209 protein-coding genes, 5 tRNA genes and 4 pseudogenes (2 of these 218 cut by a window edge) are annotated in these 230,686 nt (G+C 49.1%); 95 read left to right on the top strand and 123 right to left on the bottom strand.

Annotated elements, in window-relative coordinates; all coding sequences use genetic code 11:
• The 3 genes and pseudogenes from NMD08_RS06615 to NMD08_RS06605 all read left to right on the top strand — a co-directional run.
• A protein-coding gene (locus tag NMD08_RS06615; protein ID WP_370619831.1) for an integrase arm-type DNA-binding domain-containing protein crosses the window boundary here: on the top strand, positions 1–1,043 show its 3' portion. The gene continues 187 nt to the left of window position 1, outside the view; 1,043 of the gene's 1,230 nt are visible here — the last part of the coding sequence; the start codon falls outside the window, past its left edge; the stop codon is at positions 1,041–1,043.
• Between the two features lie 878 nt (positions 1,044–1,921).
• Positions 1,922–3,033: pseudogene (locus NMD08_RS06610) on the top strand (IS3 family transposase).
• 198 nt (positions 3,034–3,231) lie between these two features.
• Positions 3,232–4,422 (top strand): hypothetical protein, encoded by a 1,191-nt coding sequence (locus NMD08_RS06605; protein WP_370619829.1) that lies wholly within the window; start codon positions 3,232–3,234, stop codon positions 4,420–4,422.
• A gap of 402 nt (positions 4,423–4,824) precedes the next feature.
• Here NMD08_RS06605 and NMD08_RS06600 read toward each other — a convergent pair whose 3' ends face one another.
• The 4 genes from NMD08_RS06600 to NMD08_RS06585 all read right to left on the bottom strand — a co-directional run bounded on the left by NMD08_RS06600 (position 4,825) and on the right by NMD08_RS06585 (position 7,535).
• On the bottom strand, positions 4,825–5,805 hold the full coding sequence (locus NMD08_RS06600) for a hypothetical protein (protein WP_370619827.1): 981 nt from the start codon (positions 5,803–5,805) through the stop codon (positions 4,825–4,827).
• An 83-nt stretch (positions 5,806–5,888) separates the two neighbouring features.
• Positions 5,889–6,959: a hypothetical protein gene (locus NMD08_RS06595; RefSeq protein WP_370619825.1), complete on the bottom strand. Its 1,071-nt coding sequence runs from the start codon at positions 6,957–6,959 to the stop codon at positions 5,889–5,891.
• A 113-nt stretch (positions 6,960–7,072) separates the two neighbouring features.
• The gene (locus tag NMD08_RS06590; RefSeq protein WP_370619823.1) at positions 7,073–7,276 is read right to left on the bottom strand and encodes a hypothetical protein; all 204 of its coding nucleotides are present in this window, start codon (positions 7,274–7,276) and stop codon (positions 7,073–7,075) included.
• Positions 7,269–7,535 carry a hypothetical protein gene (locus tag NMD08_RS06585; protein ID WP_370619821.1) on the bottom strand — a complete coding sequence of 89 codons (267 nt, stop codon included), beginning with the start codon at positions 7,533–7,535 and terminating at the stop codon, positions 7,269–7,271. The genes NMD08_RS06590 and NMD08_RS06585 overlap by 8 nt, the downstream gene beginning before the upstream one ends.
• Before the next feature lie 1,421 nt (positions 7,536–8,956).
• On the opposite strand from NMD08_RS06585, the gene NMD08_RS06580 reads away from it, so the two are divergent.
• From NMD08_RS06580 to NMD08_RS06555, 6 genes are all read left to right on the top strand, one after another.
• Entirely contained in the window at positions 8,957–9,904 is a 948-nt protein-coding gene (locus tag NMD08_RS06580) for an ankyrin repeat domain-containing protein (protein WP_370619819.1), read from the top strand.
• A gap of 209 nt (positions 9,905–10,113) precedes the next feature.
• Positions 10,114–10,521 (top strand): ATP-binding protein, encoded by a 408-nt coding sequence (locus NMD08_RS06575; RefSeq protein WP_370619817.1) that lies wholly within the window; start codon positions 10,114–10,116, stop codon positions 10,519–10,521.
• Complete coding sequence (locus NMD08_RS06570) at positions 10,518–11,756, top strand: relaxase/mobilization nuclease domain-containing protein (protein ID WP_370619815.1); 1,239 nt, start codon at positions 10,518–10,520, stop codon at positions 11,754–11,756. Before NMD08_RS06575 ends, NMD08_RS06570 begins: the two co-directional genes overlap by 4 nt.
• Before the next feature lie 180 nt (positions 11,757–11,936).
• Positions 11,937–12,209 (top strand): hypothetical protein, encoded by a 273-nt coding sequence (locus NMD08_RS06565; protein WP_000370213.1) that lies wholly within the window; start codon positions 11,937–11,939, stop codon positions 12,207–12,209.
• Positions 12,210–12,250: 41 nt separating this feature from the next.
• Entirely contained in the window at positions 12,251–12,637 is a 387-nt protein-coding gene (locus NMD08_RS06560; RefSeq protein ID WP_074164987.1) for a hypothetical protein, read from the top strand.
• Between the two features lie 29 nt (positions 12,638–12,666).
• Positions 12,667–12,987, top strand: coding sequence for a cell wall-binding protein (locus NMD08_RS06555; RefSeq protein ID WP_117150874.1), 321 nt, complete (start codon positions 12,667–12,669; stop codon positions 12,985–12,987).
• 153 nt (positions 12,988–13,140) lie between these two features.
• Here NMD08_RS06555 and NMD08_RS06550 read toward each other — a convergent pair whose 3' ends face one another.
• Positions 13,141–13,563: a hypothetical protein gene (locus tag NMD08_RS06550; RefSeq protein WP_370619811.1), complete on the bottom strand. Its 423-nt coding sequence runs from the start codon at positions 13,561–13,563 to the stop codon at positions 13,141–13,143.
• A 933-nt stretch (positions 13,564–14,496) separates the two neighbouring features.
• Between NMD08_RS06550 and NMD08_RS06545 the strand changes: the two genes are divergently transcribed.
• Positions 14,497–15,060, top strand: coding sequence for a helix-turn-helix domain-containing protein (locus NMD08_RS06545; protein ID WP_370619809.1), 564 nt, complete (start codon positions 14,497–14,499; stop codon positions 15,058–15,060).
• 82 nt (positions 15,061–15,142) lie between these two features.
• A complete protein-coding gene (locus tag NMD08_RS06540; RefSeq protein WP_370619807.1) occupies positions 15,143–15,283 on the top strand; it encodes a hypothetical protein in 141 nt (46 codons plus the stop codon).
• Positions 15,284–15,585: 302 nt separating this feature from the next.
• Here NMD08_RS06540 and NMD08_RS06535 read toward each other — a convergent pair whose 3' ends face one another.
• From NMD08_RS06535 to NMD08_RS06525, 3 genes are all read right to left on the bottom strand, one after another.
• A complete protein-coding gene (locus tag NMD08_RS06535; RefSeq protein ID WP_370619805.1) occupies positions 15,586–15,894 on the bottom strand; it encodes a hypothetical protein in 309 nt (102 codons plus the stop codon).
• 15 nt (positions 15,895–15,909) lie between these two features.
• A complete protein-coding gene (locus NMD08_RS06530; RefSeq protein ID WP_000794735.1) occupies positions 15,910–16,119 on the bottom strand; it encodes an AlpA family transcriptional regulator in 210 nt (69 codons plus the stop codon).
• 122 nt (positions 16,120–16,241) lie between these two features.
• A complete protein-coding gene (locus tag NMD08_RS06525; protein ID WP_148444237.1) occupies positions 16,242–17,093 on the bottom strand; it encodes a DUF6387 family protein in 852 nt (283 codons plus the stop codon).
• Positions 17,094–17,522: 429 nt separating this feature from the next.
• On the opposite strand from NMD08_RS06525, the gene NMD08_RS06520 reads away from it, so the two are divergent.
• Together NMD08_RS06520 and NMD08_RS06515 are read left to right on the top strand one after the other, a co-directional pair.
• Complete coding sequence (locus NMD08_RS06520) at positions 17,523–22,367, top strand: AAA domain-containing protein (protein WP_370619802.1); 4,845 nt, start codon at positions 17,523–17,525, stop codon at positions 22,365–22,367.
• Positions 22,364–23,815, top strand: coding sequence for a hypothetical protein (locus NMD08_RS06515; RefSeq protein ID WP_148444235.1), 1,452 nt, complete (start codon positions 22,364–22,366; stop codon positions 23,813–23,815). Before NMD08_RS06520 ends, NMD08_RS06515 begins: the two co-directional genes overlap by 4 nt.
• 872 nt (positions 23,816–24,687) lie before the next feature.
• On the opposite strand, the gene NMD08_RS06510 is transcribed toward NMD08_RS06515, so the two are convergent.
• The 5 genes and pseudogenes from NMD08_RS06510 to NMD08_RS06490 form a co-directional block, all read right to left on the bottom strand.
• Positions 24,688–25,224 carry a dihydrofolate reductase family protein gene (locus NMD08_RS06510; protein WP_370620201.1) on the bottom strand — a complete coding sequence of 179 codons (537 nt, stop codon included), beginning with the start codon at positions 25,222–25,224 and terminating at the stop codon, positions 24,688–24,690.
• Positions 25,225–25,503: 279 nt separating this feature from the next.
• Positions 25,504–26,491: pseudogene (locus NMD08_RS06505) on the bottom strand (aldo/keto reductase).
• Positions 26,492–26,515: 24 nt separating this feature from the next.
• A pseudogene (locus tag NMD08_RS06500) lies at positions 26,516–27,543 on the bottom strand (alpha/beta hydrolase).
• A 13-nt stretch (positions 27,544–27,556) separates the two neighbouring features.
• Positions 27,557–28,786 carry an MFS transporter gene (locus NMD08_RS06495; protein ID WP_151218129.1) on the bottom strand — a complete coding sequence of 410 codons (1,230 nt, stop codon included), beginning with the start codon at positions 28,784–28,786 and terminating at the stop codon, positions 27,557–27,559.
• Between the two features lie 123 nt (positions 28,787–28,909).
• A complete protein-coding gene (locus NMD08_RS06490) occupies positions 28,910–29,404 on the bottom strand; it encodes a cyclophilin-like fold protein (RefSeq protein WP_222840997.1) in 495 nt (164 codons plus the stop codon).
• A gap of 92 nt (positions 29,405–29,496) precedes the next feature.
• Between NMD08_RS06490 and NMD08_RS06485 the strand changes: the two genes are divergently transcribed.
• Positions 29,497–30,396 carry a LysR family transcriptional regulator gene (locus NMD08_RS06485; RefSeq protein ID WP_151218130.1) on the top strand — a complete coding sequence of 300 codons (900 nt, stop codon included), beginning with the start codon at positions 29,497–29,499 and terminating at the stop codon, positions 30,394–30,396.
• A gap of 47 nt (positions 30,397–30,443) precedes the next feature.
• Here NMD08_RS06485 and NMD08_RS06480 read toward each other — a convergent pair whose 3' ends face one another.
• On the bottom strand, positions 30,444–30,776 hold the full coding sequence (locus NMD08_RS06480; RefSeq protein WP_151218131.1) for an EmrE family multidrug efflux SMR transporter: 333 nt from the start codon (positions 30,774–30,776) through the stop codon (positions 30,444–30,446).
• A 379-nt stretch (positions 30,777–31,155) separates the two neighbouring features.
• Here NMD08_RS06480 and NMD08_RS06475 point away from each other — a divergent pair, with 379 nt between their 5' ends.
• Positions 31,156–31,512, top strand: a complete 357-nt coding sequence (locus NMD08_RS06475) for a hypothetical protein (protein WP_187258872.1) — start codon at positions 31,156–31,158, stop codon at positions 31,510–31,512.
• Between the two features lie 187 nt (positions 31,513–31,699).
• Here the strand turns inward: NMD08_RS06475 and iolB are convergent, their stop codons facing one another.
• The 10 genes from iolB to NMD08_RS06425 all read right to left on the bottom strand — a co-directional run bounded on the left by iolB (position 31,700) and on the right by NMD08_RS06425 (position 44,833).
• Positions 31,700–32,518 (bottom strand): 5-deoxy-glucuronate isomerase, encoded by an 819-nt coding sequence (gene iolB / locus NMD08_RS06470; RefSeq protein WP_370619799.1) that lies wholly within the window; start codon positions 32,516–32,518, stop codon positions 31,700–31,702.
• Positions 32,519–32,527: 9 nt separating this feature from the next.
• Positions 32,528–33,418, bottom strand: a complete 891-nt coding sequence (iolE, locus tag NMD08_RS06465; RefSeq protein ID WP_151218133.1) for a myo-inosose-2 dehydratase — start codon at positions 33,416–33,418, stop codon at positions 32,528–32,530.
• Positions 33,419–33,432: 14 nt separating this feature from the next.
• Complete coding sequence (gene iolC / locus NMD08_RS06460; RefSeq protein WP_151224213.1) at positions 33,433–35,337, bottom strand: 5-dehydro-2-deoxygluconokinase; 1,905 nt, start codon at positions 35,335–35,337, stop codon at positions 33,433–33,435.
• A gap of 12 nt (positions 35,338–35,349) precedes the next feature.
• Positions 35,350–36,483 (bottom strand): Gfo/Idh/MocA family protein, encoded by a 1,134-nt coding sequence (locus tag NMD08_RS06455; RefSeq protein WP_286542272.1) that lies wholly within the window; start codon positions 36,481–36,483, stop codon positions 35,350–35,352.
• A gap of 8 nt (positions 36,484–36,491) precedes the next feature.
• The gene (locus tag NMD08_RS06450; RefSeq protein ID WP_003826102.1) at positions 36,492–37,520 is read right to left on the bottom strand and encodes an ABC transporter permease; all 1,029 of its coding nucleotides are present in this window, start codon (positions 37,518–37,520) and stop codon (positions 36,492–36,494) included.
• Positions 37,521–37,531: 11 nt separating this feature from the next.
• Positions 37,532–39,079, bottom strand: coding sequence for a sugar ABC transporter ATP-binding protein (locus NMD08_RS06445; RefSeq protein ID WP_370619796.1), 1,548 nt, complete (start codon positions 39,077–39,079; stop codon positions 37,532–37,534).
• A 53-nt stretch (positions 39,080–39,132) separates the two neighbouring features.
• Positions 39,133–40,062 (bottom strand): substrate-binding domain-containing protein, encoded by a 930-nt coding sequence (locus tag NMD08_RS06440; protein WP_370619794.1) that lies wholly within the window; start codon positions 40,060–40,062, stop codon positions 39,133–39,135.
• Between the two features lie 38 nt (positions 40,063–40,100).
• Positions 40,101–41,087 (bottom strand): inositol 2-dehydrogenase, encoded by a 987-nt coding sequence (gene iolG, locus NMD08_RS06435; RefSeq protein WP_151218137.1) that lies wholly within the window; start codon positions 41,085–41,087, stop codon positions 40,101–40,103.
• A 303-nt stretch (positions 41,088–41,390) separates the two neighbouring features.
• Complete coding sequence (gene iolD / locus NMD08_RS06430) at positions 41,391–43,316, bottom strand: 3D-(3,5/4)-trihydroxycyclohexane-1,2-dione acylhydrolase (decyclizing) (RefSeq protein ID WP_252838683.1); 1,926 nt, start codon at positions 43,314–43,316, stop codon at positions 41,391–41,393.
• Positions 43,317–43,327: 11 nt separating this feature from the next.
• On the bottom strand, positions 43,328–44,833 hold the full coding sequence (locus tag NMD08_RS06425) for a CoA-acylating methylmalonate-semialdehyde dehydrogenase (RefSeq protein ID WP_370619792.1): 1,506 nt from the start codon (positions 44,831–44,833) through the stop codon (positions 43,328–43,330).
• A 293-nt stretch (positions 44,834–45,126) separates the two neighbouring features.
• On the opposite strand from NMD08_RS06425, the gene NMD08_RS06420 reads away from it, so the two are divergent.
• The 4 genes from NMD08_RS06420 (at position 45,127) to NMD08_RS06405 (ending at position 51,315) form a co-directional block, all read left to right on the top strand.
• Positions 45,127–45,981: a MurR/RpiR family transcriptional regulator gene (locus NMD08_RS06420; protein ID WP_370619790.1), complete on the top strand. Its 855-nt coding sequence runs from the start codon at positions 45,127–45,129 to the stop codon at positions 45,979–45,981.
• A gap of 189 nt (positions 45,982–46,170) precedes the next feature.
• Complete coding sequence (locus NMD08_RS06415; RefSeq protein ID WP_151224217.1) at positions 46,171–46,737, top strand: Slp family lipoprotein; 567 nt, start codon at positions 46,171–46,173, stop codon at positions 46,735–46,737.
• Positions 46,738–47,012: 275 nt separating this feature from the next.
• The gene (locus NMD08_RS06410; RefSeq protein ID WP_151218141.1) at positions 47,013–48,170 is read left to right on the top strand and encodes an efflux RND transporter periplasmic adaptor subunit; all 1,158 of its coding nucleotides are present in this window, start codon (positions 47,013–47,015) and stop codon (positions 48,168–48,170) included.
• Between the two features lie 28 nt (positions 48,171–48,198).
• Positions 48,199–51,315 (top strand): efflux RND transporter permease subunit, encoded by a 3,117-nt coding sequence (locus NMD08_RS06405; RefSeq protein WP_187253071.1) that lies wholly within the window; start codon positions 48,199–48,201, stop codon positions 51,313–51,315.
• Between the two features lie 298 nt (positions 51,316–51,613).
• Here the strand turns inward: NMD08_RS06405 and NMD08_RS06400 are convergent, their stop codons facing one another.
• A complete protein-coding gene (locus tag NMD08_RS06400) occupies positions 51,614–52,210 on the bottom strand; it encodes a DUF308 domain-containing protein (RefSeq protein WP_278238515.1) in 597 nt (198 codons plus the stop codon).
• Positions 52,211–52,490: 280 nt separating this feature from the next.
• Between NMD08_RS06400 and NMD08_RS06395 the strand changes: the two genes are divergently transcribed.
• On the top strand, positions 52,491–53,117 hold the full coding sequence (locus NMD08_RS06395; RefSeq protein ID WP_370619787.1) for a YfdX family protein: 627 nt from the start codon (positions 52,491–52,493) through the stop codon (positions 53,115–53,117).
• Between the two features lie 74 nt (positions 53,118–53,191).
• On the opposite strand, the gene NMD08_RS06390 is transcribed toward NMD08_RS06395, so the two are convergent.
• From NMD08_RS06390 to dpaL, 6 genes are all read right to left on the bottom strand, one after another.
• Positions 53,192–56,434: a response regulator gene (locus NMD08_RS06390; RefSeq protein WP_370619785.1), complete on the bottom strand. Its 3,243-nt coding sequence runs from the start codon at positions 56,432–56,434 to the stop codon at positions 53,192–53,194.
• Between the two features lie 4 nt (positions 56,435–56,438).
• Complete coding sequence (evgA, locus tag NMD08_RS06385; protein WP_370619783.1) at positions 56,439–57,053, bottom strand: acid-sensing system DNA-binding response regulator EvgA; 615 nt, start codon at positions 57,051–57,053, stop codon at positions 56,439–56,441.
• 460 nt (positions 57,054–57,513) lie between these two features.
• Positions 57,514–58,800, bottom strand: a complete 1,287-nt coding sequence (locus NMD08_RS06380; RefSeq protein ID WP_047358943.1) for an MFS transporter — start codon at positions 58,798–58,800, stop codon at positions 57,514–57,516.
• Positions 58,801–58,878: 78 nt separating this feature from the next.
• Positions 58,879–60,471, bottom strand: coding sequence for an amidohydrolase family protein (locus NMD08_RS06375; RefSeq protein WP_370619781.1), 1,593 nt, complete (start codon positions 60,469–60,471; stop codon positions 58,879–58,881).
• A 66-nt stretch (positions 60,472–60,537) separates the two neighbouring features.
• Positions 60,538–61,722, bottom strand: coding sequence for a YgeY family selenium metabolism-linked hydrolase (locus tag NMD08_RS06370; protein ID WP_252838680.1), 1,185 nt, complete (start codon positions 61,720–61,722; stop codon positions 60,538–60,540).
• An 11-nt stretch (positions 61,723–61,733) separates the two neighbouring features.
• Positions 61,734–62,969 (bottom strand): diaminopropionate ammonia-lyase, encoded by a 1,236-nt coding sequence (gene dpaL / locus NMD08_RS06365; protein WP_151218395.1) that lies wholly within the window; start codon positions 62,967–62,969, stop codon positions 61,734–61,736.
• Positions 62,970–63,349: 380 nt separating this feature from the next.
• Between dpaL and NMD08_RS06360 the strand changes: the two genes are divergently transcribed.
• Positions 63,350–65,098, top strand: a complete 1,749-nt coding sequence (locus NMD08_RS06360) for a sigma-54-dependent Fis family transcriptional regulator (protein WP_151218146.1) — start codon at positions 63,350–63,352, stop codon at positions 65,096–65,098.
• A gap of 78 nt (positions 65,099–65,176) precedes the next feature.
• On the opposite strand, the gene NMD08_RS06355 is transcribed toward NMD08_RS06360, so the two are convergent.
• Positions 65,177–65,668: an anti-virulence regulator CigR family protein gene (locus NMD08_RS06355; protein WP_151218147.1), complete on the bottom strand. Its 492-nt coding sequence runs from the start codon at positions 65,666–65,668 to the stop codon at positions 65,177–65,179.
• Positions 65,669–65,928: 260 nt separating this feature from the next.
• Between NMD08_RS06355 and NMD08_RS06350 the strand changes: the two genes are divergently transcribed.
• The 3 genes from NMD08_RS06350 to galE all read left to right on the top strand — a co-directional run bounded on the left by NMD08_RS06350 (position 65,929) and on the right by galE (position 68,802).
• A complete protein-coding gene (locus NMD08_RS06350) occupies positions 65,929–66,564 on the top strand; it encodes a carbonic anhydrase (protein ID WP_003037157.1) in 636 nt (211 codons plus the stop codon).
• 215 nt (positions 66,565–66,779) lie between these two features.
• Positions 66,780–67,718: a hypothetical protein gene (locus NMD08_RS06345; RefSeq protein WP_151224222.1), complete on the top strand. Its 939-nt coding sequence runs from the start codon at positions 66,780–66,782 to the stop codon at positions 67,716–67,718.
• A gap of 67 nt (positions 67,719–67,785) precedes the next feature.
• Positions 67,786–68,802, top strand: coding sequence for a UDP-glucose 4-epimerase GalE (gene galE, locus NMD08_RS06340; protein ID WP_046670409.1), 1,017 nt, complete (start codon positions 67,786–67,788; stop codon positions 68,800–68,802).
• A 46-nt stretch (positions 68,803–68,848) separates the two neighbouring features.
• Here galE and NMD08_RS06335 read toward each other — a convergent pair whose 3' ends face one another.
• Genes NMD08_RS06335 through NMD08_RS06285 form a run of 11 tightly spaced genes read right to left on the bottom strand, consistent with a single transcriptional unit; the run spans position 68,849 to position 81,972 of the window.
• A complete protein-coding gene (locus NMD08_RS06335; protein WP_151218150.1) occupies positions 68,849–70,240 on the bottom strand; it encodes a DUF4832 domain-containing protein in 1,392 nt (463 codons plus the stop codon).
• A gap of 30 nt (positions 70,241–70,270) precedes the next feature.
• Entirely contained in the window at positions 70,271–70,678 is a 408-nt protein-coding gene (locus NMD08_RS06330; protein ID WP_151218151.1) for a hypothetical protein, read from the bottom strand.
• Between the two features lie 2 nt (positions 70,679–70,680).
• Positions 70,681–71,793: a glycosyltransferase family 4 protein gene (locus NMD08_RS06325; protein WP_187253078.1), complete on the bottom strand. Its 1,113-nt coding sequence runs from the start codon at positions 71,791–71,793 to the stop codon at positions 70,681–70,683.
• Position 71,794: 1 nt separating this feature from the next.
• On the bottom strand, positions 71,795–73,006 hold the full coding sequence (locus NMD08_RS06320; protein ID WP_151224223.1) for a glycosyltransferase family 4 protein: 1,212 nt from the start codon (positions 73,004–73,006) through the stop codon (positions 71,795–71,797).
• 14 nt (positions 73,007–73,020) lie between these two features.
• On the bottom strand, positions 73,021–74,010 hold the full coding sequence (locus NMD08_RS06315) for a glycosyltransferase family 2 protein (RefSeq protein ID WP_370619777.1): 990 nt from the start codon (positions 74,008–74,010) through the stop codon (positions 73,021–73,023).
• Between the two features lie 4 nt (positions 74,011–74,014).
• Positions 74,015–75,385, bottom strand: a complete 1,371-nt coding sequence (locus tag NMD08_RS06310; RefSeq protein WP_151218154.1) for a capsular biosynthesis protein — start codon at positions 75,383–75,385, stop codon at positions 74,015–74,017.
• The gene (locus NMD08_RS06305; protein ID WP_370619775.1) at positions 75,382–76,593 is read right to left on the bottom strand and encodes a lipopolysaccharide biosynthesis protein; all 1,212 of its coding nucleotides are present in this window, start codon (positions 76,591–76,593) and stop codon (positions 75,382–75,384) included. The genes NMD08_RS06310 and NMD08_RS06305 overlap by 4 nt, the downstream gene beginning before the upstream one ends.
• Positions 76,590–78,719 (bottom strand): tyrosine-protein kinase domain-containing protein, encoded by a 2,130-nt coding sequence (locus NMD08_RS06300; protein ID WP_151218155.1) that lies wholly within the window; start codon positions 78,717–78,719, stop codon positions 76,590–76,592. Before NMD08_RS06300 ends, NMD08_RS06305 begins: the two co-directional genes overlap by 4 nt.
• Positions 78,720–78,721: 2 nt before the next feature.
• On the bottom strand, positions 78,722–79,279 hold the full coding sequence (locus NMD08_RS06295) for a polysaccharide biosynthesis/export family protein (RefSeq protein WP_151218156.1): 558 nt from the start codon (positions 79,277–79,279) through the stop codon (positions 78,722–78,724).
• Between the two features lies 1 nt (position 79,280).
• Positions 79,281–80,567, bottom strand: coding sequence for an outer membrane beta-barrel protein (locus NMD08_RS06290; protein ID WP_151218157.1), 1,287 nt, complete (start codon positions 80,565–80,567; stop codon positions 79,281–79,283).
• Positions 80,557–81,972, bottom strand: a complete 1,416-nt coding sequence (locus tag NMD08_RS06285) for an undecaprenyl-phosphate glucose phosphotransferase (protein WP_151218158.1) — start codon at positions 81,970–81,972, stop codon at positions 80,557–80,559. Before NMD08_RS06285 ends, NMD08_RS06290 begins: the two co-directional genes overlap by 11 nt.
• Before the next feature lie 1,012 nt (positions 81,973–82,984).
• Between NMD08_RS06285 and NMD08_RS06280 the strand changes: the two genes are divergently transcribed.
• The gene (locus tag NMD08_RS06280; protein WP_279574292.1) at positions 82,985–83,191 is read left to right on the top strand and encodes a fimbria/pilus periplasmic chaperone; all 207 of its coding nucleotides are present in this window, start codon (positions 82,985–82,987) and stop codon (positions 83,189–83,191) included.
• Positions 83,192–83,264: 73 nt separating this feature from the next.
• On the opposite strand, the gene NMD08_RS06275 is transcribed toward NMD08_RS06280, so the two are convergent.
• Both NMD08_RS06275 and tctD read right to left on the bottom strand, forming a co-directional pair.
• Positions 83,265–84,707, bottom strand: a complete 1,443-nt coding sequence (locus NMD08_RS06275) for a sensor histidine kinase (RefSeq protein WP_187253082.1) — start codon at positions 84,705–84,707, stop codon at positions 83,265–83,267.
• Positions 84,694–85,368, bottom strand: a complete 675-nt coding sequence (gene tctD / locus NMD08_RS06270) for a transcriptional regulator TctD (protein WP_003826032.1) — start codon at positions 85,366–85,368, stop codon at positions 84,694–84,696. The genes NMD08_RS06275 and tctD overlap by 14 nt, the downstream gene beginning before the upstream one ends.
• Before the next feature lie 152 nt (positions 85,369–85,520).
• On the opposite strand from tctD, the gene NMD08_RS06265 reads away from it, so the two are divergent.
• Genes NMD08_RS06265 through NMD08_RS06255 form a run of 3 tightly spaced genes read left to right on the top strand, consistent with a single transcriptional unit; the run spans position 85,521 to position 88,472 of the window.
• Complete coding sequence (locus NMD08_RS06265) at positions 85,521–86,498, top strand: tripartite tricarboxylate transporter substrate binding protein (RefSeq protein ID WP_151218159.1); 978 nt, start codon at positions 85,521–85,523, stop codon at positions 86,496–86,498.
• A gap of 14 nt (positions 86,499–86,512) precedes the next feature.
• Positions 86,513–86,947, top strand: a complete 435-nt coding sequence (locus tag NMD08_RS06260; protein WP_370619773.1) for a tripartite tricarboxylate transporter TctB family protein — start codon at positions 86,513–86,515, stop codon at positions 86,945–86,947.
• Positions 86,948–86,957: 10 nt separating this feature from the next.
• On the top strand, positions 86,958–88,472 hold the full coding sequence (locus tag NMD08_RS06255; RefSeq protein ID WP_151224227.1) for a tripartite tricarboxylate transporter permease: 1,515 nt from the start codon (positions 86,958–86,960) through the stop codon (positions 88,470–88,472).
• Between the two features lie 56 nt (positions 88,473–88,528).
• Here the strand turns inward: NMD08_RS06255 and NMD08_RS06250 are convergent, their stop codons facing one another.
• Positions 88,529–89,899: a sensor domain-containing diguanylate cyclase gene (locus NMD08_RS06250; RefSeq protein ID WP_187253083.1), complete on the bottom strand. Its 1,371-nt coding sequence runs from the start codon at positions 89,897–89,899 to the stop codon at positions 88,529–88,531.
• Between the two features lie 751 nt (positions 89,900–90,650).
• Between NMD08_RS06250 and NMD08_RS06245 the strand changes: the two genes are divergently transcribed.
• From NMD08_RS06245 to NMD08_RS06235, 3 genes are all read left to right on the top strand, one after another.
• On the top strand, positions 90,651–91,619 hold the full coding sequence (locus NMD08_RS06245) for an IS5-like element IS903B family transposase (RefSeq protein WP_022652343.1): 969 nt from the start codon (positions 90,651–90,653) through the stop codon (positions 91,617–91,619).
• 97 nt (positions 91,620–91,716) lie between these two features.
• Complete coding sequence (locus tag NMD08_RS06240; RefSeq protein WP_071891781.1) at positions 91,717–92,013, top strand: PapB/FocB family fimbrial expression transcriptional regulator; 297 nt, start codon at positions 91,717–91,719, stop codon at positions 92,011–92,013.
• A 19-nt stretch (positions 92,014–92,032) separates the two neighbouring features.
• Positions 92,033–92,608: a hypothetical protein gene (locus NMD08_RS06235; RefSeq protein ID WP_071891779.1), complete on the top strand. Its 576-nt coding sequence runs from the start codon at positions 92,033–92,035 to the stop codon at positions 92,606–92,608.
• Between the two features lie 124 nt (positions 92,609–92,732).
• On the opposite strand, the gene NMD08_RS06230 is transcribed toward NMD08_RS06235, so the two are convergent.
• On the bottom strand, positions 92,733–93,407 hold the full coding sequence (locus NMD08_RS06230; protein WP_151218161.1) for a hypothetical protein: 675 nt from the start codon (positions 93,405–93,407) through the stop codon (positions 92,733–92,735).
• 654 nt (positions 93,408–94,061) lie between these two features.
• Between NMD08_RS06230 and NMD08_RS06225 the strand changes: the two genes are divergently transcribed.
• The 7 genes from NMD08_RS06225 (at position 94,062) to csiR (ending at position 102,028) form a co-directional block, all read left to right on the top strand.
• On the top strand, positions 94,062–94,406 hold the full coding sequence (locus NMD08_RS06225) for a PapB/FocB family fimbrial expression transcriptional regulator (RefSeq protein ID WP_044713312.1): 345 nt from the start codon (positions 94,062–94,064) through the stop codon (positions 94,404–94,406).
• Between the two features lie 306 nt (positions 94,407–94,712).
• Complete coding sequence (glaH, locus tag NMD08_RS06220) at positions 94,713–95,690, top strand: glutarate dioxygenase GlaH (RefSeq protein ID WP_151218162.1); 978 nt, start codon at positions 94,713–94,715, stop codon at positions 95,688–95,690.
• Positions 95,691–95,709: 19 nt separating this feature from the next.
• Positions 95,710–96,978, top strand: coding sequence for an L-2-hydroxyglutarate oxidase (gene lhgO, locus NMD08_RS06215; protein ID WP_370619770.1), 1,269 nt, complete (start codon positions 95,710–95,712; stop codon positions 96,976–96,978).
• A gap of 23 nt (positions 96,979–97,001) precedes the next feature.
• Positions 97,002–98,450, top strand: a complete 1,449-nt coding sequence (gabD, locus tag NMD08_RS06210) for an NADP-dependent succinate-semialdehyde dehydrogenase (RefSeq protein WP_370619768.1) — start codon at positions 97,002–97,004, stop codon at positions 98,448–98,450.
• A gap of 25 nt (positions 98,451–98,475) precedes the next feature.
• The gene (gabT, locus tag NMD08_RS06205) at positions 98,476–99,759 is read left to right on the top strand and encodes a 4-aminobutyrate--2-oxoglutarate transaminase (RefSeq protein ID WP_151218164.1); all 1,284 of its coding nucleotides are present in this window, start codon (positions 98,476–98,478) and stop codon (positions 99,757–99,759) included.
• 136 nt (positions 99,760–99,895) lie between these two features.
• Complete coding sequence (gabP, locus tag NMD08_RS06200) at positions 99,896–101,296, top strand: GABA permease (RefSeq protein ID WP_187253086.1); 1,401 nt, start codon at positions 99,896–99,898, stop codon at positions 101,294–101,296.
• Between the two features lie 45 nt (positions 101,297–101,341).
• Complete coding sequence (gene csiR / locus NMD08_RS06195; RefSeq protein ID WP_151218165.1) at positions 101,342–102,028, top strand: DNA-binding transcriptional regulator CsiR; 687 nt, start codon at positions 101,342–101,344, stop codon at positions 102,026–102,028.
• Between the two features lie 12 nt (positions 102,029–102,040).
• On the opposite strand, the gene lysM is transcribed toward csiR, so the two are convergent.
• Together lysM and NMD08_RS06185 are read right to left on the bottom strand one after the other, a co-directional pair.
• Entirely contained in the window at positions 102,041–102,490 is a 450-nt protein-coding gene (gene lysM / locus NMD08_RS06190) for a peptidoglycan-binding protein LysM (RefSeq protein ID WP_137376263.1), read from the bottom strand.
• 95 nt (positions 102,491–102,585) lie between these two features.
• Entirely contained in the window at positions 102,586–102,744 is a 159-nt protein-coding gene (locus NMD08_RS06185; RefSeq protein WP_003037242.1) for a YqaE/Pmp3 family membrane protein, read from the bottom strand.
• A gap of 184 nt (positions 102,745–102,928) precedes the next feature.
• Here NMD08_RS06185 and NMD08_RS06180 point away from each other — a divergent pair, with 184 nt between their 5' ends.
• The 3 genes from NMD08_RS06180 to NMD08_RS06170 all read left to right on the top strand — a co-directional run bounded on the left by NMD08_RS06180 (position 102,929) and on the right by NMD08_RS06170 (position 104,025).
• On the top strand, positions 102,929–103,228 hold the full coding sequence (locus NMD08_RS06180; protein ID WP_137346398.1) for a helix-turn-helix transcriptional regulator: 300 nt from the start codon (positions 102,929–102,931) through the stop codon (positions 103,226–103,228).
• A 9-nt stretch (positions 103,229–103,237) separates the two neighbouring features.
• Positions 103,238–103,765, top strand: a complete 528-nt coding sequence (locus NMD08_RS06175; protein WP_151218166.1) for a rhodanese family protein — start codon at positions 103,238–103,240, stop codon at positions 103,763–103,765.
• An 80-nt stretch (positions 103,766–103,845) separates the two neighbouring features.
• A complete protein-coding gene (locus NMD08_RS06170; RefSeq protein ID WP_151218167.1) occupies positions 103,846–104,025 on the top strand; it encodes a hypothetical protein in 180 nt (59 codons plus the stop codon).
• 36 nt (positions 104,026–104,061) lie between these two features.
• On the opposite strand, the gene stpA is transcribed toward NMD08_RS06170, so the two are convergent.
• Positions 104,062–104,463 (bottom strand): DNA-binding protein StpA, encoded by a 402-nt coding sequence (gene stpA / locus NMD08_RS06165; protein ID WP_187253087.1) that lies wholly within the window; start codon positions 104,461–104,463, stop codon positions 104,062–104,064.
• 555 nt (positions 104,464–105,018) lie between these two features.
• Here stpA and alaE point away from each other — a divergent pair.
• On the top strand, positions 105,019–105,468 hold the full coding sequence (gene alaE, locus NMD08_RS06160) for an L-alanine exporter AlaE (protein WP_151218168.1): 450 nt from the start codon (positions 105,019–105,021) through the stop codon (positions 105,466–105,468).
• 36 nt (positions 105,469–105,504) lie between these two features.
• Here the strand turns inward: alaE and NMD08_RS06155 are convergent, their stop codons facing one another.
• Positions 105,505–105,855 (bottom strand): DUF2002 family protein, encoded by a 351-nt coding sequence (locus NMD08_RS06155; protein ID WP_061068432.1) that lies wholly within the window; start codon positions 105,853–105,855, stop codon positions 105,505–105,507.
• A gap of 122 nt (positions 105,856–105,977) precedes the next feature.
• Positions 105,978–107,312 (bottom strand): PLP-dependent aminotransferase family protein, encoded by a 1,335-nt coding sequence (locus tag NMD08_RS06150; protein WP_278238484.1) that lies wholly within the window; start codon positions 107,310–107,312, stop codon positions 105,978–105,980.
• Positions 107,313–107,402: 90 nt separating this feature from the next.
• Here NMD08_RS06150 and NMD08_RS06145 point away from each other — a divergent pair, with 90 nt between their 5' ends.
• The 14 genes from NMD08_RS06145 (at position 107,403) to emrB (ending at position 121,574) form a co-directional block, all read left to right on the top strand.
• Positions 107,403–107,834 (top strand): carboxymuconolactone decarboxylase family protein, encoded by a 432-nt coding sequence (locus NMD08_RS06145; RefSeq protein WP_151218169.1) that lies wholly within the window; start codon positions 107,403–107,405, stop codon positions 107,832–107,834.
• Positions 107,835–108,038: 204 nt separating this feature from the next.
• Complete coding sequence (nrdH, locus tag NMD08_RS06140; protein WP_151218170.1) at positions 108,039–108,284, top strand: glutaredoxin-like protein NrdH; 246 nt, start codon at positions 108,039–108,041, stop codon at positions 108,282–108,284.
• A complete protein-coding gene (gene nrdI / locus NMD08_RS06135; protein ID WP_370619766.1) occupies positions 108,281–108,691 on the top strand; it encodes a class Ib ribonucleoside-diphosphate reductase assembly flavoprotein NrdI in 411 nt (136 codons plus the stop codon). The genes nrdH and nrdI overlap by 4 nt, the downstream gene beginning before the upstream one ends.
• A complete protein-coding gene (gene nrdE / locus NMD08_RS06130; protein WP_187258896.1) occupies positions 108,664–110,808 on the top strand; it encodes a class 1b ribonucleoside-diphosphate reductase subunit alpha in 2,145 nt (714 codons plus the stop codon). Before nrdI ends, nrdE begins: the two co-directional genes overlap by 28 nt.
• 10 nt (positions 110,809–110,818) lie before the next feature.
• Positions 110,819–111,778, top strand: coding sequence for a class 1b ribonucleoside-diphosphate reductase subunit beta (gene nrdF / locus NMD08_RS06125; protein WP_151218172.1), 960 nt, complete (start codon positions 110,819–110,821; stop codon positions 111,776–111,778).
• A 354-nt stretch (positions 111,779–112,132) separates the two neighbouring features.
• Positions 112,133–113,335, top strand: coding sequence for a glycine betaine/L-proline ABC transporter ATP-binding protein ProV (proV, locus tag NMD08_RS06120; RefSeq protein WP_151218173.1), 1,203 nt, complete (start codon positions 112,133–112,135; stop codon positions 113,333–113,335).
• A complete protein-coding gene (gene proW / locus NMD08_RS06115) occupies positions 113,328–114,392 on the top strand; it encodes a glycine betaine/L-proline ABC transporter permease ProW (RefSeq protein ID WP_252838671.1) in 1,065 nt (354 codons plus the stop codon). The genes proV and proW overlap by 8 nt, the downstream gene beginning before the upstream one ends.
• Positions 114,393–114,581: 189 nt before the next feature.
• Positions 114,582–115,577 carry a glycine betaine/L-proline ABC transporter substrate-binding protein ProX gene (proX, locus tag NMD08_RS06110; protein WP_370619763.1) on the top strand — a complete coding sequence of 332 codons (996 nt, stop codon included), beginning with the start codon at positions 114,582–114,584 and terminating at the stop codon, positions 115,575–115,577.
• 149 nt (positions 115,578–115,726) lie between these two features.
• The gene (locus tag NMD08_RS06105) at positions 115,727–116,911 is read left to right on the top strand and encodes an MFS transporter (RefSeq protein ID WP_187253094.1); all 1,185 of its coding nucleotides are present in this window, start codon (positions 115,727–115,729) and stop codon (positions 116,909–116,911) included.
• 122 nt (positions 116,912–117,033) lie between these two features.
• On the top strand, positions 117,034–117,771 hold the full coding sequence (locus NMD08_RS06100) for an AzlC family ABC transporter permease (RefSeq protein ID WP_151218177.1): 738 nt from the start codon (positions 117,034–117,036) through the stop codon (positions 117,769–117,771).
• Positions 117,761–118,096 carry an L-valine transporter subunit YgaH gene (ygaH, locus tag NMD08_RS06095; protein WP_151218178.1) on the top strand — a complete coding sequence of 112 codons (336 nt, stop codon included), beginning with the start codon at positions 117,761–117,763 and terminating at the stop codon, positions 118,094–118,096. Before NMD08_RS06100 ends, ygaH begins: the two co-directional genes overlap by 11 nt.
• A gap of 90 nt (positions 118,097–118,186) precedes the next feature.
• Entirely contained in the window at positions 118,187–118,717 is a 531-nt protein-coding gene (gene emrR, locus NMD08_RS06090; protein WP_003037300.1) for a multidrug efflux transporter EmrAB transcriptional repressor EmrR, read from the top strand.
• A gap of 129 nt (positions 118,718–118,846) precedes the next feature.
• Positions 118,847–120,019, top strand: coding sequence for a multidrug efflux MFS transporter periplasmic adaptor subunit EmrA (gene emrA / locus NMD08_RS06085; RefSeq protein ID WP_370619761.1), 1,173 nt, complete (start codon positions 118,847–118,849; stop codon positions 120,017–120,019).
• A 16-nt stretch (positions 120,020–120,035) separates the two neighbouring features.
• Entirely contained in the window at positions 120,036–121,574 is a 1,539-nt protein-coding gene (gene emrB, locus NMD08_RS06080) for a multidrug efflux MFS transporter permease subunit EmrB (protein WP_151218180.1), read from the top strand.
• 49 nt (positions 121,575–121,623) lie between these two features.
• Here emrB and NMD08_RS06075 read toward each other — a convergent pair whose 3' ends face one another.
• The 16 genes from NMD08_RS06075 to mltB form a co-directional block, all read right to left on the bottom strand.
• On the bottom strand, positions 121,624–122,991 hold the full coding sequence (locus tag NMD08_RS06075) for a carbohydrate porin (protein WP_151218181.1): 1,368 nt from the start codon (positions 122,989–122,991) through the stop codon (positions 121,624–121,626).
• Positions 122,992–123,337: 346 nt separating this feature from the next.
• Positions 123,338–123,853, bottom strand: a complete 516-nt coding sequence (luxS, locus tag NMD08_RS06070) for an S-ribosylhomocysteine lyase (protein ID WP_370619758.1) — start codon at positions 123,851–123,853, stop codon at positions 123,338–123,340.
• Between the two features lie 149 nt (positions 123,854–124,002).
• Complete coding sequence (gshA, locus tag NMD08_RS06065) at positions 124,003–125,559, bottom strand: glutamate--cysteine ligase (RefSeq protein ID WP_151218183.1); 1,557 nt, start codon at positions 125,557–125,559, stop codon at positions 124,003–124,005.
• A 77-nt stretch (positions 125,560–125,636) separates the two neighbouring features.
• Positions 125,637–126,065, bottom strand: a complete 429-nt coding sequence (locus NMD08_RS06060; RefSeq protein WP_151218184.1) for a YqaA family protein — start codon at positions 126,063–126,065, stop codon at positions 125,637–125,639.
• Positions 126,062–126,628, bottom strand: coding sequence for a fructose-1-phosphate/6-phosphogluconate phosphatase (gene yqaB / locus NMD08_RS06055; RefSeq protein ID WP_151218185.1), 567 nt, complete (start codon positions 126,626–126,628; stop codon positions 126,062–126,064). The genes NMD08_RS06060 and yqaB overlap by 4 nt, the downstream gene beginning before the upstream one ends.
• Before the next feature lie 310 nt (positions 126,629–126,938).
• A tRNA-Arg gene (locus NMD08_RS06050) sits at positions 126,939–127,015 on the bottom strand.
• A 192-nt stretch (positions 127,016–127,207) separates the two neighbouring features.
• Positions 127,208–127,284: transfer RNA gene (locus tag NMD08_RS06045), tRNA-Arg, on the bottom strand.
• A gap of 192 nt (positions 127,285–127,476) precedes the next feature.
• Positions 127,477–127,553, bottom strand: a tRNA-Arg gene (locus NMD08_RS06040).
• A 90-nt stretch (positions 127,554–127,643) separates the two neighbouring features.
• A tRNA-Arg gene (locus NMD08_RS06035) sits at positions 127,644–127,720 on the bottom strand.
• 3 nt (positions 127,721–127,723) lie between these two features.
• A tRNA-Ser gene (locus tag NMD08_RS06030) sits at positions 127,724–127,816 on the bottom strand.
• A gap of 346 nt (positions 127,817–128,162) precedes the next feature.
• On the bottom strand, positions 128,163–128,348 hold the full coding sequence (gene csrA, locus NMD08_RS06025) for a carbon storage regulator CsrA (RefSeq protein ID WP_000906486.1): 186 nt from the start codon (positions 128,346–128,348) through the stop codon (positions 128,163–128,165).
• A gap of 237 nt (positions 128,349–128,585) precedes the next feature.
• Positions 128,586–131,213 carry an alanine--tRNA ligase gene (gene alaS / locus NMD08_RS06020; RefSeq protein WP_370619756.1) on the bottom strand — a complete coding sequence of 876 codons (2,628 nt, stop codon included), beginning with the start codon at positions 131,211–131,213 and terminating at the stop codon, positions 128,586–128,588.
• 128 nt (positions 131,214–131,341) lie between these two features.
• Positions 131,342–131,842 carry a recombination regulator RecX gene (recX, locus tag NMD08_RS06015; protein WP_151218187.1) on the bottom strand — a complete coding sequence of 167 codons (501 nt, stop codon included), beginning with the start codon at positions 131,840–131,842 and terminating at the stop codon, positions 131,342–131,344.
• 86 nt (positions 131,843–131,928) lie between these two features.
• Positions 131,929–132,993: a recombinase RecA gene (gene recA, locus NMD08_RS06010; protein WP_003037330.1), complete on the bottom strand. Its 1,065-nt coding sequence runs from the start codon at positions 132,991–132,993 to the stop codon at positions 131,929–131,931.
• 92 nt (positions 132,994–133,085) lie between these two features.
• Positions 133,086–133,583 carry a nicotinamide-nucleotide amidase gene (gene pncC / locus NMD08_RS06005; protein WP_370619754.1) on the bottom strand — a complete coding sequence of 166 codons (498 nt, stop codon included), beginning with the start codon at positions 133,581–133,583 and terminating at the stop codon, positions 133,086–133,088.
• A 192-nt stretch (positions 133,584–133,775) separates the two neighbouring features.
• Entirely contained in the window at positions 133,776–134,855 is a 1,080-nt protein-coding gene (gene mltB / locus NMD08_RS06000) for a lytic murein transglycosylase B (RefSeq protein WP_032947148.1), read from the bottom strand.
• A 265-nt stretch (positions 134,856–135,120) separates the two neighbouring features.
• On the opposite strand from mltB, the gene srlA reads away from it, so the two are divergent.
• The 7 genes from srlA (at position 135,121) to gutQ (ending at position 140,040) form a co-directional block, all read left to right on the top strand.
• Positions 135,121–135,684 carry a PTS glucitol/sorbitol transporter subunit IIC gene (srlA, locus tag NMD08_RS05995; RefSeq protein WP_003037339.1) on the top strand — a complete coding sequence of 188 codons (564 nt, stop codon included), beginning with the start codon at positions 135,121–135,123 and terminating at the stop codon, positions 135,682–135,684.
• A complete protein-coding gene (locus tag NMD08_RS05990) occupies positions 135,681–136,652 on the top strand; it encodes a PTS glucitol/sorbitol transporter subunit IIB (protein WP_286538213.1) in 972 nt (323 codons plus the stop codon). The genes srlA and NMD08_RS05990 overlap by 4 nt, the downstream gene beginning before the upstream one ends.
• Before the next feature lie 13 nt (positions 136,653–136,665).
• The gene (gene srlB, locus NMD08_RS05985; RefSeq protein WP_151224239.1) at positions 136,666–137,028 is read left to right on the top strand and encodes a PTS glucitol/sorbitol transporter subunit IIA; all 363 of its coding nucleotides are present in this window, start codon (positions 136,666–136,668) and stop codon (positions 137,026–137,028) included.
• A gap of 17 nt (positions 137,029–137,045) precedes the next feature.
• Entirely contained in the window at positions 137,046–137,825 is a 780-nt protein-coding gene (gene srlD, locus NMD08_RS05980; RefSeq protein WP_151218191.1) for a sorbitol-6-phosphate dehydrogenase, read from the top strand.
• Positions 137,826–137,880: 55 nt separating this feature from the next.
• The gene (gene gutM, locus NMD08_RS05975) at positions 137,881–138,240 is read left to right on the top strand and encodes a transcriptional regulator GutM (protein WP_151218192.1); all 360 of its coding nucleotides are present in this window, start codon (positions 137,881–137,883) and stop codon (positions 138,238–138,240) included.
• A 68-nt stretch (positions 138,241–138,308) separates the two neighbouring features.
• Positions 138,309–139,082, top strand: coding sequence for a DNA-binding transcriptional repressor (locus NMD08_RS05970; protein WP_003037350.1), 774 nt, complete (start codon positions 138,309–138,311; stop codon positions 139,080–139,082).
• Positions 139,075–140,040 (top strand): arabinose-5-phosphate isomerase GutQ, encoded by a 966-nt coding sequence (gene gutQ / locus NMD08_RS05965; protein ID WP_187253100.1) that lies wholly within the window; start codon positions 139,075–139,077, stop codon positions 140,038–140,040. The genes NMD08_RS05970 and gutQ overlap by 8 nt, the downstream gene beginning before the upstream one ends.
• Here gutQ and norR read toward each other — a convergent pair.
• Positions 140,037–141,557, bottom strand: a complete 1,521-nt coding sequence (gene norR, locus NMD08_RS05960; protein WP_151218194.1) for a nitric oxide reductase transcriptional regulator NorR — start codon at positions 141,555–141,557, stop codon at positions 140,037–140,039. The genes gutQ and norR overlap by 4 nt on opposite strands.
• 187 nt (positions 141,558–141,744) lie before the next feature.
• Between norR and norV the strand changes: the two genes are divergently transcribed.
• Positions 141,745–143,193, top strand: coding sequence for an anaerobic nitric oxide reductase flavorubredoxin (norV, locus tag NMD08_RS05955; protein WP_151218195.1), 1,449 nt, complete (start codon positions 141,745–141,747; stop codon positions 143,191–143,193).
• Positions 143,190–144,323 (top strand): NADH:flavorubredoxin reductase NorW, encoded by a 1,134-nt coding sequence (gene norW / locus NMD08_RS05950; RefSeq protein ID WP_370619751.1) that lies wholly within the window; start codon positions 143,190–143,192, stop codon positions 144,321–144,323. Before norV ends, norW begins: the two co-directional genes overlap by 4 nt.
• Before the next feature lie 111 nt (positions 144,324–144,434).
• On the opposite strand, the gene hypF is transcribed toward norW, so the two are convergent.
• From hypF to NMD08_RS05935, 3 genes are all read right to left on the bottom strand, one after another.
• A complete protein-coding gene (gene hypF, locus NMD08_RS05945; RefSeq protein ID WP_370619749.1) occupies positions 144,435–146,675 on the bottom strand; it encodes a carbamoyltransferase HypF in 2,241 nt (746 codons plus the stop codon).
• 139 nt (positions 146,676–146,814) lie between these two features.
• Positions 146,815–147,360: an electron transport protein HydN gene (gene hydN, locus NMD08_RS05940; protein ID WP_151224241.1), complete on the bottom strand. Its 546-nt coding sequence runs from the start codon at positions 147,358–147,360 to the stop codon at positions 146,815–146,817.
• A gap of 145 nt (positions 147,361–147,505) precedes the next feature.
• Positions 147,506–148,519 (bottom strand): LacI family DNA-binding transcriptional regulator, encoded by a 1,014-nt coding sequence (locus NMD08_RS05935; protein ID WP_151224446.1) that lies wholly within the window; start codon positions 148,517–148,519, stop codon positions 147,506–147,508.
• 264 nt (positions 148,520–148,783) lie between these two features.
• Between NMD08_RS05935 and ascF the strand changes: the two genes are divergently transcribed.
• From ascF to NMD08_RS05920, 3 genes are all read left to right on the top strand, one after another.
• Complete coding sequence (gene ascF / locus NMD08_RS05930) at positions 148,784–150,238, top strand: PTS cellobiose/arbutin/salicin transporter subunit IIBC (protein WP_370619747.1); 1,455 nt, start codon at positions 148,784–148,786, stop codon at positions 150,236–150,238.
• A gap of 22 nt (positions 150,239–150,260) precedes the next feature.
• Positions 150,261–151,685 (top strand): 6-phospho-beta-glucosidase, encoded by a 1,425-nt coding sequence (locus NMD08_RS05925; protein ID WP_151224243.1) that lies wholly within the window; start codon positions 150,261–150,263, stop codon positions 151,683–151,685.
• A 172-nt stretch (positions 151,686–151,857) separates the two neighbouring features.
• Complete coding sequence (locus NMD08_RS05920) at positions 151,858–152,097, top strand: SymE family type I addiction module toxin (RefSeq protein WP_151218200.1); 240 nt, start codon at positions 151,858–151,860, stop codon at positions 152,095–152,097.
• A 55-nt stretch (positions 152,098–152,152) separates the two neighbouring features.
• Here NMD08_RS05920 and hycI read toward each other — a convergent pair whose 3' ends face one another.
• From hycI to hycA, 9 genes are all read right to left on the bottom strand, one after another.
• Positions 152,153–152,623 (bottom strand): hydrogenase maturation peptidase HycI, encoded by a 471-nt coding sequence (hycI, locus tag NMD08_RS05915; protein WP_151224245.1) that lies wholly within the window; start codon positions 152,621–152,623, stop codon positions 152,153–152,155.
• Positions 152,616–153,026, bottom strand: coding sequence for a formate hydrogenlyase maturation HycH family protein (locus tag NMD08_RS05910; protein ID WP_005130585.1), 411 nt, complete (start codon positions 153,024–153,026; stop codon positions 152,616–152,618). The genes hycI and NMD08_RS05910 overlap by 8 nt, the downstream gene beginning before the upstream one ends.
• Positions 153,023–153,790 (bottom strand): formate hydrogenlyase subunit HycG, encoded by a 768-nt coding sequence (hycG, locus tag NMD08_RS05905; protein ID WP_151224246.1) that lies wholly within the window; start codon positions 153,788–153,790, stop codon positions 153,023–153,025. Before hycG ends, NMD08_RS05910 begins: the two co-directional genes overlap by 4 nt.
• Positions 153,790–154,332 (bottom strand): formate hydrogenlyase subunit HycF, encoded by a 543-nt coding sequence (hycF, locus tag NMD08_RS05900; RefSeq protein WP_003846595.1) that lies wholly within the window; start codon positions 154,330–154,332, stop codon positions 153,790–153,792. Before hycF ends, hycG begins: the two co-directional genes overlap by 1 nt.
• A 9-nt stretch (positions 154,333–154,341) precedes the next feature.
• Positions 154,342–156,051: a formate hydrogenlyase subunit HycE gene (gene hycE / locus NMD08_RS05895; RefSeq protein ID WP_005130590.1), complete on the bottom strand. Its 1,710-nt coding sequence runs from the start codon at positions 156,049–156,051 to the stop codon at positions 154,342–154,344.
• A gap of 17 nt (positions 156,052–156,068) precedes the next feature.
• Positions 156,069–156,992: a respiratory chain complex I subunit 1 family protein gene (locus NMD08_RS05890; protein ID WP_187253104.1), complete on the bottom strand. Its 924-nt coding sequence runs from the start codon at positions 156,990–156,992 to the stop codon at positions 156,069–156,071.
• 2 nt (positions 156,993–156,994) lie between these two features.
• Positions 156,995–158,821, bottom strand: a complete 1,827-nt coding sequence (gene hycC / locus NMD08_RS05885; protein ID WP_187258903.1) for a formate hydrogenlyase subunit 3 — start codon at positions 158,819–158,821, stop codon at positions 156,995–156,997.
• Positions 158,818–159,429, bottom strand: a complete 612-nt coding sequence (gene hycB / locus NMD08_RS05880; RefSeq protein WP_005130602.1) for a formate hydrogenlyase subunit HycB — start codon at positions 159,427–159,429, stop codon at positions 158,818–158,820. Before hycB ends, hycC begins: the two co-directional genes overlap by 4 nt.
• Before the next feature lie 143 nt (positions 159,430–159,572).
• Positions 159,573–160,031, bottom strand: a complete 459-nt coding sequence (gene hycA, locus NMD08_RS05875; RefSeq protein WP_151218204.1) for a formate hydrogenlyase regulator HycA — start codon at positions 160,029–160,031, stop codon at positions 159,573–159,575.
• A gap of 198 nt (positions 160,032–160,229) precedes the next feature.
• On the opposite strand from hycA, the gene hypA reads away from it, so the two are divergent.
• The 6 genes from hypA (at position 160,230) to flhA (ending at position 166,129) form a co-directional block, all read left to right on the top strand.
• Positions 160,230–160,586, top strand: a complete 357-nt coding sequence (hypA, locus tag NMD08_RS05870) for a hydrogenase maturation nickel metallochaperone HypA (RefSeq protein ID WP_042310587.1) — start codon at positions 160,230–160,232, stop codon at positions 160,584–160,586.
• A gap of 72 nt (positions 160,587–160,658) precedes the next feature.
• Positions 160,659–161,531, top strand: a complete 873-nt coding sequence (gene hypB / locus NMD08_RS05865) for a hydrogenase nickel incorporation protein HypB (protein WP_151218205.1) — start codon at positions 160,659–160,661, stop codon at positions 161,529–161,531.
• On the top strand, positions 161,522–161,794 hold the full coding sequence (gene hypC / locus NMD08_RS05860) for a hydrogenase 3 maturation protein HypC (RefSeq protein ID WP_151218206.1): 273 nt from the start codon (positions 161,522–161,524) through the stop codon (positions 161,792–161,794). Before hypB ends, hypC begins: the two co-directional genes overlap by 10 nt.
• A complete protein-coding gene (hypD, locus tag NMD08_RS05855; protein ID WP_151218207.1) occupies positions 161,794–162,915 on the top strand; it encodes a hydrogenase formation protein HypD in 1,122 nt (373 codons plus the stop codon). The genes hypC and hypD overlap by 1 nt, the downstream gene beginning before the upstream one ends.
• Positions 162,912–163,922: a hydrogenase expression/formation protein HypE gene (hypE, locus tag NMD08_RS05850; RefSeq protein ID WP_286538245.1), complete on the top strand. Its 1,011-nt coding sequence runs from the start codon at positions 162,912–162,914 to the stop codon at positions 163,920–163,922. The genes hypD and hypE overlap by 4 nt, the downstream gene beginning before the upstream one ends.
• Positions 163,923–164,050: 128 nt before the next feature.
• Positions 164,051–166,129 (top strand): formate hydrogenlyase transcriptional activator FlhA, encoded by a 2,079-nt coding sequence (gene flhA / locus NMD08_RS05845; protein ID WP_370619743.1) that lies wholly within the window; start codon positions 164,051–164,053, stop codon positions 166,127–166,129.
• A 39-nt stretch (positions 166,130–166,168) separates the two neighbouring features.
• Here the strand turns inward: flhA and NMD08_RS05840 are convergent, their stop codons facing one another.
• The 3 genes from NMD08_RS05840 to dcuC form a co-directional block, all read right to left on the bottom strand.
• Positions 166,169–166,513, bottom strand: a complete 345-nt coding sequence (locus tag NMD08_RS05840) for a nitrous oxide-stimulated promoter family protein (protein ID WP_151218396.1) — start codon at positions 166,511–166,513, stop codon at positions 166,169–166,171.
• Positions 166,514–166,597: 84 nt separating this feature from the next.
• On the bottom strand, positions 166,598–168,292 hold the full coding sequence (locus NMD08_RS05835) for an NAD-dependent malic enzyme (protein ID WP_151224251.1): 1,695 nt from the start codon (positions 168,290–168,292) through the stop codon (positions 166,598–166,600).
• Positions 168,293–168,343: 51 nt separating this feature from the next.
• Positions 168,344–169,711 carry a C4-dicarboxylate transporter DcuC gene (gene dcuC / locus NMD08_RS05830; RefSeq protein WP_151218209.1) on the bottom strand — a complete coding sequence of 456 codons (1,368 nt, stop codon included), beginning with the start codon at positions 169,709–169,711 and terminating at the stop codon, positions 168,344–168,346.
• Between the two features lie 353 nt (positions 169,712–170,064).
• Here dcuC and NMD08_RS05825 point away from each other — a divergent pair, with 353 nt between their 5' ends.
• Complete coding sequence (locus NMD08_RS05825) at positions 170,065–170,958, top strand: MurR/RpiR family transcriptional regulator (RefSeq protein ID WP_151218210.1); 894 nt, start codon at positions 170,065–170,067, stop codon at positions 170,956–170,958.
• Positions 170,959–171,004: 46 nt separating this feature from the next.
• On the opposite strand, the gene NMD08_RS05820 is transcribed toward NMD08_RS05825, so the two are convergent.
• Positions 171,005–172,375 (bottom strand): adenylosuccinate lyase family protein, encoded by a 1,371-nt coding sequence (locus NMD08_RS05820; protein ID WP_370619741.1) that lies wholly within the window; start codon positions 172,373–172,375, stop codon positions 171,005–171,007.
• A gap of 407 nt (positions 172,376–172,782) precedes the next feature.
• On the opposite strand from NMD08_RS05820, the gene NMD08_RS05815 reads away from it, so the two are divergent.
• The 6 genes from NMD08_RS05815 (at position 172,783) to sitD (ending at position 178,224) form a co-directional block, all read left to right on the top strand.
• Entirely contained in the window at positions 172,783–173,823 is a 1,041-nt protein-coding gene (locus tag NMD08_RS05815; protein ID WP_151224253.1) for a porin, read from the top strand.
• A gap of 10 nt (positions 173,824–173,833) precedes the next feature.
• Positions 173,834–174,607, top strand: a complete 774-nt coding sequence (locus NMD08_RS05810) for a DUF4886 domain-containing protein (RefSeq protein WP_151218213.1) — start codon at positions 173,834–173,836, stop codon at positions 174,605–174,607.
• 179 nt (positions 174,608–174,786) lie between these two features.
• Positions 174,787–175,704, top strand: coding sequence for a metal ABC transporter substrate-binding protein (locus NMD08_RS05805; RefSeq protein ID WP_151218214.1), 918 nt, complete (start codon positions 174,787–174,789; stop codon positions 175,702–175,704).
• On the top strand, positions 175,701–176,516 hold the full coding sequence (gene sitB, locus NMD08_RS05800; protein ID WP_210905308.1) for a manganese/iron ABC transporter ATP-binding protein: 816 nt from the start codon (positions 175,701–175,703) through the stop codon (positions 176,514–176,516). Before NMD08_RS05805 ends, sitB begins: the two co-directional genes overlap by 4 nt.
• 2 nt (positions 176,517–176,518) lie before the next feature.
• On the top strand, positions 176,519–177,376 hold the full coding sequence (gene sitC / locus NMD08_RS05795; protein ID WP_370619739.1) for an iron/manganese ABC transporter permease subunit SitC: 858 nt from the start codon (positions 176,519–176,521) through the stop codon (positions 177,374–177,376).
• The gene (sitD, locus tag NMD08_RS05790; protein WP_187258908.1) at positions 177,373–178,224 is read left to right on the top strand and encodes an iron/manganese ABC transporter permease subunit SitD; all 852 of its coding nucleotides are present in this window, start codon (positions 177,373–177,375) and stop codon (positions 178,222–178,224) included. The genes sitC and sitD overlap by 4 nt, the downstream gene beginning before the upstream one ends.
• Before the next feature lie 80 nt (positions 178,225–178,304).
• On the opposite strand, the gene NMD08_RS05785 is transcribed toward sitD, so the two are convergent.
• The 3 genes from NMD08_RS05785 to NMD08_RS05775 are packed head-to-tail and all read right to left on the bottom strand — an operon-like array spanning position 178,305 to position 180,610.
• Positions 178,305–179,417 carry a M20 family metallopeptidase gene (locus NMD08_RS05785; protein ID WP_151218216.1) on the bottom strand — a complete coding sequence of 371 codons (1,113 nt, stop codon included), beginning with the start codon at positions 179,415–179,417 and terminating at the stop codon, positions 178,305–178,307.
• A gap of 12 nt (positions 179,418–179,429) precedes the next feature.
• On the bottom strand, positions 179,430–179,894 hold the full coding sequence (locus tag NMD08_RS05780) for a YjiG family protein (protein WP_151218217.1): 465 nt from the start codon (positions 179,892–179,894) through the stop codon (positions 179,430–179,432).
• The gene (locus tag NMD08_RS05775; RefSeq protein ID WP_151218218.1) at positions 179,891–180,610 is read right to left on the bottom strand and encodes a nucleoside recognition domain-containing protein; all 720 of its coding nucleotides are present in this window, start codon (positions 180,608–180,610) and stop codon (positions 179,891–179,893) included. Before NMD08_RS05775 ends, NMD08_RS05780 begins: the two co-directional genes overlap by 4 nt.
• A gap of 738 nt (positions 180,611–181,348) precedes the next feature.
• Between NMD08_RS05775 and NMD08_RS05770 the strand changes: the two genes are divergently transcribed.
• Positions 181,349–181,966 carry a Fic family protein gene (locus NMD08_RS05770; RefSeq protein ID WP_025367930.1) on the top strand — a complete coding sequence of 206 codons (618 nt, stop codon included), beginning with the start codon at positions 181,349–181,351 and terminating at the stop codon, positions 181,964–181,966.
• On the opposite strand, the gene NMD08_RS05765 is transcribed toward NMD08_RS05770, so the two are convergent.
• On the bottom strand, positions 181,963–182,133 hold the full coding sequence (locus NMD08_RS05765) for a hypothetical protein (protein ID WP_162865967.1): 171 nt from the start codon (positions 182,131–182,133) through the stop codon (positions 181,963–181,965). The two genes, NMD08_RS05770 and NMD08_RS05765, sit on opposite strands and share 4 nt — an antisense overlap.
• Positions 182,134–182,667: 534 nt before the next feature.
• On the opposite strand from NMD08_RS05765, the gene NMD08_RS05760 reads away from it, so the two are divergent.
• From NMD08_RS05760 to NMD08_RS05750, 3 genes are all read left to right on the top strand, one after another.
• Complete coding sequence (locus tag NMD08_RS05760; protein WP_370619736.1) at positions 182,668–186,327, top strand: AAA domain-containing protein; 3,660 nt, start codon at positions 182,668–182,670, stop codon at positions 186,325–186,327.
• 4 nt (positions 186,328–186,331) lie between these two features.
• A complete protein-coding gene (locus tag NMD08_RS05755; RefSeq protein WP_370619734.1) occupies positions 186,332–188,149 on the top strand; it encodes a phospholipase D-like domain-containing protein in 1,818 nt (605 codons plus the stop codon).
• 194 nt (positions 188,150–188,343) lie between these two features.
• Positions 188,344–189,378 (top strand): hypothetical protein, encoded by a 1,035-nt coding sequence (locus NMD08_RS05750; protein WP_181352228.1) that lies wholly within the window; start codon positions 188,344–188,346, stop codon positions 189,376–189,378.
• Between the two features lie 385 nt (positions 189,379–189,763).
• Here the strand turns inward: NMD08_RS05750 and NMD08_RS05745 are convergent, their stop codons facing one another.
• The 3 genes from NMD08_RS05745 to NMD08_RS05735 all read right to left on the bottom strand — a co-directional run bounded on the left by NMD08_RS05745 (position 189,764) and on the right by NMD08_RS05735 (position 193,201).
• Positions 189,764–191,206 carry a hypothetical protein gene (locus tag NMD08_RS05745; RefSeq protein WP_370619732.1) on the bottom strand — a complete coding sequence of 481 codons (1,443 nt, stop codon included), beginning with the start codon at positions 191,204–191,206 and terminating at the stop codon, positions 189,764–189,766.
• Positions 191,207–191,775: 569 nt separating this feature from the next.
• Positions 191,776–192,888: a hypothetical protein gene (locus NMD08_RS05740; protein WP_080183478.1), complete on the bottom strand. Its 1,113-nt coding sequence runs from the start codon at positions 192,886–192,888 to the stop codon at positions 191,776–191,778.
• Between the two features lie 112 nt (positions 192,889–193,000).
• On the bottom strand, positions 193,001–193,201 hold the full coding sequence (locus NMD08_RS05735) for an AlpA family transcriptional regulator (protein WP_053390065.1): 201 nt from the start codon (positions 193,199–193,201) through the stop codon (positions 193,001–193,003).
• Between the two features lie 227 nt (positions 193,202–193,428).
• On the opposite strand from NMD08_RS05735, the gene NMD08_RS05730 reads away from it, so the two are divergent.
• On the top strand, positions 193,429–193,968 hold the full coding sequence (locus NMD08_RS05730) for a hypothetical protein (RefSeq protein ID WP_370619729.1): 540 nt from the start codon (positions 193,429–193,431) through the stop codon (positions 193,966–193,968).
• A 43-nt stretch (positions 193,969–194,011) separates the two neighbouring features.
• Here NMD08_RS05730 and NMD08_RS05725 read toward each other — a convergent pair whose 3' ends face one another.
• From NMD08_RS05725 to NMD08_RS05705, 5 genes are all read right to left on the bottom strand, one after another.
• The gene (locus NMD08_RS05725) at positions 194,012–194,941 is read right to left on the bottom strand and encodes a tyrosine-type recombinase/integrase (RefSeq protein WP_370619727.1); all 930 of its coding nucleotides are present in this window, start codon (positions 194,939–194,941) and stop codon (positions 194,012–194,014) included.
• A 46-nt stretch (positions 194,942–194,987) separates the two neighbouring features.
• Positions 194,988–195,440, bottom strand: a complete 453-nt coding sequence (gene radC, locus NMD08_RS05720; protein WP_370619725.1) for a DNA repair protein RadC — start codon at positions 195,438–195,440, stop codon at positions 194,988–194,990.
• A gap of 1 nt (position 195,441) precedes the next feature.
• Positions 195,442–195,903, bottom strand: a complete 462-nt coding sequence (locus NMD08_RS05715) for a hypothetical protein (protein WP_333493223.1) — start codon at positions 195,901–195,903, stop codon at positions 195,442–195,444.
• A gap of 119 nt (positions 195,904–196,022) precedes the next feature.
• The gene (locus NMD08_RS05710) at positions 196,023–196,415 is read right to left on the bottom strand and encodes a DUF2787 family protein (protein WP_077984578.1); all 393 of its coding nucleotides are present in this window, start codon (positions 196,413–196,415) and stop codon (positions 196,023–196,025) included.
• Positions 196,416–196,768: 353 nt separating this feature from the next.
• Complete coding sequence (locus tag NMD08_RS05705; RefSeq protein ID WP_175511377.1) at positions 196,769–197,257, bottom strand: hypothetical protein; 489 nt, start codon at positions 197,255–197,257, stop codon at positions 196,769–196,771.
• A 120-nt stretch (positions 197,258–197,377) separates the two neighbouring features.
• Between NMD08_RS05705 and NMD08_RS05700 the strand changes: the two genes are divergently transcribed.
• Genes NMD08_RS05700 through NMD08_RS05685 form a run of 4 tightly spaced genes read left to right on the top strand, consistent with a single transcriptional unit; the run spans position 197,378 to position 198,926 of the window.
• Positions 197,378–197,647, top strand: coding sequence for a transcriptional regulator (locus tag NMD08_RS05700; RefSeq protein ID WP_370619723.1), 270 nt, complete (start codon positions 197,378–197,380; stop codon positions 197,645–197,647).
• 11 nt (positions 197,648–197,658) lie between these two features.
• Positions 197,659–198,186, top strand: coding sequence for a hypothetical protein (locus NMD08_RS05695; protein ID WP_370619721.1), 528 nt, complete (start codon positions 197,659–197,661; stop codon positions 198,184–198,186).
• A 14-nt stretch (positions 198,187–198,200) separates the two neighbouring features.
• Positions 198,201–198,560 (top strand): acyl-CoA dehydrogenase, encoded by a 360-nt coding sequence (locus NMD08_RS05690; RefSeq protein WP_370619719.1) that lies wholly within the window; start codon positions 198,201–198,203, stop codon positions 198,558–198,560.
• A gap of 30 nt (positions 198,561–198,590) precedes the next feature.
• Positions 198,591–198,926 carry a hypothetical protein gene (locus NMD08_RS05685; protein ID WP_348868430.1) on the top strand — a complete coding sequence of 112 codons (336 nt, stop codon included), beginning with the start codon at positions 198,591–198,593 and terminating at the stop codon, positions 198,924–198,926.
• A gap of 357 nt (positions 198,927–199,283) precedes the next feature.
• On the opposite strand, the gene NMD08_RS05680 is transcribed toward NMD08_RS05685, so the two are convergent.
• Positions 199,284–200,687 carry a hypothetical protein gene (locus tag NMD08_RS05680; protein ID WP_370619716.1) on the bottom strand — a complete coding sequence of 468 codons (1,404 nt, stop codon included), beginning with the start codon at positions 200,685–200,687 and terminating at the stop codon, positions 199,284–199,286.
• 27 nt (positions 200,688–200,714) lie between these two features.
• Positions 200,715–201,998, bottom strand: a complete 1,284-nt coding sequence (locus NMD08_RS05675; protein WP_370619712.1) for a tyrosine-type recombinase/integrase — start codon at positions 201,996–201,998, stop codon at positions 200,715–200,717.
• 217 nt (positions 201,999–202,215) lie between these two features.
• On the opposite strand from NMD08_RS05675, the gene mutS reads away from it, so the two are divergent.
• Positions 202,216–204,777, top strand: a complete 2,562-nt coding sequence (gene mutS, locus NMD08_RS05670; protein ID WP_370619710.1) for a DNA mismatch repair protein MutS — start codon at positions 202,216–202,218, stop codon at positions 204,775–204,777.
• Between the two features lie 109 nt (positions 204,778–204,886).
• Here mutS and NMD08_RS05665 read toward each other — a convergent pair whose 3' ends face one another.
• From NMD08_RS05665 to NMD08_RS05650, 4 genes and pseudogenes are all read right to left on the bottom strand, one after another.
• Positions 204,887–205,039 carry a Hok/Gef family protein gene (locus tag NMD08_RS05665; RefSeq protein WP_187258911.1) on the bottom strand — a complete coding sequence of 51 codons (153 nt, stop codon included), beginning with the start codon at positions 205,037–205,039 and terminating at the stop codon, positions 204,887–204,889.
• Positions 205,040–205,280: 241 nt separating this feature from the next.
• Positions 205,281–205,517 (bottom strand): non-oxidative hydroxyarylic acid decarboxylases subunit D, encoded by a 237-nt coding sequence (locus tag NMD08_RS05660; RefSeq protein ID WP_151218219.1) that lies wholly within the window; start codon positions 205,515–205,517, stop codon positions 205,281–205,283.
• A 10-nt stretch (positions 205,518–205,527) separates the two neighbouring features.
• A complete protein-coding gene (locus tag NMD08_RS05655) occupies positions 205,528–206,955 on the bottom strand; it encodes a non-oxidative hydroxyarylic acid decarboxylases subunit C (protein ID WP_187258912.1) in 1,428 nt (475 codons plus the stop codon).
• Positions 206,955–207,547 (bottom strand): annotated as a pseudogene (locus tag NMD08_RS05650) (non-oxidative hydroxyarylic acid decarboxylases subunit B). Before NMD08_RS05650 ends, NMD08_RS05655 begins: the two are co-directional and overlap by 1 nt.
• A gap of 157 nt (positions 207,548–207,704) precedes the next feature.
• Here NMD08_RS05650 and NMD08_RS05645 point away from each other — a divergent pair.
• Positions 207,705–208,109: a MarR family winged helix-turn-helix transcriptional regulator gene (locus tag NMD08_RS05645; RefSeq protein WP_151224257.1), complete on the top strand. Its 405-nt coding sequence runs from the start codon at positions 207,705–207,707 to the stop codon at positions 208,107–208,109.
• A gap of 97 nt (positions 208,110–208,206) precedes the next feature.
• Here the strand turns inward: NMD08_RS05645 and rpoS are convergent, their stop codons facing one another.
• The 12 genes from rpoS to cysD form a co-directional block, all read right to left on the bottom strand.
• Positions 208,207–209,199 (bottom strand): RNA polymerase sigma factor RpoS, encoded by a 993-nt coding sequence (rpoS, locus tag NMD08_RS05640; RefSeq protein ID WP_000081498.1) that lies wholly within the window; start codon positions 209,197–209,199, stop codon positions 208,207–208,209.
• A 62-nt stretch (positions 209,200–209,261) separates the two neighbouring features.
• The gene (gene nlpD, locus NMD08_RS05635; protein WP_151218223.1) at positions 209,262–210,389 is read right to left on the bottom strand and encodes a murein hydrolase activator NlpD; all 1,128 of its coding nucleotides are present in this window, start codon (positions 210,387–210,389) and stop codon (positions 209,262–209,264) included.
• 120 nt (positions 210,390–210,509) lie between these two features.
• A complete protein-coding gene (locus tag NMD08_RS05630) occupies positions 210,510–211,136 on the bottom strand; it encodes a protein-L-isoaspartate(D-aspartate) O-methyltransferase (protein ID WP_151218224.1) in 627 nt (208 codons plus the stop codon).
• Positions 211,130–211,891 carry a 5'/3'-nucleotidase SurE gene (gene surE, locus NMD08_RS05625; protein ID WP_151218225.1) on the bottom strand — a complete coding sequence of 254 codons (762 nt, stop codon included), beginning with the start codon at positions 211,889–211,891 and terminating at the stop codon, positions 211,130–211,132. Before surE ends, NMD08_RS05630 begins: the two co-directional genes overlap by 7 nt.
• Entirely contained in the window at positions 211,872–212,921 is a 1,050-nt protein-coding gene (truD, locus tag NMD08_RS05620; RefSeq protein ID WP_151224259.1) for a tRNA pseudouridine(13) synthase TruD, read from the bottom strand. Before truD ends, surE begins: the two co-directional genes overlap by 20 nt.
• The gene (gene ispF / locus NMD08_RS05615; protein WP_151224260.1) at positions 212,918–213,397 is read right to left on the bottom strand and encodes a 2-C-methyl-D-erythritol 2,4-cyclodiphosphate synthase; all 480 of its coding nucleotides are present in this window, start codon (positions 213,395–213,397) and stop codon (positions 212,918–212,920) included. The genes truD and ispF overlap by 4 nt, the downstream gene beginning before the upstream one ends.
• A 66-nt stretch (positions 213,398–213,463) precedes the next feature.
• Positions 213,464–214,159, bottom strand: coding sequence for a 2-C-methyl-D-erythritol 4-phosphate cytidylyltransferase (ispD, locus tag NMD08_RS05610; protein ID WP_151218227.1), 696 nt, complete (start codon positions 214,157–214,159; stop codon positions 213,464–213,466).
• A gap of 18 nt (positions 214,160–214,177) precedes the next feature.
• Positions 214,178–214,489 carry a cell division protein FtsB gene (ftsB, locus tag NMD08_RS05605; RefSeq protein WP_151218228.1) on the bottom strand — a complete coding sequence of 104 codons (312 nt, stop codon included), beginning with the start codon at positions 214,487–214,489 and terminating at the stop codon, positions 214,178–214,180.
• A gap of 214 nt (positions 214,490–214,703) precedes the next feature.
• Entirely contained in the window at positions 214,704–215,027 is a 324-nt protein-coding gene (locus tag NMD08_RS05600) for a DUF3561 family protein (protein WP_151218229.1), read from the bottom strand.
• 47 nt (positions 215,028–215,074) lie between these two features.
• A complete protein-coding gene (cysC, locus tag NMD08_RS05595; RefSeq protein ID WP_370619708.1) occupies positions 215,075–215,680 on the bottom strand; it encodes an adenylyl-sulfate kinase in 606 nt (201 codons plus the stop codon).
• Entirely contained in the window at positions 215,680–217,107 is a 1,428-nt protein-coding gene (cysN, locus tag NMD08_RS05590) for a sulfate adenylyltransferase subunit CysN (RefSeq protein WP_370619706.1), read from the bottom strand. The genes cysC and cysN overlap by 1 nt, the downstream gene beginning before the upstream one ends.
• Before the next feature lie 9 nt (positions 217,108–217,116).
• The gene (cysD, locus tag NMD08_RS05585) at positions 217,117–218,025 is read right to left on the bottom strand and encodes a sulfate adenylyltransferase subunit CysD (protein WP_151218231.1); all 909 of its coding nucleotides are present in this window, start codon (positions 218,023–218,025) and stop codon (positions 217,117–217,119) included.
• A gap of 254 nt (positions 218,026–218,279) precedes the next feature.
• Between cysD and NMD08_RS05580 the strand changes: the two genes are divergently transcribed.
• Complete coding sequence (locus NMD08_RS05580; RefSeq protein WP_151218232.1) at positions 218,280–219,323, top strand: aminopeptidase; 1,044 nt, start codon at positions 218,280–218,282, stop codon at positions 219,321–219,323.
• Positions 219,324–219,367: 44 nt separating this feature from the next.
• Here the strand turns inward: NMD08_RS05580 and cysH are convergent, their stop codons facing one another.
• The 3 genes from cysH to cysJ all read right to left on the bottom strand — a co-directional run bounded on the left by cysH (position 219,368) and on the right by cysJ (position 223,695).
• On the bottom strand, positions 219,368–220,102 hold the full coding sequence (gene cysH, locus NMD08_RS05575; RefSeq protein WP_370619704.1) for a phosphoadenosine phosphosulfate reductase: 735 nt from the start codon (positions 220,100–220,102) through the stop codon (positions 219,368–219,370).
• Between the two features lie 81 nt (positions 220,103–220,183).
• The gene (cysI, locus tag NMD08_RS05570; RefSeq protein ID WP_151218234.1) at positions 220,184–221,896 is read right to left on the bottom strand and encodes an assimilatory sulfite reductase (NADPH) hemoprotein subunit; all 1,713 of its coding nucleotides are present in this window, start codon (positions 221,894–221,896) and stop codon (positions 220,184–220,186) included.
• Entirely contained in the window at positions 221,896–223,695 is a 1,800-nt protein-coding gene (gene cysJ, locus NMD08_RS05565) for an NADPH-dependent assimilatory sulfite reductase flavoprotein subunit (RefSeq protein ID WP_370619702.1), read from the bottom strand. The genes cysI and cysJ overlap by 1 nt, the downstream gene beginning before the upstream one ends.
• A 305-nt stretch (positions 223,696–224,000) precedes the next feature.
• Here cysJ and queD point away from each other — a divergent pair, with 305 nt between their 5' ends.
• Complete coding sequence (gene queD, locus NMD08_RS05560; RefSeq protein ID WP_151218235.1) at positions 224,001–224,363, top strand: 6-carboxytetrahydropterin synthase QueD; 363 nt, start codon at positions 224,001–224,003, stop codon at positions 224,361–224,363.
• A 96-nt stretch (positions 224,364–224,459) separates the two neighbouring features.
• On the opposite strand, the gene queE is transcribed toward queD, so the two are convergent.
• From queE to NMD08_RS05545, 3 genes are all read right to left on the bottom strand, one after another.
• Entirely contained in the window at positions 224,460–225,131 is a 672-nt protein-coding gene (gene queE / locus NMD08_RS05555; protein WP_187253124.1) for a 7-carboxy-7-deazaguanine synthase QueE, read from the bottom strand.
• A 71-nt stretch (positions 225,132–225,202) separates the two neighbouring features.
• Entirely contained in the window at positions 225,203–225,892 is a 690-nt protein-coding gene (locus NMD08_RS05550) for an N-acetylmannosamine-6-phosphate 2-epimerase (protein WP_370619700.1), read from the bottom strand.
• Positions 225,892–227,448, bottom strand: a complete 1,557-nt coding sequence (locus NMD08_RS05545) for a maltose/glucose-specific PTS transporter subunit IIC (protein ID WP_151218246.1) — start codon at positions 227,446–227,448, stop codon at positions 225,892–225,894. The genes NMD08_RS05550 and NMD08_RS05545 overlap by 1 nt, the downstream gene beginning before the upstream one ends.
• Positions 227,449–227,614: 166 nt before the next feature.
• On the opposite strand from NMD08_RS05545, the gene NMD08_RS05540 reads away from it, so the two are divergent.
• Positions 227,615–228,439, top strand: coding sequence for a MurR/RpiR family transcriptional regulator (locus NMD08_RS05540; RefSeq protein ID WP_151218247.1), 825 nt, complete (start codon positions 227,615–227,617; stop codon positions 228,437–228,439).
• 55 nt (positions 228,440–228,494) lie between these two features.
• Here the strand turns inward: NMD08_RS05540 and eno are convergent, their stop codons facing one another.
• Together eno and pyrG are read right to left on the bottom strand one after the other, a co-directional pair.
• Positions 228,495–229,793, bottom strand: a complete 1,299-nt coding sequence (eno, locus tag NMD08_RS05535; protein ID WP_151218248.1) for a phosphopyruvate hydratase — start codon at positions 229,791–229,793, stop codon at positions 228,495–228,497.
• Positions 229,794–229,880: 87 nt separating this feature from the next.
• On the bottom strand, positions 229,881–230,686 hold the 3' portion of the coding sequence (gene pyrG / locus NMD08_RS05530; protein ID WP_003034127.1) for a glutamine hydrolyzing CTP synthase. It continues 832 nt past the right edge of the window; the window shows 806 of its 1,638 coding nt (coding positions 833–1,638); the start codon falls outside the window, past its right edge — the gene reads right to left on this strand; its stop codon occupies positions 229,881–229,883.

Raw genomic sequence — 230,686 nt, 5'->3', positions numbered from 1 at the left:
TAGGAACCTATCCTCACCTCACCCTTGCAAGAGCCAGAGCTTTACGGGATGAATATCTCTCCCTGCTAGCCAATGGCATTGACCCTCAGGTCCACATCAACGATAAAGCAAATGCATTAAAGAGTGCGACTGAACACACCCTACAAGCCGTAGCAAGAAAATGGTTAGATGAGAAGGTCAAGACTTCAGGCATCTCAAAAGACCATGCAGAAGACATCTGGAGAAGCCTGGAGAGGAATATTTTTCCAGGTCTAGGTAATGTTCCTATCAATGAGATCCGACCTAAACTCTTAAAACAACATCTTGATCCTATTGAGCAACATGGGATTCTAGAAACCTTGCGGCGAGTCATTTCTCGATTAAATGAAATTTTCCGTTGGGCAGCCACTGAGGAACTTATCGAGTTCAATCCGGCTGACAATCTGGGGCAAAGGTTCAGTAAGCCTAAAAAACAGAATATGCCAGCATTACCCCCTTCCGAACTCCCCCGCTTCTTAGTTGCCCTAAACAATGCTTCTGTCCGTTTAGAAACACGATTATTGATTGAATGGCAGCTTCTCACATGGGTTCGTCCAGGCGAAGCAGTACGTGCAAGATGGTCTGATATAGATATGGACAATCATATGTGGAACATTCCAGCTGAGTTCATGAAAATGAAAAAACCTCATAAAGTTCCATTAAGTAAAGGTGCTATTCGAGTACTCAATACAATGGAGTCTATCAGTGGGCATCGCGAATGGATATTTCCCAGTATAAAAGCCCCACTCAATCATATGCATGAGCAGACAGCTAACGCAGCAATTATCCGTATGGGATTTGGTGGTGAGCTTGTAGCACATGGAATGCGATCTATAGCAAGAACAGCAGCAGAAGAATCAGGAAAATTCAGGACTGAGGTGCTCGAAGCAGCACTTGCCCACTCTAAAAAGGACGAAATCATTGCAGCATATAATCGTGCGGAATATATTTCAGAAAGAGAAAAGCTTATGCAATGGTGGAGTAATTATATTCAGTCACAACAACTTAAAACTTTCGCAGCCTAAATGGACGAAAGGCTACTCAAAAAAGTAGCCTTTCCAATATCCCCACAACATGGGGCCATTAGTAAACTGTACACAGTACAGGATACATTTCATAAACCATTCTGCATGACACACACTATTCATAATATATTTTAAACGATTGTCAACAGGAGGTAATGGTTTATTTCAAAAAACAGATTAAAAATATACCCTGATAAAAAATATTCCTCTCACTCTTTCTAAATAGAATTATTTAAAATCAGTACAAGTGAAGCTTGAAAGAACTGCATTAAAATTGCTTCGCTTGTACAAGCGAAGCAATAAATTCAGATCTTCACCTGCGCTGCAATCGAAGAATTTAAGGTCAACAGAAACGAAGCTACCTTTTTCATTTTGTAAAACATCTACTACAGTATTTTTGTCATCTTTTAATAAAGCAAGGGCTAACTCTACGAAGCCGCTGCGCTTGCTTCTCCGAGTTCCCCTTGCTTTTCAGCCCTTCGGTTAGAAAAGAACAGCCAGACCCAGTAAGTACATATCCATTGAATTGCGGCCAATGTTTTGCGACACATTGCTATAGAAAGGTAAACTTTGGCACGGAGCATTCAAGCTAACTGAGTTGAAGGTCCGCTGTGAGCGAAGTGCGGACGTTGAGGTTAGTTTCAAATCTGATGACTGTATGACTCATATCTTGATTTATTTATCAACAGCTAGCAGGTAAGGTTTAGAGTCCGATATAGCATAGAAAAAGCTAAAATTCATTCTCCTACTTATATGAGCAAGTGTTGTGGATCACAAAATCAGTACACCTAGATAACTTTGTAAGTATCCCGCATAATCGTGCCATTCACATTTAGAGATCCTCCGGCATAATCAATCTGCCAACAAAGGAGATCGCTATGCGTAAAGCCCGTTTTACTGAGCATCAGATCATTGCCGTAATTAAATCGGTTGAAGCCGGACGAACTGTTAAAGATGTCTGCCGGGAGGCCGGTATATCTGAAGCCACCTACTACAACTGAAAGTCCAGATACGGCGGCATGGAGGCTTCTGATATTAAAAAGATCAAGGATCTTGAGGACGAGAATCGGCGTCTCAAACAGATGTTTGCCGACCTGAGCCTTGAGAACCGGGCGCTGAAAGACGTTATCGAAAAAAAGCTTTAAAACCAGCCTTTAAGCGTGAGCTGGTCACTCATCTGATAACGACATTTGGATTCAGTATCCGTCAGGCCTGCCGGAGTCTGAACCTGAGCAGAACGGTTTACCATTACCGTCCGGATACCACGCGTGACGAACCCGTTATTGTCGCGTTGCAGGCAGTGGCAGAGCGATACCCACGGTACAGTTTTCCAAAACTTTTCCAGGTTCTGCGGCGGCAGGGATACCCGTGGAATCACAAAAGGATCCATCGTATTTATTGTCTGCTGAAGCTGAATTTTCGCCGTAAAGGCAAACAACGGTTGCCAGTGCGTAATCCCTCGCCACTGGCCACACCGGAAGCACTGAACCAGAGCTGGTCTGTCGATTTTATGCATGATGCCCTGGTCTGTGGCCGTCGTTTTCGCACGTTCAATGTCGTTGATGACTTTAACCGTGAGGCGTTGTCGATTGAAATCGATCTGAATCTGCCAGCTCTGCACGTCGTCCGGGTACTCGACAGAATCGCGGCAAATCGCGGCTATCCGGTCATGCTACGCATGGATAATGGTCCGGAATTTATCTCACTTGTACTTGCTGAATGGGCAGAGCAACATGCAGTAAAACTGGAATTTATTCAGCCGGGTAAGCCGACGCAGAACGCTTTTATTGAGCGCTTTAACCGAACATACCGTACAGAAATACTCGATTTTTATCTGTTCAGAACGCTGAATGAAGTGCGGGAAATCACGGAAAGATGGGTGTCAGAATATAACTGTGAACGCCCTCATGAATCACTGAACAATATGACGCCGGAGGAATATCGGCAACACAATCATTTGGCCGGGATCTCAAAAAATGCCTGGAACTAAAACTGGTCTATTTACAACTTGTTCCTGCTGTTCTTCATACGCGTATGGAGGTAGATCGCCGTTGTTCTTGTGAGGATGACGTTGTAAATATTCAAGGTGAGTTATCGTTTTGATGATGATCACTTGATATTGTCCACTGGTTGTCATTATACTCATCGAAAATAAACACTCCTCTTATAAAGTATATGAGCACATACAATGAAAAAAAATAAAATTAATATTGATAAATTGATATATCTAGATCAAAGGATCGTTGTTAATGAGTTCCAGCAGAAAACCTCTATAATCAAACGTGACAAAGATTATACGTTATGGGTTGATATCAACAATATCAAACCTGTAGATTTATATTGTTACCTGCAAGCTCGATTTGGAAAACCTAACGGGATGCAATCATTGTTCCGAGAGTATGACTCATCAAACCTTATTCATTGGGATTACACGTTTGATTACGAAGGTTATCGGATCACAATTATGTGCATGACCTATCGCATAGAGATACATAAATCAATAGATTTCCAAGACCAGAAATATGCAAAAGACGAATTCATCAAAGATTTAAAAGATGATTTTAGGAATTATGGCAAAAAAATCTCCACATTCAGGACTAAAGTGGAAACGTGGCATCTATTCATAAATCCTTTTAAAAGAATAAAAACCGCTATTGATTCAAATTTCGTAGAGTTAGATAACTTAAAGATTAATGAAATAAAATACCCCGAATTCAATAAATTTAATAATAGAACAAAGAAAGAAATGTCCATCGCTGGAGAGAAGTTCTCCAAAGCCAATACGTTAGGTATTAATATATCCTTAACACTACCTATATATGCTGAAGCATTCATTAACTTTTTAATTTTCACCCTCGCAAAAGTTAATGCATATGAAAATAAAGAGGATTATGAATCGTTTATACGTAGCCCAATAAATGAACGCATGAGAAACTTGCATCTCAAGTGTAAACATTTCCATTGCGCTGTTGATTATAACAATAATGAGGCATGCAAAGAATTTCAATCGATAATGAATATCAGGAATGAAATGTTACATGGAAATGTAAACCCAAATACTAATCATTTTGATACCGTATATTTTGATGACAGAACTCCGCTCTTTGCTAAATTTACTGATTTAGCTTTTGACTCCTACCTTGCATCTCAAACAGGAATTGAATATCATACTTTACTGACAAGATATGAGAGCATACAAAACTTCATTTCTTATGTTTTAACATGTTTGGAATTAAATGCTGCCAAACAAATTATGGATATGTTAGATGAACCCTACCCTGGATGGAATCCAAAAACTAAAAGATTAGGAAAACTTTTCGCAGATAAAGCTATCGACTTTCAAATCGATATAGGCAAAAAAATAAAAATTATTAATTAATTTTAAAGGGCTACATACTCGCTACCGATTGAATATGTTAAAGAAATCATATAATAGTCGTAACATATTACTTTATAGCTCATGCAGCCCCCACACTTTAAACAAACTTACCATGAGTGGGCGTGAGTAACATAAATAGAAAGATATACCTTTTGTAACTGAAACTCGACGCTGACAATGTCCGCTCCTGGCACTCAACGGACATCCAACTATGCCGACTTAGACATTTCTAAAGAGCCACTGATTAGACAACTCTACTGAGCTTTTACACACGATTGTAGTAGCTAAATTGAAAAATCCATTTTCTTCATATGTATTATGCGATAGCTTTGGGGGCCTAATGCCACAAATAATTCTGTGGCACCAACCAAGATATTTTTAATAGTAAAATATAAACACTTTTTATATTTCATTTGTATATGTACTTAGATCAACTTTATCCCTGTCAATATTCAAGCTAAACACGGGGAAGTCGATGATTTTATAGTTATCATCGCTACACTTTCTCACTATCTCAATGAACTTAATGTACATGAAATTATGAATGGATTTATACTCGACAATATCAAAATTTTCAGAGAATAAACCCTCGCATTGAGTTAACATTGAGAATTCGGGGCTATTTATGAAATCATGATGACATTGAAGCATGTTCTCTCCATATTCCCGGGCTCCTATGTAAACCAATTCATTACGCCTAATTTCTTTCATTTTAACGTCAAGCCCAAATATATTATCACTTAGTTTCTTTATTACTGAATATTTGAATAAATAATTTTTCCTTGTTTTTTCACAATAAACTGAAACTAAAAACTCGCACTCCAAATCCTGTATACCCTCTTCATCTATTTTGTATTTCCTTGCAGAACTTACAGATTCAGATATCACATCCTTAATTAGGGTTGATATAAATTCCTTATCTAACAACAAATGTTCGTCCCTAAAATCATATAAATCAACATCCCAACACTGAGCATATGGTTTGATTATTTCCTGGGGGGTTTTGTTACCCATCGGAACAAGATATACTGATTTACTATCACCTAAGGCGATTTTCAAATTTGATAAACTCAACTGTATGCTATTGATTATATGATGTGCAGTATCTTTTCCTCCAGCGAAAGCGATAACACACTTTCCATAGGTTTTGATTTCATGGTATTTTTCGAAAAAACCTGAGTTGTTGAACTTAGGGTGTTTTATTTTTAAATCAACTGCATAAAATTTTCTATATCCGTTAAGTAATGTTTTAACGTCTATCGTTTTCTCGCTGTTAATAGAACTTTTGTGAATTGTTACTCTTGTTATAGCGCTATCAGCAATCATAAATATCGGCCCATTTTCAAATTCATTTATTTCATATCCGCCGATGATCAGAGTCATATTAGTACCTTACCTGTAATAAAAATTTTCACACTGTTGACTAACCCACGCAACCTACTCAGCAATCTCTTCCCCCTCTAGTCCTACTGGGCTTTTTTTATGACCTTGGCACCGACTACGATTTGTGACGCAGAATAAACAAATTCAACTGACTCTTTTATACAAGACTTATTATAAGCCTCTAAAAGTTCTTTGTCATTAACACGAATATATGTATTGATTTTACCAGCCATTTCATTTTTGAAAAAATTAAGTGCTTCCTCTGTGTAAGGTTTATTCATTTCTTCACAGGTTCTCATGACCAACATTACAGTTTCTTCACTATCAATTGGGGTGTGTTTTAATGCTACAAAACAATTTTTTGATACATTGAACTGGTAAGTTAAATCCGGACATATGATTGAACCAATGTCAGGAACTAACGGTGTGAGAGCAGAATCAGTATAATAGGAAATTATTATTGTAGTATATAGTTCTTTCCCCTTGAAATATTCTTCAATCATTCCATCAATGGATGAATGAGAGATACCTTCGTCGTAGTAAACAAACAAAATGATAAGTTTAAGCCAGCTATCATATTCGGCTGGACTGACACCATATTTAGAACAGATGTGATCCCTTTGCCGTTTATCATTATTGACTAGAGAATTAAAAATAGATTCAAATTCCTTACCGTCACCCTGTATGATGAAATCCTTACAGAAAGAAAATGATTTCAAAGATTTTTTTATGTTATGAGGGTTACGTATGAAATTAAGAAATTTCAGTTTTTGCAAATATTTAACATCTTCAATTAGATCCGAGCCATCTATACTTTTAGATGTTATATTATTTGATTCAATTTTGTACATAATCGAACTATGAAAAGAAGAAATTATTTTATTATACTTATCCTCCCAAACACCGAAGAACTTTTCTAGATTTAACCTTTTTCCTGATTCAAACAATTCTAAAGTATAGAGATCATCTTTGGCTGAGGTGTTCTTAATGAGAGGCCGATTAGTAGCTTGCACCTCAAAAGAAGATTTATCTACGATTTCGTATTTGCAAATTCTTGCTAATGAAGGCTTATCATGATTTGAGGATGCGTTCCATCTTTGTTCAACTTGTGATATGAAATGTTGGTTTTTCGTAGTATTAATTAAATCACTCATTATAAATACCCTGTAAATAAATCGACTAAGTACAACGCTGAAATTCGTTCAAATTTATAAAAATTAATATTAACTCGGAACATATTTTATGCAGCATTGAGATTTTGGTATTACTAAATCCCATAAAAGATCTCCGGATCTCCGAGTGGCGCCACTGGTAGCACATTCCATTTGCGCGACATGACTTCTTTCAATTTGAGCGCTTCTGGTGTGCCAATGCCGTTTAAGACAAATTCTACAGACACGCTACGTCTGTCCAGACACCTCAGGGCGCTCGCGATGGCTTTGAGGTTGATAGTTAGCTGTTGGTTAGCCATAGTCCCCGTTCTCATAAGTGTATTTATCCCTCGCCTGTATCAGATCATCTAACGTAACGCCATCAGGCAGAATTGACACCCCAGACCATACCTTTTCGTTGCCGTGAACATCGATAGTAGTCCCGTTCTTATTCAGTGCATATAGCTTGCCATCGATATAAAACCAGTTGCGGTCGAGAGCAGCCCTATCTTTCGGGTGAACACATGAGGAGACCATACTTGCCAGCCCCTCATTTAACGGTAAATCTGCATCCATCACCGCCTATTTTCAGCAATCTCTGTCAGTCCCTCTACTGGGGGGCCGCTTGGAAAACGGAAAATATCCTACGTTAAGCCTGTTTTTGAGCTGGCATGACGGTCCGCTGTTAACGAGAGAGGGCCATTCGCTCCCTGAGAATTACACTTTGAAGTGATTCAGGGTATGCGCTTACTGGTTACGAATATTGGGCGAGAATAACGTGAGGATCGCCGGTTTTCTTTCGAGCAGTAGGTGCTCTGAACCTACCCACATGATGTGTACGCGGCCCTAAGCAAGGTTCTGGTTTTCAAACTATTCCGGGCTGAGATCGATCCTACCTGCGAATATTAGACACGCGACTAAGAGAGTAGACTCTTTGCCAGAGTGCCGAAAATTTATCCCTTTTGATAGGAACGATTGTCCATGAAAATCAACTATCGATCAAAGCTGCGGAGAAAGCAGGCATAAATGTTTTCTCAGATATGAATTCCTTAGCTTTATTGGTACACCTATGAACAATAGTTTGATTCGAATTAAAGGTTATACCTGAGCACAGAATAATTGAGATGATATGAGCCAGTTTTTCTCCTCACTCTAACATTCACACAATGGATAGAGTTGAAGCAATTCTTATTGATGGAACACTGTTACTGAAAAACCTTCCTGCTATTTAAAATTTCGACAAAATGCGGCCCTACTCTCTGAATAGAATATCCCCTCATTTATAACCCTATCAATACCAGATATTTTTTAACTTTTACTTCTGACAACAATGTAGTTTTACCAGAAAACACACAACCTTATTAATGAGCAATAAAAATAGCACTTTTTGCCAAGCTGAATTTTCTTCATATAAAACATTGAATTAAATTAAATTCATAAATAGAAAACGCTAGCTTATTTTTATTATTAAAAAATAAATTTGATTTATATTTATTTAATAATATATATTCAATCTGTAAATTAAATAAAGGAGAATAAAAAATTGAAAAAACAAAGTTACCCAACACTAACAAACTATCTTTCTAAAACAAAAAAGAATTCAGATCTCTACAGGTTATACAACCCACAATTTTCCGTTTTCAGGAAAACTGTGAATGAAGAACAGGATTTTTATTTTTGTTACTTCTCCAGGCATATGATCACGGAGAGAAATATATTAACCCTCTTTTCAATTCATACCTTTCTTTCTTACAACGTAAGCAAGAAAGAAACAATCAAATCATTCACGCACTTCCTCCGGCATGCCAATAATGACACCTTCAACAATGCATTCCAGTTTCGCGGATGCAATATCATTTATAAAAACAAGAAAAGAGAAATTAAAGAAATTTCATGGTTTTCCTTTTCACGGATCTATGACGACATAGTAAAAATAAAAGAATATAGAACAAACAACAACACTTACAACAAAATTGCCGCCTAAAAGAGGAGACGACAAAATGAGTATCCATAAAGAATACGGTTTCTTATACTGCGAGACTAAAAAAGATGTCCAAGAATGCATTACTGCAGGTTTCGATATTAACTCTCTCATATATTCGGGTCGAAATCCACTGTTCGATAACAGTCACACTAGTGCGGTTCAAGCCATGATTGAAGAGGGAATGGAATTAGATCATACAGATCATTACGGAAACAATGCGCTATTTACCAATAAAACCCCTAAAATACTCAGCCTCTTAATAGACTCCGGAATCAATATTCACCATACAAATAACAATGGGGAGAATTGTCTTTTCGGTCATAATTTTGACAGAGCAAATGCAGAAATCCTTATTAATGCAGGTGTTGACATTCACCACACTGATAATAATGGACAAACGCTTCTTTATAAGACCTTCAATAAGGTTTACTTTGATTACTGGGTGAATAAAGGTTGTGATCTTAATCACAGGGATAAGTATGGCAACACGGTTCTGGATTTGTCTGGCCGTAAAGGTCACCTATATGATTTTATCGCAATGGCCCTTACTCGTCATCTTGATAAAATTGATACTCCCCCTACACTTTTTAAACACTTATCGATTGAGTCCTTACCCTTGTTGGCGTTACTGCATAAAAAAGGCATTCATTTCACGGTAGATCAACGCTGTACATTTTCACTTTACGTGAGAGAAATGAAAGCATTTTTTGTCGAATTAAAATCCTATACAGATATTGGTCATGTTCAATTTTACAATATGGACAATAAGCACATTGGCAGCTACACGGGGATCGAGACAGTAAAATGGTTTATTCGAAACGGCATCAGAATAGACGACGAAATACTCATAGAACGTTCTGATGCAGATAAGATCTTTGGTTATATCGCGGGGAGAGATAAAAAAGAACTATTCAAGGTGATAAAATCAGAAATTATTCAATCACCTAAACGAAAGAGGATTTAACCATTTTCATTCATAATTCTCCCTTCAGCTGTTAGAAAGGTTACACATTGTGGAAAATGTGCTGATAAACACTAATGAGTAAGAGATTTTAATAAACCTCTCACTCATTTGACTTTTAACTCTTCACATCGTTTTTTCACTGCAATAACTTGACTTTTTTATCTCATCAATTATCTATAGTTATACCTACAGTCATCATATGGATAATAATGAATAACAATATTGATAATAATGAAGACAAATCAAAAAAAACACGTCGAGGAAAATTTCACACAGATACACTGCCGTCTAATGAAATACGAAATCACTGTGTCAGCGTGAGATTAAATGCAGACGAACTAATTATACTCAACAGTAAAAGAGGCCATTATAAAAAAGGAGAATGGCTAAGAATGGCGTCCCTGCATAAACTCCCGTCAGTACTACCTGAAATAAACCGCGAAGCCTGGATTGAACTCGGCAGGCTTGCGCAAGATTTAAATCACCTGTTAACGCATCTCGATCATAAAAGTCCTAATAGTGAACTGACCCGTACTGAACTGTTTGCCATCAGGCGACAGATAAAAGCCCTTCGTGAACATCTTATCCCTTCCACTTTCTGGAGTGACAATAAATGAAAGGCATGCAGAAAATAAAAAGAGGTAAACAGTTTGCAGGTGTTGTTCTCTACAGCCTGAAATCAGGCTCTCACCACAAAATTGAGCCTTATGTCATTGGCGGTAACATGACGGGCAGCAACGCCACCGAACTAATCAGTGAGTTTGATAGCATTAAAAAAATTCGCCCCGATGTCGCCAAATCTGTCTGGCACAATTCACTTCGCCTTCCAGAAGGCGAATCACTGACAGTCAGGCAATGGACAGCATTTGCGGATGAGTATATGGCCCGGATGGGTTTTACCGACACACATTTGCGTTGCTATATCCTCCACGACGATTTTTGTGGCCAGCACATCCACATAATAGCTAATCGCATTAACATGGCCGGTGGAAAGTTGTACCTGGGGAAAAATGAAAATCTCATCAGTACCCGTATTATCAGCGAGCTGGAAATAGTGCACGGGCTCACCCGAACCACACCAGCAACCGGCGTTCGTCAGAGTAAAAGGAAACCTTCCCGCAATGAACTAATGATGGCGGAACGGACAGCAGCTCCCTGCCCTAAGTCACAGTTGCAGACCCTGATCGATAATGCATTAACCTGCCGTCCCGATTTACTCACCTTTGTTCGTTTACTGGAACAGGAAGGTGTGGCCTGCAAACCTAACATTGCGTCGACAGGGAAAATGAACGGTTTTTCATTCCTGTATCAGGGAATAGCTTTTAAAGCTTCTCAGCTTGGAAAACAGTATGGCTGGTCAACTCTGCAGACGTTGATTGAGAACTCCCCGGAGCAATTAATGTTGCTAAAGAAAACACGGGCCCCTGCTCATGCTCCTGCTTCAGTGCCAGTGCCAGTGCCAGTGCCAGTGCCAGTGCCAGCAAAACAACTTGAAGCATCAGCAGGGTACACGGAAACTCTTCTGGAAAAAATCCGCCAGCTTGAAGTGAAAATACAGGAAGAAAGGCAAACTGATACAGTTCCAGTCATTCAACTGAAAGCCCGACTGCACATCACCAGTCGCCAGATAACACAAGAGCGCCAGAATCGGGTAATAGCATGGCTTCCTTTTATCCCCCCATTTTTGGCTCTGCTCCACCGTTGGGGCCAATCCCTGCTACACGCCGTTACATGCAGCTTCAGACATTTCACTCGATTTCATCTGCTTACACCACCCTCTCATCCTTCCCATAAAAATCATTATAAACAACCTGTTAGTAACACCCCTTCTCACACCCCACAAATCAAATAGCTCAAACACCACTGATAGTCAATAAAATATTGATCGTTTGTATAGATCGATTTTCTATTTATGATAGCTATAATCTATCATGATGCAATCATCGATCGGTACAAGCAATTTTACTAAAGAGAATCATTCACCGAAAATGCTCAAAAAGACATCAGCTTAAATCAGGTACACGGAGTCACGATGGATAATCAAACGATAAGTTGCCCCTTCTGCTTTACACAAAGCCCTCACGGTGTGCGGATTTGCAAAGGCTGTCATGCAAAGGTCGCTTACGGTGAAAGTCCGCTCAGTGTGGCATTCCTGTTTCAATTCGTGGCATTAGGTCTCGCCTGGTTAGTATTTTCATTGACCGAAAGCACGCTCATCTCCGTCATTACTTTTTTCGTAAGCTGTATTGTTCTTATCTATAAAATTAAAAAAATGTATGCGGACAGAGTTATTTTTATACGCTGACATTAACTTTACGCTATATAAAATTTAAAATGAGAGAATAAATGAACAGATTTATAATATCTTTGTTTTTAACTATTACCTTCCTGCTTTCCGGATGTTCTTCCACAGGAAACCAGAGTCTCAGAAACGAAACATCGCAAAGTCTGCAGTCGAAAATAGTTAAAAACAAAACCACAAAATCAGAAATAACTTCCGCGCTTGGCGAACCGGATACCAGAACCACGCTTGATAGTGGCAATGAATCCTGGCGATATTTTATGGTCAACAATCAGATTAACGCCTCTTCATTCATTCCGATCGTCGGATTATTTACAGGTGGATCACAGTCACAGGCCAGAACGCTGGATATTGATTTTAAAGGGGACATTGTAAGCCAGTGGTCATTCTCCGAGAACAACAGTACCACCCAATCAGGCCCTGTCCATTAATGACAATGCCACAACCAGGGAATCCTTTTATGAAAATTTATGCCGCTATCACACTCGTTACTGCTGTCTTTTTCCTGAGCGGCTGCAACAGCGAACCTTCAGAGCAGGATCTTTATAATGCCATGAATAAAGTCGTAGAGCAGACAAATGCCATCGTTAAATCACTGGCAGGTAAAGATGTCCCGAAAGATGCACTGCGGGAATTAAAATCAGTCAAAAAACACGACTGTGCAAAAATCTCGGATAAAAGCTACAAATGCAACGTGACAGTTGTTGTCAATAGCGACAAACGCACTGCAGCGATCACAGTGGTCAAAACGGATGATGGCTGGCAGGCCATTGAAAAATAGGGCCACTCAGTAATATGTTTGGGCAGGACGTCGAAGAACCGGCTCCTGCTTTTTTCTGCAATCAACGCCGTATCACAGACATGACCAGGCGTCTAAAGACTGTTGCGGTACGCCGCTGTCATCACACTGACCTGACTTAACCTTCCCGTTGGTTCATAACCTTTTCCTGCCACCAGGGCGCGGAGTGTATGTCATCGAACCCGCAATACGTTTTTTCTCATACTGTGCCAGCAAATCGGCATAGACACGCTCCGCCCTGGCAACATCCTGTGAAATGTAGTTTACCAGCGAGTTGAGCGACTGAAGCAGCGTGTTGCCGTTGGCGAACTGACTGAGCAGATTGCCGTTAAGATAAGACACAACACCAGAGAACATCTGCATAATATTATCGACATGAAAACAGGAATTGCAGTACTTCTCCTGCGCATAAAAATACTTCAGATGGTAACCGACAAACAACGCATAGAATTTACGGTAAAAATCATTGTCTATTGGGCTATGACAATGTCTGGTAATGTATTTATCAATCACCCATAGAAATTTTTCTTCCTGATCCTGAGCATAGTCATTTTTCATATAACGTTCCTTTTTTAGTTTTTATATTTAAGTACTATCAGGTCTGAATATAAAATCAATACTCACGCTGAATATTTTTCTTTATACAAACAAAAAGGAATTGTTTTTATCAAAACATCCCCATCTGTTGACACAGACAGGATAATCAGAGTAAAACATTCTTATTGATATAATGTATTTCTCCAGCTGGGTTTTTCAATATTTAAGATAAAACCCTTCAGGAATATTTTTAGTAGAGTGCTACGCACCTGCTCCCGCCCGTAACTTCGCATACGTCTGTTATTTCATGATTTCATCAACAGTAAAAGCACTACAGATAAGTGAAATATGCAGCGCTGCTGAGTGCCCATAGCACTCACTCGCTGAAGCAGAAAGGATTTTTCCGATGGGTTTTCGGCGTGAGCCGTAGTCTGAAACAGGTTAATCATTGCTATCTGACCACTGGCGCGAAGCGTATTTCATTCAACAGGTACTCATGGCAGCGAAGCCCTGAAGCCCGGTGGCGCCACATGCAGGAGGCGCTGGCTTCATTAAAAGCAGTAACATAACAGGAGGAAAACCAGTAATAACAGTGTTTATCTGCGAGTGCACACGAAAATTTTTTGGATAAAAACGCGAAGCTGTGGTTTCTTGTTTCTTTATTACTCTTTTATCATGTAAAAATAATCCTTAAAAAGTTAATCAAATCAACAAATTAATAAGCCATCAGGGTTATAAACTTCACCACCTAAAGTTATTCATCTCATAACAGGTGATGGTAAACCTTACCACCCTTCGTAATAACTCTCATAACACATTACATTCACGCTTGATCATTAGTTTTTGCTCTCACCAAAAATAAAAACCAAATAATTTATATTTCATAAAAAAAGCTATTGACAATTGATTTAAATATGCCATAAGTGATATCACAATAATAAAAAAGGAGGCATTATGTCAAACACCAATATCACGTTAAGCAGACAACAAAAATCCATTATAGCAAAGGCCCTTGACGTCAGTCCTGAAGAATTAGAAGAGATCAGTATCAAAACCAGCATACACAAGAAAACGTCATTTCGTGACGACTTCTCACTGGTATTCAAAGGCAACATTGCCACGCTCGCAAGAATGAAACTAACACCCACGTCATTTAAAATCATTATCTATCTTTTTTCAATTCTGGATTACGGAAACATTCTTATTAATTTTTCACAGTCCAAAATTGCAAAAGAACTCGGACTATGTAAATCCAATGTTTCACGCGCATTTAGAGAATTATTTGAAAAGAAAATTCTGCTTCGTGATACCGAACATGACCATGTTTACCTGAATTCGAATCTCTGTGTAAAAGGTATTCCACGCCGCTTCAATGAAGAACAGATGGATAAGTTTAAAAAATCCAGGATAGATACTGAGGATTTTGACGATGCCTTCAATCTTTACCATTCGGGCAGGAAAGTAAAGCCTAACAGAAAGCCCGTAACCCTGTTTCCTGCGGACGACATACCATTTTAATCCCTATTGTGCGAGTGGTAATCATGGCTCTCACCTGCACATTAATTGAGGACGTATTTATAATAAAAAAAGAGGATCATTTATGGAACAAAAACGCCCTTCATACCTTCTTACAGATAAACACGCATCAGCGAAAAGAAAGCAGAACGAAGAAACAGCTATAGCATTTTACCTTCTCACGCACATTGCCGCGAAAAAACTGGCAACCGCATTATATATCTGAGTTTTCATCGTGCAAAAATAGTGGCGCTGAAGGAAGGCATACATATCACACCCGCTCGGTTCTATCGGGCTATCAATGAACTGATTGATGCGAACACAATTGCACGTACAGAATTTAAATATCAGTATATCCTTAACCCTGCATACTTTAGATTTCTGAAAACAGACCCAATATAGTAATATCCAGGGGGTATAATTTTTCATACCCGCAATACACTCCAATAAATTGAATGAAGAACAACACCATTCATTGTCTCTTCCGTAAAGTTTAAGACTCCATTCCTAAACTTTACTCTGTAAGACTCACACAGGCATACCAATACTATAATAGATCACTGCTTTCGCTACTCCTTCTACGTAATCCCGTGATTTTATTATATCAAACCACAGATCAAATATATCAGCCTGAGCAAGAATATTCATTTGACGGACTTCTTCCAGCATTTCCATTCTGTCGTCAGTAAATAAACGACTCAGCAACTCAATGGCCTCAATGACCTTTTCAGTTGGCTCCAGTTTTTCAATACGATCAATATAAAAAATTTCGTCAAAAAGGTTATCATCTATAATTTCCAAATAGCCTTCGTACTGCTCAAAATCACTTATGTTCATTTTTATCCCTCTTGTTTACGCTACATGAGATCTTGAGCTGTTAATGACCGCATCAATCCACTCATCTATCTCACTCTCGACAAAAGCCACTGCGCGGGCGCCAATCTTTACTGGTGCAGGAAACCGTCCTTCGCTAATCAAACGATAAATCCAGGCCTTTCCATAGCCTGTACGCTGCAGGACTTCAGGAAGACGGATAAGACGGGTTGGTTGATTGTTTTTCATATTTAGTCCCCCTTCTTCGTTTCGTTGAAGCCACTGTAAGGCTGATCCCAACAAAAAAGGAGCGTGCTTCCAGTCTGTAAGGCTGTATTTATCCCGCAGAGGTGAAGATCCGAAAACTCAGCTCAGCCTGATTCCGCGAGCTTCATCACGTCTGAAACTCGCATATTTTTAATGTGAGAATTTCGGTTAATGAACAGATTGAATTGCTTGATAAAGTCGATTGTGGCTGCTTTCATCGCCAGAGGTCGATCGGAGTCTTTTATATGGTTCTGTTGACGAACGACAGATTCATCATCGTCGTCGGTATACAAAAGGCGGGAAAGACGATCATCTGAAATTCTCACTTCGTGTCTTTTTGCCCACAGTAAGATATCCAGCATTGCCACCAGGCGATAGCTGATGATTTTTTTGATTGTCCCATACCCAAACCTAACCACACCGGATTGGTCTGCCGTGACATTCTTAATCTTTCGCCATTGAGGGAGTACCGATTTTATGGAAGCGGTTATCTCATCATCTGTGCCACTCGCGAGATCGATTTCTAGCATTACGGTATTTTCACATAAGGGCGCCATCACCTCAGACACATAGGCCTGATGGTGCGGTAAGTTAACGCCGTAAACATCGCCACCATCCCATGTAAAGAGCTCTGCTGACAATGCAGAAACGCCTAGCTGTGCCAGTCTTGTGATATCCGTCAGGAACACATGAGGAGGGTTATAGAGGCAGTCATAATCCGCCTCAAAATCCAGTGACGTTTCATCGAAAAGGAGAGGCCTTCCATCGAAAATTTTGACCATATACTGCCACAGCCCCTTTTTCTCTTCATCACTCGGTCCAGGCTTGTAAAGCAAAGCCCTCGCCCACAGCTCGTAGTAAAGGGCATACAGAGTGCAATTTTCCAGTGCCCGGTAGTTATCGATATCAAACCAGGTTCTGATCTCCTGATTGTGCTCTCGTGACCAGTTTTTCATAGATACAGTCTCCATCATGCTCAGAGGCACATGCCCCTAACATATCTCAGGTTTATCTGGCTGGGACTATGACGCTAACCCATCCGGGAATCTGAGAAAAGTAAAGACTGTTTGATTTGTGAGCTTGATTAATTGCAATTTCAGCTCTCGACATAGGGCAGATAGCTAAACACTATCGACAAAAAAGTCGATAGTGTTTAGCTAAAAAACAAGGGCATATACCAACTTACGTTGTTCAGAAACTCATAGCCAGAAGCGGACATTGCAAAGATCAATCGGTGCTAACTCAAGGGTAACAGATCAGAAGGTTGTTACGTTTTAATCACAAAAAGAATAGATTATAATGCTGTGATTATGAACCATAATTGAAGGCTAACAGTAGCCAATGCGGTCACGGTTAGTTAGAACACTGTTATTACAGGACTAATAATGGAAATAAAATGCTTAGACCCTTTGGGAATTAATGGCTACGAAAGAGAAGCTAATGAAAAGCTTGAAGCTACTTTGCCAAATACTTGGAAGGGTTATTCTTCTTTAGAAATGCGCGGTAGACAGAGCAATGAGTTTGAAGGCGATCTAATTTTAATTACGCATGATAGAATCATAAACGTAGAATTAAAAAAATGGTCTGGAAAAATATTCTCTAACGATGGTAAATGGGTTGTGCAGTTCCCAGATGGCCGAGAAGAACACCGTAGTAATGGCGTACGGCAGGCAAGGAGATCGGCTCAAATTTTAGCAACTAAATTGAAAGAAAGGTTAAATAACCGTTTTGTCCCGTGGGTAGATTATTGTGTAGTGCTCTGCGGGTCTGCTACAAAGGATGATCTCCCATCAGATGAACAGGAGTACGTATTTACGTTAGAAGAATTCTCGAAAATTGGCGATGATAAGGTTTACAAACAATACTTCAAAGACAAAACATGGACAATTAAACGTAAGGAAGATGCCCCTAATAAAAACTTAAAGCAATGGGATAAAATTTTCTCTAATAATAGCGCAGATTTCAAAGCAAAGAATTACTCAGTAAACAATTACATACTACAAGGAAAACATTTATTTCAGCACAGAGATGGACTATACGCTGAATATCAAAGTCAACGGTCTGATAATCCCAATTATAAAGCTATTATGCGTAGGTGGGACTTCACGTCTCCATGTATCATTGAGCATGCTAAAACACCTGAGCAACGATCGCTCATTGCACATAGAGAAAGTGATGTACTTGGTTACATAAGTAGCCAAGATGAAGACCTCAAGGATACATTCTTGAGACTAGAATATTTACCAAGTGAATTATCATCTGACTTCGTGGAGTTATATGAATGGCCAAATAAAAAAGAAAGACTTGATACATTCATTAGAAAAAACAATAAAAAGCTTACTGATGAAAATAGACTAAATCTAATTCAAGCTCTAATCAGTCACCTCGCAAACCTTCATGATATTGAAGTCGCACACCGTGACATTGGCAATCATAGCATCTGGGTGTCATTGCCAAGTAAGGTAGTACTATCAAATTTTCTAACTGCAACATATCCAGACCCACAAAATAAAACAGTATCAAATATCCGTAAAATACTTCAGCACAACCAAGTATCCACACCTGAAGAATTGTTTGAAGATACCGATGGTACCCATTTTACTCGTGATGTATATTTGGCTACCGCCGCTTGCCACTATATTGCATTTGGTAAACCACCAATAAAGGAAGATGGAATTTACCTCTGGCAACCAATTAAAGATAACCCAATTAGCATACAACTTGAGAAATGGTTTGAAAGGGGGTTAGAGCTAGAAGCTGCGGCCCGCTTTAAGGACTTACGAGAAGCCTTAACTGAACTAAATAAGCTATTGAATGTTGGTGAGTCTAGTAGTGAAGATAAATTAGGTTTACTTTCAACTTATCACTCATCAAAAAATATATATGTCAATTTTGGCAATACTAATCATGTTAAGGCTGAAGGAACTTTCATTTTTTTAAAAGCAGCTGATGAATCATTTGGTTTGAAAGCTTGGTTTGGTATCAATGATGTCTCGAATGATGGTGGAGTAAATAATCAATTATTGTCTTTTTTCAACAGACTTGACATCAGGAAAAATGCTGACCTAAAGTGCTTACCAAAAATTATAGATTATGGCCTTAATCCACAAATGACATGTGCTTTTATCCAATTCGAGTGGATAAAAGGCATTACCTGGCAGCAGTTTACAATATCTAGTAGCATTGATATTTCTATGTTGAGAATTAAGCAATTATTATCTTCACTAATAGAGATACACTCTGCAAATATATATCATGGAGACATTCATCCTGAGAATATTATCGTTAATGAGAACGGTTTGTTCTTAATCGATATTATAGAGTTCGATGAAAATAAATATACTCCTACTTACGCGCCTTCTAACCATGAAAATCTCTCTAAGGCGAGTATAGATCGCTACGCTGTGGTAAAAATAATTTATGAATTGGCTAATTTGAAGCAGTTCACACATTTACTTCAATATTTAAATGAATTGATTAAACTTCCTGAAATTTCTCACCAAGAAATCATAAAGCTACACGATGAGCTAGAGGATATAATGACGCCTCCTCCTCTAAAACTTGTGGCCACCTATAATGTTTATCATAAAAATCTTCAAATCAAACAAGGAACATTCTTGTCTGATGATGGTAAATATTATTTAGATATTGAATTAAATAAAGGTAAGGATAACAATCTAGTTTCAATTCGAATTACGGGTGTAAAGCATAGATTGAGCATATTAGTGCATCCGGAAAAGAAATTCATTGTATCCGCCAATCTTGATGAAATCAGGCATAATGATTTCATCAAAAACAAAAAGAGATCAACTCTAGAATTAAATGGTGAGATTCTTTTTTGTAAATATCAAAGTGAATCTTCTGAAGATTTTTTTGATATAATTCTTGAAAGCCCTACATACAAAGAACTTTTGAATAACAACATAAATTCCGGAGAGAATAGTTCTAGTGGCGACTTGCTTGCTTTATCTAATATTAAGAGTTCAAAAGTAACAGATGTGAGAGTTGTATGGAAAGCTCTAATTGATACCGAGCATGAAAGTAATCCCAGAGTTGAAATATCTACAGACCCCCGAATACAAGGTGATAAGTACATTTTCCAGTACACTAGTGAAGGCGCTGCTTTAGATTTCAACCTTAATACTGAGCGTGTATTTGTATACTCTGATAGACATGGTGAACTTCGAAGGATTGGAATTATTGCAGATATTGGTCCAAATTCGATGGCGATAAATATCTGGGGTAAAGCTCGAATTGAGCTTGGTGATACCTTAGTTCTTGAAGGGGCATTGTCGGCGTCGTCATTAAATAAGAGAAAATCAGCAACAGAAAACCTTGTCAACAATCGAAGTATTATAAGTAATATCGCAGATTACTTCTCACCTGGAGCCAATGTAAAGCCTTCAGAGCATAAAGAGCCAACTGATGCAGAACTCGATTTATATACCGAATTAGATCATGATGGCAATGTGCTCTTTAAGCTAAATGAGCAACAGAGAGATGCATTTAAAGGTTTATATAAATATGGACCTATTAGCTTACTTCAAGGCCCTCCGGGAACTGGTAAGACTGCATTTATTGGATCTTTTATACACTATTGTATTTCAAATGGAGCCAGACGAGTACTTTTGGTGAGTCAGTCACATGAGGCTGTGAACAATGCTACAGAGAAAGTTAGGTCATTATTTGGAAGGAATGATACATCGATAGATATTGTGCGTCTTGGCGATCAGCATGTCCTTTCTGAACAGCTTGATGATGTGGGAGAAAAGGCCCTTCAAGAACATTATAGAGATAGATTTAAAGCTGAATATGAAGAACGCATCGCCAAAGTTGCGCAGGAAATAGGTTTAGATGAGGAGTTTACTCGCATTGCTACTGAGTTTGAAAGATCATTTGGAAAACAATTAGATCGTATTATTTCTCGCATGAAAGATACAGATAGTGATTCGGAAATCGCTTCAATAAAACACATTAAAATATTTCGTGAGAAGCTACCTGAATTCTTCGTTCGCAGAGCAGACCTTGTTCTTAATCTAGATAATATTGAGCTTGCCAACTATCGAGAATTCATTTATTCAGCGTTAGCAAGACACTATGAAATTTTCTCAGAAAACTTAATATCAAAGTTTAATAACATCATTTCTATATCAAATGAGTGGCTGAGTGTTATGGCTTCAAGTCAATCTCAATTCCAAAACTTCTTAGCCAAAACTCGAACATTAGTCTGCGGTACCTGTGTTGGGATCGGCCGAAATCATTATGGAATTCAAGAGAACATTTATGATTTAGTTGTTATTGATGAAGCTGCCAGATCCCCTGCAAGTGAGCTTGCAATAGCAATGCAGGTCGGACGTAAAGTCCTCCTTGTTGGAGATCACAAACAGTTACCACCTTTGTTCGATGAAGAACATATCAAAGCAGCAAAAAGAATATTACCAAATGTTAGCACTGATGAGTTAAAGCGCAGCGATTTTGAAAGAGCCTTTGTTTCCACTTACGGGAAAACTGTTGGCCGATTTTTGAAAGTCCAATATAGAATGATACCGGCTGTTGGAAACTTAGTATCTGAATGTTTTTACATAGAAGAAGGTGGTTTAGAAACTGGTAGAGGTAAAACTAAAAAGGCTTATTTGGAGTTGTTTGAAGATGTATGCACTCCTGTAACCTGGATTGATACGAGTAAAACTAAAAAGAATTTATTTGAATCTAGACCAACTACAAAAAATGCGAATCATAAGAGCTACATTAATAAATATGAAGCAGAAATAATATTGGAACTTCTAAATAAGTTGTCTTCTAACAAAAATTCCGAAGATCTCTTGATTGAAGACAACGATCCTAAAATTGGTATTATTTGCATGTATGGCGAACAAGTTAGATACCTGATTAGAGAAATTAATAGAGTAGCCTGGGCACGAACGTTATTAGAAAGGGGAATCATTAAAGTAGATACAGTAGATAGTTATCAAGGTAAAGAAAACGATATTGTTATCGTTTCCCTTGTTAGAAGTAATTTGAACGGTAGCCAAGGATACGTAGCGTCAGAAAATAGAGCGAACGTGGCACTGTCTCGCGCCAAAGAGGCATTATTTATCATTGGCAATTCTGATATGTGGAAAAATCGTAATGAAGGCTCAGCCTTTGGTCGAGTATATAAATATATTTCAGAACATAATAGTGAAGAATATTCTGTTATCAATTCATCTTCTTTGGAGGCCAAAAAATGAGAATAGCATTAAATAAGGTTTGCTTTGGTCTACCAATGAAGTCTTTTTTTATGGATTACACTGTTAGTAAGAAAAGAGAACTACCTGTAGTTAAGGAGTTCGTGATAAGGCTGATTCATACATTATCCTCAACGACCTTAGATACAATACAAGGTTACTTCGGCCTGACAAATAAAGAGATTCTTGCAATTATAGATGATTTACAAGAAGAAAATCTGATTGAGTGGCATGAAGGGAAAGTGAAGCTTACTTACTATGCTATGAGTAAGTTTACAGAAGAAGACGGAAACCTGAGGCCTACTTTTTTTGAAGTAACCGATGAGACTTCACCTGTTGAGTTTGAACTGTATAGTTTTAGAATATTGTCTAGTGATGTCAGACGTTCCAGTTCACAAGATTTTAATATTTCACTGAACTTACCAGATGAATGTTATCGTAATTTATTGAGCAAAGCGCAAAGCGCGTTCGATACTAACTTCAATTTATTCAGAGAACTAGTTCTGAAGGAAGATGTTTTTTCAGAAATAAAAGAACTTTATAAAATAAATCAGGTTACAGATCGATACGATGCAACTCTACCTCTTGAGGTCGAATATTTCATAGACACTGAATCACCAAGTACTCTGAGAATGGAGTATGCTTCCAAAACAGTTGATGAATGGGATGAAGATAAGTCCTTTTTCTCTATAATGGATTCAACTATTGAGGTTGATGTGGCGAAAGATCAGCATGATAGTTTTAACGATTATCTTGCTGCATCAAATGATCCATTCCTCATTCAGTATTGGGATGATGGTGCTAGAACTCTTGATATTAAGGCTTTAGTTAATCATTATGAGCATGGATTAGCAAAAATAAATGATGATACTTTTATGCTAATTGGCAATTTTTACACTGAAAGTAATAGGGATCTTTTATCTTATAGGATCAAGTCTATATTTAAAGATAAGCCAGAGAGTTCAGGTTTGATTTGGCTCACAAATTCAGAATCTAAAACATGGGGAAAAACCACTGATTTAAATAAATTAATAGATGAAATCTACGCCTTTTTCGACAAAAGAAAGAGTACATCAAAAGTTGTATTAGGCATGACTTGTAATAGTTTTCAAGAATCGATTGCGTTAAGTAATAATTTTTGGAAGTTATCTAATGTCGAACTGCTGGACCTCCCTAATAAATATGGTGGTGAGGATGCGGAATTTTTAATTATCCCTGGTGTGCTGGTCGCAAGTTTATTCCATTTTAAGTTGAATGATAAGCGGGGGGTTTCTCTTCCGGTAGGATACGTGAGTTTTGAAAATAAAGTAATTTCAGACGTATCGAACAACCTTCTGAATTGGACTATACTTCAAACCAGTTATAATGACTACTTTGAGAAAAAGGATGTAAAGGAAGATCAGAAAGTCAGAAATAAGTATTTCATCCCAATACTTCAGCAAAAACTATAGTGTAGTAGAGACAATTCAATCACAAAGCAAAAGCTTTATACTCAGTGACATACTCAACCTGACCCAGCGTTCTAGGGTCAGGTAAATAAGTCATATTTCTTTCTATCTTATTTTATTTAGTAGGACTAGTTTATAAATGTAACATATCCATACGAAGTTTATTCCCCCTCTTCACTAATGGAAGAGCCTCGTACTTCCCTTCAAGTGCCATGAGTAGATTGTGCGAATGTATGAAGGTACTGGATACCTAAAAACTCCTAAGTAGATCTACAAAATATTGTCTGTTGATTAGATTGAGCATAAAATACTCGTTCAATTTTAAGTGGGTATTTGTAGGGAATACTCCAATACAGCGTCCTATTTTCGTGTGCCGCCACAATCCCATAACACTCACATTGAGCATGCTGCAGAGCGTCACCAAGCATGTTAGTATCATGCGTAGTGTTGTGGCTCTGTTTTGGGTTCCTATTTGGAACCCAAAAATAAAATAACATATGAAAAATACAATAATATCAAATAATTGCAAATAAAATCACAGGGACGCCAGCCCAATCATGATTGGACAGTGCCAGGACAGCACTAGTAAAACAGGAAGTTAGCAGTCTCAGCAGGACACCGACCAGACGGTGAGGAGACAAAAAAGGATACACAAAGGAGCCACGGCTCCCGAGTGACAAAAAAGCCCGCATCAGCGGGCTTTTTTGTTTCTGCTTTCCAGCCTCATTAGCCACGCTCAATGCAACCACAATCAACAACCCACTTTTCTTTCACCTTAGTCTGTAATCTTCCTCTCATACCTGCTTTTAGCCATAACTGATGTGAGCATCGGCTATGAGCGAAAAGTGGAGGTCACCACTATGCTTTGATTCAGCTTATGGCGTCAGCCGATAATGCGACTGCACCAGACCTGAAGGGAAGCTGCGGCTGGATAATAGCGTCAAATCGATATCATGGGGCAGAACTCCGAACAGCGGTTTTCCCGAACCGAGCAGGACAGGAACGGTAGTGATAACGATATCGGCGACCAGACCTTCGCGCAGGAACGACTGTATTAACTGCCCACCATCGATATAGACCCGGTGCACGTTCTTCTCCATCAGGTCAGCAAGAGCCTCCCCTGGCGTGAGGCATGAAAACTGCACTTTATCCTTCAGCGCCTCGGGCACGGTGGTATCGGCTAGCTGCCGGGAAAGCACCAGCACGGGCAGATCATAAGGCCATTCGTTAAAAGTCAGCACCTTCTCATAGCTGCCTCGACCCATAATGATCCAATCTTTGTCCGCGATGAATGCGGCATAGCCATGATCTTCTGTCGGGTCATCGCGCTTTAACAGCCAGTCGATATCACCATCCTGCCGAGCGATAAAACCATCAAGACTGACCGCGATGAAAACATGTGTGGTGGCCATCATGTGCTCCGTGTTCAGATTGCATATATCTCGTTGAGTTTAGCAGTGTTAGCGATATTGATATGTTCCGATAAAGCCACATCACAATGTTAGCAACGTCCACCAGAGCCTCAACCACCTCCCACACCAATTACAAGGACGCCAGCCGGTGATTACCAGTGTCATCCGATAAGTCCTAAGAGCCCGCACGGCGCAAGCTCTGCGGGCTTTTTTGTGCCCTCATTTTATCCAGCGAAGTCCGAAGAGAACCCATTAAATCCGAACCTTTTAGACACTTTGTTACCAGGCATAGGCCTCAGGAGCTTCCCCGCCTGGTCCTGGCCAAATAGCATCCAGTTTTTCAAGTGTTTCAGGCGTTAACGTTACAGACAGCGCATTCAGATTCTGACGAAGTTGTTCAACCGTACGTGGCCCGCTGAGTACGCTGGTGACGGTCGGATTTTGCAATAGCCAGGCAAGCGCAACGTCAGCCGGCGTTTCACCCATTTCATCGCAAAGCTGCTCCCAGGCTTCCAGCTGTGGCCGCAGATGATTGATTTGCACCTGCATATGCGGTGTTGCCCTGCGCCCCTCTGTCATTTTACGCAGCACACCGCCCAGCATTCCCCTCCCTACCGGACTCCATGGGATAAAGCCAATGCCGTAATGACGCAGCGCAGGGATCACCTCCAGCTCAACCGTGCGCTGGGTCAGATTGTACAGGCTCTGTTCAGATGCCAGTCCCAGCAGGTTACGTACGTCGGCCCTTACATTGTGCGGTAGCAATGTCCCAGCCAGCAAAGTTACTGCTGCCCACATAACTAATTTTACCCTCACGGATCAGCTGTTCCATAGCCTGCCAGATCTCCTCCCAGGGGGTGTTCCGGTCGATATGGTGCATCTGATAGAGATCGATATGGTCCGTTTTGAGCCTTTTCAGGCTGGCTTCACATGCCCGGCGAATATGGTAAGCGGACAAATATTTATCGTTCGGACCCGTATCCATCGGCTGATAAACTTTTGTGGCCAGCACGATCCGCTCGCGCTTTCCGCTGCGCGCCAGCCAGTTGCCGATGATCTCTTCGGATGTCCCGTACCCCTTTGCCATATCCGGCGACTGCGGTCCGCCGTAAACATCGGCGGTATCGAAAAAGTTGATACCCGCATCCACCGCCTCATCCATGATCCTGAAGCTGGTTGGCTCATCCGTCAGTTCACCAAAGTTCATAGTCCCAAGACCGATACGGCTCACCCGCAGGCCTGTTCGGCCCAGATGTTTGTAGTTCATGTCGCATGCTCCTTAACTGACGCGTTATTTGAGGTTCTTACGGAAAAAGTCGGCCAATTTGTCGAAGGGGATCACGTCTGTGCGATCGTACAGATCGACGTGCCCAGCCCCCGGAACGACATACAGCTCTTTAGGCTGAGCGGCGCGTTTGAAGGCGTCCTCGCTGAACTCTTTTGAATGAGCCTGATCGCCGGTGATAAAGAGCATCGGACGCGGTGAAATGGCTTCAATATCGTTGAACGGGTAGAAGTTCATAAACTTGCCGATACTGCTCAGCATCGGTTTTGTCGTCAGTTCTTCTTTCTCGCCCTGCGGGTGTAGCCGCCGCGTTCGGTGCGGTAGAAATCAAAGAACTCGCGCTGAATTTCTGGCGTGGAGGCGTCCAGTTTATTTACAGTGCCCGGAATGTAAGCCGTCTCTCCCCCTTTAAACTCAGCAAACCGCTGCTCAATGGCCGACTGGATGAAGGCCTTACGTTGTTCAAGCGTCTGGGAATGGTTAAGCCCATTACGGAACGCAGCTCCCATGTCATACATGCTAACGGTGGCGATGGCTTTCATACGTGGGTCAATCTTCGCGGCGCTGATGACAAAACTTCCGCTACCGCAAATGCCCAGCACGCCGATATTTTCCGGATCAACAAATGGTTGTGTGCTGAGATAATCAACCGCCGCGCTGAAATCATCCGCGTAGATTTCCGGTGAAATCAGGTGCCCTGGCTTACCTTCGCTTTCTCCCCAGAACGAGAGATCAATCGCCAGCGTGACAAAACCCTGCTCCGCCAGTTTCTGCGCGTACAGGTTTGAGCCCTGCTCTTTGACTGCGCCCATCGGGTGGCCCACGATGACCGCCGGGTTTTTGGCGTTCTGAACGATCGTTTTCGGGACAAACAGATTGCCAACCACGTTCATCTGATACTGGTTTTTAAAGGTGACTTTTTGCTGCGTCACCTTATCGCTTTTATAAAAGTTATCCGCACCTCTGGACATATCCGCCGCGGAGGCGGCAAATGCGCTGATGAACATCCCCAGGGCTAACGTAAATTTATTCATGATGGTTTCCTTATCAGGACGAGTGTGATGAATGGCCACCGGCAGACGCGTCTGCTCGTGAGGTCAGGAATATCAGTACGGTTGCGATAATCAGCATTGCGGCGCTGACCAGAAAGGTGCTCTGGAAACCGTGATGGTCGAACAGCAGGCCTCCCACGGTGGATCCCAGCGCAATGGACAGTTGCACCATCGCCACCATTAGCCCACCTCCCGCTTCGGCATCCTGCGGGAACGTGCGTGGAACCCATGCCCACCATCCCACTGGCGCGGCGGTTGAAATCAGCCCCCACAGTCCGAGCAGTATCGTCACGATGGCCGCCTGGTTGCTAAACGCGATCAGGGCCAGCGCGATGATCGCCATCAGTACAGGAATCGCCATCAGGGTCGGGTAGAATCCGCGCTTCAATACCCGGCTAATCAACGTAGTGCCGATGAAGCCCGCCATACCGATGACCAACAGGATGAGAGTCACCGCTGAAGCGTCCACCTTCGTTACCGCTTCGAGGAAGGGTCGGATATAGGTAAAGAGCGTGAACTGTCCCATAAAGAAGATCCCCACCCCTAGCATGCCCAGCGTGACCACCCGGTGGCGGAACAGCATGAAGACGTTGCCAGCGCCCACATGCGGGCGGGTAACCGGCATAGAGGGCAGACTGAGCAGTTGCCAGACAAACGCGACGATGGCGACGGGTAGCAGGCAGAAGAAGGTCCCCCGCCAGCCGATGACCGAACCCAGCCAACTGCCCAGAGGTGCGGCCACGACAGTGGCTAGCGCATTGCCGCTGTTAAAAATAGCCAGCGCCAACGGAACACGGTGCACTGGCACCAGACGCATCGCCGTCGCCGCCGACATCGACCAGAACCCGCCGACTACAATGCCAATCAGAGCCCGACCCGTCATATAGGTCAGGTAGTTGGGGGCCATCGCAATAACGGCCCCGGACAGCGCCATGATGCACGTCAGGCCGAGCAGCAGAGTTTTCCGGTTAAGCGCGCCTGCCAGTCGGGAAATAAACAGGCTGGTCACCACCGCAAACACGCCGGAAATGGCGATTCCCTGCCCGGCCATGCCTTCGGTGACGTTCAGGGACTGCGCCATCGGCGTCAGGAGGCTGACCGGCATAAATTCGGAGGCGATCAGGGCGAAGACGCACAGTGTCATGGCAAACACGCCGCCCCAGTGCGCCGGTTGTTTTTCACTTTCTCCGTTTTTGTTTCTGGTTTCAGTTTTCTGATTACGCATTTAGCCTTTCTTTTTTGTTGATAATGCGATGCCCTCCCCTGCGCCTTCAGGAGACTTTGACGCGTCGGCGTGGGGACAAGCACGGTAGTAAAAGGGAACGATGGGTATGAAAGGAACGACTGCTCAGTCCACGATCCTGATCTGCACCTTAAGCGGTCCATGGCGCTGCAGGGCGGACAATCCCGAATCGACTTTGCCAACCGGGATCAGTGAACGGGCGTAAGGCCTGCCCTGGGCAAAAATCGCCAGGTTGCCCCAGGGCGCGTAGAAAGTAATATCCCCGGCTTCCGGCGTCATGCCTTCCGGAGCCTGTGCAGTGGAAAGCCTGCGCGGCAGATCGCTAATGCGCTCAATATCGGCGTAATCTTGCAGCGTGAGGCTGAGGGGAAGCAGTGACGCAAAATCCCGCCCTGTCGGCGTGTCATAGAGGGTGGCGGTGGCGGTCTCACCATTCACAACGATCTCAATTTTCATAAGCTTCTCCTGTACAGCGACCCGTTCGTTGCCACCCGCCATCACGGACTGCGTAACGCATAGCAGCCCGACAAGAAGGAACATCAGCAGCAGCAACGTTTTGCGGTGCATGTTTTGCATATCATTTAGCGTTGACTTTTTCATCGCATTATTGTTACCAATAGGCAGCGGGGAAACTAGCTAATGAATGCTTAATAGGCTTATAAGTAAAATTTATAAATAGACCGGAACTGAACATGGCCAGACGCAACCTCAACGATTTACTCTCTTTCGTCACCGTGGCGCGGGAAGGCAGCTTTACGCGTGCCGCCGCGCAGCTTGGCGTGACTCAGCCCGCGCTGAGCCAGGCGATTTCCGGGCTGGAAGAGCGGATGCAAATCCGCCTGCTGACGCGGACCACCCGCAGCGTCGCCCCGACGGCCGCCGGGGAACGACTGCTGCAGTCGGTGGGCCATCGCATTGACGAGATTGAGGCCGAACTGGATATGCTGACTGAACTGCGGGACAAGCCAGCAGGAACCGTCCGCATCACCTGCGGGCCGAACGTGCTGAAAACGACCCTGCTGCCCAAGCTGACGCCGCTGCTGCGCGAATATCCGGATATTCATATCGAATTCGATGCCAACCACGGATTCCGTGACATCGTGGCAGATCGGTTCGATGCGGGCGTGCGGCTTGGCGATACGATCGATAAAGATATGATAGCGATGCCCATCGGTCCGAAACTTCGTATGGCAGCGGCCGCCTCGCCAGATTATTTCGAGCGATACCCGGTTCCCCAAACGCCTCATGATCTGACGCAGCATCAGTGTATTAATCTGCGTATGGTCCGATCCGGGGGGATTTATGTCTGGGAATTCGATCACGAGGGAGGAGAGCTGAACGTTCGGGTTAACGGACAGTTGACGTTTAATACGTCGGAACATGTTGTTGACGCCGCGCTGGCAGGGTTGGGTATTGCCTTTTTACCTGAGGAGGAGTTTGGCTCACACCTCAAAGAGGGTCGTCTCGTTCGCGTACTTGAATCCTGGTGTCATCCTTTTCCGGGCTACTATCTTTATTATCCCAGCCGCAAGCAGCCTTCCCCGGCCTTTTCACTCGTTGTTGATGCGCTGCGCATTAACCGGAAAATTTAGGGGTAGATGAAGCAGATAACCTGATATCCGACACTCCTCCAGGAGAATCAATGTGGGGAGGATTTTGAAAAAATATTAATAACCAGAACCCCGGCACAAATAAGGACCATGCCTGCAATCGCCGGAAAATCAAGCTTTTGCCCACTTACTAACCAGCCCAGAAGGCTGATTAAAACGATTCCAGCACCTGACCAAATTGCGTACGCAATACCCGTTGGAATGGTCGATAACGTCTGGGCAAGAAGATAAAAAGCAGTGCAGTAGCACACTATTGTGGCTACAGATGGCCAAAGGCGTGTAAATCCGTCAGAGAACTTCATCAGGGTTGTACCTATAACTTCAGCTACGATGGCTCCTGCAAGAAAAATGTATGAATTCACAATCTGACCTCATGTGACAAGCTGAAACCGCCATCGTATCACAAAGGGTTAGGTGGTTTTAAACACTACCAAAACTACTTTAGTTTAGCCGCGAAATGTCCGCATCTTGCACAAACGCACCGAAGGAAACACTGCCCCTAAAGTTTCTACCGGGGCATCAACCAATGCGTAAAATTCTATTCCCCCACAGCCACTCGTTATTTAACCCAATATTAAACGTGGATTTTACCCAACACAAAATAACCATATTGATGGTTCGCGAGTGCATTAATCAGATAAATAGTTTTTTCTGCACTTACAGTTTTTTCCTAAAGCCAGCACTTCGTTTACGTGCCACGCTTATTCACGCTAATAACTTATAACGCTAAGCGAGGATATTATGAAAAAGACAATTATCGCATTATCTGCAATTTTGCTGGCTTCTCCGGTTATTGCCGCTACGACACACGCAACTGATAATGATGTAGCTGCCGCACACGAAAACGCTAATACCGCAAAAGAAAAACTGCATCAGGCACAGAATCAGGGCGAAGAGCAGAAATTAAAAGCTAAACATGCTGCGGAAGGTAAACAAGATAACCTGAGTAGCAAAGTGAGCGAAGGTTCGCAAAAAGCCTGGAATAAAACTAAAGAAGGCACTGAAAAAGGTTGGAATGCAACCAAAGAAGGCACAGAGAAAGGCTGGAATAAGACCAAAGAAGGTGCTGCATCCGTTGAGAAAAAAATCAGCGAATAATTTCCCAGCCATTTAATAAAGTCATTTAATAATGAAAGCCGCTTTCGCGTTTTTTATTATTATTTAACCACAATCCAGGATTGCTGACCTGACTCAATCCTTTTTACAGCGAAACCAGAGCAGGGCCACAGTAACGCACAGGCCCTGACTCCAAATCTGCTTTCACCGCAGCCAAACACTTTCATCCTTATTTATCGACCGGATAATCCCTGTTAATCCACGCGTGATCATCTTCCCAGGTGAACATCCATTTGCGGACCGGCCCGGCCATAACGTTGAGGTAATAGCTGTCATACCCAGCCATCGTCGCCACCGGGTGATACCCCTTCGGCACCATGACCACGTCACGGTTATAGACCGCCATACATTCATCCAACATTCTGTCGTCAGTGTAGACGCGCTGCATGCAGAACCCCTGTTCCGGATTGAGACGATGATAGTAGGTCTCCTCCAGATAGGTCTCCTGCGGTGGGTTATCCGTGTCATGCTTATGGCTTGGGTAGGAACTGGTGCAGCCTTCATTGGTCCACACCTCCACCACCAGCAGGCTATCTGCAGGTTTATCTTCCGGTAAGATGTTATGCACATAACGCTGGTTATTGCCCTTGCCGCGCGCTTCTCCCTCGATATCCTGTGGTGCGATCAGCCGCGTCGGGTACGTTCCTTTCCCCGGCGCAGCACAAACTGCCAGCTCCAGTCTGGTCACAGCCTGAATCTGTATTGCCTCACCAGAGGTGACATACACCGCCCACGGTTTACTGCGTTCGAACGGGCTCATCCGCTCGCCGATATCCGTAAAGGTTGCGCCCGGCGTGGTGATGGTTGCGCGTCCGGCGACCAGTACCAGACAGCGTTCTTCGCTGACTGCGGGCAGCGTAAGCTGCTGCCCCTCCTCCAGTTCATACGCTGCAAAGCCGACATATCCCCAGCCAGCACGTTCTGGGGTCACCGACTGCGTTCGCCCTTGTGCGTCAGGTTGCTGCCAGCGTGATAATAAACGTGACATGTCACCTCCTCAGATAAGCCCGGCATCCCGCGCCAGACGGCTAAGGTTGTTATAGCCCAGACGCGCATACGTCAGCGGGTGCGCGATGGCCGGATCCTGCTCCGCTTCCACTACCAGCCAACCCTGATATTGATTCGCCTTCAGCAAGGCCATGATCGGCGGATAGTCAACGCAGCCATCTCCCGGCACGGTAAAAACACCGCTCAGTACTGCATCAAGAAAGCTGGTTTTGCGATTTTTGACATCCGCCAGCACGTCGGCACGCACGTCTTTACAGTGAACATGGTTGATACGCGATGCCCAACGCTGTGCCACCGCCAGCGGATCGGCACCTGCGAAGGTCAAATGGCCGGTGTCGAGCAGCAATCCGACTTCATCACCGGTATGGGTCATCAGGTTGTCCACGTCGTCGGCGGACTCAATCACCGTGCCCATATGGTGATGATAGGCAATCTGTACCCCCTGCTGCTGTGTGTAGCGGGCAAATTCAGTGAGTTTTTCGCCGTACTCTTGCCAGCGTGCCTGCGGGAAGCGCGGACGCAGATGTACCGGTGTCTGCTGCTCGCCGTGAATACAGCCACTCACTTCGGCAAATACCAACACCTTCGCCCCCAGTTCGCGCAGTAACGTCAGGTGCGATTGCACGGCGGCAATCTCCTCCTCTACGCTACGCTCCAGCAGACGACCGGAGTACCAGCCGGAAACCAGTTGCAGCTCGTGGCGCTGCAAAATGGGGCCGAGCAGTCGCGCCTCGCGCGGGAATTTATTGCCCAGTTCGAAACCAGCAAACCCGGCCTCTTTGCCTTCGCTCAGACAAGTATCCAGCGAGGTCTCGGCGCCCAGAGAAGGCAGATCGTCATTCGTCCATGTCAGTGGATTAATACCTAATTGTACCGTCATTATCTTCTCCTGAATTATGCTTGTCCGCGCTCGCGCCACCAGGCGATAAGCTGCAGGTAGTTATCCTTAATGCGCGCCACCAGCTGCGCATCATCAATATCGTGTTTCAACCACGCGCGAGAGGCGTCGCCAAACAGCGTACGTCCCACGGCGAAACCCTTGACCAGCGTTTGTCCTGCAGCGGCTTTGAAGTCGGCGCGCAGTTGCTCTGCCGGGGCATCCAGACCGAGGATCACCACCCCACGGCAGTGTGGGTCACGGCGCGCGATAATTTCACTCAGCGCCGTCCAGCCGCTGGCCGAGAGCGGTGGCAGTTTCCACCAGTCGGGGGAAATCCCCAGGTTGTAGAAACGGGAGATGGCACGCAGGTAGAGATCGTCGCTGCGCGGCATGCTGGCGGGCAATATCACCTCCAGCAGCAGCTCATGCCCGGACTGGCAGCAGGCGTGGTACACCTCGGCAATTTTCTGTTCTTGCTCCAGACGCAGCGCATGGGCATCTTCCGGATGGAAAAAGACCAGACACTTCACCACATGCTCCTGCGGCCAGCTGATGAGCTGCGAACCTATATTGCCGTGTTCCATCTCCAGCGGGCGCGAACCCGGCAGTTCGATAGGGCGACCTATCCACCAGCCCTCTCCGGTTATCGCATTCAGCGCATCCTGACCAAACGTACCGTCGCACAGCAGCCCGGCCTTACCCTCCAGCCCGGCGCTGTTGGCCGCCTCGCGGCTGGCCTGCAGGATCAGCTGCTTCAGCGCCGGAATACGTTTCAGAGACGAGCCGCACTGCAGCGCCATCTCCTCAAGCTGACTGCGGTGATCGAAGGCCATCACACACAGTTCCGGCCATTCGCGGCGACGGGTAGTGACGCGGTGCAGATGGTTTAGACGCGGGTCAAGATCCGGACGCGGAACGAGTGCGGCGCGGGAGAGATAATCATCCAGCTCGATTTTGCTCGGCATCGCCGGGGCACAGCCATGGCGCGACACTACCAGCGCGCCGCAGGCATTGGCATAGCGGCACGCCTGCTCCCAGCCCTCATCGTTCAGGTAGCCCCGCAGCAGGCCGGACATAAACGCATCCCCTGCGCCAAGCACGTTAAGCACCTCGACGCGCACGCCGGTCACCGTCAGGCCATCGTCCAGCCGGGGTGGGATGGCATCGATATACACCGAGCAGCCGAGCGCGCCGCGTTTGCAGACCAGCGTAGCCTGACTCACACCACGCACCTTCTCCAGCGCCTGCAGCGTTTCAGTGCTGCCGCCCGCGATATGAAACTCCTCCTCGGTGCCGACGATGACGTCGAACAGGTGCAGCACATCCTGCAATTGACGCGTCACCTGCTCAGCGGCGATAAAACGCGTTTCGCCGTCGCCTAAGGACGTTAACCCCCATAACACCGGACGGTAGTCGATATCCAGCACCGTGCGCACGCCGTGGCGGCGGGCATAACCCAGCGCCGTCAGCACCGCCTCGCGGGTCTGGGGATGAGAAAGATGGGTTCCGGTGATGGCAAGACAGCGGGCAGACGCGATGTACTGTTCATCAACATCGCTGGCAGTAATCGCCATATCCGCGCAGTTATCACGGTAAAAAATCAGAGGAAAGGTATCCCGGTCTTTAATGCCGAGTAGCACCAGCGCCGTCAGGCGGTCTTTATCGGTAATCAGATGGCTGGTGTCACAGCCCACCTGGTTTAACTCTTCCCGCAGAAAACGCCCCATATGTTCGTCGCCAACCCGCGCCAACATTGAAGAACGCAATCCCTGGCGCGCCGTGCCGTACGCCACATTGCCCGACGAACCGCCAAGGTATTTGGCAAAGCTCGACACATCTTCCAGGCGTGCGCCAATCTGCTGACTGTAGAGGTCAACCGCCACGCGGCCCATGCATATCACATCAAACTGCTTTTCCACGTTGAACCCTCTTCAGACAATGTCGTTCACGTTCAGCCAGCGGCCTTCCAGGTGCGAGAGTGCGATGGCGTCAAGCACACGCGACACCTTCCAGCCCTCTTCGAAGTCCGGCCACATCGGCGCATCGGCGGCAATGCCGTCCACCAGATCGCGCACTTCCACGGTTTTTTGATCGTTAAAGCCAATCCCATGGCCTGCCCCCATGCAGAACGCACCGTAGTCCGGGTGAGCCGGGCCGACGAGCAGCGTGCGGAATCCCTGACGGTTCACCGGGTCGTCATGCAGATAGAGCTTCAGCTCGGCCATGCGCTCCTGAGTGAAACTGATGGCACCTTTCGTCCCGGTGATGACATATGACAGCCCCATCTTGCGGCCGCAGGCGACGCGGGAGGTTTCAATGACGCCCTGCGCCCCGCCCGCAAAACGCACCATCGCGTGGGCCTGATCCTCGTTTTCGACGGCAATCATCTCTGCCGAACCCGCCTTCGCCGGACGTGCCGGGACCACGATCTTCAGGTCACCGCAGACCTGCTCGATATCCCCCACCAGATACTGGGCCATATTGACGATATGCGCCGCGAGATCGCCCAGCGCGCCCAGACCCGCCGTTTCTTTAAAACAGTGCCAGTGGATCGGCGAAAGCGGGTCGGCCATATAGTCTTCGTTGTGGGTACCGTAGAAATGGATCACCTCGCCAATTTCGCCGCGCTCAATGATCTCTTTCGCCAGCTGCGCGGTCGGGTTCTTCATGTAGTTGAAACCCACCAGCGTTTTCACTCCGGCCCGTTGTGCCGCCTCCACCATTTCACGCGCGTCATGGGCGTTCAGCGCCAGCGGCTTCTCCGAGTAGACGTGCTTGCCGTGACGGATCGCCTCCAGCGCCATCTCTTTATGCAGATGGTTAGGCGAACAAATATCAACCACGTCAATGGCCGGGTCGGCCACCAGCGCACGCCAGTCTCCGGTTGAGCGATTGAAGCCAAAGGCCTGCGCCCGTTCGGCCGCCAGCTCCGGCGTGACTTCCGCCACCATTTCGCGCACCAGTTTGCCGCGCAGGTTGAACACCGTCGGGGCTTGGGCATAGGCGATGGCATGCGCCTTGCCGATATACCCGGTGCCAATTAGTCCAATACGAACTTCTTTCATCGTGATCCTCACAGTGCGCCGCGACGGCTCTTGGCGTAGGTATCGAACGCCACCGCCAGAACGATAATTAAGCCGGTTATAATTTGTTGGTAATAAGCCGAGACGTTCATCAGCACCAGGCCGTTAATCAGGATGCCCATGATGATCGAGCCGATAATGGTGCCACCGATGCGTCCGTAGCCCCCCATCAGCGACGTGCCGCCAATCACCACGGAAGCGATGACGCGCAGCTCAAACGAGATCCCGGCGACCGCTTCCGCACTGCCCAAACGCGCACTGAGGATGAAGCCCGCCAGCCCCGCCAGACAGCCAATCAGCACGTAGACGCTGACCAACACGCGCTTGACGTTGACCCCGGCCAGGCGCGCCGCCTCCGGGTTGCCGCCGATGGCGTACACGAAGCGCCCCCAACGGGTTTTATGCAGCGCCAGATAACCACCCACCGCCACCAAAGCGAAGATCCAGATCGGAATGGAAATGCCGAGCAGTTCACCACGCCCCCACCAGCGGTAACCCGCGTCGAACCCGGCAATCGGCGCGCCGTCGTTAATGACCAGCGTCAGGCCGCGCCAGATGGTCATCCCGCCGAGGGTGACGATAAACGGCGGCAGACGCAGGCGGGTCACGCCGAGGCCATGCAGGAAACCAATCGCGGTGCCCATCGCCATACAGATCCCAAGGCCAATCAGCCAGCTCATGCCGCCCCAGGCGTTCGGATCGACGGTGGTGAAGTTGTCGCCCTTAATCACATACGCGGCGGTCATGGCGCAGACTGCCAGGATGGAGCCTACCGACAGATCGATTCCGGCGGTCAGAATGACAAACGTCATACCGACAGCCATGATCCCGTAGATGGAGACTTCGGTCAGGATGTTGAAAATATTGCGTTCAGAAAGAAAATTGCTGTTCTGCAACTGAAAGAAAATCAGCAGCAGGATCATGAAAATCAGTACCCCAAAGCGCTCAAAAAAGGCTATAGGATCGAGACGTCCGCCGCGTTTGGCTGGAACCTGCGTTTTAGAAATAATCTGCGTCATGAATCACTCCGTTATGCCGCATTCAGGGCGTTGTGGTTGATGGCCATCATCGTCATTAACCGCTCTTCATTGGCGTCATCGCCATGGATCTCGCCAGTCACCCGGCCTTCACTCAGCGTGATGATCCGATCGGAAACCGCCATGACTTCAGGCAGATCGGAGGAGATCACGATCACCGCCACGCCCTTCTTCGCCATATCAAACAACACCTGATGGACTTCTGATTTGGTACCAACATCGATGCCACGCGTCGGCTCATCGACAATCAGCACCCGCGGATTAAGTGCCATGCAGCGCGCGAGGATCACCTTTTGCTGGTTGCCACCAGAGAGCTTGCGTACCTCCTGCGCGCTGTTGACCATTTTGATCTGCAGCGCCTGACGGTAAGACTCGATCAGGGCATCCTCTTTGCGGGTATTCACAAACCAGCGCCACTGCAGCAGTGATGACAGGCTGGAAAGCGACAGGTTGTCGCGGATCGACAACCCCAACACCGCGCCCTCTTTTTTACGATCTTCCGGCACCAGCGCCAGCCCCTGATCCAGCGCAAACAGCGGATCGCGCGGCTGATATGGCACGCCATCAAGCTCAAAGCTACCGGAGGTAAACCCGTCGGCGCCAAACAGGCAGCGGGCCACTTCAGTGCGCCCGGCACCAACCAGCCCGGCGATGCCTAATACTTCTCCGGCATGAACGTGGAAACTAATGTCGTGTAGCGCGATGCCATGCGGATCCAACGGCGGCTTTTCACGGCTGAGTCCCTTTACCGCCAGACGCACAGGTTTATCTTGATGGTGAGTTTCACTGGCCGGGCGGCGATTAAAGGCCACATCACGCCCCACCATCAGGCGAATCAGCTGTTCTACAGTGGTCTGTGCAACCGCACCATTGCCGGTAAAACGTCCATCCTGGAAAACGGTAAACTGGTCGCAAAGTTGAAAGACTTCATGCAGACGATGGGTGACATAGATAATGCTCACGCCCCGCCCTTTAAGTTCCCGCACCACCCGGTGCAGACTTTCTACTTCGCTGTCGCTCAGCGCGGCGGAAGGTTCGTCCATGATGATAAGCTTTGCGTTCAACGTCAGCGCCCGCGCAATTTCCACCATTTGCTGCTGTGCCACACTCAGTCGGGCCACGGCAGTGGTTGGCGCAACGTTCAGTTGCAAATAATCCAGAATCACCTGCGCTTCCTGATTCACCGCCTTTTCATCCACAATCAGATTGCGCTTGCGCGGTTCACGCCCGAGGAACATATTCTCGGCGACGGTCATGTTGGGCAGCAGATTAAATTCCTGATAAATAGTGATAATGCCCTTGTTCTGCCGCTCGACCGGAGAGTCCTCTACCGGCAACGTTTCGCCGTTAAACCAAATCTCCCCACGCGTTTGCGGCTGCGCGCCCGCCAGCGCTTTCAGCAGGGTCGATTTTCCGGCACCGTTTTCACCTAACAGCGCGTGGATTTCTCCCACACCAACGGTCAGTTGTGCGCTGCTTAGCGCCCAGACGCCGGAAAAGCTTTTCGCCAGGTCGGTCACTTTCAGTAAGGGTTGCGACATCGGTCTGCTCCTCCTCATAGTGAGCCGCCACTTACGCAGCGGCTCTGGACATATCAGTTACCGGCCTCACCGATACGCTCGGCCTGCTGCAGATTTTCTTTAGTTATCAGCGTTGGCGGATAGTCAGCACCGGTGATTGCGGTCTTCTCACGGACGTTATTCACCAGTTGGCTCATGGCCGTTTTCACCGCAAAACCAGGACGCTGATCCGCCGTTACCGCCAGCCAGCCGTCACGCACGCGTGCCAGCGCTTCCGGTACAGCATCAAAGCCCGTGACCAGAACTTCACCCGGTTTCAGACCTTGCCCCTGTAACGCTTCAATCGCGCCCAGCGCCATGTCGTCGTTAGCGGAGAGGATCACCTGTGGGCGTTTCGGCAGTGAAGGCAGCACGCTTTCGACAATGCGCATCCCTTCAGAACGCATCCAGTTACCCGTCTGATCGGCGACGATCTTGTACTTTTCACCGCCCGACTTCAGGCTGTCGCGAATACCTTTAGTACGTTCTATGTTGGAGGAGGAGCCTGGCTGGCCGGTCAGCAGAATAATGTCCGCCCCGTCAGGAAATTTGGTTTTTACAAAGTCGCCAATCGCCTGGCCGCCTTTGTAGTTATTCGCGCCGAAGTGCGGCACTTTTTTCTGGCTATCGACGGAGCGGTCGAGAGTAACAACGGGTAGCTTCGCATCCTGAATTTCATCTACCGCACTGGACACCGCGTTAACATCGTTCGGTGAAACGATAAAACCCTGTGCGCCACGGGTGATGGCGTTTTCCAGGTCAGCGACCTGTTTCGGCGAGCTACCCTGCCCGTCCAGAACCTGCAAATTCACACCCATCTCTTTTGCGGCTTTCACCGCCGTGCGCTGCATGTGAACTTCAAATGGCATCGCCAGATTTGGCGTACTAAAAACAATTTGCTCATTTTCAGCAATGGCTGCCCCGGATGTCATGGCGATGAGGACAGCTAAGATCAGTTTTTTCATTATTATGTCTCTCTGTGTAGGGTTAGTTGTGATGACAATCAGAGGAGAACTTCACGCTGGCTATGCAGTGACTCCAGCGCTTTATCCGCCAGATACAGCGCACGCTCACCGTCGTCTCCGCTGCAATCCGGGACCGCTTCGCCGCGCAGTACCGCAACAAAGTGCTCCCATTCCGCGGCATAGGCCGATTTATAACGCTGCAGGAAGAAATGTTCAGGCAGCGCGCTGTTGCAGCCCTGTTTGCCGTAGTGCTGCACCTGGTTTTCGAGAATATTGCCCGCGCACAGCAGCCCTTCAGAGCCGTGCAGCTCAAGGCGCTGGTCGTAGCCGTAGGATGAGCGGCGGCTATTGACGATGGTCGCCATCGCGCCGGAAGCATATTTCAGAACGATAAATGCGGTGTCGATATCGCCCGCCTCACCAATCGCCGGATCCACCAGATTACTGCCCTGGGCATACACCGACACCGGCTCTTCGCCCATGATAAAGCGCGCCATGTCAAAATCGTGGATGGTCATATCGCGGAACATGCCGCCGGAGACGCGCACGTATTCCGCAGGCGGCGGAGACGGGTCGCGGGAGATAATCAGCAGCGATTCCGGCTTACCGATACGCCCGGCCAGTGCGTCGGTTTTCACGCGGCGAAACTGCGGGTCAAAACGGCGGTTAAAGCCGATAAACAGCGGCACGTCGTACTCTTTAACCACTTTCAGACAGTCGCGCACGCGGGCCAGATCCAGGTGGACGGGCTTTTCGCAGAAGATAGCTTTGCCGTGACGAGCAGCCAGTTCAATCAGGTCTGCGTGGGTATCTGTCGCGGAGGCGATCAACACGGCGTGAACGTTTGGATCAGTCATTGCCTCATCCAGACTTTGCAGACGGGCCTGGTACTGGGTGGCAAGACGAGTGGCAAACTCCTGATTCGGGTCGACGACGGACCAGAGCGTGGTGGCACTGTGACTGGCAATGTTAGCTGCATGTACCTGGCCAATTCGGCCAGCGCCCAGTAAAGCAATGTTAAACATAACGGCTCCCGGTGTTGGTGAATGCGATGAACTAACGACCCCTTAAATAAAACATTTATTTCATTTTTATAAATAGTGAAAATTATATTTTTGAGTGCAAGTTAACACTTTTGAGACGAATGAGATAAAATCTGTTATCAATATCACAACATGATATAAGGAAAGATGCAGGAATTGGCCCCCTTCCGTTCAGGAAGGAGGCGGTGGATGAGGCGGTGGATCAAGAGAAAAGAAAAATGAAATGAAAATTTCGTCGGGAAGGATTGCCGGATGGCGGCTTTGCTTATCCGGCATAACTCTGCGTCAGTACTGGCGCGCTTTTTTCACCTGCTCAAACGTCTGCTCAGCGGCTTTGCGCACCGACGGCGAATCGGCCACCTGCGCGTCGCCAGTGCGCCACCAGGCGGCGTAATCGTGGGTCATGGTTTTCGGCAGGACTTTGATATCCAGCAGCGCAGGACCAGGATGCGCACGGGAGGCTTCCAGCGCCGCCAGAAGGCTTTGTTCATCATGTACCCGCCACGCCCGACAGCCGTAGCTCTGCGCGTTTTGGGCAAAATCGACTTTTACCAAAGGCCCATCCAGTCGCCCGGTTTGCGGGTTACGGTGGCGGTTTTCCGTGCCGAAACTCCCCATCCCGTGTCCCATCTGCAGATTATTAATACAGCCGAAGCCGGCGTTATCAAACAGCAGAATGGTCACCTTTATCCCTTCCTGAACGGCGGTTTGCAGCTCGGAATGTAGCATCATGTACGAGCCATCTCCCACCATGGCATAAACCGGCTGCTGTGGCTTCGCCAGCCTGGCCCCAATAGCAGCCGCAATTTCATAGCCCATACAGGAGTAGCCGTATTCCAGATGATAGCTGTCAGGGGTTTTGACCTGCCAGATGCGCTGTAAATCGCCAGGCAGCGAGCCAGCCGCGCCGACGACAATAGCGTTGTCTTCGATGTGCTGATTGATAAGCCCCAGCACCTTAGTCTGGGTCAACCGGGTGTTAAGCGTGTCGCCATATTCTGCCAGTTGGGCGTCAAGATGCCCCGCTACTTCAGGTTCGTCGTCAGGACGCCAGTCGCGATCCCACAAACGCTGGCACTCATCGCGCCAGGCCGCTTGCACCTGCGCTACCTCATTCCCCCAATCGCTGCGGTAATCTTTCAACGTTTCGGTTAGTGCATTCAGCCCGGTACGGGCGTCGGCGATAAGCGCAGTAGCATCAAGCTTCAGCGCATCAAACTCCGCCACGTTCAGCAGCAGGAATTCAACGTCCCGATGAGAAAACAGCGCTTTCGAGCCGGTGGTAAAGTCGGTGAGACGCGTGCCGATGCCGATCACCAGATCGGCCTTCGGCGCGAGCTGATTGGCGGCCATCCCCCCGGTAACCCCAATGCCACCAAGGTTAAGTGGGTGGTCACTAACCAGCGCCCCCTTTCCGGCCTGAGTTTCGGCAAATGGCAGTTGCAGCGTTTCAACAAACGTTTGAAATGCCTCATGCGCACCGGAATAGCGAACCCCGCCGCCGCATACCGCCAGCGGACGACGTTTGCGGGCAATCAGCGCCCGCGCCATCGCCAGACGCTGCGGATCGGGTGGACGACGTTCAATCAAATGCACGCGGCGCGCAAAGAAGCTCTGCGGGTAATCCCAGACTTCCCCTTGCACATCCTGTGGCAGGCAAATAGTGACTGCTCCAGTATCTGCGGGGTCAGTAAGCACTCGCATCGCGTTCAGCATCGCGCTCATTAACTGCTCCGGGCGATTAATCCGATCCCAGTAACGCGAGACAGGCCGGAAACAGTCATTCGTGCTGATGCCAAGGTCATGGTATTGCTCAATTTGTTGCAGTACCGGATCCGGCTGGCGGCTGGCATAGACATCCCCGGGCAACAGCAACAGCGGAATACGGTTCGCCGTCGCGGTCGCCGCGGCAGTCACCATATTCGCCGCCCCCGGTCCAACCGACGACGTGACGGCAAAAATACGCTGGCGTCGATGCTGTTTGGCGAATCCAGTCGCCATATGCGCAATTCCCTGTTCGTTACAGCCCTGCATCACCTGCAGGTGACCGGGATCCTGCTCCAGCGCCTGGCCGACACCCAGCACGTTACCGTGACCAAAGATGGTCGCCACACCCTCGACAAAAGGCGCTTCCTGTCCATCGACACAGATATATTGTTGATTAAGGAATTTGACCAGCGCCTGAGCCATGGTCATACGTTCGGTTTGCATAAACCCTCCTGTCAGCCCAGCGTCGGCATGGAGAACGCGGCCCCCGTGTCCTGCAGCATTTCTGGCCAGCGTGCGGTAACGGTTTTCATCCGCGTATAGAAACGCACGCCATCGTTGCCGTGAACGTTGAGCGCACCAAAAATGGAACGCTTCCAGCCGCCAAAACTGTGGAACGCCATCGGCACCGGAATAGGCACATTAACGCCCACCATGCCCGCCTGAACCTCTTCGCAGAAGCGACGCGCACAGCCGCCATCACGTGTGAAAATCGCCGTGCCATTACCATATTCGTGGCGATTAATCAGTTCCAACGCGCTGCTGTAATCTGCTACGCGCACCACAGAAAGTACCGGCCCGAAAATCTCTTCTTTGTAGATCGTCATTTCCGGGGTGACGTTATCAAACAGGGTCGGCCCGACAAAATAGCCCTGCTCATGACCTTTGACGCTAAAACGTCGACCATCCACACGCAGGCTGGCCCCTTGAGATTCCCCACTGTCGATATACCCGAGCACTTTATTCCTATGTGCCGAGGAAATAAGCGGCCCCATTTCGTTTTCCGGCGTCTGATCAAGCCCCGGCCCGACACGCAGTGCAGCAATCTGTTTTTCCAGTCGTGAGCACAGCTCATCTGCCGTTTTATCGCCCACCGCCAACACGACAGAAAGCGCCATGCAGCGTTCTCCCGCTGCGCCGAAAGCTGCGCCCATAATGGCGTTAGTCGCCATATCCATGTCGGCATCCGGCATTAAAATGCAATGGTTTTTAGCACCGCCCAACGCCTGGCAACGCTTACCGTGGGCCGAAGCCGTCTGATAAATATATTCCGCAATCGGCGTTGAGCCGACGAAGCTCACGGCCTGTACGCGCGGGTCGGTCAGCAGCACATCAACGGACTCTTTATCGCCCTGGACGACGTTGAACACACCGTCCGGCAGACCTGCTTCTTGCAGTAATTTCGCCAGCGTCAATGCAAGAGAAGGATCTTTTTCCGAGGGCTTCAGTACGAAGGTATTCCCGGTCGCTAATGCGATGGGGAACATCCACATCGGCACCATTGCCGGAAAGTTAAACGGTGTGATCCCCACGCAAACCCCGAGCGGTTGCATCAGCGAATGACTATCGACTCCGGTCCCTACATTGGCTGAGTGTTCACCCTTTTGCAGATGTGGGATGCCACAGGCAAACTCCACCACCTCCAGGCCGCGCGTCAATTCACCGACCGCGTCAGAGAACACCTTGCCATGTTCTTCACTGATGATGCGCGCCAACTGATCCATGTTCTCTTCCAGCAGCGCCTTAAAGCGGAACATCACTCGCGCACGTTTTAGTGGAGAGTGTCGCGCCCAGGCAGGGAACGCGTCATACGCTGCCGCGATGGCCTGTTCGGTTTCCTGTGTTGTACTCATCACCACCTGGCGGATCTGTTCGCCGGTGGCCGGGTTGAAGATCGCCTGAACGCGCTGGCCTGAACCGGTGACACATTCGCCATGAATAAAATTCGCTACCGTCTCCATCCTTAACCTCTCGCTGTTGATACGTGACTGTTACCTGAACGCTGCTATCTGTGTACTATATATGAAACAAACATTCCATTTTAAGTTGAAATAAAATAAATAATGATTAATGTGATCAAGGATGGGTTTTTATGTTAACAAGTGAAATTGCATGATTCACCTGCACTGGCAGAACGTTTCAGCAGGAGATAAGTCTGAAGCTTTTGTTTCGTTTTTTCGGTCGGATGAATGAGTGACATTTCAAAGACGCGGTTTTGCGTTTAGAATCATAAAACTATGCAACAGGAGGTAAAATGACGACAGCAACCAGCCTGAACGAACTGCAGCAGCAAATCCGCGATCGCTACGATGGACTGAGCAAGAGGCTGCAGCAGGTGTCCCGCTATGTGCTGGATAATACAAATAGCGTGGCTTTTGATACGGTTGCCGTCATTGCCGAGCGGGCCGGAGTGCCTCCCTCAACGCTTATCCGCTTCGCCAACGCCTTTGACTTCACCGGCTTCAACGAAATGAAACAGCTGTTTCGTATGAACCTGGTGGAGGAAACTGCCAGCTACAGCGATCGCGCGCGCCTGTTCCGGGAGATGGAAAGCGAAGCCGTGCCAGAAACGCCACTTGATATCCTGCAGGAGTTCGCCCGTTCGAATACTCAGGCCCTACAGCAGCTGGCGGCCCGTGCCGAACCTGAAATGTTAGAACGCGCCGTACAATTACTGGCAGAAGCAGAGACCATCTACATCGCCGGTCTGCGTCGTTCGTTTAGCGTAGCCGCCTATCTCACCTACGCTCTGAGCCATCTTGAATGTCGCCCTATTTTGCTCGACGGTATGGGTGGGATGTTGCGCGAGCAAATTAACCGCATCAAAGCGCGCGATATTGTTGTGTCGATAAGCTTCTCGCCGTATGCGGAAGAAACGGTGATGGTCAGCGAAACCGCGGCCAATGCGGGCGCGCGCCAGATAGTCGTAACCGACAGCCAGATAAGCCCGCTGGCAACGTTCAGCGATCTCTGCTTTGTGGTGAAAGAGGCGCAGGTTGACGCGTTTCGCTCTCAGTCAGCGACGCTGTGTCTGGTACAGTCGCTAGTGGTTGCGCTGGCTTACCGCCTGGGTGACGGGAGCAATGAACGCGGTCATTCTGTCGGGTAACCGGGCAGTCCACAAATTGATGGCCCGTCTTTTTATATTCCCGTCACGTGACGGGAATATGTCCAAAAATACTCTCTATTATTACCATAAGCTACAATTATACGACTATTAGCCAATCAACAATGTGCGTGCTGACAATAATGGGCAAAGGTTTACTATAGGCCTGTCTTTTTTAGCAGGAAAGTAAAAATGAATAAAGTAAAAGGGTTGCTGGTTATTGCCCTTACATTCGCCCTGGCAGCATGTGCTTCAATTCCTGAGAATATCAAAGGTAATAATCAATCCGATATTCAAAAAAACTTTATCTCAGTGCACAACCAACCCGGGTTATATACCGGTCAGCAGGCTCGCTTTGGGGGTAAAGTCATCAATGTGATTAACACCAAAACAGATACGCTACTGGAAATCGCCGTATTACCACTGAACAGCTACGCCAAACCACAAATAGACGCGAACTATCAGGGACGTATACTTGCCCAGCAGAAAGGGTTTCTCGACCCGGTAAACTACAGAAACCATTTCGTGACTATTTTAGGGACAATTCAAGGGGAAGAACCTGGATTCATCAATAAGGTCCCGTACAACTTTGTGAAAGTTGATTTACAGGGCATTCAGATTTGGCATTTAACAGATACTGTCAACACCACCTATAACCTGTGGGATTACGGATACGGCGCGTTCTGGCCTGAACCGATGTGGGGAGGCCCCTACTACACAAATACCGTAACCGAGGTTACACCGGAGCTCGTAAAATAACCCCGTAGTTAGATGGCGCTAATCTATCGCGGAATTTGATACAGGCGAAACATCCTTATCATCTTCCGTGTTTATCTTATTGCGCCATGCCACTGAATGCGATCCTTCGGCTAACATGAATTCTTCCTGTTACCTATAATTTACCCGCTAGCACTTTAGCGAAAAATGGGCTTTAGTCGTCTCATGCCTGAGCATCTTTTGTTATTTATCGATCACTCTCCCATCCTGCATGCAATACAAGAACATTTGTGTTTACACATTATTCAGGGATAACTATGAACAGAAAATGCTTACTCTTGATACCATTATTTTTTAGTAGCGTCATTATCACCGCCTGCGATAATAAACCAGCAGTAAAAAACACCGCCATAGAGCCCGAAGTCGGCGTTATTACCTTAGCGCCCTCTTCAGTAAATATTAAAAGTGAACTTCCGGGCCGCGCGGTTTCATTCGAGATCGCCGAAATCCGGCCTCAGGTTGGCGGGATAATCATAAAACGCAATTTTATTGAGGGTGATAAAGTCAGTAAAGGAGCATCACTGTATCAAATTGATCCTGCTCCGCTGCAGGCGCAACTGGATTCAGCCAAAGGCGCACTGGCAAAGGCATTAGCGACGGCCAATAATGTGCGTCTCACATTAAATCGGCAGTCAGCGTTACTTAAATCTAATTACGTCAGCCGTCAGGACTACGACACAACACGCTCCCAGCTGAATGAAGCGCAAGCCAATGTCGCTGTCGCCAAAGCGGATCTTGAGCAGGCCACCATCAACCTTCGTTACGCCAATGTCACCTCGCCGATTGATGGCATCAGCGGTAAATCATCCGTGACCGTGGGTGCCCTGGTCACTGCCAACCAGCAAAACGCACTGGTCACCGTTCAGCGTTTGGATCCTATTTATGTTGATTTAACGCAGTCAGTACAAGACTTCTTACGCCTGAAAGAAGAGAAAGCCAACGGCAAAATCGCCCAGCAACAGGGCAAAATTCCTGTTGAGCTGATGCTGGAAAACGGCAAACCATATCGTCATACCGGTACGCTTGAGTTTGCCGATCCCGCCGTCGATGAGACCACTGGTTCGGTAACCCTGCGCGCGGTGTTCCCGAATCCTGAAGGTGAAATTTTACCCGGGATGTATGTCACGGCGTTGCTGGACGAAGGCAGTCAGCAGAACGTTTTGATGGTCCCCCAACAAGGGGTTACGCATAACGCGCAAGGAAAAGCCACCGTGCTTCTCCTTGACCAGGAAAACGTGGTGCAACTGCGCGAAATAAACGCCGTGAAGGCCGTTGGCAATCAATGGCTGGTGACCGCAGGTCTACGTCCCGGCGATCGGGTCATTGTGTCCGGACTACAACGAATTCGTCCGGGAGTCAAAGCCCGGGTCCTCCCTTCAAAACTGAACCCCCCTGATGCGGTAACAAAACAGTAATATTTCAGGTATTAAGGACACTCTCTTCATGGCCAACTTTTTTATTGAGCGCCCGGTTTTCGCATGGGTGCTTGCCATTATCATGATGTTTACCGGCGGTATCGCAATAATGAATCTGCCGATCGCCCAATATCCACAAATTGCTCCCCCGACCATTACCATCAGCGCCGCCTACCCAGGGGCTGACGCCAAGACCGTTGAAGACTCCGTGACTCAGGTGATTGAACAGAATATGAATGGTCTTGATGGCCTGATGTATATGTCATCCACCAGCGATGCGGCAGGTAATGCGTCAATCATCCTGACCTTCAAAACGGGCACATCGCCCGATATTGCGCAGGTTCAGGTACAGAATAAGCTGCAACTGGCAATGCCATCCTTGCCGCAGGAGGTACAGCAGCAAGGGATCAGCGTTGATAAATCGAGCAGCAATATTTTAATGGTCGCCGGCTTTATCTCTGATAATAACAGTCTGAGCCAATATGATATTGCCGACTATGTGGCCTCGAACATTAAAGACCCGCTAAGCCGTACTGCTGGGGTGGGGAGCGTGCAGCTATTCGGTTCACAATACGCTATGCGCATATGGCTTGATCCGCAAAAACTCGACAAGTATAACCTCACCCCGCAGGACGTCATTACCCAGCTCAAAGTTCAGAACAATCAGATCTCAGGCGGACAATTGGGGGGCATGCCACAGGCTGCCGATCAGCAGCTAAATGCGTCGATCATCGTCCAGACGCGCCTGCAAACTACCGATGAGTTTGGCAAGATCTTCCTCAAAGTTCAGCAAGATGGCTCCCAGGTTTTGCTGCGTGATGTCGCCCGCATTGAACTGGGCGCGGAAAATTATGCTACGGTTGCTCGTTACAACGGCAAACCCGCAGCCGGGATTGCGATTAAACTTGCCGCTGGCGCCAATGCCCTGGAAACATCTCAGGCGGTCAAACACGAACTGAACCGATTATCGGCCTGGTTTCCGGCCAGCATGAAAACCGTTTATCCTTATGACACCACGCCGTTTATCGAGATTTCAATTCAGGGTGTTTTTCATACATTGATCGAGGCAATCATTCTGGTGTTCCTCGTCATGTATCTGTTTTTACAAAGCTTCCGGGCAACGCTTATCCCCACAATCGCCGTTCCGGTGGTTATCCTCGGCACCTTTGCCATTCTCGACGTCGCCGGTTTCTCGATTAATACACTCACAATGTTTGGCATGGTGCTGGCGATAGGGTTGCTAGTCGATGATGCTATCGTGGTGGTTGAGAACGTAGAACGTATTATTGCCGAAGAACACTTGTCACCCAAAGCGGCAACGCATAAAGCAATGGGCCAGCTCCAGAGGGCGCTGGTTGGTATTGCCGTCGTGTTATCCGCCGTATTTATGCCGATGGCATTTATGAGCGGCGCGACAGGAGAAATTTTCCGTCAGTTTTCCATCACCTTGATCTCCTCCATGCTGCTGTCGGTGTTTGTGGCGATGAGCCTGACGCCAGCACTCTGTGCCATGCTGTTAAAAGCACACGATGACGAGCAGGCAAATACGCATTTTCTGTTTGCCCGATTCAATCATTTCATGGAGAAATGCACTCAGCACTACACGGACAGCACCCGAAAACTGTTACGTTGCACGGGCCGTTACATGGTCGTTTACTTAGTCATTGGCGCGGGCATGATGGTGCTGTTTTTACGTACGCCGACCTCCTTTTTGCCTGAAGAAGACCAGGGGGTATTCATGACCACGGCGCAATTGCCCTCAGGTTCAACGATGGTAAACACCAGCAAAGTGCTTGGAGAAATAACGGATTACTACCTGACGAAAGAACAGAAAAACGTCGCGTCTGTTTTTACCGTAGGCGGATTTGGTTTTAGCGGTCAGGGACAAAACAATGGCCTGGCGTTTATCAGCCTGAAGCCGTGGTCAGAACGCATTGGCGAAGAAAACTCGGTTACCGCCATTATTCGACGGGCAATGATGGCCTTAAGTACCATCAATAATGCCGTCGTGTATCCGTTTAATTTACCCGCAGTGGCAGAATTGGGTACGGCTTCAGGTTTTGATATGGAGCTGCTGGATAACGGTAACCTTGGGCATGAAAAAATGATGCAGGCTCGAAACGAGCTTTTGGCTCTGGCCAGTCAGTCGTCCGGTGAGGTCGACGGGGTGCGTCCGAATGGTCTTGAAGACACGCCGATGTTCCGCATTCACGTCGACGCAAGGAAAGCGGAAGCCATGGGCGTCGCATTAGCGGATATCAATCAGACTCTCTCCACGGCCTTCGGTAGTCGCTATGTCAATGATTTTCTGAACCAGGGACGCGTTAAAAAAGTGTATGTCCAGGCTGATACGCCATTCCGTATGTTGCCGGACAATATCAATCGCTGGTACGTACGTAATGCCTCTGGCGCGATGACGCCGCTTTCCGCGTACTCATCAACCGAGTGGACCTACGGCTCTCCACGCCTTGAACGCTACAATGGTCAGCCAGCAATGGAAATTCTGGGCCAACCGGTTGAAGGGAAAAGCAGCGGTGATGCGATGAAATTTATGGCCTCGCTGATTAATAAACTGCCCGCGGGCGTCGGCTATGCCTGGACTGGCCTGTCTTATCAGGAAGCGCTGTCCACAAACCAGGCACCAATGCTGTACGGCATTTCGCTGATCGTCGTATTTCTGGCGCTGGCGGCGCTGTATGAAAGCTGGTCGATCCCATTTTCCGTGATGCTGGTTGTGCCAATCGGGGTGGTCGGCGCGTTGCTGGCAACCGATCTGCGCGGCCTGAGCAATGATGTTTACTTCCAGGTCGGCTTGCTCACCACCATGGGACTGTCGGCTAAAAACGCCATTCTGATCGTCGAGTTCGCCGTCGAGATTATGCAAAAAGAAGGGAAAACGCCGCTTGAAGCCGCGGTGGAAGCGGCCAAAATGCGCTTGCGCCCTATTTTGATGACGTCACTGGCTTTCATTCTTGGAGTTATTCCACTGGCTATAAACAATGGCGCGGGTTCTGGCGCGCAAAATGCTGTCGGTACAGGTGTTATCGGTGGGATGCTGGCCGCAACGGTGCTGGCAATCTATTTTGTTCCGCTCTTCTTTGTGCTTGTTGAAAACATGCTGGCGCGATTTAAAGCACGGCGCTGATACCCTGCCCTATCCCTGGGATAAAGATATAAGATCCCAGGGATAGCGCTTCACTTGTGAGATCTACGAGTATTAGCGGACCCGGCTATCCAGCGAGTTTCTCGCGGATAGCTGGTTTTCTTGTAGGGGAACGACCGGGGTAGGTACAGAGGTTGTCAATTCTAACTAATGCCAGGCTATCAAAACGGTTAATCAATAGTGCAGGCCGGTATCCTGCAGATTTACAGCCAGTTCACCCAATTTAGCATCAGGATGTTGATGACACATTTTAACACTCACAATGCACTCCAGGGGCGCATTAATTTTTATCAGCGAGTTTATCAGTTTGTGCCAAGGTCGTATTTTTGCGCAGACTGATAAAAGCCAAAGAACTAAAGATCATCTCCACACCAATAAAGATGGAGGTAAACACATAAGATCTGTCAGGATCCATATTCAGCCACGCGCCAGCAATAAGCAGGTCAAAAATACCAATAAAGATATTCCATCCATAGCCCGGACTGCGGAACATTTTGACACCGGAAGCAACACGGAATATACCGCCGAGAATAAACAGGCAGCAAAAAACCATTGCCAGCGAATTCATGCCAATCACCGGATTAACAAGGAAACAGTATCCCAACAGTAACCACGCCATAGCAAAAAAGGCGTAAGTGAATCTGGCTTTCAACTGTTTTTTACCCGCGCTGAACAGGCTATAAATAGAATAGAAGCCACACACCAGGAACATAAAACCTGTGGCATAGCTTAAGTAAACGCCTGCGGCGATTGGATAGATTAAGCAGCAGATGCCGCAAATCAATAACAGCACTGCCATGATCGTGGCGTGTCTTTTATAGTGAAATAGTGTTTTTTCATTGAACGCTTTCAGGCTGCGCTGGTTAAAAACAAACATACATCCTCCGTCACATAGCAATGCAATGTAACCTGCAAATAAAAGAATAATACTCAGTTGATACATATCAATTACCATGGAATGATAAGACTTCCACTCAGGTTTCGTATATAAGAATAAAGGAAATCCGTTATCCGTAAAATCCTACACACGTCAGACGTCTGACATCTGTAAGATTAAACGCTCATTATTCCTTCCTGGCTCTGATTCCTCTCATTTAATTTATTTAATATGCTTATTTCGTTTGGTGACATATACCAACTTTATTCAGGAGAAAGTAATGAAAAAGATTATTCTTGCGGGTCTGCTAGCAACCATGATGGGTTCAGCACCGGTAATGGCAGCGACCACTACCACTCCGGCACAAACTGCTACAGCAAATGTACAAAAAGAAGCTGCCGATATTATGCAGGTCGCGGTACAAGGTGCAAATGCGATGCGTGATATTCAGCTTGCCCGTCTGGCTCTGTTTCATGGACAGCCTGACAGTGCTAAAAAATTAACAGATGACGCCGCTTTCCTGTTGGCAGGTGACAGCCACGACTGGGCGAAATTTGTAAAGGCTGCGCCTAAAGCCAAGATGATTGACGATCAGTACGTGGTCATCAATGCGACGGTTGCGCTGTCAGAAGATTATATTGCTACTCCGGCCAAAGAATCTGCTATCAAAACAGCGAATGGCAAAATGGCCAAAGGCGACTGGAAAGGTGCAGTGGATACTTTGCAACTGGCTGGTATCAGCGTACTTCAGACTCAATATCTGATGCCCCTGAATCAGACGCGTAAAGCCGTTACCAGCGCGCAGAAACTGCTGTCTTCAGGTAAATACTATGAAGCAAACCTTGTGTTAAAGGGTGCTGAAGAAGGCATTGTGATCGATAGCGAGATGCTGGGCGCAGGCCAGTAATACTCAGCACTACGGCGTGTTGAACCAGGACTTTCTCTCCTGCCCGGGCAGCTACGGCTACCCGAGCGGGAGGGTTAATGGCTAATCAGACTGTCGATCTCAATCTCAATTTCCCGCATCACAGCAACAATCTTTTGTAATGCTTCCTGACATACCGCCAGAGGAATATCCTCATGTCGCATAGATTCAAAAGGTTTGCATAGCGTCTGAAGCGCGGTAATCCCCAGAATTTGCGCTGAACCATGCAGCCGGTGCAGGGCGCGCAAAAACAGCTGAGGTTCATCTTCCCTAACGGCTTTCTCTGCCGCCTGTAAATCGCTGAGCGTGGCCTCACGAAATGTTTCGAGTATCTCGTTCATTAACGTGCGATCGCCGCCGGTATTTTCCGTCAAGACATTGAATTTCAGATGTCGGATTGCACCAGGAGACGAATAACCGGTTTCGATTTTACTCAATTCATGCGTCAGGGTCTGAATAGACACGGGCTTAAACAGACATAAATTCATTCCGTTTTGCAGACATCGATCGCGAGACTGCGGAAGTGCACTTGCCGTCAGCCCCCAGATTTGTAAATGGGGCTGCTGCTGACGTAGCGAAGCCGCGAGATCAAACCCGTCCTTCTTCGGCATATTCACATCAGTTATCAACAGATCGTATGATTTTTTAGCCAGTTTGGCTTCAGCTTCCTCACCATCACAGGCTTCATCCACACTGTAACCAATGGTGTTCAGCTGTCGCTTAAGCAGCAGGCGATTAGTTGGGTTGTCATCGGCTATCAAAATAGACAGACACGGCAGCGGCAACAGAGTACCTGGCGTGTCGCCATCCGGTACAACCGACTGGCGGGCAGTCTCGACCGGCAGCGTTATGGTAAACGTGGTTCCTTGCGACGGGATACTCATCAGCTCCAGCGTGCCGCCCATCAGCGTCACCAGCTCTTTGCAGATAAATAATCCCAGACCAGACCCCGTTTGCTGACGTCCGGAACACCCTTGAGCGTAACGATGAAACAGCCCAGCCTGCTCCTCTTCGCTAATCCCGCAACCTGTGTCGCTAATGGTGATGATCAGGGTACCGTGATTCTCCTCGTCAGGCGTCAAACGGGCCGTCACATGAATACTCCCCTGTTCGGTAAACTTCAGCGCATTGCCCACGAGGTTGGTAATAATTTGCCGCAAAGCCTGTTGGTCGACAAATACCCGCTCGTTTGCCGGCAATTGGCTCGTGCAAGCAAGCGTTATGCCTTTTTGTCTGGCTAAAGCATCAAAAGAGTGGCACTGCAATGCAAGGAGCTGTGAGAGATCCGTCCATTGAGGAACAACCTGGTATTTACCAGACTCAATCTTATCCACGTCCAGAATCTTACCGATCAGCCCAAGCAAGGACTGAGCCGTCGCCCCGGTAAGGGCAATCGCCTCTTTTCGCTGCGCCGGACTGAGTTCTGAACTCGACAGTAATTCCAGAAAGCCAACAATAGAGCTTACTGGGGTACGCAATTCATGGCTCATGCTCGCAAGAAAACGGCTTTTGGCTTTGGTCGCTTCAATCGCTTTGTTCTTTTCGATCTCCAGCTCTTGAGATAAAGCCTCTTTGAGATGAAGTTGTTCTTCCAATAGCCGCTGAGATTGTTTTCTTTTATTTACCTCACGAGAGAGTGAAATCCCCCAGATCAGGCTAACCGCTATCAGCAAAAGCGCAAACACCACCAGTTGATAGAACTGTTTGCTATATCGACTCCAGATATCGACCTGCGTATAAGAAATTTTCGACCACTTCTCCGTCATCTGCAAAATCTCACGCGGCGGAATGGCCTGGAGCGCTTTATCCATAACAGACTTCAACATGGGCTCGCGGGGAGAAACTGCAAAGCTCACGGAGGCGCCAGGCATATCCGGAAGCCTAAAAAAGTGCATATTTTTCTGGTAGTAATGATCGACCATGTACCTTGCCGACAATTCGGTAGCGATCGCCGCGTCAACCTTACCCTCCCTGAGCATAGACATCGCGACGCTGCCTGTATCAGCATCCACCCAGGTGGCCTGGGGATAGCGTTGTCTCAAATCACTTTCCAATGCATGTCCGGCGGGCAACGCAATACGGATCGGTTTATTCAGTAGCGAGTCGGCTGCTTCCTCGCGGGAAGTGATCATCACAAATGCAACATTCATCAGCGGATCGCTAAAGGTAGAATTTCGCTGATTTTGCGTAGTCAGCGTAATGGTGGGATACATATCCCAGTCTTCACCGCTAATTATTTTCATCTGTTCGCTTTTGGAATCAGCTAAAATAGGTTCAAAATCGAGACCCGTTTGCAGATGAACAATATTCAGCAAATCACCAAGAATACCGCGAAGCTCCCCGCTGCGATCGACCAGAGTATACGGTGGGTAGTCTGGGTTGATCAAAATACGAATAGTGTGTTTTTTCTCCAGCCACGCTTTTTCCTGATGAGTGAAAGGAATAGGCGCATTCAGATAAGCAAGGTTACCGCGGTTCAGCCAGTTCTGCATGACCTGCATATGGATTTCATTACTGATTGACGTAATGAAACTATCAAGAATAGTTCTTAATACCGGCTGGTCTTCCTTTACTACAAAATAATTATATTGTTCTTGCTGATCAAAGTAGTGCGTAATAACCAGTGATTGCGAAAAATATCGTGAGATACAATGACTGCTGGTGATATTGTTACCAATATAATATTGGTTCTCATCATTTACTACCGACGCCATAGCCTGATATTCGTCGTCGTAGAATGAAACTTTAGCCTCAGGAAAAGCATCCTGGATAACATCAAGAAAAGGACAATCTCGCACACACGCGACGCTAACCTGATGCCCGGAGGTCAGCGGCAGCATGGTGTTTTTTAGCGAAGTCACCAACGTCGGCCACGTCGTCAGCAAGGCAGAAGTACGCAATAAATGCCCGCCGATCTCCTGGCGCCTTGAAAGCTGGGTTATCAACGTATCAACGTCGTTACTGGCAAGTGCGGCCAACGCTTCTTTCTCATTATCATACTGCTTTATAACAATTTTTAGATTGAGAATCTTTTGCATCAGCGCCAGATAGTCTGCGTTGACTCCCCGATAATATTCACCGCTATTTTGATAAACAATGGGGGAAACTTCCGGTAACCAGGTGCCAACAACCAAGGTTTTCTTATGCGCTAACCAGTTTGTTTCTTCCTTGTTCAAGCTGATATTCTGTACTGAGGTATTATAGTTACTTTTTAGCTCAACTTGCCGAGCCGAGCTTACACCCGTAGACAACCCGATGGTAAATATGACCATCAAAAAAATAAACAAGCGTGCCAGCATTACTCTATCCTATTTTATTTCTCTGCGCATAATCATAAATTTCCATTAATGATGAGCAATCTAATTTTTCCATTAAACGACTTTTATAGGTGCTTACTGTTTTATTACTGATGTTCATTTTGCTGGCAATAGTGCTGTAATCCATACCGTTAAGAATATAGCGCAACACTCTCATTTCCTGGGTTGACAACGTATCAAGCTTATCCTGCTCGCTAACAGATGAACCAGTGAAATGCTCAAGGGAAAAGGGGAAATAGCTATAGCCATTTTTTGCTGCTTCGATTGCGGCGAGAATATTATTCATACCTTCTTTTTTACTCACAAATCCGTTAGCGCCATATTCGGCGCTACGTTTGCCGTAAAAAAATTCATTTTTGGCTGAAATGATAATGATTACACCAGCATAGTGTCGCTTTCGCAGTTGCTCCAGTACTTCGAGGCCGCTGATCCCCGGAATATCCACATCAATAATCAGCAGTTCAGGCTTCATTTTTTCAACGGTTTGAACCACTTGCTCCCCGCTGTCAAGCTCGGTGGTTACGGTAATACCATTAGTGTCGAGCAAATTGCGGATGGCTATGCGAGCTAATGGGTGATCGTCAACGATTATCGCGTTCATTGCGTGTAAGAATCCCGATAAATAAAGAGAGGCGATGGCTATAGAGCAGGTGTGCCTTCAACGTTATGATTTATGAAAATAAGGCTTTTTCAGGTAAATCCTAACATAATTACTCGTCTGTTTTATTCATTTTTTTATAAAAACGAAGATCAAGGCATAAACGCAACACTGTAATTTACAAATTTTAAACCTTGAACCTATCTAAATATCAAACTATTAACACAATATAAAGGAATATTCTTACACGTGTAGGACAAATCGCTCATTTATTATAATTTATTCTTAATGACCAGGAACATATAGTCGGAATATTGTTCATCAGAACTGCGGGGGCGTATATGAAAAATAGCCATCTAAAAATCAATTTTATACCCGACCAAATATAGAGAAAACCTGCTGAATTTAGAGAGAAACTCCCTGCGGCTCTGGAACAGCAGTGCCACAGGGAGGCCGCTATTAATCAGGCTTTACTGGGCAATGCCCCTATTGCATGCGAGCTTTTCACGGTCAGCGTAACGACGGCAGAACACAACAGCGCGGCAATCATAAAGATAAAAGCACTGTTATAACTTCCGCCGCTGCTTTGAATCAGCCAGCCGATGATCGGAGCAGAAACAACGCCCGCCATCTGCCCACCAAAGTTAACGATACCGGATGCCCGTCCCATAATGTTGCTGGGAATGGTATCCATCAGAATGCCCCAGAATGTCGCCATGGCGAAGAACATGAACAGGGCTGAAATACACTGATACACCACTGCCATATCTGCACTGCTCACGCTGAAAGTCAGATACAGGAAACCCGCAGCAATAACCGAGGTCACGACATACAACGTTTTACGCTGGGGTTTAAATTTATCTGAGCAATAGCCGCCCAATAATGTTCCACCTGCGCCAAACAGGAAAGGAATAGCCGCCATAACACCGGTTTTTGCCAGAGAAAACTCACGAACGGTGATCAGGTAGCTAGGCAGCCAGGTTGAAAACCCCCAGAAGGTGATATCAAACAAAAACCAAATACTTGCCATTTGCCAGAGCACCGGCATTTTCAACACATCTTTAAACGCGATACCGCTGGTGTTTTGTAGGCTCCCCTGTTCGTCAGCAGCCAGCTCCGCTAGATCCTGCTGCGTAATGGCAGGGTGATCTTTCGGGTTATCACGAGTAAATAAGTAGATGCCCGCCGCAATAAACAGACCCGGAATACCCAGCACGATAAAGACCATGTGCCAGCCAAAAGCCCCGATTATACTTGCCGCTACAACTACTGCCAGCGCTGGGCCTAAGGTGTTTACCGTCGACTGAATCGCTGTGGCGCGGCCACGCTCTTTCGACGGGAAATAGGTCGATATCATCTTCCACGACGCCGATGGGAAGCAACCTTCACCAACACCAAAGAAGAAGCGAACGGCCAGCATCAATGGCAGCGTCAATACGGCGCCGGTCAAGCTGGTGAAAACAGACCACCAGGCAATACCGATGGCCATGATTTTGCGCGAGCCAAACTTATCCGCCAGCAAACCGCCGGGAATTTGAAACGCAGCATAACCAATAAAAAAGGCGCTAATAATTAACCCTTGTTGGGTCGTATCCAGATTTAAATCTTTGCCGATATAAGGGAGCGAGACGCTCATCACCATTCTGTCGAGAAAAGAGAGCAGCCACGCCAGCCAGATCAATGTCAGGACGGTATATCTTGCTTTCCAGGTCTTTGGTTTACCTGAAGGTAAAGATGTTTGTAGGTTCATTGTGATGTCCTTAGGGTGTAGTGATCTACCGCGGCCATAAATGGTCGCGATAAATCAATGCGTGTTTAGCGTTATTTATTAATATTGTTTTCTAATAACCGTACCGCTACAGGCATAACTTTCAGTGCCATTGATTAAGGCTATGCGTCCATTAACCATGACAATTTCAATCCCTTCCGGATATTGATTAGGTTCAACAAAGGTACCCTTATCAGCAATGGTGTTCGGATCGAACATCACAATATCCGCCGCGTACCCCACCTTCAGCAGTCCGCGATCCTGCAGGCCTAATACCTCCGCAGGTTTACCCGTCATCTTACGGATTGCCGCCTCCCAGCTCAGACATCCCTCTTCACGCACATATTTACCGAGCACGCGAGGGAATGCGCCAAAAACGCGCGGGTGCGGTTTGCCAGCACCCATTAAACCGTCGGTACAAACGTTTTGCTCCGGGCGGCAAAGGAACTTAATCACATGTTCTTCAGTACCGTAAAAGTCGACCATCCCCACGGCGTTTTCTTCTTCAAACAGCAGATCGAAGGTGGCGTTGTAGGGATCTTTTCCGCGTAGCTCCCCCAGTTGCACAAGGTTCAGACCGACGGCATCCTGGTTTTTTGCCGTTTTCACGCTGGTGACAAAAATCTGATCCAACCCGGCAAAATCGATAAAGTTATCCCAGCCGGGAATGCCTTGCTGAATATCGTCAATCATTTTGGCGCGCAGTTCAGGCGAGGCCAGGCGCTCAAGCAATTTGTCCGTTCCACCCGAATGGGCCCACGGCGGTAGGATCACGCCGAGCATCGTGCTGCCCGCCACGTAGGGATACTGGTCGAAAGAGATACGAATCCCGGCTTCCTGCGCCTGTTCCAGCATGCCCAGCATCTGGTCAATCAGCCCCCAGTTTTTCTTACCGCAAACCTTCATATGCGAAATATGCAGCCAGACGCCAGTAGCTGTGGCGATATCAATCAGCTCCTGTGTGGAGTTGATAATATCGTCCGCTTCACTGCGCTGATGCACCACAAAGATCCCGTCATATTTCGCCGTCACTTTGCATAGTTCAATCATTTCGGCGGTATCACCAAAGGCGCAAGGCATATAGATAAGCCCAGTTGAAAGACCAAATGCTCCGGCTTTTAATTCCCGTTCCAGGACTTCGCACATCTTCGCCACATCTTCACGGGTGGAAGGACGACCATCCAGACCCATGGCTTCCATACGCACGTTGCCATGTGGCACTAAATACGCAAGGTTTGTCGCCGGATGACGCGATGCCAGCAGATTGAGGTAACCGTCAGTATTTTTATATTTCCAGTCTATTTTGTCAGTATCGCCATCCAGGCCAGCGATATTTTTACGCCAGGCCGGAATGTATTCTTCAGGCAACGGTGCCAAAGCAACACCATCCTGCCCTAATAACTCGGTGGTAATACCCTGGCGAATTTTTGCCGACAGTGCGGGGTTAATAATGGCCGAAAGGTCAGAGTGCGTATGAGTATCAATAAAACCGGGACAAATAATTTTACCTGTTGCATCAATAACCTGATCATTAACGCCAACATCAATTTTGCCGATTGCGACAATACGTCCTTCATCAACCATCACATCGGCAATTCTGCCGTCGCAGCCCGTCCCATCGATTACATTTCCGTTTTTGAAAATGGTTTTCATCGTTATTCTCCATAGCGATGTCGATTTACGACACCGCTTGTAAGGTAAGAGGTGGTTTCTTTATTGTTATTGGCGATAGAGTGTCTGGATGATGCTGTAATAGCCGCTGGCCGAGCCGGTTAACTGCTCGATCTCAATATACTCATCAATGGTGTGGGCCAGATTTTCCCGCGAAGGACCAAAGCCGATGGTTTTGATTCCCGCTTCTCCCGCATAGTGGCTGCCGTTGGTACAAAATGAGTACTGCGTGATAGTTGGATTAAACCCGGCCTCGCGAATGCCAGCCAGAGCGGCCTGCACGAATTCGTCGGACTCGTCATACACCCAACCCGGGAAGAAGCGCTCGCCCTCAATCGTGGCACCGGTATAGCAAGACTCCTGACCCACCGCGTAGGAAACACAGGCTTTAAACTGTGGATCCTGTGCGGTAAGTTCCGCGAGCGCATTTTCCAGTGGGGCAATAACGCTTTCTTTGGTTTCACCCACCAGCAAACGACGATCGTAGGTTGCGCGACAGTAATCTGGCACGACCGAAGCTCCTGGGTACGGCGAAGATTTAATGTCGGTAAGTTCAAGGATGCCTGGCCCCAGAATTGGGTGCGTTGGCGGTGTAATTGTGCGAATTTTGTCGATCAATTGCGCCATTTTGTACACCGCGTTAATTCCTGCCTGCGGGTTGGCGGAGTGCGCAGGTTTACCGAACGTTTCGACCACAATTTCAGCGCGGCCACGCTGACCAATTTTCAGGTTTAACTCGGAAGCTTCACCGATAATCACGTAATCCGGCTTATAGCGCTCGCTGACCAGCCGAGCGGCAATGCCTTCAAAGCACTCTTCATGCACAATACAGGCAACGTAGATTTTGCCGGCGAAATTACGTTGATTGTCCTGACCAAAAAAACCCACGGCGGAGATCATCGCCGCCACGGCACCTTTCATGTCAGTTGTGCCGCGACCATAAATTTTGCCATCTTCGATATCGCCGCCGTACGGATTGCGGCTCCACTTCTCTTCGTTGACCGGTACGGTATCAATATGTCCATCGAGAACCAGCGTTTTCCCCGGCTGATTACCGACAATACCACCAACTATGTTGCCGTACTTATCAACATGGATGTCATCAAACTGGTAATGCTGCATCATTATTTTTATGGCATTAACCACATCCCCTTCCTGACCCGAATAACTTTTTTGTTGGATTAGCGCCTGACAGTTTCTAATGACTTCATCAATACGGTTTGCAGATAACATGGGTTTCTCCGTTATTTCTCACAATCAGGAAACGAGTTGTTGATGCCCGGGTACTGACCGCCCCAGACAATATTCAGGTATTGTTGCGGGTCGGTATCTCCCTCGGTGCTGATCAGCAACACCCGGGAATGCACATCCAGCCCCAATTGTTCACGCGTATGCGCCAGTTCAGGCGATGTCATCAGCAGCGCCAGCAGGCCGGTAGTGACCGCACCTGACTCGCCAGATACGATCTGCGGATCGCCCGCCAGCGGATTACCCAGCATGCGCATACCCAGCGCCGCAACTTCATCAGGGCAGGAGGCAAATGCGTTGGCATAATCACGCAGCAGTTTCCAGCCGATACTATTTGCCTCACCGCAGGCGAGACCAGCCATCACGGTGAGTAAATCACCGCCCACCGCGATCGCATCCCCCTCTTTAGAACGTGCGGAGCGGTAAAGACAATCGGCAATCAATGCCTCGGCGACAATCACTTTTGGACGATTTTCCCCCCAGGCTGCCGTCACCATTCCCTGAACCATTCCAGCAAACGAACCAACGCCTGCCTGAACAAAAATATGCGTCGGTGCAACCTGATGCAGTTGATCTATCGCTTCCAGCATTAGCGTGCCGTAACCCTGCATAATCCACTGCGGGATTTTTTCATATCCTTCCCAGGCAGTATCCTGCACCACAATCCAGCCATGTTTTTGTGCCTGTTCCGCGGTCATACGCACCGCATCGTCATAGTTCATATCGACGATTTCAGCGGTAGCGCCTTCATTACGGATGGACGTCAGACGCTGCTGCGAAGAGCCTTTAGGCATGTAAACCACCGCTTTTTGCTTCAGTTGACGCGCCATCCATGCCACGCCGCGACCGTGGTTACCATCAGTGGTGGTGGCAAACGTAACGGTTTGTAGATCGCGGCGCACCTCTTCGCTGGTCATCACGTCAAACGGCAGGTCACTGATATCCTTGCCGACTAATTCAGCGATATGGCAAGCCATCGCATAGGACCCGCCCAACGCTTTGAAGGCTTTCAGGCCAAAACGTTGAGACTCATCCTTGAGATAGATATTTTTAACACCCAGCCTTTGTGCAAGAGCCGGCAGCGCATATAACGGCGTCGGCGCATAGCCCGGAATAGACCGATGAAAATTCAACGCTTTTACCAGTTCCTGGCGACTAAACGGTGCCAGCGGCGCGCTCGGATGTTCGGTAAACGGTGTCTGGTTGATAAAAAATGATAAGTTTTCCTGCATCATAAAACCTCATTGTCCTGGTATTTCATTCCCTGTAGTTAAGGTAATACAGAGATATTTACGCTATCGGTATTCCCAATAGAGCAAAATGCTTACCAGTTTTTTATGTCTTGAGTAAAATCTTAGAAATATTTTAATAAAGACTTTATTTTCAAGTGATTAAAGCAACACCATGATTGATACTAAAAATACTACAGCGTCAGTTTATCGCCTGAATTTGAGAAATTCTCACTGTTGATAAATAGTGTGATCGAGGAAGATAAAACAGAAAAAACATAATAAAACAAAGCAGTAGATTGATTTTTCGCAAATCATTTCCGTAGTGGTTCGCCTATTTATCATTTTCTTTGAGAAATACGACACACTGCCGGAGAAGTACCATGATTTCAGTACTCAGCAATATTCAGGATGATATATGCAATTATGCCGACGCGATTTCTGGCATAACCGGTACGGACGTTGAAATCATCGATGAATCTTTAATGCGCATCGCTGGTACCGGTAAATACCGGCATATGCTCAATGAGAACGTGGCAAAAAATGGCTACATCTACCGCCACGTTTTGCAGGTCAGAGAAACGGTTCTTATCAAAAACCCCGGCGAACATCCGCTTTGTCAGTTATGTGAAAAACACCGCTACTGTTCTGAAATGCTCGATTTGAACGCACCTATTTTTCTCAACAACCGCGTGATTGGAGTAATCGGCATTATTTGCTCAACCCAGACGCAGCGTGACACGTTACTGAGCCAGATTGATAAATTTGTCACTTTTATTGAGCAAATCGCGGTGATGATCTCCAGTAAGGTATTTGAATGTCTGGAGCGTTTACGTGCGCAGGAAACGCTCGGCGCATTTCGACGTCTGATAGATGCCATGGACCGCGGCGTTGTGGCAATTGATGGCAATGGTCTTATCTGGCATGCCAATCACTCAGCCGATCGTATTCTTAACCGCGAGGTTCAGGGATTACCGCTTACTATTGAAATAACCGGGGACAGCTTGTATGGCGATGAAGAAGCGTGGCTGACGCTTGAAGGCCAGAAACACCATGTACTGTGCAAACAAATTTCGCTCTCCTCGCTGGATAACGATCGCTTAACTATGGTCATCTTTCGTGATGCATACGACTACCTGAGTACCCTTACCCCATCCCCTTATGAATCAGACGCGCAGGTGCGGCTGATTGGTCACTCTTCTTCAATGGAACAGCTCAGAAGCACCATTGGCAAAATTGCCAAAAGCTATGCCAGCGTGCTCATCACCGGGGAAAGCGGCTCGGGTAAAGAGGTCGTGGCATTTGCCATTCACCAAAACAGCCCACGCAAAGCCGCCCCTTTCGTGACAATTAACTGCGCGGCAATCCCCGAGCAACTCCTGGAAAGCGAACTGTTTGGCTACGTGCGTGGTGCATTTAGCGGTGCAGACCCCAAAGGACGAATGGGGAAATTTGAACTGGCCAACGGCGGCAGTCTGTTTCTGGATGAGATCGGTGATATGCCATTGCACCTGCAGGCCAAGCTGCTCAGGGTTTTGCAGGAAAAGGCAATTACCCGCGTTGGTTCTAATAACACCATCAATATTGATGTGCGCATTATTGCCGCGACTAACAAAAATATTAGTGCGATGGTGGAGAATAATCAGTTTCGCGAAGACTTATTCTATCGTCTGAATGTTGTCCCTCTGGTACTTCCTTCCCTGCGCGAACGTCGGGCTGATATCGCTGTTCTCGCACAATATTTTGCCGATGAATTTTCGGTCAGTTACCAGCGTTCACCGCAGAAGCTGCCCGACGACGTTATTAACCGCCTTTATGCCTGGCACTGGCCGGGTAACATTCGTGAATTACGCAATGTCATCGAATACATTTTTGTGATGCGCGGAGAAGCTGCCGGTATCAATGCCAGCCATCTGCCCCCTTATTTACTCACCTCGGCTGACGGCAGAAAAACAACGATGACCGAGCCCCCCCGACTTTTGGCGAACCAAGGGAAACAAGCGAAAAGGGACGCCATCGAAAATGCCATCCAGCGATTTGGATCAAGTGTGGAGGGCAAAAAACAGGCCGCGTCAGAACTGGGGATCAGTATTGCCACACTCTATCGAAAAATAAAACTGTACGGACTGTAAGCTTTCCTTATTAACTGAGAAGCCCGCACAACGCGGGCTTCTCATCGGTATAACAGAGCAAATTAAGCCCGAAAATACTTAATCAAACACACCATTAATTACCGCGGTGACAATCGCCGTACTCAGTGCAATCAACACCAGATTGTCGCCCACAACCTGCCATTCATAACCTGGATAATACGGCAATTGGTTCAGCATAGAGGATGGAACACTTTTCTTAGCGATCCCCGGAGGAAGCGGCTTTCCTCGCGCCAGATTTTTGGCGATACCCGGAGGCAGTGACTTATAGCCCGTCAAACCATATCTGACGGCATACTGTCTGGCCACGTTATAGCTGATGTCACTATCAACATGGTCCGGCTTACCATAATTTTTACGTTGTTCTGCCTGCGAATTGCTTTTCTGGCTATTGCCCTTATTCCCGCTATTACCATGATTGCTACTATTTCCATGGTTGCCACTATTACCATTGCCGTTGCCATTACCGGGGTTGGCCAATACTGGGGTGGCGCACATCGTCATCGCGGCAACGGCGACTAAAGCTGTTGCTAAAGCACGAAGTCTGGACATGATGATTCCTTAAAATGTGGATACATATAAAAATGTACGGTATCGCGTGAATACTGGCTATCGCTATAACTCCGATTTATTGGCAAAAAAGGGGGAAAGCACGTAGCGCACATCACGCTATTCGCCTCGCCGCGGTGGAGAAAAGTTAGCCAAAGATGTTGCAGAACTGCTATAAAGTCTTTCTCTTCTGTCGGCTGGTGTTAAACTGGAAAGTGTGATCTTCATCATAACCTGCTTAAACAGAGAAAAGAGACACTGCTATGCAACATATCATTGAGGGCTTCCTCAACTTCCAAAAAGAGATTTTCCCTCAACGCAAGGAACTCTTTCGCAGCCTGGCATCCAGCCAAAATCCTAAAGCGCTTTTCATCTCCTGTTCCGATAGCCGCCTGGTGCCAGAACTCGTTACTCAGCAAGACCCCGGACAGCTTTTCGTTATCCGCAACGCCGGTAATATCGTCCCCTCTTTCGGCCCGGAACCGGGTGGCGTATCCGCGACTATTGAATACGCGGTTGTGGCACTTGGCGTGACGGATATCGTCATCTGCGGACACTCCAACTGCGGCGCAATGAAAGCCATCGCCGATAGCCAGCCTCTGGATCCGATGCCTGCTGTGGCTCACTGGCTGCACTATGCCGATGCCGCGAAAGCCGTGGTCGAGAAAAAAACCTGGGCTAACCCAATCGATAAAGTTAACGCCATGGTGGAAGAGAACGTTATCGCGCAGCTCAACAACATTAAAACGCATCCTTGTGTCGCGGTTGGACTGCGAAATAATGCGCTTCGTCTGCACGGCTGGGTATATGACATCGAAAGCGGTGAAATCCGTACCCTGGATAAAAACAGCAAAACCTACGTTTCCCTTGCTGAAAACCCGCAGGTGCATTTCGAGTAATTCTTCCACTGGAGCAAGGATGCTCTGGATAATTTTTACCTACTTTGGTGCTATGGACAAAAAACATCCTTGTTACTAATATTAAAATAACCGCAGGTGTTACCACGCGGTTTTCGCACATTCATACAACATTGCGACATTGCGACAAGTCTCATGAGCTGCCCCGCAAGTAGCTGTTCATACATGGTGCAAGCGATAAAAAGGAGCAGGTACGAATGCAAGCGAAAATAAAAAGAATAATAAACATGTTATTCTATCATGAGTCGTGGGATATCATGATTATTAAGGATCATGGTATACACTTATTTCCTGATAACACGCTGGAAATATTGAATAAATCTACTGCGCAGCAGTTAAAAAAGAAATATACGTTTCAGGCCGATCCTTTTCTTATTGAAAAAGACGACAAACTGTATGTTTTTTATGAAGCTTTTAGCTTCCGCAACTCGAAAGGCACGCTCCGCTGCCGCATTCTTGATCGTGAACTAACTGAAATTGATGATGTGAAACTTGAAGGATTTGACGACCTGAGGTGTCATTTGTCATTCCCTTTCCTGATTAATATTAACAATCAACTCTTCATGATCCCGGAATCATCAGAAAGAAAAGAAGTGCTCCTGTTCCAGTCGGTAGAGTTTCCTGCGCGCTGGAAGAAAATTAAAGTTCTACTCTCTGATACCGAAGTCACAGATAACATTTTTCTTTCAATAAATGAAACTTGCTATCTTTTGTCGACCACCATGGATAATAAAATAATTATTCATTCCGCAGAGCATCTTCACGGTCAGTGGCAGCGGATCACCCCTACATTAAAGGTGAGTAATCATCATCATCGAGGAGCTGGTACCCCTTATCTTGTCGATAATAAAATGTACTTCCTCACCCAGGAATGCACGCCCGAAACTTATGGAAAATCTATCTATATCAAAGAACTAGTTACACTTAACGATATTAACTTTGATGAGAATCTGATCGAACAAATCAATTCATCGATCAACCACAGTGACGGTGTTCATACGCTGAATTTCTCAAATAATTTCATTGCTTATGATACAAAAATCAATAAGTTCAGTCTGTTGGCTATCTTAAAAAAACTATCATATAAATTTATGGTAAAATACAGAAACATCTACCTTTCCCGGCAACACAACTGATTCACTGGATTCTCAGGTGACATTGGTAGAAGATTGTTCGGGTTTCTAGCATTTTTCTGGAGTCTGTATGGCAATTCTTGTCACAGGTGGTGCAGGTTATATTGGTTCACATACTGTTTTATCACTACTGGAAAGAGGCGATGATGTCGTTGTCATCGATAATCTGGCAAATGCGAGTCGGATATCGCTGGACAGGGTCGCGGAACTTACCGGAAAGGAACCCATTGTCTATATCGCCGATGTTCTCGACAGACAGGCCTTAAAAAACATTTTTACCAACCATCACATCACCGATGTCATTCATTTTGCAGGGCTCAAATCGGTTTCCGAGTCGATAAAAGAACCTCTTGCCTACTATGAAAACAACGTCACAGGAACGCTGGTTTTACTGGATGAGATGCTGGCCGCAGGCGTTAACCGGTTCATTTTTAGCTCATCAGCTACGGTATACGGTAATCCGGAAAGCGTGCCGTTGAGCGAGCAATCACGCACGGGCGGTACCACCAATCCCTACGGCACCTCTAAATTAATGGTCGAACAGATTCTGGCCGATTTCTCGCGTGCGCAACCTGATTTCCGCATTACCTGCCTGCGCTATTTCAACCCAGTCGGCGCTCATCCATCGGGTCGCATTGGTGAAGATCCTAACGGTATCCCAAACAACCTGGTGCCATACATCTCCCAGGTCGCGATTGGTAAGCTAAAAACCGTATCGGTGTATGGTAATGACTATCCAACCCCTGACGGAACCGGCGTGCGTGATTATATCCACGTCATGGATCTGGCGACTGGTCATTTAGCCGCGCTTGATTGCCAGAACAAAGGCGCTGCCTACAAGGTGATTAATCTCGGTACCGGGGTCGGTTATTCCGTGATTGATCTGATTAAGGCGTTTGAGAAAGCGGCCCAGACCAAAATTCATTATCAGTTTGTCGCCAGAAGACCCGGAGACATTGCCGAATGTTGGTCTGACCCGTCACTGGCATACAAAGAGCTCGGTTGGAAGGCGGTCTACAACCTTGATGAAATGATGCGTGACACCTGGAACTGGCAAAAAAATAACCCGAATGGTTATAACATCTGATATGCCCTGTAACGAGCCTGACGGTCAGGCTCGTTGTCGTAACGGGCTAGCGTGCAGTAATCGTTGATACGCGATACCAGCCGCTGCTCTGCTTCCCTTCGTTAGCAAAGTTAATTCGTGCCGCGCCGGATTTATCCAGTATCGCGACCTCAATCGCGTATTGACCTTTCGCGAGTTGTCCCGGGATGGGCAACGCATAGCTGACCTGATACTTTCCAGGCAACCAGTGCCGTATATCATCCGCCGCATTCCCCTGCGCAACGACCTTATTAGCGCTATCCACCACACGAAATGCCAACGTGTAGGGCAGATAAATCGGTGCGTTACCCTCGTTATACCAGATACTGTTTAATACCAGCGTTGGTCCACCGTCCCACACTGATTCATGACTCAGAGACGCTAAGCGATACCGATAGCCCAGTTTGGTCAGCGCATCGTCGACAATCGGTCGATAATCGCTTGGGATCGTTCTCGATTTCAGGTTGATGGTGCTGGCGTGCTGCTTGACCGCCCAGTCAAAAATACCCTGCACTTCGGCACGCGTATAATGAAAAGTATTCTTCCAGTCTTGCATATATGAACAGATTTCCAGACTGACCGGCGCACGTTTCCAGGCATCGTTAAACCCTGCATAACTCTGCTGTGCTGCCAGTAATCGCTGCGGGTAATCATCGGCCATATGGTTCCAGTTTTCTGAAAATACGCGCAGATCACCCCAGCAGTCCGCGCGCCATCCAGCCCCTCGCGCCACCGCATTCGCCAGGCTTTGTCCACCGCTCATCAACATTATTTTCGGGGTCGAGGGGAAGGCGGAAAAATGCATTGCAACATAGCGGTCCAACTGCGCCGTGGTGTATCGCTCCAATAGTGGCTGCAGATTAGGGAAATTGCTGTTATGCCACTCTCCCCAGGCCCCCACCATGCCGATATCGACAAAAGCGAGATTCTCATTACCGTCGTAGCGTTTTCCGAATGCGTTCAGCAGACGCTGGCTGTATTCAATAAACAGAGGGTCATCTAAATCCGGAATAAATGTTTTATTATCGGGTGTCCACGTACCTTTCACACCTTTTTTAATTAGCCAGTCGGGAATTTTTGAACCGTCCCCTGGGTCGGCTAGCGCCATAAACCGTAACCCGACGTTCATCGCAGGACGATGTGCCGCAGCGTATTTGAAGGCAGCATCCACCAGCGCAAAATTATACTGACCTTCAACAGGTTCCAGTTCTTGCCAGTAAAACCGGTCGTATTCAAACCCGGTATTGGGGTAATCAGCCAGACCCAGCGTTTCACCGTATCCCTGATGAAAACTTGCCACGCCGATCCCCGGATTGGTCAGCGGGCCAGTTAATGCTTTGGGGGTTACGGTCGTTAATGCGGAGATGACCGTTAACGGAAAGGACATTAACAACAGCGCAGAAACCCATTTACACTTCATCGCAGTAATGCCTCCACAGGTTTGTTAACGCTAGTGGTTTTTCAGACTTAACCACCAATCCCAGATACCTACGTGAAAATTTTGGAACACATCAATACCTAACGCGGATTTGATCATATACAGCGTCAACAATACGCAGCAGGTGACGAACAGCACGGCAATCAGCAGCAAAAAAGTGAGCAACATTCTCGACAGGGTCGATTCCTGGCGGTGCTGACGGCGTAAATCTCTGCCAAACAAAAAAACCAGATAATAACGCTTACTGAAAAAGGGAAAACTTCGCCGAATATCGATCTGATGCCGCGAAGCCAGAGTCGAGGCCAGAATCGCATTTTCCACCCCTTCTTTCTGTTCAGGGGTCAATTCCTGCGCAATCGTCTCATCAAGATGAGTATAAAATCGTTCGATGACAGGGGGACGGTTTTGATAACTGGTCAAAATTAACCTATATCTTTATTAATTGAGTGATAGACGTTAACCGTCTTTTTGGCGATTTCATGCCAGTTATAGTGTTGTAAATATACACGATAGTCCACACTATGGGTTGGCGCCCACTGGGTTAATTTCTCGGCAAGACTAACCACATCTCCGACCTTAAAATAGGCCTCGGCGGGAAGTTGAACTTCGAGGTTTGCCGGAATATCACTGACGACGGCAGGAAGAGAAAATGACATCGCTTCCAGCAGCGCAATGGGCAAACCTTCATGGTATGAAGGCATCACAAACAGCCGGGCCTGCGAAAACACCGCCTGCAGCTCATCACCGCGTAAAAAACCAGTCATCACAACGCCTGGTGTATCTGCGGCAAGCTTTTTGAGGCGAATGCTGTATTCGGTTGGATGATCCGCATCGCCAATTAGCACCAACGGCATGGTCAAACCGCTGCACTGATAGGCGGCGATGGCATCATGCATCCCTTTTTCTTCCACAAACCGCCCAACCACCACAAGGTAATTTTTCGGCTGTAGCCCAAAGCGGGAGAGCGTATTGTCGATGGTCTGTTCAGATAACAACCGCGGCTCATTGACGCCATTGTGAATTAAATGCGCATCATAGCGACCGTGTTTTTTCTGGATCAGTTGATTAATGACTTCAGAGATCACAATCACTTCGTTGGCATATCGCACTGCCCAACGTTCGCCCAGCAACAATATTTTTTTGGCAACGAATCCCCACTTCTGACGATCGTAATCGGGCCCATGGTGGGTGAAAACCACCTTTTTGCCTAACATGCGTAGTAATGGGATCACAAGGCCAGGTCCAATAGCATGGACATGCACAATATCCGAATGGTCGATACTTGTCCTGAACGCCGCTAAAACGGAATGGACAATCGCTTCCAGCGAACGCTTTTTGGGAGCCCACAGCGCGTAAGTTTCGACCTTCTTATAGATCGAACGTTTGTAATTTACATACGGCGAGCGAGCAATCACACATATATCAACGTCAAACTGCTGTTTAATGGCTGGATAAAGATTTTGGCAATGTGTCTCCACACCGCCCAATACATCAGGAATTCCACGCGTACCAAAAACCGTTATTTTTTTACTCATGCTATGGCCTGCTCAGCAATTCTTTATACAGCGCCTGTAGGGTATCCATATGTTTACTCAACGCATATTTCTCACTCAACCGCGCACGACCCTGCAGCCCCATAGTCCGCGCCTTTTCTGGCGAGTCGGCCAGGGCGTCCATCCCATTTGCCAACTCCTGCGCATTGCCAGGTTCAAATAAAATCCCTTCAATACCGTCACGAATTTGTTCCGGGATGCCGCCGATGCGCGACCCGATCACCGGCTTGCCCAAGGACATCGCCTCTAATATCGCCATCGAACAGTTTTCATAGCATTCAGAAGGAAGGATCACCGCCCGCGCATGCTTGATAAGTTTGTCGAGAGCCTCCCCTTGTTGCACATAACCTAAAAACTCAACATCCGGGTATTGGGCAACCAATTCGTCGTGCAACGGGCCGTGGCCCACAATTTTCAGCGGCGCTTTATTCTGCATTTTCTGATGCGCCGCCAACAACGTTGCCACTCCCTTTTCACGGCTCAGGCGACCGAAGTAAAGCATATAGCCCTCATCGCTTATCTCACCCAAGGGACGGCTATCATCAACGCCATTAACGATGACATCAATGCGAGAGTTCGGCAGCTTACGTAGCAATACGCCGCGTAAAAAGACGCTTGGCGAAACGATCACATCCAGCGCCTGGTAATTTTGCGCAATATACTGCCAGGTCGCCTCTAAAGAGAGCAGTAAGCTTTTTGAGGCGGAACCTTCCTGACAACGATACCTGAAGGCATTGAAAACCGTCCCGGTAATACAAGAATCACACACTTTGCCATCGCGCAGCATCGAATAGGCGGGACAGACGATCTTGTAGTCATGCGCGGTCAGCACCGTTTTGCAGCCAAAATTGCGCGCTACTTTAATCAATGCCGGCGTTAACTGATGGTAAATATTATGAAAGTGAACAATATCCGGACGCTCTTTTTGTAATAACGCCAGCATCTTTTTGCAGGCCTGGGAATTATGAATAAAGTTAACCGCCGTTTTGAGCCCGCCCAGCAGATTACTTTCTTTATGATAATCCACATTGTTGACGAAATAATCCGCATAGTCCGAAGGGAAATTGTTCTCATGCTGCATAGAGAAATCAATAACCTGCACTCCGGCCTGTTTCAGCATATCGCGCTCTTGAAAATAAACCGTTTCCGCGCCGCCTTTAATGAAAAAAAACTTATTCACTAATAAAACTTTCATTGCGCCAGCCTTGGTTATTCATGAATGATTTTACTGTCAGGCGGAGTCAACGGATCGCGTATCGGTTTAGTCAACCCTTTAACAAGCCCCGCAGAAAGCACGGCCAGATTCATTACGCTCTGTAATCCGTTTAATAACGATCGGTTCTGCACGGTTTTCAAGACAACAAAGACAAGCAACGGAAGAAATGCAATATCGAAAAGCTCGAGATTGAAGGTCACTGCCGCAATGAACAAGGCAATCAGGTAAACAGCAAAAATCGCCTCGTTCTTAACCATTTTTAACGCTTTACTGAAATAAGGTTTTCCCCAGGCGCAGCGTAGAAGCTCGCCAGGAGCCTGATAGTATCCGCTTGTCCAGCGGTGCTTCAGCAACTGAAAGGTCGGCATGGTATGCGAAGTATGAATAAAATACGGAATATTCAGACGGCGCAATTTATAACCCGCATCAAGTAAACGCAGACCCAGTTCGGCTTCCTCATAAGCATGCAAATTACGGTTGGTAAGATAACCAATTTTCTCTATCGCCGAGCGGCGATATAATCCGCCACCGCCTAAATGGTCGCTATCCCCCAGGGGATAAATCTTATTTATTCGCTGCTTACGCGATTTAAACTCATAGTTAACGGCATCGTCCATTTCAACGGTTCCCGCGACGCCTGCATATTCCGGCTCAGCCCGCAAGAACGCGACGGCCTGATCCACAAAGCCCTCTTCCAACTCCATGTCGCCATCCATCAGCAACAGATATTCCCCTTCACTATAAAGATAACCCAACTGATGCCCGACGCCGCAGCAACGATCGTTTGGGTTAGTTAATGACACTACGGTCGCCCCTTTATCGATCGCAAGCTGTTGGGTGTTATCCGTTGAAAGACTGTCGGCCACAATAATTTTGTGTGGATAATCAACAAGCTGCTTACGGATACTGTCAATCGTTTTCTCAATACATTCAGATTCATTGAGCGTTTTAATACTCACTGAAATAAACGGTTTATAGTCCATACAATTACCCTACGCAGCGAAGGACGGTTCGACGAATCACCAAACTCGATCCTAGTGATAAATAGAACAGGAATTGTAACATCGGTATAATCATCAGTATCTGACTGTAAGGTAAGCTGATTAAGCAACTGATAGCAAAAGCGTTAAACGCTGGTGCAAAACTCAGCAACTGGAGATCCTGCTGGTCCAGCTGTGCAAGTGTCAGTAATGGCTTTGGCTGACAAACTTTCAGGATATAAATGAACAAGCTAATAAAAAGCAACGTGCCGATAACGCCGACCTCCCACAGCAGCATACTCAGAGAAGTCGAGTCGAGGATTAAGTTATAGATAATATTCAAAAAGCCCGGCGATACCGTACTACCGCTGTTAGTGGCATTGAGTCCGTAGCCAAATAACGTTCCTGTAAGTCCCCACAAATCGTTATTTTTCAACCAGAACAGGAAGGTCGTAAAACGCCCTAACTCCCCGGTAGACATAATGTAGTTCGGATCAAAGATATAGCTTAAGGAGTCAATAAAAATGCTCAACGCGCTTTTCGACGGATCGCCGCCAAACGCGGAAGAATAATAGTACGCAAGGATCACTATCGACAGACTAACGAGCAACAGCATTCCTGCGACAATAATCAGCAATGTCTTTAGATTAACCTTACTCACGTCTTTGACATAGCTCGGGGAGATCCACACCCACGCGAGGAATATTGGTGAAAGTAGTATAACGAACTTCACTTCACCCATAATGCATAACCCGATCCCAAGAACGATATGCAAGGCCATGGATTTAAACGTGGTCAGCCCGTGCTTATACTCAGAAACTTTTAACAACATAATCAACAGGCAAAACAGGCCCATTGCGGCAGTATTACCGCCCCCCATGGGATCTCCGCCGAACGTACCAACCACGGAATCCCATTTCTCATCTTCTCCACGCACCGCGACGCGCTGGGGAACGACCAGTAAAACCTGATAAATCATTACCGGGATCTGCGCGTAAAACACCCAGTACAGAAAGCGTGTAACACGATAAATCTGCGATTCCCGACAAAATCCCAGCAGCAAGCAGATCATCACCAACGACAATGCGATTTCGTTTTTGAATGCCACAATCGCAACGGTAATCCCGCCCTGAATCAGCGTTGATGTTCCGGCCAAAATAAGAAACGAGAAGTACAGCGCCAGCACAATCGTTTCCTGCGCGTCCAGTTGCAGGGAGCCATCGCGCGTCTGCATCACCAACAATCCCACCATCAACAGGGTCAGGAAAAAGGGGATCCACAGCACCGACTGCAAGCCGGTAAAGTATTGCACCAGACCACACAGAATCAGCGTGACAAAAGTATAAACCTGTAAATAGTATCCGGTATTCAGCGTCATAGTATCACCGGCTTGTCTTTCAGAAGATTGGCTCGCTTATTCATTTTCAGATAAATGAAGGCGTAGCGAATAAATGTCAGGGAAGAAAACAGAATGACCGACGTGGCGTAGTCTTTATAAAAATAAGGGACGACGACAAAAGCGAATAACACAATCGCCAGCTGTTCCAGTTGGATGCGCAGAAAGTAGCGGTGAGAGCCAAAAATAAGCTCGATCACCGTTAGGGGGCTTATCGCCAGCGCTGGGAATAAATAGGGCAACATGTAGCGTGAAGTCTCAATGGAGTTAATCCAGTCTTCGCTGAAGCCCAGCCGCATTACTATCGGATAGAAAATAAACACCCCGAGGGTACAGATAAGCCCCAGTAACAACAACAGCATCCGTACCCTGGTATATTCCTGATAATTAAAGGTGTTATTTCTGAAGTCGATAGACCACTTGGAAAAAATAGTATTGCGCACCGCGTTTCCGATGATCACCACTGGCGCAAGACAGAAGCGGCTAACCACGGAAAAATAACCCGCCGTCAGCGCGGAGAACCAAAAGTTAATCAGCATAATCGGCAAATTGCTGCTGGCCATCGCCAACACCTCCGCGCTGCCGACTTTGGTAATGTGATGAATATTCTGTTTGAAAAAATGCCAATTACTGGTAGGCCGCAGATGTTGAATTGCCACCGAACGAACGTCAAACGAATGCAAAATGCAGCTGACGGTCAGTGCCATTGTCGCGCACGCCCATGCCCAATAAAACAGCTGCACATGGTGCGTCACCAGTACCGAAAGGAATACCACTACCGAGACAGAAATGCGTTGGAAAATCAGAAAACGAAAGTTAGCCGTGCGTAGAGACAGGTTCTCTGAGATTAAAACCCACGCCGTTGCCAGCGTCAGCAAATAGAGAAACAGGATATTCTGGTGAAACAACCATGCGGTCACTACGGCGTACGGTAAGGCAATAATCGTGCTTTGGATCAGACAGAACACGACGTTCTGCACCAGTTCTTCTTCCTGTTGTTTCGGAATTAACAGCTGTGATGCAAAGGTACATACCTGAGCGCCCACCACGGCGATACTGTAGTTGAGCGCATACAGCCCCACCTCCGCCATATCATACTTGTGTGAAATCAACCAGATAGACAGCGCACCAATCAATTGCGAAATGACTGATGAACCGGCTATCGTGGAAGCGCTCTTCAGTAGACTCATACGCGGCCTGGCGTGGTCATCAGTTGATCGGTACTAAAGTTGAGTGAACGTAAACCTTCTTGCGTCTCAAGATCTTTTTCTTCAACCGCATTGAGTACCGCGCCAATAACCGCGCCGTTATTTTCCTCCAACTTATCCAGCGCGTTGGCGATTTGCCCGGCGGACCCCGCCCCAGCTTTCACGACGAAAATCACCCCATCAACGGCGCGTTTAATCAGTTGAACATCCTGACTCTGATTCACAGCTGCGACATCAATAATGATGCGCTGATAGTGCGATTTCAGCTCGCGCATTAAGGGCTCAACGTGACCCGACGACAGCATCAGTAAAGAAGAGATTGCGCTCTTGCCGTGCGGAATAAAATCGAGATTATCACTGAGCGTAATCCGCGCCTGTTTAAGCTCAGTCTCCCCGCGCAACAGTTCCGCCAGACCTGCGGATGTTGCCGACGCCAGTTCAGAAGAGAGCCCATCAGTATTAAAGAAATCCGCATCAATAAGCAGAGTTTTCTGATCGAAACTAAAGGAGTTCGCCAACAAACTCGCCAGCAGAGAACGTCCTTCACCGTGCTCCGTTGACGCCACGATGAGCGTCTGTAATGACCGGTTATCGAGCATAATCCGGGTACGGATACCGTGCACAATATCGGCATTCAGCGGGTTCTTCAGGATCATGTCACGCACCTGCGCGCGCCCAGAGATCCCACTAAAACGACGGATTTCACCAAGCGGTACAACGTTCAGGCGTTTTCTCATACGACTCAACGTACCGATTGAGTTATCCATCGCCGCTTTGACAATGAAATACATGATGCTGAACACCACCACCAGCATGACCACCATCACCAACAGCAGTGATTTATTCGGCTTCGCCGGTTTCAATGCTGGAACAGCCGGATCGTATAACACCGCATCAGCATTCACGCCGGAGAGCGACAGCTCCTGAGTACGCTGATAAAGCGATTTGTACAGATCTTCCATTTTATCTAACGCCAGTTTTTGGCTGTTCCAGGCATCCCGTTTTGACGCCATTTTCTGGAAGATCGCTTTCTGCTCAGCCAATTGTTGCTGGTAGTTCTTTTCATCCGCAAGCGCCGCCAGATATTGCTGGCGTAAACCCACTTTCAGTTCACCCAACACCCGTCCCGTTTGGCTTTGGATCGACTGCACATCAGCTTCTGCTTTTAAAATGGCCGGGTTTTTTGGCCCATAGACTTTGCGCAATTCAGACAACGTACGCTGCGCCTGAATTAACGCAATGCGTAAATCCTGAATCTGGGCGTGGTTAGAGACCGAAGGTAGCGAGATAACACTCTCAGCGGACTTCCCTCCCCCGTTCACCTCGTTATAGACAGATTCCGCGGCAACACGACGCTGAGTCGCATCGGCCAGGCGATTGGTCACGATACTTAACTGCTCGGTTTCAAAACCATCAATACCGCGAAAGGTCAGCAGCCCGGCATTTTTCAGATAACTCTCCATATCTTCTTTTTGCTTCGCTATCGACTTCTGAATTTCTTCCATTTTTTCATAATTCAGTTTGCGGGCTTGCTCCACTTTCAGACGCTTTTGCTCCACCGTATAGTTGATGAAAGCCTGCGCGACACCGTTGGCGATGTCCGCCGCAACCTGAGGCGAAGTCGATTCATAGGTAATCGAGGCCAGGTTCGTTGTACGAATACCAATGACATTCAGGTTTTTCGACAACGTTTTCAGCGCCTGCTCTATTCTCAGTTGCCGACTTTCACTGCTATCCGCCCCTTGAGCATCGGTTTTTTCCCCGATAAATTCTGGGTTCTCATCCAGCTTCATATCGCGAACGGCTTGCTCGAGCACAATCCGTGAATGCATCAACGCGTATTGCGTTTCATAGTAACCACTGCGCGTTGAATCGAAACCATCAACCTGTGGAAACGGAGAAACGTTATCGGCCTGCGCCTTAATCAGCACCGTTGCCGTTGACACATACTTTGAGGACATCATGCTGATTAACGGATAAGCAACGACCCCGGCAACGATACCAGCTAGCGCGATTTTCCAGGCGTTCTTTTTCAACTCTTTAGCAAAGCGGGAGAATTCGACAGTGCTTTCTCGTTTTTTGCCGTTTTCCACTATAGATAGTTTCATCGTTAGAAGAACCCCATGCCAATAATCACGACATCCCCAGGATGAACAGAGTGCGTTAAATCGACATTCTCAAGCAGCTGATTGCTACCCGACAGGCGAATGTTGATATCTTGACGGTCTGCACGGTCTGTAAACCCCCCCGCCTGCGCAATAGACTTCTCGACGGTAAGACCTGGCTCATAGGCGTATCCATTCGGACTTTTCACCTCGCCAGAAACATAGTATTTACGGAACTCGGCAATACTCACTGTCACCATCGGAGTGGTAAAATAATCTCCAGTCAGACGCTGAGTTAATTCTTTAGTCACCTGATCGACGGTTTTATCGTTTAATTTAAGAGCACCCACGAATGGGAAATTAATCTCGCCACTCTTATCCAAAATAAACCGCATCGTCATATCGGGTTGGCCATGAACAGCGATATTGACAGTATCCCCCGCGCCAAGCCGGTAATCCTGCTGAACAGCAGCAGGATCGTCCATTAATCTCGGGCTGGACGTTGTGCATCCGACCATCAGGATACTGAATAGCAAAACCGCGCACAGTTCTATTATTTTCATTTTAGATCTGAACCTTAGCTTTAAGCATAATCATAGAATTATCATAACCCAACGTTCTAATGACTTCCTGATTGTCGTTGGGACCGATATAAAACGAGTCAGTATCCTTATTCGAATTCAATGTATCTATTTGATATTTAATCTCAAAATTAACCGACGGCGTGTAGTCATAGCTCATGGTTACGCTAAATACTCCATCTTTATCATGTCGATCCTTATTCTGTTTTTTATAATCTTCCGAGGTAAATGAGTAATCCAGTAAGGTAGAAAAACGGTTGCCTAACCAGAAATGCTGGTAAGAAAGACCATACTGGGTCACTAAAATATATCCCCCAACTTCCGATGGGTCTTTAATGCTTTGCGCCGAGTGGACGGTGAATACAGACTGTTGTAACGGTTTCCACTCTCCTTTTATGTCCCAGTTTAGACCATTAAAATCCTGCGAGTTGGCACTGTTTTCAAATGTCTTGTACAACCATGAAATATTCATGTCGACATTGGTTTTCCCCGTTAACTGCGATTTCAGGCCATACAGTAAATAATACTCATTTGTGTCTTTTTCTGAGTTGTTATCATAGTGACGTTGGTTAGTAATAAAGCTATAGCGAAAGCGCGTCCTGGATGTGTACTGGTCAAAAATTTCTGCCACCAGGCTATTTTCGTGCCATTCCTGTTCCTGAATATAATTGTAGAAATCGTCACTGCTGTCCCGTACATCAGACGTGTTGCCGAAAGTGAGTTTTTTATACAACAACGCCAGTTCAGCTTTCCCACGCCCATCAGGTGCGCCGTAACTGTAACGCAATTCACTGTTGATAAAATTCGTCGTCAGTGGAGATGTAATCCCATACTGCTCGAATTGGCCCGGGAGAAAACCCTCGGTAATACCGCGGCCACGGGATTCATGCCCAAGCGTATCTTCCAGATTGAGGGTTAGACCATGCTTGAGCCCGTACCGCCAGGCACCGTTAAAACGGAAAAAATGATCGTTATAGTTATCAGCGGAATCACTGGAGTAGTTACGATAATCTCCGGAGTACATCAGTAAATACTTATCCTGACCGCGCTCTCCGATCATACTCAGTACAGGCGCTGCGCTCTGAAACGAGGAGCCGATAGCATCGCTGCTATGTGGCTGATAAGAAACGTTATCATTATAACCATAATCCACAGCGACCTTGCCCTGGAAGTCGATTCCCGCAAAGCCAATGTGTGATTTCGGGGTTAAATCAGCCCATGCGGGCTGCGATATCACGATTCCGGTAATCACTATCAATTTAGTATGCATTCTTACCGACAAATCCTTTGAAAATAGTTTTAATGATGATTTTGATATCCAGCCATAACGACCAGTTTTGAATGTACTCAATATCGTACTGAACCCGTTTTTCCATCTTATAAAGCGCATCGATTTCCCCGCGGAAACCGTTGATCTGTGCAAGCCCAGTGATCCCAGGCTTCACTTTATGGCGGATCATGTAATTTTCGACCTGTTTGCGGTACTGCTCATTATGCGTAACCGCATGGGGTCTGGGGCCGACAATCGACATACTTCCCTGCAATACGTTAATAAATTGCGGGAGTTCATCAAGCGAGGTACGGCGCAAGAAACTCCCGAATTTCGTTACACGTGGATCGTTTTTTGTCGCCTGAATAACCGTATCGGCGTTCTCCATCACACGCATCGAGCGAAACTTCCAGACCTTAATTTTTTGCCCACTCAGGCCATACCTATCTTGTTTGAAAAATACCGGCCCGCGGGAAGTGAGTTTAATACCAATGGCTATTGCCAACATCAGTGAAGAAATCATCACCATAATGATGCTGCCCAGCACCAGATCTTCCGCTCGCTTAATAAACGACCCCGCCCCTTCAAACGGCGAACTAAAGATACCGATAGTTTGCAGATTGTGGATGGAGCGCAACTTGGACATGTTGTTACTGTAGGTATAGAAATCCGGGACAATATAGGTATCGACGGTGGTGTCTGACATCATCGCCAGGAAATGACGAATACGGTGCAAGGCCACCATCGGTAAAGCGATATAGATTTCGTCGATATTGCCCTGCCTGGCTTCCTCGACCAGATTAATCACCGGGCCACGAAAGGGGCTTTTGACTTTATCAACGATATCTCCACAACGGGATAAGGCGCGCTCATCATAAAATGACAAATCTAATGTGATGTTGGCGTATTCGTTCATTAACGCGTTTTCTGCGGCCAGACCATTGTCAGTCAGACCAATAATCGCTACGCGCATACTCTTTTTCGTTGAATATTTAAAAATGAAAAAGCGAATGTAATAAAGAAAAGGTAATGGAATGAAGTACCAGTAAATAATCGCTGAATAAAAAGGCGCAGGCAGTCGGTCTAAGGCTCCGAGCGATTCAGGTTCAGCCACGGCGACAGTGACCAGCTCGTTACAAAAAATGGCCAGAAGCGTACAAACAACCAACCGTTTTTGGTTTCGCAGACCGATTGTTTTAATCTTTTGCTGATACATTTTGATGTATTCAGCAAATAGCAAATAAAAAACTGAGAACAGAATGCTCAGGATGGCAATAGTGTTAAAGGGCTCCACTCCCAGCAGATGGGCGCTAAAGATTAACGTCGCATTGATAACAATGAAATCGACCAGTTTTAGAAAGACTGGATATCCCTGGCTGCTAATCTTTAGCGAGTTTTTAAGCATAGCTCAGCCTATTATTTATTGATCTTTAATCATTTTTTTCCATTTAATGTTGCTAATTATATCACAAGTCTAAAAAACGCAATGGCACACTGTCAGTAAATGTAAAAAACAATGTAATACAATGTGATGAGTTTCGCACCACATAAACTTAACATATTGATTAAATTAAGCATTTATTGACGTTTATTTTTGATTGTATCATATAAAAATATGGCTAATTGCAACATAATTGCCATTGACAGATCACAACCCATAAGCTATGAGCAGATAGAATCAAGTGATGCCACCTGACAACAGGTTAACCTTACAAGCAGTAACACTTCTTCCAACCCTGACAGTGTTACGCCCTGCAGCAAAAGCCCCGGTGAACGACAGAGATAATCAATAATTATATTAATAATATTCGTTATAAAAAGAACATAGCAATACATTCACAGCATAATAATTAGCAACGTTATCATTACCCATACTAAAAATATGTATTACATATCACTAATGTCAACATTCTGCGTGCAAACACCTTTAACACCAGAATTTTCAGCACTCATCAACACGTTTATGAAAATAAACAAAAGAGAATAAATGACAACATTAAAAACTTGTTAAGAATAGAGCAAGCTACTCCAATAAATTTTTACACACCTTTGTTAAGGCATATATACAAAAGCCTCATAAAGCCACTTAATTATTTCAAAAAATTTAGTTTACTTACTTATCGCAAATAAATAGCATCCGCAGCGGATGACTTGCTGAGCGATTTACGCACGTTAATCGTTTCATTTCAAATGAAGTCCTACATCATTTTTTGACGTTGATGTACTCCAGCTGAATTTGTGCCTCTGACAAGTAATCTTCTGGGTAAATAATAAATTTAACGGAGTTATGATGAAAAAAACTTTACTCATCAGCAGTATGCTGGTCGCTTTGCTTGCCGCGAATACTGGCGCAGCAGCGAATAACGGACGTTGATGCTATGGATGGCACTGTTCCCTGAGTCTGGAAAGTACACCTGATGAATAAAGTATCCTTTTATCTGTTGCTGTGCGTCGTTAGCACCACACACAGCGCAATTAACTTGAGGCAAATTCGCATTATTTATAATGAGAATGATAAAGTGGCGATGTTTGACGTCAACAATAATACATACAAGCCAAATATGGTACAGACGTGGCTGGATAAGGGTAATCCCGTTGAGACGCCAGCTAACTTGCAATGTTAATTACGCCACCAATTCTGAAACTCGACGGCCATAAGTCAGCCGTATTACGGGCTAGTCAATACGACGATGACCTTTAAATAACGGGCGCAGGGCGCCCCTGCTCTTCTCGCTCCAGACATAAAAAACGCATCCGCACGCTTAACCCACCTAGTGCTTCACTCCGTGATAGCTTCGGGTGCGTGCGGTGCAGACGAGCAATGTCATTGACCAGCGCCAGACCGATTCCTGCCCCAGGAACATTGCCGACGTTATCCAGGCGATGAAACGGGAGCAGCGCCTGATGCACCATTTGTTCATCAATGCCTGGCCCGCTATCTTCAACCACCAATACCACTGCTTCTCCCTCTCGCCGCAGTCGGGCAGTCACTACGCCATGCGGCGGCGTGTATTTCAGTGCGTTATCCAGCAGATTTCCGCACAGTTCCCCGAGCAGGACTTCATCGCCCTCAACCCACACCGCGTCCTGTTCCCCTTCATAGCCCAGATCGATCCCTTTACTGCGCGCCTGCGCCAGTCGCGTGAAACAGCTGGTTTGCACTACCTCATACAAATTAACCGGTGAAAAGTGCCTTTCTCCTTGCTCTTTACGCTTCACCGCCGACAGCTGTAACAGCCTTTCAGTCAGTTGAATGGTGTTATCCAGCGTGGTACTCATAGCCTGTAAACTCTCATACCACTGCTGCGGTTGCTGACTGGCCAGAGCCACCGCCGCCTGAGTTTTCAGCACTGCCAGCGGCGTTTTAAGCTGATGGGAAGCATCCGCACTGAAGCGCTCCTGGCGAGAGATCAGGCCGCGAAGTCGGTCCAGATAGCGGTTGAATGCCACGATCAACAGGCGGGTTTCCGACCACGGCAACAGCTCCGGCAGCGGCGTCAGCAGCCCCGGCTCACGACGCACCATCAGCGAAGACAGCTGGCGCATCGGGCGTAATACCCGGCGCAGCAGCCAGCCAACCAGCACCAGCGTGAGCAGCACCAGCAGCCCTTGCGAAACCCACGATGAAAACAACAGCTGCCGCGCCAGATAACGTCGCGATTGCAGCGTTTCGGCGACATAAATCTCAGCCATGCCGACAATACCGCCCTCATTGACGGGCTGCAGCAGGCGCGCTACGCGAATGGCCTCGCCACGATATTCAGTGTGATAAAACCACGCCAGCGCCGGATAAAGCCGCGTGCGCGAAGTTGCTGGCGGCATCGCAGGTAAATCGTCATAACCAGAGATAACCTTCCCCGCTGGATCGACCACCTTGTAATACAATCTGTCGTTCATATTCAGTTCAAAGCTGTCCAGTACCACCCACGGCACATTCACTTCCAACTGTTTATTGCGTACTACCAGCCGCTCGGAGACAGTTCTGGCAGACGAGAGCAACGTCCGGTCATACGCCTGCGTCGCCGCCTGTAGCGCGCTGACATAGCTATTAAATGCCGACAGCCCCCACAACAACAGGAGCGGCAGGCCCAGAAACATCAGCAGTTGCAGATACAACGATTGGGGTTTAACCCACTTCATCGCTGCGCTCCAGCACATAGCCCAGGCCGCGTAGCGTGGCAATACGCACATCGCTTCCCTGTAGCTTTTTACGCAGACGATGGATGTACAGCTCAATGCTTTCAGGGCTGACCTCATCGCTTAGACTGAAGACCTGTTCAAATAACTGCTGACGCGAAACCGGTCGCAATCGACGATACATCAGCACCGTAAGCAATGCCTGTTCGCGCGGGGTGAGTGCCAGCGGTTGCCCCTGCAAGAGAAAATAGCCTTCATCGTGAAACGCCAGTTCCCCTAATTGCTGTATACCTTGTACCTGCCCCGCACTGCGCCGTAGCAGGGCCCGCAGCCGGGCATCCAGTTCCTCGATTTCAAACGGCTTTGCCAGATAATCATCGGCCCCAACGTTCAATCCTTTCACCCGATCGGCCACCGCGCTGCGCGCCGTCAGCAGCAGAACGGGAAGCGTCTGCCCGCGTTTGCGCAGGCGCTGAACGACTTCAAGGCCATCCAACCCCGGCATATTGATGTCCAGCACCGCCAACGCGTACGTTTCACTATGTAAAAGGTGATCGGCCGCCAGGCCATCAAAAACGCAGTCGACGGCAAAACCGTTTTGCACCAGCGCTTTCTCCAGCCAGTGAGCTAACTCACGATTATCCTCCGCTAATAAGAGACGCATATCACATCCTGTAAAGTTTCTGCCGCATTGAAAGGGAATTGAAAGGTTAATGTTTTAACAATCATGCAACCGAACTGCTACACATCGGCTCACATAATCACAAAAATAATCTTCCGTACCTGAAATCCGGTCATCCGGCGTGAGGATAAATAATGAAAAAACAATTACTTCGTACCCTTACTGCAAGCATGTTATTGATGAGTACCTCTGTTCTGGCGGAACAAGCGCCATCGCGCACGGAATGTATCGCCCCTGCTAAACCCGGCGGTGGTTTTGATCTCACCTGTAAGTTGATTCAGGTGAGCATGATGGAAACCGGCGCTATCGAAAAACCGATGCGCGTAACCTACATGCCCGGCGGCGTGGGAGCTGTGGCATATAACGCTATCGTCGCGCAACGTCCTGCCGAAGCGGGTACCGTCGTTGCCTTCTCCGGCGGCTCGCTGCTGAACCTGTCACAAGGCAAGTTTGGTCGCTACGGCGTGGATGATGTCCGCTGGTTGGCAAGCGTAGGCACTGACTACGGCATGATTGCCGTACGCCAGGACTCACCGTGGAAAACGCTGAAAGACCTGCTGACGGCGATGGAGAAAGATCCCAACAGCGTGGTGATTGGCGCGGGAGCTTCTATTGGTAGTCAGGACTGGATGAAGTCGGCGCTACTGGCGCAAAAAGCAAACGTCGATCCGCACAAAATGCGCTACGTCGCCTTTGAAGGCGGCGGCGAACCGGTTACCGCGCTGATGGGGAATCACGTTCAGGTAGTTTCCGGCGATCTCAGTGAGATGGTGCCGTATCTCAACGGCGACAAAATCCGCGTGCTCGCGGTGTTCTCCGATCAACGTCTGCCGGGCCAGTTAGCCAACGTACCCACCGCCAAAGAGCAAGGCTATGACCTCGTGTGGCCAATCATCCGTGGTTTCTACGTTGGGCCAAAAGTCAGCGACGCCGAGTATCAGTGGTGGGTCGATGCCTTTAACAAACTCCAGCAAACCGATGAGTTTAAAAAGCAGCGCGATCTCCGTGGCCTGTTCGAGTTCAACATGAGCGGGAAGCAGCTCGACGAGTACGTGAAGAAGCAGGTCACGGATTATCGTGAGCAGGCGAAAGCCTTCGGTCTGGCGAAATAAGCACAGAGGCAAAGATGATGAGCGATCGTATTTTTGCAGGTATCTGGCTGTTGCTCTGTATAGCCGGGCTGTTCGTGGCCTGGCAAATCACCAGCGAATATAGCTATGAGCCAGTTGGGCCGCGTCCCTTTCCGCTTGGCATTATCAGTCTGATGCTGGTCTGTGCCGTGGCGCTGCTGTTGCGCCATCCCGACACTATCAGTTGGCCCCGCCGTCATGTGCTGCAAAAGCTGCTGACGATGGTAATTGTGCTGTTGATGTACGCCTGGGGTTTCGAATGGCTCGGTTTTCCCATCACCACCGCCATTCTCACCGTAGTGATTGGCATGCTGTTCGGCGCAACCATTCCGGCTGCGGGTATTTCGGGCGCGGTGCTCGGCATTCTGCTGTGGTATGCCTTTGACCGCCTGCTTGACGTCACCTTACCTCTCGGCGCCTGGCTGGGTTAACGGAGAAACGATGGATACCTGGATTTATCTTTCACAAGGTTTCGCGGTGGCCATGACGCCGGAAAACCTGGTCATCGCCCTGATTGGCTGTTTTGTCGGTACCATTGTCGGGCTGTTGCCTGGACTGGGGCCAATCAACGGTGTGGCGATCCTCCTGCCTCTGGCCTTCGCTTTGCACCTGCCTGCTGAGTCTGCACTGATCCTGCTGGCGACAGTCTATATCGGCTGTGAATACGGCGGGCGAATCTCGTCGATTTTGCTGAACGTGCCCGGCGATGCGGCGGCGATTATGACCGCGCTGGATGGTTACCCGATGGCGCAGCAAGGCCGCGGTGGTGTGGCGCTTTCTATCTCTGCGGTCAGCTCTTTCTTTGGTTCGCTCATCGCTATCGGCGGCATCATTCTGTTTGCCCCGGCATTAGCCCAGTGGTCGCTGGCCTTCGGTCCGGCTGAATACTTTGCCTTAATGGTTTTCGCCATTGCATGCCTCGGCAGCATGATGGCGCAAAATCCGCTGAAATCATTTCTGGCAGCGCTCATCGGTCTGGGACTCGCGACCGTCGGCGTAGACGCCAATACCGGGGTTTATCGCTTTACCTTTGACAGTGTCCATCTTTCCGACGGTGTGCAGTTTATCGTGGTGGTGATTGGGCTGTTCTCTGTCTCAGAAATATTGTTAATGCTGGAACATACCAGCAGTGGCCAGACGCTGGTGCGTAAAACGGGTCGCATGCTATTTAACGCTAAAGAAGGCGCGCAGTGCGCTGGCGCAACCTTGCGCTCGTCGGTGATTGGCTTTTTCGTCGGGGTCCTTCCCGGCGCAGGCGCGACCATTGCGAGTGCTATCACCTACATGACGGAGAAAAAACTCAGCGGCAACAGCGACAGCTTCGGTAAAGGTGATATACGCGGAGTGGCGGCCCCCGAAGCAGCAAACAACGCCTCGGCCTGCGGCTCGTTCATTCCGATGCTGACGCTCGGCGTGCCGGGTTCCGGCACCACGGCGGTAATGATGGGCGCGCTAACGCTTTACAACATCACACCGGGGCCGGCCATGTTTACCGAGCAGCCGGATATCGTCTGGGGGCTGATTGCAGCGCTGCTGATTGCCAACGTGATGCTGCTGGTGATGAACATCCCGCTGATCGGTTTGTTTACCCGTATGCTGACCATCCCACTGTGGTTTTTAGTACCGGCTATTGCAGCGGTTTCAGCCGTGGGCGTGTATGCCGTCCACAGCACCACCTTCGATCTGGTGCTGATGGTTGCCTTAGGCGTGCTGGGCTACATATTGCGTAAAATGCACTTCCCGATGTCGCCGTTAATTTTAGGCTTCGTTCTCGGGGAAATGTTGGAGCAGAACCTGCGCCGGGCGCTGTCCATCAGTAACGGGAGTTTGGATATTCTGTGGGCCAGCGGCGTGGCAAAAGTGCTGTTGGTAATGGCGGTAGTAGTTATTGTGGTCCCGCCGGTGCTACGCCTGATCCGTAAACGTAACAGTAAACCGCAGGTAGATGCAGGTTAGTCAATATTGCCGGCCAACTACGCGATGGCGTTGTTGGCCGGCTAACATACTGCTGGTTATGGCTGTACGCACGGACACGTTAGCTCGTGGGGACCGCAGTAATACATCACTTTATTTCTGCCTGCATTTTTTGCGGCGTAAAGTGCAGCATCAGCATAGGAAACGACTTTATCACCCGATTCATCTTTCGGAGAACTAAAATAAACCCCGATGCTTATGGTCATCTGTTCTTTAATACCAAATACATTTGGCGGTAACGTGAGTTTTTCTACATTTTGTCGAATCCGCTCAGCCACCACCATAGCCTCCTGTTTATCATTGCATTTTAATAAAATGCCAAACTCCTCTCCCCCCACCCGAGCAAATACATCGGAGTCACGAATCGATTTATTAATGATATAAACGATGGAGACGATCACCTTATCTCCCTCCTGATGTCCATAAGTGTCGTTAATCCTCTTAAATTTATCAATATCAAGCATCAACACACAAACATTTCCACGTAGCATGGCAGAGTTAAGTGTTTTATAGAACAGCTTACGATTATAAATTTTGGTTAGTGCATCTCTCATAGAGGATTCCGTTTCTCTTTTTAGTAGCAGGAAAGTATTAAACATTAAAATTGAGATTACGCATAATGCGCTTATTATTTCAAGTCCGCGACTGACGTACCAGATATACATACTGTACTCATCAAGAGTGATAAGTAATAAATTGGTTAATATCGCCGAGCAGCACATCAGAGCGATACTGACCCACAACGCATTGTTCAATCGGGTTTTCAATGTAAGGTAGACTAAAGCTATGGCCCAACCTGCAATTAACGAATAAATGTATCTTAATTCCCAATGCAACGTCACCAGATCGTCTTTTAAACAGGTGATATCTATCACGACATCGGGATTATAACTTGATAAATTATGAGCAAGAATACCTATTGCGACCACAACGATGACCGTTATCATCTCCAGTATCGGCTTCTTTTGTTTATCCTCAATGACAATCGTATCGTTTCTATACGCTTTAATGCCGATACACAGCGTAATGATAAAACTCAATTGCCGAAAGTAGTAAAAGATAGCAATGTCATTGCTTCTCTGTTCGATTGAAACACTATCATTAATCAGCGCCTGCACAATATAGATCGTTTCAATAAAATAGATATCACAGCTAATAAATGCTATACCCAGAATAAAGATATAGGATAACTCTTTTCGACATAGATATTGAAACAGCATAAACAAAAACATTATTGCATAGAGAAACAACAGTCCCACAATGACGATTAAGTATGTTGTTTGCGGGACGTTTTTTACACTTATTTTAAATTGCGAAAGACATAACCCCACGCCCAAATACAAGACGATCAATATAACATAAAAACCAATAATCCACCCATTACTAAATCTATACGTTTTTTTGTTCATACTTATCCAGGTGATGAATATTTCTGGCATTTTTATATTATTTATCTTTCCTTTGCAAATAAAGTTTATTAGTCATAATACAACTGTATGTTTTCTAAGAAAATTAAATTACTCATCAGCCAGATGTATAAAATTTATTATTGACATAAAATTCACTATTTTGTGTCGATATTGTTACCACACACAAAAAAAATTATAATTTTCATAATAGCAAGTAATCCTCCTAAAAAAAATTAACGTAGGTGCCTTAGAGATTTTTAAAAAGTTATACTCGTATGGCTTACACATCCAGTTACCAGAAGTACTTATGCTTTCATCACACAAAAGAGTTAATTTCCACCAGACGGTTGTCTGGCAATGCATTGCACATTTCTTATGTTAGATCGATGCACATTTTAGTCCACATGGTAATTATTAGATTTTTATTCAAATTATATTATTTTTAATAAATTTAACATTTAATAAACATCAATTTTCTATTATATTGATTAAACCTTTATCATTATTTAATAAATACCAGGAGCATTATCGCCAAATTCATCAAAACACATAATGTTATAATTAACAAAAAAACATCTTCACAATTGATTTTATTGGATTTTTTGTAACCCCTGAATTAAATCAACCCGCAAAAATGCCAAATATAAAACTGTGAGCTATTTACTAAATCAATGTTAAAGCTATTATTAAAGAAGAGTTCATCAATGAACCATTCAAGCGGCTTTGTTGAATAAATCGAACTTTTGCTGAGTTGAAGGATCAGATCACGCATCTTCCCGACAACGCAGACCGTTCCGTGGCAAAGCAAAAGTTCAAAATCACCAACTGGCCCACCTACAATAAAGCCCTCATCAACCGTGGCTCCATAACTTTCTGGCTGGATGATGAAGCTATTCAGGCCTGGTATGAGTCAGCAACACCTTCTTCACGAGGCAGACCTCAGCGCTATTCTGACCTTGCCATCACGACTGTGCTGGTCATTAAACGCGTATTCAGGCTGACCCTGCGCGCTGCGCAGGGCTTTATTGATTCCATTTTTTCTCTGATGAACGTTCCGCTACGCTGCCCGGATTACAGCTGTGTCAGCAGGCGGGCAAAGTCGGTTAACGTCAGTTTCAAAACGTTCACCCGGGGTGAAATCGCGCATCTGGTGATTGATTCCACCGGGCTGAAGGTCTTTGGTGAAGGCGAGTGGAAAGTCAAAAAGCATGGCCAGGAACGCCGTCGTATATGGCGAAAGTTGCATCTGGCAGTTGACAGCAACACACATGAAATCATCTGTGCAGACCTGTCGCTGAACAATGTGACGGACTCAGAAGCCTTCCCGGGTCTTATCCGGCAGACTCACAGAAAAATCAGGGCAGCATCGGCAGACGGCGCTTACGACACCCGGCTCTGTCACGATGAACTGCGGCGTAAGAAAATCAGCGCGCTTATCCCACCCCGAAAAGGTGCGGGTTACTGGCCCGGTGAATATGCAGACCGTAACCGTGCAGTGGCTAATCAGCGAATGACCGGGAGTAATGCGCGGTGGAAATGGACAACAGATTACAACCGTCGCTCGATAGCGGAAACGGCGATGTACCGGGTAAAACAGCTGTTCGGGGGTTCACTGACGCTGCGTGACTACGATGGTCAGGTTGCGGAGGCTATGGCCCTGGTACGAGCGCTGAACAAAATGACGAAAGCAGGTATGCCTGAAAGCGTGCGTATTGCCTGAAAACACAACCCGCTACGGGGGAGACTTACCCGAAATCTGATTTATTCAACAAAGCCCATTCAAGCCAATAGTTATCATTTTGCGCCATGAGGAAGAAATGAACATTAAGGATGGCTTTGCAGAACATTACTCTTCTATTCCAGCGCCAGGGACCCTAACACCAGGAATGGTAGATAAAACCCATTTCCATTTGCTTATTGATATATCCAGTATATATAGTGAAAAGATTATATACGCACTCGAACTTCATTTAGTTAATGGATTAAAACGAAATGAAGCTTGTCTTATCAGCGGCATCTCACAGAGTTGTCTGTCAATTAAACTCAGGCAATTGCAACGCATTAGTCGCTCCGTCGTACAGATGTACCCTTGGTATTGTGCAAATATTAATTAACTTACCTAATTCATATAAAATGAGTAATAATATTAAGATCGTGTGCGTATCGGCTAATAGCTATCTGAAGTTAGCCATCCAGAACCTGGTGGATTTCACATGGATAAATGAATCAGACCTTTCGCCCGCGTTTTGCTATCCATCAGCAAGCATCGGCATCATGTTGCTAGTAACCACGGGTAGTACCCTTAAACAACGAATCAAAATGCTCGATATGACGCGTAAGATTTCCAACAACTACGGCTGGAAAGGCATTGTGTTATATGATCAAAAAAATGCGAATGAAAGACGTTTTGTCGATATGACCGGACTGAGGGCCTATGACATCAGAACGCCGATTGCGGATTTAAAAGATTCCATTGAAAGAAGTACTTATCTTCGCTCCCGTCATCCTCACTGTGCTAACGGCATATTGGGGCTTACAAAATATCAATGGGAAGCATTATGGCTCTCATTTATAGGTGTTGAGATAAAAGAGATTGCAGAAAAGACTGGACGTACACCACCAACATTGTATGCGCACAGGAAAGCAGGTCTAAACTATTTAAAATTGAATCATCTTCATGAATTCAAAAATGTCATAGCTAGCTTTTAATGTAGATACTTGAGAAAATCATTCTACTCCATTTTAAGTTCCTCTCCTCTATACGTTAATGAGTATTTTAACGCCCCTTATCGATGCAAATCATCAGGGGCGTAATTACGTTAAGTGGAGCAGTTTACTTAATATTAAACTGACAATTTATACATTTATTTTCTTCTTGACGGTTATGGTAGCTTAACATCACCAATAACAAAGAAAAAATAAGTCCTACAAGCGCTGACAATAAAAGAACCATAGTAGTATTGTATCGAGCCACCACTACCGGCTCTGATATAATAACAATATCGCCCTTATCCAAATAACGTTTCGTTGCCACTGCGATTAGATAGGCACGCGATAGGGTCTCTGTTGATTTATTATCAGCGTGCCGCGCATTTAACTCCTGCAATACGTTGTCGACATCATCTGCATACCATGCATTGAGTGCGGCGTTAAGAGAGAGCAGTGAGTTCTCAATTTCATTTGCTTCATTCCTGGAAACCAAGGCTTTCAGATTCAGGGTATTACTTTTTTTATTTTCATTGACACTAAAGCGACTATCAACTCTGGACACCAATAATGTTTTGAATATTTCATTACGGCATTCAACATCATCGTTGCATGAAGTGTAAAAAAATGGTGAGTAAACTTTCGGTGTAATATCAAGTGTTAACGTCACCTTATCGTTATTGATGTAACAAAACACGCCACCTATTACAATACAGAAAAACACGATAAATGATATTAGTAGATATTTATTAAAGGCATACTTTATAAAATCTAATAAATCAATTTCTTCATTAGAGCTCATTTTTTCACCCCACATTTACAAAGTGACAATCCAGGAAAGCAAGCATGCGATAAAAACTGTGCTTACAGCCAGAGCACTAATGAATATCTTTGCTGATAAAGTATACTTCATTTAATCATCCATCTATCCCAGCCATATTTAACTTTGTATTATGATAGTAAAATAAGACCAAGTGTAAACATGGAAAAAAAGTGGCTATTTTTTTTGTTATTCAGCCTAACAAATACACAGTAAATTGTTAATAAAATAGTTAACGAATTGTGATATAAAAATGCACGTATCGTTATTACAAATAAAAGTTATATAAATTTAATAAAATATATCGCTATACAAAGAATAATCCATAACTCAAGTTAAAATGTAACAATATGTTTCATCAACCAAAGAAAAATAATCACCACCGCAAAATTTCATAAAAACACTTGAAAACCTACTCTATACATCGCCGCCCAGGATCGATAAACACTTAATCATTCGCTCATGGTTCACAATAGTGAACTCGTTATATATATCATTTTTTATATAAATTTATATAAAATTAGATTATTGATTTTTACGGATTTTAGATTAAATTAGAGTTATTACAAATTATTAAATTTTATATTTTTCTATGGCAAAAAATGAACTTTTGAAACCAAAGCCATGGATCCTTTTATGTCACAGCGCCATCCTTCTCAGTCACACTGCCGTCCACGTAGCTATCGTTCTTTGTCAAATGGAAGCCTCAGCGAAGAACATTTCAATGTTTTAATTAAAATCGCTCGCATCAACAGCAGGAATAATATTGCAGCACTAAAAGATTTCCTGGTCGTCGGGAAGAAACGCAAAGATGCCTGCAACGCGAATAAAACTTCATTAAGTTACTTCTCAGTTAAACTGCGTCAGTTACAGAGTATTAGCGACGATATTATTACCATCTACCCTTTCTACGCCGAGTATTCACAGTCGTATTCGGTCTCTGCCAATAGCGCAACTGAGCAATCAAAGCAGTCGCCATAAATCTGAAGAAGAAAAAGACTAATTGGCCACGTGGAACACGTGGCACCACTCAAAAAATTCATTAATAACCAAAAAGTTAGATAGACAAAAACTCTGCTGGTATGACGCCTGATAGCTCGCCTTCCCGCCTCACCCCGTGATATCCACACCGTTTGCAATGTTAAATAATTGTTGCTTTTGATCACAAATAATAAACAAAGAAGCTCATTCTGTGCGCGTTTTTCAAAAATGTAGATATTTTTAATTTATGGCTACGAAATGAGCTGCGCCATATCTCCCTGACAATCTACTGAGAGGAACGATTTGATGAACGCACTGACTGCCGTAAAACCTAACGCAGAAGATCCAGCCCAGCACTACAGCGGTTTCACGTTGAAACCATCAGCCCAGTCCCCACGCCTGCTCGAGCTGACTTTTTCCGCTGAGACCACTGAGCAATTTCTGCAAGCCGTGGCGCAGTGGCCGGTACAGGCACTGGAATACAAATCCTTCCTGCGATTCAAAGTCGGCAAAATCCTTGATGACCTTTGCGGCAATCAGTTGCAACCTCTGCTGCTGAAAACGTTGCTCGATCGTGCCGAAGGCGCACTGCTGATCAATGCCGTTGGCGTGGATGATGTGGCGCAGGCAGAAGAGATGGTCAAGCTGGCGACGGCGGTTGCGCATCTTATTGGACGCTCCAATTTTGATGCGATGAGTGGGCAATACTATGCACGTTTTGTAGTGAAAAATGTCGATAACTCAGACAGCTATCTGCGTCAGCCGCACCGTGTTATGGAGCTACATAACGACGGAACCTACCTCGAAGAGGTAACAGACTATGTACTGATGATGAAGATTGACGAGCAGAACATGACCGGCGGTAACTCGCTGCTGCTGCACCTCGACGACTGGGAACATCTGGAGCAGTACTTTACCCATCCGCTGGCACGCCGCCCCATGCGCTTTGCCGCGCCGCCAAGCAAAAACGTGAGCCAGGAAGTGTTCCATCCGGTGTTTGACGTTGACCAGCAGGGTCGTCCGGTAATGCGTTACATCGACCAGTTCGTCCAGCCAAAAGACTATGAAGAAGGCGTCTGGCTGAGCGACCTGTCCGACGCGCTGGAAACCAGCAAAAGCATTATTTCCGTACCGGTTTCAGTCGGTAAATTCCTGCTGATCAACAACCTGTTCTGGCTACACGGTCGCGATCGTTTCACCTCGCATCCTGACCTGCGCCGCGAACTGATGCGCCAGCGTGGTTATTTCGCTTACGCGACCAACCACTACCAGACCCATCAGTAAGCGCGAAGGAAAAAAGCGGATGTATGATTTTGTGATTATTGGCGGCGGTATTATCGGCATGTCGACCGCCATGCAACTGATTGATGTCTATCCGGACGCCAGAATCGCGCTGCTGGAAAAAGAGTCCGGCCCGGCCTGTCACCAGACGGGCCATAACAGCGGTGTGATCCACGCCGGGGTCTATTACACGCCTGGCAGCCTGAAGGCGCAGTTTTGCCTGGCCGGAAATCGCGCCACCAAAGCCTTTTGTGATCAAAACAGCATCCGCTACGACGTCTGCGGAAAAATGCTGGTTGCCACCTCCTCTCTGGAAATGGAGCGCATGCGTGCGCTATGGGATCGCACCGCCGCTAACGGCCTTGAGCGTGAATGGTTGAATGCACAAGAGCTTCGCGAGCGTGAACCGAATATCACCGGTCTGGGCGGTATTTTCGTCCCGTCGAGCGGGATCGTCAGCTACCGTGAAGTGACCGCCGCGATGGCGAAGATTTTCCAGGCCAAGGGCGGTGAGATTGTTTACAACGCCGAGGTCAGCGCGCTGAAAGAGCATGCCGCGGGGGTGATCGTCCATACGCGTCAGGGTCAGGAGTATGAAGGTGCGACGCTAATTAGCTGCTCCGGGCTGATGGCGGATCGACTGGTGAAAATGCTCGGTGTCGAACCCGGCTTTATCATCTGTCCGTTCCGTGGCGAATACTTTCGTCTGGCATCAGAACATAACCAGATAGTTAATCATCTGATTTACCCGATCCCCGATCCGGCGATGCCGTTTCTCGGCGTGCATCTGACCCGGATGATCGACGGCAGCGTCACGGTCGGCCCCAACGCGGTGCTGGCGTTTAAACGCGAAGGCTACCGTAAGCGCGACTTCTCACTGAGCGATACGCTGGAGATCTTCGGCTCTTCCGGTATTCGCCGCGTGCTGCAAAACAACCTGCGATCCGGGCTTGGCGAAATGAAGAATTCGTTGTGCAAAAGCGGTTATCTGCGACTGGTGCAAAAGTACTGCCCGAGCCTGACGCAACACGATCTGCAGCCCTGGCCTGCGGGCGTGCGGGCACAGGCGGTATCACCTGACGGCAAACTGATCGATGATTTTCTATTTGTGACCACGCCACGCTCAATTCATACCTGTAATGCCCCTTCTCCTGCGGCAACGTCAGCAATCCCTATCGGCGCGCATATTGTCAGTAAAGTTCATGCGCTGCTTGAGAACCAGAGTAATCCCGGACGCACGCTGCGTGCGGCACGTAGCGTGGAGACATTACACGCCGCATTCACCCGCTAAAACGATGAAGACAGGAAGCAATTATGCAACTTAACGATCCAACCTTATTTCGCCAGCAGGCACTGATCGACGGCAACTGGCGTGACGCCAACAGCGGCGAGACCCTCGCGGTGACCAACCCCGCCAACGGTCAGCAATTGGGTAGCGTACCGAAAATGGGGGCGGATGAAACCCGCGAAGCGATTAACGCCGCCAACCGCGCGCTGCCCGCCTGGCGTGCGCTGACCGCCAAAGAGCGGGCCAACATTCTGCGCCGCTGGTTCAATCTGATGATTGAGCATCAAGCCGATCTCGCCCGTCTGATGACCCTGGAACAGGGAAAACCACTGGCGGAGGCCAAAGGCGAAATTACCTACGCCGCCTCCTTTATTGAGTGGTTTGCCGAAGAGGGCAAACGCATTTATGGCGATACGATACCTGGCCATCAGGCTGACAAACGCCTGATCGTCATCAAACAGCCGATCGGCGTTACCGCCGCGATTACGCCGTGGAACTTCCCGGCGGCGATGATCACCCGCAAAGCAGGTCCGGCGCTGGCGGCAGGTTGCACCATGGTGCTCAAACCCGCCAGCCAGACGCCATTCTCCGCACTGGCGCTGGCAGAGCTTGCTAATCGCGCCGGGATCCCGGCAGGCGTTTTCAGCGTGGTGACCGGTTCAGCCAGCGCAGTCGGTAACGAGCTGACCGGCAACCCGCTGGTGCGCAAGCTGTCATTTACCGGTTCAACTGAAATTGGCCGTCAGTTAATGCAACAGTGCGCCAAAGACATCAAAAAAGTGTCGCTGGAACTGGGCGGCAATGCACCGTTTATCGTCTTTGACGATGCCGATCTCGACAAAGCCGTGGAAGGCGCGCTGGCCTCGAAATTCCGTAACGCCGGGCAGACCTGCGTCTGCGCCAACCGTCTGTACGTGCAGGACGGTGTGTATGAGCGTTTTGCCGAAAAACTTCAGCAGGCTGTGAGCAAACTGCACCTCGGCGATGGTCTGCAACCTGACGTCACCACCGGACCGCTGATCGACGAAAAAGCGGTCGCCAAGGTGCAGGAGCACATCGCCGATGCCCTGGATAAAGGCGCGCGCATTATCGCGGGCGGTAAACCTCACTCGCTCGGCGGGAACTTCTTCCAGCCCACCATTCTGGTGGATGTGCCTGACAACGCAAAGGTAGCCAAAGAAGAGACGTTTGGCCCACTGGCGCCGCTGTTTCGCTTTAAAGACGAAGCAGATGTCATCGCTCAGGCCAACGACACCGAGTTTGGTCTGGCAGCCTATTTCTACGCCCGTGATTTGAGCCGCGTTTTCAGGGTTGGCGAAGCGCTGGAATACGGCATCGTCGGCATTAACACCGGCATCATCTCCAACGAAGTCGCTCCATTTGGAGGAATCAAAGCCTCCGGTCTTGGCCGTGAAGGTTCAAAATACGGCATCGAAGACTACTTAGAAATCAAATACATGTGCATCGGCCTTTAATAAAACAAATACTGGAGAACACCTGATGAGCACCAACAAAGAACTCATGCAACGTCGCAGCAACGCCGTTCCCCGTGGCGTAGGACAGATCCACCCTATTTTCGCCGAGCGAGCAGAAAACTGTCGGGTCTGGGACGTTGAAGGCCGCGAATTCCTCGATTTTGCCGGTGGTATCGCAGTGCTAAACACCGGCCACCTGCACCCGCAGATTGTCTCTGCGGTAGAAGCGCAGTTGAAAAAACTGTCCCATACCTGTTTCCAGGTGCTGGCCTATGAGCCTTACCTGGAGCTGTGCGAAATCATGAACAAGAAAGTGCCGGGCGATTTTGCCAAGAAAACTCTGCTGGTAACGACTGGTTCTGAAGCGGTGGAAAACGCGGTAAAAATCGCCCGCGCCGCCACCAAACGCACCGGCACAATCGCCTTTAGCGGCGCTTACCACGGTCGTACCCATTACACTTTGTCTCTGACCGGGAAAGTAAACCCGTACTCTGCCGGAATGGGGCTGATGCCTGGCCATGTGTATCGCGCGCTTTACCCGTGCCCGCTGCATGGCATCAGTGACGACGATGCTATCGCCAGCATTCATCGCATCTTCAAAAATGATGCCGCACCGGAAGACGTTGCCGCCATCGTGATTGAACCTGTTCAGGGCGAGGGAGGTTTTTACGCCGCCTCACCGGCCTTTATGCAACGGCTGCGCGCCATTTGTGATGAGCACGGCATCATGCTGATTGCTGACGAAGTCCAGAGTGGCGCGGGCCGTACCGGTACACTGTTTGCCATGGAGCAGATGGGCGTTGCGCCCGATCTCACCACCTTCGCAAAATCCATCGCCGGAGGTTTCCCGCTGGCGGGCGTGACCGGACGCGCCGACGTCATGGACGCTATTCCACCGGGCGGGCTGGGCGGTACTTATGCTGGTAATCCGATTGCCTGTGCCGCCGCGCTGGCGGTACTGAACATTTTCGAGCAGGAAAATCTGCTGCAAAAAGCCAACGAGTTGGGGCAAACCCTGCGTGAAGGTCTGCTGGCTATTGCGGAAACCCACCGCGAGATTGGGGACGTTCGCGGGCTGGGGGCGATGATTGCTATCGAACTGTTCGAAGATGGCGACCATGCAAAACCAGACGCCAAACTGACCGCCGAAATTGTCGCGCGTGCGCGTGATAAAGGACTGATCCTGCTCTCCTGCGGGCCTTACTACAACGTCCTGCGCATCCTTGTCCCGCTGACCATTGAAGATGCGCAAATCCACCAGGGGCTGGACATCATCGCTCAATGTTTTGCCGAGGCGAAGCAAGGTTAACACCCCTGCATCCGAGCCGGATGGCGATGCAAATGCGCCTTATCCGGCAAACAAATCAATAACAATAATACGCGTGCCCCGGCGCGGGAATGCCGGGGTGCTCTCCCAAGTGCAATACTTTCGAGAGGTTTAAACGATGGGGCAAGTGTCACAATCACATGATTTAGGGGGCGGGCTGAAATCACGCCACGTTACCATGCTGTCTATTGCCGGAGTTATCGGCGCAAGTTTATTTGTCGGTTCAAGCGTGGCGATAGCAGAAGCCGGTCCCGCAGTGCTATTAGCGTACCTGTTCGCTGGGTTACTGGTGGTGATGATTATGCGTATGCTGGCCGAAATGGCCGTCGCCACCCCGGATACCGGATCGTTTTCTACCTATGCCGATAAGGCCATCGGCCCGTGGGCAGGTTATACCATCGGTTGGTTGTACTGGTGGTTCTGGGTGTTGGTGATCCCACTGGAAGCGAATATTGCCGCCATTATTCTTCACTCCTGGGTCCCGGGCATCCCTATCTGGCTGTTTTCTCTGGTTATCACGCTGGCATTAACCGGCAGTAATTTGCTGAGCGTCAAAAATTATGGTGAGTTCGAGTTCTGGCTGGCGCTGTGCAAAGTGATTGCCATTCTGGCGTTTATAACCCTCGGTGCGGTGGCGATTAGCGGTTTCTACCCTTATGCCGAAGTCAGTGGGGTTTCGCGCCTGTGGGATCATGGCGGCTTCATGCCCAACGGTTTCGGCGCTGTGCTCAGCGCGATGCTGATCACCATGTTCTCCTTTATGGGCGCGGAAATTGTCACTATCGCCGCCGCCGAATCCGATACCCCGGATAAACACATCGTCCGCGCCACCAACTCGGTTATCTGGCGTATCTCCATCTTCTATCTGTGCTCTATTTTCGTGGTAGTGGCGCTGATCCCATGGAACATGCCGGGACTGAAAGAAGTGGGCTCTTATCGTTCGGTGCTGGAGTTACTGCATATCCCACATGCGAAGCTGATCATGGACTGCGTCATTTTGTTGTCGGTGACTAGTTGTCTGAACTCCGCACTGTATACCTCATCACGCATGCTCTACTCCCTGAGTCGTCGCGGCGATGCACCCGCTTTTATGGGCAAAACAAACCGCAGTAAAACGCCTTATGTTGCAGTGTTACTGTCGACAGGTGCCGCCTTTCTCACTGTGGTCGTCAACTATTATGCCCCGGCCAAAGTATTCAAATTCCTGATCGACAGCTCCGGCGCCATCGCACTGTTGGTGTATCTGGTGATTGCGATTTCCCAACTGCGGATGCGTAAAATCCTGCTGGCGCGAGGTGGTGAAATCAAACTGAAAATGTGGCTTTATCCGTGGCTAACCTGGCTGGTGATCGCGTTTATTATCTTTGTGCTGGTGGTAATGCTGTTTCGCCCGGCACAACAGCTGGAAGTTATCTCTACCGGGTTGTTAGCCATAGGAATTATTTGTACCGTGCCCATTATGTCGCGCTGGAAAAAACTGCTATCGTGGCAAAAAGCACCATTGCAAAATACGCATTAAACCTGTTCCCGGCTCAGGCCGGGAAATCCGTTCAGGAGTGAAACCATGACCGCCATTCACCAACCGACGGCCATTGATGGATACCGCTGGCTGAAGAACGACATCATCCGCGGTGTGTATCAGCCTGATGAAAAACTGCGTATGAGCCTGCTGACCTCGCGTTATGATCTTGGCGTGGGACCGCTACGCGAAGCGCTTTCGCAACTGGTTGCCGAGCGGCTGGTCACGGTGGTCAATCAGAAAGGATATCGTGTCGCCCCAATGTCCGAGCAGGAGTTGCTCGATATTTTCGATGCCCGCGCCAATATGGAGGCCATGCTGGTCGCGCTGGCGATTGAACGCGGCGACGATGCCTGGGAAGCTGAAATTCTGGCGCGGGCGCATATGCTCGCTAAGCTTGAAGCGATTGACGCCAGTGAACAGATGCTCGACGAGTGGGATCAGCGCCATCAGGCGTTTCACTCAGCGATTGTCTCCGGCTGCGGTTCACAATATTTGCTGCAAATGCGCGAACGACTGTTCGATTTGGCGGCGCGCTACCGGTTTATCTGGCTGCGAAAAACGGTGCTGTCGGTTGAGATGTTGGAAGATAAACACGATCAGCACCAAACGCTGATCGAAGCAATTCTGGCACGCGATGCCCCGCGAGCCAGCGAATTAATGCGTCAGCACCTGCTGACGCCGATTCCGATTATTCAACAGGCGATGTCCGGCAAATTGCTGACGCAATAAACCTGAACATTATTATTGTTGCGGAATACGTAAAACCTGCCCGGGATAAATTTTATCCGGGCTTTTCAGCATCGGTTTATTTGCTTCAAATATTTGATTATACAGATTAGCGTTGCCGTAAACCTGTTTGGCAATAGCGCTCAGGGTATCCCCCGATTTCACGGTATAAAACTGGCTTTCACTCGCGGGCGCAGAGGTTTTAACCTGGTCGTCGACACTGGCAATACCAGAGATATTACCAATCGCTATCAGGATTTTTTCTTTCGCCTCCTGACTTAATCCATCGCCAGAAACGGTGGCTTTGCCTTCGTTAATTTGGACGTCCACTTTATCCGCATCTGGAATACCGGTTTTATTCAGGTGTTCCTGCACTTTTTTTGCCAGATCGGCTGTGTCATGATTTCCAGTGACCGCATCCCACAGTTTCTCACCCGCATCTTTTACAAAATTGAAGAGACCCATATCCACCTCGATAATAAACAATCAACCTGAAAAGTGTAGCAGAGGAGAAAGGAGCACAACGAAAACGGCGCCAAAGCGCCGTTGTAGAAGGGGAATTAGTTACGCGTCTGTATCCAGAAGGCGTGGATCAGACCTGGGATGTAGCCCAGCAGCGTCAGAACGATATTGAGAATAAAAGCCCAACCGAATCCTTTACCCAGCAGCACGCCGAGCGGAGGCAAAATAATAGTAAAAACGATTCTCCAGAAACCCATACATACTCCCTACAAGCAAAAAATTAACCATTGTTTAAAAAGAGATTTTATCTCTAAGACTAATCAGTGTAGCTAACTCCTCCCGTCTCGCCCTGTTGTTTTACCCTCTTTTACGCTTTTGACGCTGGCGTAGGTTGATTTTTTATTTTAGAATTTACTTAATTTAGATTATGCTTAAATACATATGACAGAACTTGAACAACTCCAGGCCAGCGCGGAACAGGCTGCCGCTCTGCTCAAAGCGATGAGTAACCCGAAGCGGTTGCTGATTTTGTGCATGCTCTGCGGTTCGCCCGGTACCAGCGCGGGCGAGTTAGCCCGTATTACCGGCCTCAGTCCCTCCGCCACTTCGCAGCACCTGGCACGTATGCGAGAAGAAGGCCTGATAGACAGCCAACGCGATGCCCAGCGCATCCTGTACTCCATCAAAAATGCGGCCGTGAATTCGCTGATCGCCACATTAAAGACACTTTATTGCCCATAAGGAGCCATCATGACTATTGGGACGATTTCCCCACGCGAAGCGCAGACGCTGGTCGCACAAGGCGCAAAACTGATTGATATCCGCGATGCTGACGAGTATCTGCACGAACATATCCCTGAGGCGCATCTGGCCCCGTTATCGACGCTCGAGCATGGGGCGTTGCCTGCGAATCTCCGCGCCGAAAAGATTATCTTTCACTGTCAGTCTGGCAAACGTACACAAAACGCGGCGACAAAACTGAGTGCTCTTGCCGCTCCTGCGCAGGTCTGGTTGTTGGAGGGCGGAATTGACGGCTGGAAATCTGCAGGTTTGCCGGTGGCAAAAGACAGTTCACAACCGTTACCGCTGATGCGTCAGGTGCAGATAGCCGCAGGTAGCCTTGCCCTGTTCGGCGTCATACTGGGTTACGCCGTCAATAGCGCCTTCTTCCTGCTGAGCGGTTTTGTCGGCGCGGGGCTGATACTCGCTGGTGTGACCGGCTTTTGCGGCATGGCACGATTACTGGACATCATGCCCTGGAACCGACGTACTCATTAAGCGGTAAACCTTGAAACAGCGCTGTACCCGCCGATTGACGTGATCTATGGTGAGTTCTGCGATAAATAAAGGAGTGCACTATGTTTCAACCTGGCGATCTGGTTCAACCGCGCATGGGCGGCCCCAAACTGAAAGTTGTCGAAGTCAATGACGATCAAATTGTGGCGGTACAAGCCAGTAATGAAAGCGGTGAGAAATTCACGCTGAAAGCGGCTGATGTGACGCGATATACCGAAGAAGGTGATTTCGGCGTTTGCTGAAAATAAGCGGTGAGGACACCCTCACCGCATTCATAATTAGATCAAAAAGTCATCAAGCGATTTACCGGCAGCCAGCGCCTCGGCAATTGGCTTCGGTGTGCGACCTTGTCCAGTCCATGTTTTTGTTTCACCATTGAGATCGGTAAAACGATATTTCGCCGGGCGCGGCTGACGTTTTTTAACTGAACGTGCCGTCACAGACGTTATGCTCAGCAGCTCTTCCGGATTGATCCCGTCTGCCTGCATCAGCGCCAGCAAGGTATTAATTTTTTCCTGCTGTTCTGCACGTTGGCGCTGTAGCTGTTCTTCTTCATCGCGCCGTTCTTTGGTCACAACTCTGAATTTTTCAAGCATATCTTCCAGCACTTCAACAGAAAATTCTCGAGCCATTGCTCGCAGCGAGCGGATATTATTTAAGTTTTTTAACATTGAACTCATATTAACAAAACCTCTTTAACGTAAAACATAAAAATGGTATTACGCTAAATATTGTATGCAACTACCTATTATATTTCCAGTCTAATTTATTCGTATGTTATAAAACAAAAAGCCAACACAGGTATTTATGGCATCAATTTTTATATTATCTATATAATATTTCCGTTCCTCTGATAGCCACGATAAATATACCTTCAAGGTATCTCGATGCGTCACTTGATAACCAGGCCACACTATCGCGCAGAATCGACGAGTAGATATATTGAACATTGGTCAACATTCAGAAAAGGAGCGCAAAAAATTCATAAAAACAAATAACCATAACCAGTTGATCTAAAACATTTTTTCTTAACCCAGCAACGAAAACACCAAAACGAACAAAAAACACACCATTACAGAGCATTTTATCGACAAAAAGGTAATAAATAAAAATTTTAAGCTAGTTGATAGTTATTATCCAGCCAGATATCCTATTCAAACGCGAATGCAGCAAGACAAATCACTAGCAGAAAGGTATTCAAAACCTTTTTTTCTCTTTTTACAAGGAGCATTAACATGTTCTCTCCGCAGTCACGCTTGCGTCATGCAGTAGCAGACACGTTCGCGATGGTTGTTTATTGTTCTGTCGTGAACATGTTGATCGAAATATTCCTTTCAGGAATGAGCTTCGAACAGTCCCTGTACTCCAGACTCGTTGCTATCCCCATTAACATACTGATCGCGTGGCCATACGGCATGTACCGCGATTTATTTATGCGCGCGGCACGCAAAACCACGCAGGCTGGGTGGGGGAAAAATCTGGCGGACGTGCTGGCTTATGTCACCTTCCAGTCGCCAGTGTATGTGATTATTCTGTTGACGGTTGGCGCAGACTGGCACCAGATTACGGCTGCAGTCAGTTCGAATATCGTGGTATCAATGCTGATGGGCGCGGTCTATGGCTACTTTCTTGATTATTGTCGCCGCCTGTTTAAGGTCAGCAGCTATCACCAGGCTAAAGCCTGACAGGTCTCTTCGCGACTGGCCCTGCCAGTCGCATTATTAGTTTGAGCTAACGTCGCCAAACAACCCACTCAGATAACGCTCCAACGCAATTCGCGAGCTAAAGCCGTGCGGAATACCATAGTGTTCGTGTGTCTCACCGGCTAAATACAGTGGAAATTGTTGGTAATGATCGCAGGTTTTAATATCCGTCGCAGGTTCTGCCAGCGAAGAGCTTCGCTCTTTTAGCGTGGGATGGATAATTAATGCGGTACGTCCCATGCGTGCTTCACGGTTAACGTACACATAATTTTCGCCACGACGATAGCCATACGTTTTCTGAGTCACTACATCAACGGTAAAGCCCACTTTTTCAAGTACGCGCGCCACCTCATCAGGTCGTAAATACATATTATTTTCCTCGTTATCTTTTACTGCGGGCTTACCTTACCTGATTCAGCATTAGCAACGCTTTCAGAAAAGTCCATAAACGAGTGACCAGGGTGGGACGAATATCGTAAGAACCCTACAGATTATGTCAGTGCCAGCCGCAGTTGATTTGCCGCCTGTTGCGCCATTACAACCGAGCTGATGTTGGTAAACGACAGCAAGATCCCCCCCTTTCCAGCCGAAGTTATTCGCCAACGGCTCAACGCCTGAACCGCAAGCCCGGCCTGATTCGCTTTGCGCACTAACGCAACATCATCTCCCTCTACGGTCATCACCAGTTGGATCCCCCCTTCCTGAGGAATGACGCTGAATCCTTGTTCAGTCAGGGCGTTCTCCATCCACTGACGCCGCTCGGTATAATGCTGGCGCATGCGTTTTAAGTGCCGCCAGAAATGACCATCTTGCATAAAATCCGCCAGCGTTTGCTGCCATAAAACCGGAACGCTACAGGCCGTTAGCGCCGCCTGCTGACGAAAACGTTCGACCTGAGTCAGAGGGACCACCAACCATGCCGTGCGCAACGCCGGAAACATCGATTTACTGAACGTGCCGGCATAAATCACTCGCTGGGGCGCATCCAGACTTTTAAGTGGCGGTAACGGCTTACCGTGGTAGCGAAATTCACTGTCGTAATCATCTTCAATAATCCACGCCTGTTCGCGAGCCGCCCACTCCAGCAACCGATGGCGACGGTCTAATGACAGGGCCACACCCAGCGGGCTTTGGTGTGCGGGTGTGAGCATGGCAAAACGCGCCTGTGGAAAGTCGCGGATCCCAGCGCAGACATCCAGACCATCGCTATCCACCGCCACCGGCATCAGCTCAATCTGTTCCTGAGCCACCACGGGCCGAATCAGCGGAAAGCCGGGATCTTCGACCCACATTCCCTCACCAGGTTGAGACAGAGCGCGCAGAATTAACGTTACTGATGCCGCATAGCCTGACGTAATAAAAATCTGCTCCGGCTGGCACTCAATGCTGCGTGAAACGCGCAGATAATCCACAATCGCCTGACGTAACGCGCGTTCGCCGCAAACATCGCCCACCGCGAGATCAAAACGCGTTTGGGTGCGTAAACGCCGACCCATCACTCGCGCCCAGACGTCACGTGGGAAGAGATCGAGTGCGGGTAATCCCATCTGAAAAGCTTGCGGTCTGGGGTTTTCTCCGGCGAAGATCGCGGGAGACGCAGGTGCCTTTTCCAGGCGCAATTGCTCACTGACAAATGTTCCTGCCTGTCCTCGCCGCGCGAGCCAGCCCTGAGCCACCAGCTCGGCATAGGCATGTTCCACCGTCGAACGCGAAACCCCCAGTTCCTGGGACCACGTCCGGCTGGAGGGCAATCTTGTGCCTGGTTTGAGTTCACCTGTCTCAATGGCATTTTTTAACTGGCGGGCGATTTGTTGATAGCGCGGCATTTATGGTCTGCTTTTTTTGCAACAATATGGCTCTCTGTAGTAGTCCATTATAGTGCTACATTGCGGGTTATCCAAACGAGGAGAAATACCATGACCATGTTACGCCAGCCCTATTATGAACTCAGTCCTGAAATCTATAACGCTCTGGTTCAGGCAAGCAAAGCGCTGGAGAACTGCGCGCTGGAACCTACGCTGACGGAACTGATTTACCTGCGGGTCTCGCAAATCAACGGCTGCGCCTTTTGTCTGGAAATGCACAGTAAAGCGCTGCGCAAAGCAGGCGTTGCGCAGGCTAAACTGGACGCGCTGGCAGGCTGGCGGGTGAGTCACCACTTCAGCGAGCAGGAACGTGCGGCGCTGGCGTGGGCCGAATCCGTCACCGATATCGCCAGCACCCATGCCGGAGATGATGTTTATCTGCCGCTGCTCGACCATTTTAGCGCGAAAGAAATTAGCGACCTGACGTTTGCCATTAGCCTGATGAACTGCTTTAACCGCCTGGCTGTGGGAATGCGCATGTGATTTATCGGTTGCCGGATAGCTCTGTCCGGCAACAATCTTCTTCCCCGCCACACTCCTCACTCATGCCCTAATCAACCTAAAATTCCCATATCTTGTATGGTTGAATATTTTTAAAACTACATCTAGTATCATCTGTATCAAGATGCACACAACCTGACGCTGTCTGTCGCGTCATTCTTTCACCCTTCAATGGAAATACGAATCATGCTCATTGTTATTTACACTCGCAATAACTGTGTTCAGTGCCACGCCACCAAGAAAGCGATGGAAAGCCGTGGCCTCGACTTTGAGATGGTGAACGTCGATTTACAGCCCGACCAGGCTGATAGCTTGCGCGCTCAAGGCTTTCGCCAGCTACCGGTCGTGGTCGCAGGGGAAACCAGTTGGTCAGGATTTCGCCCGGATATGATCAACCGTCTGCGTCCTGAACCTCAAGTGGTCAGCGCATGAGTCAACTCGTCTACTTTTCCAGCAGCTCCGAAAATACGCACCGCTTTATGCAGCGTCTGGGGATGCCTGCCATTCGCATCCCGCTTAATGAACGCGGGCGGATCCGGGTAGACGAACCTTACATTTTAATCGTGCCGTCCTATGGTGGTGGCGGCACGGCTGGCGCTGTTCCGAGACAGGTGATCCGCTTTTTAAACGATACGCACAACCGGGCGTTAATCCGTGGCGTGATCGCCTCCGGCAACCGCAATTTCGGTGATGCCTACGGTCGCGCGGGTGATGTCATTTCACAAAAATGCGGCGTGCCGTGGCTTTATCGTTTTGAGCTAATGGGCACCCAAAGCGATATCAACAACGTTCGAAAAGGAGTGAGCGAATTTTGGCAACGACAACCGCAGAACGTGTAATGCAGCAGACGCTGGATTATCACGCCCTGAACGCCATGCTGAATCTGTACGATAAAGCCGGGCGCATTCAGTTCGACAAAGACCATCAGGCGGTGGAGGCTTTCTTTGCCGCCCACGTCCGCCCCAATTCGGTGGCGTTTGCCAGCCAGCAGGCGCGTCTCGAAACGTTGGTGGATGAAGGCTACTACGATGCCAGCGTGTTAAGCCGCTACAATCGCGCGTTTGTGCTGAAGCTATTTGACCACGCCCACGCCAGTGGATTCCGTTTTCAGACATTCCTCGGCGCATGGAAGTTCTACACCAGCTATACGCTGAAAACGTTCGACGGTAAGCGCTATCTGGAAGACTTTGAGGATCGGGTGACGATGGTGGCGCTCACTCTGGCGCAGGGCGATGAAGCGCTTGCGACGCAACTGACCGATGAAATGCTCTCCGGGCGCTTTCAGCCCGCCACGCCAACCTTTTTAAACTGCGGTAAACAGCAACGCGGCGAGCTGGTCTCCTGTTTCCTGTTACGTATTGAAGACAACATGGAGTCAATCGGACGCGCGGTCAACTCGGCGCTGCAGCTCTCCAAACGCGGCGGCGGCGTGGCTTTTTTGCTCTCTAACCTGCGCGAGGCGGGTGCGCCCATTAAACGCATTGAGAACCAGTCCTCCGGGGTGATCCCGGTCATGAAAATGCTGGAAGATGCGTTTTCTTATGCAAATCAGCTCGGTGCGCGTCAGGGCGCGGGCGCGGTGTACCTGCACGCGCACCATCCGGATATTTTGCGTTTTCTAGATACTAAACGTGAAAACGCCGACGAAAAAATCCGTATCAAAACGCTCTCGCTTGGCGTGGTAATCCCCGACATCACCTTCCGGTTGGCGAAAGAAAATGCCCGGATGGCGCTGTTTTCACCGTATGACGTGGAACGCATTTACGGCAAACCGTTCGGTGATATCGCCGTGAGTGAACGGTATGACGAACTGGTCGCCGACGAACGCGTACGCAAAAAATACATTAACGCCCGCGATTTCTTCCAGCGGCTGGCAGAGATCCAGTTCGAGTCAGGCTACCCATACATCATGTTTGAAGACACGGTGAATCGTGCCAATCCAATTGCCGGTCGGATCAATATGAGCAATCTGTGCTCAGAGATTTTGCAGGTTAACAGCGCCTCCACCTACGATGAAAACCTCAATTACGCGCATACAGGGCATGATATCTCCTGCAATCTCGGCTCGTTGAACATTGCCCATACCATGGATTCACCCGACTTTGGCCGCACCGTGGAGACAGCTGTTCGCGGCTTAACCGCCGTTTCGGACATGAGCCATATTCGCAGCGTACCCTCGATTGAAGCAGGAAACAGCGCGTCGCACGCGATTGGCCTTGGGCAGATGAACCTGCACGGGTATCTGGCGCGGGAAGGGATTGCCTATGGTTCGCCGGAAGGACTGGATTTCACCAATCTCTATTTCTACACCATCACCTGGCATGCATTGAATACATCGATGAAGCTCGCCCGCGAGCGCGGTAAAACCTTTGCCGGATTCCAGCAGTCCCGCTACGCCAGCGGCGAGTATTTTAGCCAGTATCTGCAGGGCGACTGGCAGCCAAAAACCGACAAGGTCCGCACACTGTTTGCCGCCAGCGGCATTACGCTACCGACGCGCGAGATGTGGGCGCAACTGCGTGAAGATGTGATGCGCTACGGTATTTATAACCAGAATTTACAGGCGGTTCCGCCCACTGGTTCTATCTCCTACATCAACCATGCCACGTCAAGCATTCATCCGATTGTGTCGAAAGTGGAGATTCGTAAAGAGGGCAAAACCGGGCGCGTTTACTACCCTGCCCCGTTCATGACCAATGAAAATCTGGCCTTGTATCAGGATGCCTGGGAGATTGGTCCGCAAAAAATCATCGATACCTACGCTGAGGCAACGCGCCATGTCGATCAGGGGCTTTCACTGACGCTCTTTTTCCCCGATACCGCCACTACGCGCGATATCAACAAAGCGCAGATTTACGCCTGGCGTAAGGGCATCAAATCGCTGTACTACATCCGACTACGTCAGTTGGCGCTGGAAGGGACCGAAATAGAAGGCTGCGTGTCATGCGCGCTGTAAGGAGAACAAAATGACATTATCCCGCGTTAGCGCCATCAACTGGAACAAGATTGAGGATAATAAAGATCTCGAAGTCTGGAATCGCCTGACCAGTAACTTCTGGCTACCGGAAAAAGTTCCGCTTTCCAATGATATCCCGGCCTGGCAAACGTTGAACGCTGCTGAACAGCAACTGACGATCCGCGTTTTTACCGGGCTGACGCTGCTCGACACCATTCAGAATATTGCCGGCGCGCCAGCATTAATGGCAGATTCATTAACACCGCATGAAGAGGCGGTGCTGTCGAATATCAGTTTTATGGAAGCGGTGCACGCCCGTTCCTACAGCTCTATTTTTTCCACCCTGTGCCAGACCAAAGATGTGGATGCGGCTTACGCCTGGAGTGAAGAAAGTCCCCCACTCCAGCGCAAAGCACAGATCGTTTTGGCACATTACGCCAGCGACGAACCGCTGAAGAAGAAAATTGCCAGCGTGTTTCTGGAATCTTTCCTGTTCTATTCCGGTTTCTGGTTGCCGATGTATTTTTCCAGCCGCGGCAAATTGACCAATACTGCCGATCTTATTCGTCTGATCATTCGTGATGAAGCCGTTCATGGGTATTACATTGGTTATAAATTTCAAAAAGGTCTGGAACATATTTCCGAATCCGCACGTGAGGAGTTAAAGAATTTTGCCTTCGACCTGTTGATGGAATTGTATGATAACGAAGCGCGCTATACGGAAGAATTGTATGCAAAGACCGGTTGGGTAGATGACGTCAAAGCCTTCCTTTGTTACAACGCCAATAAGGCATTAATGAATTTGGGATATGAGGCATTATTCCCGCCAGAAATGGCGGAGGTCAATCCGGCAATCCTTGCCGCACTATCGCCTAACGCTGACGAAAACCACGATTTCTTCTCGGGTTCTGGCTCATCTTACGTGATGGGAAAAGCGGTCGAAACTGAAGACGACGACTGGAATTTCTAGCACTCATTTTCGCGGGAAATTCCGTACAATTTTCGCGGAAATATTTTAACAGGATCACACTTTTATCGCGCAAATATAATTGTGTGATCTACACTCAATACCAGCCGCATTATTCGCCTGCATTTCATCAATTCAGGCGTTTTTCCCTTGCCATTTACAAAAAATATCAAGCAACTCACATTCGCGTTCAGCCCTTATATCATGGGAAATCCCGCCACCTGGCCTTCGGCAATATTCGTGCCACAGCCAAATTCAGGGTTGTCTCAGATTCTCAGTATGTTAGGGTAGAAAAAGGTCACTATTTCCATCAGGTAATATATCGATATAAACAAATAACAGGAATCATTCTATTGCATGGCAATTAAATTAGAAGTTAAAAATCTCTATAAGATATTTGGAGAGCATCCGCAGAGAGCCTTCAAATATATTGAAAAAGGACTTTCAAAAGAGCAGATTCTGGATAAAACAGGGCTATCGCTTGGCGTTAAGAACGCCAGTCTGGCCATTGAAGAAGGCGAGATATTTGTCATCATGGGATTATCTGGTTCGGGTAAATCCACAATGGTACGCCTTCTCAATCGCCTGATTGAACCCACCCGCGGACAGGTATTGATTGACGGTGTAGACATCGCCCGGATATCCGATGCCGAGCTTCGCGAGGTGCGCAGAAAAAAGATTGCGATGGTCTTCCAGTCCTTTGCCCTGATGCCGCACATGACGGTTCTGGACAATACGGCATTCGGTATGGAATTAGCCGGTGTTGGCGCCGATGAACGTCGTGAAAAAGCCTTAGATGCGCTACGTCAGGTTGGTCTGGAGAATTACGCTCACGGATACCCGGATGAACTCTCCGGAGGGATGCGCCAGCGTGTGGGACTTGCCCGTGCGTTAGCCATTAATCCTGACATCTTATTAATGGATGAGGCTTTCTCAGCACTCGATCCTTTAATTCGTACAGAGATGCAGGATGAACTAGTAAAACTGCAGTCGAAGCATCAACGTACCGTGGTCTTTATTTCGCACGACCTCGACGAAGCCATGCGTATTGGCGACAGAATTGCCATTATGCAAAACGGTGAAGTGGTGCAGGTCGGTACGCCAGATGAAATTCTGAATAATCCGGCCAATGATTATGTCCGCACCTTCTTCCGTGGCGTTGATATTAGCCAGGTCTTCAGTGCGAAAGATATATCGCGCCGTAGCCCCGAGGGTTTAATTCGAAAAACGCCCGGGGTGGGCCCACGTTCTGCGCTGCAATTATTGCAGGACAAAGATCGCGAATATGGTTATGTGATCGAGCGAGGCAACAAATTCGTCGGTGTTGTCTCTATCGACTCATTAAAAACAGCGTTAAGTCAGGCGCAAGGTATTGAAGCGGCATTGATCGATGAGCCGCTAGCCGTCGATGCACAAACTCCTCTCAGCGAGTTGCTTTCTCATGTCGGCCAGGCCCCGTGCGCGGTGCCGGTTGTTGATGAGGAACAGCAGTATGTGGGCGTCATTTCAAAACGCATGCTGTTACAGGCTTTAGATCGTGAGGGGGTAAACAATGGCTGATCAAACTAATCCGTGGGATACCACACCAGCGACTGACAGCGCCGCACAAACTGCCGATGCCTGGAGTACGCCATCCGGTGCGCCCGCTGACGGCAGTGGCGCGGACTGGCTGACCAGCGCCCCCGCGCCGGCGCCAGAGCATTTCAATATTATGGATCCGTTCCATAAAACGCTGATCCCGCTCGATAGCTGGGTCACTGAGGGGATCGACTGGGTTGTTACTCATTTCCGTCCGGTCTTCCAGGGCATTCGTGTCCCGGTGGATTACATTCTCAACGGCTTTCAACAGCTGCTGTTAGGTATGCCAGCCCCGGCGGCGATTATCCTGTTCGCCTTGATTGCCTGGCAGATTTCCGGCGTTGGAATGGGCATTGCTACGCTGATTTCATTGATTGCAATCGGTGCCATCGGCGCGTGGTCGCAGGCCATGATAACCCTGGCACTGGTGCTGACTGCGCTGCTGTTCTGCGTGGTGATCGGTCTGCCGATGGGGATCTGGTTAGCACGTAGCCCTCGGGCGGCAAAAATTGTTCGCCCGCTGCTGGATGCGATGCAAACCACACCTGCGTTCGTCTATCTGGTGCCGATTGTCATGCTGTTCGGTATTGGTAACGTCCCGGGCGTGGTGGTGACGATTATCTTCGCCCTGCCGCCAATTGTGCGTCTGACCATTCTGGGGATTAACCAGGTGCCAGCCGATCTGATTGAAGCCTCACGCTCGTTTGGTGCCAGCCCGCGCCAGATGCTGTTTAAAGTGCAGCTCCCGCTGGCAATGCCCACCATTATGGCCGGGGTTAACCAGACGCTGATGCTGGCGCTCTCAATGGTCGTCATCGCATCGATGATTGCCGTCGGCGGACTGGGTCAGATGGTTCTGCGCGGCATCGGTCGTCTGGATATGGGGCTTGCCACCGTTGGCGGAGTTGGGATTGTGATCCTCGCCATCATTCTCGACCGCCTGACGCAGGCCGTCGGTCGCGACTCGCGTAGCCGTGGTAACCGCCGCTGGTACACCACAGGTCCCGTTGGGCTTATCACTCGCCCTTTCACGAAGTAATTCACCCGTTGCCCGGTAGCGCATGGCTTACCGGGCCTACAATTCATTAACTTGCGCAAAATCGTTCAAGTTGCATCGCGGCGGCAAACGAATGTATCCCCGGGAGCGTACAAGTAGTACATGACTGGGGTGCATGAGTGCAGCCAACAAAGAGGCGGCTTGGAGGATGAAGTGCAATAAGGAACAACGATGCGACAGAAAATCATTATTGCCACAGCGTTTGCCACCCTTGTCTCCACCAGCGCTTTCGCTTCTGACCTGCCGGGCAAAGGCATCACCGTACAGCCAATCCAGAGCACTATCTCTGAAGAATCTTTCCAGACGCAGCTGGTCGCCCGCGCGCTGGAGAAGCTGGGTTATACCGTTAACAAAACCAGCGAAGTTGACTACAACGTCGGCTATACCTCCATTGCCTCTAGCGATGCAACGTTTACCGCTGTGAACTGGCAGCCGCTGCATGATGATATGTACGCCGCGGCGGGCGGAGATAAAAAGTTTTATCGCGAGGGGGTATTCGTTACGGGGGCGGCACAGGGTTACCTGATCGATAAAAAAACCGCTGAGCAGTACAAAATCACCAACATCGCCCAGTTAAAAGATCCGAAGATCGCCAAAATCTTTGACACCAACGGCGACGGAAAAGCAGACATGATGGGCTGCTCACCGGGCTGGGGCTGTGAAGCGGTTATTAACCACCAGAACAAAGCCTTCGATCTGGAAAAAACCGTCGAGGTCAGTCACGGGAACTATGCGGCGATGATGGCCGACACCATTACGCGTTTTAAAGAAGGCAAACCCATTCTTTACTACACCTGGACACCTTACTGGGTAAGCGACGTGATGAAACCGGGTAAAGATGTGGTCTGGCTGCAGGTGCCGTTCTCTTCCCTGCCAGGCGAACAGAAAGGCATTGATACCAAACTGCCAAACGGTGCCAACTACGGCTTCCCGGTGAACACGATGCATATCGTCGCCAATAAAGCCTGGGCGGAGAAAAACCCGGCCGCCGCGAAACTGTTCGCTATCATGAAGCTGCCGCTGGCAGATATTAACGCGCAGAACGCGATGATGCATGATGGGAAAGCCTCGGAAGCTGACGTACAGGGTCACGTTGACGGCTGGATCAAAGCCCACCAGCAACAGTTCGACGGCTGGGTGAATGAAGCGCTGGCTGCGCAGAAATAACATCGCCTGAGTGCCGGATACGCTAAGGCATATCCGGCCTGCTTCCCTCTATCTCCTCTAAACCGCACAATCCATCACCCAACAAATCAGCAACATTTAATCACTTCCGTTATGATTGTTTTCTGCAATCCATTATTCAGTTGAAAACCATGACGAAAACCACTCAGGGACTTAGCCCTTCGCTAATCCTGTTAATGTCTATCGCCACCGGCCTTGCCGTCGCCAGTAACTATTATGCACAGCCGCTGCTCGACACCATTGCGCGTAACTTTTCGCTATCTGCCAGTACTGCAGGGTTTATCGTCACCGCAGCCCAACTTGGCTATGCCGCCGGCCTGCTGTTTTTAGTACCGCTTGGCGATATGTTTGAGCGTCGAATGCTGATCGTTTCTATGACACTGTTAGCGGCAGGCGGCATGCTGATTACCGCCAGCAGCCAGTCGTTGGCCATGCTGATCCTCGGCACCGCTCTGACCGGGTTGTTCTCCGTCGTGGCACAAATTTTGGTTCCGCTGGCGGCAACGCTTGCGACGCCGGACAAGCGCGGTAAGGTTGTCGGCACAATTATGAGCGGCTTGCTGTTGGGCATTCTGCTGGCGCGCACCGTAGCGGGATTACTGGCTAATCTTGGCGGCTGGCGTACCGTATTTTGGGTCGCATCGGTATTAATGGCGCTGATGGCGATTGCGCTCTGGCGCGGCCTGCCAAAGATGAAATCAGAGACTCATCTTAACTATCCACAGCTGTTAGGCTCCGTATTCAGTCTGTTTACCCATGATAAATTGCTGCGTACCCGCGCGATGCTGGGCTGCCTGACCTTTGCTAATTTCAGTATTCTCTGGACCTCAATGGCGTTTTTGCTCGCCGCACCGCCGTTTAACTATTCCGAAGGCACCATCGGACTGTTTGGCCTGGCTGGCGCTGCCGGAGCGTTAGGTGCGCGTCCGGCGGGTGGTTTTGCCGATAAGGGAAAATCGCATCTCACCACCACTGCAGGTTTGTTATTACTGCTGCTCTCCTGGTGGGCCATCTGGTTGGGGCATAGTTCCGTACCCATGCTGATTATCGGCATCCTGGTACTGGATCTCACCGTTCAGGGTGTACATATCACCAACCAGACGGTTATCTATCGCATTCACCCAGACGCACGTAATCGCCTGACCGCCGGATACATGACCAGCTATTTTATCGGCGGGGCGGCCGGTTCGCTGATTTCAGCTTCTGCCTGGCAGCACGCCGGGTGGGCTGGCGTTTGTCTGGCCGGTATGACCGTTGCCATACTCAACCTGTTAGTCTGGTGGCGAGGTTTTCACCGCCAGGAAGCCGTAAATTAAGCGTATAGCGCATGTTTACCGTTGATTGGGCTCCGCAGGGTGTTAAGGAGCCCATCAGTCTGCTAAGGTTATAACTCATTGAACCAAGTTATATTAATTTCGGTAATGAAGCCTATAGCCCTATGGAAAGCCCTGTTCCCCAACCTGAACCCAGTTCTGCAACGCTAACTGAAGGTTTCAAAGATAGCCTGCCGATAGTCATCAGCTATATTCCAGTCGCTTTTGCTTTTGGTCTTAGTGCCACTCGTCTTGGCTTTAGTCCCGTTGAAAGCGTCTTTTTCTCCTGCATTATCTATGCTGGAGCCAGCCAGTTTGTCATCACCACGATGCTCGCCGCTGGCAGTTCACTGTGGGTCGCGGCCCTTACTGTTATGGCGATGGACGTCCGTCATATTTTGTATGGCCCTTCCCTGCGCAGCCGCATCGCTCAGCGACTGAGCAAGCCCAAAAGCGCACTATGGGCTTTTGGCCTCACCGATGAAGTCTTTGCTGCCGCAACGGCGAAGCTGGTACGGGATAACCGGCGCTGGAGTGAAAACTGGATGATCGGTATTGCGCTATGCTCCTGGGCCTCCTGGGTGTTTGGTACGGTGATCGGCGCGTTTTCCGGCAGCGGTTTACTCAAGGATTACCCGGCGGTTGAGGCGGCGTTAGGCTTCATGCTCCCGGCACTGTTCATGAGCTTCCTGCTCGCCTCTTTCCAGCGTCAACAGGCGCTCTGCGTAACTGCTGCACTGGCCGGGGCGTTAGCTGGCGTTACGCTGTTTTCCATTCCAGCAGCTATCCTTTCAGGCATTGTCTGCGGATGTCTGACCGCACTCATCCAGTCATTTTGGCAGGGAGGTCCTGATGAGCTATGAGGTTCTGCTGCTTGGCCTGCTGGTCGGCTGTGTTAACTACTGTTTCCGCTATTTGCCGCTTCGTCTTGGCGTGGGGAATGTTCGCCCGGCGAAGCGTGGCGCGATGGGGATATTACTCGACACCATTGGCATTGCATCAATTTGCGCCCTGCTGGTGGTGTCTACCGCACCGGAAGTGATGCACGACACTCGTCGGTTTGTGCCTACACTGGTGGGGTTTGTCATACTGGGCGCAAGCTTCTATAAGACCCGCAGCATCATCATTCCAACGTTACTGAGTGCTCTGGGCTATGGATTAGCCTGGAAAATGCTGGTTGGATTATAGATAAAAAAAATCATTTTAAATAAATAATACATTTACTTTATTTGTCACTGTCGTTACTATATCGGCTGAAATTAATGAGGTTATACCCAAATGGATAGTTCGTTTACGCCCATTGAACAAATGCTAAAATTTCGCGCCAGCCGCTACGAAGAGTTCCCTTATCAGGAAGTGCTTCTGACCCGTCTCTGCATGCACATGCAAGGCAAGCTGCTGGAAAACCGCAATAAGATGCTGAAAGCTCAAGGGATTAACGAGACATTGTTTATGGCGTTAATTACGCTGGAGTCTCAGGAAAACCACAGTATTCAGCCTTCTGAACTGAGTTGCGCGCTTGGATCGTCACGTACTAACGCCACCCGCATCGCGGATGAGTTAGAAAAACGTGGCTGGATCGAACGTCGTGAAAGCGATAACGATCGCCGCTGTCTGCATCTGCAATTGACCGAGAAAGGCCATGCATTTTTGCAGGAGGTGTTACCGCCTCAGCATAACTGCCTGCACCAGCTCTGGTCATCTCTTAGCACCACCGAAAAAGATCAGCTTGAGCAAATTACCCGTAAACTTCTGACCCGTCTTGATCAGATGGAGCAGGATGGCGCGGTGTTAGAAGCGCTGCGCTAAGGCGTCGACTCGCTCAGAAATCCAGATTTATAAATGAAAAAACCGACAGGCCAGCACGCATACTGCTGGCCTGTCTGATAAACAGGTCGGCTCAGCCGATGTGATAAAAAGAAGATCGTGGAGAACAACATGAGCGCAAATGCGGAGACTCAACCCCCGCAGCAACCGGTCAAGAAGAATGGCAAACGTAAAAGTATGCTTCTCCTTTTGACCTTGCTCTTTATTATCATTGCAGTGGCATATGGGATTTATTGGTTTTTAGTACTGCGTCATTACGAAGATACAGACGATGCGTACGTGGCAGGGAATCAGGTTCAAATCATGGCGCAGGTATCAGGCAGCGTGACAAAAGTCTGGGCTGATAACACTGATTTTGTTAAAGAAGGCGATGTGCTGGTCACCCTCGACCAGACTGATGCCAAACAGGCATTTGAAAAAGCCAAAACTGCGCTGGCTTCCAGCGTGCGTCAGACGCACCAGTTGATGATCAACAGCAAGCAGTTACAGGCCAGCATTGAGGTGCAGAGAACCGCGCTGGCGCAGGCACAAAGCGACTTTAATCGTCGTGTCCCGCTGGGCAACGCCAACCTGATTGGCCGCGAAGAGCTGCAACATGCGCGTGATGCCGTTGCCAGCGCTCAGGCTCAGCTTGATGTCGCTATCCAGCAGTATAATGCTAACCAGGCAATGATTCTCGGTAGCAAGCTGGAAGATCAACCCGCCGTACAACAGGCCGCCACCGAAGTGCGCGATGCCTGGCTGGCGCTGGAACGTACCAGAATCGTCAGCCCTATGACCGGCTATGTATCCCGCCGTGCCGTACAGCCAGGGGCACAGATTAGCCCAACAACGCCATTGATGGCGGTTGTCCCGGCCACTAACCTGTGGGTGGATGCCAACTTTAAAGAAACACAGCTCGCCCATATTCGTATTGGTCAACCCGCGACGGTTGTCACCGATATTTATGGCGATGACGTGAAATATACCGGTAAAGTTGTCGGCCTCGATATGGGGACGGGGAGCGCCTTTTCACTGCTGCCGGCCCAAAACGCGACCGGTAACTGGATCAAAGTCGTCCAGCGTCTGCCGGTACGTATCGAACTGGATGAGCAGCAGTTGGCACAGCATCCACTGCGGATCGGTTTGTCTACGCTGGTTACGGTGGATACTTCCAATCGTGACGGACAAATTCTGGCAAGCCAGGTCCGCACCACGCCGGTATCAGAAAGTAATGCACGTGAAATCAACCTTGCTCCGGTCAATAAGATGATCGAAGAGATCGTGCGGGCCAACGCGGGCTAATTCAAAGGTGCGTGTGATGCAACAGCAAAAACCGCTGGAAGGCGCGCAGCTCGTCATTATGACGATCGCGCTATCCCTGGCGACATTCATGCAGGTGCTGGACTCCACCATTGCTAACGTGGCGATCCCCACTATCGCCGGGAACCTTGGCTCTTCACTGAGCCAGGGAACCTGGGTGATCACCTCATTTGGGGTGGCAAACGCTATCTCAATTCCGATCACCGGCTGGCTGGCAAAGCGCTTTGGTGAAGTAAGACTATTCATATGGTCAACGACTGCCTTCGTCATTGCATCATGGGCATGTGGGATGTCCACCAGCCTGAACATGCTGATTTTCTTCCGCGTGATCCAAGGGATTGTCGCTGGTCCATTGATTCCGCTGTCACAAAGCCTGTTACTGAATAACTATCCTCCCGCCAAACGTTCCATCGCCCTGGCGCTGTGGTCGATGACGGTGATCGTTGCCCCAATATGTGGCCCTATTCTTGGGGGTTACATCAGCGACAACTATCACTGGGGCTGGATATTTTTCATCAACGTGCCAATCGGTGCTGTAGTGGTGTTGATGACCCTGCAAACACTGCGTGGTCGGGAAACAAAAACCGAGCAGCGGCGCATCGACGCCATTGGTCTGGCACTGCTGGTCATTGGTATCGGTAGTTTGCAGATTATGCTCGACCGTGGCAAAGAGCTGGACTGGTTTGCCTCTCAGGAGATTATTCTCCTGACGGTGGTCGCCGTGGTGGCTATCAGCTTCCTGATCGTCTGGGAGCTTACCGACGAGCACCCCATTGTCGATCTCTCGCTGTTTAAGTCGCGCAACTTTACCATCGGCTGTCTGTGTATCAGCCTGGCCTATATGCTCTACTTCGGCGCCATCGTCCTGCTGCCGCAGCTATTGCAGGAGGTTTACGGCTATACGGCAACCTGGGCCGGTCTGGCGTCCGCGCCGGTAGGGATCATTCCGGTGATCCTGTCGCCAATTATCGGCCGCTTTGCGCACAAGCTGGATATGCGTCGGTTGGTGACATTCAGTTTTATTATGTACGCCGTCTGTTTCTACTGGCGCGCGTGGACGTTCGAACCGGGTATGGACTTTGGCGCATCGGCCTGGCCGCAGTTTATTCAGGGTTTCGCGGTAGCCTGCTTCTTTATGCCACTGACGACCATCACGCTGTCCGGCTTACCGCCTGAGCGTTTGGCGGCTGCATCGAGCTTGTCTAACTTTACGCGAACGCTGGCCGGCTCTATTGGTACATCGATTACAACAACGATGTGGACTAACCGTGAGTCGCTGCATCATGCGCAGCTAACGGAATCCGTTAATCCCTACAACCCAAATGCTCAGGCAATGTACGACAAGCTGCAGGATTTAGGGATGACGCACCAGCAAGCGTCAGGATGGATAGCCCAGCAAATCACTAATCAGGGTCTGATTATTTCAGCCAACGAAATCTTCTGGATGTCGGCGGGGATCTTCCTGGTTCTGCTTGGTCTGGTGTGGTTCGCTAAACCCCCCTTCGGCGCGGGCGGCGGCGGCGGTGGCGCGCACTAACTATCTGAAAAAAAGGGATCTGCGGATCCCTTTTTTATTGTGGCCAGCATCAGAAATAATATTTGAATCTCAGGCGTCCGCCGTAACGTGCATCTTCACTATTGTCGCCACTGTTCGGATCGGCCTCAACCCATGAGGCATAAGCACCGAGATAGATATTAAAGTTTTTCATATTCATTACGTTAGGGAATAAGTATGAGGCATGAATGGTGTGAATGTCATAGCTGCCCGGATCGGTGATCCAGCAGTCTTCCTCGCAAACGGCCCCCAGGTTAGCGGCATTGAAAGCATCAATATTGTTATGCGCATAGATATAGCCCAGTTCGAATCGATGCCACAACGCGTTCACCCCAGCGGTAAAATCGGTCTCATCGGTCGCGTCCATATAAGCAGTATTCAGGTTAATCACCGCGCCATCTTCCGGATCGGTTTTTTGTCCGTCCCAGGTCATGGTAAAACCATACCCCGTACGATCGGACTGATCGATCCACTTCCCGTTCTCATAATAGCCGTAGGCATTATTGACGACGTTACTTTCCATCGCCACCGCCGTAGAGAAACGCCCGTTTTGCCAGGCGATCACCGGGCGCACGTAAGCCACGTTTTTATCATTGGTTAAGTCCATTCCGTGGTACTGCTTCTCGGTATAGAGCGTACTGCCATTTTCCATCAATGTATTCACTTCAAAATACCAGTTATCGATGGTTTTACTGATCAGGAAATTACCGCCGCTGTCGCTACGTCCACGCCCCTCTTTCATCATATAAATATAGCCATAGCCATCACTGTAAAGGTCATTCGCCGTATTACCTGAATATTCAATAAACGTATCCTGATTCAGCGGGAACATATCGTACGCTTCAAAACGTCCCACCTTAATTTTCCAGTCTTTTTCCTGACCAAAAAAGAACACCGCATCATCGAGGTTCATTTTTCCGGTCAGGTCTGCCAGAGGTTGAACCGAGAATCCGGCAAAATTACCGTTATTCAGTCGTTGGTAGCCATCAAACCCCAATAGCAGACGCCCGTTGATATCCCAACGTTCATTCGTTCCAGGTGCCCAATCTTTATTTGCCGAGGTTCGGGTTGATGTCAGACTACCAGAGCGGCTTGCCGCATCCATGTTAAACTCAACGTCGCCATAGAACTTAATATCGCTAAAACCGGATAGCGTTAACTTGGGTGGATTTTCCGTAGAGGCGGTGGGTTCAGCAGACTGTACTTGCACCGTCGGCGCTGCGGCTACTTGCTGCTGCTTCAGCGAGCGAATTTGCGACTCAGCATCTGCGGCTCGCTGTTCGGCCTTAATCACGCGCTGCTCCAGCTCGGCAAGACGCTGTTCAATAGTGGTATTTGCTGCCCAAAGGTTATGCGAAAAGCAAGCGCCGACCACAAGCGCTAAATATTTCACCTTCATTTTTTATCCCTAAAGTTTAATGTATACCAGATAAGATTTGATAAAAACCCCATCCACCAGCAATGAAAAGAGTCTTTTTATTACCTGGATACCTGGCGTATTCCATTATGTTTTTCTATTAATTATTTATGTTTTTTTATTTATGTGATCGGTGTGAGATGGCATCGTTAATTATCCATTATTTTCTGCCTGCCAGATCACATTTTATTATTTAGCAGGTTATGAATTAATTGAGCGAGATTATATTCCCGTCGTAAATATAATAGCTCTGGATTATATAGCGAAATAAAAAACCCCGGTGATAAGCCGGGGTTGATTTCAATACAAGAACAGCTAATTAATAAGACTAAATATGCAATTCCTGCAGTTTCTCTTTCGGCAACGCCAGCTCTTCATTGCTGTTCACGCGCACACCATGCTCCAGAATATGACGCGCGATATCCTGTGCTTCGCTAAGAGAGTGCATCTGATACGTACCGCACTGGTAAACGTTCAGTTCCGGGATCTGATTCTGATCCTGCACTTTCAGCACGTCCGCCATCGCCGCTTTCCATGCATCGGCAACACGCTGCTCGTCCGGCGTACCAATCAGGCTCATGTAAAAGCCGGTACGGCATCCCATCGGAGAGATATCGATAATTTCAACGCCGTCACCGTTGAGGTGGTTACGCATAAAACCTGCAAACAGGTGCTCCAGCGTATGGATACCTTTCTCAGGCATCACTTCTTTGTTCGGAATGCAGAAACGTAGATCAAACACGGTGATTGCGTCGCCATGCGGGGTATTCATCGTTTTTGCAACCCGGACTGCGGGAGCTTCCATCCGGGTGTGATCGACAGTAAAACTATCTAACAACGGCATTTAGCCACCTCCGATAAATTTTTTTAAAATAATCTGAACTCTTTGTTCCGGGGCGAGTCTGAGTATATGAAAGACGCGCATTTGTTATCATCATCCCTGTTTTCAGAGATGAAATTTTGGCCACTCCCGAGTGGCCTTTTTCTTTTGTATCAAGCGTGCTTTTCCAGCCACACGCTAAACGGCTCAGTATCAGCCGCTTCTATCTCCTGCTGACGACGCTTTGAAGCCTCGGTTTCAGCAATAAATTCAGCTTCCTGCAATATTTCTAATGGCTCTTCACGCAGCAGATTTCGGTAAGCCTCACCCAGCGCTTTGCCCGTACCGCCAATGCCTTCATCAATCATAGACCGCAGGATCCGGGCAGAGAAAGTCAGTTCAGGATTGTCAAAACAGGCCACCAGTTGATCACAGATCTTCTGATACTCCTCTCCCCCATCGATGCTGTCCAGCGTTTGTGCCACACGTTTCAGATCACGGAACAGATCTTTACCCACTTTAGGCAGCGGGAACTGGGCGGCTTCACAGCCAATACCTAACGTCAGCCCTGGCTTACGACCTTCGAGAATCACACGATTCCAGTTTTTACGCGTACACAGCAATTCATCACTGCTCATTTCCGGGGCATCAGCAAGAGCACACCAGACCATAAACAGATCGAGGAAGCGCACCTGCTGCTCGTCAACGCCGATCGGTGAGAACGGATTAATATCCAGCGAGCGTACTTCGATGTATTCAATGCCGCCACGCAGAAGCGCATCAGATGGTGTTTCACCACGACGAGTAACACGTTTCGGGCGGATAGGCGCATACAGCTCATTTTCAATCTGAAGAACGTTGCTGTTGATTTGCAGGCGCTTACCCTCCTTCTCCAGACCGATCGCTGCATACTCCTCGGAAGGCGTTTTAATCGCGCGCTTTAATCCTGCCACATACTCATGCAAATCGTTAAACGTAATTCCGAGATTACTTTGCGACTTATTGGTATAGCCCAAATCACTCAGACGCAACGATGTTGCGTACGGCAGGTAGTACATCCCGCAGTCAGTTTTTTCAAACGGAAGGGTTGTCGGTTTTCCTTGCAGGAAGGAGGAACAAATGGCCGGAGAGGCGCCAAACAGATACGGGATCACCCAACCAAAACGGTAGTAGTTGCGAATCAGACGGAAGTAGCCCGCAGAGATCTTCTCTTTAGCATCTTCGCCTTCGGTTACGCCGCACTTCGCCTGCCAGAAGGCCATTGGCAGGGAGAAATTGTAGTGTACGCCGGAGATAGTCTGCATCAATGCGCCGTAACGGTTTTTAAGGCCTTCACGGTACAGCGTCTTCAGACGACCAGTATTAGACGTGCCGTACTGCGCCAGTTCGATATCCTGTCCTTCGGCAATATAGCAAGGCATGCTCAACGGCCACATACGCTCGTCGCCCAGGTTTCTGGCGGTATACCGATGCAGGTCGCGCATGAACGTGAGCATTTTCTCAATGTCATCGCCTGGCGGAGTGATAAATTCCAGCAGCGCTTCGGCAAAGTCAGTCGTTATCCATTTATGCGTTAGCGCTGAGCCTAACACCTCAGGATGGCCTGTTGTTGCTAATGACCCGTCTGCATTAACACGCAGCGTTTCGCGCTCCAGCCCACGTTGAATCCCCTTTAACGCCTGAGGATGGTTTTCCAGCCAGGCCAGCGCCTGTGATACGTCCGGGATCAAATTGACCTCCCGCCTGTCAAAATCGTTTTAATTAGCATAATGGTATTGGTTACCCTGAAGGCTATCTCACAACACAATTAGTGCCACCACATAATGCCTTGCGTCGTAACCGCCGCGACAACAACATAGCGCAGCGCCTTGCCAAGGCATAAGAAAAAGAGAACTGGACCCCACGAGATGCGCATCCATCCAGCTAACAGGCACAATAAATCACCTATAACCGGCATCCAGCTTAATAATAGTGTGACAGCGCCATAGCGCCGCAGCCAGCCAGTGGCTTTTTCTTGCCAGCGCGATGTTTTACGCAATGGAAAGAAACGCCCAAGGATAACGTTAGTTAACCCTCCAAGGCTATTACCCATTGTTGCTGTTAAGACTAAGACCCAGGGATGACTTACCCCGGAGACCAGCAAAGCAACTAAAACAACTTCAGAATTGCCGGGTAATAGCGTGGCGCTGAGAAAACTGCTGGCAAACAGTGACAGGAGCGACAGTCCATCACTCACAATAACCGGACATCCACGGCGTCCATTCCTGCGGCACGCGCCGCCTGAAGTCCAAAATCGGCATCTTCAAACACGACGCAACGCGCCGGTTCAACACCCATGCGTTCAGCACAGAGCAAAAACGTATCAGGAGCAGGTTTGTGGCGTTGTACGTGATCGGCTGCGACGACAGCATCAAAATAGCGACGCAGTCCAAGGTGAGCGAGCAGCGCTTCTGCAATCGCGCTCTCACTCCCCGTTCCTACCGCCATAGGCCGACGCCCATGCCAGGCTTTCACGACGTCAACCAACGGCAGAGGCTGGACGCTGTCCAGCAACATGCTTCTCACCTTGTCGGTTTTCTCACGCGCTAAGGCATGGGGATCAAGATCGGCATGATTCAATTCAATTACCGACTGGGCAATACGCCACGTTGGGGAGCCATTGAGGGCGACCATGGCTTGTTCATCAAAACGCAACCCATAATGCCCCAATACCTCATGCCACGCCTTACGGTGCGTTGGCTCGGTATCCAGGATGGTGCCATCCATATCAAAAATCAAACCCGCATAACGTTCGTACATCGTCTTCTCACAAGCCGAATGACCAGACGTTATTTTATCGTAATTGATTGATTTTGTCGCTGACAGCGAATGAAGAGGATTCTGAGTGTTGGTGGAAATGATTCAACGGGGGAAAAGTACTGGTGATTATCTCGCAGACTATGAAACAACAGTTTTGCTGCTATCTCGGAGAAGATGATGGTGCATCCGGGAGGATTACTCGGCTGCGCCTCGCCCTGCGGGCCGTTGCTGAAGCAACGTTATCCTCCCTGGTGCTCGCGATTATCTCGCAGACCATGAAACAACAGTTTTGCTGTTGTCTCGGAGAATATGGTGCATCCGGGAGGATTCGAACCTCCGACCGCTCGGTTCGTAGCCGAGTACTCTATCCAGCTGAGCTACGGATGCATCAGGAAACTTGCTTTACTGCCGATATTGATATCGAAATAAGTGATACCAAGTAAGAGATGGTGCATCCGGGAGGATTACTCGGCTGCGCCTCGCCCTGCGGGCCGTTGCTGAAGCAACGTTATCCTCCCTGGTGCTCGCGATTATCTCGCAGACCATGAAACAACAGTTTTGCTGTTGTCTCGGAGAATATGGTGCATCCGGGAGGATTCGAACCTCCGACCGCTCGGTTCGTAGCCGAGTACTCTATCCAGCTGAGCTACGGATGCATCAGGAAACTTGCTTTACTGCCGATATTGATATCGAAATAAGTGATATCAAGTAAGAGATGGTGCACCCGGGAGGATTACTCGGCTGCGCCTCGCCCTGCGGGCCGTTGCTGAAGCAACGTTATCCTCCCTGGTGCTCGCGATTATCTCGCAGACCATGAAACAACAATTTTGCTGTTGTCTCGGAGAAGATGGTGCATCCGGGAGGATTCGAACCTCCGACCGCTCGGTTCGTAGCCGAGTACTCTATCCAGCTGAGCTACGGATGCATCAGGGAAACTTACTTACTGCAGATTTGATATCACTGCTAAAGTGATATCGCTTTCCGTAACAACGCTAATGCGTTATTGCAGAGAAAATGGTGCATCCGGGAGGATTCGAACCTCCGACCGCTCGGTTCGTAGCCGAGTACTCTATCCAGCTGAGCTACGGATGCAAATGGCGGTGAGGCGGGGATTCGAACCCCGGATGCAGCTTTTGACCGCATACTCCCTTAGCAGGGGAGCGCCTTCAGCCTCTCGGCCACCTCACCAACACGCCTCTTACGAGTGCTTCGAAGAACTTGTTTCTGCTCATCGTCGCTGCGTGGCGCACATATTACTTTCTGGGACTTATAAGTCAAACAATTTTTCCAGCGCTTTTATCGTTTGCACATTTCACGCGCAATTAGTCTGCAAAAACGGCAAAAAGAGTGTTTTATCAACAGATAAATTGGCAATTCTCTGAAGCAATGAACAAACGGAAAATTCGCAGGGAACGGCAATACGTGTAAGGGAATCGAGAAAACAAGGAAGGCAAAGAAGAAAAGTTAAGAAAAGTAAAGAAAAAGGACAACTCAATCAGGTTGCGCCTCACCAGAAAGGTGAGACGCGAAAACCTTAGTAACTGGACTGCTGGGATTTTTCAGCCTGGATACGCTGGTAGATCTCTTCCCGATGGACAGAAACTTCTTTCGGGGCGTTTACGCCGATGCGCACCTGGTTGCCCTTCACCCCTAAAACTGTCACGGTGACCTCATCGCCTATCATGAGGGTCTCACCAACTCGACGAGTCAGAATCAGCATTCTTTGCTCCTTGAAAGATTAAAAGAGTCGGGTCTCTCTGTATCCCGGCATTATCCATCATATAACGCCAAAAAGTAAGCGATGACAAACACCTAAGTGTAAGCAGTCACGGCATCACATTCTGTTAAACCTAAGTTTAGCCGATATACACAACTTCAACCTGACTTTATCGTTGTCGATAGCGTTGATTCGCATGCCGTAACTTGGGGTTTCGGCATGCGCTAACGCTTATAGTTATTACAGTTTTGCGCTGACCCAGCCTTTCACACTGGCTAACGCTGCAGGCAGAGCCGCCGCATCCGTACCACCGGCTTGCGCCATATCCGGACGACCGCCACCCTTACCGCCTACCTGCTGAGCGACCATACCAACCAGCTCCCCTGCTTTCACGCGATCTGTCACGTCCTTAGACACACCCGCAATCAGAGAAACCTTACCTTCCACCACCGTTGCCAGAACGATAATGGTAGACCCCAGTTGATTTTTCAGATCATCAACCATGGTACGCAGCATTTTCGGCTCAACGTCCGCGAGTTCGCTGACCAACAGCTTCACGCCATTGATATCAACCGCTTTGCTGGAAAGATTTGCACTCTCCTGCGCCGCAGCCTGTTCCTTCAATTGCTGCAATTCTTTTTCGAGCTGACGCGTACGCTCCAGTACGGAACGAACTTTGTCACCGATATTCTGGCTATCGCCTTTCAGCAGCTGCGCAATATCGCTTAAGCGATCGCTCTCAGCATGCACTGTTTTGATAGCGCCTTCACCGGTTACGGCTTCGATACGACGAACGCCTGCAGCAGTACCTGACTCGGACACAATGCGGAACAGACCGATATCACCCGTACGGCTGGCATGAGTACCACCACACAGTTCGGTAGAGAAATCACCCATGCTCAGAACGCGCACGTGGTCGTCATATTTCTCGCCAAACAGCGCCATTGCACCTTTGGCTTTCGCCGCTTCAAGATCCATGATGTTCGTTTCAATCGGCAGGTTGCGACGAATTTGTGCATTCACCAGATCTTCAACGGCACGGATTTCAGCAGGTTTCATCGCTTCGGTATGAGAGAAGTCAAAGCGCAGAATTTTATCGTTAACCAGCGAGCCTTTCTGCGCCACGTGCGTGCCCAGAACCTCGCGCAGCGCCGCATGCATCAGGTGCGTTGCGGAGTGGTTCAAGCGGATACGCGCACGACGAGCTTCATCTACGTCAGCCTGCACGGCATCGCCAACTTTCAGAGAACCCGCAGACAGTTTGCCGATGTGACCAATCGCCTGACCATATTTCTGCGTATCGCTAACGGCAAACGCGAAGCCCGCACCTTTCAGTTCGCCTTTATCACCAATCTGACCACCGGATTCCGCATAGAACGGCGTCTGGTCAAGAACGACAACGGCATCCTGACCTGCGTTAATGGCGTCTACCGCTTTACCATCAACAAACAGTGCGGTGACTTTGCCGTTCAGTTCCAGGTACTCGTAGCCTTTAAATTCAGAAGCACCATCAACGCGAATCATCGCATTGTAGTCTGTACCAAAGCCGCTGGCTTCACGCGCACGACGGCGTTGCTCTTCCATTGCGGCTTCAAAGCCCGCTTCGTCAACCTTGATGTTACGCTCGCGGCAAACGTCTGCCGTCAGGTCAACCGGGAAACCGTAGGTGTCATACAGACGGAATGCGGTTTCGCCGTCCAGCGTATCGCCGGACAGTTTTGCCAGTTCTTCATCCAGCAGCGCCAGGCCACGCTCCAGCGTACGCGCAAACTGCTCTTCTTCGGTTTTAAGAACCTGCTCAACCATAGCCTGTTGATGCTTCAGCTCTTCGCCCGCGGAACCCATTACGTCTACCAGCGGACCAACCAGCTTGTAGAAGAAAGTGTCCTTCGCGCCCAGCATGTTGCCATGACGAACTGCGCGACGAATGATACGACGCAGCACATAGCCACGGTTTTCATTCGACGGAACAACGCCATCGGCAATCAGGAACGCACAGGAACGGATATGGTCGGCAATAACGCGCAGCGACTTGTTGCTCAGATCGGTCGCGCCGGTAACTTTCGCCACGGACTCAATCAGTGAACGGAACAGGTCAATTTCATAGTTGGAGTTAACGTGTTGCAGCACGGCCGCAATACGCTCCAGACCCATACCAGTATCCACGGACGGTTTCGGCAGCGGTTCCATGGTGCCGTCAGCCTGACGGTTGAACTGCATGAAGACGATGTTCCAGATCTCAATGTAGCGATCGCCATCTTCTTCCGCGCTTCCCGGAGGACCACCCCAAATGTGGTCGCCGTGGTCGTAGAAAATTTCGGTGCACGGACCGCAAGGACCGGTATCACCCATCTGCCAGAAGTTGTCGGAAGCATAAGCCGCGCCTTTGTTATCACCGATACGGATGATACGTTCGCGCGGAATACCGACTTCTTTTTCCCAGATTTCATAGGCTTCATCGTCAGTTTCATAGACGGTGACCCACAGACGCTCTTTTGGCAGGGCAAACCAGTTTTCACCGGTCAACAGTTCCCATGCGTATTGAATGGCGTCGTGTTTGAAGTAATCGCCGAAGCTGAAGTTGCCCAGCATTTCGAAAAAGGTATGGTGACGTGCAGTGTAACCGACGTTTTCCAGGTCGTTGTGCTTACCGCCCGCACGTACGCAACGCTGCGAGGTGGTTGCGCGGGAATAATTACGCTTGTCGAGGCCAAGGAAAACATCCTTGAACTGGTTCATCCCGGCGTTGGTAAACAACAAAGTAGGGTCATTGTTCGGTACCAGGGAGCTGCTGGCAACTACCTGATGTCCTTTACTATGGAAAAAATCGAGAAACGCCTGACGGATCTCAGCGGTGCTCTTGCTCATAATTATCCTGAAGAAATCAAGCTAACGAAATGTCATTACCAGCATCGGCACGTAAACTGCGCCTCTGGCAATCGAAAAGTGGGAATAAGATAAGTTTTCTTTACTGGGAAGTAAAATCCCGTATGCGGTCAATCGTCAAAATTTCGCCATATTGCCTGAATATCTTCCATCAGATAGCCGCGATAGAGCAAAAAACGCTGGACCTTTACCTTATCTGAAAATTCCACAGGTAAAGGTTCTCCATATTTCCGGACGGCCTGCTCACGTGCAAGCACTGCCCAGTCAATTTCGCACTCACGCATGGCTCGCTCAATAGCCTCACGCGCGATCCCTTTCTGATTTAATTCCTGACGCACGCGGGCAGGTCCGTAGCCCTTACGACTGCGGCTGGCGATAAACTGCTGCACGAAGCGATCATCATCCAGATAACGACTTTCAATACACCAGGCGATGACCTTGTCGTAATCCTCTGGCGTGGCATCAATTTCTTCTGGTCCATTTTTCCCCATCACCGGAGCGGCCAGCTTACGTCGCAGTTCCTGCTCGCTGTGATCGCGCATCGCCAGAATACGTACGGCGCGGTCAAGCAGTCGGGAATAAGCGGAACGGCGGGAAGTTGCGTCTGTCATAGTGAGCCTTCAGAAATGAAAAAGGGCTGCATGATATGCAGCCCTTTACTATATGCGATTCAAAACATGCGATTCAAAACAGATTATCAGAAATCTTCGTTCGTTTCTTTTACGTCTTCGCCGCTATCATCAACGGAGAAATCAGGCGTTGAATCCTGGTTATTGAGCAGTAACTCACGTAATTTCTTCTCAATTTCTTTCGCAGTTGCCGGGTTTTCTTTCAGCCAGTTGGTTGCGTTCGCTTTACCCTGACCGATTTTCTCACCGTTGTAGCTGTACCATGCACCAGCTTTTTCAATCAGCTTCTCTTTCACGCCCAGGTCAACCAGTTCGCCGTAGAAGTTGATACCTTCACCGTAAAGAATCTGGAATTCGGCCTGTTTAAACGGTGCTGCAATTTTGTTTTTCACGACCTTAACGCGGGTTTCACTACCCACCACGTTGTCGCCTTCTTTCACCGCACCAATACGACGGATATCCAGACGAACAGAAGCATAGAATTTCAGGGCGTTACCACCAGTGGTGGTTTCCGGGTTACCGAACATAACGCCAATCTTCATACGGATCTGGTTGATGAAAATCAGCAGCGTGTTGGACTGCTTCAGGTTACCAGCCAGTTTACGCATTGCCTGGCTCATCATACGTGCCGCAAGGCCCATGTGAGAGTCACCAATTTCGCCTTCGATTTCTGCCTTCGGCGTCAATGCGGCAACGGAGTCGACAACGATAACGTCAACCGCACCGGAACGCGCCAGCGCATCACAGATTTCCAGTGCTTGCTCACCGGTATCCGGCTGAGAACACAGCAGGTTATCGATATCAACGCCAAGTTTACGCGCATAAACGGGATCCAACGCGTGTTCCGCATCGATGAACGCACAGGTTTTACCTTCGCGCTGTGCGGCGGCAATAACCTGCAGTGTCAGCGTTGTTTTACCGGAGGATTCTGGCCCGTAGATTTCGACGATACGACCCATAGGCAAACCGCCCGCGCCCAATGCGATATCCAGAGAAAGCGAACCGGTGGAGATGGTTTCCACATCCATGGAACGGTCTTCACCGAGGCGCATGATGGAGCCTTTACCGAATTGCTTTTCGATCTGACCCAGCGCTGCCGCCAACGCTTTCTGTTTGTTTTCGTCGATAGCCATTAATTACTCCTGTCATGCCGCTTTCGGGTTAAACCGCGAAACGTGATAGATAATGTTCTGTTGAAGCAATTATACTGTATGCTCATACAGTATCAAGTATTTTGTAGAAATTGTTGCCACAGGGTTTGTAACGCGTAGGCGGTCGCCTGTCGACGTACTGCATCGCGATCGCCGCTAAAGCATTCCCGGCGGGTAATCCCCTCGCCGCTTGCGCAGGCAAAAGCAAACCATACCGTCCCCACGGGCTTTTCTTTGCTGCCGCCATCCGGCCCCGCAATACCGCTTATCGAAACAGCGAAATGCGCGCGGGCGGCTTTTAGCGCACCTATCGCCATCTCCACCACCACTGGCTCACTCACCGCGCCATGCTGGGCCAGCGTCTCTTCACGCACGCCAATCATCTGCGCTTTGGCTTCATTGCTGTAAGTCACAAACCCGCGTTCAAACCAGGTGGAGCTTCCGGCAATATCCGTAATCGCTTTGGCTACCCAGCCGCCGGTGCAGGATTCCGCCGTCGTCACGGTTGCCCCGCGCGCTTTCAGCGCTAGGCCAACCTGCTCGCTTAACTGCATCAGTTCACTGTCGGTCATTTCAGCCTCTGTCAGTTAAAAAAATATGCCGGACAAGATAGCACTTTCATAACCAATGTGGGGATGGCGAGAACGTTTTACGAGGGGGATTCCAAAAATTGCTCCGTTGCATAAATAAGACCTGCCGGATGGCGATGTCAGGGCATCTTCTCCGGCCTACAAGAGATATCCTCCAGTAGGCCGGGGGAGTGATTACTGCACACGCGCCAGCGCCACCGCCTGACCCAATTGCCACACGGCCATCGCGTAATGGGTACTGTGGTTATAGCGGGTGATGGTGTAGAAGTTCGGCAACCCATACCAGTACTGGTAGCCGGTACCGATATCCAGGCGTAGCAGGCTGGCCTGCTGATGATTCCCCAATGACTGCTGCGGCGTCAGACCTGCGGCGGCAAGCTGAGAAATGCTGTACTGCGTTTTAAAGCCGTTAGCCAACCCAGGCGCCTGACCATTTGCCGGAACCGCTACTGTATCGCCTTTCACCCAGCCGTGACCTTTGAAGTAGTTCGCCACGCTACCGATGGCATCAACCGGATCCCACAGGTTAATGTGCCCATCACCATTGAAATCAACGGCATATTGTTTATAGGAAGACGGCATAAACTGGCCGTAGCCCATTGCCCCCGCGAAAGAACCTTTCAAATCGAGCGGATCGTCGCTTTCATCTCGCGCCATCAGCAGGAAGGTTTCCAGTTCGCCAGAGAAGTATTCCGCACGACGAGGATAGTTAAAGGACAGCGTCGCCAGCGCATCCAGAATCCGCGTTTTACCCATCACGCGGCCCCAGCGAGTTTCTACGCCAATAATGCCAACGATAATTTCCGGCGGTACGCCGTAGACCTGCCAGGCGCGGTTCAGGGCATCTTCATATTGGTTCCAGAAAGCCACGCCGTTTTGCACGTTATCCGGTGTGATGAACTGTTTACGATACCGTAACCATGCGCCGTTAGGTCCGGCTGGCGGTTGTGTCGTCGGCGCCTGGCGGTCCATCAGACGCAATACCGAGTCCAGACGCTTAGCCTGCGACAAGATCTCCTGCAACTGCTGGCGGTCAAAACCGTGCTTATTCACCATTTTCTCGATGAACTGCTGGGCGTTCGGATTATTGGCAAAATCACCGCCCGTTTGCATGACATTGTGCTGCGGCTCAAGCAGGAATCCGCCGGATGGCGTACCCGTAGTCGTTTGAGTCTCTGAAGGTTTAGGTTTGCTGCTACAGGCAGCGAGCAATACGAAAAGGGGAAGTAACGCTACATAACGACGCTTGAACATGAGACATCCATTAAACAAATTCAGCCTGGGGGAAGTATGGTAAAGCATCCTCCGTCACACAAGGAAGCAGTTGTCGCTCTCCTTCACAGAATTTCCCCCCTCTTGCACTTCCGCCCGGCACAATTGCGAGCCTTCACGCACTTTCTTTCAAATTAAAATATTTATCTTTCATTTTGAGATCAAAATAACACTTTCAAACCTTTCAATGTGATTAAAATAAATTACCGTTTGGCAAGATAACTAAAAACCCCTACAGGAGAGAATAATGATCGACACCATCACACTCGGGGCTGAGTGGTTTATCGGCTTGTTCCAGAAAGGCGGAGAGGTCTTTACCGGCATGGTGACCGGTATTCTTCCTCTGCTGATCAGCTTGCTGGTCATCATGAATGCGCTGATTAACTTTATCGGTCAGCAGCGTATTGAACGTTTTGCCCAGCGTTGCGCTGGAAACCCGCTGTCCCGCTACCTGCTACTGCCGTGCATCGGCACATTTGTGTTTTGTAACCCTATGACACTGAGCCTGGGTCGCTTTATGCCGGAAAAATACAAGCCCAGCTACTACGCCGCCGCCTCTTACAGTTGCCATTCAATGAACGGCTTGTTCCCGCACATCAACCCTGGCGAGCTGTTTGTCTATCTGGGGATCGCCAGCGGACTGACTACGCTGGGTCTGCCGCTCGGTCCACTCGCGGTGAGCTATTTGCTGGTCGGTCTGGTGACCAACTTCTTCCGTGGCTGGGTGACCGATTTCACCACCACCATCTTTGAGAAAAAAATGGGCATTCAACTTGAGCAGAAAGTACATCTGGCGGGAGCAACATCATGACGCGTATTCGTATTGAAAAAGGCACCGGCGGCTGGGGCGGCCCGCTTGAACTGGATGCCGTTCCGGGCAAGAAAATTGTCTATATCACTGCAGGAACGCGCCCGGCGATTGTCGACAAGCTGGCGAATCTGACCGGTTGGCAGGCCGTTGATGGCTTCAAAGAAGGCGAACCGCCGGAGAATGAAATTGGCGTGGCGATCATCGACTGCGGCGGCACACTGCGCTGCGGGATCTATCCAAAACGTCGTATCCCGACGGTGAACATTCACGCCACGGGAAAATCCGGTCCGCTGGCCCAGTTCATTGTTGAAGATATCTATGTCTCTGGCGTAAAAGAAGAAAACATTACCGTTGTCGGTGAAGCGTCCGCTACACCAACGCCCGCAAACAGCAGCATGGGCCGCGATTACGACACCAGCAAGAAAATTACCGAGCAAAGCGACGGTCTGTTGGCAAAAGTCGGGATGGGCATGGGCTCAGCCGTTGCGGTTCTGTTCCAGGCCGGGCGCGACACTATTGATACCGTGCTGAAAACCATTCTGCCGTTTATGGCATTCGTCTCGGCGCTGATCGGCATCATTATGGCTTCTGGTCTGGGAGACTGGATCGCCCATGGACTCGCACCGCTGGCCAGCCATCCGCTGGGGCTGGTGACGCTGGCGCTGATTTGTTCTTTCCCACTGCTGTCGCCTTTCCTCGGCCCCGGTGCGGTCATCGCCCAGGTTATCGGCGTTCTGATCGGCGTACAGATTGGTTTGGGGAATATTCCCCCGCATCTGGCGTTACCTGCTCTGTTCGCCATTAACGCCCAGGCTGCATGCGACTTTATCCCTGTCGGGCTGTCGCTGGCCGAAGCACGTCAGGACACGGTCCGCGTCGGCGTGCCATCCGTTCTGGTGAGTCGTTTTCTGACCGGCGCGCCAACCGTTCTCATCGCCTGGTTTATTTCCGGCTTTATTTACCAATAAGAGGCACTCAAAAATGACCGTGATTTATCAGACCACCATCACCCGCATCGGCCAGAGCGCCCCGGATGCACTCAGCGACCAGATGTTGATTACCTTTCGTGAAGGTGCGCCCGCGGATATCGAGGAGTTTTGCTTCATTCATTGCCACGGCGAGCTGAACGGTTCGTTACAAGCGGGGATCCAGTTTGAACTAGGCCAGCATCAGTACCCGGTCACCGCCGTTGGCAGCGTGGCAGAACAAAACTTACGTGAACTGGGACATATCACCCTGCGTTTTGACGGACTGAGTGAAGCGGAATTCCCCGGCACCGTACACGTTTCAGGCCCCGTACCAGACGGTATCGCGCCGGGCTGTATTTTGAAGTTTGTTGCTTAAGATTGAAGGAGATAAAGATGAATCAGGTTGCCGTTGTCATTGGTGGAGGCCAGACCCTTGGCGCATTCCTTTGCCGTGGGCTTGCGACAGAAGGATACCGCGTCGCGGTGGTGGATATTCAAAGCGATAAAGCCGCCAACGTGGCACAGGAAATTAACGCCGAGTTTGGCGAAGGCACCGCCTACGGTTTTGGCGCAGATGCCACCAGCGAACAGAGTGTGATGGCGCTATCGCGCGGAGTGGATGAAATATTCGGCCGCGTCGATCTGCTGGTTTACAGCGCGGGTATCGCTAAAGCCGCGTTTATCAGCGACTTTCAGCTCGGTGATTTCGACCGTTCGCTGCAGGTGAATCTGGTCGGCTACTTCCTCTGCGCACGTGAGTTCTCACGCCTGATGATCCGCGATGGTATTCAGGGACGCATTATCCAGATCAATTCCAAATCCGGGAAAGTGGGCAGTAAACACAATTCAGGCTATAGCGCGGCAAAATTTGGCGGCGTGGGCTTAACCCAGTCACTGGCGCTGGATCTGGCGGAATACGGGATCACCGTGCATTCACTGATGCTTGGCAATCTGCTGAAATCACCGATGTTCCAGTCGTTATTGCCGCAATATGCAACCAAACTTGGACTTAAGCCAGACGAAGTTGAGCAGTACTACATTGATAAGGTTCCGCTCAAACGCGGCTGCGATTATCAGGACGTGCTGAACATGCTGCTGTTTTACGCCAGCCCGAAAGCCTCTTACTGCACAGGGCAGTCCATCAACGTGACCGGCGGTCAGGTGATGTTTTAATATTGAATTGCCGGATAGCGGCTACGCTTATCCGGCAAAATTAAAGGAGTACATAATGGTTTCCGCACTGATTACCGTCGCCGCCATTGCGTGGTGTCTGCAGCTGGCATTAGGGGGCTGGCAAATATCCCGCTTTAATCGGGCGTTTGATAGGCTTTGCCAACAGGGTCGGGTTGGCGTGGGGCGCTCCGGCGGACGTTTTAAACCCCGCGTGGTGGTCGCCATTGCGCTAGATGAGCAGCAGCGAGTAACTGATACGTTATTTATGAAAGGTCTTACGGTATTCGCCAGACCCGGCAAAATTGCCACAATAATGGGCAAACATCTTGATGATTTACAGCCTGATGTGATCTTTCCCCATGATCCGCTATCGCAGAATGCACTATCATTGGCGCTTAAACTGAAACATGGATAATTTCGTTGTGAATGCTAATAGCTTGCGAAATTATCATTTTGCAACCTATAGTCAGGGTAATCACGCCTATGAAACCTCGTCAGCGTCAGGCTGCCATACTGGAGCATCTGCAAAAGCAGGGAAAATGCTCGGTTGAAGAACTGGCCCACTACTTTGACACGACCGGCACGACCATTCGTAAAGACCTTGTTATTCTGGAGAATGCCGGTACCGTCATTCGTACCTATGGCGGCGTAGTATTAAATAAAGACGAATCCGACCCGCCAATCGATCACAAAACGCTAATCAACACGCATAAAAAAGAGCAGATTGCCGAAGCCGCCGTCCGTTTTATTCACGATGGCGACTCCATTATTCTGGATGCGGGCAGCACCGTACTGCAGATGGTGCCAATGCTCACGCGCTTTAGCAACATCACAGTCATGACCAACAGCCTGCACATTGTTAACGCCCTTTCGGAGCTGGACAACGAGCAAACCATCCTGATGCCCGGCGGGACCTTTCGCAAAAAATCTGCGTCATTTCACGGTCAGCTGGCTGAAAACGCCTTTGAGCAGTTCAGCTTTGATAAACTCTTCATGGGCACCGACGGCATTGACCTCAATGCTGGCGTGACCACCTTTAATGAAGTGTTTAGCGTCAGCAAAGCGATGTGCAATGCCGCTCGCGAAGTAATTCTGATGGCTGACTCATCAAAATTTGGGCGCAAAAGCCCCAATGTTGTCTGCAGTCTGGAAAGCGTCGACAAGCTGATTACCGATGCGGGTATCGACCCTGCGTTTCGTCAGGCGCTGGAAGCAAAAGGGATTGAAGTAATCATAACCGGAGAAACCAATGAGTGATGCACTACTGAACGCGGGCCGCCAGACGTTAATGCTGGAGCTACAGGAAGCCAGCCGACTGCCAGAACGACTGGGTGATGATTTTGTCCGCGCTGCCAATACGATCATCCACTGCGAAGGCAAAGTGATTGTCTCCGGGATTGGCAAATCCGGCCATATTGGCAAAAAAATCGCGGCAACCCTCGCCAGTACCGGCACCCCCGCCTTTTTTGTACATCCGGCGGAAGCATTGCACGGCGACTTAGGCATGATTGAAAGCCGCGATGTCATGCTGTTTATCTCCTACTCCGGCGGCGCGAAAGAGTTGGATCTCATCATTCCACGCCTGGAAGACAAATCCGTCGCTCTGCTGGCCATGACCGGAAAACCGACCTCACCGCTGGGTCTGGCGGCCAAAGCGGTGCTGGATATTTCCGTTGAGCGTGAAGCCTGTCCGATGCGCCTGGCACCGACCTCCAGCACCGTTAACACGCTGATGATGGGCGACGCGCTGGCCATCGCCGTAATGCAGGCGCGCGGCTTCAACGAAGAAGATTTTGCGCGCTCGCATCCGGCGGGTGCGCTGGGCGCTCGTCTGTTAAATAAAGTGCATCATCTGATGCGTCGTGACGATGCCATACCGCAGGTGACGCTCACCACCAGCGTCATGGACGCGATGCTGGAACTTAGCCGTACGGGTCTTGGCCTGGTGGCAGTCTGTGATGATGACTCGTTGGTGAAAGGCGTCTTTACCGACGGCGACCTGCGCCGCTGGCTGGTTGGCGGTGGAGCGCTCACCACTCAGGTTAGCGAGGCGATGACCCACAACGGCGTTACGTTGCAGGCACAGAGCCGCGCCATTGACGCCAAAGAGATCCTGATGAAACGCAAAATCACCGCAGCACCGGTGGTCGATGAAAACGGTAAACTTACCGGTGCTATCAACCTGCAGGATTTCTATCAGGCCGGTATTATCTAATCCTTCAGCCCCAGACGTTTCGCCAGCCGGTGCAGGTTGGCGACGTCTGTTTCCAGCGCCCGCGCACTTGCTGCCCAACTGTGATTATTTTGCGCCAGCGCCCGGCGGATCATCTCTCGCTGGAATGACTCCGTTGCTTCACGCAGATTATGCTGTTGCGGGATCTCTGCAACACCTTCCGCCGCTGGTGTTACAGGCGCTTCATCCTGCAAGGCAAAATGCTGCGTCTCCAGCACCACTTCATCCCCTGCTCTGGTGGCCCTTGCCAGAACAACCGCACGGTGAATGGCATGTTCCAGCTCGCGTACGTTACCAGGCCAGGCGTAGCTCAACAGATGACTACGCGCACCGGGGCTTAACACCACACGGGAAAGTCCCAGTCGCAGTCGACATTGCTCGCAAAAATAGCCTGCCAGCAGCACCACATCTTCGCCACGCTCACGAAGAGGCGGTACGGAAAGGGGAAAGACGCTCAGGCGGTGGAATAAATCCGCACGGAAATTCCCGGCCAGCACCTCTTCGCGTAAATCACGGTTCGTTGCCGCGAGTACGCGCACGTCGACACGCAGGCTGCGATCGTCACCCACGCGTTGAATATCACCGTATTGCAGCACGCGTAGCAGCTTAGCCTGTAGCGCCAGCGAGAGTTCGCCAATTTCATCGAGAAACAGCGTCCCGTTATCGGCCATTTCAAACTTACCGCTCCGATTACTGATAGCCCCGGTAAAGGCCCCTTTTACGTGACCAAACAGCTCGCTTTCCGCTACGCTTTCTGGCAAGGCCGCACAGTTCAGATACACCAGCGGGTTCACCGCGCGGGGTGAACCTTCATGAATCGCTTTCGCTACCAGCTCCTTCCCGGTCCCCGTTTCGCCGCTAATCAGTACGTTGAGATCGGACCCCGCCACAATCTCAATCTCTTTTTTCAGCTGCATCATATTGGGCGACAGGCCAATCATCTGGGTTTCCGTCACCTGCTCGAAAGCCGTCGACGAACCCGGCAGCATATTCTGGCTTTCCAGCTGTTCAATCAGTAGCGCATTGCTCAACGCGCCAGCCGCCAGCGCGGCAATCAGCCTGAGTTCTTCATCACTGAACACATCAAACTGATCCGGTTCCATGCCATCCAGCGTTAACGCGCCAATCAAATTTTGACCGGCGAACAGTGGTAAGCCAATACAGGCATGCACTTTCAGACTCTCCTGGCCTGGGATCAGCCCGTCGTAAGGATCGGGCAAATCACTGTCGGCAGGAAAACGTACCACGTCTCCGGCACGGGCAATCGCTTCCAGACGCGGATGCCCTTCCAGCGTAAAGCGCCTGCCGAGAACATCCTGGGCCAGCCCATCGATTGCCAGTGGAATAAACTGTCGCGACTCGTAGCGCAGCAATGCCGACGCGTCGCACTCCAGTACCTGACGCAAGGTGGTTATCAGGCGTTGAAAGCGATCCTGATGTCCAATACCGCTTTGTAATTCAATGGCGATGCCCGCCAGCACATCTACGGAAAAGCTCATGGCTACCTCATTGTCATTTTGACAATTCATATTGTCATATTGACAATAAGAAACATAGTCATTTTGACTACCACCTTATGAGCAATAAAAAATAAAATCTTTAAAATCAAAGAAATAAAAAGTTGGCATGCAACCTGCTATTAGCAAAACATCTTTTTTGAAAAACGCTGAATTAATTGAGGTTGTTATGTCTATTCTGGTTAAAAATAACATTCATTGGGTTGGCCAACGTGACTGGGAAGTGCGTGATTTCCACGGAACTGAATACAAAACGCTGCGCGGTAGCAGCTATAACAGCTATCTCATCCGTGAAGAAAAAAATGTCCTGATCGATACCGTAGACCACAAATTCAGCCGTGAATTCGTGCAGAACCTGCGCAGTGAAATCGACCTTGCCGATATCGACTACATCATTATTAACCACGCGGAAGAAGACCATGCCGGTGCGCTGACCGAGCTGATGTCCTGCATCCCGGACACGCCAATCTACTGCACCGCTAATGCCATTGACTCTATTAACGGACACCACCATCACCCGGAGTGGAACTTCAATGTGGTCAAAACCGGCGACAGCCTTGACATCGGCAACGGCAAACAGCTGATCTTCGTTGAAACACCCATGCTGCACTGGCCGGACAGTATGATGACCTACATGACCGGCGATGCGGTGCTGTTCAGTAACGATGCCTTCGGCCAGCACTACTGCGACGAACGCCTGTTCAACGACGAAGTTGACCAGGCCGAACTGTTCGAACAGTGCCAGCGCTACTATGCCAATATCCTGACGCCGTTCAGCCGTCTGGTGACGCCGAAAATTACTGAGATCCTCAGCTTCAACCTGCCGGTCGATATGATTGCCACTTCCCACGGCGTGGTATGGCGCGACAACCCGACACAAATCGTTGAGCTGTACCTGAAATGGGCAGCGGATTATCAGGAAGACCGCATCACCATTTTCTACGACACCATGTCCAATAACACCCGCATGATGGCGGACGCGATTGCCCAGGGCATCAACGAAGTCGACCCGAACGTGGCGGTAAAAATCTTTAACGTCGCCCGTAGCGACAAAAACGAAGTCCTGACTAACGTCTTCCGCTCTAAAGGCGTGCTGGTCGGGACTTCCACAATGAACAACGTGATGATGCCGAAAATCGCCGGTCTGGTGGAAGAGATGACCGGCCTGCGTTTTCGTAACAAGCGTGCCAGCGCCTTTGGTTCACACGGCTGGAGCGGCGGTGCGGTAGACCGTTTGTCCACGCGTTTGCAGGATGCCGGTTTCGAGATGTCGCTGAGCCTGAAGGCGAAATGGCGTCCGGACCTCGGTGCACTGGAACTGTGCCGCCAGCATGGCCGCGAAATTGCACGTCAGTGGGCGCTTGCTCCACTGCCGGAGACCCCCGTTAAAGCCTTGTCCAAAGAAGAAGAGTGCGCCTGTGCCGCTGCGGCTGCCGCTGACCTTGGCCCAAGCATGCAGTGCAGCGTGTGCCAGTGGATTTACGACCCAGCAAAAGGTGAACCGCTGCAGGACGTTGCACCGGGTACACCGTGGAGCGACGTACCGGACAACTTCCTGTGCCCGGAATGTTCATTAGGTAAAGACGTCTTCGACGTACTGGCAACGGAGGCAAAATGAGCCACGAAATTGTCATCATTGGTTCGGGCTTCGCCGCCCGCCAGTTAGTCAAAAATATCCGTAAGCAGGATGTGACTGTCCCGCTGACCCTGATTGCCGCGGACAGCATGGATGAGTACAACAAGCCCGATCTCAGCCACGTTATCAGTCAGTCACAGCGTGCAGACGACCTCACCCGCCAGTCGGCGGGGGAGTTTGCCGAGCAGTTTAATTTGCGCCTGTTCCCACATACCTGGGTAACCGACATCGACGCCGATGCCCACATAGTGAAAAGTCAGGACAAGCAGTGGCAGTACGACAAACTGGTGCTGGCGACGGGGGCTTCAGCCATTGTACCTCCGGTTAGCGGGCGTGAGTTAATGCTTACATTGAACAGCCAACAAGAGTATCGCGCCTGTGAAACGCTGCTGCGTGACGCCCGGCGGGTGCTGATTGTTGGCGGCGGACTGATTGGTAGCGAACTGGCGATGGATTTCTGTCGGGCCGGTAAAGCGGTAACGCTTATCGACAACGCCGCCAGCATTCTGGCCTCGCTGATGCCGCCGGAAGTCAGCAGTCGCTTACAGCATCGTCTGACCGATATGGGTGTCCATCTGCTGCTGAAATCCCAGCTTCAGGGGCTGGAAAAAACGGCCTCGGGTATTCGCGCCACGCTCGATCGTAGCCGCAACGTAGAAGTCGATGCGGTGATTGCCGCCACCGGCCTGCGCCCTGAAACCGCGCTGGCGCGTCGCGCCGGATTGAACATCAATCGTGGCGTCTGCGTCGACAGCTATCTGCAAACCAGCCACCCGGACATTTATGCCCTCGGCGACTGTGCGGAAATTAATGGTCAGGTTCTGCCGTTCCTGCAGCCGATTCAACTGAGCGCCATGTATCTGGCGAAGAACCTGCTCGGCGGCAATGCCCAATTGAAGCTGCCAGCGATGTTAGTAAAAGTCAAAACCCCGGAGTTGCCATTGCATCTGGCCGGGGAAACCCAGAGCCGCGATCTAAACTGGCATATTGCCGCCGAAGCGCAGGGTATGGTGGCCAGAGGGATGAACGCTGAAGGCCAGCTGTGTGCGTTTGTCGTCAGTGAAGACCGAATGAAAGAGGCCTTTGCGCTGCTGAAAACGCTGCCCGTGTAAGTCCAGAGTACCGTTGCTTGATTTATTAACCTCACGCGCACGGATGTGCGTTGCCACTTGTCGGTATGCCCCGACATGTTTTTCTTGCCCCGCCAGTCCCGGGGCTTTTTTTTATTTTTGCGTCAACACCCGCGCCGCGGCAATCACGCCCTGCCCCAATGACAACCCGCCGTCGCCCGCCGGTAAACGCTGCGGGAACAGTAAGGTAAAATCACGCAGATAAAACGCCAGACGGGCCGACAATAAGCGGTTATGCATCACGCCACCGCTGAATACTAACGTTTTAATTCCGCGCGCTTCGGCCTGCTCACGCATCAGCGTGGCAAAACCACGCGCCAGCGCGTCGTGAAACGTCCACGCTCTTTCTGCAGGGTCGGTCTGCCAGGTGAGCCATTGCTGCCAAAAAATCGCTAAGTCCAGTTGATTGCCATTAAGCGGCACCGTAACAGGGTGATCAACACCTGCACACCGCGATGCCAGCGCCTCCAGCGCACAGGCCGCCTCACCTTCATAACTCAACGATTCCGGCGCACAATGCAACGCGGCGGCAACCGCATCAAACAAGCGCCCGCACGACGATGCCAGCGGGGCATTGATTCCCCGCTCAATGGCGCGCGCCAGTACGTTCCAGTTTTGATGCTGTAGCCCCGATGTTTCCGGGTAACGCTGCCAGTCAGGAACAAAACGCAGGCATTGCGCGAGCAGATTGCGCCATGGCTGTTTTGCCGCTAAATCGCCGCCCGCCAGCGCTACCGCCGGTAAGCCGCCAAGGTGCTCGCATTCACGATAGTTGATCCGCAAACACTCACCTCCCCACAGCGCACCATTTTCCCCCATGCCGATGCCGTCCAGCGTCAGAGCAATCACGTCACCTCCGTCGAGCGGCCAGCCGTGCTCGGCCAGACATGCTGCAGCATGCGCATGGTGATGCAGTACTGTTTCGGTTGGCAGATTCATTTCACTGGCCCACTGGCTGGAAACATAGCCAGGGTGTGCATCATGCACGATACGCTGTGGCGTAAAATCATAAATGTTCTGGATAAGACGCAGCGCATCACGCCACTGTTGCTGAATGCCGTCATCGCTGAGATCGCCTAAATGCTGGCTGATAACCGCCTGTTCGCCGCGCACCAGGCAGAAAGTATTTTTCAGATCCGCACCTAAGCACAGCATCGGCGGCACGTCGCGAAATCCCGGCGGCAGCGTGACCGCATCCGGCACGTAACCCCGGGAACGACGCAGCATTTCCCCGCTGTCGCGCACCACGGAGTCATCCATCCGCTGCACAATTTCGCGGTTATGCAGCAAAAAACCATCGGCAATCTCACTTAAATCTTCCAGCGCCTGCGCATTGGTAATAGCAGGCGGCCTGCCGCTAAGATTGCCGGAGGTCATCACCAGCGGGCAATTCATCTCTTGCAAGAGCAAATGCTGTAACGGATTCGCGGGCAGCATGACGCCCACTTCCGTTAACCCTGGCGCAATGCCCTCGCTCAATGCAGCGACATAGCGTTTTTGCACCAGCACGATCGGCGCAGCGGGGGTTGTGAGCAAACGACGCGCGGGTTCAGGTAGTCCGTCATCAGTTGGTAGCATTACCGCCAACGGTTTCGCCGGGCGGTGTTTGCGCAGCCTGAGCAGCGCGACGACGTCATCATTGCGCGCATCGCACACCAGATGAAACCCACCAATGCCTTTAACGGCCACAATTCCGCCCGCTTTGAGTCGCGATACCGCCGCCTGCAACGCTGCTTCTTTTTCCGCCCGCAGATCTGCGCTTATCCACTCAAGATGCGGGCCACACGCTGGGCAAGCGACAGGCTGCGCATGAAAACGACGATCATATGGATCGCGGTATTCCGCTTCGCATTGTGAACACAGTGGGAATGAGGTCATGACGGTAAAGGGACGGTCATACGGCATTGCACGAATAATAGTGAAGCGCGGACCGCAGTGGGTACAGTTGATAAAAGGATAACGATAACGGCGTTCGCCGGGGGTGCTCATTTCAATCAGACATTCGGGACAGGTCGCGGCGTCCGGAACGATCTGCGTATTCATCGAACCGCCAGCGCTTTGCCGAATAGTGAAATCGGCAGGCTGTTGCGTCCAGGCGAACGATTCGCGCTCAACGCTATCAATGCGCGCCAGTGGCGGGCAGTGTTGGTGCAACTGCGCAATAAATTCCGCCGGATCTTCCTGCAAGCGCACAACCACACCGTCACCGTCGTTACACACGTCGCCATGCAGCTGTAACCGCTGCGCCAGTTGCCAGACGTAGGGGCGAAATCCAACGCCCTGTACCTTGCCGCGAATACGCAACTGTACGCCGGTGTGGGTGTTTATTGTCATGATGAATTCCCGCGGTAATGTTTCCCTGAAATGTCCGTTTGCCGGATGGCAGCTTCGCCTTATCCGGCCTACGTTACTCCTTTGTAGACCTGACAAGCACAGCGCCATCAGGCACGTATTTTACGCGGATTTTCAGATATCAGAACAGCAAAGATGCGGTGGAATCCAGCGCCGCGCGACGGCGTTTTTCCGCGCTAATTTGTTCAAGCTTATTGCGATCCACATAAATCAGCGCGTGAGTCGGGCAGACTTCCATACAGGCAGGACCGGCCTCGCGATGGTGGCACAGGTCGCACTTATTGGCTTCGGCTTTTTCTGCACGGACGTTCAGGCCAGCCCCACTGTTACGTACAACCGGGCGCACAACCACTTCCATTGCGCCATAAGGACAAGCCACAACGCAGGTTTTACAGCCAATGCAGCGTTCCTGCATTACGTGGACAAAGCCTTTATCACGGCTGATTGCACCGTTCGGACAGACGTTAGCGCACGGCGCGTCTTCACACTGGCGGCACAATGTCGCCGTGGAGACATTAACGCCTTTGATGACGTGAATGCGGGGTAAAAAAGTTTCAGGGGTCAGCGATGCGCAGTCCTGGTTATCCTGATGGGATACCACGCAGGCCACTTCACAGGTACGGCAACCAATGCATTTATTGGCGTCTGCAATGATGAAACGGTTCATCAATTTCTCCAGCAATGACAGAATATCTGCCGAAGCATTCACAAATCGTGCCAGATTTTAATCTACTGTTCTTAAAGGTTTTTTATTTTGATGTCTACAAGGAAAGCGTGTCATCGTCACTAGTGACGATGACAAATGACAGCCGTCAGGACGAAACGGGCGGCGCAACAGAGTCGCGGTGAATGAGTTCACCGGTGAAGGTTTTTGGCGGGGTAAATACCCCGTCCCCCAGCATAAAGATCAGCCGTCCAATCGTTTCCTGGATCATTTCCGTCACCGGGATTTTAACACTGGAAAGCGCAGGAATCGTATATGGCGCGAGGGCGATATCATCGAAGCCAATCACCGAGACCTGTAAAGGCACGCACACACCACGGGCGTGCAACTGCTTCATCGCGCCGATCGCCATATCGTCATTGCTGGCCACCAGCGCGGTAAAATTGACCTTACGCGAAAGCAAAGTATCCACACCCGCAGCACCGCAGGCTGGCGTCCACTTTCCTTTAACAATCAATTCATTATTAAGCGCAATTCCATGATGTGCCAGCGCGTCTTTATAGCCTGAAAGTCGCTCCACGCCGGTAGGTGAATCCATCGAACCGGTAATAAATCCAATCTCTTTGTGTCCGGCGGCAATGAGCTGAGTGACGGCGTTAAAGCTGGTCTGCTTTTGATCGCACCACACGCAGTGGCTGGTGTTTTTCCGCAGACGTCGATTAAGCACCATAATCGGCTGACTATGGGCGTCGATGATATCGTCTATCTCATCCACGCTGAGAAAACGCGGATAAATCATAATCGCGTCGCAGCGTAAGTCGAGCAAGTACTGGATCGCCTGGCGCTCTTCCTCAGCGCTGTGCTTACCATCAGCCAGCAACAGCTGACGTCCCTTATCCTCCGCCATACGTGCGGTATGAAACAGCAGCTCGCTGAAATAGACACCGTGATAAAGGGTGTTCGTCACCACCAGTCCCAGCGTCTGCGTGGTTTTCGCCGCCAGACTGCGCGCCAGCAAGTTAGGGCGATAACCACTCTCTTCAATGGCCTGAAACACGCGGTCTTTGGTCTCCTGGCTGACGTAGCCGTTCCCAGAAAGCACCCGGGAAACCGTCGCTTTCGACACGCCGGCACGCTTCGCCACCTCCAGCATAGTGGTCATATTACTCATCCCTTTTCTCTTAATGTGACGCAGTGTACTGCACCGTTTCGCCGCTGTCCTCGCTGCTAAATCGCAGACGCTGACATCTGATGATCGGAGTCACAATTACAAAAAATGATCAAAATTAAATCTTGCTCATTATTCATAATTTAAACATTATTTTGTGGAACCGGTTTCCTATCTGCGTTTCATAACCCAGAAAAGCGACCCAACGTAAACGGATAAAACATAACGTACCCTACTGATAAAACAGGATTAAATCCGATGTCCAAGAATTATGCAGCGCTGGCGCGCTCCGTTGTGACGGCTCTGGGAGGCGTTGACAACATCATAGCAGTGACCCACTGTATGACCCGTTTGCGTTTCGTTATCAAAGATGACTCGCAGGTCGACAGCGCGACGCTGAAGACGCTCTCTGGCGTACTTGGCGTGGTGCGTAGCGATAACCAGTGCCAGGTGATCATCGGCAACACCGTTTCGCAGGCGTATCGCGAAGTGGTCAGCCTGTTGCCTGCCAATATGCAGCCTGCTGAGCCGCAAACCAAACCCCGACTGACACTGAAGCGGATTGGCGCGGGGATCCTCGACGCGCTGATCGGCACCATGTCGCCGTTGATCCCGGCTATTATCGGCGGATCAATGCTCAAGCTGCTGGCAATGATCCTCGAAATGACCGGCGTGCTGGAGAAAGGATCGTCCACGCTCACCATTCTGACCGTTATCGGTGACGGCGCATTTTTCTTCCTGCCGCTGATGGTCGCCGCGTCGGCCGCTATCAAATTCAAAACCAACATGTCGCTGGCAATCGCCATCGCAGGCGTACTGGTGCACCCCAGCTTCATCGATCTGATGGCGAAGGCTGCGCAGGGTGAGCACGTTGAGTTTGCCCTGATCCCGGTGACGGCGGTGAAATACACCTACACGGTGATCCCGGCGCTGGTGATGACCTGGTGCCTGTCATACATCGAACGTTGGGTGGATAGCATCACTCCGGCGGTAACCAAAAACTTCCTTAAACCAATGCTAATCGTGCTGATCGCCGCGCCGCTCGCCATCGTCATCATTGGCCCGATCGGTATCTGGATCGGTAGCGCAATTTCCGCGCTGGTTTATACCATTCACGGCTATCTCGGCTGGCTGTCGGTGGCCATTATGGGCGCATTGTGGCCGCTGCTGGTGATGACCGGCATGCATCGCGTCTTCACCCCAACCATTATTCAGACCATTGCTGAAACCGGGAAAGAAGGCATGGTGATGCCGTCAGAAATCGGCGCCAACTTGTCGTTAGGCGGTTCATCGCTGGCAGTGGCATGGAAAACCAAAAACCCGGAACTGCGTCAGACGGCGTTAGCGGCAGCCGCCTCCGCCATCATGGCGGGCATTTCCGAACCTGCGCTGTATGGCGTGGCAATCCGCCTGAAACGACCGCTGATTGCAAGCCTTATCAGCGGTTTTATCTGCGGTGCCGTTGCCGGGATGGCCGGGCTGGCGAGTCATTCCATGGCGGCTCCTGGCTTGTTCACCAGCGTACAGTTTTTCGATCCGGCCAATCCGATGACCATCGTTTGGGTGTTTGGCGTGATGGCGCTGGCGGTAGTGCTTTCCTTTGTATTAACGCTGATTCTGGGCTTTGAAGATATCCCTGTCGAAGATGCAGCCGCGCAGGCCAGAAAAAACCAGGCCGCACAACCGGGCAATATCAATGGAGCCAGCATTTGACTGGTATGAACTGAGGTTAATTATGTCTGTTTTTCCGCAAGGATTTTTATGGGGCGGCGCACTGGCCGCCAACCAGTCTGAAGGGGCATACCGGGAAGGCGGCAAAGGACTGACTACCGTCGATATGATCCCCCACGGCACACATCGGATGCCCGTCAAGCTGGGTCAGGAAAAGCGCTTTGCGCTGCGGGATAACGAATTTTATCCCAGCCATCAGGCGATCGATTTTTATCATCGCTACAAAGAGGATATCGCGCTGATGGCGGAAATGGGGTTTACGGTTTTTCGTACTTCCATTGCCTGGAGCCGTCTCTACCCCAACGGCGATGAGCTGACGCCGAATGCAGAGGGTATCGCGTTTTACCGGGCGGTATTTGCCGAGTGTAAAAAATACAGTATTGAACCGCTGGTCACGCTGTGTCACTTCGATGTGCCGATGCATCTGGTCACCGAGTACGGCTCCTGGCGTAACCGCAAAATGGTTGAGTTCTTTACCCGCTACGCCCGTACCTGCTTCGAGGCTTTTGATGGGCTGGTGAAATACTGGCTGACGTTCAACGAAATCAACATTATGCTGCACAGCCCCTTTTCAGGCGCCGGGCTGGTATTTGAAGAAGGTGAAAATCAGGATCAGGTGAAATATCAGTCCGCTCACCACGAACTTATTGCCAGCGCCCTGGCGACGAAAATAGCCCATGAAATTAATCCGCAAAACCAGGTCGGTTGTATGCTGGCTGGCGGTAATTTTTATCCTTATTCCTGTAAACCAGAAGATGTGTGGACCGCGCTGGAAAAAGACCGCGAAAACCTGTTCTTTATTGATGTGCAGGCGCGCGGGGCTTATCCCGCTTACTCTGCCCGCGTGTTTCGCGAAAAGGGCGTGGTGATAGAAAAAGCCCCGGAAGATGACGATATCCTGAAAAACACCGTCGATTTTGTCTCGTTTAGCTACTACGCATCACGCTGTGCCTCGGCGGAAATGAACACCGGCAATACCAGCGCCGCCAACGTGGTGAAGTCGCTGCGTAATCCGTACATTGCCGCCAGCGAATGGGGCTGGGGCATCGATCCGCTTGGTCTGCGCATTACCATGAATATGATGTATGACCGCTACCAGAAACCGTTGTTTCTGGTGGAAAATGGGCTGGGGGCGAAAGATGAAATTGATGCTAACGGCGAGATCAATGACGACTACCGCATCAGCTATTTACGCGAACACATTCGCGCGATGGCAGACGCTATTGAAGATGGTGTGCCGCTGATGGGTTACACCACATGGGGCTGTATTGATTTGGTTTCTGCCTCAACCGGTGAGATGAGTAAACGCTACGGTTTTGTGTATGTGGACCGCGATGATACGGGCAACGGCACGCTGGCGCGCACCCGCAAGAAATCATTCTGGTGGTACAAAAAAGTGATCGCCAGCAACGGCGTCGATCTGGCGTGAAGGGCCTGCCGGAGGGGTCCACAGCCCTCCGGCAGACGTGCGTATTTTCATTTCATTTATTGCATTCAAAATGTGGAACCGTCCTTCCCGTTTCAGGTTTGCCCCCACGCTTTTTTACTGGCATTTTATTCAGTAGTTTTTAATCCTGGTCGCTCACCATAAGGAAGCGCGCATGTCTGATAAAAATGGCACAGCAGCAGTGGCTATCACCAAACCCGTCCGTCGTTTAACTGTTGGATATGTCAGAAAACGCCATGAGGATCCCAAAACGGGTTACACGCGACGAATCAGTCGGCACGCTTCACTCACACTGAACGGCGACTGGCTGGAACAAGCAGGGTTTCCTACCGGAACAGCAGTGAGTGTGTCAGTGACCCAGGGGAAATTAATTATTGAGCAGGCCATTGAGTAACGAGGATAAGCGGGGAAACAGGCCGGATGTCACTCCCATCCGGCACTGATACGGTTTACTCTTCCGGCGCTTCAAGCTCGGAGAATCCACCGTGCCCTTCCCAGCCAGCTAACCGCTGATAGACGGTATCGACCGCATCCTTGATTGGTTGTGTCATTGGGTAATAAAAACCAACAATATCCGGCTGAATACCAAGGAAAATCACCTCGCCAACATCGTCTTTCAGCTGATCAACCAGGTAGTTCAGCGGCATGTTGTGAGTGGTCATCATGAACATCTCGGCAATGTCATCGGGATCGATAATGCGGATTTGACCTGGGTTCAGCCCCATATCGGTAGCATCAACAATCAACAAACGTTGCGGACGCAGTTCACGGATGGCGACAATGTCGTTCTCCGGCGCGCTACCGCCGTCGATGACAACCCAGTTGCCTTGAGGATTTGCGACACACATTTCAGCCAGCAGGGGACCCGCGCCGTCGTCGCCCATCATGCTGTTACCCACACATAATAAAACGTCAGTCACGATGTCTCCTCACCATCAGATAGATGGCGCTTTCCTGGTGGATGTCGTGCAACATGCTGAGCATCAGTTTGCTCCACTCCTGCTGCTGCGGGGTTTGCACGGCACGCGCATCATCGAACGCACGCGCCAGCATTTGTACATGGTTGAAATCGATGACGATCTCGCCGTACTTCGGCACGCCCTCCATTTTCCGGCGGGCTTCACTGCCTTCGGCAAGCGTGGCAATCCACGCCAGATAGTCATCCCACGGACAGGTTAACGCCGCTTCCAGGCAATCGATGATCCCAAGGTGGTGACCAATCGCCAGGCTGTAATAGACAACCTGCTGCGCCTCGGCGGGCGTTGCATCGTTCTCATCAATAAACTTACGGCTCAGTTGGCTGAACACCACCGTTTCACTCATCGGATACGTGCCTCTTCAACAACATGGTTAAGATGCGTAACGATCTCGGTCAGACGCGGATCGTTTTCCGCTTCCAGCCAGCGCGCCACCTGGTGCTCGCCCTGGCCTAACTGCGTCATATAATCATCAGCAATCTGGCGACCATAGCGATAGCCCGCCAGACGGCGCGCCTCGCGATCGATCTTCACGCGCAGCGGTTGAACCATATCCGAATGCAGAATTTCGGCGGGCTGCCCATCCAGTTCACCCGGCGCACGCGCGTGAATTTTCTGTTCCAGCAGACCAAGCGCCATTGCAAAACCGTACAGCGTGGCCGCAGGCGTTGGCGGGCAGCCAGGGATATACACATCCACCGGTACGATTTTGTCCGTGCCGCCCCATACGCAGTATAAGTCGTGGAAGATACCGCCGCTGTTGCCGCAGGCACCGTAAGAGATACAAATTTTCGGGTCTGGCGCAGACTGCCAGGCGCGCAGCGCCGGAGAGCGCATGGCACGTGTTACCGCGCCGGTAAACAGCAGGATATCCGCATGGCGCGGGGACGGTACCACTTTGATGCCAAAGCGTTCGGCGTCAAACAACGGAGAGAGCGTAGCGAAGATTTCGATTTCGCAACCGTTGCAGCCGCCGCAGTCCACACGGTAAACGTACGCTGAACGCTTGATGCTTTTTAGCAGCGACGCTTTCATGCTGGCAATGGATTCATCCACCGTCATCGGTACCGGAATACCGTTGGCATCACGTGGGCCTAATAAATTGCTCATCAGCTGGCCTCTTTCATATGGCGAGTCAGTTCAATACGGTCAGACGGCACCAGGCATTTCTGGCGCTTACAATCCGGGCAGGTCTCAAAGCTTTCGCGGTGGTTTTCCGCACGGGAATCACCGTTGTGCTTCAGCAACGCAATGGCGTAATCAATCTCTTTTTGTACCGCAAACGGGCGGTTACATACGCGGCAATTACACAGCGCAAAGCGAGACTGCTGCAGGAAATCCTCTTTCTTCCACACCGCCAGCTCATACTCCTGCGACAGCTTGATTGCCGCCGTCGGGCAAACTTCTTCGCAGCGGGCGCAGAAGATGCAGCGACCAAGGTTGAACTGCCACGCCAGTTCATTGGTGACCAGATCGGTTTCAACCGTCAGCGCGTTCGACGGGCACGCATTCACACAGGCCGCGCAGCCAATACACTGCTGCGGATTGTGTTCCGGTTTGCCACGGAAGTTTTTATCGACCGCAATCGGCTCCAGCGGATACGACGACGTCGGCGCCCCGGTTTTGATGACTTTTTTGATAAAGGTAAACATGGCGATTCCTTATTTCAGCGGCGAGTTTTTACGCTCGATGCTGTAGCGCTCAAGTTCTTTGTACGGCACGACTTTGCTCTTCTTCTTACGCACATCAACCACGGTCATACGGTCAGTACAGGAGTAGCAAGGATCGAGGCTACCGATAATCAGCGGTGCATCGGAAACGGTATTGCCACGCAGCATGTAGCGCAGCGTCGGCCAGTTGGCGTAGGTCGCCGCACGGCAACGCCAGCGATACAGTTTCTGGTTATCGCCGGTCATACTCCAGTGGATATCATCTCCGCGCGGCGCTTCAGCAAAGCCCAGTGCAAAACGGTGAGGAATATAAGTAAAGCCTTCTACCATCAGCGGACCGCCCGGCAGATTATCCAGACCAAAGTCGATCATATTCAGTGCGGTATAGACTTCATTAATACGAACTTTCAGACGAGAAATAACGTCGCAGCCCTGCTCGCTATGAACTTCCATCGGCAGCAGACCATAGCCAACAAACGGGTGATCGGCGCGGGTATCGCGCGCGTGGCCGCTGGCGCGAACCATCGGGCCGACGTTACTGAAGTCGCGGGCAATTTCCGGATCCAGACGACCAATACCGACCGTACGCTGTTCCATGTTTGGCGTGCTGAGCAGCATATCGACCAGTTCCTGCACGTCACGACGCATCTGCTGCGCCAGTTGACGGGTCTGGATCATATCTTCTTTCAGCAGATCACGACGGATACCGCCGATCAGGTTCAGACCGTAAGTTTTACGTGCCCCGGTGAGGATCTCCGCCATCTTCATCGACGTTTCACGCACGCGGAAGAACTGCATAAAGCCGGAGTCAAAACCGGTGAAGTGACAGGCCAGACCGAGGTTCAGCAGATGTGAGTGCAGACGCTCAACTTCCAGCAGAATGGCGCGGATCATCTGCGCACGCTCCGGCACCACGATGCCCATCGCATTCTCAACGGAGGTGGTATAGGCGGTGCTATGCGCAAAGCCGCAGATACCACACACGCGATCTGACAGGAACGTTACTTCGTTGTAACCCATACGGGTTTCCGCCAGTTTCTCCATGCCGCGATGGACATAGAACAGACGGTAGTCGGCGTCGATGATGTTCTCGCCGTCAACGAACAGACGGAAGTGACCTGGTTCATCAGAGGTGACGTGCAGCGGGCCGATCGGCACCACGTTATTTTTCTTGTCGCCCAGTTCGTTGATGAACTCGTAGGTTTCAGCATCGGTAGTCGGCGCCGGGCGCTGACGATAATCCATGCTGTCTTTACGCAGCGGATAGAGTTCGTCCGGCCAGTCATCAGGCAGTACCAGACGGCGCTCATCCGGCAAACCAACCGGGATCAAACCGTACATATCGCGCACTTCGCGCTCACCCCAGACCGCAGCCGGAACACGCGGCGTGACGGACGGGAACTCCAGCTTATTGGCATCGACTTCAACGCGGACGGTTATCCAGCACTTGGTGCCCTGCTCCATCGACATCACGTAGTAAACGGCGTAATGGCCGCACAGCTGACGTTCGTCGTTACCAAACAGCACGGACAACCAGCCGCCCTGTTTGTAGTACAGGAACTCCACCACTTCCGGCAGGTAGTTCACCTTGACGGTGATCGTCAGCTGATCTTTGGTCTGCCAGGCTTCATCCAGCACCACGCCCGGAAAGGCCTGATGCAGTGCAGCGAGATAGTGTTGACCTAATTTTTCTTCAGACATGCTCAAACTCTCTTAAATCACGCCACCAGCAAGGAGACGAACGCTAAAAACGCAAACCCAAAACCGGCCCAGGTCACGCGTGAAGTGGCGCAAAAACGCAGACGCGCCATGCTGTTTTCGAACAGGGCGATAACCAGCACGCCGAGAACCAGTTTGACGACGGCAATCACCAACGCCAACAGCAGCCCACCGGCTGTGAAGGTTTCCATCTGTCCCCACGGCAAGAACACACCAACGAACATTTGCAGAACAACCAATTGCTTAAGGCTAATGCCCCATTTCAGCACCGCAAAACCGCTGCCGCTGTATTCGGTCAATGGGCCTTCCTGCAGTTCCTGCTCGGCTTCCGCCAGATCGAACGGTAGTTTGCCCATTTCGATAAAAGTGGCAAAAGCGCAGGCGCACAGCGCCAGAATCAGCGGGATGCTATACGTGGCAGGCCAGTGATAAACGGTATCGGCGATGTTGCTGATGTGGGTCGAACCGGCAACCTGCGCTGCAACCCACAGACCCAGCAGCAGGATGGGTTCAACCAATACGCCGAGCATCGCTTCGCGGCTGGCACCAATGGCGGTAAACGGGCTACCGGTATCCAGTCCCGCGATAGAGAAGAAGAAGCGGGCGATAGCGAACAGATAAATTAAGGTGATCAGATCGCCCAGTTGCGGCAGCGGTGAGCCAACGGTCACTACCGGCAACGCAGTGGCGATAGTCAGCATCACGCCCACCATCACAAACGGCGTCAGGCGGAAAACCCAGCTGGAATCCGCAGGCGCAATGCTCTGACGCCCCAGCAGTTTGATAATGTCGCGGTATTCCTGCAAAACGCCCGGACCGCGGCGATTGTGCAAACGCGCACGCGCCACGCGGGTAACACCGGAAAGCAGCGGCGCAACGGCAAACAGCACCAGCGCCTGAATTAACGGATATAAAACACTCATTCTCAGGCTCCTCGTGAAACCACAATCACCACCAGTACCGCCAGCTCAATCAGCGCCAGGCGACGAAACAGCACCGGCGCAGCCGCATTCTGCCAGCCCGGAACCAGTGACACCGGATTCAGCCATTTACGCAGTTTGAGTACCGGAGCAAAGGCTTCTTTCACTGGCATAGCAAAACCATGCGCAGTAATGACCATTGACTGCTCGTGATCGTAGCCACACACCCATGCCGCACCGCGTGAACGCGACGGCAGGCGGTTACCTTTGAAAATCGCCATGATGATGAACGGCAGTAGCGGGCACGCGATCAGCAGCAGCGTGATCATCGGCTGAGAAACGGTGGTGTTCGCGGTTTCCAGCGGTAGCGGAACAGCAGAGGAGATCATCGGCAGCAGCCACGGCGCAGCCACACCGCCAATCACACAGCAGATAGCCAGCGCAACGACACTCACACCCATCAGGATTGGTGCGCAGCAGGCATTCTCAGCTTCCTTCGTACGCGGTGCGCCAAGGAACGTTACGCCATAGACTTTTGCCATACACATCACCGCCAGCGCGCCGGTAATTGCCAGCCCAACCGCCAGCAACGGCCCTAACAGACGACCGACAAACGCCCCGCTGTTACCCAGCTTGAAGAAGGATTGATAGATAACCCACTCACCGGCAAAACCGTTCAGCGGCGGCAGCGCGGCCATCGCCATCAGGCCAACCAACATCGCCAGAGAGATAACCGGCATACGTTTACCGATCCCGCCCAGTTTTTCGATATCGCGATGACCGGTACGGAACCAGATGCTGCCCGCGCCCAGGAACAGAACGCTTTTGAACAGGCTGTGGTTGACCAGATGATACAGACCACCGGTTAAACCCAGCGCAATCAAAGCAGGTTGATTCAGGGAAATGCCGGTCACGCCAGCACCCAGACCCAGCAGAATAATGCCGATATTTTCCAGCGTGTGGTACGCCAGCAGACGCTGGATGTTGTGCTCCATCAGCGCATAAAGACCGCCGACAAATGCGGTGATCATACCCAACACCAGCAGCGTAATTCCCCACCACAGCGGCGCGTTACCGCCCAGCAGCGACAGCGACAGAATACCCAGCAGCCCCACCTTCATGACCACGGTAGAGAACAGCGCCGCAGCCGGCGCGCTGGCGTTGGCGTGTGCCTGCGGCACCCATCCGTGCAGCGGAATAATCCCGGCCAGCAGGCCAAAACCTGCCACACCCAGCAGCCAGATGTCAGACCCGAGCGGCAGCTCCTGAGTGCGCAGGTCTAGCAGACGCAGCTCCAGCGTGCCGTAACGTTGCCACACAAGGTAGCAGGCAATCGCCAGCAGCAGCGTACCGATACGCCCCAGCGCAAACCACAGTTTCCCCTCTTTGCTGCAGCCGGTGAGGAACACGGCACAAAGCGCCATGATTTCCGCCATCACCACCAGCGTCCCGAGGTTGCTGGCCACCACCGCACATACCGCTGCTGCCATCAGCAAATTTATCAGCAGGCCGTTAGCTTTGACCTGTGGATGACGATGCCAGTCGATGTTGTACAGGCTGACAAACAGGCCACACAAGCCCAGCGTAATCAGCCAGATGGCATTTAGCGGGGTAATTTGCAGACTGTGACCAATAAACGGCATCACGCCGCTCACCGCCAGCGCATTAGTCAGAACGGTAAAACCCGCAGCCGCCGTACACAAGCTGCCGACCGCGCCGCCAACCCCGGCAATCCAACCGCTCAACGGTTTATGAAATGAAAACAGAAATGCCAGAACCGCCGCAGCCGCAAACCAAGCCACGCCGCTGTTAATTAGTGAAATTGCGCTCATTTTGCATCCCCACTCTGAGCCTGCTGAAACAAGGTGAGATCGCCGAAATCGGTATTGAAAGTCAGCTCACGCTTACGTTTGCTGGCGCGGGCGATATCCATGTTGCTCACCAGGTGCAGGGCTTTGGTTGGGCACATGCGCACGCAGGCCGGACCCTGTTCGTCAAAACTGCACAGATCGCATTTCACCGCAATGGCGCGAACGCCCGGAACCCAGTCCAGCAGCGTGCTCACACGGGCAGGTGCAGGCGGAGCCGGAGGCGCTTTTGGCGTATTGGCGTTTGCCGGGATGTGTAGCGGACGGCTACCGGAAAACTCAATCGCGCCGAACGGACAGGCAATCCCGCACAATTTGCAACTGACGCACAGGCTTTCATTCAGCTGTACAGCACCGTCAACACGATTAATCGCATTAACCGGACAAACGGTGGCGCAAGGTGCATCTTCACACTGGTGGCAAAGCTGCGGCGCGGATTCTTTTTCATTTAACATCACTTTCAGGCGCGGCATAGACTGCAGGCCATGCTGGCGATGTGTCTCTGAGCAGGCAGCTTCACAGGTGTGGCAGCCGATACAAAGAGTGGAGTCAGCAATTACAAAACGATTCACCAGGCATTCCTCAGGTGATAGTCATTTTTGACGAAAACATGTCTGCGAAATGTCATTTCGACATTTTTCGACATGCCCATTCCCTAAACTGTCGTGACGCAGAATGAAAGCGCATCATGACAAAACTGGGCAGTACCCGAGGCTTAAGCCGGGCTATGTCCCTCAACCAGTTGACTTAAATTCACCGGCATATTGTTCTCAACCGCGGTATACAGGCTGTCGTAGACGGTGGCGATTTTTTCGAGATAGTGCTCCAGCACCTGTTCACGATCGCGGGCGTTGATACGCTCATCGACTTTACCGTCGATGGTCAACTGTGCCTGTGCAATCAGTTGTTTATCATCACCATCTTTTGTTTCGACGTAGTACTCGATGGTGTGGCTGTTAAAGCCATCCGCCAGCGTGACGTAGATAGTGAAGTGTTCAAAAAGGACAAAGCAGAGATCTTTGTCCGGCGCACAGCTCATTGCATGATGCAAACGCGCTTTCGACAGGGTGATCCCCTGAACCAGCGAGTTACAGTAAATACGCCACTGGTCCTGTAGGCGACGATGCCGTTCAGCGATGTAATCGGCTTTTTCGCTTATTTCCCAAATAGTCATGTCAGGTTACCCGTTTAGCAGAGATGAACAGCTTTAAGCACATTTCATGCCAAAATTAAAATCCTTAATTTTCATACAGATAAAAAATCAAAAACGAGTGACGACATGTCATTTCGTCATCGTCGTCATTGTCACGTTGGAAAAAATCCAAGCTGGCATGTTTATTGCTTTTAGTACGGCAACTTCACAGGAGGCGGTATGCACGAAATAACCCTCTGCCAACGGGCACTGGAATTGATTGAACAACAGGCCACCCAGCACGGCGCAAAACGAGTAACTGGGGTCTGGCTCAAAATTGGCGCATTTTCTTGCGTAGAAACCAGCGCTCTCGCCTTTTGTTTTGATCTGGTATGCCGTGGCACCCTTGCAGAAGGTTGTAAACTCCACCTCGAAGAACAAGAAGCCGAATGTTGGTGCGAATCTTGTCAGCAATACGTCACCTTACTGACGCAACGCGTGCGTCGGTGCCCGCAATGCAACAGCGATACGCTGAGAATTGTGGCCGATGACGGTCTACAGATTCGGCGAATTGAAATTGGCGACGCTGAAGATTAATTAATGCCGGATATCGACTTAGTCATTTCCGGCATAAAAAGCTAGTAATAAGCAATAGATCAGGAGTGAGCGATGTGTACGACATGTGGTTGCGCTGAAGGCAACCTTTATATAGAGGGTGATGAGCATAATCCCCACTCGGCGTTTCGCAGCGCGCCATTTGCCCCGGCGGCTCGCCCGGCACTGAATATTACCGGTGTGAAAACCTCCAGTTTCACACCGAGTCAGACCGAAGAAGGCGATTTGCACTATGGTCACGGTGAAGCAGGTACCCATGCGCCGGGCATGAGCCAGCGCCGCATGCTGGAAGTGGAAATTGACGTACTGGATAAAAACAACCGTCTGGCCGAACGCAACCGCGCCCGCTTTGCGGCCCGTCAGCATCTGGTGCTGAACCTTGTTTCAAGCCCGGGCTCCGGTAAAACCACGCTGCTGACCGAAACGCTGATGAAGCTCAAAGACAACGTGCCGTGTGCCGTCATTGAAGGCGACCAGCAAACGGTTAACGATGCCGCACGTATTCGTGCCACGGGCACGCCAGCCATCCAGGTCAACACCGGTAAAGGTTGCCACCTCGACGCCCAAATGATCGCTGACGCCGCGCCGCGTTTGCCGCTTGAAGACAATGGTATTTTGTTCATTGAAAACGTCGGCAACCTGGTTTGCCCGGCGAGTTTCGACCTCGGCGAACGCCATAAAGTGGCCGTGCTTTCCGTCACTGAAGGCGAAGACAAACCGCTGAAATACCCGCATATGTTTGCCGCCGCCTCGCTGATGCTGCTCAATAAAGTGGATCTGCTGCCGTACCTCAATTTTGACGTAGATAAGTGCATCGCCAGCGCCCGGGAAGTAAACCCGGAAATTGAGATCATCCTGATTTCTGCCACCAGCGGCGAAGGGATGGACCAATGGCTCTCCTGGCTGGAGACGCAGCGATGTGCATAGGTGTTCCGGGTCAAATCCGCACCATTGACGGCAACCAGGCTAAAGTCGACGTTTGCGGTATTCAGCGCGACGTCGATCTGACGCTGGTCGGTAGCTACGATGAGCATGGTCAACCCCGTTTGGGCCAGTGGGTACTGGTTCACGTCGGCTTTGCCATGAGCATCATTAATGAAGCAGAAGCGCGCGACACGCTCGATGCGCTACAAAACATGTTTGACGTTGAGCCGGATGTCGGCGCGTTGCTGTATGGCGAGGAAAAATAATGCGTTTTGTTGACGAATACCGCGCACCAGAACAGGTGATGCAGTTGATAGAGCACCTGTGTGAACGTGCTGCACTCCTCCCCTACACTGCTGAACACCCGCTGCGCATCATGGAAGTTTGTGGTGGTCATACCCACGCAATCTTCAAGTTCGGTCTCGATCAATTACTGCCTGAAAACGTCGAGTTTATTCATGGTCCGGGCTGCCCGGTTTGCGTTCTGCCGATGGGCAGAATCGACAGCTGTGTAGAAATTGCCAGCCATCCGGAAGTGATTTTCTGCACCTTTGGTGATGCGATGCGCGTCCCGGGTAAACAAGGTTCCCTGCTACAAGCCAAGGCGCGCGGCGCGGATATCCGCATCGTCTATTCACCGATGGATGCGCTGAAGCTGGCACAGGAAAACCCAACGCGTAAGGTTGTGTTCTTTGGCCTGGGTTTTGAAACCACCATGCCAACAACCGCCATTACCCTGCAACAAGCAAAACAGCGTGACGTGCAGAATTTTTACTTTTTCTGCCAGCACATCACGCTTATCCCTACGCTGCGCAGCCTGCTGGAACAACCGGACAACGGCATTGATGCCTTTTTAGCGCCGGGCCACGTCAGCATGGTGATTGGTACCGATGCCTATAATTTCATTGCCTCAGATTTCCATCGTCCGTTAGTGGTCGCCGGTTTCGAACCGCTCGATCTGCTGCAGGGCGTGGTGATGTTGATTGAGCAGAAAATTGCCGCGCACAGCCAGGTAGAAAACCAGTACCGTCGCGTGGTACCGGACGCCGGTAACGCGCTAGCGCAACAGGCAATTGCCGACGTGTTCTGCGTCAATGGCGACAGTGAATGGCGCGGTCTGGGCGTGATTGAATCTTCAGGTGTTCATCTGACGCCGGAGTATCAACGCTTTGATGCCGAAGCGCATTTCCAGCCAGCACCGCAGCAGGTGTATGACGATCCGCGTGCGCGTTGCGGAGAAGTATTGACCGGCAGATGCAAACCGCATCAGTGCCCGTTGTTTGGTAAAACCTGTAATCCGGAGACCGCATTTGGCGCCCTGATGGTCTCCTCAGAAGGCGCATGTGCCGCCTGGTATCAATATCGTCAGCAGGAGTGTGAAGCATGAACAGCGTACAACTCGCCCACGGTAGCGGCGGTCAGGCTATGCAGCAGTTGATCAACAGTCTGTTTATGGAGGCTTTTGCGAATCCGTGGCTGGCGGAACAGGAAGATCAGGCACGTCTGGAACTGGCGCAACTGGTCGCTGAAGGCGACCGTCTGGCGTTTTCAACCGACAGCTATGTTATTGATCCGTTGTTCTTCCCGGGGGGGAATATCGGCAAGCTGGCTATCTGTGGTACGGCTAACGATGTGGCCGTCAGCGGCGCGCTCCCGCGCTATCTCTCCTGCGGTTTTATCCTCGAAGAAGGTTTACCAATGGAGACACTGAAAACCGTCGTTAACAGCATGGCGGCAACCGCGCGCGAAGCGGGCATTGCCATCGTCACCGGCGACACCAAGGTTGTACAGCGCGGCGCGGCGGACAAACTGTTTATCAACACCGCCGGAATGGGCGCGATCCCGGCTAACATTCACTGGGGGGCACAAACCCTGAGCGTGGGCGATGTGCTGCTGGTCAGCGGTACGCTTGGCGATCATGGCGCAACTATCCTCAACCTCCGCGAACAACTGGGTCTTGATGGCGAACTGGTCAGTGACTGCGCGGTATTGACACCGCTTATCCAGACGCTACGTGATATCCCCGGCGTGAAGGCGCTGCGTGACGCGACCCGTGGCGGCGTGAATGCGGTAACGCATGAATTTGCCGCATCATGCGGGTTTGGTATTGAGCTGTCAGAAGCGGCCCTGCCCGTGAAGCCTGCAGTACGTGGCGTTTGCGAACTGCTGGGCCTCGATGCGCTCAACTTTGCTAACGAAGGCAAGCTGGTGATTGCCGTTGAACGTCAGGCCGCTGAAACGGCACTTGCCGCGCTGCGCGAGCATCCGTTAGGACGCGATGCCGCAATGATTGGCGAAGTGGTAGAGCGCAAGGGTGTGCGTCTTGCCGGACTCTACGGCGTGAAACGAACCCTTGATTTACCACACGCCGAACCCTTACCTCGTATATGCTAACAGCCCATTAGCGGCAACGTGTAGGCCGGATAAGCTGAAATCGCTATCCGGCAATAATTTACGACTTATACCTATAATTCATTTACCGTTTTCGCACCGTTCTGCGGTGCTTTTCCTGGAAAAGCAATATGTCGTATACACCGATGAGTGACCTCGGACAGCAAGGCCTGTTCGATATTACTCGTACATTATTACAGCAGCCCGATCTCCCGTCTCTCAGCGAGGCGCTTTCGCAGCTGGTCAAGCGTTCAGCGCTGGCCGACTGTGCGGCTATTGTCTTATGGCAGGCACAAACGCAGCGTGCGCGTTATTTTGCGACGCGTGAAAATGGTAAACCCATCGATTATGAAGACGAAACGGTACTGGCCCATGGCCCGGTACGCCGTATTTTGTCCCGCCCCGATGCGCTGCACTGCAACTATCACGAATTTACTGAAACCTGGCCACAGCTGGCCGCTGGCGGACTGTATTCTGAATTTGGCCACTACTGCCTGCTGCCGCTGGCGGCGGATGGGCGCATCTTTGGCGGCTGTGAATTCATCCGTAATGAAGATCGTCCATGGAGTGAAAAAGAGTACAACCGGCTGCAGACCTTCACCCAAATAGTCGGCGTTGTAGCTGAACAAATTCAAAGCCGGGTCAGCAACAACGTCGATTACGATCTGCTGTGCCGCGAGCGTGATAACTTTCGCATCCTGGTCGCCATCACCAATGCAGTGCTCTCTCGCCTGGACATTGACGAACTGGTCAGCGAAGTCGCCAAAGAGATCCACCACTACTTCGACATCGATGCCATCAGCATCGTGTTACGCAGCGATCGCAAAAACAAACTCAGCATTTATTCCACCCACTATCTGGATGAACATCATCCGGCGCACGAACAAAGTGAAGTGGATGAAGCTGGTACGCTTTCCGAACGCGTGTTCAAAAGCAAAGAGATGCTGCTGATTAATCTGAGCGAACGCGATACGCTCGCCCCTTACGAACGGATGCTGTTCGAAACCTGGGGCAACCAGCTACAGACCCTGTGTCTGCTGCCGCTGATGTCGGGCAATACTATGCTCGGCGTCCTTAAGCTGGCGCAGTGCGAAGAGAAAGTGTTCACCACTGCCAACCTCAAACTGCTACGCCAAATCGCCGAACGCGTGGCGATCGCCGTAGATAACGCTCTCGCCTATCAGGAAATTCATCGCCTGAAAGAGCGCCTGGTCGATGAAAACCTGGCGCTCACAGAACAACTTAACAACGTGGAGAGCGAGTTCGGCGAAATCATTGGCCGCAGTGAAGCAATGTACAGCGTGCTCAAACAGGTCGAAATGGTGGCGCAAAGCGACAGCACCGTCCTGATTCTCGGCGAAACCGGAACCGGTAAGGAGCTGATTGCCCGAGCAATTCACAACCTGAGTGGGCGTAACGCCCGCCGGATGGTAAAGATGAACTGTGCCGCCATGCCTGCCGGGTTGCTGGAAAGTGACCTGTTTGGTCATGAGCGCGGCGCGTTTACCGGGGCCAGCACGCAGCGGATTGGACGTTTCGAGCTGGCCGATAAAAGCTCGCTGTTCCTCGATGAAGTGGGCGACATGCCGCTGGAGCTTCAGCCCAAACTGCTGCGCGTATTGCAGGAGCAGGAGTTTGAACGTCTGGGCAGCAATAAACTGATCCAGACCGACGTTCGCTTGATCGCCGCCACTAATCGCGATCTGAAAAAGATGGTCGCCGATCGCGAGTTTCGTAACGATCTCTACTATCGACTGAACGTCTTCCCAATCTATCTGCCGCCACTGCGCGAGCGCCCGGAAGATATCCCGCTGCTGGTGAAAGCTTTCACCTTTAAAATTGCCCGCCGGATGGGGCGCAATATCGACAGCATTCCTGCCGAAGCGCTGCGTACGCTGAGCAGCATGGAATGGCCGGGCAACGTGCGCGAACTGGAAAATGTGGTGGAGCGTGCAGTTCTGCTTACCCGAGGCAACGTGCTACAGCTGTCCCTGCCGGATATTGCCGCGTTGACGCCGTCCGCACCACCAGTGGCCACCGAAGTTGCGCAGGATGGCGAGGACGAATACCAGTTGATCATGCGCGTTCTGAAAGAGACCAACGGCGTGGTTGCCGGTCCTAAAGGTGCAGCGCAGCGCCTGGGACTGAAGCGCACCACGTTACTCTCGCGTATGAAACGCCTGGGCATTGATAAGGATGCGCTGGTTTAACTGATTGCCCGATAGCGCCACGCTTATCGGGCATCTGAATTACTTCTTGCGCTGATATTTCTCTGGCAATTCCGGGACAGGGCGTTTGTCATCAATCAGATGACGCACGGTCAGAATCGGATGACGCCAGAGCATTCTTGGCCCAGCCCAGCGCATAATTTGTTTCATCTCTTCGCGTTTAGTAGGTTGATAACAGTGTACCGGACACTGTTTACAGGCCGGTTTTTCCTCACCAAATACGCACTTATCGAGGCGCTTTTGCGCATAGGCAAACAACGCATCGTAATGCCCCGGCTCGTCTGAAGCCTGCGGACACTGGCTCTCGTAGAGTGAGATCATTCTCCGGATCGTCATTTTTTCACGAGCAATACGTTTGCCGGACATAATGCCTCCATAATTAAGTTGCATAAATAATACACCTTAACCATAGAGGCAACCAAGAGCCGTTAATCATTCCAGGAAAAATGACTAAATAGCTCTGCGTTTATAAGGTCGATAATGCGGTAGCCAAAAGTTATCTTTAATACTCTGCAACAGCGTCTCGTCGCTCATCTTCTCCGCCACACCGGAATGCTGTGCTGCCTTACCGACCTCAAAAGCAACACTGCGAGTCACTTCGCAGATTGTCTTAACCTCCGGTAGCAGAGCACCTTCACCATTGCGCACCAGTGGAGAAGCATTGGCCAGTGCGCAGCTTGCCGCCATCAGCATCGTGTCTGTTATGCGCGTCGCGCCGCTGGCGATAGCCCCCAGACCGATGGCCGGGAAAACATACACGTTATTGCACTGTGCAACGGGAATGGAACCCCCATTAAATACAACCGCATCGCAGGGACTGCCTGTCGCGATGATGGCCCGTCCCTCGGTCCAGCGCACGATATCTTCTGGCCGCGCTTCCATTCTCGAGGTGGGATTCGACAGCGGCATGACAATCGGGCGATCGCAGTATTGATACATCGTGCTAATCACCTCCTGCGAGAACAGTCCGGCCTGGCCCGACACACCCAGCATCACCGTGGGTTTGACATTATGAATCACCTCCAGTAATGACGGCGCCTGCCCATCATACTGCCAGTCAGATAAGGCTTCGGGAGGTTGCGCCAGCGATTGCTGGAAATCAGCTAAGGCATCATTGGTGGTCATCACCAGACCGTCGCGATCCACCATAAAAATGGTCCGTCGGGCTTCAGCCTGGCTCATACCTTCAGATATACGACAGGCAATAATATGCTGGGCGATGCCACATCCTGCCGCACCCGCCCCTACAATCACGATGGGTTGCTGGCAGAGGTCGCGACCGCTACCACGACAGCCCGAGAGAATTGTTGCAAGAGCCACTGACGCCGTGCCCTGAATATCATCATTAAAACAGCATAGTTCATCACGATAACTCGCCAACAAAGGGATCGCTGTATGCTGGGCGAAGTCTTCAAACTGCAGCAGAACGTTAGGCCAGCGTCGTTTAACCGCCGCAATAAACATGCCAATAAATGCGAAGTAATCTTCACCGGTGATACGCGGATGACGCCAGCCGATATAGCGCGGATCGTCCAGCAGTCGTGTATTGTTAGTGCCGACATCCAGAAGAATGGGTAACGTATTCGCCGGATTTACCCCTCCACAAACGGTATAAAGCGACAACTTCCCGATAGGAATACCCATACCGCCAACGCCCTGGTCGCCCAAGCCCAGAATGCGCTCACCATCAGTGACGACAATGACTTTAATATCGTGCCGTGGAATATCATGCAAAATATCGTCAATACGATCGCGATCGGGCCATGAAATAAATACACCACGCGCACGACGATATATCCAGGAGAATTTTTCGCAGGCGGCCCCGACTACCGGGGTATAAACGATTGGCAGCATCTCAGGTAGATGCTTTTTCAGCAGATAATAAAATAACGTTTCGTTGGTATCCTGAATATTACGCAAATAAATATGCCGGGCGTTGTGGGATTCAGCCTCAAGATATTGTTGATACGCCCGCTCGGCTTGTTCATCAATATTCTCAATGGCGCAAGGCAGTAGCCCACTCAGGTTAAAGTCATGTCGTTCTTGTTGCGTGAAGCTGCTTCCCTTGTTCAATAACGGAGACTCAAGCAGTAACTTGCCCGTAAACGGGACGTATAAAACATCGTTTGTCACGTTGCCATCCATAAATTACAACCAGATAAACAATAAGAGCCTGCATTAACAGGCTCTCGGGATTCAAATCAGGACATAGTTGGCAACCAGCATCGCCGCGATACCGGCCAGCGCTGGAAGCAGCGTCCTTCTGACGATCATAAACGGTGAACATTCCCCTGCTTTGCTTACCGCAATAATGATGCCAGCCACAGGAGACATTGAGCGCCCCATTCCCGCCATCAGTTGCATAGGCAGGATCATATTAACGGCGCTTTCGCCAAATTTTGCCGCAATGGAGGGGGCCAGGCCGGAGAAAGAGAAGAAGGCAGCAACGCCAGAGCCAGTCAGTACAGCGGTTACTCCCACCAGCGCGGTCATCACTAGTGTCATGCTGGTAAAGCCCAGACCTGCGTTTTGCACCGACTGCAGCAGGTAGTCCACTGCGCCAATTTTCTGCAGCCCCTGCGCATAGATATCCGCACACACCAGCAAGGAAACGATGCTGGTAAACATGCTGCCCATACCTTTGAAGAAGACCTGTAATCCTTTACAGCAGCTTTTGAAATCTCGGGTTGACACCAGTTCAAAGAAAAATGCGACGACCGCGCCAAGAATCATCGCCGTCACTACATCAATTTTAATAGATTTGATCACCAGCGGGCTAAAGACCAGCACCAGAACCACAGGCAGAACCGGCAGAAGCGCGTAAATAACGGGAGACTTGCGACCCTCTTCTTCCGCTTGCGCGACACTTTGCTCGCCCGGCACGAAGCCATCCTTTTTGTCAAAATATTTCGCGGTGAAGTAAATCACCACCGCAACAGCCAGCATCACCACCACCGCGACCGGCATCTGGTAATGAGCAAAGTAGATAGCGCTTTCCATTCCGGCATGCTTGGCCGCCAAATTCGCTGTTCCAACCGCAGGCCCTAAATCCATAAACGCGCACAGACCAATCATCGCTGCCGCAGAGGCTTTACTGACTCCGAGACGGACCAGAACCGGGAAGAATGTCACCAGCAGCAACATCGCCAATCCCGCCGCACTTGAAATTGCCACATGCAGAAGCTGCGCACAGATGTACCCCAGCGCGAGGATAAGGTAAGGCGCTTTAATCACTTGTAGCGGACGAATGCACATATTAACCATCGCGTTCGACGCTTTGATGTGATCCATATAGCTGGCAAATCCGCCCGCAGCCATGATGATAAGACCAATACCCGCAATTTGTGTGGTCAGCGATTCTTTGGCAAAGCTAAAGATATCCAGCCAGGTTGATCCCGTGGATTTGGCTTTATCATAGAGAATGCTTTTTTCAGGATAAAACAGTACGGTAATGGTCAATAATGCCAATCCAGCGAGTAATAAAACAGTTTGCGGCTGATAATTTTTCACAATTAACCATGCAGCAATAGCTGTTATCACTATAGCTATAATAAACGCTGTCATAATAACAATTCCTATGCCATACAAATCGGGTAGGGTTACCTGTCATATCATCATAGCTTATGTAGGATAGTAAAAAATTACACCTATATATAAGCAGCTATAATATGTACGTAAATTTATCGTATTACATACTCAAATATTGAGATTTAAGTGTAATGGGTTGTGTGGTTGTAAAATACGGGAAAGGTGTTTTCCCACCCCTTTTTGTGAGTAAGATCGCAACTCATCTGAATAAGGTAGCATCCGTAAGAAAAGGCTGGATGCGGGTTTCCAAGATATTCATTCAATGGTTGACGTCGAAAAGGTATTATCCTATAACAACGTTGATATACAACAGCAACCGGGTGTTATCCATGTACAATAAAAACACATTAAGTCTGGATGAGTATAACTTACTGACTCTTAATATGGGTGATCTAACTGAATCTGAGTGCCGACTTAATGAGTACATTAATAAACACTTTAATGAACTCCCTTATCATGGCATTGTTGATCTCTCGCAAAATGCGATGGTAAGCAAAGCAACTATTGGCCGATTTTTAAATAAGATTGGGTTTACGGGTTATGCTGCTTTCCGTAAGGCATTAGATATCACGCTGTCAAAAAATAAAATATCTGCGCCGTTTGAGAAAAACATCAAACTGCGTAACAATCCCAGCATTACCACCGAAACTATCGTTACCGATTTCACCCACAAAGTATCAGAGTTATTTAATCAATTTAAAAATAATATTGATATTGAGAGCCTTAATGCGTTTATCGATCTGGTGCTGAATAATAAACGTCATATTTATGTCGTCGGCCCTTCATCATCTCATGCCATGGCGACGCATTTTTGTACACTGCTAAAGTACTTTCGCAGCAACATCACTCTGTTACCGACGGACATCAGCGAGCTCCCCAAATGTCTCATCAATATTGAGGAAGGGGATGTCCTGATTGTTTTCTCTTACTATCGATTTAACCGGGTCGCCCTCAATATTGCAAAATGGTTCAGAAAAAAGAATGCCGTCGTAGTGTTGGTGACCAACTCAGAGGCGAACCCTTACGGTAAGTTCTGCGATCTGCAGTTTGTTCTCCCAAGCGACGTACATTCCATTTTTCAAAGCCGTATTCTTGGCTTCTTTTTTATCGAACTCATTCTGCATCTGGCTTATGAGAAAGGAGATAGCGAGGGTAATTTTGCCCAACTGGAAGAATTATTCGTCTTTTTCGAAACATTTTCTGCTTCGGCCCACAATACTTAGCGCCACCAACCGCCAGGAGTGTTATCCCTCCCGGCGACATGACGAATCAGGCAATATCTGCGGTTTTCACGCGATCGAACTCAGCGATAGTCTCAGCGATTAGCGCGTCGTTAGCCCCGATATATGACAGCGGCTCGCAGGCGGCAGCAATTTCCGCCCCAGATAATGACGCGCGGATTTCCGGGCTAGCCTGTACGATCTCCATGAAGCTGTGCTCGCCGGTTGCATGCTTCAGCAGCTTTTTCACTAGGTTATAAGCGGACTCTCTGCCAATTTTGGCGGCAAGCTTCATCGTCAGCGATTCCGACATAATAAAGTGCTTTGAGCAGTCAAAATTAGCGCGCATCTTATCTTCATTAACAATGAGATGCGAAAGCAGGCTCTTTGCGCGTGTCAGGCTGGTCGATAACGCATTAGAGGCCTCCGGAAGGATCGTCCAGTTTAATACCCGCATAGAGGCTGCTCGCACATCCTGTTGATCCAGCATTGCTGGCGCGCCGGAAGCATACATCCACCCCATTCTTGCCAGCGTTTGCATCATATTACTGGCGCGTGGATTAACTTTGTGTGGCATGGTGCTGGATCCGCCACCGCCCTCTCCCTCAAGTACTTCAGCAATCGGCGTACGTCCCATTGTTTCGACATCGTTGGCCAGACGACACAGCGTGCCGTGAACAAGAGCAAAAAACTGCACAACTTCAACGACCGCATCCTGACTGGCATTATTAATCCCGCAGGGCACGTTCAGACCCAACGCTAACATCAGCCGCTGGCGTGTTTCCATTCCCTGCTTACCTACAGAAGCCAGATTCCCCACCGCACCACCAAAAAGTCCGGTTACGGCACGCGGATACAGCTGCTGTAGACGTGTCAGGTGGCGGTTTATCTCCGCCAGATAACTGCAAACATGAAGCCCCCACGTCGTTGCAGAAGCATCCACCGAATTGGTTCGTGCAACCATTACCGTGCGAGCATGTCGTAACGCCATCGTTTTCATGGCTTCGCCAACATCAAGCAATTGCTCACGTAACAGTTGCAGCGTTTGCTGCAATCTCATCGCCATGCCTGAGTCCAGTAAATCCTGAGTGGTACATCCCCAGTGCAGAAACTGACTTACCAATGGTGTTCCACTGGCGGAGATCTGATCGATCAGCGGCTTTATAACCATGCCGACGGTTTTTGTTTCTTGCGCCAGGGTGGGCCAGTCAATCTCTATTTCCCGACAGGTTTGTTCAATTTCAACGGCTGCTTGTTGAGGAATAATCCCCAGCTCACTTTGCACGCGAGCTACCGTCGCCTCAAAACGCAACCAACAACGCAGCAGATTGTCGTCAGACCATATTTCCCGCATCTTCTCCTGAGTGAACAATGATGAATAAAGGTCAGAATCAAATACCGTTGTTTGCTTCCCGTACATACAGCGCCTCTCCGGCTAGTGAATGCGTGATAATCGAAAATGTGATTAATCAATTTTGCGGGATTTGTCTGCCAAATTATAGGGGAAAATAGTATTCCCACCCCAAAATAGGCCATGAGAATGTAATATTCCCATTTTCAGTTTTTGCCTTCTGTAAAAATGCGATGTAGTTCACAGTAACTTCTGCATTACAATTTAAGTCACCGTAATACCTTAAAAAAAACACTCATTAAATATAAGAACCATTAATACAATCGCCAAATCAGAGATAGTTATGCGCGAATAATCACATTTCATTACGAGAAAAAATGATTCCCATATCGCTGTCATTCCTTTTCCTCAAACAATTACCTCGCTGTGAAATTTATTTTTATGGTCAGGAAACTAATGCTGATTTGAGGGATAACATGAAACTAAAAAATTATTCACTAATATTACTAATGGGTATGAGTTCCTCGGCGTTCGCCTTAAACGTCTATAATAAGGATGGAAATACGCTGGATATCTATGGTCGTGTTGAGGGCAAAATTGCAAGTGGTCAGAATTCATTCGCTGGCAGTGAAAGTCGAAGTGATTTAGGTGGTCGTATAGGTATTTATCTCACGCGAGATCTAGATCTTCTGCCAGAGACTAAAATCGTAGGCCGACTGGAATGGCAGGTGCGTACCGAAAAAAATGATAATAATACCGGCGAAAGCGATATGGAGGCCCGCTATTCCTATGTCGGCCTGTCGAATAAAACATGGGGTGAACTGATCACCGGGAGAACCAAAAACCCGTTGTATCAGGTAATGAAAATGACCGATAAGTACAAAAACTTCACCCCCAATATCTATAGCTATGGCATTACAACCATTGATGACTCTTACCAGTTCAACCGACAGGACGGCACCGTACAGTGGAACGCCAAATTTGCCGGCAATGAGATTCAACTGGCATGGGTTTCCGGTAACGGCAACAGTGATAACGAAGCTCTGGATTACGGCGCGATGGCCAGCTATCGCAATTCTTTCAAATTTGGCGATTTTAGGATTACACCGGCGATAGCGGCCAGCCGTTATAAACGACAGGACGGGGTAGTGACCACCGATGGACGTAATCAAAACGATCAAATCATGGGAGGATTACAACTCAGTTATAAAGCCTATGAAGTCGCAGTAACCGCATTACGTACGTCTATTTCTCGTGATAACAAAAGCGATAATAATTATAAAGGGATGGATTCGTTCATTTCCTACAACTTTGGCACCGTCAAGGTTCTTACCGGATATAGCTTTTTAAATGAAGATGGTAAAGATATTGCTGAAAAAGAAGACTGGCGTGCTGAAGCGCAATTAACATTGGCTAAAGACACGTGGTTATCATTTACTTACGATAAAGAGTTCGCAAGTAAGAACAAAAAGACCAATGATGATGCGCTTATCGTTGGGCTCCGTTATGATTTCTAAGAGATAAAAAATGAAAAAGATAACATTACTTGCCGCAGCGACGACTTTCGCCTTAAGTAGTATCTGTGTTCAAGCGGATACGTTATTAGCGCCTTCCGCATATGCGAAAATGGATGGTGAGAATAAAATTGTCGCGCTTTATGGTAACTCTTTCACTTTCTATAATAATAATATTAATACCCGCCTGCGGGATTTGACGCAGTCCTTACTGCCTGATCACGCCAAAGGCTATAAATATCGGGGGATCACGATTTCCAGCGGTCATTTAGGCTGGCAAATTGAGAATATGCGCTATCAGAACACGCTACAGAAATGGGATGTCGTCATCCTGCAGGGGAATTCTACAGAAACGATTTCAAAGAAAGAAAGTACCCGACAAAATTTCGTGGACTCTGCAACCCAAATGGCCGAAATGGCGCATAAAGCCGGTGCAAAAGTCGTCTATTTCATGACCTGGCCGAAAAAAGACAAACCCGAAGATAGCCAAAAACTGGCAGATGCTTATATCTCGATTGCGCAAAAAACGGGGGGATATGTAGCTCCGGTAGGTCTGGCTTTCGAGAAAGCGCGTACAACGCACCCAGAAATTAACCTGTATTATCAAGATGGTGTACACCCTTCGATTTCAGGAACATATCTCGCCGCCTGCGTATTTTTCGCTACTCTGTATAATCAGTCTCCGGTCGGCGGTGCGCTTCCCATTGATACGGACATGAACCCTGCTACCGCCAAAGCCTTGCAGCAAGTAGCCTGGGAAACCGTCACTGAGTTCCAGAAATCATAATCATCGGCTTTGTCCTCCCCTGCACGCCGACAATCGTGTCGGCGTAAACGCATATCCTCATCCATTCCTTAGCACCCTACGCAAATAAGAATTATTTTCATTTAATTATACCTTGTGCTATATAACATAGCAAAGGCTATATTTGATGATAAATTAACCATTTTATTGTGAGGGATACTATGCCGCATCTGCCCCATCTGAAATCGCTTCTCCTTGCAAGCGTAATCACGGCGCTGACGCTGTCTCCTGCCTGGGCGAAAGAAAAATTTAAGGTAGTAACCACCTTTACGGTGATTGCCGATATGGCCAGTAATGTGGCAGGTGACGCCGCTGACGTCAGTTCTATCACCAAACCCGGGGCTGAAATTCACGAATATCAGCCCACACCAGGGGATATTAAACGCGCACAGGGTGCACAGCTAATCCTCTCCAACGGCCTCAATCTGGAGCTTTGGTTTGCCCGCTTCTATCAGCATTTATCCGGCGTGCCGGAGGTAATGGTCTCAAATGGCGTGCAGCCAATGGGTATCAGCGAAGGGCCGTACAACGGCAAACCGAACCCGCATGCCTGGATGTCAGCGGAGAACGCGCTCATCTACGTGGATAACATTCGCGATGCGCTGATGAAATACGATCCAGACAATGCTGCCACCTACCAGAAAAATGCGGAGAATTATAAAGCGAAAATCCAGCAGACTCTGGCGCCGCTGCATGATGAACTGATAAAGCTCCCTGCCGATAAACGCTGGCTGGTCACCAGCGAAGGCGCATTCTCTTACCTGGCACGTGATAACGGCCTGAAAGAGCTGTATCTGTGGCCAATCAATGCCGATCAGCAAGGCACGCCCAAACAGGTACGCAAAGTGATCGACGCGATCAAAGAGCATCAAATCCCCACCGTATTTAGCGAAAGCACCGTGTCCGACAAGCCTGCACGTCAGGTCGCTCGTGAGTCTGGCGCGCATTACGGCGGCGTGCTGTATGTCGATTCGCTCAGCGCTGCCGATGGTCCGGTACCGACCTATCTGGATTTACTGCGCGTGACGACACAAACCATCGTCAGCGGCATCAACGACGGGTTAAGGAGCCAAAAATGAGTCAATCTGCGATTACCGTGAATCAGGTTACGGTGACGTATCGCAACGGGCACACTGCGCTGCGGGATGCCACTTTTCAGGTTCCGGGCGGCTCAATTGCCGCCCTGGTCGGCGTCAACGGTTCGGGAAAATCAACGCTATTTAAAGCGTTGATGGGGTTTGTCCGTCTGGCGCGGGGTGAAATCTCTATTCTGCAACAACCGGTTAATAAAGCGCTCAAACAGAATCTGATCGCCTATGTCCCCCAGTCAGAGGAGGTGGACTGGTCGTTTCCGGTGCTGGTGGAAGATGTGGTGATGATGGGACGATTTGGCCATATGGGCTGGCTGCGTCGGCCAAAACAGATCGACCACGACTGCGTAGATACGGCGCTGGCGCGGGTCGACATGCTGGACTATCGCCATCGCCAGATTGGTGAACTTTCTGGCGGGCAGAAAAAACGCGTCTTTCTGGCGCGCGCTATCGCACAGGACGGCCAGGTCATTTTACTGGATGAACCGTTTACTGGTGTAGATGTGAAAACCGAGGCCCGGATCATCGACCTGCTGCGTGAACTGCGTGATGAAGGCCGGACCATGCTGGTCTCTACCCATAACCTGGGCTCCGTCACCGAGTTTTGTGATTACACGGTGATGATTAAGGGCACGGTGCTGGCAAGTGGCCCGACCGAAACCACCTTTACTCCCGAGAATCTCGAGCTGGCATTTAGCGGTGTCCTGCGTCACGTTGCCCTGCGCGGCGGCGAACAGCACGTGATTACCGATGATGAACGTCCGTTTATTTCGCGACGCGCGGCAAGCGAGGGGGAATAATCATGAACTGGCTGACAGAGCCGTTTGGTTACCAGTATATGCTCAACGCCATGTGGGTTTCGGCGATGGTCGGCGGCCTGTGCGCGTTTCTCTCTTGCTATCTGATGCTCAAAGGCTGGTCGCTGATTGGCGATGCGCTATCGCACTCTATCGTGCCGGGTGTAGCCGGAGCCTATATGTTAGGGCTTCCCTTCGCACTGGGCGCATTTCTTTCCGGTGGGCTGGCAGCGGGCAGCATGCTGTTTCTGAATCAGCGTTCACGCCTGAAGGAAGATGCGATTATCGGGCTGATTTTTTCGTCTTTTTTCGGTATCGGGCTTTTTATGGTGTCGCTCAATCCGATGTCGGTGAACATCCAGACCATTATTCTCGGTAATATCCTGGCAATTGCGCCGGAAGATATTCTGCAGCTGGCGATCATCGGTGTGGTATCGCTGACCATCCTGTTATTGAAGTGGAAAGATTTGATGGTGGTCTTTTTTGATGAAAACCACGCCCGGTCTATCGGTCTGAATCCGGGGCGTTTGAAGCTGCTGTTTTTTACACTGCTCTCCGTTTCAACGGTAGCCGCCCTGCAAACCGTCGGCGCATTTCTGGTGATTTGCCTGGTGGTCACGCCCGGAGCCACCGCCTGGCTGTTGACCGATCGTTTTCCTCGCCTGCTGGCGGTTGCCGTAGCTATCGGTAGCCTGACCAGCTTTTTCGGGGCCTGCCTGAGCTACTGGCTGGATGGTGCAACCGGCGGAATTATCGTCGTATTGCAAACACTGCTGTTCCTGCTGGCGTTTGTCTTCGCCCCCAAACACGGTCTGCTGGCGAATCGCCGCCGCGCCCGCAGGATCAATAAGGAGCTGGTATGATCTTAACAACGCTGCTGGAACCCTTTCAGTTTAGCTTTATGGTCAATGCGCTGATCATCTCCACTATTGTGGCTATCCCCTGCGCGTTGTTATCGGTTTTTTTAGTGCTCAAGGGGTGGGCGCTGATGGGTGATGCCATGAGCCATGCGGTTTTTCCGGGGATCGTGCTGGCTTACATCGCGGGCATCCCGCTGGCAATTGGCGCGTTTGTCGCTGGACTGTTCTGCGCGGTAGCCACCGGATACCTCGACGATAACAGCCGCATTAAGCGCGACACCATCATGGGCATTGTTTTCTCTGGGATGTTTGGTGCGGGACTGGTGCTGTATGTTTCCATTCAGTCGGAAGTGCATCTGGATCATATTCTGTTCGGCGATATGCTCGGCATATCACTGAGCGATATCATGCAAACAACGGTGATTGCGTTGGGGATCGCGCTAATCATTGGGCTGAAGTGGAAAGATCTGCTGCTGTATGCGTTCGACCCACATCAGGCCAAGACCAGTGGGCTTAACACCACTCTGCTGCATTACGGCCTGTTGTGTATGATCGCCCTGACGATTGTCGCCACGCTAAAATCGGTCGGGATTATTTTGTCGATTTCTTTACTGATTGCTCCTGGGGCGATTGCAATTTTACTGACGCGGAAATTTTCCAACGCCTTGTGGCTGGCGGTGGCGATGTCGATCGTTACTTCGTTTATAGGGGTATATCTGTCATTTTTCATCGACAGCGCACCGGCTCCCACCATCGTCGTATTATTTTCACTGCTGTTTGTGATTACTTTTATTTATGCAACCCTGCGCGATCGGCGTTTAGAAAATCAGCTTCAGCTACGTGATGTATAAATAATACTTTATAATATGTCAGCTAATTTTTTATTTTGATATGAATATAGCCTCCGGTCAGAGGCTATATTATCAGCAGATTACAACATCGTGATGATACGTTTTAATAAACGAATTCGCTGTTCGATGGAGGAGATATTCAGCCATTCATCAACACCGTGAAAACCCGCGCCGACTGGTCCCAAACCATCCAGCGTCGGGATCCCCAGTGACGCAGTGAGATTAGCATCGCTACCGCCGCCAACGGCCTGCCATGTCACGGCGATCCCTTCTTCCTGTCCGGCTCGTTCAACCAGCGCCATCAGCTGTTGCGTCTCCTCGTTCGCAGCCATCGCAGGCTTATGGCTGACCCGGGTAAGCGTAGTGGTCACGCCCTCAAGAAAACCTTGCTGGCAGAGCGACAGTAAAGCCTGATGGACACGATCATATTCTTCATTGTCCCAAAAGCGCACGTCCAACTCTGCGCGGAGTTTCGCTGCCACCACATTCGCCGCACTGCCACCCTGCACCACCCCCACATTTAGCGTGGTGCCACGCGTCATGTCGGTCAATGCATTAATCGCCAGTACGCTATTAGCAAAAGCGGTAATGGCAGAACGTCCTTTCTCCGGCTCATTGCCGGCATGAGACGCCACACCGTCAAACGTCAGTTGATAGCCTCCCACACCTTTACGCGCTTTCACCAAAGAGCCATCTGCCCGGGCAGCCTCACAGACCAGCACGCAACGTGCGCGTTTCGCCAACGCAGCAATCCACTCGCTGGAGTGAACGCTGCCGGTCTCTTCATCCGGGTTCATTGCTACCGCAATAGATAAACGCGCCAGATGCTCCGCGGGTAACGAGCGCATAGCCCAGAGAATATTTAGCAGGCCGCTTTTCATGTCAGAAACGCCGGGGCCGTAAAGACGGTGTTCATCGCGGCTCATCGGGCGTTCAGCCACCGTTCCTGGCGGAAAAACGGTATCCAGATGACCGACCAGCAGCACATCGTATTGTGTTGCATGAGGCTTATTAGTTACCAGCAACGCCGGGCCGACCTCACTCCCCAAATCCACAAGCTCCGTTTGCCAGCCTTCCTGCTGCCAGAGATCACGCATCACCGCGGCGATATGGGCTACGCCTGCGACCGTTTGCGTTCCGCAGTCAACGTTGACCAGCGTTTGCAGTTCATTAATGTATTTTTCCAAATCCATGGTCATTCCTTATCAGAGAATAATGCGCATCAGCAGCATCGCTAAAAAAGCGTTCAGAACGGAGATAATTATCATCAGGGGAATACGTTTAGCGCTGGTGCCAATAACGCCGAGAATGCGGCCCAAATACTGTACCTGCGACCCCATCAGATAGATTGCCGGTGCCAGAATAGCCAGATGTTCGCCGGTCAGAATGCCTTTATCAAACAGACCAATCGCTACCCCAATCCCACCGCCCATCGACATCCAGCCGCCAATCAATACCGCTGCGGCTTCGCCGGGAAGACCAAAAAGACCCATTAGCGGTGCGAACACCATACCAAGCCCTTTCAGCGCGCCGGTAATCTCCAGCGCTTTGATGATGATAAACGCCATCACCACGTTTGGCAGAGTGCTGGTTGTCGCAATATTCCAGCCTTTACGGGCCCCTTCGACAAAAACATCAGTAATAACCGGATTAGAGGTTGGTGCGCTCATGATGCTTCTCCTGGAGCAGTTGACTGGGTTTTCTTACTGGTAAAAGTCAGGATCAGACGCATTACATTGGCGCCAACAATTTTCATAATGAACATCACAGCCACGCACGCGCCAATAGACGCTGGCACGGCTGGAGTACCGTCCACCGCCATCAGCGTGAACAGAATGGCACCGGAGGAAAAGAAGTTGGTGATCATTGCCCCAGCAGAGAACTGGAACATGGCGAAAATATCTTTTTCGTTTTGCGTAATTTCGCCTTCGTCGGCCAGATTTCGCGTTAACGATGCGCCAACGTCAGTGCTCTGCAGGCTGCCGATCAGCGCCAGGCCGGTATTTCCGGGGATCCCCATCAGAGGACGCAGCAGAGGAGTTAATAAACGACGTGCTGCACGCAAAGCGCCATAGTGTTCAAGCACGTTGATCATGCCAAGGGCAAACATGACAGCAGGAATTAATCCCAGTGCAAAGAGAAAACCATCCATGGCACCGTGACCGCCGGTACCACGAAACGCACTGGTCGTTGTCGTCAGCGTATCCCCCTCGAGACTCGCTTTACTGACGACTTTACCGAAAGCACCGTTCAGGGTGGTGAAATCAAATACGCCATACCATTCTTTGCCGCCGAGTAGTCCGGAGAAAAATACTGCAGCGAATGCCAGAGCAAAATAAGCCCCCGGCCCTACCTTATTATCCTGGGAGGGTAAACTCATATCCATTTCCTTATTGATGTGGAGAATCACCGCATCATTTTGGATACGCAAGGAATAAATAAAGTGATTTAAATCATTTCTGTGGCGTGTACATTCCAGAAATTTTAAAAAATGTGACGTATTAGAGTTTGCCCTTTAAATAAAACCATCTCGTTAATATTTAAATTAATCATTAGTTATGTAATGAATAGTAAACATGCAACTGGGAGGGTGAGCAACCTTAAATTAAATAAATAAAAAGATTTACAGATATAATAAATTATGCCGCTGTAAAACTTTCTTACAACTCCACTCCTTCCCACAAATACCAGGCGTATTTAATGTCATTTTTTGTAGCGGCAAAACCTACGGGTGAATCTCAGTCGTTGTCGGTGATAAGATAGACTATTCTGGCCGAGCCAAAGCTCGTCGTTACTGCCCGTCAGGCGGCTTTCGAATGACAAATTTGTGGGTTTATGCAAGTTTCCAGGGGCTTGCATGAGACTACCCAGGTACCCAAAAAGATTAAAAAAAGAGCAAAGAAGATATGAAAGAGTCACTTGATAAGGACTTCTCTAGCCACACCCCGATGATGCATTGGTGTGTTAATGCTGATTATTAAAGATTATTTTCCACCAGAGAATAAAAACTACATTTTAACCTACACTTTTGTAACTATCTGATTTTAAGAATATTGTTTGCTGTACTCATCCAGCGTTATACTCCCTCTGTTTTCCCATCCTTCTAATAACACAGGGCATCTCCATGAGCCGATACCATGTATCCAGCAGTGAAGGCCAGTATGAGAAAGACTCTGGCGAGCAGGTTTTGGCTAATAAGCTGGGGATCGCGACTTCTGATGAGATGGATGAGGCTGAACTTGTCCTGTTAGAACAACTCTACCAGTCTGTTTTTGAAGAGCAGTTCCCGGAAGGACAGCTCAGCGTAGCCATGCTAAAAAGCTGGCATCGCCGCTGGTTAGGTAACATCTACGAGTGGGCTGGACAAGAAAGAGCAGTTAATATCAGCAAAGGCGGCTTTATGTTTGCCCCCTCAGCGCAGTTGCCAAAACTGCTGAACGAATTTGATAACAAGTATCTGGCTCAATACACACCGTGTAGCGGCATGGACGAAGAACAACTCATCACCGCTATCGCCATCACCCATGTCGAGCTGATACTTATCCATCCATTCAGAGAGGGAAACGGGCGCCTGTCGCGACTGCTAGCCGACGTGATGGCCGTTCAGGGAGGATACAAACCGCTGGATTATCAAAGCTGGGAGGAAAACAAAACCCAGTATATCTCGGCTATTCATGCAGGTGTATCAATGGACTATGAGCCGATGAAACACTGGGTCAGTGAAGCATTAAGAAAGATCTAAGCGAGGCGAAGATGCGCGAATTTCTTGCGTGCAGCTTCAAGTGAAGCTTCAACGCTAGCTGACGGCTGGCCGGTTTCGACGGCTGTTGATGTCGCCACAGAACGCATAATGTCCGAGCGAGAAGGTTTAGCATAAGTTGCATGCTCTTTTTTTCTGTTATTGCTCATTAAGCCTCCTCTACATCCAACGATGTTACGCATGAAGCTATGCGAAAGAGTATTATACCAAAACTTTTAAACGACGCCACCTCTACAACCTCAGACGAACAATGCCCTTATCAAACCTGCTTGATAAGCGGGGAATCGACAAAAAATTCGCAATCAATAAATTGACATAAAGCATCTCAAGGATGCGGAAAGGTTTGCTACTAAAGAAAAAAATAAATTCCTTTTAATTCATGATGTTGTTAGCTAAAGTGTTTTTATTAGCTTGAGGGTAGAATTCCTTAGGGCGGTAGCGTTCCTATAACAGAATTAACGTGATCTGATTCACAAGTTTACAAAATGACAGAAGGACACATCTATTCAAAATAACAGCGTATATTTTCAAGATAGTAAACATAATCATCACAACCCTTTTAATAAGTCATTAATAATTTTAAACTGTCATACTCTCAAGCTTTTGAAAACAAATAATATCTTTATAACCACTTCAAAACGACTATAGATATGAGCTAGCGAAACTAATCATCTGGAGCATAAATGGAAACTTATCTCACCGGAAACTTCCTCAATCAATATGAGGATATTAATACTCTAAATGAATATGATAGAGAAAATGGCAAACCATGCTTATTAGAGGCTGCGCAAAATGCCAAGCGAGTGCTAATAAAATTTTGGCCTAAAGATGAATCAAAAAACAACGATATAATTGAAGATTTGTGGCGATATGAAATAAGACAACTCCATAGGCTGAAAGGTTTGCCCGGTCTAGGAGACTATATATCTTCTATAGTTGACTCAGGAAAAGATGAAAGGGGATTTTACTTAGTATTGGATGCAGACTTCAGAGTTCCTCTGTCATATATATTTAAAGAAAAAAAGACACTAAGCTTAAATAAAGAATGGATCAGGAATAGTAGAAAAATTGAGAATAGAATCAAACTTTGGCATAATTTTATAAGAATTATTAAAGCCATCGAACTATTGCATTCCCAAGGTCTGCTTCATAGGCATCTGGATAAAGATTCTATACTAACTGATCCTAGATCACTTGACTTTGACTTCCAATTAACCGGCTTCGAATGGTCACTACGCGTCCACGCTGTTTCAGATAAACATAACGAATATACATCTAGAGATTTGAAGATTAATAAGCAGTATTCTTTTTTATCTGATTGGGCTGATTTAGGTTTTCTAATAGCCGAATTACTTAACATAAGCTCAGATAGATTAATAAATCTTCAAGTCACAATTAATGATTTAGTAGATGAAACCGATCTAATTCTTGATGAATTAATTTTAATTCGCGGATTGATTGGTGTTATGAAATTAGAAACCAACTTATCGAGGGAGGCCATAAATGGCTCTATAATAATAGAAAAAGCAAACACTATATTGAAGTCATTAGAATCTCTAATTTCAAAAGAAAATTCAACTAGGCATATTGAATTTCTTTTTTCGGCAAAAGCAAACTCGGAAGTAACACCAGACAAAATAACATCTGTTTTTAATGCCATACAATATACCATAAATAGAGATCATGGAATCACAATTTCAGATAAAGATATTGATGAATGCTTAGACTTTATAACAAGGGATCTATCAGGGAAAATATACCTATCTATAAATAAAAATAGAAGTAATAAAGAAGAAATACTTCTTTACGGAGAAAAACTCACTTATGTACTAGAGAAAAAACGCAACGGTAAAACAGAGGACTCTGATTGGAACATTGCATTCTGCCATGCTGCTTATGTTGAGCCTCCAAGACAAATAAAATTCAAAGCTAAAAGAATAGCTTTAGAAAGAGACGTATTAAAATGTATTCAGTTTAAATCTAACAATCGTTCTCAAGGTATATATAACTCTTGGGATGATCTAATCCTTGAACTTGAACGAGATGATAATAATATTCTTCCCAATAGAGTTATTGTCGAAGGGTTTGCTATATATCACCTAACAGAAATAGCTTTCGCAAAATCAGAAATTTACCCTGTAACATTAATTAGTTATGATAAGGACAAAACAGAGTCAAAGTTTTTTACAGTAAGAATACAATGCAGACAAGATGATGACCATATATCGACATCATTAGGTATTAAACCACCTGCGATTCGATTATATGACAACTTAGAGAATGATAGAATTAATTCAATAAGCTGGATTCTTACAGAAAACAACAACTTCTATGATGGTGATAATGAAGTAACATTGGATTTTATAAAGACAGAAAGAAACCATGAAGGGGTTTACGAATACATATTCACAACAAATACACTAAACCCAGGTTTCAAAAAATGCTTCCTTATACCTTCATCAGTACAGGGAACTATTAAGCAATTAAGTAGAAGAGCATCATCTATAGATGAATTAAGTAACCACGCAGAGTTAAGGAGTATGTTAGATGATCCTTACAATAACACTATTATATCTGAAATAAATAACAACCTTCATAGTTCTTTTTATTCACTGGATGAATCTAAAAAAGATGCATTTGAAAAAATAAATAAGACTTTGCCTATATTCTTAGTCCAAGGACCTCCTGGTGTTGGGAAAACATATCTGATAACGACTCTTGTAAATCAAATATTCTCTAATGAAAGTGAGAGTCGAATAGTTCTAACGGCACAAAGTCATTCTACTGTCCAGCATTTATACCAAGAAGTGACTTCATCCTTAGATATAACGAACTCCAAACCATTAATTGTTAGTTGTATAAAAAAAGATTCGGATGATGATAGCGATGACATATCAATAAACCAATTAGACTCCCTTGCGCTAGAATATATTAAAAAATTTATTGATAGTGATATTTTTGATGAATGTACATCAACTATAAGTAAAAATTCAATTATATCAGCCAGTCGTAAATCATCCAAATCAGACAGATATTCTCTTATCAAACAGATATTGAAATCTGCAAATATGGTTTTTGCTACAACTAACTCCAGACAAGTAGAAGAATTAATTAGTGAGAAATCACAATTTGACTGGTCAATAATGGAAGAAACAGGAAAAGTCACAGGCGTAGAACTTCTTAGCCCGATGTTACTTTCATATAGAAGACTGATGATAGGTGATCATAAGCAGTTACCCCCTTATGCAACAGAAAAAATGAGAGAGATCCTCACTGACATTAATAAATTGAAGAACGCAATAATTATTGCAACTGATATAAATAATCAACAAATAAAAGGTGATTGGATAAAAGAGCGTTTTACTGAAAATTTTATCTCAACAATTGATAACGAAACACTTGAAAAATTGAGTTCTAGTGCAGTCAGGCTTCATCTCTTATTTGAAAGTCTTGTGCTTGAAGAAAAAGTGAAATCACAAAAATATATAGATCGTTACGGTGATGATAGAAAGCATAGAAAAATTGCGAGCATGCTTAATTTCCAACATCGTATGCATCCAGATATCGCAAACTTGATCTCTAGCGTATTTTACGATAAAAAGCTTAAAACAGAACCTTCAAAAGAAAAATTCTATAGAGATGCAAATACTATTACCCCTTTTACATTTAAACCTAACTCACCATTACTTAACTCCCCCGCAATTATATGGATTGATACCCCCGATGTTCAACAAACTAAAAACAATTATGCTGCAGAATCTCTTCCTGTTTGGACAAATAACTTAGAAAAAAATACTCTTTTATCCGTTCTTGAACATTTGAGGGTGAATTCAAAAGCAGAAAAAACACCAAAACTAGCAATTATGTCACCTTATGCAAAGCAGGTAGATTTAATTAAGAGAAGTCTGGATAAAAAACTGCATAAAGAACCAAATTCGTTACAAATAGAATATTTTCAAAAACCAGATGATCATTCTTCATTTTGTAGCACTGTTGATGGTTTTCAAGGGGCTGAGGCTGACATAGTTATTGTATCTATGGTTAGAAATAATCATCATTCTTATGTTAGAGCATCTCTAGGATTTCTCCTTGATAGTAGGCGCATGAATGTCCTACTAAGTAGAGCAAAATATAAGATGATAATTATTGGTTCATTCGAATTCCTTAAATATTGGTCTGATTTAATCGACAAAAAAGAAATTAAAAAAGGTGATTTAAGCAATCAATTTTTAGTCGTTCTTGTCAATAAACTCATCGAATATGAGCGTGAAGGATTATTAAAGAAGATTGACTCTAGAGAATTCAAACACGTAAAACAAGATAAGAATAAGAAAAGGACTTAATATCATGTCACTAACTACATACGTAATAGTACCTTTTGGATACGGCATGCATCGTTTTAGTTTAGCGAAAGCCAAACCTTGGGGGCCAATTGAAAAAATATTGTTAGGGTATATTGCTAAAACACCTTGTACCTCAACTTTTTTAGCTAGGACATCAAATCTCCCCAGGCAACTCGTCGTGGAAATGCTAATCCCTCTGATGAAAGCTGGATGGATCGAAATAAAACCAATCAATGATGAATATTTTTTTGTAACAACGAACAGGGGGGCAGAAGTAGCCTTATATGAAGAACTACCTACTGATAGCATCCCTTATTCAAGAGTTAGAAGTTTTATGGTGGACCCTTTGACTCGTGAGTGTTACCGATACGAGAAAAGAAAAAAGAAACAAAGTTTTCAACTATACTCTAAACATAATATTTTAGATGCTACAAAGTCATTCCGTGGTTTATGCTCTGAATTAAATATCATCTCTAGCTACACTACTACCTTATCTAGAATTTATGAAAAAATCACAAATTACGATGAAGAGGTTATTGATATAGAAGATGACATAATAGATACAAATTATTCTAAAAATATACATTTTGCTCTTGCCGCCATAGACGACATGGGGAATATTACAGGAGTGCCCGAAATATCAGATGAATTAAAGTGTGAGATACTTAAAAGAGATAAGAAGATTCGTGAGCGCGCAGAGATATTAGATATAAGTAAATCTGATATCTATGTTGGAGAAAATATTAATGAAACTGTTAAAACGTTACCAAAACGTTTAATTAACAAAGAGCAAGTTAGACTGATTGCAGGTCCCGAAGAACATCGGATGCATCTTTTCAATTCAATAATCAATGCAAAAAGTAGATTAATTATACATTCTACATTTATCAATGAAGAATGTATTGCTGATGTGTTTGATAATTTAATAGATGCGGCACAACGATCAGTCCAAATTGATATTCTATGGGGCCAAACAGAACCAGAGGAACAAAATAAACTTGAATCTTATAAAAATGTCATAGCCAAATTTGACGAATTAAATAACAAAATAGTACAAAAAGGATTATCTACACAAATAAAATTCCATAGGGCCCCCACTCTATCTCATGCAAAATTCATAATCCATGATGAAATACAGGGTATTTACAGCGCTACATTAGGTTCGTGCAATTGGCTATCGAGCAGATTTAATAGATTTGAAGTATCTGCCTGTATAACCGACGATTTAATCGTAGCAGATTTAACTGATATATGCTCCCATCTATCAATGGGTGGAACTGGATTAGCAAATAACCTGAGCAGAGAACTAGCTGTTTTCTCTGCAACCTTATATAAAAATGTTAGTATACGCAAAGAATCAGATGGTAATACTAGCGTTCAAATAATTTCTGCACCTGAGCATCACCCTATAGTAAAACAAGCTTGCAATGTAGTTAAAAACAATATATTTATTTGTAGTCATAGAGTTAGCTATGCGGGTGATAGACCTATAATATTACCGCTGAAAACCGTGAAAGCGCACGATAAGAATATATCTATTGATATTGCTTATGGAAGATCAAGTGGGGATCTAAAATCAGCCGAGCTTAAGGAATTAAAACAAAATCTTCAGTCTTTAGGTTTCAATATTACAACCGCAGATAATCCTCAAGTACATGCTAAGTTTTTCTCTTGGGACAATAACAATATTGTAGTCACAAGTCTTAACTGGTTGTCATCTTCTTCTAAGGGCGATATTTACAATGAACTAGGTTTCCTTATTACACTTCCTGGCATTGGAAATGAAGTGAAGGAAAAATTCCATGAAATGTATCCAGAATAATATTTATTGTTAGAACTCATTATATGCCATCCTATAATGATGGCATATACCCCCCTAATAACTACATAGCAGAGACCCCTTTACCAATAACCTTCTGTAAAGTTACATCTCTTAATGATGAAAATGTCATATATATTATTAGTTACACAAGTATATTCATCTCAGCACACATTAAAATATAAGGAGAGGTTTTGATGGCAAGAAAGAAAATTTGGGCATACGCCATCGATAACAAAGAGGAATACATTAAAAATAAAGAAACAAATAAAGAGCGATTATTCTTTATTTGGGAGGTTATTAAGATGCGAAAAGAAAACCCTAAAGAGCTTTCTTTGCTAACCTTTATGAGCACACAATCTAACAAGGATAAACGAGCAGAATTAACACCAGTTAAAAAAACAAAAACCGCCTTTTTCAGATATAAATCTGATTCAACTACATTTACCGAAAGCCATGATTCTGATTCAGAATACATATCTCATGAAACTGCAATTCTAGTTTTATCGGAAATGAAAAAAATAAATTTTCAAGATAAAGATAAAAATTATGAGATTGAATTCGACAATATAAAAAAAGACGACTTACAAATCAAATTCGAAGATGGATCAATTTATTATCCTGATCTAGTAGGTTTTTTTAGCAAACCAATAGAATTAGCCAGGAAATGGGGGGGGAAAGTAGCCATTGAAGTTAAAGTAACTCACAAATGCAGTTATGAAAAAATAAAAGATTTTCAAGACCATAACATACCCATAATTGAAGTTTCATTATCGGATAAGATGAGGCTCAATTCAGAATTAAACAATACTGATATCGATGAAAATGAAATGGAACGATATTATAACTTTTTAAAGAGCAAATTTAATAACATTGTTTATATGAAAATATTATCTGACCCTATAATGTTAAATGAGCATAAATTTATAATTAACAAAAAAAATGAAACGATTATTAAGGCTATAAAAGAGATTGAATCATTTAAAGGCCAGCTGGCAAAAGAAACTGAAAAAAAAGAATCATTTGAATCAACAATAAAAGAAATGAAACAGGAAATATTTAAGCTAAAAGAATCAATCGATAATACAAAACATCTTAATAATTCTTTGCTAACGCAATTAGATAATGAAAAAAACAGAGCTAATTCATTCAATGAAAAAATTAATGAATTAAAACTCAAGGATTATGAAAGCATGAACTTTCTAGAGCGTTTTAAACGACTTTTCAGGTAAATTTTTTAATAAAGAATTAAGAAAACAACAAGATGCAACAGAAGATATATATGTATAAAACTCTCCAACTAGAAATTATTTACGAATATATAATACCTTAGGAGTTAAATTTTATCTATTGCTTCCGCTCAATCAAAAGATATGGATGGGACCATTCAGTAACCTCCTCATATGAAACAAACCCATCGTGCTCCAGTGCGCAAACGCCCTTATGGCTGGCAACATAATCGTATACAGACTGACTTTCCAGCCCCTTTAGCATGCGCGACAGCAGCTTCCGGCGCATCACATCTGACTTCCTGCGTTTACGCGCTGCCACATCTTTATAGATAATGTTGTATGAAGATGGCGGGTCAAGATTAGATTAACGTTTAATGTTTAATGTTTAATGTTTTGTTTTCAATTCAAGATAAGGGTGATTCCAGCATATCTCACAGTTACTCACCATCCCATCATGCTCAATCGAGCCGCATACCCCTGGATTAGCCAGCACTGCTTCATACACCGCCTTACTCTCAATACCTTGGATCATATGCGAAAGAACACACCGACGAACACTCGCGGTGATCTTGTCAGGTTTAACCATCAAAGACTGACGGACAGCATTGCGTATGGCCCAACCGCGACCGGGGCAATTAACATGCTCATCAAGATAACGCGCCACCAACGCGTTAAGTGCCCTTCTCACGGGCCGAACAAACTCAATCCACTCATCAGCCACACACACCGCTTCATTGTAGCCATACAAATCACAAAGCTTACGAAACGCAGCGCTGTCCTTATGCTTACGAAACTCTCCGAGTGAATAAATCAGAGTATAGATAAGCAACTTAGCAGCCTTTTGATCAACGTTGAACCGACGCATAACCTTCTTCTTGGTGATCTTTGCCAACCGCTTACATTTGATGCCGTATCTCTCCAGTTCATGTTTCAGAATAGTCAGTTGACTGCTTTTGATATCGTAGTTAATACCCACAACAACCGCCCATTTGATCGCAGCCTTTAGCGCCTGAAAGCCACCATTCTTCTCAAATGAACGGGTTCCCCGCTCTGCCAGTTTGTATTCAGGAAAATATTCAACCACCAAAGGAACGCTTGAAACCATCCTGCAACCACGCTCAGCCAGATGCTGGAGGAAGTGAGACTTCAGAGCAGCCTCCCTCTCGTCTTCAGGAACGTAGGCCTGTAGCTTATCAAGGTTGATACGCAACGCCCCCATGTTGAGATACACCTGACGCATATATTGCTGGGTTTCACGGGATACGTGACGCGTAGCATGGCGGGGCTTATTGAAGTGCGATAACGCTTTTTGGATCAATTGCTCTTCTGTCATGATCTTTTGGTTATGAACACGCTTACCCACGGACAGATAAATGTAACGGTCATCGCGCTGCTTGTAGTCATCAGGCGAGACTTCAAACCAGCGTTTTAGGTATGCCTTGGACAAAGCAAAAGTACGACTTTTCCCATTCCCCCATGAATGAATTTTAATATCTATAATCCCTGCATCTTTCAGCAACTCTAACGCCCGGTCACAACACAGGTATTTATTCTGTTTAAAGACAAACGGTAATTCCTTTTTACCCAGCTCATTATATATTGGCGAGTATTGTGTCCATGGATTATCCTCCGGGGTGTCTTTAGCATAAAGGAAGTTATTACAAATCAGATGCTGCAAAAACCGTTGAATATCCAGATAGTATGACGGAGACTGGCGACCATCTTTCCCAATGAAAGGTATGTTATGTACATCCTCAATGAACTTATTATAAGTATCAAGTGTAACCAGAATGCCACGTTTAATAATATAACCTACAGAATATTTCACAGAATACCTCGTAATTGAAAGTTGCATAACACAAAAAACACAGTTGTTTTTTACTACACTGAAATTTACAACATCAATTACGAATACCTTAATGAAGGCCAATTTTTTTCATATCACTCATTCACTCATAACACTCACGCTCTTCTCGCTCTATTTCCGCTGCTGCTAATTATCACTATTAATATGGCAGTGACATATACATACTATATAGTGAGTAATATAGAGTTATACCTGATAACTATCTTGAGGAGTGCATTGACCGGTAAAATAACAAAAATACAGAATCGTAAGTACAAACATAGATTCTGTGCTATGGGTAGAATCGTTAATCCCTGCGGTTAATACCAGGGTACTAAAGCCGATGTCTGGAATAAAAAACCATCGGCGGTTTTCCCCTACCATTATACGAGATGCGAATCTGACACTAAACAGCAGCGGTAGTTAGCTGGTCTGTCACACCAAAATCCTGCAACGATGGGCGGTTTAAAACCGTCATCTTTCAGGTCTCTGATTTAACATGTCCTCCATTTTCATGCTTTGAAGCAAACGGCATCCCTGCCCTACCACCATTACCCATGTGTCAGTCGCAACTGAAGCCACTTCTGGCGATGTTTAAACTGCCAGTATTGCGGTTGCGCGAGAATCCCAAGTTTTTCCACCACAAGCGGTAACATAGCCCATACAGCCTCTGAATCGAACAATTCTACACGGTAGCGCTCCATGAGTTTATCAACGCGCTTATTAGCAGCTTTTTTCGCTGAGCTGACCTGCTTACCATTCAGGGTTGCTGACGGCTGGTAATCCGCTCTGGCAACCGGATAAGGAACATACTCACGTAGCAGGCGAGAAAAATCAGGTTCAAGCTCAGAATCTACCAGCACGTTACGGTCATAAAATGCAAGTTTAGATACCAGGTTCTCCATGTTTAGCATGTTGTTCAGCATGAGCTTTTTCTTGCCGGGTGATAAACGAAGTTCCAGTCGCAAAAAACGCCGGAACTGTTGCTCATCAAGCAGAAGGACAGCTTGTTCATACCTTCTTTCAGTTGCCAGACCCGGAACATCGGCCTTTTCATATATTGACGCGACGATAGTCGTAGACCCCAGCCGTAACCCTTCCTGCTCTCCATGCAAATCGTTAAAGTCGCCGCTCCTTGCACCAACCAGCCTGATTAAATAGTCGTGGAGCTTCATTCCCACCACGTCCAGCGCGTAATGGATAGTTGTTATCCAGGCATTACGTAATCCCCGATATAGATACTTGCCGATGCGTCCCTTCCGCCCCAGCCACACAAACAAATCCGTTATCTGTTTCGCAGAATAGTGCTGGGGACTAAGTTCCATTCGCTGAAATCCACGCTGACTACTGGTTGGGTCAAAATGGATTGCCAGCAATATGGGGTGTTTGCGCGATTTAGCTTTCAGTCGGATCTCGACTACATGACGATAGTGCCCGCCACACTCATACTTACCAGCTGGTCGAACTTTGATCAGGTAGCGCCCACCTGAAGCTAGGCCAAACAAACGCTGTCTGAGTATCTGATTCTCTTCCCGGACATGCATGTCCGTTACCCATGCTATTTTGTCTATACTTCCATGCGTAGACTGGCCTGCACCATTAACTCCAAGTGAGGTTTTGTCACGTAAGGATGTCACTCGTTCACGATTAAATTGTTGCGTCATATTCTGTTCCGATAGCGCATAGCAGCAACAGTGATCCCCTCTTTCATATGCAGGTATCATCACTATTACTGGTTATATGGTTGTATGTCAGGGGTTGGATAAGGCTTACAGATCACTGCGTATTGCTAATCCCACGCGACTGAATCCAGTTTTGAATTTCATTTGATCCCCAGCCCACAGCCCGACCGCTATCACCAGTCAGTTTCTTAGATTTTGGAAAGTCTCCTTTAGCTATAAGTCGGTACAACGTCGCGGACGAGATCCCGGTCAGGTGAAGAACTTCTTTTTTGCGGAGAATACGGTTGGTGTTCATGCTTGTGCTCCTTTGAGCTGTTTCAGGAGCGCTGCTATTTACAACCACGCAAACCGCCTCTTTTCACGAAAATTAGACCGTTTATCGTGATAATCACGGCAAAAGATTAGATTTTGTGCATTGGCAATCGTGATTATCACGCGTAAAATTCGTCCACCGTGATAATCACGGAAATGATGGGAGTACCTAGCCCGTAGGTTGATTGTTCGATGCAAGGAGATGTACTCATGCCAAATGGCGATACGATTTTGCAGCCACTAATGCAGCAGAAGGCAGAAAGGGAAAAAAGCCTCAACAGGGCGAGACAACAAAAAAGAAAGGGGTTAGTTGCAGCGAGGTTTGGAAAGATCGTACCCATCCATATGCTGGAAGAGACCAAAGCCCGGCTGGAGATGATCGCTGAAAAAACAGCTATAAGTCGTAAGGAACAAAATGCAGCTGAGAAACGAAGTGCTGTGATAGCGGAACTGGTTAACCAGTACTACATAGATAATATCTTGTCTCGCAAGCATAAAAACTCAGAACTTGTATACAACGTTTATAACCAAATATGGCAAGCGAACTTTGACGGCAAACCCACTGACATGATAGCCAGGGAGCTTAATAATGCTGGTATAGATATACCGTATTTTGACAACCAAAGCGGTAAAATTGTTGTTGAGTCAGGAAAGTGGAAAAAAGTCGATATAGAAACATTTTCTGACTCAGCTCTCGTTATAAAAATGATTGAGTCAAACGAGAAAAAGGTCAAAAAAAAAGCTAAGTAGGTTCAATATTTTCAGGCTCAATCACCAACAGAAACCATCATGTTTACCAGCATCTAATCCGCTTGCTGGCACTGATTTTCATGCTCTCGCCACGACAGTCATAGCGCGTCGTCGTGGATATGTCGCTGTGGCCTGCCAACTGGCGTACGGTGTTGATATCCACACCCTGCTCCAGTAAGCGGGTAATGAAGGTCCGCCGCATGTCATGCGGGGTAAACCGCGCTATGCCTGATGCTTGCTGTAAATGTTCCAGAATCCCCGTTAACCCGGTCGTAGTCAGAGGTTGGCTGGCGGCCTTACCGTTACGCTGAATTCGTCCGAACAACGCACCATCAGCTTCGCTTGCGCTGACTTTCAGCCATGCGCGTATGGCCTTGTCCACCGCATCCGCCACGTGAATTTCACGGTATTTACGCCCCTTCCCTTGCCTCACCGTCAGGATGCCGTTGTCATAGTCCCGGCGCTCAAGTTTAACCAGTTCCCCGGCCCGCAGGCCCGTTCCGCAAAGCATCAGCACAATAGCGGCATCACGGTAGCGCCGTACCGGTTGCGGATGCTGTTTTGCAGCCTGAATCAGTGCCCGGATTTCCTGCTTGTCCAGCGCCCTTCCCTTACGCTGGATATCGCCGCTCACACGCTTCACTGACCGGATACGTGCCAGCGCTTCGGCATCCATACAATTGAGGTTTAAGGCCGTCTGTGCCACGCCCCGCAGTGCTGACAGCGCCATGTTCACCGACGACACGGCGTAACCGTCATCCAGTAGTGCCGCACGTACTTTAGCGACGGCGGCGTAGTTAAGTTGTTCCCACGGATAGTTATCTGCACACGCACCGCGTTTAAGTATGCCGGCACTGCGGTTTAACAGGCTGGTGATACCTCTCCGCCCCGAGGGAGCCAGACCGCCAATATACGCATCAAACACGGTTGTTTGTACCATAGGCACGACCTGACGTAACGCAGCCCTGCTCATGCGCCTAACCCGCAATAACGTACATTAAACCAGGTAACTTTCAGCATCACACCAGCCCCCGTTCAGCCATTGATACCGTTTCAGTTCCTGCCACGATAAAGTGGTCAAGCAACCGCACGTCCAGCATTTCCAGCAGCTCCTGAAGCTTTTTGGTCAACTTAATATCGCAACGACTGGGTTCCGGCTCGCCGCTGGGATGGTTGTGGACAAGGATGACTGCGGCGGCATTATGTTTCAGTACGCGTTTGATAACTTCACGGGGGTGAACGCTGACCGAGTTTAACGTACCCCTGAACAGGATTTCACGGTGCAGCAGCTGATTCTGATTATCGAGCAGGATGATGCCAAACTCTTCATGTTCAAGCGGTGCCAGCTCAACCATTACGCATCGTCGAACATCATTAGGGGAGCAGAGTTGAACCCCACGCTGATAGAACCGGCTGATAATGTCACGCGCCTGATCGAGGATACGCGTTTCACGTTGGGTAAATAGGGTCATGTCAGAACTCCCGTTCAATGAAGTAAATGGCGTCAGGAAACAGCTGGCGGCGGGTTACGCCAGTACGCAGGGAGAAAGCTTTACGGGGCATTGAAGTTCGCCCGTTACTGTCAAAGAAGCAGAGCATTTCTTCATCCATTTTGACCAGAAGGGACCAGTGAAACTGGTCGCTGAGCATAATCAGGCGGGAATGGTCAGTGACGTCAAGAAACCGCTGCATTTCCCTGAACAGCCGCCCGTCTGTTAACCCCCGCTTCCCTGCAAAGGGTCTGGTGATTTGAACCGGAAACTGGCGGCTGTAATGCCCTTTCTGCAACACCTGCACTATCAGCCAGTCTAAACGGTCTTCTTCAATCCCTTCAGTCAGCCATTCATGCAAAGGCCAGCGCTGCTGATAGGTCTGAATAAGCCGGTTCATTAACGGGCGTCGTTTAACCCTGCCGTCAAACAGCCAGCTCAGCATGTTAACCACACAATAAGCACCGCAAAGACAGTCCAGTTCGCCCTGTTGAGACGCACGTATCCCTCTGTTAGTCGTCACAGATTATTCCTCATAAATTAGTGATGGTTAGTACAGAGGGATTAGCTTTCCCAGAGAACGGTAATGGTGTAGATGTTCATGGCGTGATATTGAATAAAGTTGGATTGCCAGAGTTCAAATAACTCCCTTCCGGCGTTAACAGGTAGGTCACCAACATTAGCCAGAAAGACATATTGTTGACTCCAGCTGATATCAATTTCCTTTTCCAGTTCGGGGTACACCATTCCCATATAACTGAAGTCGGTAATGTAATCAAAATACCATTCGTTATTGCGAGAAATAAGCCGTATTTCGACAGGATGGTAACCGCCCTTTTCAGCGCTGTAACTCAGGTCTTTAAATAACAGACTGACGGCTGTAATTTTGGCTTTATGCGGCGGTGGATTTCCCGCTTCATTTAAAATGATATTTATTAATTCTTGATCGACGGGCATAGCAAGCCCTTCCTGATGGACAAAATTCATCAGTGATTTTCCTGTTCAATCTATTTTAATAAGACATCATGCCTGCACCAGTATCGGCGGGTTTTAATCACCTGATAAATAATAAGTACATGGCAACATACTGGCTGCAAGTAATAACACTATCCAGCAATGGCATTATACCAACAATATACTTTTACTGCAAATAATAACAAAAGGAACTAATTTATGATTCAAAAAAGAAATAACTGACAACAGATTTTTATTCATTATTAAGTGATGGCATACTTTCCATTCTGCCATGTCAGACAGGTCAGGGTTCCGGGGTGGTTCCTTCTGTCTGGCATGGCGGAAAACTGACGCTATCACACCTTCCCATTCAGCTTTTCAAACAGGCTCTTACGCTCATCTTCGGGCAGCTTCATGATTTGTACCGCCAGTTCAGAAACATCAGGCCCCTGAGATATCAGATCGTCCTTTACCAGCCTGAGGGCCTGCTCCATCAATTGCGCCCGCGAAGCTGGTGACATATTGCGATACAACTGTATCCAGAGACTAAGTTGGCGATCGCTGTCGGTGAGAGTAAACGCTTCGCCCTTAGCCCTGCTTCTCTCATCGTCAAGAGACATTGTGGCTGCGCTGATATGGTAAACCACACCTTTCCCGGTAGTCCTTTTACGACGTATTTCTGGGTGCAGGGATGCCAACTTTTCTAGGCGCATTCTTGCACCGCGAGGCGTGCCCGGCATTCCCTCAATATGAGTGAATTCCTCTGCTGTCAGCCAGTCTTTAGCCCCTTCAACAGAAGCTTCAGGATGGGTCGGTATAGCCGATACTGATCTCTTACTGCTCATATAAATTTCACCAGATATCAATGCGTTAATAAAAAACACAAAAATAGATACCAAAAGAACTTGAAAGGTATCTTTTATTCGCATTTAATATCCATGTACTGATTCCATGGAGTTAATACTGTGCGTAACTCAATAGCATCGCAGAAAAAACAGAGCAAAGGAAGTTCAGGGAACTGGCATCGTGCCGATATTGTGGCAGCACTTCACAAGCGAGGGTTAACGCTAGCGTCGCTTTCACGCAGTCACGGCCTTGCGCCACGTACATTAAATAACGCCTTAGAGCGTCATTACCCCAGAGCTGAGCGCATTATTGCCGGAGCTCTGGATACGACACCGGAAACATTATGGCCGGAAAGGTATGCCCTTAAAAATGGACCAAGTAGCAGGTAAAGGATGCAACCATGGCAACCACCATCACTGAAATAACGGAATGCTTTGAGTATTTTTTCAGTTCTCTTTATCGCAGGGAGTTCGTCAAAACCCTGCGTCTGAACGAATGTAGCGAGCGGGAATTACTGCCTCTGGTACGTTGCTATTTGCTGGGTTGGTTTGTAGATAACGTCTCACCGGAAGTAAAAAGCAAACTGCCAGGAACTGTATCCGGGCACGGTTACATTGATTTTGTCATTGATGATGTAGCCGTTGAGTTTGCAGTACGTAAACCAACTGCGGCACGTTCCAATGTCTCCGCGACCGTCAACAGTACAGAAGTAAAGAAATTGATGAAGCACGATGGCAAAGCCTTGCTTGTGCTGTTTGACTTCTCTGACACGCCTTATTCAGAAAAACAGATCGAATCCTTCCGCAACTGGCCTTCTCTTGGTCGAGGGAATCATCGCAAGTCCGCATTCAACGTCGTTTATTTCTTTGTGGAAAAACGCAGACCTCTGGCACTGGGGAAAATCACCAAAAACATCCGTATCACTTAACAGGGAATTAATTAATGAACAGAAAACTGTTGGCCTCATTGATGGCAGCCATAACGCTACCTGTCGCGGCAGCGCAGTACGTAAAACCCGGAGCGGTTCTAACCCTGAATCCGGGAAAGGGTAATGCTGAATTCAACATTAATGCCTCAACAGGGGATGGTTCGGGCGTATGCAATATGGATGGTACGGCACAACAAATAGCTGCCGGAGAAAGCCAAAAGCGTCGCTGGGTCTGGAATGACAATGCCAGCCAGTGTGTTGCCGTAATTAGTGAAATGAATAACGGTAAAGCCAGTTTTAAGACTCGTGGTTGCGAGGGATACTGCGGAGCCCCTGCGGCAGGCACAATGGATGGCATATTTAATAAGAAGTAAAAGTATCGTTAATTAACGAAGGAACCCTAGATGAAAAGAACAATGCTTCTGGTATTAATAGCGGCTGGTTTACTGGCTGGCTGTGGCGAGAAAACGCCAAAGTGTAGTAGTGATGACGCAAAAAATCTGGTCGTGGATATTTCCAGAAAGACAATCGAGAAAGGTATGACACTGGATAAGGATGTGCGAATTACAGTAGAAAATGTTAGAACAATTAGCCATGAATCAAAACTTGATGTTTATCAGTGTGCGGCTGACTTAACGTTCACAAAACCTGATCTGCAAAATTCATTACCAATCACCTACCGGATTCAGAAAACAGATGAGGGTAAAGGCCAGTTCTATATAAACGTATCTGGATTATAATAACTCTATCTAGCATGAGTAATCCTTTCGGTGGAAAAACAAGATTACTCACCGAAAGGATCACTCAAAAAAGATCGCTATAATTATCATTATGCCCCATACTTTTCTGACCAATATGAATATTGCTAACAGAACAGAGAGAGCATCATATATATAGCCCTAGACTATCACTAAATTCCATAGTATCTGGAGTGACAGTTTAAAGGACCACTAAAAGTTACCAAATAAATCGATACTATATGCAGGCCGAATTGCCCCTCCCTTAATCAAGGTTGACACATATTCCATTCCTAAATACCATAAAGCTTCCATATAATTATCTCACTCTCGTTCCAAAATACATCCCCAACATACTCGCTAAGATACCTGTGTTATTTTACAAAAATACTCCCTTAATAAGTCCTTATGGTTAAAATATGCGTCAAGAACTTGATAGAGGAAATACCCTTTATTACTCTTATAGAAAAAGGGTATTTTTGATTCGTCAATTTTAAAAGATTTAATCTTACCCTTACTTCCTTTTCCTTTAATATCCTTTATTTTATCATCATACTCTTCAAGTGAATAAACAATCAATTCATGATCTAAGTGATTAATAAAATACTCCTTATCGTGTATGTCATACTTTAAGTGTACAACCTGAGTCACCACCGAATCATTGATCATATCAAAATCATCGCGTAATTCTTCAAAGATTATTTCCTTCATTACACTATCATGCTTAATGATAAGTTTATCCTGATAATTTTCACTATAAAATGAGGATATATCAGGTATCCCTTTTACATCTAACTCTAATGGTCCACCTCGGTCAAAATCTTCCATAGCCACTTGCGAAGTAGATATTGATGTTACCTTGAATGAGATTTTCACTATGCTATTGCTATTAATTAACTCTTCAATTACCTTGAGAAGATCATAATCAATTGTTATATTAAGACAATACCCTGGAATTCTATCATCAATTAAGTAAGAGCCATCTTTTGAAGAAATTAACTCTAAGGATTTATTTTTTTCAATCACCTGATATTTGTCAAACTGCTTATCAACTGATTTTAAATCAATACAATGTTCTTTATAAAGATTATAAATCTCATCATTAACACTAGCATAACTTAGAGAGTTAATCTTATTTGACATGTAATTATTATAATGGAAAATAAAATCAAAGACTTTATAGTGGAAAAAGAGAGTTTTAAATTCACCTTCATTCAAAGCAGCATTATCTTGATTTAAGAAACTTAATTCATTACCCATGAACTTCGCCCTAAAATAACATTCAACCTCCTCAATATTTTTTAGGTTATTAAAAGATGAAATTTCAGAGTTAAAGTCTGATAACTCATTTTCATGTCGTGATTTGAACGAGTTATAAGAATTTAATGTACCTTCATTACTTATTAAACACTTCAACACATGACTCAGATAATTCCTTGAGAAAGGAATCACTTTCGAATACATTTCCTTTAAATGGTTCACCTGTTTTTCAAAATACATTACCCCATTGCTTTCTTTCTTTATCTCATATGTTAACCTTGCCACATTTGAATTTATATAATACATATAACTTTCTTTAATGATTGTAAAAAAAGCATCGTTATGTTTATTTTTATCCACATATGGAATCAATCGGTCAAAAAATAAATTTGTCTTATTAATAAAAGAACATTTTATTCCCCAGTAGTTACATCCTGTGCTTTCTAAAAGTTCGTATTGTTCTTTTTTAAGATCATTAAGTATCGAAAGAAGTTCTGAATCCATTATCTTCAACTATCCTAATTGATGTTATCATTTTAACAATGACTCAAGGTAATCCGCCCACACCTGCAACCACTTCCGGCACTCAGCATCATACTTATACAAATTATAAATCCCTTCAACACCGCCACGTGTATGCCCTAATACGGCCTCTGCTACCTCATTTGGACACTGCAAACGAGATAACCCTGTTCGCACTGTACGACGTAGATCGTGCGGCGTCCAATGAGGTATATCAAGCATTTGACCGCTTTCACGTAAACGCCATGAGTTTTCAGTTAGATACTTCTGCTGGATTGGCTTCTTCGTGGCTTGCGAAGGGAATAGATATTTGTCAGAGGTAAGCCGTAGAACCTTGAGAAAGTCGATCGCTTGATCTGATAATTGAACATAACGCTCTACCCCAGTCTTGGTTTCTCTAAGATGAATGGTGCCTTTTTCAAGATCAACATCCTTCCATGCCATATTGCAGACTTCACCGGTACGACAGCCGGTCCAGAGAGTCAGACGTAACACGTTTTTGATCGTTGGCGTGTAAGCCGAACCCGGAAGCCATTTAAGGAATTTTGCAAGCTCGTCCTCACTCAGTACTCGTGTTCCACGTCCATTTGTGAGCTTGATTCTTGTCTGTCGTAAGCTGGATTTTGCTAACAACGCTGGATTCGCAAAACTGTCATCAAAGCGCCCAAGGCCAATTGCAAATTCATATGCGAGTGAAAGCTCCCTCAGTACATTCCCTGCCTGTACGGTTGCACCTCGAGCTACAATGCCATTGATTAAATTAATGACATCCTGGCGAGTAATCTCAGCAGCATTCCGGGTTCCTAAGCTTTTAACGGCGTCACCATAGAGAGTACGACGAACCTCAGCCTGCCCTTTCGGCTTTCTGGCGCCGGGAATAACCTTCCCGTCCTTCGTTTTACGATCCTCAATACGTTCGGTAAGATACAGTTCAACTAATCCCTGTACGGTCAATTCAGGGATCTTAGCTTGTTCAGCCTCAATCGCACGCTGGATCTTATCTTTTTTGAGTTCAGTCGCAGGGCACCGGCCTTCCTGTCGGAGGAGCTTTAATTCGTGGAGTTTAAGACGTGCAGCGGCGAGAGAAGTCTGCGGGAAGTTACCAATTTTAACCTGAGCAAGCTTGCCAGTCAGAGGACTTGTGTAACGGTAGAAAAAAGACTTAACCCCAGTTGCACCACAGGAGACACGTAAGCCACGATTTTCGCCTACATCAGCCTTATCTTTGTCGCCAGGCTTCATCATTTCTACCGCTTTAAACGAAAGTGGCTTTCCCTCTTGTTTTCCTACCATAAAGACTCCGTTATCATGCACCTTATGTAGTTATGAACAAAAATGTAGGTTGTGCTGTATGTAGCCATATTTTACCAGGCTATAGGTTGGCAAGCTACACTTTAACCTACATTTAAATGTAGGATTTCGTGAGATCCAATGAGACAAAGTGAAACTCAATGAGAACAACAAACTTCACTAACTCGTTAAAATTTAAGAAAATGGACATCATAAACTGATGAGTACACAAGAGAATTTCGACGCTCACACCCCAATGATGCAGCAGTATCTCAAGCTGAAGGCTCAGCATCCGGAAATACTGCTGTTTTACCGCATGGGCGACTTTTACGAACTGTTTTATGACGACGCTAAACGCGCGTCTCAGCTGCTAGATATCTCCCTGACCAAACGCGGCGCATCTGCGGGCGAGCCAATCCCGATGGCGGGCATTCCTCACCATGCGGTAGAAAACTACCTCGCCAAACTGGTCAATCAGGGTGAATCTGTCGCTATTTGTGAGCAGATTGGCGATCCGGCAACCAGTAAAGGTCCGGTTGAGCGCAAAGTGGTACGCATTGTCACGCCGGGTACCATCAGTGATGAAGCGCTGTTGCAGGAACGTCAGGACAACCTGTTGGCCGCCATCTGGCAGGACAGTAAAGGTTACGGTTACGCTACGCTGGATATCAGCTCAGGGCGTTTTCGCGTCAGTGAACCCGCCGACCGCGAAACCATGGCCGCAGAACTGCAGCGCACCAACCCTGCTGAATTGCTGTATGCCGAGGATTTCGCTGAAACGTCGCTGATTGAGGGGCGTCGCGGGCTGCGTCGTCGCCCGCTGTGGGAATTTGAAATTGATACCGCCCGCCAGCAGTTAAACCTACAGTTTGGCACGCGAGATCTGATTGGTTTTGGCGTGGAAAATGCCCCACGCGGATTATGCGCCGCCGGATGTCTGCTGCAATACGTAAAAGATACTCAACGTACCTCGCTGCCACATATTCGTTCCATCACCATGGAACGTCAGCAAGACAGCATCATCATGGATGCCGCCACGCGCCGTAATCTGGAGATCACGCAGAACCTGGCAGGTGGCTTTGAAAACACGCTAGCGTCAGTACTCGACTGCACCGTGACGCCGATGGGCAGCCGTATGCTCAAGCGCTGGCTGCATATGCCTGTGCGCGACACTAAAATCCTCACCGAGCGCCAACAAACCATCGGCGCGCTGCAGGATACCACCAGCGAATTGCAACCCGTGCTGCGACAGGTGGGCGACCTGGAGCGTATCCTGGCGCGTCTGGCCTTACGTACCGCGCGTCCGCGCGATCTGGCCCGCATGCGTCATGCCTTCCAGCAATTACCGGAACTGCGTGCACAACTGGAAAGCGTAGACAGTGCCCCCGTGCAAATGCTGCGCGATAAAATGGGCGAATTTACCGAACTGCGTGAACTGCTTGAACGCGCCGTCGTCGAAGCGCCACCCGTGCTGGTTCGCGACGGTGGCGTCATTGCCACGGGTTACAATGAAGAGCTGGACGAGTGGCGAGCGCTGGCCGATGGCGCAACCGACTACCTCGACAGACTGGAAATCCGCGAACGCGAACGCACCGGCCTGGATACGCTTAAGGTCGGGTTCAATGCCGTACACGGCTACTACATTCAGATCAGCCGTGGACAGAGTCATCTGGCTCCGATTAACTACGTGCGTCGCCAGACGTTGAAAAACGCCGAACGCTACATTATTCCGGAACTGAAAGAGTACGAAGACAAAGTTCTGACGTCAAAAGGCAAAGCGCTGGCGCTGGAAAAACAGCTGTATGACGAGCTGTTCGACATGCTGCTCCCGCACCTGGCGGATTTGCAGCAAAGCGCCAGCGCGCTGGCGGAGCTGGACGTACTGGTCAACCTGGCGGAACGTGCTTATACGCTGAATTACACCTGTCCGACCTTCACCGATAAACCCGGCATTCGTATTACCGAGGGGCGTCATCCGGTGGTCGAGCAGGTGCTGACCGAGCCGTTTATCGCCAACCCGCTTAACCTCTCGCCTCAGCGACGGATGCTGATCATCACCGGTCCGAATATGGGGGGTAAAAGTACCTATATGCGCCAGACCGCATTGATTGCGCTACTGGCCTACATCGGCAGCTATGTTCCGGCGCAGAAAGTGGAGATAGGTCCGATCGATCGGATCTTTACCCGCGTGGGGGCAGCGGATGATTTGGCATCGGGTCGTTCCACCTTCATGGTAGAAATGACCGAAACTGCCAACATTCTGCATAACGCCACCGAGAACAGCCTGGTGCTGATGGATGAGATTGGTCGTGGAACCTCCACCTACGACGGCCTGTCGCTGGCATGGGCGTGCGCGGAAAACCTCGCTAATAAAATCAAAGCATTAACCTTGTTTGCGACCCACTACTTCGAACTGACTCAGTTACCGGAGAAGATGGAAGGCGTCGCTAATGTGCATCTGGATGCGTTAGAGCACGGCGATACCATCGCCTTCATGCACAGCGTTCAGGATGGTGCGGCGAGCAAGAGCTATGGTCTGGCAGTAGCTGCCCTTGCAGGGGTGCCGAAAGAAGTTATTAAACGCGCGCGGCAAAAACTGCGCGAACTGGAAAGCATTGCGCCGAACGTTGCCGCGACCCAGGTCGATGGTACGCAGATGTCGCTGCTTTCAGTGCCTGAAGAAACCTCCCCCGCCGTTGAAGCGCTGGAAAACCTCGACCCGGATTCACTAACGCCGCGTCAGGCGCTGGAGTGGATCTATCGGTTGAAGAGCCTGGTGTAAAAATGCAGTGCCCGACGGCGCTTTGCTTATCGGGCATTGGGCTACACGGGAATGGGTGCGAGAGGACAGTACCGGACCATCAAGACGCGGGGTTTCCCCCGCGTTGTAGCTACTTCTTCGGTTCGTAAGCGAGAACAGCTTTAAACTCCATACCACGTTCTTTAATACTTAACTCGCACAACGAATCTCGCACCATTAACGTGAATCCCTGCGCCGTAAAACACAGCACTACAATTGCCACAAGGGCATATTTTGTCAGCATGTCTTGCCTCCCTGCAAAGAAGAGACTAACATCCAAATTGTTCAGGTTTGTACGCTAGCCTCAGGTTGATAGAACTATCTCCTGGGGCTTTTGTCTTTCCGGGACCTTGCCAATGCTCAAAGCTCAGAAAGCCTCAAGCACCCGCCGCTATTCTATTCCCGATGCCGCTGTAACAAATCAATTTATCAATACGTTACGAGTCTGCGCGCAAAAAAAGACCCGGAATCCCGGGCCTTCAGTATTAGCGCTTACCTTCCGCCAGCAGCGGCGGAATACTCGGCACCATTGGTGCGTCATCGATATCTTTTTGCGTCATCCGAAACGCCTCCGGATAGTGCTCCCGGCTGGTGCGGCGAAGCGGTTCGGTATTACGCCAGGTGTACAGACAATGCTGGCACTGATATACCGTCCAGACATCTTTCACCGGCGAGTTCGCCATCACTTCAATATGTTCATCGGCACAACGGGGACAAATCATCTGCAACTCCTTATTTACGGTTAGCCAGCATGGCGGTCAGCTTTTCAGCCCAGGCTTTCGTTTCCGGTAAATCACATACCGGCTGGCTGTAGTGCCCACGGTTATCCGGCGCAACCGGCGTGGTGGCATCTATGATTAACTTGTCGGTAATCCCCGCCGGACTGGAGCCCGGATCAAGTTCCAGCACCGACATATTCGGCAATTGCACCAGATCCCCCGCCGGATTAACTTTCGAAGACAGCGCCCACATCACCTGCGGCAGATTGAACGGATCAACATCCTCATCAACCATAATCACCATTTTCACGTAACCCAGACCATGCGGCGTCGTCATTGCCCGCAGCCCGACTGCACGGGCAAAGCCACCGTAGCGTTTTTTGGTGGAGATAATCGCCAGCAAACCATGGGTGTACATGGCATTCACCGCCTGTACTTCCGGGAATTCAGCTTTCAGCTGTTGATAAAGCGGTACGCAGGTTGCTGGCCCCATCAGATAGTCGATTTCCGTCCACGGCATCCCGAGATACAGCGATTCAAAAATCGGTTTACTGCGATAAGAGACTTTATCGATACGCACCACGGTCATGTTACGACCACCAGAATAGTGGCCGGTAAACTCACCAAAAGGACCTTCGATTTCACGTTTACGGCTTTCAATGACCCCTTCGAGGATCACTTCTGAACCCCATGGCACGTCAAAGCCAGTGAGCGGTGCGGTGGCGATCGGATACGGGCTTTCGCGCAGCGCCCCCGCCATTTCGTATTCCGACTGATCGTACTTCAGCGGCGTAGCCCCCATCAGGGTAATAATCGGATCGTTACCCAGCGTGATGGCAATCGGCAGATCTTCACCACGCTCTTCAGCTTTATGCAGATGCAACGCAATATCGTGCATCGGCACCGGTTGCAAGCCAAGTTTGCGTTTCCCTTTCACTTCCATACGATAAATGCCGACGTTCTGCTTTCCGAAGTTATCCGGATCCAGCGGATCGCGCGACACCACGCAGGCTTTATCGAGATAGAACCCCCCATCGCCATCATTCAGGCGAAACAGCGGCAGAATATCAAACAGGTTGATCTCCTCACCATCAACACTGTTTTCAGCCCAAGCCGGATTGGCACGACGCTCCGGCGTAACCGGAAATTTATCCCAACGACGGATAAACTCATCAATTTGTTTTTTCACCGGCGTATTGGGCGGCAGGCCTAATGAAATGGCATGATTCTGCCACGAGCCGATGGTATTCATCGCCACGCGGGCGTCAGTAAAACCACGAATATTGTCAAACCACAGCGCTGGCGCACCGTCGCCAATACGCCCGGTCGCGTTAGCCGCCGCAGCCAGATCCGGCTCAGCGTTGACCTCTTCACTGATTTTCAGCAATTGTCCCTGGTCGTCCAGCGCCTGTAAAAAGCTGCGCAAGTCATCAAATGCCATTATTCATTCTCCTGTGCAAAATTCTGCGCCTGTCGTAATCCCTGCCAGCGACGGGCGTTGGGGTGTTCCAGACCAAACTGATCGAGCACGCGAGCCACAATGTGCTGCGTGATGTCATCAACCGTTTGCGGGTGGTTATAAAACGCAGGCATCGGCGGGACCATCGCGACGCTCATGCGCGAAAGCGCGAGCATGTTTTCCAGATGAATAGTGCTAAGCGGCATTTCCCGCGGAACCAGTACCAGCTGGCGCCCTTCTTTCAGCACCACATCAGCGGCGCGCCCCACCAGTCCTTCCGCATAGCCAGCACGAATACCGGCAAGGGTTTTCATACTGCAGGGGATAATGATCATGCCGTCAGTACGAAACGATCCGGAGGAGATGGTCGCCGCCTGGTCCGCCGGGTTGTGGCAATAATCGGCTAACGCTGACACATCACGGACGCTGTATGGTGTTTCCAGTTCAATGGTGGTTTTGGCCCACTTTGACAGCACCAGATGGGTTTCTACCCCCGGCATTGCCCGCAGCGCCTGAGTAGCGACACACCAAGCGGTGCGCCGGTCGCCCCGGTCATTCCTACAATCAGTCTCATTTCGCCCTCAATTTTGTTCGTGTACGAACATTTTATTAAAATACTCCCTCGATGCATTCCGGACAAGAGCACCTCGCACAGATTGCTAAAGCAGCAATGGTTAAACTATGACGCGTTACCCGTTAAGATAGAGACTGACAGATATTCCGGAGCTCTCATGCCGTTAAGAAACACAGCCTTCCACCTTTTACGTCAGCTTTTTCAGCAGCATACGGCTCGCTGGCAACATGAATTACCGGATCTGACCAAACCGCAGTATGCGGTGATGCGCGCCATTGCCGAACAGCCCGGAATTGAACAGGTTACCCTGACCGAGGCAGCAGTCTGTACCAAGGCGACGCTTGCGGAAATGCTGAGCCGAATGGAAAAACGCGATCTGGTCAGGCGTGAGCACGACCCGGCAGATAAGCGTCGGCGGTTTGTTTATTTGACCGCGCAAGGAGAAGCGTTACTGGCCAGCGCAACCCCACTGGGAAATGACGTAGATGATGAGTTTTTGGGGCGGTTATCTGATGAAGAGCGTGAGCAGTTCACACGTCTGGTGCGTAAGATGATGGGGTAATTTATCGGATTGCGGCTATTCCTTACCCGGCCTGGACACATCGTCAAAGAAAAAGGCCAGTCCCAATGAGACTGGCCTTTCTTGATAGAACTAGTGCTTACTCGCGGAACAGCGCTTCGATATTCAGCCCCTGAGTCTGCAGAATTTCACGCAGACGACGCAGACCTTCAACCTGAATCTGGCGAACACGTTCACGAGTGAGGCCAATTTCACGGCCCACATCTTCCAGTGTCGCAGCTTCGTATCCCAGCAGACCAAAGCGACGTGCCAGCACCTCACGCTGTTTGGCGTTCAGTTCGAACAGCCATTTGACGATGCTCTGTTTCATATCATCGTCTTGCGTGGTGTCTTCCGGACCGTTTTCCTTTTCATCGGCCAGAATATCCAGCAACGCTTTTTCGGAATCGCCACCCAGCGGGGTGTCTACCGAGGTAATACGCTCGTTGAGTCGGAGCATACGGCTGACGTCATCAACCGGTTTGTCCAGTTGTTCAGCAATCTCTTCTGCGCTCGGTTCGTGGTCCAGTTTATGCGACAACTCACGCGCGGTACGCAGATAGACGTTCAGCTCTTTTACAATGTGAATGGGCAGTCGGATCGTACGGGTTTGGTTCATAATTGCCCGTTCGATCGTCTGGCGGATCCACCAGGTTGCGTATGTTGAGAAGCGGAACCCGCGTTCCGGGTCAAACTTCTCGACTGCACGGATAAGCCCCAGATTGCCCTCTTCAATCAGGTCCAGCAATGCCAGACCACGATTGCCATAACGACGAGCAATCTTCACCACCAGACGCAGGTTACTTTCAATCATGCGACGGCGAGATGCGACATCTCCACGCAGTGCGCGACGCGCAAAATAAACTTCTTCTTCGGCTGTTAACAGTGGTGAATAACCAATCTCACCAAGGTAAAGCTGAGTCGCGTCCAACACACGCTGTGTGGCCCCCTGCGATAACAGCTCTTCTTCAGCCAGGTCGTTATCACTGGGTTCCTCTTCACTCAAGGCTTTTTCATCAAAAGCCTCTACTCCGTTCTCATCAAATTCCGCATCTTCATTTAAATCATGAACTTTCAGCGTATTCTGACTCATAAAGGTGGCTCCTACCCGTGATCCCTAACGGAACTAGCACGTGAAAGCCTGGTTCCGCCGAATTATCGCTGCGGTAAATAGCGCAGCGGGTTTACGGATTTCCCCTTGTAACGAATTTCAAAATGCAAGCGTGTTGAACTGGTTCCGGTACTACCCATGGTAGCTATTTTCTGCCCCGCCTTGATTTCTTGTTGTTCCCGGACCAGCATTGTATCGTTATGGGCGTAGGCACTCAGGTAATCATCGTTATGTTTGATGATAATAAGATTACCGTAACCACGCAGCGCGTTACCGGCATAGACGACGCGTCCATCTGCGGTCGCGACAATAGCCTGTCCTTTGCTGCCTGCAATGTCGATTCCTTTATTGCCACCTTCGGTAGCCGCAAAGTTTTCGATCACTTTGCCGTCAGTCGGCCAGCGCCAGGTAGAGATTGGCGAACTGGTTGACGTTGAGCTTGCAGTTGATTCGGTTGCGCTAACTGCCGGAGCCGTTACAGGCGCTGTGACTACAGTCCCAGCAGGCTTGTTGTTCGGCAACATTTTATTAGCACTTTGTTCACCTGAATCCTCAGAATACGTAATTGTTGGTTTCGAAGCAACAGCAACGGTGGAATTTTGTGCAGGGTTGGTCACAACTCCTTGCTGTGCTGCATCCGCCTGGGTGATGGCATTACCACCAGTAATCGGTGCGCCAGACGCGTTGCCCACTTGCAGAGTTTGACCGACATTCAGGCCATACGGGGCCGGAACGTTATTGCGTTGTGCGAGGTCACGGAAATCGTTCCCGGTGATCCAGGCAATATAGAAAAGGGTATCGCCTTTCTTAACAGTATAAGTACTGCCGCCTGTATAGCTACCTTTCGGAATATTCCCATACTTACGATTGTATACAATACGACCGTTTTCCATCTGTACAGGTTGCTCTGCTACAGGCTGAATTTGTGTTGGCTGTGTGGTTGGCCGCTGCACCGGCTGGATCTGTGGCGTCTGCTGTACCGTCGACGTCGAGCCCATTTTTGGTGGAGGCGTAATCAGCATGCCGGAGCTGGTATTCGTTGATGCAGCGCCGTTAACCGAGCTGACCGGTGCTGGTGGATTCGAGGTATTTGAACAACCTGCCAGCCATAATGAAACCAGTGACAATGCCGCAATACGGCTAACGGTAAATTTGTGGCTTCCCGCGCTCATTTATCCCCCAGGAAAAAAATTGGTTAAAACCCATGACGTAATCACCGTGCAAGGCATCGTCACAATACGCTTACCTGTTCCAGAATATCCAGGAAAACTCCAGGTATTCACAGCCGATATCTACGCAAGCTCCCCTTTTACTAAGGGAACGAAACGTACGGCCTCCACGGTATCGATAATAAATTCGCCTCCCCGACGACGCACCCGTTTCAAAAACTGGTGCTCATCGCCCACGGGTAAGACGAGAATGCCGCCCTCATCCAACTGCATCATCAATGCGGTTGGGATCTCAGGCGGCGCAGCCGTTACAATGATAGCGTCAAACGGGGCTCGCGCCTGCCAGCCTTGCCATCCATCACCATGACGGGTCGAAACATTATGTAAATCAAGCTGCTTCAGGCGACGACGCGCCTGCCACTGCAAACTTTTAATGCGTTCAACGGAACACACATGATGCACCAGATGCGCCAGAATCGCCGTCTGGTAGCCAGAGCCAGTTCCAATTTCCAGCACCCGAGACTGCGGCGTTAACTCCAGCAGTTCGGTCATCCGCGCTACCATATAAGGCTGCGAAATCGTCTGCCCCTGACCAATCGGCAGGGCAATATTGTCCCAGGCCTTATGTTCAAACGCCTCATCAATGAATTTTTCACGCGGCACGGCGGCGAGCGCATCGAGAACAAGCTCATCTCTGATGCCCTGCGCACGTAATTGTTCAAGAAGAGTGTGTACGCGTCTGCTTACCATTGCGTGTCGACTCCCACGCTGTCTAACCAGTCAGAAACCACTTCATGTGCGCCGTATGCGGTTAAATCGACATGCAGCGGCGTGATGGAAACATAGCCTTCATCGACCGCGGCAAAATCCGTATCCGGCCCGGCGTCGCATTTTTCGCCCGGTGGCCCGATCCAGTACAGCGTATTGCCGCGCGGGTCCTGCTGTGGAATAACCAGATCCGCCGGATGACGACTGCCGCAGCGGGTGACGCGGATCCCTTTAATCTCATCCAGCGGTAAATCCGGCACGTTGATATTTAAAATGCGTCCGGTGCGCAGCGGTTCACGACTCAGCGCCCGTAAGATACGGCAGGTGACCGCCGCAGCGGTATCGTAGTGTTTATGACCATCAAGTGAAACAGCCAGCGCAGGGAACCCGAGGTGACGACCTTCCATCGCCGCCGCAACGGTACCGGAATAGATGACATCATCACCCAGATTTGGACCCGCGTTAATACCAGAAACGACAATGTCCGGACGCGGACGCATTAATGCGTTCACACCCAGATAGACGCAGTCGGTAGGCGTACCCATTTGTACGGCAATATCGCCGTTATCATAGGTAAACGTGCGAAGTGAGGACTCCAGCGTCAGCGAGTTAGACGCGCCACTGCGGTTACGATCCGGGGCAACCACTTGTACATCAGCAAACTCACGCAGCGCTTTCGCCAGCGTTTGTATACCGGGTGCGTGGACCCCATCATCGTTACTCAGCAATATACGCATAATCACCCATTGTGTTAATAAGTTCCCTTACAACACTGGTGGCGAAGCTACCTGCCGGTAGCCAGAAACGTAACTCAACGGTTACGTCATCCCACCAGTTCCAGCTTAATTGTTGTGGATACAGCAACATAGCGCGACGCGACGCGTCGACTTTCTCGCGCAATAACAGAGACTGCAGCGCGGTTTCATCAGCAACAGCGGCTTCTTCAAACGCCAGTGCGTCGCGTTGAGTTCCCCACTCACCGCAGCCCGGCAATGCCGCTGTTATCATCAATTCTTTCTCATCGACGCGACGCTGTAATTCAGTTTGTTCTTCCTGTGTGGCGACAAACCAGCTTCCGCGCCCCGATAATTGTAGCGCATCGCCGTCAACAACTTGATTAAAGTCTGTTTTTTTCAGGCGTTCACTGGCTATCTGATTAAACAACGCGCTACGGGCCGCCGACAACCAAAAACTGCGTTTATTGCGATCGCGCACCGGCGCATCGCTTTGCGCCCAGCGCAACGCTCCTTGCAGGTTGCTGCCGCCGATACCAAAACGTTGAGTGCCAAAATAGTTCGGTACGCCGCGCTCGCTAATCGCCTGCAAACGCGCTTCAACATCATTTCGCTCACTCACCTCACGCAGCACCAGCGTAAATTCGTTGCCTTTCAGCGCCCCTAAACGCAGCTTACGCTTGTGGCGCGCGTACTCCAGCACTTTACAACCTTCAAGCTCAAATTTGCTTAAATCAGGCATCGCATTGCCCGGCACGCGCGCGCACAGCCACTGTTCCGTGACCGCATGCTTATCTTTCTGCCCGGCAAAGCTGACTTCACGGGCGTGAATTTTCAGGAACTTTGCCAATGCGTCAGCGACAAAACGGGTGTTACAGCCGTTTTTCAGGATACGCACCAAAACATGCTCGCCTTCGCCATCCGGTTCAAAGCCTAAATCTTCGACGACGACAAAGTCTTCCGGGTTTGCTTTCAGGACGCCATGGCCCAGTGGTTTGCCATGGAGATACGTCAGATCTTCAAACGCAGTCATTTCGTTGCCTTAATGAGTAACGCCACCGCTTCGCAGGCAATCCCTTCCCCACGCCCGGTAAAACCGAGTTTTTCCGTGGTGGTCGCTTTCACGTTAACATCTTCCATATGGCAGCCGAGGTCTTCGGCAATAAACACACGCATTTGCGGAATGTGAGGCAGCATCTTCGGCGCCTGAGCAATAATCGTCACATCCACATTACCAAGCGTATAGCCTTTGGCCTGAATACGCCGCCAGGCTTCACGCAATAATTCACGACTATCTGCACCTTTAAAGGCCGGGTCGGTATCCGGGAAGAGTTTACCGATATCCCCCAGCGCGGCCGCGCCAAGCAGAGCATCGGTTAGCGCATGTAACGCCACATCGCCATCAGAATGCGCCAGCAATCCTTTTTCATACGGAATGCGCACACCACCAATGATAATTGGGCCAACGCCGCCAAAAGCGTGTACGTCGAAACCGTGTCCAATTCGCATTATGTCTTCTCCTGGTATACACATCATCCTTCAAGCTGCCTCGTTGCAGCGTGAAGGATAAAGTGTCTAGATAGTTCGGGTCAGATAAAATTCCGCCAGCGCCAGGTCTTCCGGGCGGGTGACTTTGATGTTGTCAGCACGTCCTTCAACCAGCTGTGGATGAAAGCCGCAATATTCCAGCGCCGAGGCTTCGTCCGTAATGGTTGCGCCTTCATTGAGCGCACGCGTCAGGCAGTCGTGCAACAGCTCGCGTGGGAAAAACTGCGGCGTCAACGCATGCCATAAATCGTTGCGATCGACCGTATGCGCTATGTCTGTTCGCCCCGGCTCCGCACGCTTCATTGTGTCGCGTACCGGTGCGGCAAGGATCCCACCGGTACGGCTGGACTCGCTGATTGCCAGCAAACGGGCCAGATCATCCTGGTGCAGACACGGACGCGCGGCATCATGCACCAGCACCCAACGGGCCCCCCCTGCGGCTTGCAAACCGGCAAGGACAGAATCGGCACGCTCGTTGCCGCCATCCACCACGGTAATTTGCGGGTGCGCAGCAAGTGGAAGTTGGGCAAAGCGGCTGTCGCCTGGGCTGATAGCGATGACGACTCGCGTCACCCGGGGATGCGCCAGCAGCGCATCAACCGAGTGTTCGAGAATGGTTTTATTGCCTATAGAGAGGTACTGCTTAGGACACTCTGTTTGCATTCGGCGGCCAAACCCGGCAGCCGGCACCACGGCGCAAACGTCCAATAAAGTGGCTGCCATGTTAAATCCCTGGACGGTTTATCGATTGTTTTGCCCTACAGTCTGAGCGCGTTTAGACGCGTCAGGCACCAGACGATAAAAGGTTTCGCCCGGCTTAGTCATACTAAGTTCGTTGCGCGCACGCTCCTCAATAGCCTCTTGTCCGCCATTGAGATCGTCAATTTCGGCAAAAAGCTGATCGTTACGCGCTTTAAGTTTCGCGTTTGTAGCTTGCTGCGCAGCAACATCATCGTTGACGCGACTATAGTCATGTATGCCGTTCTTACCGAACCACAGCGAATACTGCAGCCAGACTAATAAAGCCAGCAACAGCAGCGTTAGTTTACCCATCCTGCCCCCTGAAAAACGGCATTAACATCCCATAATTTCCGCAGACAACTTTACATCAACGGTCGGGAATGCCGCGACAACGCGGGCAAATGTACCACATTTGCCCATTGTTACGTATACCCCGTGTAAGGAGAACATAATCTCATTGTTGGTTACGGTTTGAATTATGACCAGAGAGTGAACAACGTGGCGATTGTTAAAAAAGGGCGTTTACCTAACCCAGCAACCATAGAAATAGTGCGCCAAACATCGCCCCAACCACCAACAGGGTGCAGATAATGCTCAGCAGCAACCGTCCCTTCAATAGCGAGTGCAAAGCAATACCCGCGACAATCGCCACGGGCAGCAATGCGAGGAAAAAGGGCCAGGTATAAATGAAGAAAAACAGTGTATTAGGGCCATACATCAGACACGGGAATCCCAGCGCTAACAACCACGCGATAAAACCGACCACGGCCCCCGGTAGTGACCAGGTGGTTTCGTCGTCGGCGGCGAAGGTATCCGACTCTGTAATAGTAATGTTATGGCTGTTACGCATATCTAATCCTGTGACCGTGACTGACCGGGCATGTGAGCTCGGGTGTCTCAGGATCTGATAATATCTTCCTGCCTCAGCAGGTCTAATAATTGGGGTACCAAATTTGTTACCAATTGTTCACCATTAAGATGAATCTCTGGCGATTCAGGCGCTTCGTATACTGAATCAATTCCGGTGAAATTGCGCAACTCACCCGCCCGCGCTTTTTTATACAGCCCTTTTGGATCGCGTGCTTCACACGCTGCTAATGGCGTATCGACAAAAACCTCAATAAAACGCCCTTCGCCAACCCGCTCGCGGACCATTTTGCGCTCGGCACGATGCGGCGAGATAAAGGCGGTCAACACCACAAGACCCGCATCCACCATCAGGTTAGCCACTTCACCAACCCGACGAATATTCTCCTTACGATCGGCATCACTAAATCCAAGATCGCTGCACAGACCGTGACGCACGTTATCGCCATCCAAAAGATAAGTACTCACCCCCAGCTTATGCAACGCTTCTTCCAGCGCCCCTGCTACCGTGGATTTACCGGAACCTGACAGCCCGGTAAACCACAGCACAACACCACGATGACCGTGGCGTTGTTCCCGCTGTTGCGGTGTAACAGGATGGGCATGCCAGACGACGTTTTCGTCATGCAGCGCCATTATTGTCCTCCCAGCAGATCGCGCGCGCCCCAGTGTGGGAAGTGGCGACGCACCAGCGCATTAAACTCCAGCTCAAACGCGCTGAACTGAGAAACCGCCGCGTGCTCCTGAATGATTGGCTCACGTACTAACCCCGCGCCAACGGTAACGTTGGTCAGGCGGTCAATAATAATCAGCCCGCCCGTTACCGGGTTCTGTTGATAGGTATCCAGCACCAGCGGCTCATCAAAGGTGAGATTAACCAGACCGATGCCGTTTAGCGGTAGCGCTTCAACGTCACGTTGGGTAAGGTTATTAATATCGACCTGGTACTGCACGCTATCAACGCGTGCGCGGGTCTTCTTGCCTGCAACTTTGATGTCGTAACTCTGTCCAGGCGACAGTGGTTGTTCCGCCATCCAAACCACATCAATGGCAGCGCTTTGTACCGCCGGCAAAGCCTCGCCGGCATCAAGCAGCAGATCGCCCCGGCTGATGTCGATCTCATCTTTCAATACCAGGGTTATCGCTTCCCCCGCATGCGCTTCCTGCAAGTCGCCATCAAACGTGACGATCCGCGCCACGCTGGACTCAACGCCGGACGGCAGTACTTTGACGCGCTGCCCGACCTTCACGCTACCGGAGGCCAGCGTTCCGGCATAACCACGAAAATCCAGATTCGGTCGGTTCACATACTGCACCGGGAAACGCATCGGTTGCGTATCAACACTACGTTGAATCTCAACGGTTTCAAGCACTTCCAGCAGCGTCGGACCGCTGTACCACAGCATGCTGGCGCTTTGCGAAGCCACGTTGTCGCCTTCCAGCGCAGAGAGCGGCACAAACCGGATATCCAGGTTGCCCGGCAACTGTTCAGCAAAAGTAAGATAATCTTCGCGAATGCGGTTAAATGTCTCTTCGCTAAAGCCCACCAGATCCATTTTGTTGATCGCCACCACCAGATGTTTGATCCCAAGTAGCGTGGAGATAAAGCTATGACGACGAGTCTGATCCAGCACGCCTTTACGCGCATCGATCAGCAGGATCGCCAGGTCGCAGGTCGACGCACCGGTGGCCATGTTACGGGTGTACTGCTCATGACCCGGGGTATCCGCAATGATAAATTTACGCTTCTCGGTAGAGAAATAACGGTAAGCCACGTCGATGGTGATGCCCTGCTCACGCTCGGCCTGTAAGCCGTCAACCAATAACGCCAGATCGAGCTTTTCGCCCTGGGTGCCGTGACGTTTGCTGTCGTTGTGCAGCGATGAAAGCTGATCTTCGTAAATCTGACGCGTGTCATGCAGCAGGCGACCAATCAGGGTACTTTTCCCGTCATCCACGCTACCGCAGGTTAAAAAACGCAGCAGACTTTTATGTTGCTGGGCGACCATCCAGGCTTCAACGCCGCCTTCATTAGCAATTTGTTGTGCAAGTGTCGTATTCATGGCGGCTCCTTAGAAATACCCCTGACGTTTCTTCAGCTCCATGGAGCCCGCCTGGTCGCGGTCAATCACGCGGCCCTGACGTTCACTGGTGGTTGAGACCAGCATCTCTTCGATAATTTCCGGCAGCGTCTGCGCATGCGACTCCACCGCCCCCGTCAGCGGCCAGCAGCCGAGCGTGCGAAAACGTACCATGCGTTTTTTAATCACTTCCCCAGGTTGCAGATCGATTCTGTCGTCATCAATCATCATCAACATGCCGTCGCGTTCCAGCACCGGACGCTCCGCCGCCAGGTACAGCGGTACGATGTCGATGTTTTCCAGCCAGATGTACTGCCAGATATCCTGTTCGGTCCAGTTGGAGAGCGGGAATACGCGAATACTTTCACCTTTATTAATTTGTCCGTTGTAGTTGTGCCACAGTTCCGGACGCTGGTTTTTCGGGTCCCAGCGATGAAAACGATCGCGGAAAGAATAGATGCGTTCTTTAGCGCGCGATTTCTCTTCGTCACGGCGAGCGCCACCGAACGCGGCGTCAAAACCGTATTTGTTCAGCGCCTGCTTCAACCCCTCGGTTTTCATAATGTCGGTATGTTTGGCGCTACCGTGGACAAACGGGTTGATGCCCATCGCCACCCCTTCCGGGTTTTTATGCACCAGCAGTTCGCAGCCATAGGCTTTCGCCGTACGGTCACGAAATTCGTACATCTCGCTGAATTTCCAGCCGGTATCAACGTGCAGCAAAGGAAACGGCAGCGTGCCAGGATAAAACGCTTTACGCGCCAGATGCAGCATTACGCTGGAATCTTTGCCGATGGAATACATCATCACCGGATTAGAAAACTCGGCGGCCACCTCACGAATGATATGGATGCTTTCCGCTTCCAGTTGCCGCAGGTGGGTAAGTCGTTTTTGATCCATAACCGTTCCTATGTAATGCCGTTATTTTGCTAACGATGCTCAGATAACCTGACTATAGGGAGGGCAAGAGGGCGAATGAAATTACGAATTGGAATGAGTAGTTCCTCAAAGGAATAACGATCCGGAAAAGCAAATATCAAAAAGTGCTTAAGCTACCGGATTTCGGGCATTTAGGAGCAAATGAAATTGTTTTACCTCGATCACAGTTTCATACTAGCGGCTGAAAATTTCTGCTTGGTATTTAAGGACTCATTATGTTTTCCGCAACGCGCCACCTTATTGCTGCCATGGCGCTCGGCGCGTGTTTTATCCTTCCAGCACAGGCAACATCCTCCAAACCTGGAGATATCGCAAATACCCAGGCTCGATATATCGCAACGTTTTTCCCGGGCCGCGTGACGGGATCTCCGGCTGAAATGTTATCTGCTGATTATATACGTCAGCAATTCCAGCAGATGGGCTACAGCAGTGATATTCGGACGTTTAATAGCCGTTATGTTTATACCGCCAAAAATAACCGTAAAAACTGGCATAACGTAACGGGAAGCACCGTTATTGCAGCACATGAAGGTAAAGCGCCGCAGCAGATTATTATCATGGCGCATCTCGACACCTACGCTGCACAAAGCGACGCCGATTCAGATGCCAATCTGGGTGGGTTAACCCTGCAAGGTATCGACGACAACGCTGCAGGCGTTGGCGTAATGCTGGAACTGGCGGAAAAACTCAAAGACGTGCCGACGCAGTACGGCATCCGATTTATTGCCACCAGCGGCGAGGAAGAAGGCAAACTCGGCGCAGAAAACATTCTGAAACGAATGAGTGCCGCCGAGAAGAAAAACACGCTGCTGGTGATTAACCTCGATAATTTGATCGTCGGGGATAAACTCTATTTCAACAGCGGTAAGAAAACCCCGGAAGCAGTTCGAAAACTGACGCGCGACCGGGCGCTGGCTATCGCGCATAGTCGCGGGATTGTAGCCAGTACCAATCCGGGCCTGAACAAAGACTATCCGAAGGGAACAGGATGTTGTAACGATTCGGAAGTCTTCGACGACGCGGGTATTGCCGTGCTCTCCGTTGAAGCGACTAACTGGAGCCTGGGCAAGAAAGATGGCTACCAACAGCGCGCCAAAAGCGCCTCGTTCCCGGCTGGCAACAGCTGGCATGATGTGCGACTGGATAACCAGCAGCATATCGATAAAGCCTTACCGGGCCGGATAGAGCGCCGTAGCCGCGACGTGGTACGCATTATGCTGCCGCTGGTAAAAGAACTGGCGAAAGCAGATAAATCCTGAAGAAGCAGTCCGGTAATATGTAAACGTTACCGGGCTGCTAGCTGTCACCCTTCGTGCAGCCCGCACTCGCGCTTGAGCCCAAAGAACCGCGTCTCTTCTTCCGCCATTCCCGGCTCCCATTTGCGGGTGGTATGCGTATCGCCGACTGACAGATAGCCCTGGTCCCACAGCGGATGGTATTTCAGGCAGTGCTTTTGCAGATACTGGTAAACCGTACGGTTGTCCCAGTCGATAATCGGCAGCACTTTAAACACGCCACGCTGAATAGCCAACACCGGCAAATGCGCACGACTGCCGGACTGTTCGCGACGCAAACCAGCAAACCAGGTTTGCGCGTCGAGTTCCTGTAGCGCCCGGTTCATCGGCTCGACTTTGTTGATGTCATTGTATTTTTCAATGCCTTCAACGCCCTGTTCCCACAGCTTACCGTAACGTGCTTCCTGCCAGGCGGCGCTCTCTTTCGCGCGATAAACCTGGAGATTCAGTTTGAGTTTGTCCGTTAACTCGTCAATAAACTGGTAGGTTTCAGGGAACAGGTAGCCGGTATCGGTCAGGATCACCGGGATATCCGGGCGGATCTGATTCACCAGATGCAGACTCACTGCTGCCTGAATACCGAAGCTTGATGACAGCACATATTCACCTGGCAGGTTATCCAGCGCCCACGCCACGCGATCCTCGGCACTCAGTTTTTCCAGTTCGGCGTTGGTTTCGGCCAGCGCCAGCACGCGCTCGACTTTTGGCAGGTCGTTCAACGCGTTGAGATCGAGTTTGGACATAAGTTCCTCGCTGTTTGCCTTGCCAAATGGCGCGCGTAGCAGGTCTGTAGGTCTGATAAGCGCGCCATCCGGCAATTCACATTATTCCCAGAAATCCCGCGCTGGATCGAGCACCGGGCGAATAATGCCCGCACGCACCGTAAAGTCACCGAAGCCTTCACCCGCTTCGCGCTCTTTCGCCCAGCGCCCGACAAGCTCATCGATGGAATCAAGAATTTCCGGCTCGGTGATGTTCTCGCGGAACATACGCGGAATACGTGTGCCGATACGGTTACCGCCCAGATGCAGGTTATAGCGACCCGGCGCTTTCCCCACCAGCCCCAGTTCTGCCAGCATCGCGCGACCGCAGCCGTTCGGACAACCGGTAACGCGCATCACGATATGCTCGTCGGGAATGCCGTGTTTTTCCAGAATCGCTTCCACTTTATCCGTGAACGATGGCAGGAAGCGTTCGGCTTCGGCCATCGCCAGCGGACAAGTCGGGAACGACACGCAGGCCATCGAGTTTTCACGCTGCGGTTTTACCGCATTCATCAGTCCATGATCGCGCGCCAGCTTCTCTACCTTCGTCTTCTGGCTTTCCGGTACGCCAGCGATGATCAAGTTCTGGTTGGCAGTGATGCGGAAATCGCCTTTGTGGATCTTCGCGATCTCCAGCAGCCCCGTTTTCAGCGGACGGCCTGGATAATCCAGAATACGGCCATTTTCAATAAACAACGTCAGGTGCCAGTTATTGTCGATCCCTTTCACCCAACCGATGCGATCGCCGCGGCCAGTGAACTCGTACGGGCGGATCGGCTCAAATTTGATCCCCGCGCGACGCTCAACTTCTTCCTTGAAGGTATCGACGCCGACGCGCTCAAGGGTGTATTTGGTTTTAGCGTTTTTACGGTCGGTACGGTTACCCCAATCGCGCTGAGTCGTGACCACCGCTTCTGCCACCGCCAGGGTGTGCTCCAGCGGCAGGAAGCCGAATTCGCTCGCGGTGCGGGCATAGGTTTTCTTGTTGCCGTGCTCGATTGAGAGACCGCCGCCGACCAGCAGGTTAAAGCCTACCAGCTTGCCGTTTTCGGCAATCGCCACGAAGTTCATGTCGTTGGCGTGCAGATCGATATCGTTCTGCGGCGGGATCACCACCGTGGTTTTAAACTTACGCGGCAGATAGGTCGCCCCGAGGATCGGTTCTTCATCGGTAGTAGCAACTTTTTCCTGATCGAGCCAGATCTCCGCATAGGCGCGCGTGCGCGGCAGCAGATGTTCAGAAATTTTCTTCGCCCACTCGTAGGCTTCCGCATGCAGCTGCGACTCATATGGGTTAGAGGTGCACAGCACGTTACGGTTCATGTCGTTGGCGGTCGCCAGTGCGTCCAGCCCGACCGAATGCAGCATCTGATGCACCGGCTTGACGTTCTTCTTCAGAATGCCGTGAAACTGGAAGGTCTGACGGTTAGTCAGACGGATGCTGCCGTAAATGGTGTTATCCGCGGCAAATTTGTCGATGGCTTTCCACTGGGTTGGAGTGATCACCCCGCCCGGCAAACGGCAGCGCAGTAGCATCGCGTGGCGCGGCTCCAGCTTCTGCTCGGCACGTTCGGCACGAATATCGCGGTCGTCCTGCTGGTACATACCGTGGAAACGGATCAGCAGGAAGTTATCGCCGTGGAAACCGCCGGTGAGACCGTCGTTGAGATCTTCCGCGATGGTGCCGCGCAGGAAATTACTTTCACGCTTCATGCGCTCGGCGTCAGTCAGTTTGCCTTCGACCACCAAAGGCCCTGGGTGTTTTTCGCTCATTAGTAGACATCTCGCTGATAACGGCGCTCAATGCGCAGCTCACTTAAAAATTCATCCGCCGCTTCGATATCCATTGCACCGAATTCAGCAATCACTTCCAGCAACGCCTGCTCAACGTCTTTCGCCATGCGATTGGCGTCGCCGCAGACATAAATGTGGGCACCGTCGTTAATCCAGCGCCACAGTTCCGCGCCCTGTTCGCGCAGTTTGTCTTGTACGTAGATTTTTTCTTTTTGATCGCGAGACCAGGCGAGATCGATCCGGCTCAACACGCCCTCTTTGACGTAGCGCTGCCATTCAACCTGGTAGAGGAAATCTTCGGTGAAATGCGGGTTGCCGAAGAACAACCAGTTTTTACCTTCCGCGCCATCGGCCGCACGTTGCTGCATAAAGGCGCGGAACGGTGCAATTCCCGTACCCGGGCCAATCATAATCACCGGTGTCTGCGGGTTTGCCGGCAAACGGAAGTTGTCGTTGTGTTCAATGAACACGCGAACTTCACCTTCTTCTTCCACGCGGTCGGCGAGGAAGCTGGAGGCACCGCCAGCGCGGGCGCGCCCCTCAATGTCGTAACGCACTACGCCGACAGTCACATGCACTTCACTTTCGACTTCCGCCTGGGAGGAAGCAATGGAGTACAAACGCGGGGTCAGCGGGCGCAAAAGATCAACTAACGTCTGAGCGTCCAGTTGTGCCGGGGAGAAACGCATCATATCAACGATTGGCGTGGTCGCGGCGTAATGCTGCAATTGCGTTTTATCGCCCACCAGCGGCAGCAGCGACTCACTGCGCGTCAGCGTGGCGTAGTTTTCCACGATATTTGCAGTGTTGACCGTCAGCTCGAAATGCCACTGCAACGCTTCGGCCAGAGGCAGCGTTTTGCCATTAACCGTTACCGGTTCATCGCCCTTCAGCCACAGCAGTTCAACCAGCTCTTTGACCAGCGCGGGATCGTTCTGATACCACACGCCCAGCGCGTCGCCGGGCTGATAGCGCAGACCGGAATCGCCGAGATCGATTTCGATATGGCGCACATCTTTTAGTGAGTCGCGACCGGTGATTTTCTGATTCACCGCAAGTGACGCCGCCAGCGGCGCTTCTTTGGTATACGGGCTGGTTTGAACTTCGTTTACCGCACCGCTCGCCGCAACTTGCACAGACGGTACAGCCGGCGCACGCGCTTTCAGAACCTCAACCAGACGCTCGCGCCACTGCGCGGCAGCGACCTGGTATTCGACATCAGCATCCACCCGATCCAGCAGACGCTCACCGCCCAGTTCAGCCAGTTTACTGTCGAAATCTTTACCGGCCTGGCAGAAGAATTCATAGGAGGTATCGCCCAAACCAAACACGGCAAAAGCAGTGTTCTCAAGCTTCGGCGCTTTTTTCGAGAACAGATATTTATGCAACGCCACGGCTTCTTCCGCCGGTTCACCTTCCCCTTGCGTCGATGCCACCACGATCAGCAGTTTTTCATTGGCGATTTGTTTGAATTTATAGTCGCCAGCGTTGATCAGAGTGACATTGAGCTTCGCAGCGATAAGATCATCACGCAGGGCTTCCGCCACTCGACGCGCATTACCGGTTTGCGAGGCGGAGATAAGCGTAATACCAGGAATTTGAGCGGCAGGCGCTGGTGCCACCGCATTGCTGCCTGGCTGCTGATTCAGCACGCCCCAGAAATAGCCAGAAACCCACGCGAGCTGTGCGGGAGTGAAGTCAGTCGTGGCTGCCTGAAGGCGTGCCAGTTGCTCCGGGTTTAGCGGTAGCAAAGCGGAAGGTGGGGCCTGTGTCGTCATGCGTTGTCATGTTCCAGTAAGCAAAGCGGATTTCAGCAATAAAACCCAAACTGAAGATAAGGTTAACGGCGGGGATAGTAACAATTAAAGAAGGGATAGAAATAACAAATAACCAAATGGACTAACCTGTTTTAGTTATAGTCATTAACGACAAAAACGATTTGATAACTATATGATATTTAAAAAGTTATTAAACATTAACAGCGTAAATATAGCGTTCTGATGCTTAGCGCCCTTTTAACTAATGATAAAAATTGTACTTTACGGTACCCTACGGCGGTTTTTCGCATTCTTGAGAGTAAAAAATGTCCACCACCTTGTTTAAAGATTTCACCTTCGAAGCCGCTCATCGCCTGCCACATGTACCAGAAGGGCATAAATGTGGTCGCCTGCATGGTCACTCATTTATGGTGCGTCTTGAAATTACCGGTGAAGTCGATCCGCATACCGGTTGGATCATGGATTTTTCTGAATTAAAAGCGGCGTTTAAGCCGACCTACGACAGACTCGATCACTATTATCTGAACGATATTCCTGGCCTAGAAAACCCAACCAGTGAAGTGCTGGCAAAATGGATTTGGGATCAGGTTAAACCGATTGTCCCTCTGCTGAGTGCCGTAATGGTGAAAGAGACCTGCACAGCGGGCTGCGTGTATCGCGGCGAGTGATTGTAGTATTACCGGATAGGGACGCATCGCGGTCTTATTCGGTCTGTAATGACCAGCAAACTGTGGCCGGGTAAGTGAAATCCCCCGGCAGAATTATCAGGCTATATTCAGATACTTATGAGTCTGCATCGACAGACGCCAGTTGCGCGCAATACAGGTTTCAATACATAAACGCGTCGCATCTTCTTTCTGACTGATTGGCTGCAAGGCAATGATGCGCGGTTTGTCGTCGCTCAACGTTGCCAACAGTTCATCCAGCGCTTCAATATCGCGAACGCGACCAACCGGATGTTTGATTTCATTCGCGCGCTCCAGCGCCTGTGACAGCACATCATAGCCGCCACGCATATTTACCTTCGGTGATACAGTCACCCAGGTATTCGGCGTACAGCGCACTTCGTGGGTACCGCTGGTTTCAATCTGGCAACTAAAGCCGTTCTTTTCCAGCAGATCAGTCAGCGGCATCAGGTCATGAATGCAGGGCTCACCACCGGTTATCACCACATGACGGGCGGTATAGCCCTGGCGCTGAATGACCGCCAGCAGATCTTCACTGCTCGCCGCCCCCCATTTATCGCTCTCTTTGGTCTTAGCCAGGATGCTGTACAGGGAAACTTCCCGATCCTCAAGCTTATCCCAGGTGTGTTTGGTATCGCACCAGGCACAGCCAACCGGGCATCCCTGTAAACGAATAAAAATGGCGGGGACGCCGGTAAAGTAACCCTCACCTTGCAGGGTCTGGAACATCTCGTTAATCGGGTACTGCATAGCGCTCTCAATATGGGGATAAACGATAATTATCGCAGATCCCCGCCAAAGTATCATGCCCCATCGATGCTTTACGAGGCGATCGCCGCGACAAAGCGCGCCGTTATCTGCTGCGGACGCGTGATAGCCCCCCCAACCACTACGGTATGGGCGCCTAACGCCAGGCATCGTGCGGCACGTTCCGGAGTATCGACGTTTCCTTCTGCCACGACAGGCACGCTGACCGCCGCCAATACCTCACGCAAAAAACCGCAGTCGTTTTCCGCCAGCACATGCCCGGCAGTGTCTGCGGTATAGCCATAGAGCGTGGTGCCGACGCAGTCAAAACCCAAACGTTCGGCTGTCGCAGCCTCGTCTATTGTGGCGATATCCGCCATCAGTAGCACAGACGGGTAGCGAGCGCGGATTTGCATAACTAATTCTTCCAGCGTTTGTCCACCTGGGCGCGGGCGAGCTGTCGCATCCAGAGCAATAATCTCCGGCTCAACGGTCATCAGCTCGTCCACTTCCTGGAGCGTGGCCGTGATAAACACATCACTGCCCGGATAATCGCGCTTGATAATCCCAATCACCGGCAGGGAGACGCTCTCTTTGATCGCGCGAATATCCACCACGCTGTTCGCGCGAATACCTACCGCGCCGCCCTGCGCTGCCGCCAGCGCCATACGCGACATAATAAACGAACTGTGCAGGGGCTCATTTTCCAGCGCCTGGCAGGAGACGATTAATTTACCTTTCAGGGAATCCAGTACAGTTTTCATTACGATAAGATCTCTTCGACTTCGTTTTTAATGATGGTGACATGCGGGCCATAAATCACCTGAACACCGTTGCCGCGAATAATTACACCACGCGCTCCAGTCGCTTTCAGCGCAGCTTCATCTACCTTGCTGCTCTCTTTCACCGTCACACGTAAGCGCGTGGCGCAACAGTCCACCTCTTCCAGATTCTCTTTGCCTCCCAGCCCGGCGATGACTGCCGCTGCGCGTTCAGTTTGCGGCAGACCGGATTCAATCGGGGTTACGTTTTCACGGCCAGGCGTCAGCCAGTTAAAGCGGTTAATCAAATAGCGGAAGGTGAAGTAGTAAAGGAAGAACCACGGGATCCCCACCATGGGGACGTACATCCAGTTGGTTTTAGCTTCCCCCTGTAGTACGCCAAAGAGTAGGAAATCGATAAGCCCACCCGAAAAGGTTTGCCCGATGGTGATATGTAAAATATGCGCCATCATAAACGCCAGACCATCGAAAAAGGCATGAATGACGTATAACACGGGGGCGACAAACAGGAAGGAGAACTCGATAGGCTCAGTGATCCCTGTCAGGAAAGAGGTCAGCGCCGCTGACAGCAATAGTCCAGCGACAAGCTTTCTGTTCTCTGGTTTTGCAGTATGGTACATCGCAAGACATGCGCCAAGCAGGCCGAACATCATAGTGATAAAGCGCCCGGACATAAAGCGCGAGGTACCCGCATAGAACTGCTGCGTATTCGGATCGGCAAGTTGGGCAAAGAAAATTCGCTGCGTACCTTCAACCAACTGGCCGTTGACGATTTCACTCCCGCCAAGCGCTGTAGTCCAGAACGGCAAATAAAAGATATGGTGTAACCCCAGTGGGCCAAGCATACGCAGGATGAAGCCGTAAAGTAATGTACCCAGATAACCGGTCGCATCCACCAGACCACCCAGTCCAAAAATGAGTTTCTGGAAATGCGGCCAGACCACCGTCATGACGGCACCCACGACTATCGCAGCAAGGGAGCTAATAATCGGTACAAAGCGTGAACCGCTGAAGAAACCAAGAAACTGAGGCAGCGAGACTTTATTGAAACGGCTATGCAGCGCGCAGGTGACAAGCCCAATCACCACCCCACCAAATACGCCCGTTTCCAGCGTCTGAATACCCAACGTCATCCCCTGGCCTACGGCACCTGGATTCTCGTGTGCCAGCGTTCCGTTAAGCGTCAATAAGGCGTTGATGGTGGCATTCATCACCAGAAATGCCAGCAACGCCGCGAGCCCGGCAGTGCCTTTATCTGTCTTCGCCAGCCCCACCGCGACACCCACCGCAAAGAGCACCGACAGATTGGCAAACACAATGGAACCGGCACTGGTCATGATTGTGAAGATTGCCTGCAACCAGTCGACATCCAAAAACGGATAAGCCGTTAATGTATTTGGATTCGACAGCGCACCACCAATCCCTAACAACAATCCGGCAGCGGGCAATACCGCAATCGGCAGCATGAACGATTTGCCAAACCGTTGCGCTTTTTCAAACCATGCCCCTGATGAGGCGCCGCTAAACATTTGCATCATTTTTTCATCTCTCCCGATTAATGATGAAAATTTTTACCATATTTATTTTTAAAAATGAAAATTACCATCAAAAACCAGGAAGCCGATCATACTTTTTTAAAATGACTGGCATCTCTCCCCTGCTTTCCGCCACACTATCAGCAGAGAAACGCATTAAGGATTTTGCATGTCAGAAAATGAAAACCTGCTGCTGAGATTGCGCCAGAGCGTTGATGGATATAGCCGAACACAGCAAAAGCTGGGTGAGTTCGTGCTCAGCGATCCGGCAAAAGTTGTCTACCTGACGATTACCGAACTGGCGCGCGAAAGCGATACCAGCGAGGCAAGCGTTACGCGCCTGTGCCGTACGCTGGGGTGTAAGGGTTACAACGAATTTAAGATGGCGCTCGCGCTCGATCTCCAGCAAGAACAGCCGGTAGAGCACAGCGGTGATGAAATTGACAATGTAGTCAATGAATCCGTACAAGCGCTGCAGGACACAGCAAAATTACTCGACAGGACATTACTGGAAGCTGCTGCTCTGGCGCTACATCAGGCTCAGTCGGTACAGATTTATGGCGTGGCTGCCAGCGCCATTCTGGGGGAGTATTTACATTACAAGCTCCTGCGTCTGGGCAAACCCGCGCAACTGTTCAGCGACATGCACCGCGCAGCCATGAATGCCACTACGCTTAGCAAAAACACGCTCGTGGTAGCGATATCCAGTTCTGGCTCTACCCGCGATCTGCTGCACGTCGTAAAACTGGCGCGTAAGCAAGGCGTGCGCGTGCTGGCACTGAGTAATACGCCACGCAGTCCGCTGGCCTCGCTGAGCGATATTCAACTGGTCGCAGCCAAACCAGAAGGTCCATTGAGTGCTGGCGCGCTAAACGCCAAAGTGGGAGTAATGCTGTTGGTAGAACTGCTCACCACATCGCTGATTGCGCTGGATGAAAAGTACAGTGATGTGAGCCAGCAAACCGCCAGCGCGACCTTACCGCTACTGCTTTAAAGACATAAAAAAACCCGCCGCAGCGGGTTTTTACGTTAAGAGCTAAAGAACAGGATTAAGCCTGACCTTTGATCTCTTTACGACCGTTGTACGGTGCTTGTTCACCCAGAGCTTCTTCGATACGAATCAGCTGGTTGTACTTAGCAACGCGGTCAGAACGGCTCATAGAACCGGTTTTGATCTGGCCTGCAGCGGTACCAACAGCCAGGTCAGCGATGGTAGCGTCTTCAGTTTCGCCAGAACGGTGAGAGATGACAGCGGTGTAGCCAGCGTCTTTCGCCATTTTGATCGCAGCCAGAGTTTCGGTCAGAGAACCGATCTGGTTGAATTTGATCAAGATGGAGTTAACGATGCCTTTTTCGATGCCTTCTTTCAGGATCTTGGTGTTGGTTACGAACAGGTCGTCACCAACCAGCTGGATTTTGTCGCCCAGTACTTTAGTCTGGTATGCGAAACCATCCCAGTCAGACTCGTCCAGACCATCTTCGATGGACACGATCGGGTACTGTTTGGTCAGTTCTTCCAGGAAGTGGGTGAATTCTTCAGAGGTGAACGCTTTGTTGCCTTCGCCAGCCAGAACGTATTTACCGTCTTTGTAGAATTCAGACGCTGCACAGTCCATCGCCAGAGTGATGTCTTTGCCCAGCTCGTAGCCAGCTGCTTTAACCGCTTCAGCGATTACGGACAGAGCTTCAGCGTTGGAACCCAGGTTCGGCGCATAGCCGCCTTCGTCACCCACTGCAGTGTTCATACCTTTGGCTTTCAGAACTTTAGCCAGGTTGTGGAACACTTCAGAACCCATACGTACAGCTTCTTTCAGGGTTTTAGCGCCAACAGGCTGAATCATGAATTCCTGGATGTCGACGTTGTTGTCAGCGTGCTCACCACCGTTGATGATGTTCATCATCGGAACCGGCATGGAGTATTTGCCCGGAGTGCCGTTCAGTTCAGCGATGTGAGCATACAGCGGCAGGCCTTTAGCGGCGGCAGCAGCTTTAGCAGCAGCCAGAGAAACAGCCAGGATGGCGTTTGCACCGAAGTTGGATTTGTTTTCAGTACCGTCCAGATCGATCATGATCTTGTCGATGCCAGCCTGATCTTTAGCATCTTTACCCAGCAGAGCCTGAGCAATCGGGCCATTCACAGCTGCAACAGCTTTCAGTACGCCTTTACCCATGAAACGGGATTTGTCGCCATCGCGCAGTTCCAGTGCTTCGCGGGAACCAGTAGAAGCACCTGACGGAGCTGCTGCCATACCAACGAAACCACCTTCCAGGTGTACTTCGGCTTCAACAGTCGGGTTACCACGGGAGTCGATGATTTCACGACCGATGATTTTAACGATTTTGGACATTAGATTTTCCTCAGTACAAGTTAAACTAAAACTCCAGACAAACAATGCACCCTGAAGGGTGCATTGCCGTTCTAACTTATTTACTTCTTACTTCGCCTGACGCTTCTGATGTTCACTGGCGGCTTTCACAAAGCCGGCAAACAGCGGGTGTCCATCACGTGGCGTGGAAGTAAATTCCGGGTGGAACTGACAGGCCACGAACCACGGATGATTCGGTACCTCAATGATCTCGACCAACTGATCATCACCGGAACGGCCTGCAATACGCAGACCCGCAGCTTCAATCTGTTTCAACAGCATATTGTTGACTTCGTAGCGGTGGCGATGGCGTTCAACAATTGTCGGCGCGCCGTACAGTTGACGAACCAGGCTATCGTCGCTCAACTGACACTGCTGCGCGCCAAGGCGCATTGTGCCGCCCAGATCGCTCTTCTCGGTACGGACTTCGACGTTACCGTCTTCATCGCGCCATTCGGTAATCAGAGCCACCACCGGATACTTACAGTCTGGCACAAATTCCGTGGAGTTGGCGTTGTCCATACCCACTACGTTACGTGCAAACTCAATCAACGCAACCTGCATACCCAGGCAAATGCCCAGATAAGGAATATTGTTCTCACGCGCAAAGCGCGCTGTCGCGATTTTACCTTCAACACCACGGTAGCCGAAGCCGCCTGGGATCAGGATTGCATCAAGACCTTTCAGGATCTCAACGCCGCGCGTTTCGACATCTTGCGAATCGATCAGCTTGATGTTGACGGTGACACGATTCTTCAGACCACCGTGCTTCAGTGCCTCGATAACTGACTTATAGGCATCCGGCAGTTCAATGTACTTGCCGACCATACCGATAGTCACTTCGCCTGCCGGATTCGCTTCTTCGTAGATAACCT

Source organism: Citrobacter meridianamericanus (assembly GCF_041320245.1).
Lineage (GTDB): Bacteria > Pseudomonadota > Gammaproteobacteria > Enterobacterales > Enterobacteriaceae > Citrobacter > Citrobacter meridianamericanus.
The sequence above is the reverse complement of the archived record's forward strand: the minus strand, read 5'-3'. Positions and strand labels throughout refer to the sequence as shown.

Excerpts from the sequence above, each read along its gene's own strand:
- NMD08_RS05835 (WP_151224251.1), bottom strand. The coding sequence starts at position 168,292 with ATGGATGGCAACGTGACAAACGATGTTTTATACGTCCCGTTTACGGGC.
- NMD08_RS06345 (WP_151224222.1), top strand. The coding sequence starts at position 66,780 with ATGCAAGCGAAAATAAAAAGAATAATAAACATGTTATTCTATCATGAG.
- mutS (WP_370619710.1), top strand. The coding sequence starts at position 202,216 with ATGAGTACACAAGAGAATTTCGACGCTCACACCCCAATGATGCAGCAG.
- cysI (WP_151218234.1), bottom strand. The coding sequence starts at position 221,896 with ATGAGCGAAAAACACCCAGGGCCTTTGGTGGTCGAAGGCAAACTGACT.
- NMD08_RS05780 (WP_151218217.1), bottom strand. The coding sequence starts at position 179,894 with ATGAGCGCACCAACCTCTAATCCGGTTATTACTGATGTTTTTGTCGAA.
- NMD08_RS05705 (WP_175511377.1), bottom strand. The coding sequence starts at position 197,257 with ATGAGCAGTAAGAGATCAGTATCGGCTATACCGACCCATCCTGAAGCT.
- NMD08_RS06510 (WP_370620201.1), bottom strand. The coding sequence starts at position 25,224 with ATGGCCACCACACATGTTTTCATCGCGGTCAGTCTTGATGGTTTTATC.
- nlpD (WP_151218223.1), bottom strand. The coding sequence starts at position 210,389 with ATGAGCGCGGGAAGCCACAAATTTACCGTTAGCCGTATTGCGGCATTG.
- nrdH (WP_151218170.1), top strand. The coding sequence starts at position 108,039 with ATGCTCATTGTTATTTACACTCGCAATAACTGTGTTCAGTGCCACGCC.
- srlA (WP_003037339.1), top strand. The coding sequence starts at position 135,121 with ATGATCGACACCATCACACTCGGGGCTGAGTGGTTTATCGGCTTGTTC.
- NMD08_RS06315 (WP_370619777.1), bottom strand. The coding sequence starts at position 74,010 with ATGGACTATAAACCGTTTATTTCAGTGAGTATTAAAACGCTCAATGAA.
- NMD08_RS06325 (WP_187253078.1), bottom strand. The coding sequence starts at position 71,793 with ATGAGTAAAAAAATAACGGTTTTTGGTACGCGTGGAATTCCTGATGTA.
- NMD08_RS06560 (WP_074164987.1), top strand. The coding sequence starts at position 12,251 with ATGAACAGATTTATAATATCTTTGTTTTTAACTATTACCTTCCTGCTT.
- NMD08_RS05805 (WP_151218214.1), top strand. The coding sequence starts at position 174,787 with ATGCCGCATCTGCCCCATCTGAAATCGCTTCTCCTTGCAAGCGTAATC.
- evgA (WP_370619783.1), bottom strand. The coding sequence starts at position 57,053 with ATGAACGCGATAATCGTTGACGATCACCCATTAGCTCGCATAGCCATC.
- NMD08_RS06265 (WP_151218159.1), top strand. The coding sequence starts at position 85,521 with ATGAAAAAACAATTACTTCGTACCCTTACTGCAAGCATGTTATTGATG.
- radC (WP_370619725.1), bottom strand. The coding sequence starts at position 195,440 with ATGACCCTATTTACCCAACGTGAAACGCGTATCCTCGATCAGGCGCGT.
- NMD08_RS06285 (WP_151218158.1), bottom strand. The coding sequence starts at position 81,972 with ATGCTTAAAAACTCGCTAAAGATTAGCAGCCAGGGATATCCAGTCTTT.
- NMD08_RS06420 (WP_370619790.1), top strand. The coding sequence starts at position 45,127 with ATGACGACAGCAACCAGCCTGAACGAACTGCAGCAGCAAATCCGCGAT.
- NMD08_RS05580 (WP_151218232.1), top strand. The coding sequence starts at position 218,280 with ATGTTTTCCGCAACGCGCCACCTTATTGCTGCCATGGCGCTCGGCGCG.
- proV (WP_151218173.1), top strand. The coding sequence starts at position 112,133 with ATGGCAATTAAATTAGAAGTTAAAAATCTCTATAAGATATTTGGAGAG.
- gabP (WP_187253086.1), top strand. The coding sequence starts at position 99,896 with ATGGGGCAAGTGTCACAATCACATGATTTAGGGGGCGGGCTGAAATCA.
- alaS (WP_370619756.1), bottom strand. The coding sequence starts at position 131,213 with ATGAGCAAGAGCACCGCTGAGATCCGTCAGGCGTTTCTCGATTTTTTC.
- NMD08_RS06335 (WP_151218150.1), bottom strand. The coding sequence starts at position 70,240 with ATGAAGTGTAAATGGGTTTCTGCGCTGTTGTTAATGTCCTTTCCGTTA.
- NMD08_RS05645 (WP_151224257.1), top strand. The coding sequence starts at position 207,705 with ATGCCGTTAAGAAACACAGCCTTCCACCTTTTACGTCAGCTTTTTCAG.
- NMD08_RS06280 (WP_279574292.1), top strand. The coding sequence starts at position 82,985 with ATGAATAAAGTATCCTTTTATCTGTTGCTGTGCGTCGTTAGCACCACA.
- NMD08_RS06545 (WP_370619809.1), top strand. The coding sequence starts at position 14,497 with ATGTCAAACACCAATATCACGTTAAGCAGACAACAAAAATCCATTATA.
- ygaH (WP_151218178.1), top strand. The coding sequence starts at position 117,761 with ATGAGCTATGAGGTTCTGCTGCTTGGCCTGCTGGTCGGCTGTGTTAAC.
- emrA (WP_370619761.1), top strand. The coding sequence starts at position 118,847 with ATGAGCGCAAATGCGGAGACTCAACCCCCGCAGCAACCGGTCAAGAAG.
- NMD08_RS06440 (WP_370619794.1), bottom strand. The coding sequence starts at position 40,062 with ATGAAAAAACTGATCTTAGCTGTCCTCATCGCCATGACATCCGGGGCA.
- norW (WP_370619751.1), top strand. The coding sequence starts at position 143,190 with ATGAGCCACGAAATTGTCATCATTGGTTCGGGCTTCGCCGCCCGCCAG.
- hypC (WP_151218206.1), top strand. The coding sequence starts at position 161,522 with ATGTGCATAGGTGTTCCGGGTCAAATCCGCACCATTGACGGCAACCAG.
- dpaL (WP_151218395.1), bottom strand. The coding sequence starts at position 62,969 with ATGCAGGAAAACTTATCATTTTTTATCAACCAGACACCGTTTACCGAA.
- nrdF (WP_151218172.1), top strand. The coding sequence starts at position 110,819 with ATGACATTATCCCGCGTTAGCGCCATCAACTGGAACAAGATTGAGGAT.
- ispD (WP_151218227.1), bottom strand. The coding sequence starts at position 214,159 with ATGGCAGCCACTTTATTGGACGTTTGCGCCGTGGTGCCGGCTGCCGGG.
- iolB (WP_370619799.1), bottom strand. The coding sequence starts at position 32,518 with ATGTCACGTTTATTATCACGCTGGCAGCAACCTGACGCACAAGGGCGA.
- NMD08_RS06240 (WP_071891781.1), top strand. The coding sequence starts at position 91,717 with ATGAACATTAAGGATGGCTTTGCAGAACATTACTCTTCTATTCCAGCG.
- hycC (WP_187258903.1), bottom strand. The coding sequence starts at position 158,821 with ATGAGCGCAATTTCACTAATTAACAGCGGCGTGGCTTGGTTTGCGGCT.
- hypE (WP_286538245.1), top strand. The coding sequence starts at position 162,912 with ATGAACAGCGTACAACTCGCCCACGGTAGCGGCGGTCAGGCTATGCAG.
- NMD08_RS06540 (WP_370619807.1), top strand. The coding sequence starts at position 15,143 with ATGGAACAAAAACGCCCTTCATACCTTCTTACAGATAAACACGCATCA.
- NMD08_RS05685 (WP_348868430.1), top strand. The coding sequence starts at position 198,591 with ATGAAAAGAACAATGCTTCTGGTATTAATAGCGGCTGGTTTACTGGCT.
- NMD08_RS05725 (WP_370619727.1), bottom strand. The coding sequence starts at position 194,941 with ATGAGCAGGGCTGCGTTACGTCAGGTCGTGCCTATGGTACAAACAACC.
- NMD08_RS05990 (WP_286538213.1), top strand. The coding sequence starts at position 135,681 with ATGACGCGTATTCGTATTGAAAAAGGCACCGGCGGCTGGGGCGGCCCG.
- iolE (WP_151218133.1), bottom strand. The coding sequence starts at position 33,418 with ATGACGGTACAATTAGGTATTAATCCACTGACATGGACGAATGACGAT.
- NMD08_RS05920 (WP_151218200.1), top strand. The coding sequence starts at position 151,858 with ATGTCTGATAAAAATGGCACAGCAGCAGTGGCTATCACCAAACCCGTC.
- NMD08_RS06525 (WP_148444237.1), bottom strand. The coding sequence starts at position 17,093 with ATGAAAAACTGGTCACGAGAGCACAATCAGGAGATCAGAACCTGGTTT.
- NMD08_RS06485 (WP_151218130.1), top strand. The coding sequence starts at position 29,497 with ATGGCCAGACGCAACCTCAACGATTTACTCTCTTTCGTCACCGTGGCG.
- NMD08_RS05690 (WP_370619719.1), top strand. The coding sequence starts at position 198,201 with ATGAACAGAAAACTGTTGGCCTCATTGATGGCAGCCATAACGCTACCT.
- NMD08_RS06550 (WP_370619811.1), bottom strand. The coding sequence starts at position 13,563 with ATGAAAAATGACTATGCTCAGGATCAGGAAGAAAAATTTCTATGGGTG.
- iolG (WP_151218137.1), bottom strand. The coding sequence starts at position 41,087 with ATGTTTAACATTGCTTTACTGGGCGCTGGCCGAATTGGCCAGGTACAT.
- NMD08_RS05825 (WP_151218210.1), top strand. The coding sequence starts at position 170,065 with ATGTACAATAAAAACACATTAAGTCTGGATGAGTATAACTTACTGACT.
- NMD08_RS05710 (WP_077984578.1), bottom strand. The coding sequence starts at position 196,415 with ATGCCCGTCGATCAAGAATTAATAAATATCATTTTAAATGAAGCGGGA.
- tctD (WP_003826032.1), bottom strand. The coding sequence starts at position 85,368 with ATGCGTCTCTTATTAGCGGAGGATAATCGTGAGTTAGCTCACTGGCTG.
- cysN (WP_370619706.1), bottom strand. The coding sequence starts at position 217,107 with ATGAATACGACACTTGCACAACAAATTGCTAATGAAGGCGGCGTTGAA.
- csrA (WP_000906486.1), bottom strand. The coding sequence starts at position 128,348 with ATGCTGATTCTGACTCGTCGAGTTGGTGAGACCCTCATGATAGGCGAT.
- NMD08_RS06390 (WP_370619785.1), bottom strand. The coding sequence starts at position 56,434 with ATGCTGGCACGCTTGTTTATTTTTTTGATGGTCATATTTACCATCGGG.
- NMD08_RS05545 (WP_151218246.1), bottom strand. The coding sequence starts at position 227,448 with ATGATGCAAATGTTTAGCGGCGCCTCATCAGGGGCATGGTTTGAAAAA.
- truD (WP_151224259.1), bottom strand. The coding sequence starts at position 212,921 with ATGACTGCGTTTGAAGATCTGACGTATCTCCATGGCAAACCACTGGGC.
- NMD08_RS05910 (WP_005130585.1), bottom strand. The coding sequence starts at position 153,026 with ATGAGTGAAACGGTGGTGTTCAGCCAACTGAGCCGTAAGTTTATTGAT.
- NMD08_RS06600 (WP_370619827.1), bottom strand. The coding sequence starts at position 5,805 with ATGACTCTGATCATCGGCGGATATGAAATAAATGAATTTGAAAATGGG.
- NMD08_RS06380 (WP_047358943.1), bottom strand. The coding sequence starts at position 58,800 with ATGAACCTACAAACATCTTTACCTTCAGGTAAACCAAAGACCTGGAAA.
- NMD08_RS06490 (WP_222840997.1), bottom strand. The coding sequence starts at position 29,404 with ATGAAAAAGTCAACGCTAAATGATATGCAAAACATGCACCGCAAAACG.
- eno (WP_151218248.1), bottom strand. The coding sequence starts at position 229,793 with ATGTCCAAAATCGTTAAAATCATCGGTCGTGAAATCATCGACTCCCGT.
- NMD08_RS06405 (WP_187253071.1), top strand. The coding sequence starts at position 48,199 with ATGGCCAACTTTTTTATTGAGCGCCCGGTTTTCGCATGGGTGCTTGCC.
- hycG (WP_151224246.1), bottom strand. The coding sequence starts at position 153,790 with ATGAGCAATTTATTAGGCCCACGTGATGCCAACGGTATTCCGGTACCG.
- NMD08_RS05765 (WP_162865967.1), bottom strand. The coding sequence starts at position 182,133 with ATGAGCAATAACAGAAAAAAAGAGCATGCAACTTATGCTAAACCTTCT.
- gutQ (WP_187253100.1), top strand. The coding sequence starts at position 139,075 with ATGAGTGATGCACTACTGAACGCGGGCCGCCAGACGTTAATGCTGGAG.
- glaH (WP_151218162.1), top strand. The coding sequence starts at position 94,713 with ATGAACGCACTGACTGCCGTAAAACCTAACGCAGAAGATCCAGCCCAG.
- NMD08_RS05750 (WP_181352228.1), top strand. The coding sequence starts at position 188,344 with ATGGCAAGAAAGAAAATTTGGGCATACGCCATCGATAACAAAGAGGAA.
- norV (WP_151218195.1), top strand. The coding sequence starts at position 141,745 with ATGTCTATTCTGGTTAAAAATAACATTCATTGGGTTGGCCAACGTGAC.
- NMD08_RS05550 (WP_370619700.1), bottom strand. The coding sequence starts at position 225,892 with ATGAAAACTGTACTGGATTCCCTGAAAGGTAAATTAATCGTCTCCTGC.
- NMD08_RS06300 (WP_151218155.1), bottom strand. The coding sequence starts at position 78,719 with ATGAAACTATCTATAGTGGAAAACGGCAAAAAACGAGAAAGCACTGTC.
- NMD08_RS06075 (WP_151218181.1), bottom strand. The coding sequence starts at position 122,991 with ATGAAGGTGAAATATTTAGCGCTTGTGGTCGGCGCTTGCTTTTCGCAT.
- gutM (WP_151218192.1), top strand. The coding sequence starts at position 137,881 with ATGGTTTCCGCACTGATTACCGTCGCCGCCATTGCGTGGTGTCTGCAG.
- NMD08_RS06305 (WP_370619775.1), bottom strand. The coding sequence starts at position 76,593 with ATGAGTCTACTGAAGAGCGCTTCCACGATAGCCGGTTCATCAGTCATT.
- hypD (WP_151218207.1), top strand. The coding sequence starts at position 161,794 with ATGCGTTTTGTTGACGAATACCGCGCACCAGAACAGGTGATGCAGTTG.
- NMD08_RS05775 (WP_151218218.1), bottom strand. The coding sequence starts at position 180,610 with ATGGATATGAGTTTACCCTCCCAGGATAATAAGGTAGGGCCGGGGGCT.
- srlD (WP_151218191.1), top strand. The coding sequence starts at position 137,046 with ATGAATCAGGTTGCCGTTGTCATTGGTGGAGGCCAGACCCTTGGCGCA.
- NMD08_RS06275 (WP_187253082.1), bottom strand. The coding sequence starts at position 84,707 with ATGAAGTGGGTTAAACCCCAATCGTTGTATCTGCAACTGCTGATGTTT.
- NMD08_RS06605 (WP_370619829.1), top strand. The coding sequence starts at position 3,232 with ATGAAAAAAAATAAAATTAATATTGATAAATTGATATATCTAGATCAA.
- NMD08_RS05755 (WP_370619734.1), top strand. The coding sequence starts at position 186,332 with ATGTCACTAACTACATACGTAATAGTACCTTTTGGATACGGCATGCAT.
- NMD08_RS05770 (WP_025367930.1), top strand. The coding sequence starts at position 181,349 with ATGAGCCGATACCATGTATCCAGCAGTGAAGGCCAGTATGAGAAAGAC.
- NMD08_RS06150 (WP_278238484.1), bottom strand. The coding sequence starts at position 107,312 with ATGCCGCGCTATCAACAAATCGCCCGCCAGTTAAAAAATGCCATTGAG.
- NMD08_RS06520 (WP_370619802.1), top strand. The coding sequence starts at position 17,523 with ATGGAAATAAAATGCTTAGACCCTTTGGGAATTAATGGCTACGAAAGA.
- rpoS (WP_000081498.1), bottom strand. The coding sequence starts at position 209,199 with ATGAGTCAGAATACGCTGAAAGTTCATGATTTAAATGAAGATGCGGAA.
- gabT (WP_151218164.1), top strand. The coding sequence starts at position 98,476 with ATGAGCACCAACAAAGAACTCATGCAACGTCGCAGCAACGCCGTTCCC.
- NMD08_RS06170 (WP_151218167.1), top strand. The coding sequence starts at position 103,846 with ATGTTTCAACCTGGCGATCTGGTTCAACCGCGCATGGGCGGCCCCAAA.
- NMD08_RS05730 (WP_370619729.1), top strand. The coding sequence starts at position 193,429 with ATGCCAAATGGCGATACGATTTTGCAGCCACTAATGCAGCAGAAGGCA.
- NMD08_RS06395 (WP_370619787.1), top strand. The coding sequence starts at position 52,491 with ATGAAAAAGATTATTCTTGCGGGTCTGCTAGCAACCATGATGGGTTCA.
- recA (WP_003037330.1), bottom strand. The coding sequence starts at position 132,993 with ATGGCTATCGACGAAAACAAACAGAAAGCGTTGGCGGCAGCGCTGGGT.
- NMD08_RS05715 (WP_333493223.1), bottom strand. The coding sequence starts at position 195,903 with ATGCTGAGCTGGCTGTTTGACGGCAGGGTTAAACGACGCCCGTTAATG.
- NMD08_RS06230 (WP_151218161.1), bottom strand. The coding sequence starts at position 93,407 with ATGAGCTCTAATGAAGAAATTGATTTATTAGATTTTATAAAGTATGCC.
- csiR (WP_151218165.1), top strand. The coding sequence starts at position 101,342 with ATGACCGCCATTCACCAACCGACGGCCATTGATGGATACCGCTGGCTG.
- hydN (WP_151224241.1), bottom strand. The coding sequence starts at position 147,360 with ATGAACCGTTTCATCATTGCAGACGCCAATAAATGCATTGGTTGCCGT.
- proW (WP_252838671.1), top strand. The coding sequence starts at position 113,328 with ATGGCTGATCAAACTAATCCGTGGGATACCACACCAGCGACTGACAGC.
- NMD08_RS06225 (WP_044713312.1), top strand. The coding sequence starts at position 94,062 with ATGTCACAGCGCCATCCTTCTCAGTCACACTGCCGTCCACGTAGCTAT.
- hycF (WP_003846595.1), bottom strand. The coding sequence starts at position 154,332 with ATGTTTACCTTTATCAAAAAAGTCATCAAAACCGGGGCGCCGACGTCG.
- NMD08_RS06235 (WP_071891779.1), top strand. The coding sequence starts at position 92,033 with ATGAGTAATAATATTAAGATCGTGTGCGTATCGGCTAATAGCTATCTG.
- cysH (WP_370619704.1), bottom strand. The coding sequence starts at position 220,102 with ATGTCCAAACTCGATCTCAACGCGTTGAACGACCTGCCAAAAGTCGAG.
- NMD08_RS06145 (WP_151218169.1), top strand. The coding sequence starts at position 107,403 with ATGACCATGTTACGCCAGCCCTATTATGAACTCAGTCCTGAAATCTAT.
- ascF (WP_370619747.1), top strand. The coding sequence starts at position 148,784 with ATGTCCAAGAATTATGCAGCGCTGGCGCGCTCCGTTGTGACGGCTCTG.
- NMD08_RS05680 (WP_370619716.1), bottom strand. The coding sequence starts at position 200,687 with ATGGATTCAGAACTTCTTTCGATACTTAATGATCTTAAAAAAGAACAA.
- NMD08_RS06310 (WP_151218154.1), bottom strand. The coding sequence starts at position 75,385 with ATGACGCTGAATACCGGATACTATTTACAGGTTTATACTTTTGTCACG.
- NMD08_RS06185 (WP_003037242.1), bottom strand. The coding sequence starts at position 102,744 with ATGGGTTTCTGGAGAATCGTTTTTACTATTATTTTGCCTCCGCTCGGC.
- hypF (WP_370619749.1), bottom strand. The coding sequence starts at position 146,675 with ATGACAATAAACACCCACACCGGCGTACAGTTGCGTATTCGCGGCAAG.
- cysJ (WP_370619702.1), bottom strand. The coding sequence starts at position 223,695 with ATGACGACACAGGCCCCACCTTCCGCTTTGCTACCGCTAAACCCGGAG.
- NMD08_RS06370 (WP_252838680.1), bottom strand. The coding sequence starts at position 61,722 with ATGTTATCTGCAAACCGTATTGATGAAGTCATTAGAAACTGTCAGGCG.
- NMD08_RS05675 (WP_370619712.1), bottom strand. The coding sequence starts at position 201,998 with ATGGTAGGAAAACAAGAGGGAAAGCCACTTTCGTTTAAAGCGGTAGAA.
- pncC (WP_370619754.1), bottom strand. The coding sequence starts at position 133,583 with ATGACCGACAGTGAACTGATGCAGTTAAGCGAGCAGGTTGGCCTAGCG.
- NMD08_RS05740 (WP_080183478.1), bottom strand. The coding sequence starts at position 192,888 with ATGACGCAACAATTTAATCGTGAACGAGTGACATCCTTACGTGACAAA.
- nrdI (WP_370619766.1), top strand. The coding sequence starts at position 108,281 with ATGAGTCAACTCGTCTACTTTTCCAGCAGCTCCGAAAATACGCACCGC.
- NMD08_RS06155 (WP_061068432.1), bottom strand. The coding sequence starts at position 105,855 with ATGTATTTACGACCTGATGAGGTGGCGCGCGTACTTGAAAAAGTGGGC.
- norR (WP_151218194.1), bottom strand. The coding sequence starts at position 141,557 with ATGAGCTTTTCCGTAGATGTGCTGGCGGGCATCGCCATTGAATTACAA.
- NMD08_RS05600 (WP_151218229.1), bottom strand. The coding sequence starts at position 215,027 with ATGCGTAACAGCCATAACATTACTATTACAGAGTCGGATACCTTCGCC.
- hycE (WP_005130590.1), bottom strand. The coding sequence starts at position 156,051 with ATGTCTGAAGAAAAATTAGGTCAACACTATCTCGCTGCACTGCATCAG.
- NMD08_RS05630 (WP_151218224.1), bottom strand. The coding sequence starts at position 211,136 with ATGGTAAGCAGACGCGTACACACTCTTCTTGAACAATTACGTGCGCAG.
- stpA (WP_187253087.1), bottom strand. The coding sequence starts at position 104,463 with ATGAGTTCAATGTTAAAAAACTTAAATAATATCCGCTCGCTGCGAGCA.
- iolD (WP_252838683.1), bottom strand. The coding sequence starts at position 43,316 with ATGCAAACCGAACGTATGACCATGGCTCAGGCGCTGGTCAAATTCCTT.
- NMD08_RS06595 (WP_370619825.1), bottom strand. The coding sequence starts at position 6,959 with ATGAGTGATTTAATTAATACTACGAAAAACCAACATTTCATATCACAA.
- NMD08_RS06175 (WP_151218166.1), top strand. The coding sequence starts at position 103,238 with ATGACTATTGGGACGATTTCCCCACGCGAAGCGCAGACGCTGGTCGCA.
- cysD (WP_151218231.1), bottom strand. The coding sequence starts at position 218,025 with ATGGATCAAAAACGACTTACCCACCTGCGGCAACTGGAAGCGGAAAGC.
- lysM (WP_137376263.1), bottom strand. The coding sequence starts at position 102,490 with ATGGGTCTCTTCAATTTTGTAAAAGATGCGGGTGAGAAACTGTGGGAT.
- alaE (WP_151218168.1), top strand. The coding sequence starts at position 105,019 with ATGTTCTCTCCGCAGTCACGCTTGCGTCATGCAGTAGCAGACACGTTC.
- NMD08_RS06570 (WP_370619815.1), top strand. The coding sequence starts at position 10,518 with ATGAAAGGCATGCAGAAAATAAAAAGAGGTAAACAGTTTGCAGGTGTT.
- NMD08_RS06400 (WP_278238515.1), bottom strand. The coding sequence starts at position 52,210 with ATGTTTGTTTTTAACCAGCGCAGCCTGAAAGCGTTCAATGAAAAAACA.
- NMD08_RS05815 (WP_151224253.1), top strand. The coding sequence starts at position 172,783 with ATGAAACTAAAAAATTATTCACTAATATTACTAATGGGTATGAGTTCC.
- ispF (WP_151224260.1), bottom strand. The coding sequence starts at position 213,397 with ATGCGAATTGGACACGGTTTCGACGTACACGCTTTTGGCGGCGTTGGC.
- NMD08_RS06495 (WP_151218129.1), bottom strand. The coding sequence starts at position 28,786 with ATGCGTAATCAGAAAACTGAAACCAGAAACAAAAACGGAGAAAGTGAA.
- NMD08_RS05935 (WP_151224446.1), bottom strand. The coding sequence starts at position 148,519 with ATGACCACTATGCTGGAGGTGGCGAAGCGTGCCGGCGTGTCGAAAGCG.
- NMD08_RS06580 (WP_370619819.1), top strand. The coding sequence starts at position 8,957 with ATGAGTATCCATAAAGAATACGGTTTCTTATACTGCGAGACTAAAAAA.
- NMD08_RS05890 (WP_187253104.1), bottom strand. The coding sequence starts at position 156,992 with ATGAGTGTTTTATATCCGTTAATTCAGGCGCTGGTGCTGTTTGCCGTT.
- NMD08_RS06360 (WP_151218146.1), top strand. The coding sequence starts at position 63,350 with ATGATTTCAGTACTCAGCAATATTCAGGATGATATATGCAATTATGCC.
- NMD08_RS06555 (WP_117150874.1), top strand. The coding sequence starts at position 12,667 with ATGAAAATTTATGCCGCTATCACACTCGTTACTGCTGTCTTTTTCCTG.
- NMD08_RS05695 (WP_370619721.1), top strand. The coding sequence starts at position 197,659 with ATGGCAACCACCATCACTGAAATAACGGAATGCTTTGAGTATTTTTTC.
- sitC (WP_370619739.1), top strand. The coding sequence starts at position 176,519 with ATGAACTGGCTGACAGAGCCGTTTGGTTACCAGTATATGCTCAACGCC.
- lhgO (WP_370619770.1), top strand. The coding sequence starts at position 95,710 with ATGTATGATTTTGTGATTATTGGCGGCGGTATTATCGGCATGTCGACC.
- NMD08_RS05840 (WP_151218396.1), bottom strand. The coding sequence starts at position 166,513 with ATGTCCGGCAAACGTATTGCTCGTGAAAAAATGACGATCCGGAGAATG.
- NMD08_RS06515 (WP_148444235.1), top strand. The coding sequence starts at position 22,364 with ATGAGAATAGCATTAAATAAGGTTTGCTTTGGTCTACCAATGAAGTCT.
- NMD08_RS05785 (WP_151218216.1), bottom strand. The coding sequence starts at position 179,417 with ATGGATTTGGAAAAATACATTAATGAACTGCAAACGCTGGTCAACGTT.
- NMD08_RS06355 (WP_151218147.1), bottom strand. The coding sequence starts at position 65,668 with ATGTCCAGACTTCGTGCTTTAGCAACAGCTTTAGTCGCCGTTGCCGCG.
- flhA (WP_370619743.1), top strand. The coding sequence starts at position 164,051 with ATGTCGTATACACCGATGAGTGACCTCGGACAGCAAGGCCTGTTCGAT.
- NMD08_RS06450 (WP_003826102.1), bottom strand. The coding sequence starts at position 37,520 with ATGACGCAGATTATTTCTAAAACGCAGGTTCCAGCCAAACGCGGCGGA.
- NMD08_RS06410 (WP_151218141.1), top strand. The coding sequence starts at position 47,013 with ATGAACAGAAAATGCTTACTCTTGATACCATTATTTTTTAGTAGCGTC.
- NMD08_RS06375 (WP_370619781.1), bottom strand. The coding sequence starts at position 60,471 with ATGAAAACCATTTTCAAAAACGGAAATGTAATCGATGGGACGGGCTGC.
- NMD08_RS05665 (WP_187258911.1), bottom strand. The coding sequence starts at position 205,039 with ATGCTGACAAAATATGCCCTTGTGGCAATTGTAGTGCTGTGTTTTACG.
- ftsB (WP_151218228.1), bottom strand. The coding sequence starts at position 214,489 with ATGGGTAAACTAACGCTGCTGTTGCTGGCTTTATTAGTCTGGCTGCAG.
- NMD08_RS06180 (WP_137346398.1), top strand. The coding sequence starts at position 102,929 with ATGACAGAACTTGAACAACTCCAGGCCAGCGCGGAACAGGCTGCCGCT.
- NMD08_RS06250 (WP_187253083.1), bottom strand. The coding sequence starts at position 89,899 with ATGAACAAAAAAACGTATAGATTTAGTAATGGGTGGATTATTGGTTTT.
- NMD08_RS05820 (WP_370619741.1), bottom strand. The coding sequence starts at position 172,375 with ATGTACGGGAAGCAAACAACGGTATTTGATTCTGACCTTTATTCATCA.
- NMD08_RS05655 (WP_187258912.1), bottom strand. The coding sequence starts at position 206,955 with ATGGCATTTGATGACTTGCGCAGCTTTTTACAGGCGCTGGACGACCAG.
- NMD08_RS06575 (WP_370619817.1), top strand. The coding sequence starts at position 10,114 with ATGAATAACAATATTGATAATAATGAAGACAAATCAAAAAAAACACGT.
- NMD08_RS06100 (WP_151218177.1), top strand. The coding sequence starts at position 117,034 with ATGGAAAGCCCTGTTCCCCAACCTGAACCCAGTTCTGCAACGCTAACT.
- NMD08_RS05540 (WP_151218247.1), top strand. The coding sequence starts at position 227,615 with ATGTCAGAAAATGAAAACCTGCTGCTGAGATTGCGCCAGAGCGTTGAT.
- NMD08_RS06425 (WP_370619792.1), bottom strand. The coding sequence starts at position 44,833 with ATGGAGACGGTAGCGAATTTTATTCATGGCGAATGTGTCACCGGTTCA.
- NMD08_RS05660 (WP_151218219.1), bottom strand. The coding sequence starts at position 205,517 with ATGATTTGTCCCCGTTGTGCCGATGAACATATTGAAGTGATGGCGAAC.
- NMD08_RS06295 (WP_151218156.1), bottom strand. The coding sequence starts at position 79,279 with ATGAAAATAATAGAACTGTGCGCGGTTTTGCTATTCAGTATCCTGATG.
- gabD (WP_370619768.1), top strand. The coding sequence starts at position 97,002 with ATGCAACTTAACGATCCAACCTTATTTCGCCAGCAGGCACTGATCGAC.
- NMD08_RS06565 (WP_000370213.1), top strand. The coding sequence starts at position 11,937 with ATGGATAATCAAACGATAAGTTGCCCCTTCTGCTTTACACAAAGCCCT.
- yqaB (WP_151218185.1), bottom strand. The coding sequence starts at position 126,628 with ATGTACGAACGTTATGCGGGTTTGATTTTTGATATGGATGGCACCATC.
- queE (WP_187253124.1), bottom strand. The coding sequence starts at position 225,131 with ATGCAGTACCCGATTAACGAGATGTTCCAGACCCTGCAAGGTGAGGGT.
- NMD08_RS06535 (WP_370619805.1), bottom strand. The coding sequence starts at position 15,894 with ATGAACATAAGTGATTTTGAGCAGTACGAAGGCTATTTGGAAATTATA.
- sitD (WP_187258908.1), top strand. The coding sequence starts at position 177,373 with ATGATCTTAACAACGCTGCTGGAACCCTTTCAGTTTAGCTTTATGGTC.
- recX (WP_151218187.1), bottom strand. The coding sequence starts at position 131,842 with ATGACAGACGCAACTTCCCGCCGTTCCGCTTATTCCCGACTGCTTGAC.
- NMD08_RS06255 (WP_151224227.1), top strand. The coding sequence starts at position 86,958 with ATGGATACCTGGATTTATCTTTCACAAGGTTTCGCGGTGGCCATGACG.
- surE (WP_151218225.1), bottom strand. The coding sequence starts at position 211,891 with ATGCGTATATTGCTGAGTAACGATGATGGGGTCCACGCACCCGGTATA.
- galE (WP_046670409.1), top strand. The coding sequence starts at position 67,786 with ATGGCAATTCTTGTCACAGGTGGTGCAGGTTATATTGGTTCACATACT.
- NMD08_RS06590 (WP_370619823.1), bottom strand. The coding sequence starts at position 7,276 with ATGGCTAACCAACAGCTAACTATCAACCTCAAAGCCATCGCGAGCGCC.
- hypA (WP_042310587.1), top strand. The coding sequence starts at position 160,230 with ATGCACGAAATAACCCTCTGCCAACGGGCACTGGAATTGATTGAACAA.
- NMD08_RS06260 (WP_370619773.1), top strand. The coding sequence starts at position 86,513 with ATGATGAGCGATCGTATTTTTGCAGGTATCTGGCTGTTGCTCTGTATA.
- NMD08_RS06105 (WP_187253094.1), top strand. The coding sequence starts at position 115,727 with ATGACGAAAACCACTCAGGGACTTAGCCCTTCGCTAATCCTGTTAATG.
- NMD08_RS05760 (WP_370619736.1), top strand. The coding sequence starts at position 182,668 with ATGGAAACTTATCTCACCGGAAACTTCCTCAATCAATATGAGGATATT.
- NMD08_RS05970 (WP_003037350.1), top strand. The coding sequence starts at position 138,309 with ATGAAACCTCGTCAGCGTCAGGCTGCCATACTGGAGCATCTGCAAAAG.
- emrR (WP_003037300.1), top strand. The coding sequence starts at position 118,187 with ATGGATAGTTCGTTTACGCCCATTGAACAAATGCTAAAATTTCGCGCC.
- queD (WP_151218235.1), top strand. The coding sequence starts at position 224,001 with ATGTCCACCACCTTGTTTAAAGATTTCACCTTCGAAGCCGCTCATCGC.
- NMD08_RS06320 (WP_151224223.1), bottom strand. The coding sequence starts at position 73,006 with ATGAAAGTTTTATTAGTGAATAAGTTTTTTTTCATTAAAGGCGGCGCG.
- dcuC (WP_151218209.1), bottom strand. The coding sequence starts at position 169,711 with ATGACAGCGTTTATTATAGCTATAGTGATAACAGCTATTGCTGCATGG.
- cysC (WP_370619708.1), bottom strand. The coding sequence starts at position 215,680 with ATGGCGCTGCATGACGAAAACGTCGTCTGGCATGCCCATCCTGTTACA.
- mltB (WP_032947148.1), bottom strand. The coding sequence starts at position 134,855 with ATGTTCAAGCGTCGTTATGTAGCGTTACTTCCCCTTTTCGTATTGCTC.
- emrB (WP_151218180.1), top strand. The coding sequence starts at position 120,036 with ATGCAACAGCAAAAACCGCTGGAAGGCGCGCAGCTCGTCATTATGACG.
- NMD08_RS06530 (WP_000794735.1), bottom strand. The coding sequence starts at position 16,119 with ATGAAAAACAATCAACCAACCCGTCTTATCCGTCTTCCTGAAGTCCTG.
- NMD08_RS06290 (WP_151218157.1), bottom strand. The coding sequence starts at position 80,567 with ATGCATACTAAATTGATAGTGATTACCGGAATCGTGATATCGCAGCCC.
- luxS (WP_370619758.1), bottom strand. The coding sequence starts at position 123,853 with ATGCCGTTGTTAGATAGTTTTACTGTCGATCACACCCGGATGGAAGCT.
- sitB (WP_210905308.1), top strand. The coding sequence starts at position 175,701 with ATGAGTCAATCTGCGATTACCGTGAATCAGGTTACGGTGACGTATCGC.
- NMD08_RS06455 (WP_286542272.1), bottom strand. The coding sequence starts at position 36,483 with ATGAAAGAAGTTCGTATTGGACTAATTGGCACCGGGTATATCGGCAAG.
- NMD08_RS05925 (WP_151224243.1), top strand. The coding sequence starts at position 150,261 with ATGTCTGTTTTTCCGCAAGGATTTTTATGGGGCGGCGCACTGGCCGCC.
- srlB (WP_151224239.1), top strand. The coding sequence starts at position 136,666 with ATGACCGTGATTTATCAGACCACCATCACCCGCATCGGCCAGAGCGCC.
- hycA (WP_151218204.1), bottom strand. The coding sequence starts at position 160,031 with ATGACTATTTGGGAAATAAGCGAAAAAGCCGATTACATCGCTGAACGG.
- NMD08_RS06350 (WP_003037157.1), top strand. The coding sequence starts at position 65,929 with ATGCAACATATCATTGAGGGCTTCCTCAACTTCCAAAAAGAGATTTTC.
- NMD08_RS06475 (WP_187258872.1), top strand. The coding sequence starts at position 31,156 with ATGAAAAAGACAATTATCGCATTATCTGCAATTTTGCTGGCTTCTCCG.
- hypB (WP_151218205.1), top strand. The coding sequence starts at position 160,659 with ATGTGTACGACATGTGGTTGCGCTGAAGGCAACCTTTATATAGAGGGT.
- NMD08_RS05810 (WP_151218213.1), top strand. The coding sequence starts at position 173,834 with ATGAAAAAGATAACATTACTTGCCGCAGCGACGACTTTCGCCTTAAGT.
- NMD08_RS06445 (WP_370619796.1), bottom strand. The coding sequence starts at position 39,079 with ATGTCGCAACCCTTACTGAAAGTGACCGACCTGGCGAAAAGCTTTTCC.
- NMD08_RS05735 (WP_053390065.1), bottom strand. The coding sequence starts at position 193,201 with ATGAACACCAACCGTATTCTCCGCAAAAAAGAAGTTCTTCACCTGACC.
- proX (WP_370619763.1), top strand. The coding sequence starts at position 114,582 with ATGCGACAGAAAATCATTATTGCCACAGCGTTTGCCACCCTTGTCTCC.
- NMD08_RS06415 (WP_151224217.1), top strand. The coding sequence starts at position 46,171 with ATGAATAAAGTAAAAGGGTTGCTGGTTATTGCCCTTACATTCGCCCTG.